Source organism: Shewanella oncorhynchi, assembly GCF_030848765.1.
Taxonomy (GTDB): Bacteria; Pseudomonadota; Gammaproteobacteria; order Enterobacterales; family Shewanellaceae; genus Shewanella; species Shewanella oncorhynchi.
Genome location: NZ_CP132914.1, coordinates 4,671,383 through 4,902,068, shown reverse-complemented (window position 1 = coordinate 4,902,068; position 230,686 = coordinate 4,671,383). Strand labels below are relative to the sequence as shown.

195 protein-coding genes, 3 rRNA genes and 1 other RNA gene (2 of these 199 cut by a window edge) are annotated in these 230,686 nt (G+C 45.8%); 104 read left to right on the top strand and 95 right to left on the bottom strand.

Annotated features, from left to right (window positions below; all coding sequences use genetic code 11):
• The 3 genes in view from RA178_RS21565 to RA178_RS21555 are tightly spaced (at most 49 nt apart) and all read left to right on the top strand, a layout consistent with a single transcriptional unit that may run on beyond the window.
• A protein-coding gene (locus RA178_RS21565; protein WP_105250697.1) for a LemA family protein crosses the window boundary here: on the top strand, positions 1–552 show its 3' portion. The gene continues 15 nt to the left of window position 1, outside the view; only the last 552 of its 567 coding nucleotides appear in the window; its start codon lies beyond the left edge, outside the window; the stop codon is at positions 550–552.
• Positions 553–601: 49 nt separating this feature from the next.
• Positions 602–1,639, top strand: a complete 1,038-nt coding sequence (locus RA178_RS21560) for a DUF3137 domain-containing protein (protein WP_306683851.1) — start codon at positions 602–604, stop codon at positions 1,637–1,639.
• Positions 1,639–2,394 carry a lytic transglycosylase domain-containing protein gene (locus RA178_RS21555; protein WP_306683850.1) on the top strand — a complete coding sequence of 252 codons (756 nt, stop codon included), beginning with the start codon at positions 1,639–1,641 and terminating at the stop codon, positions 2,392–2,394. Before RA178_RS21560 ends, RA178_RS21555 begins: the two co-directional genes overlap by 1 nt.
• Positions 2,395–2,463: 69 nt before the next feature.
• Here the strand turns inward: RA178_RS21555 and RA178_RS21550 are convergent, their stop codons facing one another.
• On the bottom strand, positions 2,464–3,309 hold the full coding sequence (locus RA178_RS21550; protein ID WP_105250694.1) for a 23S rRNA (adenine(2030)-N(6))-methyltransferase RlmJ: 846 nt from the start codon (positions 3,307–3,309) through the stop codon (positions 2,464–2,466).
• Positions 3,310–3,401: 92 nt separating this feature from the next.
• Positions 3,402–5,666, bottom strand: coding sequence for a GGDEF domain-containing phosphodiesterase (locus RA178_RS21545; RefSeq protein WP_131524451.1), 2,265 nt, complete (start codon positions 5,664–5,666; stop codon positions 3,402–3,404).
• A 266-nt stretch (positions 5,667–5,932) separates the two neighbouring features.
• Here RA178_RS21545 and RA178_RS21540 point away from each other — a divergent pair, with 266 nt between their 5' ends.
• Together RA178_RS21540 and RA178_RS21535 are read left to right on the top strand one after the other, a co-directional pair.
• Positions 5,933–6,679 (top strand): class I SAM-dependent methyltransferase, encoded by a 747-nt coding sequence (locus tag RA178_RS21540; protein ID WP_306683847.1) that lies wholly within the window; start codon positions 5,933–5,935, stop codon positions 6,677–6,679.
• A gap of 248 nt (positions 6,680–6,927) precedes the next feature.
• A complete protein-coding gene (locus tag RA178_RS21535; protein ID WP_306683845.1) occupies positions 6,928–7,575 on the top strand; it encodes a CatB-related O-acetyltransferase in 648 nt (215 codons plus the stop codon).
• Between the two features lie 46 nt (positions 7,576–7,621).
• On the opposite strand, the gene RA178_RS21530 is transcribed toward RA178_RS21535, so the two are convergent.
• Positions 7,622–8,542: a LysR family transcriptional regulator gene (locus RA178_RS21530; protein ID WP_306683844.1), complete on the bottom strand. Its 921-nt coding sequence runs from the start codon at positions 8,540–8,542 to the stop codon at positions 7,622–7,624.
• Positions 8,543–8,728: 186 nt separating this feature from the next.
• On the opposite strand from RA178_RS21530, the gene RA178_RS21525 reads away from it, so the two are divergent.
• From RA178_RS21525 to RA178_RS21505, 5 genes are all read left to right on the top strand, one after another.
• Positions 8,729–9,478: a 3-oxoacyl-ACP reductase family protein gene (locus RA178_RS21525; RefSeq protein WP_306683843.1), complete on the top strand. Its 750-nt coding sequence runs from the start codon at positions 8,729–8,731 to the stop codon at positions 9,476–9,478.
• 412 nt (positions 9,479–9,890) lie between these two features.
• The gene (locus tag RA178_RS21520; RefSeq protein WP_306683838.1) at positions 9,891–10,319 is read left to right on the top strand and encodes a hypothetical protein; all 429 of its coding nucleotides are present in this window, start codon (positions 9,891–9,893) and stop codon (positions 10,317–10,319) included.
• Positions 10,320–10,718: 399 nt separating this feature from the next.
• Positions 10,719–12,830, top strand: a complete 2,112-nt coding sequence (locus RA178_RS21515; RefSeq protein WP_306683836.1) for a protein-disulfide reductase DsbD family protein — start codon at positions 10,719–10,721, stop codon at positions 12,828–12,830.
• A 136-nt stretch (positions 12,831–12,966) separates the two neighbouring features.
• Positions 12,967–13,851, top strand: coding sequence for a DsbA family protein (locus RA178_RS21510; RefSeq protein WP_306683834.1), 885 nt, complete (start codon positions 12,967–12,969; stop codon positions 13,849–13,851).
• 25 nt (positions 13,852–13,876) lie between these two features.
• On the top strand, positions 13,877–14,401 hold the full coding sequence (locus tag RA178_RS21505) for a protein disulfide oxidoreductase (RefSeq protein ID WP_306683832.1): 525 nt from the start codon (positions 13,877–13,879) through the stop codon (positions 14,399–14,401).
• Between the two features lie 110 nt (positions 14,402–14,511).
• Here RA178_RS21505 and cyoE (RA178_RS21500) read toward each other — a convergent pair whose 3' ends face one another.
• The 6 genes from cyoE (RA178_RS21500) to RA178_RS21475 all read right to left on the bottom strand — a co-directional run bounded on the left by cyoE (RA178_RS21500) (position 14,512) and on the right by RA178_RS21475 (position 20,049).
• Entirely contained in the window at positions 14,512–15,444 is a 933-nt protein-coding gene (cyoE, locus tag RA178_RS21500; protein ID WP_263141405.1) for a heme o synthase, read from the bottom strand.
• Between the two features lie 13 nt (positions 15,445–15,457).
• Positions 15,458–15,799: a cytochrome o ubiquinol oxidase subunit IV gene (gene cyoD, locus RA178_RS21495; protein WP_168826283.1), complete on the bottom strand. Its 342-nt coding sequence runs from the start codon at positions 15,797–15,799 to the stop codon at positions 15,458–15,460.
• Entirely contained in the window at positions 15,799–16,419 is a 621-nt protein-coding gene (gene cyoC, locus RA178_RS21490; protein ID WP_011787513.1) for a cytochrome o ubiquinol oxidase subunit III, read from the bottom strand. Before cyoC ends, cyoD begins: the two co-directional genes overlap by 1 nt.
• Before the next feature lies 1 nt (position 16,420).
• Entirely contained in the window at positions 16,421–18,400 is a 1,980-nt protein-coding gene (gene cyoB, locus RA178_RS21485; protein WP_173248333.1) for a cytochrome o ubiquinol oxidase subunit I, read from the bottom strand.
• Positions 18,401–18,402: 2 nt separating this feature from the next.
• Positions 18,403–19,470 (bottom strand): ubiquinol oxidase subunit II, encoded by a 1,068-nt coding sequence (gene cyoA, locus RA178_RS21480; RefSeq protein WP_306683827.1) that lies wholly within the window; start codon positions 19,468–19,470, stop codon positions 18,403–18,405.
• Positions 19,471–19,659: 189 nt separating this feature from the next.
• On the bottom strand, positions 19,660–20,049 hold the full coding sequence (locus RA178_RS21475) for a hypothetical protein (RefSeq protein WP_198572438.1): 390 nt from the start codon (positions 20,047–20,049) through the stop codon (positions 19,660–19,662).
• 615 nt (positions 20,050–20,664) lie between these two features.
• Between RA178_RS21475 and RA178_RS21470 the strand changes: the two genes are divergently transcribed.
• Positions 20,665–24,312 (top strand): EAL domain-containing protein, encoded by a 3,648-nt coding sequence (locus RA178_RS21470; protein WP_306683826.1) that lies wholly within the window; start codon positions 20,665–20,667, stop codon positions 24,310–24,312.
• Between the two features lie 97 nt (positions 24,313–24,409).
• Positions 24,410–24,886, top strand: coding sequence for a cytoplasmic protein (locus RA178_RS21465; protein WP_113940220.1), 477 nt, complete (start codon positions 24,410–24,412; stop codon positions 24,884–24,886).
• A 92-nt stretch (positions 24,887–24,978) separates the two neighbouring features.
• On the opposite strand, the gene RA178_RS21460 is transcribed toward RA178_RS21465, so the two are convergent.
• The 4 genes from RA178_RS21460 to RA178_RS21445 form a co-directional block, all read right to left on the bottom strand.
• Positions 24,979–26,481: a DUF3300 domain-containing protein gene (locus tag RA178_RS21460; protein WP_306683824.1), complete on the bottom strand. Its 1,503-nt coding sequence runs from the start codon at positions 26,479–26,481 to the stop codon at positions 24,979–24,981.
• A 148-nt stretch (positions 26,482–26,629) separates the two neighbouring features.
• On the bottom strand, positions 26,630–27,994 hold the full coding sequence (locus RA178_RS21455; RefSeq protein ID WP_105250673.1) for an ATP-binding protein: 1,365 nt from the start codon (positions 27,992–27,994) through the stop codon (positions 26,630–26,632).
• Positions 27,987–28,682 (bottom strand): response regulator transcription factor, encoded by a 696-nt coding sequence (locus RA178_RS21450; protein WP_306683821.1) that lies wholly within the window; start codon positions 28,680–28,682, stop codon positions 27,987–27,989. Before RA178_RS21450 ends, RA178_RS21455 begins: the two co-directional genes overlap by 8 nt.
• Before the next feature lie 2 nt (positions 28,683–28,684).
• The gene (locus RA178_RS21445) at positions 28,685–28,987 is read right to left on the bottom strand and encodes a PepSY domain-containing protein (RefSeq protein WP_105250671.1); all 303 of its coding nucleotides are present in this window, start codon (positions 28,985–28,987) and stop codon (positions 28,685–28,687) included.
• A gap of 367 nt (positions 28,988–29,354) precedes the next feature.
• Here RA178_RS21445 and RA178_RS21440 point away from each other — a divergent pair, with 367 nt between their 5' ends.
• Both RA178_RS21440 and RA178_RS21435 read left to right on the top strand, forming a co-directional pair.
• The gene (locus RA178_RS21440) at positions 29,355–30,299 is read left to right on the top strand and encodes a choice-of-anchor H family protein (RefSeq protein ID WP_306683819.1); all 945 of its coding nucleotides are present in this window, start codon (positions 29,355–29,357) and stop codon (positions 30,297–30,299) included.
• 80 nt (positions 30,300–30,379) lie between these two features.
• Positions 30,380–30,853, top strand: coding sequence for a peroxiredoxin (locus RA178_RS21435; protein ID WP_113940228.1), 474 nt, complete (start codon positions 30,380–30,382; stop codon positions 30,851–30,853).
• Positions 30,854–30,924: 71 nt separating this feature from the next.
• Here the strand turns inward: RA178_RS21435 and RA178_RS21430 are convergent, their stop codons facing one another.
• The 3 genes from RA178_RS21430 to RA178_RS21420 all read right to left on the bottom strand — a co-directional run bounded on the left by RA178_RS21430 (position 30,925) and on the right by RA178_RS21420 (position 33,374).
• Positions 30,925–31,314 (bottom strand): YgiW/YdeI family stress tolerance OB fold protein, encoded by a 390-nt coding sequence (locus tag RA178_RS21430; protein ID WP_113940229.1) that lies wholly within the window; start codon positions 31,312–31,314, stop codon positions 30,925–30,927.
• 154 nt (positions 31,315–31,468) lie between these two features.
• Positions 31,469–32,734, bottom strand: coding sequence for a sensor histidine kinase (locus tag RA178_RS21425; RefSeq protein WP_198572429.1), 1,266 nt, complete (start codon positions 32,732–32,734; stop codon positions 31,469–31,471).
• Positions 32,706–33,374, bottom strand: a complete 669-nt coding sequence (locus RA178_RS21420; RefSeq protein ID WP_131525518.1) for a response regulator transcription factor — start codon at positions 33,372–33,374, stop codon at positions 32,706–32,708. Before RA178_RS21420 ends, RA178_RS21425 begins: the two co-directional genes overlap by 29 nt.
• Before the next feature lie 86 nt (positions 33,375–33,460).
• Here RA178_RS21420 and RA178_RS21415 point away from each other — a divergent pair, with 86 nt between their 5' ends.
• Entirely contained in the window at positions 33,461–34,753 is a 1,293-nt protein-coding gene (locus RA178_RS21415; RefSeq protein ID WP_306683815.1) for a DUF5666 domain-containing protein, read from the top strand.
• A gap of 37 nt (positions 34,754–34,790) precedes the next feature.
• Here RA178_RS21415 and RA178_RS21410 read toward each other — a convergent pair whose 3' ends face one another.
• The 3 genes from RA178_RS21410 to ompR all read right to left on the bottom strand — a co-directional run bounded on the left by RA178_RS21410 (position 34,791) and on the right by ompR (position 38,974).
• A complete protein-coding gene (locus RA178_RS21410; protein ID WP_306683814.1) occupies positions 34,791–36,761 on the bottom strand; it encodes a methyl-accepting chemotaxis protein in 1,971 nt (656 codons plus the stop codon).
• Positions 36,762–36,889: 128 nt separating this feature from the next.
• The gene (gene envZ / locus RA178_RS21405; RefSeq protein WP_113940234.1) at positions 36,890–38,206 is read right to left on the bottom strand and encodes a two-component system sensor histidine kinase EnvZ; all 1,317 of its coding nucleotides are present in this window, start codon (positions 38,204–38,206) and stop codon (positions 36,890–36,892) included.
• Between the two features lie 42 nt (positions 38,207–38,248).
• Positions 38,249–38,974 (bottom strand): osmolarity response regulator transcription factor OmpR, encoded by a 726-nt coding sequence (ompR, locus tag RA178_RS21400; RefSeq protein ID WP_006079507.1) that lies wholly within the window; start codon positions 38,972–38,974, stop codon positions 38,249–38,251.
• Positions 38,975–39,368: 394 nt separating this feature from the next.
• Between ompR and greB the strand changes: the two genes are divergently transcribed.
• The 3 genes from greB (at position 39,369) to RA178_RS21385 (ending at position 44,581) form a co-directional block, all read left to right on the top strand.
• Complete coding sequence (greB, locus tag RA178_RS21395) at positions 39,369–39,872, top strand: transcription elongation factor GreB (protein WP_105250662.1); 504 nt, start codon at positions 39,369–39,371, stop codon at positions 39,870–39,872.
• Positions 39,873–40,034: 162 nt separating this feature from the next.
• Complete coding sequence (locus RA178_RS21390; protein ID WP_306683811.1) at positions 40,035–42,398, top strand: Tex family protein; 2,364 nt, start codon at positions 40,035–40,037, stop codon at positions 42,396–42,398.
• 218 nt (positions 42,399–42,616) lie between these two features.
• Positions 42,617–44,581 (top strand): LTA synthase family protein, encoded by a 1,965-nt coding sequence (locus tag RA178_RS21385; protein WP_306683810.1) that lies wholly within the window; start codon positions 42,617–42,619, stop codon positions 44,579–44,581.
• A 99-nt stretch (positions 44,582–44,680) separates the two neighbouring features.
• Here RA178_RS21385 and RA178_RS21380 read toward each other — a convergent pair whose 3' ends face one another.
• Both RA178_RS21380 and bioH read right to left on the bottom strand, forming a co-directional pair.
• Positions 44,681–45,238, bottom strand: coding sequence for a hypothetical protein (locus tag RA178_RS21380; RefSeq protein WP_306683808.1), 558 nt, complete (start codon positions 45,236–45,238; stop codon positions 44,681–44,683).
• 61 nt (positions 45,239–45,299) lie between these two features.
• A complete protein-coding gene (bioH, locus tag RA178_RS21375; protein WP_105250658.1) occupies positions 45,300–46,094 on the bottom strand; it encodes a pimeloyl-ACP methyl ester esterase BioH in 795 nt (264 codons plus the stop codon).
• Between the two features lie 32 nt (positions 46,095–46,126).
• On the opposite strand from bioH, the gene RA178_RS21370 reads away from it, so the two are divergent.
• Positions 46,127–46,918 (top strand): ComFC family protein, encoded by a 792-nt coding sequence (locus tag RA178_RS21370; RefSeq protein ID WP_306683806.1) that lies wholly within the window; start codon positions 46,127–46,129, stop codon positions 46,916–46,918.
• Between the two features lie 241 nt (positions 46,919–47,159).
• Positions 47,160–47,738: a Fe-S biogenesis protein NfuA gene (nfuA, locus tag RA178_RS21365; protein ID WP_006079591.1), complete on the top strand. Its 579-nt coding sequence runs from the start codon at positions 47,160–47,162 to the stop codon at positions 47,736–47,738.
• A gap of 83 nt (positions 47,739–47,821) precedes the next feature.
• Here the strand turns inward: nfuA and RA178_RS21360 are convergent, their stop codons facing one another.
• Positions 47,822–49,759, bottom strand: coding sequence for an alpha/beta hydrolase family protein (locus tag RA178_RS21360; RefSeq protein ID WP_306683805.1), 1,938 nt, complete (start codon positions 49,757–49,759; stop codon positions 47,822–47,824).
• A gap of 80 nt (positions 49,760–49,839) precedes the next feature.
• Positions 49,840–51,207 (bottom strand): MATE family efflux transporter, encoded by a 1,368-nt coding sequence (locus RA178_RS21355; RefSeq protein WP_263147416.1) that lies wholly within the window; start codon positions 51,205–51,207, stop codon positions 49,840–49,842.
• A gap of 22 nt (positions 51,208–51,229) precedes the next feature.
• Here RA178_RS21355 and RA178_RS21350 point away from each other — a divergent pair, with 22 nt between their 5' ends.
• A complete protein-coding gene (locus tag RA178_RS21350; protein ID WP_306683801.1) occupies positions 51,230–52,276 on the top strand; it encodes a polysaccharide deacetylase family protein in 1,047 nt (348 codons plus the stop codon).
• Here RA178_RS21350 and RA178_RS21345 read toward each other — a convergent pair whose 3' ends face one another.
• The 5 genes from RA178_RS21345 to RA178_RS21325 form a co-directional block, all read right to left on the bottom strand.
• Positions 52,277–52,909 carry an SCO family protein gene (locus tag RA178_RS21345; RefSeq protein WP_173248228.1) on the bottom strand — a complete coding sequence of 211 codons (633 nt, stop codon included), beginning with the start codon at positions 52,907–52,909 and terminating at the stop codon, positions 52,277–52,279.
• A 47-nt stretch (positions 52,910–52,956) separates the two neighbouring features.
• Entirely contained in the window at positions 52,957–53,862 is a 906-nt protein-coding gene (gene cyoE / locus RA178_RS21340) for a heme o synthase (RefSeq protein ID WP_173248226.1), read from the bottom strand.
• Between the two features lie 14 nt (positions 53,863–53,876).
• Entirely contained in the window at positions 53,877–54,854 is a 978-nt protein-coding gene (locus RA178_RS21335; RefSeq protein ID WP_306683798.1) for a COX15/CtaA family protein, read from the bottom strand.
• Complete coding sequence (locus tag RA178_RS21330) at positions 54,854–55,399, bottom strand: redox-active disulfide-containing membrane protein (RefSeq protein WP_173248222.1); 546 nt, start codon at positions 55,397–55,399, stop codon at positions 54,854–54,856. Before RA178_RS21330 ends, RA178_RS21335 begins: the two co-directional genes overlap by 1 nt.
• 90 nt (positions 55,400–55,489) lie before the next feature.
• Complete coding sequence (locus RA178_RS21325) at positions 55,490–56,254, bottom strand: SURF1 family protein (protein WP_173248753.1); 765 nt, start codon at positions 56,252–56,254, stop codon at positions 55,490–55,492.
• On the opposite strand from RA178_RS21325, the gene RA178_RS21320 reads away from it, so the two are divergent.
• A complete protein-coding gene (locus RA178_RS21320) occupies positions 56,253–56,471 on the top strand; it encodes a DUF2909 family protein (RefSeq protein WP_173248220.1) in 219 nt (72 codons plus the stop codon). The two genes, RA178_RS21325 and RA178_RS21320, sit on opposite strands and share 2 nt — an antisense overlap.
• Positions 56,472–56,475: 4 nt before the next feature.
• Here the strand turns inward: RA178_RS21320 and RA178_RS21315 are convergent, their stop codons facing one another.
• The 6 genes from RA178_RS21315 to lexA form a co-directional block, all read right to left on the bottom strand.
• The gene (locus tag RA178_RS21315) at positions 56,476–57,351 is read right to left on the bottom strand and encodes a cytochrome c oxidase subunit 3 (protein ID WP_173248218.1); all 876 of its coding nucleotides are present in this window, start codon (positions 57,349–57,351) and stop codon (positions 56,476–56,478) included.
• Positions 57,348–57,929, bottom strand: coding sequence for a cytochrome c oxidase assembly protein (locus RA178_RS21310; RefSeq protein WP_306683795.1), 582 nt, complete (start codon positions 57,927–57,929; stop codon positions 57,348–57,350). The genes RA178_RS21315 and RA178_RS21310 overlap by 4 nt, the downstream gene beginning before the upstream one ends.
• 1 nt (position 57,930) lies before the next feature.
• Positions 57,931–59,523, bottom strand: coding sequence for a cytochrome c oxidase subunit I (gene ctaD, locus RA178_RS21305; protein ID WP_105250642.1), 1,593 nt, complete (start codon positions 59,521–59,523; stop codon positions 57,931–57,933).
• Positions 59,524–59,532: 9 nt separating this feature from the next.
• Positions 59,533–61,065: a cytochrome c oxidase subunit II gene (gene coxB / locus RA178_RS21300; protein ID WP_306683793.1), complete on the bottom strand. Its 1,533-nt coding sequence runs from the start codon at positions 61,063–61,065 to the stop codon at positions 59,533–59,535.
• Positions 61,066–61,468: 403 nt separating this feature from the next.
• Positions 61,469–61,981, bottom strand: a complete 513-nt coding sequence (locus RA178_RS21295; RefSeq protein WP_131524817.1) for a cell division inhibitor SulA — start codon at positions 61,979–61,981, stop codon at positions 61,469–61,471.
• Positions 61,978–62,598 (bottom strand): transcriptional repressor LexA, encoded by a 621-nt coding sequence (gene lexA, locus RA178_RS21290; RefSeq protein WP_105250639.1) that lies wholly within the window; start codon positions 62,596–62,598, stop codon positions 61,978–61,980. The genes RA178_RS21295 and lexA overlap by 4 nt, the downstream gene beginning before the upstream one ends.
• A 160-nt stretch (positions 62,599–62,758) precedes the next feature.
• Here lexA and plsB point away from each other — a divergent pair, with 160 nt between their 5' ends.
• The 3 genes from plsB to RA178_RS21275 all read left to right on the top strand — a co-directional run bounded on the left by plsB (position 62,759) and on the right by RA178_RS21275 (position 67,361).
• Positions 62,759–65,182: a glycerol-3-phosphate 1-O-acyltransferase PlsB gene (plsB, locus tag RA178_RS21285; RefSeq protein WP_105250638.1), complete on the top strand. Its 2,424-nt coding sequence runs from the start codon at positions 62,759–62,761 to the stop codon at positions 65,180–65,182.
• Positions 65,182–66,438: a tryptophan permease gene (gene mtr / locus RA178_RS21280; protein WP_012588833.1), complete on the top strand. Its 1,257-nt coding sequence runs from the start codon at positions 65,182–65,184 to the stop codon at positions 66,436–66,438. The genes plsB and mtr overlap by 1 nt, the downstream gene beginning before the upstream one ends.
• A gap of 149 nt (positions 66,439–66,587) precedes the next feature.
• Positions 66,588–67,361 (top strand): VOC family protein, encoded by a 774-nt coding sequence (locus RA178_RS21275; RefSeq protein ID WP_306683790.1) that lies wholly within the window; start codon positions 66,588–66,590, stop codon positions 67,359–67,361.
• Between the two features lie 79 nt (positions 67,362–67,440).
• Here RA178_RS21275 and RA178_RS21270 read toward each other — a convergent pair whose 3' ends face one another.
• Positions 67,441–68,607: a ribonuclease T2 family protein gene (locus tag RA178_RS21270; RefSeq protein WP_306683788.1), complete on the bottom strand. Its 1,167-nt coding sequence runs from the start codon at positions 68,605–68,607 to the stop codon at positions 67,441–67,443.
• 181 nt (positions 68,608–68,788) lie between these two features.
• Between RA178_RS21270 and RA178_RS21265 the strand changes: the two genes are divergently transcribed.
• Positions 68,789–70,363 (top strand): CehA/McbA family metallohydrolase domain-containing protein, encoded by a 1,575-nt coding sequence (locus tag RA178_RS21265; RefSeq protein WP_306683786.1) that lies wholly within the window; start codon positions 68,789–68,791, stop codon positions 70,361–70,363.
• A 73-nt stretch (positions 70,364–70,436) separates the two neighbouring features.
• On the opposite strand, the gene RA178_RS21260 is transcribed toward RA178_RS21265, so the two are convergent.
• From RA178_RS21260 to RA178_RS21245, 4 genes are all read right to left on the bottom strand, one after another.
• The gene (locus RA178_RS21260) at positions 70,437–73,580 is read right to left on the bottom strand and encodes an efflux RND transporter permease subunit (RefSeq protein WP_306683784.1); all 3,144 of its coding nucleotides are present in this window, start codon (positions 73,578–73,580) and stop codon (positions 70,437–70,439) included.
• A gap of 9 nt (positions 73,581–73,589) precedes the next feature.
• On the bottom strand, positions 73,590–75,131 hold the full coding sequence (locus RA178_RS21255; RefSeq protein ID WP_263208725.1) for an efflux RND transporter periplasmic adaptor subunit: 1,542 nt from the start codon (positions 75,129–75,131) through the stop codon (positions 73,590–73,592).
• 21 nt (positions 75,132–75,152) lie between these two features.
• On the bottom strand, positions 75,153–75,413 hold the full coding sequence (locus tag RA178_RS21250; RefSeq protein WP_113940264.1) for a heavy metal-binding domain-containing protein: 261 nt from the start codon (positions 75,411–75,413) through the stop codon (positions 75,153–75,155).
• A gap of 277 nt (positions 75,414–75,690) precedes the next feature.
• Complete coding sequence (locus RA178_RS21245; RefSeq protein ID WP_306683782.1) at positions 75,691–76,128, bottom strand: hypothetical protein; 438 nt, start codon at positions 76,126–76,128, stop codon at positions 75,691–75,693.
• 591 nt (positions 76,129–76,719) lie between these two features.
• Between RA178_RS21245 and RA178_RS21240 the strand changes: the two genes are divergently transcribed.
• On the top strand, positions 76,720–77,283 hold the full coding sequence (locus RA178_RS21240; RefSeq protein ID WP_105250630.1) for a NapC/NirT family cytochrome c: 564 nt from the start codon (positions 76,720–76,722) through the stop codon (positions 77,281–77,283).
• 66 nt (positions 77,284–77,349) lie between these two features.
• On the opposite strand, the gene RA178_RS21235 is transcribed toward RA178_RS21240, so the two are convergent.
• The 3 genes from RA178_RS21235 to rsmD all read right to left on the bottom strand — a co-directional run bounded on the left by RA178_RS21235 (position 77,350) and on the right by rsmD (position 79,719).
• On the bottom strand, positions 77,350–78,672 hold the full coding sequence (locus tag RA178_RS21235) for an IS4-like element ISSba6 family transposase (RefSeq protein ID WP_259216148.1): 1,323 nt from the start codon (positions 78,670–78,672) through the stop codon (positions 77,350–77,352).
• 119 nt (positions 78,673–78,791) lie between these two features.
• Entirely contained in the window at positions 78,792–79,076 is a 285-nt protein-coding gene (locus tag RA178_RS21230) for a DUF1145 domain-containing protein (protein WP_263168555.1), read from the bottom strand.
• Positions 79,051–79,719, bottom strand: coding sequence for a 16S rRNA (guanine(966)-N(2))-methyltransferase RsmD (gene rsmD / locus RA178_RS21225; RefSeq protein WP_263185123.1), 669 nt, complete (start codon positions 79,717–79,719; stop codon positions 79,051–79,053). Before rsmD ends, RA178_RS21230 begins: the two co-directional genes overlap by 26 nt.
• Positions 79,720–79,932: 213 nt before the next feature.
• On the opposite strand from rsmD, the gene ftsY reads away from it, so the two are divergent.
• From ftsY to RA178_RS21175, 10 genes are all read left to right on the top strand, one after another.
• A complete protein-coding gene (gene ftsY / locus RA178_RS21220) occupies positions 79,933–81,528 on the top strand; it encodes a signal recognition particle-docking protein FtsY (RefSeq protein WP_306683780.1) in 1,596 nt (531 codons plus the stop codon).
• 3 nt (positions 81,529–81,531) lie between these two features.
• Positions 81,532–82,248 carry a cell division ATP-binding protein FtsE gene (gene ftsE, locus RA178_RS21215; RefSeq protein WP_105250626.1) on the top strand — a complete coding sequence of 239 codons (717 nt, stop codon included), beginning with the start codon at positions 81,532–81,534 and terminating at the stop codon, positions 82,246–82,248.
• Positions 82,245–83,210, top strand: coding sequence for a permease-like cell division protein FtsX (ftsX, locus tag RA178_RS21210; RefSeq protein ID WP_113940269.1), 966 nt, complete (start codon positions 82,245–82,247; stop codon positions 83,208–83,210). The genes ftsE and ftsX overlap by 4 nt, the downstream gene beginning before the upstream one ends.
• Before the next feature lie 225 nt (positions 83,211–83,435).
• Positions 83,436–84,293 carry an RNA polymerase sigma factor RpoH gene (rpoH, locus tag RA178_RS21205; protein WP_006079635.1) on the top strand — a complete coding sequence of 286 codons (858 nt, stop codon included), beginning with the start codon at positions 83,436–83,438 and terminating at the stop codon, positions 84,291–84,293.
• Positions 84,294–85,828: 1,535 nt separating this feature from the next.
• Positions 85,829–86,359: a fimbrial protein gene (locus tag RA178_RS21200; protein ID WP_198572386.1), complete on the top strand. Its 531-nt coding sequence runs from the start codon at positions 85,829–85,831 to the stop codon at positions 86,357–86,359.
• A gap of 68 nt (positions 86,360–86,427) precedes the next feature.
• Positions 86,428–87,177: a fimbrial biogenesis chaperone gene (locus RA178_RS21195; protein WP_306683777.1), complete on the top strand. Its 750-nt coding sequence runs from the start codon at positions 86,428–86,430 to the stop codon at positions 87,175–87,177.
• 11 nt (positions 87,178–87,188) lie between these two features.
• Positions 87,189–89,777, top strand: a complete 2,589-nt coding sequence (locus RA178_RS21190) for a fimbria/pilus outer membrane usher protein (RefSeq protein ID WP_306683776.1) — start codon at positions 87,189–87,191, stop codon at positions 89,775–89,777.
• 10 nt (positions 89,778–89,787) lie between these two features.
• Positions 89,788–90,606, top strand: a complete 819-nt coding sequence (locus RA178_RS21185) for a fimbrial protein (RefSeq protein ID WP_306683773.1) — start codon at positions 89,788–89,790, stop codon at positions 90,604–90,606.
• Positions 90,606–91,124 (top strand): fimbrial protein, encoded by a 519-nt coding sequence (locus tag RA178_RS21180; RefSeq protein WP_306683771.1) that lies wholly within the window; start codon positions 90,606–90,608, stop codon positions 91,122–91,124. Before RA178_RS21185 ends, RA178_RS21180 begins: the two co-directional genes overlap by 1 nt.
• A gap of 19 nt (positions 91,125–91,143) precedes the next feature.
• Entirely contained in the window at positions 91,144–91,824 is a 681-nt protein-coding gene (locus tag RA178_RS21175; protein ID WP_306683769.1) for a fimbrial biogenesis chaperone, read from the top strand.
• A gap of 76 nt (positions 91,825–91,900) precedes the next feature.
• Here RA178_RS21175 and RA178_RS21170 read toward each other — a convergent pair whose 3' ends face one another.
• Positions 91,901–95,467 carry a response regulator gene (locus tag RA178_RS21170; RefSeq protein WP_306683767.1) on the bottom strand — a complete coding sequence of 1,189 codons (3,567 nt, stop codon included), beginning with the start codon at positions 95,465–95,467 and terminating at the stop codon, positions 91,901–91,903.
• Positions 95,464–96,090 carry a response regulator transcription factor gene (locus RA178_RS21165; RefSeq protein WP_113940277.1) on the bottom strand — a complete coding sequence of 209 codons (627 nt, stop codon included), beginning with the start codon at positions 96,088–96,090 and terminating at the stop codon, positions 95,464–95,466. Before RA178_RS21165 ends, RA178_RS21170 begins: the two co-directional genes overlap by 4 nt.
• A 329-nt stretch (positions 96,091–96,419) precedes the next feature.
• On the opposite strand from RA178_RS21165, the gene RA178_RS21160 reads away from it, so the two are divergent.
• Positions 96,420–97,658 carry an EAL domain-containing response regulator gene (locus RA178_RS21160; RefSeq protein WP_113940278.1) on the top strand — a complete coding sequence of 413 codons (1,239 nt, stop codon included), beginning with the start codon at positions 96,420–96,422 and terminating at the stop codon, positions 97,656–97,658.
• Positions 97,659–97,662: 4 nt separating this feature from the next.
• Here RA178_RS21160 and menE read toward each other — a convergent pair whose 3' ends face one another.
• From menE to RA178_RS21135, 5 genes are all read right to left on the bottom strand, one after another.
• Positions 97,663–99,108 carry an o-succinylbenzoate--CoA ligase gene (gene menE / locus RA178_RS21155; RefSeq protein ID WP_371135021.1) on the bottom strand — a complete coding sequence of 482 codons (1,446 nt, stop codon included), beginning with the start codon at positions 99,106–99,108 and terminating at the stop codon, positions 97,663–97,665.
• Positions 99,071–100,171: an o-succinylbenzoate synthase gene (menC, locus tag RA178_RS21150; RefSeq protein WP_306683763.1), complete on the bottom strand. Its 1,101-nt coding sequence runs from the start codon at positions 100,169–100,171 to the stop codon at positions 99,071–99,073. Before menC ends, menE begins: the two co-directional genes overlap by 38 nt.
• A gap of 26 nt (positions 100,172–100,197) precedes the next feature.
• Entirely contained in the window at positions 100,198–100,986 is a 789-nt protein-coding gene (gene menH / locus RA178_RS21145) for a 2-succinyl-6-hydroxy-2,4-cyclohexadiene-1-carboxylate synthase (RefSeq protein WP_306683761.1), read from the bottom strand.
• Positions 100,986–102,707, bottom strand: a complete 1,722-nt coding sequence (gene menD, locus RA178_RS21140; protein ID WP_263196362.1) for a 2-succinyl-5-enolpyruvyl-6-hydroxy-3-cyclohexene-1-carboxylic-acid synthase — start codon at positions 102,705–102,707, stop codon at positions 100,986–100,988. Before menD ends, menH begins: the two co-directional genes overlap by 1 nt.
• Before the next feature lie 185 nt (positions 102,708–102,892).
• Positions 102,893–103,861 (bottom strand): LysR family transcriptional regulator, encoded by a 969-nt coding sequence (locus tag RA178_RS21135; RefSeq protein ID WP_105250597.1) that lies wholly within the window; start codon positions 103,859–103,861, stop codon positions 102,893–102,895.
• Between the two features lie 409 nt (positions 103,862–104,270).
• On the opposite strand from RA178_RS21135, the gene RA178_RS21130 reads away from it, so the two are divergent.
• From RA178_RS21130 to nrfD, 4 genes are all read left to right on the top strand, one after another.
• Positions 104,271–104,747: a DUF2726 domain-containing protein gene (locus RA178_RS21130; protein WP_105250596.1), complete on the top strand. Its 477-nt coding sequence runs from the start codon at positions 104,271–104,273 to the stop codon at positions 104,745–104,747.
• A gap of 76 nt (positions 104,748–104,823) precedes the next feature.
• Positions 104,824–105,288: a cytochrome c3 family protein gene (locus RA178_RS21125; RefSeq protein ID WP_173248177.1), complete on the top strand. Its 465-nt coding sequence runs from the start codon at positions 104,824–104,826 to the stop codon at positions 105,286–105,288.
• Between the two features lie 4 nt (positions 105,289–105,292).
• Entirely contained in the window at positions 105,293–105,979 is a 687-nt protein-coding gene (locus RA178_RS21120; RefSeq protein ID WP_105250594.1) for a 4Fe-4S dicluster domain-containing protein, read from the top strand.
• Positions 105,976–106,917: a cytochrome c nitrite reductase subunit NrfD gene (gene nrfD, locus RA178_RS21115; protein ID WP_105250593.1), complete on the top strand. Its 942-nt coding sequence runs from the start codon at positions 105,976–105,978 to the stop codon at positions 106,915–106,917. The genes RA178_RS21120 and nrfD overlap by 4 nt, the downstream gene beginning before the upstream one ends.
• 269 nt (positions 106,918–107,186) lie before the next feature.
• On the opposite strand, the gene RA178_RS21110 is transcribed toward nrfD, so the two are convergent.
• Positions 107,187–107,618, bottom strand: a complete 432-nt coding sequence (locus RA178_RS21110) for an Lrp/AsnC family transcriptional regulator (protein ID WP_006079646.1) — start codon at positions 107,616–107,618, stop codon at positions 107,187–107,189.
• Between the two features lie 251 nt (positions 107,619–107,869).
• Here RA178_RS21110 and yjeH point away from each other — a divergent pair, with 251 nt between their 5' ends.
• Together yjeH and RA178_RS21100 are read left to right on the top strand one after the other, a co-directional pair.
• Entirely contained in the window at positions 107,870–109,132 is a 1,263-nt protein-coding gene (gene yjeH / locus RA178_RS21105; protein ID WP_113940284.1) for an L-methionine/branched-chain amino acid transporter, read from the top strand.
• A gap of 288 nt (positions 109,133–109,420) precedes the next feature.
• The gene (locus tag RA178_RS21100) at positions 109,421–110,245 is read left to right on the top strand and encodes an HDOD domain-containing protein (RefSeq protein WP_131525752.1); all 825 of its coding nucleotides are present in this window, start codon (positions 109,421–109,423) and stop codon (positions 110,243–110,245) included.
• 177 nt (positions 110,246–110,422) lie between these two features.
• Here RA178_RS21100 and RA178_RS21095 read toward each other — a convergent pair whose 3' ends face one another.
• A complete protein-coding gene (locus tag RA178_RS21095; protein WP_212599543.1) occupies positions 110,423–110,884 on the bottom strand; it encodes a tellurite resistance TerB family protein in 462 nt (153 codons plus the stop codon).
• Between the two features lie 100 nt (positions 110,885–110,984).
• The gene (locus tag RA178_RS21090) at positions 110,985–111,515 is read right to left on the bottom strand and encodes a DUF2780 domain-containing protein (RefSeq protein WP_168827259.1); all 531 of its coding nucleotides are present in this window, start codon (positions 111,513–111,515) and stop codon (positions 110,985–110,987) included.
• A gap of 190 nt (positions 111,516–111,705) precedes the next feature.
• Here RA178_RS21090 and RA178_RS21085 point away from each other — a divergent pair, with 190 nt between their 5' ends.
• Together RA178_RS21085 and RA178_RS21080 are read left to right on the top strand one after the other, a co-directional pair.
• Entirely contained in the window at positions 111,706–112,413 is a 708-nt protein-coding gene (locus RA178_RS21085; RefSeq protein WP_105250588.1) for a hypothetical protein, read from the top strand.
• Between the two features lie 33 nt (positions 112,414–112,446).
• Positions 112,447–113,925: a DUF4145 domain-containing protein gene (locus tag RA178_RS21080; protein ID WP_306683749.1), complete on the top strand. Its 1,479-nt coding sequence runs from the start codon at positions 112,447–112,449 to the stop codon at positions 113,923–113,925.
• A gap of 22 nt (positions 113,926–113,947) precedes the next feature.
• Here the strand turns inward: RA178_RS21080 and RA178_RS21075 are convergent, their stop codons facing one another.
• A complete protein-coding gene (locus tag RA178_RS21075) occupies positions 113,948–114,295 on the bottom strand; it encodes a hypothetical protein (protein WP_173248166.1) in 348 nt (115 codons plus the stop codon).
• A gap of 376 nt (positions 114,296–114,671) precedes the next feature.
• Here RA178_RS21075 and RA178_RS21070 point away from each other — a divergent pair, with 376 nt between their 5' ends.
• Positions 114,672–116,543, top strand: coding sequence for a methyl-accepting chemotaxis protein (locus RA178_RS21070; RefSeq protein WP_113940288.1), 1,872 nt, complete (start codon positions 114,672–114,674; stop codon positions 116,541–116,543).
• An 83-nt stretch (positions 116,544–116,626) separates the two neighbouring features.
• Here RA178_RS21070 and RA178_RS21065 read toward each other — a convergent pair whose 3' ends face one another.
• Positions 116,627–117,598, bottom strand: a complete 972-nt coding sequence (locus RA178_RS21065) for a LysR family transcriptional regulator (RefSeq protein ID WP_306683747.1) — start codon at positions 117,596–117,598, stop codon at positions 116,627–116,629.
• Positions 117,599–117,711: 113 nt separating this feature from the next.
• Here RA178_RS21065 and RA178_RS21060 point away from each other — a divergent pair, with 113 nt between their 5' ends.
• On the top strand, positions 117,712–118,920 hold the full coding sequence (locus tag RA178_RS21060; protein ID WP_113940291.1) for a multidrug effflux MFS transporter: 1,209 nt from the start codon (positions 117,712–117,714) through the stop codon (positions 118,918–118,920).
• Positions 118,921–119,061: 141 nt separating this feature from the next.
• Positions 119,062–119,682, top strand: a complete 621-nt coding sequence (locus tag RA178_RS21055) for a tRNA-uridine aminocarboxypropyltransferase (protein WP_306683745.1) — start codon at positions 119,062–119,064, stop codon at positions 119,680–119,682.
• Between the two features lie 680 nt (positions 119,683–120,362).
• On the opposite strand, the gene RA178_RS21050 is transcribed toward RA178_RS21055, so the two are convergent.
• On the bottom strand, positions 120,363–122,483 hold the full coding sequence (locus RA178_RS21050) for a putative bifunctional diguanylate cyclase/phosphodiesterase (RefSeq protein ID WP_306683744.1): 2,121 nt from the start codon (positions 122,481–122,483) through the stop codon (positions 120,363–120,365).
• A gap of 292 nt (positions 122,484–122,775) precedes the next feature.
• Between RA178_RS21050 and RA178_RS21045 the strand changes: the two genes are divergently transcribed.
• From RA178_RS21045 to RA178_RS21010, 8 genes are all read left to right on the top strand, one after another.
• Positions 122,776–123,147, top strand: coding sequence for a hypothetical protein (locus RA178_RS21045; protein ID WP_219251854.1), 372 nt, complete (start codon positions 122,776–122,778; stop codon positions 123,145–123,147).
• 117 nt (positions 123,148–123,264) lie between these two features.
• Positions 123,265–123,927 (top strand): class I SAM-dependent methyltransferase, encoded by a 663-nt coding sequence (locus RA178_RS21040; protein ID WP_263204306.1) that lies wholly within the window; start codon positions 123,265–123,267, stop codon positions 123,925–123,927.
• A gap of 604 nt (positions 123,928–124,531) precedes the next feature.
• Positions 124,532–125,083 carry an SMI1/KNR4 family protein gene (locus RA178_RS21035; protein ID WP_306683740.1) on the top strand — a complete coding sequence of 184 codons (552 nt, stop codon included), beginning with the start codon at positions 124,532–124,534 and terminating at the stop codon, positions 125,081–125,083.
• Positions 125,084–125,094: 11 nt separating this feature from the next.
• Positions 125,095–125,541, top strand: a complete 447-nt coding sequence (locus RA178_RS21030) for a DUF6985 domain-containing protein (protein WP_306683738.1) — start codon at positions 125,095–125,097, stop codon at positions 125,539–125,541.
• 311 nt (positions 125,542–125,852) lie between these two features.
• Positions 125,853–126,269: a hypothetical protein gene (locus tag RA178_RS21025; RefSeq protein ID WP_219255522.1), complete on the top strand. Its 417-nt coding sequence runs from the start codon at positions 125,853–125,855 to the stop codon at positions 126,267–126,269.
• Positions 126,270–126,527: 258 nt separating this feature from the next.
• Complete coding sequence (locus RA178_RS21020; protein WP_306683736.1) at positions 126,528–127,925, top strand: amidohydrolase; 1,398 nt, start codon at positions 126,528–126,530, stop codon at positions 127,923–127,925.
• Between the two features lie 137 nt (positions 127,926–128,062).
• Positions 128,063–129,394 (top strand): M16 family metallopeptidase, encoded by a 1,332-nt coding sequence (locus RA178_RS21015; protein WP_306683734.1) that lies wholly within the window; start codon positions 128,063–128,065, stop codon positions 129,392–129,394.
• Positions 129,391–130,854 carry a M16 family metallopeptidase gene (locus tag RA178_RS21010; RefSeq protein WP_306683732.1) on the top strand — a complete coding sequence of 488 codons (1,464 nt, stop codon included), beginning with the start codon at positions 129,391–129,393 and terminating at the stop codon, positions 130,852–130,854. The genes RA178_RS21015 and RA178_RS21010 overlap by 4 nt, the downstream gene beginning before the upstream one ends.
• A gap of 88 nt (positions 130,855–130,942) precedes the next feature.
• Here the strand turns inward: RA178_RS21010 and RA178_RS21005 are convergent, their stop codons facing one another.
• A complete protein-coding gene (locus tag RA178_RS21005; RefSeq protein WP_306683731.1) occupies positions 130,943–132,970 on the bottom strand; it encodes a S9 family peptidase in 2,028 nt (675 codons plus the stop codon).
• A gap of 212 nt (positions 132,971–133,182) precedes the next feature.
• Here RA178_RS21005 and RA178_RS21000 point away from each other — a divergent pair, with 212 nt between their 5' ends.
• A complete protein-coding gene (locus tag RA178_RS21000) occupies positions 133,183–133,734 on the top strand; it encodes a hypothetical protein (protein ID WP_306683729.1) in 552 nt (183 codons plus the stop codon).
• A gap of 305 nt (positions 133,735–134,039) precedes the next feature.
• Here the strand turns inward: RA178_RS21000 and RA178_RS20995 are convergent, their stop codons facing one another.
• The gene (locus tag RA178_RS20995; protein WP_306683727.1) at positions 134,040–134,492 is read right to left on the bottom strand and encodes an Lrp/AsnC family transcriptional regulator; all 453 of its coding nucleotides are present in this window, start codon (positions 134,490–134,492) and stop codon (positions 134,040–134,042) included.
• Positions 134,493–134,601: 109 nt separating this feature from the next.
• On the opposite strand from RA178_RS20995, the gene rarD reads away from it, so the two are divergent.
• Entirely contained in the window at positions 134,602–135,504 is a 903-nt protein-coding gene (gene rarD, locus RA178_RS20990) for an EamA family transporter RarD (RefSeq protein WP_306683725.1), read from the top strand.
• Positions 135,505–135,862: 358 nt separating this feature from the next.
• On the opposite strand, the gene trmL is transcribed toward rarD, so the two are convergent.
• Positions 135,863–136,327: a tRNA (uridine(34)/cytosine(34)/5-carboxymethylaminomethyluridine(34)-2'-O)-methyltransferase TrmL gene (gene trmL / locus RA178_RS20985; RefSeq protein WP_168827769.1), complete on the bottom strand. Its 465-nt coding sequence runs from the start codon at positions 136,325–136,327 to the stop codon at positions 135,863–135,865.
• Positions 136,328–136,520: 193 nt separating this feature from the next.
• Here trmL and RA178_RS20980 point away from each other — a divergent pair, with 193 nt between their 5' ends.
• Both RA178_RS20980 and RA178_RS20975 read left to right on the top strand, forming a co-directional pair.
• Positions 136,521–137,378 (top strand): DMT family transporter, encoded by an 858-nt coding sequence (locus RA178_RS20980; protein WP_113940307.1) that lies wholly within the window; start codon positions 136,521–136,523, stop codon positions 137,376–137,378.
• Positions 137,379–137,406: 28 nt separating this feature from the next.
• A complete protein-coding gene (locus tag RA178_RS20975) occupies positions 137,407–138,348 on the top strand; it encodes a LysR family transcriptional regulator (RefSeq protein WP_306683721.1) in 942 nt (313 codons plus the stop codon).
• Here the strand turns inward: RA178_RS20975 and RA178_RS20970 are convergent.
• The gene (locus tag RA178_RS20970; protein WP_306683719.1) at positions 138,332–139,213 is read right to left on the bottom strand and encodes a patatin-like phospholipase family protein; all 882 of its coding nucleotides are present in this window, start codon (positions 139,211–139,213) and stop codon (positions 138,332–138,334) included. The genes RA178_RS20975 and RA178_RS20970 overlap by 17 nt on opposite strands.
• Before the next feature lie 77 nt (positions 139,214–139,290).
• Complete coding sequence (locus tag RA178_RS20965; protein WP_263237330.1) at positions 139,291–140,304, bottom strand: LysR family transcriptional regulator; 1,014 nt, start codon at positions 140,302–140,304, stop codon at positions 139,291–139,293.
• 124 nt (positions 140,305–140,428) lie between these two features.
• Between RA178_RS20965 and RA178_RS20960 the strand changes: the two genes are divergently transcribed.
• Positions 140,429–142,429 (top strand): ligand-gated channel protein, encoded by a 2,001-nt coding sequence (locus tag RA178_RS20960; protein WP_263193040.1) that lies wholly within the window; start codon positions 140,429–140,431, stop codon positions 142,427–142,429.
• Between the two features lie 53 nt (positions 142,430–142,482).
• Here the strand turns inward: RA178_RS20960 and RA178_RS20955 are convergent, their stop codons facing one another.
• From RA178_RS20955 to RA178_RS20945, 3 genes are all read right to left on the bottom strand, one after another.
• Positions 142,483–143,424, bottom strand: coding sequence for a DUF4424 domain-containing protein (locus RA178_RS20955; RefSeq protein WP_306683717.1), 942 nt, complete (start codon positions 143,422–143,424; stop codon positions 142,483–142,485).
• Positions 143,425–143,470: 46 nt separating this feature from the next.
• Positions 143,471–143,704 (bottom strand): hypothetical protein, encoded by a 234-nt coding sequence (locus tag RA178_RS20950; protein WP_011787794.1) that lies wholly within the window; start codon positions 143,702–143,704, stop codon positions 143,471–143,473.
• 132 nt (positions 143,705–143,836) lie between these two features.
• A complete protein-coding gene (locus RA178_RS20945) occupies positions 143,837–145,174 on the bottom strand; it encodes a coproporphyrinogen III oxidase family protein (RefSeq protein ID WP_306683713.1) in 1,338 nt (445 codons plus the stop codon).
• A gap of 380 nt (positions 145,175–145,554) precedes the next feature.
• Here RA178_RS20945 and RA178_RS20940 point away from each other — a divergent pair, with 380 nt between their 5' ends.
• Positions 145,555–146,466, top strand: coding sequence for a bile acid:sodium symporter family protein (locus tag RA178_RS20940; RefSeq protein ID WP_306683712.1), 912 nt, complete (start codon positions 145,555–145,557; stop codon positions 146,464–146,466).
• Positions 146,467–146,535: 69 nt separating this feature from the next.
• Here the strand turns inward: RA178_RS20940 and RA178_RS20935 are convergent, their stop codons facing one another.
• From RA178_RS20935 to RA178_RS20870, 14 genes are all read right to left on the bottom strand, one after another.
• Positions 146,536–147,927 carry a tetratricopeptide repeat protein gene (locus tag RA178_RS20935; RefSeq protein ID WP_306683710.1) on the bottom strand — a complete coding sequence of 464 codons (1,392 nt, stop codon included), beginning with the start codon at positions 147,925–147,927 and terminating at the stop codon, positions 146,536–146,538.
• A gap of 493 nt (positions 147,928–148,420) precedes the next feature.
• Entirely contained in the window at positions 148,421–150,004 is a 1,584-nt protein-coding gene (locus tag RA178_RS20930) for a methyl-accepting chemotaxis protein (protein ID WP_306683708.1), read from the bottom strand.
• Positions 150,005–150,453: 449 nt separating this feature from the next.
• Complete coding sequence (locus RA178_RS20925) at positions 150,454–151,437, bottom strand: formate dehydrogenase subunit gamma (RefSeq protein ID WP_131525797.1); 984 nt, start codon at positions 151,435–151,437, stop codon at positions 150,454–150,456.
• Between the two features lie 79 nt (positions 151,438–151,516).
• Entirely contained in the window at positions 151,517–152,086 is a 570-nt protein-coding gene (gene fdh3B, locus RA178_RS20920; protein ID WP_105250558.1) for a formate dehydrogenase FDH3 subunit beta, read from the bottom strand.
• Positions 152,087–152,115: 29 nt separating this feature from the next.
• On the bottom strand, positions 152,116–154,968 hold the full coding sequence (locus RA178_RS20915; protein ID WP_306683706.1) for a molybdopterin-dependent oxidoreductase: 2,853 nt from the start codon (positions 154,966–154,968) through the stop codon (positions 152,116–152,118).
• A 17-nt stretch (positions 154,969–154,985) separates the two neighbouring features.
• Positions 154,986–155,186 (bottom strand): twin-arginine translocation signal domain-containing protein, encoded by a 201-nt coding sequence (locus RA178_RS20910; RefSeq protein WP_306683704.1) that lies wholly within the window; start codon positions 155,184–155,186, stop codon positions 154,986–154,988.
• A gap of 396 nt (positions 155,187–155,582) precedes the next feature.
• Positions 155,583–156,611 (bottom strand): formate dehydrogenase subunit gamma, encoded by a 1,029-nt coding sequence (locus RA178_RS20905; protein WP_113940318.1) that lies wholly within the window; start codon positions 156,609–156,611, stop codon positions 155,583–155,585.
• 49 nt (positions 156,612–156,660) lie between these two features.
• Positions 156,661–157,257: a formate dehydrogenase FDH3 subunit beta gene (gene fdh3B / locus RA178_RS20900; protein ID WP_006083566.1), complete on the bottom strand. Its 597-nt coding sequence runs from the start codon at positions 157,255–157,257 to the stop codon at positions 156,661–156,663.
• A gap of 26 nt (positions 157,258–157,283) precedes the next feature.
• A complete protein-coding gene (locus tag RA178_RS20895) occupies positions 157,284–160,136 on the bottom strand; it encodes a formate dehydrogenase subunit alpha (RefSeq protein ID WP_306685437.1) in 2,853 nt (950 codons plus the stop codon).
• A 24-nt stretch (positions 160,137–160,160) separates the two neighbouring features.
• The gene (locus RA178_RS20890; RefSeq protein WP_113940320.1) at positions 160,161–160,352 is read right to left on the bottom strand and encodes a twin-arginine translocation signal domain-containing protein; all 192 of its coding nucleotides are present in this window, start codon (positions 160,350–160,352) and stop codon (positions 160,161–160,163) included.
• A gap of 177 nt (positions 160,353–160,529) precedes the next feature.
• On the bottom strand, positions 160,530–161,207 hold the full coding sequence (locus RA178_RS20885; RefSeq protein ID WP_263182587.1) for a TorD/DmsD family molecular chaperone: 678 nt from the start codon (positions 161,205–161,207) through the stop codon (positions 160,530–160,532).
• Positions 161,208–161,217: 10 nt separating this feature from the next.
• Positions 161,218–162,879, bottom strand: coding sequence for a 4Fe-4S binding protein (locus tag RA178_RS20880; protein WP_306685436.1), 1,662 nt, complete (start codon positions 162,877–162,879; stop codon positions 161,218–161,220).
• 189 nt (positions 162,880–163,068) lie between these two features.
• A complete protein-coding gene (locus RA178_RS20875) occupies positions 163,069–163,749 on the bottom strand; it encodes a DUF3306 domain-containing protein (protein ID WP_306683700.1) in 681 nt (226 codons plus the stop codon).
• Positions 163,749–164,213 carry a DUF3305 domain-containing protein gene (locus RA178_RS20870; protein ID WP_105250549.1) on the bottom strand — a complete coding sequence of 155 codons (465 nt, stop codon included), beginning with the start codon at positions 164,211–164,213 and terminating at the stop codon, positions 163,749–163,751. Before RA178_RS20870 ends, RA178_RS20875 begins: the two co-directional genes overlap by 1 nt.
• Before the next feature lie 337 nt (positions 164,214–164,550).
• Here RA178_RS20870 and RA178_RS20865 point away from each other — a divergent pair, with 337 nt between their 5' ends.
• From RA178_RS20865 to RA178_RS20840, 6 genes are all read left to right on the top strand, one after another.
• Entirely contained in the window at positions 164,551–165,423 is an 873-nt protein-coding gene (locus RA178_RS20865) for a formate dehydrogenase accessory sulfurtransferase FdhD (protein ID WP_113940335.1), read from the top strand.
• Between the two features lie 55 nt (positions 165,424–165,478).
• Entirely contained in the window at positions 165,479–166,384 is a 906-nt protein-coding gene (locus RA178_RS20860) for a substrate-binding domain-containing protein (RefSeq protein ID WP_006083558.1), read from the top strand.
• 951 nt (positions 166,385–167,335) lie between these two features.
• Positions 167,336–168,878 (top strand): 16S ribosomal RNA (locus tag RA178_RS20855).
• 411 nt (positions 168,879–169,289) lie between these two features.
• Positions 169,290–172,191, top strand: a 23S ribosomal RNA gene (locus RA178_RS20850).
• A 139-nt stretch (positions 172,192–172,330) separates the two neighbouring features.
• Positions 172,331–172,446 (top strand): 5S ribosomal RNA (rrf, locus tag RA178_RS20845).
• The 16S, 23S and 5S rRNA genes sit together here, the layout of an rRNA operon.
• A gap of 312 nt (positions 172,447–172,758) precedes the next feature.
• Positions 172,759–174,033, top strand: a complete 1,275-nt coding sequence (locus tag RA178_RS20840; RefSeq protein ID WP_306683693.1) for a CinA family nicotinamide mononucleotide deamidase-related protein — start codon at positions 172,759–172,761, stop codon at positions 174,031–174,033.
• Between the two features lie 91 nt (positions 174,034–174,124).
• Here RA178_RS20840 and RA178_RS20835 read toward each other — a convergent pair whose 3' ends face one another.
• On the bottom strand, positions 174,125–174,670 hold the full coding sequence (locus RA178_RS20835; protein WP_173248120.1) for a YceB family lipoprotein: 546 nt from the start codon (positions 174,668–174,670) through the stop codon (positions 174,125–174,127).
• A complete protein-coding gene (ppc, locus tag RA178_RS20830; protein WP_173496124.1) occupies positions 174,670–177,339 on the bottom strand; it encodes a phosphoenolpyruvate carboxylase in 2,670 nt (889 codons plus the stop codon). Before ppc ends, RA178_RS20835 begins: the two co-directional genes overlap by 1 nt.
• 623 nt (positions 177,340–177,962) lie before the next feature.
• Between ppc and argC the strand changes: the two genes are divergently transcribed.
• The 5 genes from argC (at position 177,963) to argH (ending at position 183,450) form a co-directional block, all read left to right on the top strand.
• Positions 177,963–178,943, top strand: coding sequence for an N-acetyl-gamma-glutamyl-phosphate reductase (gene argC, locus RA178_RS20825; RefSeq protein ID WP_212601370.1), 981 nt, complete (start codon positions 177,963–177,965; stop codon positions 178,941–178,943).
• A 31-nt stretch (positions 178,944–178,974) separates the two neighbouring features.
• Positions 178,975–179,757, top strand: a complete 783-nt coding sequence (gene argB, locus RA178_RS20820; protein ID WP_212601371.1) for an acetylglutamate kinase — start codon at positions 178,975–178,977, stop codon at positions 179,755–179,757.
• Between the two features lie 12 nt (positions 179,758–179,769).
• The gene (locus RA178_RS20815) at positions 179,770–180,675 is read left to right on the top strand and encodes an ornithine carbamoyltransferase (RefSeq protein WP_212601372.1); all 906 of its coding nucleotides are present in this window, start codon (positions 179,770–179,772) and stop codon (positions 180,673–180,675) included.
• A gap of 60 nt (positions 180,676–180,735) precedes the next feature.
• Entirely contained in the window at positions 180,736–181,974 is a 1,239-nt protein-coding gene (locus RA178_RS20810; protein WP_173248114.1) for an argininosuccinate synthase, read from the top strand.
• A gap of 108 nt (positions 181,975–182,082) precedes the next feature.
• Entirely contained in the window at positions 182,083–183,450 is a 1,368-nt protein-coding gene (gene argH, locus RA178_RS20805; protein WP_306683688.1) for an argininosuccinate lyase, read from the top strand.
• 100 nt (positions 183,451–183,550) lie between these two features.
• Here argH and RA178_RS20800 read toward each other — a convergent pair whose 3' ends face one another.
• A complete protein-coding gene (locus RA178_RS20800) occupies positions 183,551–186,073 on the bottom strand; it encodes a penicillin-binding protein 1A (RefSeq protein WP_286991458.1) in 2,523 nt (840 codons plus the stop codon).
• 188 nt (positions 186,074–186,261) lie between these two features.
• Between RA178_RS20800 and RA178_RS20795 the strand changes: the two genes are divergently transcribed.
• From RA178_RS20795 to RA178_RS20755, 9 genes are all read left to right on the top strand, one after another.
• The gene (locus RA178_RS20795) at positions 186,262–187,341 is read left to right on the top strand and encodes a pilus assembly protein PilM (RefSeq protein ID WP_105253014.1); all 1,080 of its coding nucleotides are present in this window, start codon (positions 186,262–186,264) and stop codon (positions 187,339–187,341) included.
• The gene (locus RA178_RS20790) at positions 187,329–187,913 is read left to right on the top strand and encodes a PilN domain-containing protein (RefSeq protein ID WP_105250539.1); all 585 of its coding nucleotides are present in this window, start codon (positions 187,329–187,331) and stop codon (positions 187,911–187,913) included. The genes RA178_RS20795 and RA178_RS20790 overlap by 13 nt, the downstream gene beginning before the upstream one ends.
• A complete protein-coding gene (locus RA178_RS20785) occupies positions 187,910–188,533 on the top strand; it encodes a type IV pilus inner membrane component PilO (protein WP_263186317.1) in 624 nt (207 codons plus the stop codon). Before RA178_RS20790 ends, RA178_RS20785 begins: the two co-directional genes overlap by 4 nt.
• Entirely contained in the window at positions 188,533–189,048 is a 516-nt protein-coding gene (locus RA178_RS20780) for a pilus assembly protein PilP (RefSeq protein ID WP_105250537.1), read from the top strand. Before RA178_RS20785 ends, RA178_RS20780 begins: the two co-directional genes overlap by 1 nt.
• A gap of 21 nt (positions 189,049–189,069) precedes the next feature.
• Complete coding sequence (locus tag RA178_RS20775) at positions 189,070–191,121, top strand: type IV pilus secretin PilQ (protein ID WP_113941458.1); 2,052 nt, start codon at positions 189,070–189,072, stop codon at positions 191,119–191,121.
• Positions 191,122–191,337: 216 nt separating this feature from the next.
• Complete coding sequence (aroK, locus tag RA178_RS20770) at positions 191,338–191,853, top strand: shikimate kinase AroK (protein WP_006083542.1); 516 nt, start codon at positions 191,338–191,340, stop codon at positions 191,851–191,853.
• A gap of 9 nt (positions 191,854–191,862) precedes the next feature.
• Positions 191,863–192,939 carry a 3-dehydroquinate synthase gene (aroB, locus tag RA178_RS20765; protein ID WP_113941457.1) on the top strand — a complete coding sequence of 359 codons (1,077 nt, stop codon included), beginning with the start codon at positions 191,863–191,865 and terminating at the stop codon, positions 192,937–192,939.
• A gap of 18 nt (positions 192,940–192,957) precedes the next feature.
• Positions 192,958–194,394 carry an AAA family ATPase gene (locus tag RA178_RS20760; RefSeq protein ID WP_306683682.1) on the top strand — a complete coding sequence of 479 codons (1,437 nt, stop codon included), beginning with the start codon at positions 192,958–192,960 and terminating at the stop codon, positions 194,392–194,394.
• Between the two features lie 48 nt (positions 194,395–194,442).
• Positions 194,443–195,282, top strand: a complete 840-nt coding sequence (locus RA178_RS20755; protein ID WP_131525404.1) for a Dam family site-specific DNA-(adenine-N6)-methyltransferase — start codon at positions 194,443–194,445, stop codon at positions 195,280–195,282.
• 18 nt (positions 195,283–195,300) lie between these two features.
• On the opposite strand, the gene RA178_RS20750 is transcribed toward RA178_RS20755, so the two are convergent.
• Entirely contained in the window at positions 195,301–195,486 is a 186-nt protein-coding gene (locus RA178_RS20750) for a DUF2970 domain-containing protein (protein ID WP_131525403.1), read from the bottom strand.
• A complete protein-coding gene (locus RA178_RS20745; RefSeq protein WP_173248104.1) occupies positions 195,486–195,851 on the bottom strand; it encodes a hypothetical protein in 366 nt (121 codons plus the stop codon). The genes RA178_RS20750 and RA178_RS20745 overlap by 1 nt, the downstream gene beginning before the upstream one ends.
• Before the next feature lie 276 nt (positions 195,852–196,127).
• Here RA178_RS20745 and rpe point away from each other — a divergent pair, with 276 nt between their 5' ends.
• The 3 genes from rpe (at position 196,128) to trpS (ending at position 198,549) form a co-directional block, all read left to right on the top strand.
• On the top strand, positions 196,128–196,802 hold the full coding sequence (gene rpe, locus RA178_RS20740; RefSeq protein WP_012090481.1) for a ribulose-phosphate 3-epimerase: 675 nt from the start codon (positions 196,128–196,130) through the stop codon (positions 196,800–196,802).
• Between the two features lie 2 nt (positions 196,803–196,804).
• The gene (locus RA178_RS20735) at positions 196,805–197,482 is read left to right on the top strand and encodes a phosphoglycolate phosphatase (protein ID WP_173248102.1); all 678 of its coding nucleotides are present in this window, start codon (positions 196,805–196,807) and stop codon (positions 197,480–197,482) included.
• A gap of 68 nt (positions 197,483–197,550) precedes the next feature.
• Complete coding sequence (gene trpS / locus RA178_RS20730) at positions 197,551–198,549, top strand: tryptophan--tRNA ligase (RefSeq protein WP_113941452.1); 999 nt, start codon at positions 197,551–197,553, stop codon at positions 198,547–198,549.
• A 61-nt stretch (positions 198,550–198,610) separates the two neighbouring features.
• Here trpS and RA178_RS20725 read toward each other — a convergent pair whose 3' ends face one another.
• The gene (locus RA178_RS20725) at positions 198,611–199,483 is read right to left on the bottom strand and encodes a LysR substrate-binding domain-containing protein (RefSeq protein WP_173248100.1); all 873 of its coding nucleotides are present in this window, start codon (positions 199,481–199,483) and stop codon (positions 198,611–198,613) included.
• Between the two features lie 120 nt (positions 199,484–199,603).
• Here RA178_RS20725 and RA178_RS20720 point away from each other — a divergent pair, with 120 nt between their 5' ends.
• Positions 199,604–200,488, top strand: a complete 885-nt coding sequence (locus tag RA178_RS20720; RefSeq protein WP_131525400.1) for a DMT family transporter — start codon at positions 199,604–199,606, stop codon at positions 200,486–200,488.
• 75 nt (positions 200,489–200,563) lie between these two features.
• Here the strand turns inward: RA178_RS20720 and dolP are convergent, their stop codons facing one another.
• The 4 genes from dolP to RA178_RS20700 form a co-directional block, all read right to left on the bottom strand.
• Entirely contained in the window at positions 200,564–201,130 is a 567-nt protein-coding gene (dolP, locus tag RA178_RS20715; RefSeq protein ID WP_105250526.1) for a division/outer membrane stress-associated lipid-binding lipoprotein, read from the bottom strand.
• A complete protein-coding gene (locus RA178_RS20710) occupies positions 201,127–201,720 on the bottom strand; it encodes a phosphoheptose isomerase (RefSeq protein WP_105250525.1) in 594 nt (197 codons plus the stop codon). The genes dolP and RA178_RS20710 overlap by 4 nt, the downstream gene beginning before the upstream one ends.
• Positions 201,721–201,828: 108 nt before the next feature.
• Positions 201,829–202,155 (bottom strand): YraN family protein, encoded by a 327-nt coding sequence (locus tag RA178_RS20705; RefSeq protein WP_105250524.1) that lies wholly within the window; start codon positions 202,153–202,155, stop codon positions 201,829–201,831.
• Complete coding sequence (locus RA178_RS20700; protein ID WP_306683677.1) at positions 202,152–204,047, bottom strand: penicillin-binding protein activator; 1,896 nt, start codon at positions 204,045–204,047, stop codon at positions 202,152–202,154. The genes RA178_RS20705 and RA178_RS20700 overlap by 4 nt, the downstream gene beginning before the upstream one ends.
• Positions 204,048–204,135: 88 nt before the next feature.
• On the opposite strand from RA178_RS20700, the gene rsmI reads away from it, so the two are divergent.
• The 5 genes from rsmI (at position 204,136) to RA178_RS20675 (ending at position 206,870) form a co-directional block, all read left to right on the top strand.
• Positions 204,136–204,978: a 16S rRNA (cytidine(1402)-2'-O)-methyltransferase gene (gene rsmI, locus RA178_RS20695; protein ID WP_105250522.1), complete on the top strand. Its 843-nt coding sequence runs from the start codon at positions 204,136–204,138 to the stop codon at positions 204,976–204,978.
• A gap of 65 nt (positions 204,979–205,043) precedes the next feature.
• Positions 205,044–205,395: RNase P RNA component class A (gene rnpB / locus RA178_RS20690), an RNA gene on the top strand.
• 372 nt (positions 205,396–205,767) lie between these two features.
• Positions 205,768–206,091: a DUF883 C-terminal domain-containing protein gene (locus tag RA178_RS20685; protein ID WP_113941447.1), complete on the top strand. Its 324-nt coding sequence runs from the start codon at positions 205,768–205,770 to the stop codon at positions 206,089–206,091.
• 9 nt (positions 206,092–206,100) lie between these two features.
• Entirely contained in the window at positions 206,101–206,604 is a 504-nt protein-coding gene (locus tag RA178_RS20680; protein ID WP_173248096.1) for a hypothetical protein, read from the top strand.
• Between the two features lie 11 nt (positions 206,605–206,615).
• Entirely contained in the window at positions 206,616–206,870 is a 255-nt protein-coding gene (locus RA178_RS20675) for a hypothetical protein (protein WP_173248094.1), read from the top strand.
• A gap of 28 nt (positions 206,871–206,898) precedes the next feature.
• Here the strand turns inward: RA178_RS20675 and RA178_RS20670 are convergent, their stop codons facing one another.
• Positions 206,899–207,531: a TetR/AcrR family transcriptional regulator gene (locus RA178_RS20670; RefSeq protein ID WP_263186314.1), complete on the bottom strand. Its 633-nt coding sequence runs from the start codon at positions 207,529–207,531 to the stop codon at positions 206,899–206,901.
• A 235-nt stretch (positions 207,532–207,766) separates the two neighbouring features.
• Here RA178_RS20670 and RA178_RS20665 point away from each other — a divergent pair, with 235 nt between their 5' ends.
• Positions 207,767–208,474, top strand: a complete 708-nt coding sequence (locus RA178_RS20665) for a DJ-1/PfpI family protein (RefSeq protein ID WP_306683675.1) — start codon at positions 207,767–207,769, stop codon at positions 208,472–208,474.
• A 65-nt stretch (positions 208,475–208,539) separates the two neighbouring features.
• On the opposite strand, the gene RA178_RS20660 is transcribed toward RA178_RS20665, so the two are convergent.
• Entirely contained in the window at positions 208,540–210,186 is a 1,647-nt protein-coding gene (locus tag RA178_RS20660) for a BamA/TamA family outer membrane protein (protein WP_306683673.1), read from the bottom strand.
• Between the two features lie 191 nt (positions 210,187–210,377).
• The gene (locus RA178_RS20655) at positions 210,378–211,598 is read right to left on the bottom strand and encodes a threonine/serine exporter family protein (RefSeq protein WP_263192813.1); all 1,221 of its coding nucleotides are present in this window, start codon (positions 211,596–211,598) and stop codon (positions 210,378–210,380) included.
• 157 nt (positions 211,599–211,755) lie between these two features.
• On the opposite strand from RA178_RS20655, the gene RA178_RS20650 reads away from it, so the two are divergent.
• From RA178_RS20650 to gntR, 3 genes are all read left to right on the top strand, one after another.
• Positions 211,756–212,166 (top strand): MAPEG family protein, encoded by a 411-nt coding sequence (locus RA178_RS20650; protein WP_306683670.1) that lies wholly within the window; start codon positions 211,756–211,758, stop codon positions 212,164–212,166.
• A 215-nt stretch (positions 212,167–212,381) separates the two neighbouring features.
• Positions 212,382–214,838, top strand: coding sequence for a YgiQ family radical SAM protein (locus RA178_RS20645; RefSeq protein WP_306683668.1), 2,457 nt, complete (start codon positions 212,382–212,384; stop codon positions 214,836–214,838).
• Positions 214,839–215,059: 221 nt separating this feature from the next.
• Entirely contained in the window at positions 215,060–216,058 is a 999-nt protein-coding gene (gntR, locus tag RA178_RS20640; protein WP_173496140.1) for a gluconate operon transcriptional repressor GntR, read from the top strand.
• Between the two features lie 53 nt (positions 216,059–216,111).
• Here gntR and gntU read toward each other — a convergent pair whose 3' ends face one another.
• Positions 216,112–217,455 (bottom strand): gluconate transporter, encoded by a 1,344-nt coding sequence (gntU, locus tag RA178_RS20635; RefSeq protein ID WP_105250511.1) that lies wholly within the window; start codon positions 217,453–217,455, stop codon positions 216,112–216,114.
• A gap of 70 nt (positions 217,456–217,525) precedes the next feature.
• Here gntU and RA178_RS20630 point away from each other — a divergent pair, with 70 nt between their 5' ends.
• Positions 217,526–218,101 (top strand): gluconokinase, encoded by a 576-nt coding sequence (locus RA178_RS20630; RefSeq protein ID WP_217363074.1) that lies wholly within the window; start codon positions 217,526–217,528, stop codon positions 218,099–218,101.
• 374 nt (positions 218,102–218,475) lie between these two features.
• On the opposite strand, the gene RA178_RS20625 is transcribed toward RA178_RS20630, so the two are convergent.
• The 4 genes from RA178_RS20625 to speFL all read right to left on the bottom strand — a co-directional run bounded on the left by RA178_RS20625 (position 218,476) and on the right by speFL (position 223,728).
• Positions 218,476–219,630 carry a porin gene (locus tag RA178_RS20625; RefSeq protein WP_287481560.1) on the bottom strand — a complete coding sequence of 385 codons (1,155 nt, stop codon included), beginning with the start codon at positions 219,628–219,630 and terminating at the stop codon, positions 218,476–218,478.
• 124 nt (positions 219,631–219,754) lie between these two features.
• The gene (gene potE / locus RA178_RS20620) at positions 219,755–221,074 is read right to left on the bottom strand and encodes a putrescine-ornithine antiporter (RefSeq protein ID WP_173248076.1); all 1,320 of its coding nucleotides are present in this window, start codon (positions 221,072–221,074) and stop codon (positions 219,755–219,757) included.
• 86 nt (positions 221,075–221,160) lie between these two features.
• Positions 221,161–223,323 (bottom strand): ornithine decarboxylase SpeF, encoded by a 2,163-nt coding sequence (gene speF, locus RA178_RS20615; RefSeq protein WP_105250508.1) that lies wholly within the window; start codon positions 223,321–223,323, stop codon positions 221,161–221,163.
• Between the two features lie 321 nt (positions 223,324–223,644).
• Positions 223,645–223,728 (bottom strand): leader peptide SpeFL, encoded by an 84-nt coding sequence (speFL, locus tag RA178_RS22180; protein ID WP_224022194.1) that lies wholly within the window; start codon positions 223,726–223,728, stop codon positions 223,645–223,647.
• 503 nt (positions 223,729–224,231) lie between these two features.
• Here speFL and RA178_RS20610 point away from each other — a divergent pair.
• From RA178_RS20610 to RA178_RS20580, 7 genes are all read left to right on the top strand, one after another.
• The gene (locus tag RA178_RS20610; protein WP_173248074.1) at positions 224,232–224,774 is read left to right on the top strand and encodes a YbhB/YbcL family Raf kinase inhibitor-like protein; all 543 of its coding nucleotides are present in this window, start codon (positions 224,232–224,234) and stop codon (positions 224,772–224,774) included.
• Between the two features lie 24 nt (positions 224,775–224,798).
• Positions 224,799–225,557: a helix-turn-helix transcriptional regulator gene (locus RA178_RS20605; RefSeq protein WP_306683664.1), complete on the top strand. Its 759-nt coding sequence runs from the start codon at positions 224,799–224,801 to the stop codon at positions 225,555–225,557.
• Positions 225,558–225,606: 49 nt separating this feature from the next.
• Positions 225,607–225,957: a YkvA family protein gene (locus RA178_RS20600; protein ID WP_168826089.1), complete on the top strand. Its 351-nt coding sequence runs from the start codon at positions 225,607–225,609 to the stop codon at positions 225,955–225,957.
• A 193-nt stretch (positions 225,958–226,150) separates the two neighbouring features.
• Positions 226,151–227,548, top strand: coding sequence for a hypothetical protein (locus RA178_RS20595; protein WP_105250504.1), 1,398 nt, complete (start codon positions 226,151–226,153; stop codon positions 227,546–227,548).
• Between the two features lie 2 nt (positions 227,549–227,550).
• Entirely contained in the window at positions 227,551–228,588 is a 1,038-nt protein-coding gene (locus RA178_RS20590) for an acyltransferase family protein (RefSeq protein WP_105250503.1), read from the top strand.
• Positions 228,589–228,683: 95 nt separating this feature from the next.
• Complete coding sequence (locus RA178_RS20585) at positions 228,684–229,289, top strand: hypothetical protein (RefSeq protein ID WP_105250502.1); 606 nt, start codon at positions 228,684–228,686, stop codon at positions 229,287–229,289.
• A 583-nt stretch (positions 229,290–229,872) separates the two neighbouring features.
• A protein-coding gene (locus RA178_RS20580) for an EAL and HDOD domain-containing protein (RefSeq protein ID WP_105250501.1) crosses the window boundary here: on the top strand, positions 229,873–230,686 show its 5' portion. It continues 407 nt past the right edge of the window; only the first 814 of its 1,221 coding nucleotides appear in the window; its start codon is at positions 229,873–229,875; its stop codon lies beyond the right edge, outside the window.

Below are 230,686 nucleotides of genomic sequence, written 5' to 3'. Positions count from 1 at the left end.
TTGGGATTAACGCTGATTTTTATCGTGACCTATCTTTGGTACGTCAGTCTAGTCAAAAAGCGCAATACCGCGCTCGAAGCCTTGTCGGGTATCGATGTACAGCTGACCAAGCGTGCCGACCTTGTGCCTAACATTCTAAAAATCGCTAAACGATTTATGGAGCATGAAAAGTCACTGCTCACTGAAATCACCGAATTGCGTACTCTGCTAAGCCATAATTACAACAAGGCCGACCCTAGCGCAGTTAAAGAACATTTAGTTCAGGCTGAGCGGTTGAACGACAAAATGAGTACCTTGATGGTGAATGTGGAGAACTATCCCGAGCTCAAATCGGACAACACTATGTTGCAGGCGATGCAGACCTATAACGAGGTCGAAGCACATATCTCAGCTGCAAGGCGTTTTTACAACTCGGCAGTTTCCGAGCTTAATACTGCGGTAGAAATCTTCCCCGGCTCGATTATCGCTTCTATGGCGAGTATTAAAGTGATGCCATTCTATGAGGTAAGCGAAGCGGCAAAAGCGCCCGTAGATGCGGCCGAATACTTGTAAGCTTAGCTGTGCAGGGTGAGTTATCACCCTGCAATACTATGACATCAATATGAATATCATCACTTTTATTTTAGGTAGCCCGATTCGGACTTATCGGGGGCCTGTTGGTTTGTCTGCGGATTTGGACGAACTACCTCAACTCGAAGCCTATTACGAAGAACATATCGCGCCCATCAGTCGTAAATATGAAAATAAGCGTGTGGCTTGCCTTAAGGCGGCGCGTAAACGTTTATATTTGAGTTTAATGATAGTGCTTGGGCTGAGCTTGCTCACCGTTATTGGCTACTACAGTGGTCGCGCTTATTTCCCGCCTTTACCATTGCTTGCCTTAGTTGGCTTGAGCTGGTGGAGCTTTGCACCGACTCGAGATTTTAAACATTTGGTTCAGCGGGATATTTATCCACTGATGTTTAAATATTTCGGTGATGATTTTGTTTATAGCCGTGAAATGCGCCTCGACATGAATCGACTCGTTGCGGCTAAAGTATTACCGCGATACGACAAAGTCAGCTTCGGTGACTATATACAAGGCTGCTATAAGGGCGTTGAGTTGGCGGTCAATGAGCTTACCCTGACCAAGAATGTGCAAGTCGAAGAGCAGGATGTCAGTACCAGCAGGCGCAGAACTGTGACCCGCACGGAAACCCAGTTTCGTGGCTTAGTGGTTGAGCTGAGTAGCCATAAAGCGTTTATGGGTCATACTGTTGTGCTGAGGGATCGCGGTGGTTTAGCAAATTTCCTGTCCGACAGCCATGCGGGACTGGTACGAGTCAAACTTGAAGATCCGCAATTTGAAAAAGAGTTCGACGTGTTTTCAACGGATCAAATCGAGTCACGCTATTTGCTCAATACGGCATTTATGGAGCGCTTACAGGAGCTTGCCAAACATTTCGATGGCAATATTCAATGTGCATTTTTCCGCAATAAACTAACTTTGTTCCTACCGAATCGCAGAACGCATTTTCAAATGCAGTCCATTTTTCATGGCGCAACCTTTTCAGTAGAATTTAGTCAGATAAACCGAGAAATGAAGCAACTCTTTGCTATTATTGAAGTACTTAAACTTAATCAGTACACGGGACTTTGATGTTGCTTACTCGCTCAGCGCTTGCTCGTACACTGACTTTTGCAGCCTTTTCATTGCCCTGCAGATTTGAGGTGTTAGGCCTGTGCTTATTATTGATTTCGAGTTTGATGATAAATGCAAATGCTGAGGAGGCGCGCGAAAAAGCTAAGCCGCGTATTGTGGCGCGGTACTCACAGAGCGGCATAGTGAGTAGTGAAGGTCTAGAAAAACTCAAAATTTATCAATACCAACAAGCTAATGGTGTCACCGTATTTACCGACAAAGCCCCCGCAAATAACCAATATCAAATTTTGTTATATGACTGTTTTGCCTGTCGTCCCGATTCGACCATAGACTGGAATGGTATTCGGCTATTTACCGCTAATTATGATGCCCTGATCTCCCATGCAGCCCATAAGCATCAACTTGATCCCGCCTTAATCCGCGCTGTGATCCACGCGGAATCTGCCTTTAATGCGCGTGCACTTTCGCGAACTGGCGCCATGGGATTAATGCAATTGATGCCAGAAACAGCAAAAGAGATGGGTGTGGCAAATGCATTTTTGCCCGAAGAGAATATCTTAGGTGGCAGTAAGTATTTGGCACAAATGCTAAAACAGTTCAATGGTGATGTCGCATTGGCCTGTGCGGCTTACAATGCGGGGCCGACGACCGTGGTTCAGTACAATGGCATTCCGCCCTATCCTGAAACCCAAGCCTATGTTGAGCGTGTGAAAATTTTATTGAAGCGTTACCGCGAGCAGAAGGACGTTTAGTTGCCGCATTGATAAGCTAAAATGAAGTGGCGAAAATCCGGAGATCATCGCCGCCATTTGAATCGAAGGTTACTCGCCGACTTCCCATTTTACGGTAATGTCACCGTCCACTTGTCCAAGTGTTTTACCCAAGTAATCCATTAATTCAGTTGCGATTTCGTCTAACTGCCAAGGTGGATTGATGATCCATAATCCTGCCGCTGTCATGCCAAATTCATCTGAATCGGGCTTAATGGCTTGTTCAATTCTCAGCTGACGTTTAATGCCACTGCTGGCGAGGCGCGATAACATACCTTCGGTCTGAGCACGATTTACGACTGGATACCACAGGATAAACACACCCGTAGCAAAACGCTTGTGCGCTTTTATCAGGGTTTCGGCCACATCTTGGTAGTCGGTTTTCATCTCGTAGCTAGGATCGACTAGCACCAGAGCACGACGCTCTAATGGTGGTACTGCGGCGATAAGACCTTTTAAGCCATCACCTTTGATCACTTTAACTTGTCTGTCTTCGCAGAAATAATCATCCAATAACACATAATCAGTGCTGTGCAGCTCGTGCAAGACCATGCGATCTTTAGGCCCTAGCTCCATGTCGATAATGGCGGGTGAACCTGGGTAGAAGTTTAGTTCGTCTGGATTTTCTTCATTAAAATGGCGCACGGCGGCGACATAGTCCTGCAGTGATTGTGGTAAGTCAGTTTTATCCCAAAGCTTAGCTACACCTTCGAGGTATTCACCTGTTTTCTGTGCAAATTCATCGCTTAAAGCATAACCACCCGCACCTGCGTGGGTATCGATATACACGAGTGGTTTGTCTTTTTTGTGCATCAGCTGCAAGGTTTGTAGCAAGATGGCGTGTTTCAACACATCGGCATAATTGCCAGCGTGATAACCATGGCGGTAACTTAACATGGGGGATCCTAGTAATTTGCAAACATAGCAAAGAGAGGCAAATGCCAGTCGCCAATTATACCTGCGATGCTTCTAGGCGTAAATTTAATGCCTCAGTTGGCGCTCTTTTTATTGGCAAACCAATGTGTGGGGGTTTGCATTTGAAAGGTTTTCAGCCAGAGATTCGCTGGTGCGGGTTTACCGAATAAATAACCTTGAAATTGTTCGCATCCTAGCGCAGTGAGCTGCAATAACTGGGCTTCGGTTTCGATACCTTCGGCAATGACGTTGAGTTTTAAGCTCTTGGCTAACAGGATGGCAGCGTTAACAATTTGGGTATGGCGTTCACTAATGCCCATTTGACTGACAAAGTAACGGTCGATTTTAATTGTGTCGGCACTGATATCAATGAGCTGGCTTAATGACGCATGGCCAGTGCCAAAATCGTCAATAGCGATAGAAACCCCCATGCGAGCTAAGGTGTTTAGGCGTCGGCCTGTTTCTTTATGGGTTGAAAATACAGAGGTTTCAGTAATTTCAATTTCCAACAATGGGATGAGTTCAGGATGATTCATATAGGTTTGGATTAACACCTTAAAGAAGCGATCCGACAGAATATCTTGCCCTGATAAATTAAAGGCTATCCTAACCAGAGGCACATTCTTAGGCCAAGAACGGATCAGTTGTAGTAATTGCCTGAAGACTTTTATCGCAAAAATCGCCTGCAATTGAGATGACTCTATGATGGGGATAAAAGTGTTCGGCATGATCATAGTGCCGTCTTCGTCAAACATTCTGGCTAGCGCTTCAAAGCTAGTAATGTGGCCATTGGCCATCACTTTAGGTTGCAGCCACATTTCAAGGCGGTTGTGTTTCAGCGCGTCACGGATTCTGGCTTTTTGCGATGAAGCTTCGAGCAGATTGTTAATCAAACCAATGTAATACACCATCACTGGGCTAGCTTGGGTGGTTTGTTTTATGGCAATTAAACATTGCTCCGCGGCTTGCTGCGGTGAGGCTTTATTACCTGAGCTGCAACCGACTCTGCACTCGAGATGATATTCAGTCTGTTGTTCTTGCTTAAGTTGTAGGTTTGTTGGAATACGCTCGCGTAATTGTAGCGCTAGGTTTTCAGGGGAGATAAGCGGCAGGCTAGTAAACTCGAGTGCAAACGATGCTCCTCTAAATCGGTATATTTTTGCGATATGACCAAAGCGATTTTTGAGTTCAATAGCAAAGGCTTTTAGGATGGCATCTCCGACGCTGATACCGAAAGCAGCATTAATTTGGCTAAGATTATCAATTTTGATTAAGGCTACGGTCATTTCCTGATGGATCAAGCTTGGCGCTGGGTTATACCAGTGATTTTCGTTGGGTAATCCTGTCACTAAATCATAGAAATGCGTGCTGATGTGGTGTTTTTTAAGGCGACTCAGCTCAATCGCATGGTTTGCCTGTTCTGTGACATCGTGGCAGTGAAATAACAAAGTATCATGGTGCTGTAATGAGGCTTTTTGCAGCAGATATTTAGTGCTGTTATTGTTTTTTAAATGGGTTGGAAACGAGGCCGCCAGTAAATTTGTGCTGGTATCTTCGGTAAGTTCAAAAATGTCACATAGGCGAGTGCGGTTTAGTGTGACTTCTCCAGCGATTTTCCTCGCGGCATTATTCAGGTTGAGAATGACTCCATCCTCATTGCAGAAGAAGGAGGCTGTACCATTATTTTCAAAGATTTCAGCATATTGGTCTAATGTATGTTGCAGTGCATTTTGATGCTGGATCATTTGCTGCGCATGGATTTTCTGGGTTTTTAGCAGACGCATTGCCGACAACGGGATACAGATATTAAAAAACATAAACAGCAAACCGTTTAGATAAGCGTGGGTCGCAGGTAGGCTGATATCAATATCGATAATGGGTGGCAGGTTTTGGTTACGCAGTAGCAGTAAAAAAGGCAATACGTTGAAACACATCATAATAAAAGCGACTTTTCTGCCAAACAGGAAAAGCGCCATCAAGGGCAAGGTATATAAGAAAGTAATACCTACCTGCGATAAGTTAAAGTCAGGGATAAATAACAGCATAGATAAACAGGCTGCAATAACCATAGCCAGCAGGCTGATAGAGCTGACGAGTAAATATTTGCGCGTAAACCATAAAGACAGGAATAGTACGGTTAAAAAACTGACCGTAATGCTGATAATGAAAGTGAGGTTTAACTCATACGCAATTAAAGAGCTATGCAGCACTATGCTAGTGGTCAAGATGGCGCCACTGAGCAGAATAATCCGCAATAAGCTGGTTTTTAATATCGTTTTGTCAGGATTTAAAAAATCTTGCTCCCTGATAAACAAAAAACCTTTTAGCCATTGAAGCAAAAAAAGTCCTTATCCCGTACGGAAGTCACGCAGGTTGGCTGGGGACGTAACATATAACATAAATCACTAAACTGTTATACAAATAGATTGCTGCCTTTATAAATCAGTACATTACAGTGTGATGCTTGTTTGAATTTTTAAGGGCGTACTGAGACAAATTGGCTAAGACAGTGATGAGCTTGGTGATGTGTTTTGCTTACTAGCATATTCATAAACGAGATTTTTAGGCATAATGGCCATCATTTTCGTTGGTTAGAAGACAGCCTGTGACCCCGATTTTTTTCAATCAGCAATACCCAACACTTGTGGATATTTGTGCACGTTGGCAACTCGTCTGCGATGCGAATGCGACCTTCGAATTGCGTTTTGAATCAGATACTTTATCACTGCATAAACGCGATGAGCCTAGGCTCGATGGCATAGTGGTGGATTTTGTGACTGGCGCCGTCGCCCATAGACGTAAGTTTGGTGGCGGTCGTGGCCAATCTATCGCTAAAGCGGTGGGATTAAAGCAAGGGGTAACACCGAGTGTTGTCGATGGCACTGCGGGTTTAGGGCGTGATGCGTTTGTGCTCGCAAGCCTTGGTTGCACTGTAACTATGGTTGAACGTCATCCTGTGGTTGCGGCATTGCTTGAAGACGGCCTGCGCCGCGCCTATCAAGATGCTGAAATCGGCGATTGGATGCGTGAGCGGATGCGCCTGTTTCATGGATCTAGCCTAGAAGCACTATCGAAATTGGCACAAGAGGTGGATGTGGTTTACCTCGATCCTATGTACCCCCACCGTGATAAATCGGCCCTTGTTAAAAAAGAAATGCGTGTATTCCAATCCTTAGTCGGTGCCGATTTAGATGCCGATGGCTTACTCACCCCAGCTTTAGCCTTAGCAACTAAACGTGTCGTCGTTAAGCGCCCTGACTATGCCGAAGATTTGGACGGGGTTAAGCCTAATACGGTTATTGAAACCAAGAAAAACCGTTTCGATGTCTACGTAAAAGCTGCGATGAAATAGGGAATATTTTTCTCATCGCGAACATTGTATGCTTTCAGTGACAACGGCTTAGCTCATGTCGATTTTTCAGTTTTATGGGCTATTTTCTTTTTTATACTCACTTGTGATTTTTTATACCCACTTGTGATTTTTTATATGAAACTCATTCCTCTGCTAAAACAACCGCGTATTCACTGACTATTCTAATGTAAAACTTCTCATAACATGATGTTTCGTATTAACTATTTTGTTTATAAAGGGGATTTACAATGCAGAACAAGCATTGGTCAAAAGTTCAGTTATTGCACGAGGTGGTCACCAATCCCAATATCATAGTCAAAGGTCAGCATAGCTATTACAGTGATTGCTGGGATGCTGGCTTTGAGGGATCTGTGGTGAGATATCTTCATGGCGATGAAGTGAGCCGTGAGTGGGAGCCTAAGTGGCCTATCGATAAACTTTATATCGGTAACTATGTGTGTATCGCTGCCGAAGTTGTGATCTTAATGGGCGGAAATCATACGCATAGAGCAGATTGGTTTTGTTTATACCCCTTTATGGATTTCATCGAGGATGCCTATGTAGGCAAAGGTGATACTCATATTGGTGATGGGGCTTGGTTAGGCATGAGATGTATGTTGATGCCAGGGGTGACGATAGGTGAAGGTGCGGTTGTTGCCGCAAATAGTGTTGTCACCCAAAATATCGAACCCTACAGTATTGTGGCGGGGTCACCTGCAAAATTAGTCAAGTATCGGTTCGATAAAGACGTTATTAGTGAGTTACTGGCGTTAAAAATCTACGATTGGCCTGCCGAAAAGTTTGAAAGCTTAAAGCGGTATTTGTGTTCGGCGGATTTTGACGCGCTCAGCAAAGCGATCACTCTCTATGACCAATCTGTACATCAAAATAAATAGCCGTTAGTCCCAAAGTAAAAGGTCGCGCTCAGTCGAGGCCTTTCACTTATCCTGCCTTAAATCTGCTTTTGGGCGCTTTCGCTAAGTCGACCAGTTCTTCGATGATCACTCGTAGCTTTGGTTGGAGGTAAGGAGTTTTAAGCCAAATTAAGTGGATGGGTGTGTCGTCACTGGCGAGTTCGTCTAGTACCGAGATAAGTTCACCAGTTTTAAGATAGTCCTCAACTAACCATATCGGCACTTGCGCTAAACCCACTCCCGCCAGTGTGGCCGCTAAAATGGCTTCGCAATCAGCTAGTTCGTGGCGTACTGGAATGTCATAGGCCTCAGTGACCCCATCCTCATTTTTAAGTAACCAGCGATGTTGCTGCCCAAGCGGCCAGCCGACAATGCATTGGTGCTGGCTGAGATCTTCTTTGCCTTGTGGCGTGCCAAGTCGAGCGAAATAGGCGGGAGATGCGCAGATCACTCGGCGTTGTTCTCCTAATCTACGGGCGATTAAATCCACAGTGTCGCCGAGTTGTCCGACACGCACCGCCAAATCAATGCCGTCACTGAACAAGTCGGTCGCTCTATCGTTAAAGGTAATAGATAACTCGAGCTTGGGATATTTTTGCGATAGCGATAATAGGGTTGGCAGTATATATCGCCGCCCAAACGTCACAGGTAAATCCACTCGCACTCGACCTGAGGGAATTTGCTGTTCGCTGCCGAGTCGGCTCTGTGCATTGTCTAGGATTGCCATGGCATTTTGGCAATCTGTGAGGTATGAATCGCCATCATTGGTTAAGCTCACACGCCTTGTGGTGCGGTGCAGCAGCTTAGTGCCTAAGCGGGTTTCTAATCGCACTATGCTTTTACTGAGTGCCGAACCAGTCATGCCTAACGCCTGCGCCGCTAAGGTAAAACTGCCGAGCTGGGCAACTGTGACGAAATGGCGTATCTCAACAAATTGATTATTTATCACGGCAATTAATTCCTTATAGGACTTAGTGAAGGTCATTTTAGTGACTTAATCATGGCAAGTGAATCGCGTAAGCTACTACCACAGTATGAAAATGAGCGTTAACGTACAAGCGAACGTCATTTTGTAATTGATTAAAAAGGTTTTTCTATACAATCAACCTTAACCCCCTATTGGAGTGAGCTAACTATGAAATCGTCAAATAATCTGCAAGGTAAAGTGGCTTTTGTACAAGGTGGCAGCCGTGGTATCGGCGCTGCTATCGTTAAAAGATTGGCGAGTGACGGCGCCGCAGTTGCCTTTACCTATGTGTCATCTGAAGCCCAATCACAATTGCTTGTTGACGAAGTTATCACCCATGGTGGTCAAGCCATTGCCATTAAGGCCGATAGCACAGAGCCTGATGCGATTCGTCGTGCCATCCGCGAGACCAAAGCGCACTTCGGTGGCTTAGATATAGTGGTCAATAATGCGGGCACGCTGATTTGGGATAGCATCGAGAACCTGACGTTAGAGGACTGGGAGCGAACCATTAACACTAATGTGCGCAGTGTGTTTGTGGCGAGCCAAGAAGCCGCGCTGCACATGAATGACGGCGGCCGCATCATCAATATCGGTAGCACGAACGCTGAGCGTATTCCGTTTGTAGGTGGTGCGATTTACGGCATGAGTAAATCGGCCTTAGTCGGTTTGGCCAAAGGACTCGCGCGGGATTTAGGCCATCGAGCTATTACGGTGAACAATATTCAGCCTGGACCTGTGGATACTGATATGAACCCTGATAACGGTGATTCATCTGAGCCCGTTAAGGCGATGGGCGCCCTAGGGCGTTATGGTAAAGCCGAAGAGATCGCCAGCTTTGTCGCCTTTATCGCGGGTCCAGAAGCGGGCTATATCACTGGTGCGAGTTTGATGATTGATGGTGGGTTTTCTGCATAAGCTTTGTCTGTATTTATCTTTTAGGCAAAAGTAGGCAAAAAGTTTGATTCCAGTCATTAATAAGCCTGCACAATAGTCACTCTGGCGGGTTTTGCTTAAGCTGTGGCTAGTTATGCAGAATCAATATGTTAGAGCATAAAAACTTGTTGAGTATGATGGTAAGAACTTAGGTCGTTGTTACTCAATTATCCGTCAGCAAAGCGCGGTTTTATTGAAATGGTGGACTATGGCTTGACTCAGGCAAGGCAAAATAATTTGCTTGTTGATGAACTATTGTTACAATCCGCCGGTCTTATCTTCAGCTATCTGTTGAAAGACACTCATTTTTTATCTTTATTATCAAAGAATAAGACGAAGGGAAATCCAAATTTCTAAGTTATCGACTAAGCAAACAGGCAACCTATGGGGCGTGATGGTGTTTACCATCCTGATCTTGTTCTGTTTGACTCAAAATAGTGGAATACTTAACTTGTTGCTCAAGGAGTCGAGCGCGCAAGCGATGTCGGCTACGTCTTTTTCTGGTGCTGGTTTTAGCGCCAACTCAGCTTTAAACTCAAGTTCTGCTTTAAACAGCAGTTCAGCTTCAAACAATATGGCTAGCCACGCCGATGCTCAAGCGGCGGGTACTGAGCTGGTCAAAAGTGAACCTAAAAAATGTGAATTGTCTGAGAAATCGATTCGAACCTGTATCGACACTCCGAGTACCATCCCATTTCTTATCCTGCTGTTCCTACTGCCGTTACTTCCCCGCGCCTCCCGCGTGATAACACTGTTACCCATACAAGGTTATCAAGCTAAACCTAGGCGAATACATCTCACACATTGTCGCTTTCAAGAATAAAAACTTATTTATCAATTTGATAGGTGGGTTTGTTTAGGCATGCTTTCTCTCAGTCAATATTTGACTTTTCTCGCCAGTTTGCCGGTAGAAAAGAAAGTTAAGCAGCTGCTGAACATCCGATTTTACACATCACACCTCCCTATCTGACTGCTTGAACTTAAGCCTTCTATCACGCTGATGTTTCTTAAGCCATAACGATATTGGTAACCAGAACATAGCGTTAGCCAATATTTATATGGTCTAGAAGCAAGGTAAGCATGCACGCAGCATCACAGAGTCTTGTTTAACTTAGCTTGGTCTAACAGCGCTTAAGTATTGCAATGGCAAATGCTGACGATATATCGAAGAGATTAATATGCAATTTAATAACAAACAGTTAGTGCATATTTGGGGGACAAAATGAGTACATTAAAATCCATGTTAACCAGATTCTGGATACTCGCCTTGATAGTGACGAGCCCGTCGCTCATGGCGGCATCGACAGGATGGTTAGTTAACGATAATCACCCGCCAGCCAAAGTACGTTTTATGCTGACGGGCGAAGTTGATCCCGCAACGAACACTTTGCCCGCTGTGCTTGAAGTACAACTCGAGGGCGATTGGAAAACCTATTGGCGCAGTCCTGGGGAAGGCGGTATCGCGCCTACCATCAAGTGGGATGGCTCTCGCAATCTACAGCAAGTGGATTGGAGATGGCCAGCGCCAGAGGAGTTCTCATTATTGGGATTACAAACCTTTGGTTACAAAGGTAATACCACCTTTCCCTTAACCCTAAAAGTCGATGATATCTCTGCCCCAACTCAGTTGCGTGGCAAAGTGACCTTGTCGACCTGTACCACTATCTGTGTACTGACGGATTATCAGATTAGTCTTGATTTCACGCCCAATGCGCTGCAAGCAGATACCGATGCCATGTTGGCTTACAACAAGGCCGTGTCGCTTGTGCCACAAAAAGTGTTGACCCAAGAGGGCCTGAATCCTGCCATGACAATGGGTTGGGATGCCGCCAAAGGTCAACTTGAAGTCAGACTCAATGATGCCAACTGGCAGCAACCCACTGTGATTATCGATGGTGAGCCAGATACCACATTCAAGCTAGTGAGCTTAAAACCAAACGAAAGTGATGCTAACGGCAAGCAATTGGTCGGTATTTTCACCGGTCAAAGTTGGCTGGGTGAGCCTGAAGTTTTGGGTAAATCGCTGAACATGACTGTCGCCGATAGCGAGCGAGCGTTGGAATACAGCGCCGAAGTTAAGCCTGTGGTGATTACCCAAGCAAGTACCTCGATATTTGGCATGATTTTGTTAGCGCTTATCGGTGGTTTGATCTTAAATGTCATGCCCTGCGTGTTACCCGTTCTCGGCATGAAGCTCAGTTCAGTGGTTGCTGCGCCTGATCTGAAGCGTAATCAAATCCGCCAACAGTTCATCGCATCAGCGCTGGGGATATTGGCCTCATTCTGGTTACTGGCTGGCTTTATCTTAATGCTTAAGCTCACGGGTCAAGCGATTGGTTGGGGTGTGCAGTTCCAAAACCCTTGGTTTATCGGCTTTATGGCGCTGGTGACCACAGTGTTTGCCTTCAATATGTTAGGTGTGTTTGAGATCAACTTACCCTCTAACGTGCAAACCAAGTTGGCGACAACGGGCGGCAATAATAACAGCGGCCATTTTTTACAGGGCATGTTCGCCACGCTGCTGGCGACACCGTGCAGTGCACCATTTTTGGGGACTGCGGTCGCTTTCGCCTTGGGCGCCGATGTACTGAGCCTGTTTGCCATCTTTACCGCGTTGGCCGTGGGTATGGCGTTCCCTTGGTTGATAGTAGCGGCATTTCCGCAGGTGGCGGGTTATTTCCCTAAACCCGGTCGCTGGATGAACACAGTCAAAGTGTTTTTCTCCGGCATGTTGCTCCTCACCAGTTTGTGGCTCATTAGCCTGTTGGCTAGCTTTATTGATGTGCTCTACCTCTGGCCCTTATCGGGTGTCATTGCACTGATATTTATGGTGTTTATGGCTAAAAAATATGGCGCGATTGCCATTGTGAACTGCTTAGGTATCGGTATTTTACTGTCGGCAATCATCGCCTTTATGACGGTGAACCAGTGGGCTAAACCTTTACCTGCGGATCTTGCTTGGACGCCATTGGATCAAGCATTGATTAATCAGCAGGTCGCCCAGGGCAAGACAGTATTTGTCGATGTGACTGCCGATTGGTGCATCACCTGTAAGGCCAATAAAGTTGGCGTGATCTTGCAAGACCCTGTTTATAGCCTGTTGCAACAGCCGCATATTTTGCCGATGAAGGGCGATTGGACTACGCCTTCTGAGCCCATTACTCACTACCTGCAAAGCCATAATCGTTTTGGGGTGCCATTCAACGTGGTTTATGGCCCGGGTGCACCGCAGGGGATTGAGCTGCCGGAAATTCTATCGACTGAGCTTGTGCTTGCTGCGATTGAGCAGGCCTCAGCGTCCCCAGAAAAGTCATCCGTAGCGGCAGGGAAATAACGCTAACGACCAGCCGTTCACTCGGACATGTCACTCGGCAATATCACTGGCGAGTCTCATTCAATAGCGAGTCGAGTGGCACTCAACAAATACTCAGGTCAGGGATAACCCTGACCTAAGACAATGGAAATCGATTATGAAACAGAAGATTGAAGTACAAAACATCACTGAATCAATGCAGAAAACTCAAGCCATTGGAGGCACCCAAATGTCGAAATTTAGCTCTTTATTCAAACATCGCAAGTTACAGATGTTTGCTGTCTCGGGTGTCGCCATGGCAATGCTGGTGGTTTCCTTGCCTTCGGTGAGCACCATGGCCTATGCCAAGGACAGCAGTTTATCGGCGGCCCAGCAGCAAGAGGTGCGAGCGATTCTTAAAGATGCCTTGATCAATGATCCTGACCTAATGAGAGAAGCAATTATTGCGTGGCAAGCAAGGGAGCAAGAGGGGGCCAATACAGCCATGCAAACGAGCCTAGTGACCCATCATAAAGCCATGTATGAGACCAAAAGCGATCCGTGGAAGGGCTCTGCGACACCTGAGATTGAGATGGTGTACTTCACCGATTTTAACTGCCCATACTGCAAGAAAATCGAACCTTCGCTGAACCAGCTGATTGAAGAATTTCCGCAGTTAAAAATCATAGTTAAAATGGTGCCGCTGCAGGGCGAAGGCTCCAAAATGGCAGTCGATTTTGCCCAAACGGTTTGGTTAAACGAGCCTGAAAAGTATCTCAAGGTGAAGGATATGTTGATGTCGAGTCCGCGTGGACTCGATGCCGCCGCCATCGCTAAGGTCGCTAAACTGACGGCAACCGAGCGTTGGGTGGGCAACACAGATGAGCGCGTTGCAAAAATGGTCGATGACAATGTTAATTTAATGAATGAGTTAGGCATAGGTGGCACCCCAAGTATGATAGTGGCTGATACGTTTATTCCCGGATTAGTGCCTTACGAAGTGTTAAAAGAGCAGCTTGAAGCCGCGATTGCCGCTAAAGATAAGACGCAGAAGAGCAGTTAAGATGCCGCCAAAGGAAACTGAAAATATGAGCGCCGAACAGGTTTCGATATCTTTACCTAAACGCATATTGGGCTGGACTAAGCAGCTGGCACTTTGGCTGCTCATTGCCCTTATCGTGACCAGCGTGATGGACATCTGGCGCGGCAAAGATATCCCGCGGGATAATTTGCCGCAGCTCCAAGGGACGACGTTGGCTGGGGAAGCGCTTGATATTGCTAAGTTAAGCCAAGATCAGGCGGTATTAGTGTACTTCTGGGGCACTTGGTGCCCTGTGTGTAATTTTGTCAGTCCGGCGGTCAATCAAATGTCGGCCTATTACCCCGTGGTGACGGTTGCCATGAATTCGGGGGAGGATGTGAAACTGAGAAAATATCTTCAGCATCAAGGCTATGGCTTTGACACTATTAATGATAGTGACAGCAAGATTGCCCGTGATTGGTCATTGCAGGCGACGCCAACCATTATGATCTTTAAAGATGGCGAGTTAAAACACTATACGACAGGCTTTACTAGCCTGCCAGGCATGTGGTGGCGAATGCTATTCACCTAAAGGTGATACATCAGGGGCTGTTTTAAGGGAGAAAAAAAGCGCTAATTTAGGTTAGCGCTTTTTATTATCAACTTATTTCAGGACTAGGCAACTAGCTGAAAGCTTAGGATTTACTTCACTAAGGTGAGCAGTGGCGCCTGACTCACGACTTGGAAGTCGAGCGCCATAGTCACACTGAGCGCCGTAATAGTGATGATTGAAAAACCAAACACTTGGCGAGCCCAGCGGTGCATGTCGACGCCGTGGCGATAACCTTTTAATGCCATGGCAAGCCACCACAGACTAGTGGCACAGGTGACCGCCATAAAGGCGATACCTGTGTAACCCGCGAGTGGCAACAGTGCACTGACTAAGGCGAACACGGCAATATAAAGCACGATATGCAGTTTTGCTTTGGTCATGCCTTCTGCAACCGGCAGCACAGGAATATTGGCTGCCGCATAGTCATTAAAACGGAAAATCGCGATGGCGTAAGAATGTGGCATCTGCCATAAACTGAACATCAACAGCAAAATAGCTGCGCCCATGTCCATTTGCCCTGTCACACTGCAATAGCCAACCACGGGCGGTACTGCACCCGAGAAGCTGCCAACCAAAGTGCCATATACTGAGTTACGTTTCATGTAGAGGCTATAAACCCCCACATAAACGATGTAACCAATAACGGCAAATAGCAGGGCTAATGCATTGGTAAACAAGGCTAAGATGCTAAAGCCCAACACGCCTAAGGCGAGTCCAAACGCGAGTACGTTACCCACGGCAATTTCGCCCGTGACGGTTACGCGTTTGCAGGTTCGCTGCATCTTGGCGTCGATATCACGGTCAATACAGTTATTGACAGCGCAGCCCGAGGCTACAACCAAGGACAATCCTACTAAGCTCGCCAGCATCAAGACCAAATTTACGTCGCCTTTGGCGGCTAATAAAAAACCGCCAGCAACGGAAATCAGATTCCCGAAAATGATGCCAGGCTTAGTAACCTGCACATACCCTTTGAAGCGTGCTTTCCATTGCGGTGACATAAATCTGTCTTGTGTTTGCATAGACTGTTTCTCGTTACATCATCAAAGCGTTGGCTTCGAGTATGATCCACACCGACAGGCCGACGACCATGACAATAATCAGGGCGGTAAACAGGAAGGAGAAGGTATTCACTTTGCCTTCTTTCGAGAAATCTAAGTGCAAGAAGTACTTAAGATGTACCACTATCTGCACTATCGCCATCACTAGCACTAAGCTAAGGGTGGTCGCTTTCTCGAAGTGATGGGTCATTACGGCCCAAAATGGAATGGCGGTTAATACCACTGACAGCACAAAGCCCATTAGATATGACTTAATGCTCGCGGCCAGATCGTCAGTGCCATGGCTATGCTTATCAGTATGACTATGTGCGCTCATTACAGTGCTCCCAATAAATACACGACCGTGAATACACAAATCCACACTATGTCGAGGAAATGCCAGAACAGGCTTAAGCAGCTCAGGCGGGTGATGCTGCGATGACCTAAACCGGTTTTCGCCACTTCAATCATCATGATCGCCATCCAAATCAGACCTGCGGTCACGTGCAAGCCGTGCATACCGACAAGGGTGAAGAAGGACGACAGGAAAGCGCTACGCTGTGGGCCATTGCCGTGTTCAATCAGGTGATGGAACTCATAGACTTCCATCCCGATAAACACACAACCGAGGGCGAAGGTGACGAGTAACCAAGCCAAGGTCGCGGCTTTGTTATGGCGTTTAGCAAAAATCAGCGCCATGCCATAGGTAATACTACTAACGAGCAGGGCGGCAGTTTCGATCAGCACAAAGTCCAATTCGAAAATGTCTTTACCCGAAACGCCACCGTCCGTGTTCATGTAGAGCACAGCATAGGTTGCGAAAACCGAGGCAAACAAAATGCAGTCGGTCATCAGGTAAATCCAAAAACCAAACAGAGTGTTGCCACTCGTATCATGGTGTTCGTGATGATCTTCTGCGTGAGCTACTTCTAAATCTGCTGGGATTGCAATACTCATATCAGCCCCTTACTACATTGTTTAAGTGGGCATTTTCAATGCGAGCCACTTCATCGGGTTGCACGTAATAGTCGACGTCATTGTTATAGGCACGGAATAAGAACACGATAAACGCGCCCACTAAGCCCACAATGGCTAACCAGAGAATGTGCCAAATAGCGGCAAAACCCGCGGCAGTGATCCCCAGCGCCATTAAGATACCGCTTGAGGTATTTTTCGGCATATGGATTGGCTGATAGTGTTTGAGGCCTTGATAAGCCAAGCCTTTTTCTTTCGCATCGGTAAAGGCATCGATATCAGCAACCTGTGGCAGCTTAGCGAAGTTATAGAACTGGGGTGGAGAAGCGGTTGACCACTCTAAAGTATGGCCATTCCATGGATCGCCCGTAGTATCGCGGTTTTGGTCGCGGTCACGGATACTCACGTACAGTTGGATAAACTGCAGAATGATACCGACCATGATGATGCAAGCACCCACTGCGGCTAAGTAGATCCACAGGTTCCATGCTGGGTTATCCGTATGACTAATTCGGCGCGTCATACCCATAAAGCCTAATACGTACAGCGGCATAAAGGCCACGTAGAAACCGATTTGCCAGCACCAGAATGACGCTTTACCTAAACGTTCATTCAAGTGGAAACCTGTCGCTTTCGGGAACCAGTAAGCAAAGCCAGCTAAGTAACCAAATACCGCACCACCAATAATAGTGTTATGGAAATGCGCGATTAAAAACAAACTGTTATGTAGAACGTAATCGGCTCCCGGTAAGGCTAATAGCACACCTGTCATACCGCCTATGGTGAAAGTCACCATAAAGCCTAGCGTCCACAACACAGGTACAGTTAACCTTAGGCGGCCACGGTAGATAGTGAACAACCAGTTAAACAGTTTCACCCCGGTTGGAACCGCAATCACCATAGTCATCACCCCGAAGAAGGCGTTGACGTTGGCACTTGAGCCCATAGTGAAGAAGTGGTGTAACCAAACGATGAAACCTAAAATTGAAATCGCACCGCTCGCCCACACCATAGAGGTGTAACCGAACAAACGCTTAGCCGTAAAGGTTGAGATCACCTCGGAGAAAATACCAAAAGCAGGCAAAATCAGGATGTAAACTTCAGGATGCCCCCACGCCCAAAATAGGTTGATATACATCATGGCGTTACCGCCACCGTCATTGGTGAAGAAGTGGAAATCCATGTAACGGTCGAGCGTTAACATGGCTAACACGGCGGTTAAGATAGGGAATGACGCGACGATCAAAATGTTCGCCCAAGTACAAGTCCAAGTGAAGATTGGCATTTGCATCAGCTTCATGCCGGGGGCGCGCATCTTCAGTACGGTGGCGATAAAGTTCACCCCGGTTAAGGTTGTCCCTATGCCTGAAATTTGCAGTGCCCAGATATAGTAATCGACTCCAACCCCCGGACTGTAAGCCAGCTCTGAGAGGGGGGGATACGCCACCCAACCTGTCTTAGCAAATTCACCTAAACCCAATGAAATATTGATCAGCACAGCGCCAGAGGCGGTCAGCCAGAAACTGAGGTTGTTCAAGAAGGGGAAGGCAACGTCGCGTGCGCCAATCTGCAGCGGCACTACTAAGTTCATTAGACCTATCATAAATGGCATCGCCATAAAGATAATCATGATCACGCCGTGGGCTGTGAAGATCTGGTCGTAATGTTCTGGCGGCAGATAACCTGCGGCGCCGTTGGTGGCGAGTGCTTGCTGGGTACGCATCATAATGGCATCGGAGAAGCCACGAATGAGCATCACTAAAGCCAACACTATGTACATGATACCGAGGCGTTTATGGTCAACTGAAGTTAACCAATTATTCCAGAGTACACTCCATTTTTTGTGTTTAGTGATCAAGGCTGCGATATACAAACCTACCACAGCGACGACCGCTAGGGTCACCATGATGATGGGCTCGTGATACGGAATCGCATCTAAGCTTAATTTACCGAGAAATGACATGATTACTCCGCCTCCACTTTGTGAGTGGATGAGTGCTCTAATGATGAAGGTTCTGTGGATGAATCCTGTGTTGATGACGGTACAGAAGGTGCTGAGCTATCCATGTCGGCCATGTTCTGTGTATTTTCCATCGCGTGTTCGCCTGCCATATGTGCCATGTCGTGCATACCTTTCATGTCTGCCATGTCAGATGTGTGCTCAGTGCCCATGTGTTTCATGCCCTCATGTGAGTCCATGTGCATGTACTGCATCACGATTTGGTCAAACATCCCTTTGCTCACTGAGCCAAAGTATTCAACCGGATTGTATTCACTCGGTTTAGCCAGTGTGGCATAGGCCGCTGAGTCCAATGTCTTGCCCTGTTGTTTTAACTTGGCAACCCATGCCTCGAAGTCGGCAGGTGTCTGAGTGGCAATCGCTTTAAACTTCATGCCCGCAAATCCGGCGCCGCTGTAGTTAGCCGAAATACCGTCGAAGGTGCCGGGCTCGTTAGCGATCAAATGCAACTTAGTGGTCATGCCCGCCATAGAATAAATCTGGCTGCCTAACTGAGGGATGAAAAAGGAGTTCATCGCAGTGTCAGAGGTGATCTTAAAGTTCACCGGCACATTGGCTGGGAACGCCAACTCATTGACCGATGCCACGCCTTGTTCTGGATAAATGAATAACCATTTCCAGTCCAGCGACACTACTTCAACCGTGACGGGTTTCGCTTCGTGTTCTAAAGGTTTATATGGATCAAGATCATGTGTCGAACCCCAAGTGATTACACCGAGCACTATCACGATCACAATCGGCACTATCCACACTACGGTTTCAATCGCCGTTGAGTGTGCCCATTTAGGCGCATAGATTTCCTGATCACGGCCATCGCGGTATTTCCACGCGAAGTACAATGTCATGGCAATCACAGGGATAACGACAATGAGCATGAGTAGGGTGGCGACGATAATCAGGTGTTTTTCATCGATACCGATTTGGCCCTTAGGGTCCAACACACCGCCATCACAACCCGCGAGCATGAGTGCTACTGCCGCGATTGCTGCTTTACTTAATTTTCGAATTAACAAAGGAAGATTCCTCTAACCCTAAGGTTTACAACTCTGCCAAGCGTTAACCGGCAGTCGCACTAAGCGGCGTTATCTGAGCGCAAATCCTGAGACCCAAGAGGTATGACACAATAATGTGCCGCCATTCCGAGGCAAATCGAAGATCAGCTTTCAGCGCTTAATGCTTAATTTGAATTTAAAAACAGAGGGTTAAAATGGCGGAGCGCGACAACCGTGGGCGGTATGTTCGAGGGATTTTAGCCTTGGGGGGGCTAAAAAAAGTGAAGCGTTAGTTAAATCGAGATGATTGAAAAATTTGAAGCAGCAGTCGATTAAATGCCATAACTGCAGAATAACGAGGGGATTGAGTAATAACAGGCTGAGCAAACTAGCGCCGATAAACTCGGCTAAAAAGCCATTGCTGAGGCTGATTAATTCACTAATATCGACACAACCGCCGATCAACACGGATAAAACGTCAGCAATAGGCAGCACAAACAATAACCCGAAAAACAGGGTTAGATTTGTCATGCTAAAGGTTGAAAGCCGAATAGTTAGGTTCAATCTTTCAACAATGAATTGGCTAAGAGCTAATTTCAATTAATGAGTCCGGCTGAACGGGAAAAGGAGTCAGTTGGCAGAACAAAAAATATTCAGCATGTAACTTTTTTATGCGGCAGGAGGATACCAAGAAGCGGCTATTGAATGAAAGCGGATCCCCGTAGTAAAAGGGCTTTAGTATTAAAAAAACCTTAATTAAAACCAAATTAGATCTTTAGTTTTACAAGATTAACAGTATTTAAACTGATTTTGTTCTCATAAAATAAAAAATTGTGAAGCCTCTCATTTATTCATTTTGACTAAAGTTGATTTGCTTGTGGTGTCATTGAGTTGATTATAGCCCCTATAAACATGTTAGCTTTACCCGCAAAAAGACTAAGCTTAACTTCTATGGCGGGGCTAATGTTGCCGATAGTTGTCTTGATGGGTTAGCTTGTTTGTCGCAAGATTGGGTTCGCCAAGTTTGGCTGTGTGATTAAGTACATTTGAGATCGGCATCCCAAATAAAAACATCACGTTAAATGAGTGATTGTGTCAGTCATTTACGCTATTTACATTAGATAAACCGATTATTAAACTGTGAACTTATCTCGCCCCTGATATGTGCTTGAGATTGAGCCTGTGAGTAGGGCATGATGCTTCTCAATTCTCGAAGTGCATCAGCATGAAGGACTACACATAAAGTCATTTATCCCATACCTTAAGGTAAACATTTTCATCGCCTTAGCTTACGTTATTGTAGGTAAAATTGGTTTGATGATTGCTTTGCCGCCTGGATATTCTGCTGCAATTTGGCCTGCCGCAGGTATTGCCATTGCCGCTTGTGTTTTATGGAAAGAATATGCGCCTTGGATTGGCGTGTTCATTGGTTCTTTGTTGATTAATCTCAACATCAGCGGACATATCCATTGGGGGTGGTTGCCCTTTGCGATTTCAATTGGCTCATCTATACAGGCAGTGCTTTCTGCCTATGTTCTTGGACGAGTCGATCATTTATTCACCCTAGATAATCCTAACGCCGTCATTAAATCCTGCTTGAGTTTAGCTTTAACTTGTACTGTAGCGACTGTTTTTGGCAATTTCTCCTTAGTGATTAACGGTACGATTCCACAGTCCGATTTACTGGGTAGTTTAATAAATTGGTGGACTGGAGATTTGCTCGGTGCCGTGATTTTTATCCCTCTGACTATGTTGTTATTTGATAAGCGAGTTATTTGGCGTTCTCGCCGCATTCAGACGGGTGTGCCTTTACTGGTGGGTTTTTTATTTTGCGTGGGGATTTATTACTACTCAGATATGAATCAGCGCCAACAGTTGCAGGATAAGTTTCTGGTTCAATCTAATGCGATTATTAGCAATATTGAAAGTTTTCAAGATGCTAACCTCCAACAAATTGTTGCCTTAGCAAGCTTGTTCGATAATAGCGAGCAGGTTTCTGAGGATGAGTTTGTACAGTTTGGCAAACGCAATATGTTGATGAAGGATGGCTTTAGAGCTTGGTCTTGGTCACCGCTTGTGGCGGCAGCCGATCAGCAAAGTTTTGAGGCATCCATTCGTTCTGTGGTTGGTGGTTCCTACAAAGTGACTCGTCCCGAAGGCTGGCAGGCGAATACTGATGGTTGGCTAGTCCCTGTGATGTATATTCAGCCGCAGATAGGTAACGAAGCGGCCTTGGGATTAGATCTCAATAGTGAGCCGACGCGAGCCGCAGCCATCGCAAAAGTGCGTGCGACGTTAGCACCCGTGATGACAGCCAAGATTCAATTAGCACAAGATCCCAATGGCCCTGGTGGCACTTTACTCATTGCTCCTGCTTTTGACCGATTGGGTAAGATCTCAGGGTTTTGTTCAGCTGTAATTGATTTGCAAGGCATTATTGATGATGTTGATAGTGTAAAAGGGTTGCAGTGGCAACTGACAGATATGAGTGCGGGCGGTACCTTACTTTATAGCAATACTCAAAAATCGTTTCCCGAATTTAGCAGTAAGCTCTTCAGCGATAAAACTGGGCAGTATTTTCAGGCAAACTTGATGTTAGCGGATCGTCATTGGCATATAGTGATTTATCAATCCTATGCGGTACTGATGGGCGATACTTTTAGCTTATCGCTACTGATGCTTCTGCTCGCATTTATCACTTGTGCGGTCGTGGGCGGTATGACACTGGTTTCCTCCGGCGAGCGCCAACGTATTGCCGAAAAAGTGACAGAAAAAACCATGGCATTGTCGAAGGAAATTGCTCGCCGTCAGGCTTTTCAAGCTACCTTGGTCGAAAGTGAGCAAAAATATCGAAACCTATTTGATAAGGCCCCAGTGGGGCATGTGCTTAAACGTTTAGTTGATGGTCAATTTGTGGCGATTAACCCCGCCTTTCAAGCGATTACGGGTTATTCACTCGATGAGCTTAATCAACTTGATCCTTGGGATCTTACCCCAAAGCGTTATCAATTAAGTGAAACTGAGCAATTAGAGCGCTTAAAGCAGACGCGCCGTTACGGCCCCTATCAGAAGCATTATTTACATAAAAATGGCCAATTAGTGGCGGTGCGCCTCAACGGGGCTTTAGTTACTGGTGCTAATGGTGAACAGCTAATTTTGTTTATTGTCGAAGATATTACCGAGCAGGAGCGTACCGTTGCGCGGGTAAATCTCTTGGCGCAAGTATTTCAGCAGAGTGGTGAAGGCATCACGATTATGGATGCCAACGATATCATTGTGGATGTGAATAGTGCATTTTCTCAGATCACGGGTTATTCCCGAGAGGACATTATTGGTAAAAACTGCCGTTTTATAGAGGCTGAACGAACGGATAAAAGTATCGATTCTCAAGTCCGTGCTGCCCTCGAGCAAACGGGTTTCTGGCAAGGTGAAGTCTGGGATAGGCATAAACAAGGCTACGATTTCCCGAAATGGTTGATGATGTCTGTGGTGCGGGATGATTCTGGTGCCGTGAGTCACTATATTGGCAGCTTTACCGATATCAGTGAGCGTAAAGTCAGTGAGGAACGCATTCATTTCCTTGCCCATCATGACTCTTTGACCTTATTGCCTAATCGACTGAGCTTGCAGTCGCGCCTCGAAGTGGTGTTTAAGGATGCTCTGGTATCCCACAGCCAAATAGCGGTAATGTTTATCGACATGGACCACTTTAAAAATATCAACGATACCTTGGGTCATCATGTGGGCGATCAACTGCTGCTAGAGGTTGCCCGACGTTTGAAATACATCGTTGGTGATAATGATACTGTGGCGCGTTTGGGGGGCGATGAGTTTGTGGTTGCCTTGTCCGATACGAACCATGATGAAGTGGCCAGTTTAGCCGAGGCGCTGCGCAGTGGTTTGAGTCAAACCTATGTGATTAATAATCAAGCATTACATTCATCGCCAAGTATAGGGATCAGTTTATTTCCCAATGATGGTGACAGTGTTGAAGCTTTGATGAAAAATGCTGATATGGCCATGTACCGCGCAAAAGCGGCTGGACGCAATAACTATCAATTCTTTACTGCGGCAATGAACACCTTGATCACTGAGCGCCAGCATATTGAAACGGGCCTGAGGCAAGTGTTAGCAAACGACGAATTACGACTGCATTATCAGCCACAAATTGATATTAGAAGCGGGCAAGTGGTCAGTGTCGAAGCGCTTGTGCGCTGGCAGCATCCCGAATTTGGCATGATAGCGCCTGACCGTTTTATTCCTATTGCCGAAGAGATCGACATGATCATCCCAATTGGCCAATGGGTATTAGAAACGGCGATGGCGCAGCTTGCTGTCTGGCGCGCAGCGGGTGCCACTGAGTTGCGAATGGCAGTGAATCTGTCAGCGCATCAACTCCGTAAGGATACGATAGTCGCCGATATTACCAATGTGCTGGTGAAGCATAAGTTGGGCAAAGGTGCACTGGAGCTGGAGATTACCGAGAGTGTGGCGATGCAATATCCTGAGCAGAATGCGCGCCTATTAGCGGAATTGCGCCAACATGGTATCGAGCTCGCTATCGATGATTTTGGTACAGGATATTCCTCTTTATCCTATTTGAAACTCTTGCCCTTAGACAGGTTAAAGCTCGACCGATCCTTTGTGAAGGATATTGAGACCGACTCGAACGATGCAGCCATTAGCGCTGCAACTATTTCTATGTCCCATGAATTGGGGTTAACTGTGGTCGCTGAAGGGGTTGAAAACGAGGCGCAATTGGTATTATTGTCGAGTATGGGGTGCGACTTAGTGCAAGGGTTTTACTTTAGTAAACCCTTAGCGGCAGAAGAGTGTTTCCGCTTTATCCAGCGTAATTTATAACGGCAGAGTGTTGTTGTTTTTCTAATGCTGGCGCAGAGTTGGACTATACTTGAGTTCGCATTATGCATGCGTTAATCAAAATACTAAGGATGGTTTTATGCAAGTCATCTTCACTAAAGGTACTCAGCGTTATGGCCAGTTGCGCTGTGTGCGCATGGACGGTAGTGCGACCCAAACCCAAATGCCAGAACAAGGTATAGCACCTCACGATATGATCCACTATGTGGTTGAAAAACGCCTGCATATTCAAGGCGCTTTCTTCTCGCAGATCAGAGCTGGCGCCGATATCAGCTTTACCTTAGAGCATAATGAAACCTCCCGCGCCATCGCTGATAAAACGGAGGTGTGGCAAACCGAATCCATAGTTGAGACCCTGCAGTCGCTACTGTGGTCGGGTGAAACGCCAACCTATGACGGCTTTATTTATCTGTTAGAGCAAGCCTGTAGCAGTCGAGACTTAGCCGTTCCTACTGTTAACCAAACAGATTTTGATCATATTCTCAATGAGATTATGGATTTGAGTGTTGAGTGGCAGGGAATGGGAGAAGGTCAGTCCTTGACCTTGAAGTTTTAAGCGGTTTAAAAATAAGTGATTTAAAAGTAACTGATTAAAAAACAAAGAGCGCAGATAACTGCGCTCTTTGTGTTACTGCGGCCATAGCAGGATTATTCCCTATGACGGCGTTCTTGGCTTTGAGTTGATCGACCTTGGTTATGTTCTACCGAGCGAGCGGTTTGCGCATTTTGGCGTGGCTCACTTTGTCTCACTCTCACTTCTTCGCGTTGTCTAGGCGCCGCTTGTCTTGATTGTTCAATCCGTTGTGGCTCTGTACGTCTTGTTTCAGGTCGTGGCGTTTCAACTCTTGGGGTCATAGTTCTTGGTTTTTCTTGCCTTTGTGACTGTGCCCTTTGTTGATCGACATTACGCGGCTGTGACTCCCGAGTTTGATATTGCCTTTGCTGCGGCTCCCTCGATGGTATTGGCTTTGACTGCACGGGTCTTGATTGCATGTCATTACGCTCCTTGTGGGTTGGTGTTTGTACCATAGGGGCGGAGCGACGTTCCTTTAACTCGGCTTGTGTTTTCTGATAACTCGGCGCGCGGTTATCACGTTCACGGCTGACGTTATGATAGTCTTTATTATCACGACTTTTATTGCCCTGATTACTCATATTACCCAGATTACTATGGGTATCTTGGCGTTCTTTAGACTTCGAATATTGGCTATTGAAGTGCTGTTTACTGCCGCTTGAGTGTGAATCTCTGCCGCGATATTTATCATCATGGTAATAGCGTTGTTTCACCACTGGATTGTGATAACTCACACCGCGTCTATGTTCGGGTTTATGTTTCCAAGGTTGTGCGCCATGGCTAACACTGTATCTTTCCCGTGGGCGATATCGGTGTGAATGGCGATAGTCGATCACCACCACTTTATGGTTGTGCCAGTGGAACGAACTGAAGAAGTAGTTAAAGGAAATATGGATGCCCGGTGACCAGTAGAAATGGTTATGACTCGGACGATAGGGATAGCCAGCATAGCCGCCAAATTCCCAATATACAGGAGGATAAGCCACACCCCAACGCCATGTGCCGTAAACCACGCGTGGATCGTAATAGGGGACGTAGACGATTTCTCGCTTAGCGGGTTCTATGATGATCTGATTGTTGGCGCGGGTAATTGCCATGTTATCCATGTCTGCTAAGCTATTCGCTTTATCAGCCTGTTGTCTTAGGGACTGAATGCTGTTCATCACTTGGCCTTCATCTTCTAAGAAGGCTTCACCGAGTCTTTGAGTCCATTCGAGATCTTCACTCATTTTTTGCAGCAGAGTCGGGAAGGCCAGCAAGGCTTTGACGCTCGGGTCCCAGTCCTGATCTTCGGCTTGCGACATAATTTGGTCGATCGATGATTTGGGGCGCTGGGTTAACCAACGCTGTGCCTGCACTATTTCGAGTGGATAAGTTGAAGCGATAAGTATGTGGGTCAGTAAGCTATCGGGATACAGGGCAATAGGCGCCAGCATTTGTTCGAGTTCGGCTTGGCTTGCCGCTGTGCTCGATCCTTGGCTCACAGATACGCCCGCAGCTTGGGCTGTGGTAGTGAAAGGCAAGGCCACTAATGCCGCCGTTAACACTAGCCAATTCCATCGATGTAGTCTGTTCATGGTTTGCTCCAATAATCCTGTTCGAGGATGTTATGGGCATATTAGGCGTGTGAATATGAACATAAGCTGAAAGTGTTTTGCGGTTAAATATTTATCTATATCCAAGTTTTAAGAGAAGTAATAAATCTATCAAATTGAAAATAAAGACTTAAACTGAGTGTGCAAAGCTGATGCTAAATTTGGCACCACCTAAGGTTTCTGAACGAGAGACAGAAATTCTGCCGTTATAGCTGTCGACTAAATCGCGCACGATAGCAAGCCCAATACCATTACCTTGAAGGTAGGAGTCCGCGCGAATACCACGTTCAAAGATTTGATTTTGCAGGGCTTCACTGATCCCTGGGCCATCATCTTCGATACAGATTAGCAGTTGATAGGCATCGCCTGTGACCGTTAATGTCACCGTAGACTTCGCGGCTTTACAGGCGTTGTCGAGTAAATTACCTAGAATTTCAGTCAGATCTGCTTCATCCCCCTTGAATACTGCGTGTTCTACCATCTCGCCGCTGAGATTGATTTGTGGCTCTCGATAAATTTTAGCTAAGGTGCGTAATAACTTAGCGGCGACTTCATCGACACGAATACCTAAATGCCACGAGGCCGCCGCTGCAGTTTGGGCGCGTTTTAGCTGGTGGCCAATGATCCGGCTGATCACTGATACTTGCTCACTGGAGGATTCGCTTAAGTCGGCCTGACTCTTGATCACCGCCAGTGGTGTTTTGAGGCTATGGGCTAGGTCGGCCAAGGCATTACGATAGCGTTTTCGTTGGGTTTGTTCGGTATTGAGCAAAATATTAAGCTGCCGAGCAACCGCTTGTAATTCAGTGGGGTACTGGCTACTTAGCTGCATCGATTTACCTTGCTCGACGGAATGTAACTCTTGGGTAAAGCGTGCTAAAGGCCGTAACGTCCACAGTAACCAACTTAATTGAAACACTAACATGACTAACATTAAGATCAGCAGCCAAGTCCAAAGCTGTTGATTAAACTGATCAATTTGCTGCTGAAATTCTCGCTCGTCTTTAATAATGTGGATTGTCACAGGCACGTTTTGATTTTGGCTGGCAAAACTGACACTAAAGCTATAAATCAAATGGAGTTGATCGGCGAGCTCGATTTGCTCAAATGCGCTTTGACCCGTGGCTGGGATGGTAAAATGTGGCGGTGGCGTAATCCCCATAAAAGATTGCGAATGCCACACTATATCTTGTTTGCCGCTGGCGTCTTCAGTGGTTGCAATGGCATACAGCCCTGATTGAATGAGGTTAAAACGATTCTCTAACACTAACTCTGGGATGGAGATTTGTTTGTTTTCGACTTCAGTCACCGCGAGAATCGAATAGACATAGGCACTGAGTTCATTCTTGGTTGCGCTTTTAACTTGTTCAGTAAAGGCATCGTTTAAGGCAACGCCGATCAAGGGTAATAACACTAAGATAAATAATAGCGCGCTGGCAACTAAGCGTGCTTTTAGGGAGTTCAACACTTGCCACGCCATGGCGCGTTTACTCATCGGCTGCTTGCCCGGACGTTAACGCTTTTAGGCGATAACCTTGGCCGCGCAGAGTTTCAATTAAGTTGTATTGATTATCTGGGTCGAGTTTTTTGCGTAACCGGCGGATAAAGACTTCGATGACGTTAGAATCTAAATCAAAATCCTGATCGTAAATATGCTCTGTGAGTACAGTTTTTGATTTGACTTCGCCTTGATGCAACATAAAAAATTCGAATAGCTTGTATTCAGAACCACTGAGATTAACCAGTTCTTCGCCTTTACGTACTTCTAGACTGCTGGTGTTAAGGCTAAAGGGGCCGTTGTAGATCAGGGGGCTGGCCTTGCCGGCGGAGCGACGGATGAGGGCTTTTAGTCGTGCGCTGAGTTCTTGGGGATGGAAAGGTTTCGTCAGATAGTCGTCGGCACCGGCATCGAGTCCTTCAACCTTATCTTGCCAACTGTCCCTTGCGGTTAAAATCAGGATAGGAAAGTCGCGTTTTTGTTCACGCACGCTACGGATCAAGGCGATACCATCGAGTTTAGGTAAACCGACATCGATAATTGCTGCATCATAGTTGTATTCGAGCGCTTGAAATAAGCCTTCTTCACCATCACTCGCCACATCGATACTGTAATGGGCATCGAGGAGATGTTGCTTTAAGTTAGTCTGTAGTTCTATATCATCTTCAACTAGTAACAATCGCATCGTTAGTTCCTCGAGACTCGGCCCGTTGCGGCATCTACTGAAACAGAAAATACTTGGCCATCATTATTGAGGATTTTAATACGATATCCCGATCCGCTGGATTGTACGCTCAATACTTTGCCTTGAAATTGTCGTTGCGCCATTGCCACCGCTTGATCAGGGCTATTGACCGCTAGACGGCGCTGCTCATTCTTCGCACCTTGGTTACGAGGCTGATTGCGATCATCATGTCTATCATTGCCTGCTATGCAACCAAAGGAGGCTGATAAGCAAGTGATTAGGGCCAAGGTCAAACCAAGTTTCATATCGGGTACCCGCAATGTTCAGCGATCTTAAGTTAATGAGTGAGATGGATAACTTATCGAGTCGACTAAGAATACCTCATCACCTTAACAAACACATAGAGATCAGCCAATTGGTTGGCACAATTCCTTCAAAATTAACTCTGACAGTTATTTTGTTATTCGTGACAGAACTGAAGTTCTGTTGGCGAGTCTATCTCTATGCTCGCGCTTGTATCGTTTAAGTTTTGTGAGTGTTACCCATTCCAGATGAACTCGGGCTGAACGTATCTTCTGGCTGAGAACAGTGGGCGTTGATGTTCAGCTTATGTTCACCTTCATTGCACTTTAATAGCTCCAATTTGAACGGGTTATCCATAGGATATTCAAGATGAACACACTCAATAAGCAAGATATGGCAGCCACTGTTAATGTTAAGCTGTTTATGGCAACGGCTATTGCAGCTCTGTTTTTAGCGTCTCCTGCCGCTAGCGCTCAGCCCCGCGAACTGGAGTCATCGCAAAGCTTAACGCCATTTACAGCAGCCAGTGTTGGTATTGCCAAAAAAGCAGAAAATAGCGAGCAAGCTGCTGAGCAGGAACAACAAGCTTTAGCTTTGTTACAGCAAGCCGCGCCCGCAAAAAATGTCACTGAAGTCGCCGCTGCAGCCGTTAAATCCTTGGCGCCAGCCTTATCATCCAAAGCGCCGACGGCAAACCGAGTGCAACTTATGGGCGCCTCGCCGATGACGCGTGAGCAAGTAATAGTGAAACATGCGAGCCAAGGGATTCCTAGTTCGAGCGCGACCAGTGAAGATCCCTACCGCGCACCTGTGTATCACAGCTTTTCGATTTTTGATGCCAGCAGTCGTTTGTTTGAAGACTTTGACTACGATGGGTTTTATCAAACGTTTAGCGTGACCTTCGACGTTGATGTCAATGGTGCATATCTTAATGAAAGAGCTGATTTATTTGCCGAGCTTTATCTCAGTCGTGATGGTGGCCCTTGGGTGCATTACTACACCACAGACGTATTTACCATTTACGGCGATTCGACACAGGACGATTACGAAGTGTTGACCACGCTCTATACGGGTTATGCGACGGATCACTATGATGTGTTGATTGATGTGTATGAAGTGGGTTACAGCGATATTGTTGCGACCATTAGCGCCGATGAAACCGATAGTTTGTATGCGCTGCCATTGGAGAGTAGCGATCGAGACAGAGAGCCCGACATTATCGTTGTTGAGGAAAGTGGCGGCGCCTTCTCAGTATTAGGTTTGTTATGTCTTAGTTTGTGTGCGGGGCTGCGGTTGAATCGAACTCGAGTCTAATCGCCCTTATTTCTCTCGGTGTTTATCTGCGGTAAATAGGGCTAGTATGGATGAGTTATTTTAACTAAATGGAGAAAGACATGATTGCTCAAGGTCAAACATTACCCGCGGCCACATTAGGTCAACTGACTAAAGATGGCATGGTGAATCACCAAGTTACCGAATTGTTCGCGGGTAAAAAAGTCGTATTGTTTGCAGTGCCAGGTGCTTTTACTCCAACGTGTTCTGAAGCGCATTTACCTGGCTATGTGGTATTAGCCGATCAATTTAAAGCGAAAGGCGTGGATTTGATTGCCTGTGTTGCTGTGAACGATGCCTTTGTGATGAAAGCGTGGGGCGAAGCACAAAATGCCTCTGAATTAATGATGTTAGCCGATGGCGATGCCAGCTTTACTAAAGCCTTAGGTTTGGAGATGGATACTGCCGGTTTTGGTGGAGTGCGTTCACAACGTTATGCCATGATCATCGATAACGGTGTAGTGACTCTACTGAATGTAGAAGAGCCAAAGGCTTTTGAAGCCAGTAAAGCTGAAGTTGTTTTGGCTGCTATCTAAGCGTATTTAAGACATGAAGTTTGGATGTGACCAAAGCCAGCCATTCATTGGCTGGCTTTAACTAAATCCATTTATTGTACGATTTGAATGTTGTCTGCATCTATGGTCACTTCAGACCAATCTTTATCCACTTCACCACGAATAATGACCTGAGTCTCAGGTGTTACTGTGTTGCCGCGCCATAAATCATCATCAATTTCGACCTTAATATCACCCGTAGCGTCACGGAAAATATAATCATCGTGTCCAATGGAAGAAATGATATGGCCCGTTAACTCAATTTGGGCGTCATCACTGGCATTGAGCGCGCTCACCACATCATGAATCACTTGTCTTGCGCTCGGCCCTTGGAAGCCACCCTGTATTTGAGGTTCACCCGTTGTAGGTTGAAAGCCTGCTTGGCTGGCCATAGTCGTGAATGAAAGTGCCATTGCGAAAACGGTAAGAGTCATTTTATTCATCTGTTTGTCCTTTCTATGGTTTTATGTAACTCAGCCTCAATGGCTATTACAGTGTTGCGAGCATAGTGCCAAGACAAGCGTGAAGCGGTTGTGAAGATTGGGTTTGCAACTCAGAATTTGCTAAAACGAGGTCATTTATCCAAGCTAACTTCAGTTAATGGGCATTATCTATAAACTGAACATAAGCCTGATAGCTAGCACCATCGTTTTGGGTTGAAAATGCCCAGCCCATTCGCTCGCAAATACGTTCAATAATAATTAATCCGCAGCCATAGCCTGATGTATCAGTACTTTGAGTGCTTAGTGGATTCAGTATCCATAATTGGTTGCTTTGCATCGTAATTTCAATGTTTCCGACACTGTAATTGAAAGCATTTTTAATTAAATTACCTATCACTATGTCAATAAAGCTCAGTGGCGCCTTGATGCTCAAGCAATCTTTAAGCGTTAAGCTGTAGGTGATTTCTTGCTTGGCAAAGTGTTGTGCCATCTCAGCTAAAATGTGTTCAAGGCGTGGTGCTAAATCAATTTGGCTGTAGTGCTGGGATTCAATGTCTTCTTTTCCGAGAAGTAAAAAGGCCTCGGTGAGCGTTTTCATTTGATGCCCTGCGTAATCAATACGTGTAATGGCTTTTTTGACCATTAATTGTTGAGCCTCGGTTGTCGCATTGGGGATTTTTTTGAGCAATTCGACCGAACCTTGGATCACCATAATGGGCGTGCGTAGTTCATGGGAGGCAAAACGGCTAAATTCTTGTTCCCGAGTGAAGTAGGCGGCAATTTTAGCTTTGTTGCTTAATAGGGTTTGCTCAATCTGGCGGGTTTCACGGTATGAAGTACTCGGTGTTGATGTCGGTCTTTTGGGTGATAGTTGATTGATTTTATTTTCAATCTCAGCAAGTGGACTGGATAGCAGACGTACAAAATACAATCCATACGCCATGATAAACAGGAGCAAACCGATCCCCATAATAGAGATCAAAATGTGCATTCTATCTTCATAGCTATCAAGGAAATCGTCCGCGTCATCCTTATAAACCACATACAACAGCCCTTGCCCAGAAGGATGAGCGGATATCAAAAAGTGTTTATCTTCATCACCCAGTTGATGTTCGTAAAATCCGGTATTTTGATAAGGTTGCAGCCAAGCTGGTACAAACTCTTTGCTCCAATATGTTTTCAATTCATTGATATCGGGGAGCTGTGCTTTATCACCAAACCTTTGATAATTCTTTAGATATTCGCGAGTCTCTGTGGCCAGCGTTTGCTCGAGGCTAATCTTCTCAATTTGTTCTTCGGCGATATAAATGAGGCTCCAAAAAATGGCAAACATCAAGCTAGTTAATACTAAAAAAGTGAGGCGGATTTTTTTATATAAACTCGGAAAATGCTCAGGGGATAAGTCGGTAACCTTGGCCATGGATAGTCTCTAATTTTGAGTCTGAAAAACCTTTATCGAGTGCACTGCGTAAGCTGTATATGTGGCTGCGAAGTGAATCACTCGAAGGTGCATCATCTCCCCATACTGTATCTACCAATTGCTCTTTACTCACGATAGCGGGCGCATGTTTTAGTAACAGTGAAAGAATGGTGCGCTGAATTTTACTGAGCTTAATTTCTTTACCAGCACGGGTAACTTGATGGGTTTGCAAATTTAAACTGATATCACTGAAGCGCAAAATACCCACATCTAAACGTGGGCCACGATTATGCAGTGAATGCAGTCGTAAGCATAATTCTTCCATCGCGAAAGGTTTATTTAAAAAATCATCCCCACCTGATGTAAAAGAATCAATTTTATCCTGCAAACTATCTTTGGCGGTTAAAAATATAATCGGTGTATTACAATAAATTTCTTCACGCAGTTTTTTGACCGTATTAATACCGTCTAATTTGGGCATCATAATATCCATTATGATGACATCGTAATGGTTTTGTTGAATTAAATTGATTGCACTTTCCCCGTGATATGCACAGTCGGCAATAATCCCCTCTAGGGTTAAATAATCCATGATTGTTTCAATAACATCATGATTATCATCAACAATTAATACTTTCATAGGTTAATTCATTTCTTCACATTTGCTTGACGATCTTCATACTAAGATGCCCAGCACTGATTTAACAAGACAAAATAGGGAAGAAAATGAATAAACTCTTAGTCTGTATTACGGCCATTTTGCTGGCAGGTTGCGGTGGTAATGATTCATCAACAGATACCTCTAAACCCGATCCTATCGTTCCACAACCTACGTTACCCGCAAAAATTAACGGTACAGTAACAAATATCGCTTCTGACAATAATTCGATTACTGTAAACGGATATAGCGTAAATATCGCTAATGCTAAGATTCACTATGGACAACAGCCGTTAGAGGTTAATGCCATTCAAATGGGGATGAGGGTCAAAATAGATAATGAAGGCCAACAGGCTAAAAATGTCATATTAGATCCAAGCCTTGTGGGTGAAATCAGTTCCGTTAATCAAAATACTATTGCCGTTAATGGGATTAATTTAGTCGTTAAACCAGCGGACGCGACCCAGTATAAAGTAGGCGATTGGGTGGCGGTAAATGGTTATCCAACGGTAATGGGAGAATGGCAGGTTAATTCTATAAACCTTATCCCCAATTTTGCGTTTGCTGAAATCGAGGGACGTGTCTCTGGATTAAATAAGACTGCGCAACAATTCAATATCGGTTCGGCAGTGATTAATTATGCCAACGCACGTTTAGAAGGCAGCTTACAGGAAGGCGCATGGGTTGAAGTGGAAGGCCAGCAAAGTGGTGCTTCATTTTTGGCCTCTGAAGTCGAGGTGGAAGATACGGCGTCTTTTAACGATATGGAGCTAGAAGGGACTATTACTTGGGTCAACCAAGATAAAACGCAGTTTGAGCTTAATGCCCGTACTCGACTCTATGTCACTACAAATACTCAATTTGAAGATGGCAAGCAAGCTAACTTGGTTGAAGGCAAGCTAGTCGATGTAGATATTCAATCTATGCCGCAGGGTTTATGGGCCAGAGAAGTTGAATTTGAAACATCACATGATAATGGTGGAATACCTCCAACCTTAGGTAAAAAGTTCGAGCTAGAAGGTCTGGCGACACTGACCACCAATAATCAGCTACAAATTAATGGATTTACATTTGATATTGATGCCAGAACTCAATTCGATGACGGTTTAACCTTAGCGACACTTGACCAAAAATGGATTCAAATAGAAGGTGTTGAACTCGCAGACAACCAGTGGTTAGTGAAAGAAGTTGACCTTGAAGTGCGAAGCAATGAGCTTGATTTGTCGGGTTTAGTGATGCAAAAGACCTTGTGGGGCTATCAAGCGACTGATGCTTCATTAACGCCATTTGAAGGCAAATGGGTTGATGTCGAATGTCAGTTCGATGGTTCTAATATCCATAATTGTCGAATCGACGATTAAACACAAATAGAGAAATTAAGTGAATAAACGTGCGGTTTTAGGCCGCACGGTTTATTTGGCTTTGCCCAATCCCCAAGCTGGTTTCAATATCTTCTACACTCTGCTGTACTTCTTGGGCGATGACCTCACTCTGCTGTGAACTGGTTTGCGCTTGTTCTTTTAAACTATCCATAGTGCGAACAAATTCATCGAGATAATCGACTTGCTCTTTGGCATTTAGCGAGCCTTGTTTGGCGGTATTAGCCATTTCACTTGCTTGGTTTTGCACTGTTTGCGCCACTTGCCACAGGCTCTGAGCACGCAGTTTTTGGCTGCTTGTCGCCTGTGCTATGCCATCGACACTCTCACTGAGAGCATGATTTGATTGGGTCAGTTGTTGCAGAATTTTCACGATCTCATTCAAAGACACTTGGGTGCGTTGGCTTAAATTACGCACTTCATCGGCCACCACGGCAAAGCCGCGACCTTGCTCGCCAGCCCGCGCAGCTTCGATGGCAGCATTAAGGGCGAGTAAGTTAGTTTGCTCGGCAATATTGCCAATCACATCAATGATTTTCGATACATCCGTCACTGAGTTATTTAGGCTTTCAAGGGACGAATGGCACAGACCGACCGCGGTTTGTGTTTGCTCGGTCGCGCTCAATACCGCCTCTGCTTGTGCTTGACTCGACTGCATTTGGCGCATGGTTTCGGCTGCGCTGTCTTCCACGAGTGCTGAAGTGTGGCTCACCTCATTGGCGAGGCTGCGGATATGTTCGGTCTGTGTTTGCGTATCGGCCACAATCGTTTGGGTGTGCTCTGTGTGTTGTGATAGCTGAGTAATGCGTGCCACCAGTTGGCTTAATGATTGAGAAACCTTAGTGATTTGCTGGCGCTGTGCCTCGTCTTCCTGTTCAAACCTGTGTAGTAACTGGTTGAAATGACCTGCTATTTGGCCCGTCTCGCAGCGACGATTAATGTCTAAACGCTCGCGGCTGTTCGATTCGCTTAATTTCATAAAAGCTTGGTTGAGACGTTTTAGCGGTTTGACGACACGATTTTGCTGCAGGATCAAATAACCAATGGCAAACAAGGCCATGATGGAAACCATAGTGTAGAGGATTAGCTGTAACTCATATTTCAGCTGCTGGTTCTTTGCAGCCTGAGCCTCACCTAAACCAATAAGCTGTTGTTCCACATTGCTAATCGCTTGAATGAGTTGATCTTGCATCTCTTGGTTTGTTTGCAGTAATTGGTGGGTATTGGCGACTTCTTTGTTGTATCGATTGGCGAGACTGAGCAGTTCACTGCGGTCACTCTCGCCGATTTCAATTTGTTCCGGTTCGCTTGCGCCGAGTGCAAATTCATCGGCTTCTTGCTGCTCATATACACCGATTAACGGCAGAGCGCTGAGGGTGTCGTGCCACGTATTTAGCTCTTTGCTGGTGCTGTCTAAAATGCCCTTGAGCTGCTGATTTTTACCGATCAGATAACCATCGGTCAGTTGGGAAAGTTGGTAGACGATAGAAGGTAAATTGCGGCTCAATTGCAGATATTGTTCGGCGACCGCCGCATTTGTGGCTAAGCCTTTATCGGCATAGCTGCCCAGACGACGGTTGTAGTCGAGCATTTCAGATTCCGCGTGGGCGAGCAGTTGCCTAGGATTGCCAGCGAGTTTACCCGCGGCGCGGTACTTGGTATCTAAATCTTGAATGAAGTTGCTTAGGCTGGCTTGCAAGTCATTGTCGGTAGCGCCCATGGCTGCGAGGTTAAGCTGCGTGAGCTGGTTTTTAATGGCGCTGAGTTTGGTTTTCGCTTGTTCAAGTTGGCTAGCGTTGCCACTGGCTAAATAGCCATCGAGATCGCGGCGTACACCGACGAGAAAATCCTGCTGAATAGCTTGTAATGTCAGTGTTTGCTGCTCAATTTGTTGCCGCTGATCACTGCTCCACAGCACTACGGCTGCTAGCAATCCCGCGAGCAATAACAACAGGGCAGAAGCAGAAAGCGACAGCGTTGAAATTTTCATTTTGCAATCTTCATAATGGTCAGAGCCAGTAACTGTGCTGAGTTTATGAATTTAAGGTGACATTAATATGACAAGTGCTCACTTGGATGTCAGCGTTGTCATTTGATTTGCAAATATGTGATCTCGCGTTATTCCAGCGGCAGCCACACTTGGGCTTTTAAACCGCCTTCGGCGCGGTTGGAGAGGGTAATTTGCCCTTGGTGTCTGTCGATAATCCGTTTGATAATGGCGAGGCCTAGGCCCGAACCAACACTACCACGGGCGATATCACCTTGGGTAAAAGGTTGAAATAGTTTGGTAATTTGCGACTCATCGATCCCTGGTCCATTATCTTCAACACTAAAACCGATACGCTTGCCATCGAACTGCGAGCTAATGCGGATCCAGCCAGAACCATAGCGAAAGGCATTTTCGACTAAATTACTCAGTACCCGTTTAATGGCAATCGCTTGAAATTGTGCTTCTGGGCAGTCAGTTAACACCACTTCAATTTCGCCGGAGCGATTGGCCTCTGCTTGAGCGACATCTTGAATAAGTTTATTGATTTGGCCTAGCTCACGGCTGGTTTCCTGATCTTGGCGAATATACGCAATAAACTGGCTGATGATGGCGTCCATATCTTCGATATCATTGACTATGCCATCTTTAAGATATTGATCTTCCTCAACCATCATCTCAGAGGCGAGGCGAATACGGGTGAGCGGTGTGCGCAAGTCGTGGGAGATCCCCGCCATCAATAGCGCTCTATCCTGCTCCAGTTGCTTCATGCTGTGTGCCATCTGGTTGAAAGCATTGGTAACTTCGACGATTTCACTCGAACCTTTTAGCGGCAAGGGATCGGGAAATTCACCGCGGGAGACTGAAATCGCGGCTTTTTGTAATCGCCTAAGTGGGCGGTTTTGCTGGCGAGCAAACCACCATCCCCCAGCGACACTAAGTGCGCCAATCACCATTAAATAAAGGGTGAGTGGCGAAAGATCTGAAACATTTTGGCCGATAAGTGGCACTTTTATCCAAATCGAGGGCGCCTGTGGTGGACGGATCCAAATCTGTAATACGCTGCCATGGGTGACGCGGACTTCAGCATCGCCGCCAAGATATTCCGACATCTGCGATGACCAGAAACCATAGTAAGTGGCTTGCTCAATACCCGCTTCATGGGCTTGCTGTTGATTGTAGATTTTCATGCCATCGTCGTGGACTTTGGCATTAAGGGCATCGACTATGGTTAAGTGTTCGCGGCCAATATCTATACCGTCGACAAACAGTAATTTGACTTGGCGAGCGATTAACTGATTGATTTGTTGGTAACTTGGCTTAAGTACATAGACGGCGACCGTGACGTAAGACACCAGCTGATTGATCAGTAATAGGCAACCAATCAGCATCACGGTTTGACTAAATGCGCTGCGAGGAACAAACCGCCACCAAAACTTAGGTTTCATCGTGGGCTCAATAACCGCAGGAGATTAAGATGGCAGCGCGGCTCATCGACGCGCGGCACCATCGGGTACAAACACATAACCTAAACCCCAAACCGTTTGAATGTAGCGAGGATTCGCGGGATCTTTTTCGATTAAGCGGCGCAGACGTGACACTTGCACGTCGATCGAGCGTTCTAGCGCCGAATAATCGCGGCCACGGGCGAGGTTCATCAACTTATCCCGAGACAAGGGCTCGCGTGGATGGGTGACGAGCACTTTAAGTACGGCAAACTCACCGCTAGTGAGTGCAATCGATTCGTCGCCGTGGTACATCTCACGGGTCGCTAAATCCAGCGAGAACTCACCGAAGCTAATCTGTGCTTCCTGCTGGGCTGGCGCACCGGGCACATCTTGGGTTTGGCGACGCATCACGGCTTTGATCCGCGCAAGTAATTCCCGTGGATTGAAAGGTTTTGGTAGATAATCGTCAGCGCCCAACTCTAAACCAATAATGCGGTCGACTTCATCGCCCTTGGCCGTCAGCATCACGATAGGAATAGGGTTACCTTGCTGGCGCAGCCTGCGACAGATAGACAGGCCATCTTCACCGGGCAACATCAAGTCGAGCACGAGTAAATGGAAGTTTTCACGTTCTAATAGGCGGTCCATCTGCTCGGCATTGGCCGCGCTGCGCACCTGATAACCTTGCTCCATCAGGTAACGCTCGAGTAACGCTCGCAGGCGCATATCATCATCGACGACGAGGATTTTCGAGGTTTCTTGTCCCATGGGATGTCCTTTAATTGCTCAGATTGGTGCTTATTCTACTGATGAGAAACAGTTAAGATTAACCAACTGGCTGAAATTGAAAACGAATCTGCCTAATATAGCCGTATTCAACCAAGGCGACTAGCTCACCTTAGTAACCTGAATGCGATAAATGCTGATATTGATTGCCCAATGTTAATACTAAGCAAATGAAATTGCATGGGAATACTCGCGTTTATTCACGCTATAGCTGAAATTGTAACTAAATTGGCATCAGTAAAAGAGGTGATTTAAAAGCCATTATGCACAGAGATGATTTAGTGAGTTAACTTTAGCGTCCAGTCTGAGTATCATCAGTCTAATATATTATCCCGCATCAATTGTGGTCGTTTAATCCAACGATTGAGTAATGAGTATGAAAGCGCATTTGATCACCCGTCAGGGGTGGCAAACTTTAGATAAAGAATTGAAGTATTTGTGGAAAGAATATCGGCCGCAAATCACCCTTAAAGTCCAAGAAGCGGCGGCACAGGGCGACCGTAGTGAGAACGCGGACTACACCTACAACAAGCGTTTGTTGAGACAAATTGATGGCCGAGTCAGATACTTAGTTAAGCGGTTAGAAGAATTAAAAATCGTCGATTACTCGCCGCAGCAGGAAGGCAAAATATTCTTTGGCGCTTGGTTTGAGCTTGAAAATGAAGCCGGTGATCGCGTGCGTTATCGGATCGTCGGTAAAGATGAGCTCGATACAAAATTAGGCTATATCACCATCGACTCGCCCATGGCGCGTGCCTTAATCGGCAAGCAAGTGGATGATGAGGTGCTAGTGCAAACGCCCTCGGGTCCAAAAGAGTGGTATATCAATCAGATCCGTTATACCCCTTTTGAAACTACTCTCGCCAGCGAGGCGAATTAACCACAGAGTTGCCGCTGTTAAAATAGCGGCGGTAGTCACGGGATTGCGGGAAAGATCAAACTCTCTGATTTGACCTAGGCTTTAGCATGAAACATACGGGGCGCCTGTGGTATCTTTGGCGCAATAACGACTTACTTTACAGTTAGGCACGACACTTTATTTATGCAAACTAATGCACATAACATCGCTCAGATTATCGCTCAAGAACTGAATGTTCGTGAGCAACAAGTTGCCGCAACCATCACTCTGCTTGACGATGGTGCGACAGTTCCCTTCGTTGCCCGCTACCGTAAAGAAGCAACGGGCGGTTTAGACGATACACAACTGCGTACCTTGTACACGCGTTTAGGTTACCTGCGTGAGCTGAACGACAGACGCCAAGTGATCCTGTCTAGCATCCAAGCTCAGGGTAAGTTAACGCCAGAATTACAATGGGCGATTGACGAGGCAGACAGTAAGACACGCCTCGAAGATTTATACCTGCCCTTCAAACCTAAGCGTCGTACTAAGGGCCAAATCGCTATCGAGGCTGGGCTTGAGCCATTAGCCGAGGCCTTACTGGCTGATCGTAGCGTAGATGTCGAGACCACCGCGGTAGGCTATATCAATAGCGAAGCGGGTTTTGCAGATGTTAAAGCTGTGCTCGAGGGCGCGCGTTATATCCTGATGGAGCGCTACGCCGAAGACGCTGAATTACTGCGTAAAGTGCGTGAGCATTTAAGCCAAAACAGTGTGTTAGAAAGCCGTTTAATTGCTGGCAAAGAGAAAGACGGCGCGAAGTTCCGCGATTATTTTGAGCATACAGAACAGTTAGCTAAGATCCCATCACACCGTGCACTGGCTATGCTGCGTGGGCGTAATGAAGGTTTCTTAACCTTATCTATGAATGCCGACCCAGCCGCTGAAGCGGGCCAAGGTAGTTACTGCGAAGTGATTATCTGTGATCATTTAGGGCTGAAATTAGGTGATAGTAGCGTTGATCAATGGTTGAAAACTGTGGTGACGGCGACATGGCGTATTAAGATTGCCCTGCAGATGGAAACTGAGTTTATTTCGCAAATGCGCGAACGCGCTGAAGCCGAAGCGATTAAAGTTTTCGCCCGTAATCTAGGTGATTTATTGATGGCCGCTCCTGCGGGTGCGAAAGCCACCATGGGACTCGATCCTGGTTTACGTACCGGTGTTAAAGTAGCAGTGGTCGATAACACAGGTAAGTTGTTGTGCCATGCGACTATTTTCCCACACGCACCGCAAAATCTGTGGGAAAAGTCGATCCGTACTTTGGCTAACTTAGTCAAAATGCATAAGGTTGAGCTGATTGCGATTGGTAACGGCACTGCATCACGGGAAACTGACAAGCTGGCCGCTGAGCTGATTGCCGAAGTGAAAGATACCCATCCACATTTGACCAAAGTGATGGTCAGTGAGGCGGGCGCGTCTGTGTATTCTGCATCGGAATTGGCGGCGTTGGAGTTTCCTGATCTTGATGTGTCGATTCGTGGCGCTGTGTCTATCGCCCGCCGCTTGCAAGATCCATTAGCCGAGTTGGTGAAGATTGAGCCTAAGTCTATCGGTGTCGGTCAATATCAACACGATGTGAGTCAAAGCCAATTATCGGGTTCGCTGGAAGCCGTGGTGGAAGATTGTGTAAACGGCGTGGGTGTAGATCTCAACATGGCCTCTGTGCCGTTATTGTCACAAGTGGCAGGTTTAAATAAGACGTTAGCGAAAAACGTGGTCGATTATCGCGATGCCAATGGTCAGTTTAAGAATCGTAAAGAGCTGCTGAAAGTGCCGCGTTTAGGGCCTAAAGCCTACGAGCAAGCGGCGGGCTTTTTGCGTATTCGAGAAGGGGACAATCCACTCGATGCCTCGTCTGTGCATCCAGAGGCTTATTCGCTAGTGGAAACTATCGCTAAGACTAAGCAAGTAGAGTTGGCGAGCCTGATGGGTAACTCTGATTTGCTGCGCAGCATCAAGGCAGAAGAGTTTATTACGGCGGAATTTGGTTTGCCGACGGTCACAGATATTTTAGCAGAACTGGATAAGCCTGGACGCGATCCCCGCGGTGAGTTCAAAACCGCCAAGTTTAAAGATGGTGTTGAAGAACTTAAGCATCTGAAACCCGAAATGGTACTCGAAGGCGTAGTGACCAACGTGACTAATTTTGGTGCCTTCGTCGATATTGGCGTACATCAAGATGGACTCGTGCATATCTCTTCTCTAACCGACAAGTTCATCAGCGACCCGCACACTGTGGTGAAAGCGGGAGATGTGGTGAAAGTCAAAGTGATGGAAGTTGACGTTGAGCGCCGCCGTATCGGTTTGAGCATGCGTTTGGATGAAGCTATCGACCAGAGCAAGCCACAGCAAAGACCACACAATCCTGCCAGAACTAATCATGGTAAAACACCGCAGTCAGCGAAACCGGCTGCGCGTCCTGCGCAGAAGCAAACACCTAAAGCGCCAGCAAACGCGGCCATGGGCAATGCCTTTGCCGATGCCTTCGCTAAGCTGAAAAAGTAGACGCTGTAATGTTAATACTCGGACATACGTCATGTCCGAGTCGACTTTTTAACCTGTTACTCACAAAATTGTTGCATAAATGCCGTCTTAGGGAATATAAAGTCGGCATTTAATGCAACGTTAAGCAAAATCGGTTGTCATAGCACAGCTTATTCACCGATTTTTCAAATTGACACTCCAAAGCAGAGTGGCTCTTTTTACACGTTTTGGGGTAACACATGCAATCTGGTTTATCACCTCGCGGGCGAAACAATGCCCATGGGCCTTTCCGCGCCATCTTTATCTTTTCGTTATTAGTGCTTTTCATTGCCACCGCGAGCCGTATCGCTTTAGGGCTGTGGCAAGCCGATCGCGTGGCCGCTGTTGATGGTTGGTCGCATCTCTTAATCCAAGGTTTACGCGTCGATATCGCTACCCTGTGCTGGTTATGGGGTATTGCTGCCTTAGGAACCGCATTATTTTCAGGTGATCATTTTATTGGCCGTCTATGGCAGCCGATTTTACGGGTGTGGTTAACCGTCGGTCTGTGGATCATGCTCTTTTTAGAAGCATCGACCCCCGCTTTTATTGAAGAATATGGTTTTCGTCCGAATCGTTTGTATGTGGAATATCTGATCTACCCGAAAGAAGTGCTTTCTATGCTGTGGGCGGGTCGTAAGCTTGAGCTTATTTTCTCAATATTATTAACCATAGGTACACTCTGGGGCGGTTGGGTTCTCAGCGGTAAACTGACGAGAAACCTGCGCTTTCCACGCTGGTATTGGCGTCCAGTATTAGCGTTAATCGTTATCGCAATTACGATATTAGGTGCCCGTTCAACCTTGGGTCATCGTCCGCTTAACCCCGCTCTGGTGGCCTTTGCTGACGATCCATTAGTGAACTCTTTAGTTATTAACTCTGCTTATTCCTTGGTGTTTGCCATCAAGCAGATGGATAGTGAAGAAGATGCTTCTAAAGTGTATGGCAAGCTAGATAACGCGGAGGTTATTGCAACGATTAGGCAGGAAAGTGGTCGCCCTGAAAGTGCCTTTACTTCAACGGATATCCCATCACTGAGCTTTAACCAAGCCAGTTATACTGGTAAGCCAAAGAACTTAGTGATCCTACTGCAAGAGAGCTTAGGCGCACGTTTTGTCGGTAGTTTAGGTGGGTTACCCCTGACACCGAATATCGATGCCTTGTCTAAAGAAGGTTGGTATTTCGATAACTTGTACGCTACTGGTACACGATCTGTACGCGGAATCGAAGCTGTGACAACAGGTTTTACGCCAACGCCAGCTCGCGCTGTGGTGAAGCTAGGTAAGAGCCAAGTTGGCTTTTTCAGTATTGCTGAATTACTTAAAAATCATGGTTATACAACGCAGTTTATTTATGGTGGTGAGAGCCATTTCGACAATATGCGTAGCTTCTTCTTGGGCAACGGCTTTAGTGACATCATAGATCAGAAAGATTACAAATCTCCGGCCTTCGTGGGCTCGTGGGGCGCGTCAGACGAAGATTTAATGCGCAAGGCGAACAGTGAGTTTGAGCGTCTGCATAGCGAAGGTAAGCCTTTCTTTAGTTTAGTGTTTAGTTCGAGCAACCATGATCCATTTGAATTCCCAGATGATCGTATCGAACTTTATGAACAACCTAAGCAAACTCGCAACAATGCGGCGAAATATGCCGACTATGCGATTGGTGAGTTTTTCAAATTGGCGAAAAACGCGGACTATTGGAAAGATACGATTTTTATCGTGGTTGCCGACCATGACAGTCGAGTGGGTGGTGCGGATCTGGTGCCAGTATCGCGTTTCCGTATTCCGGGATTAATTCTTGGGGATAATGTTGCGCCAAAACGCGATCATCGTATCGTGAGTCAAATTGACTTGCCGCCGACTTTGTTATCCTTGATTGGAATATCTGACTCTTACCCTATGCTGGGCCGTGACTTAACTCAGGTCAGCGATGATTGGCCAGGGCGTGCTCTGATGCAATACGATAAAAACTTTGCGCTGATGGAAGGTAAAGATGTGGTCATTCTGCAACCAGAGAAAGAGGCACAGGGTTTCGAATATAATGAAAAAACTGAGCAGTTAACGCCTCATCCACCCGCTGCTGCCGCGCTAGAGAAGAAAGCCTTAAGTTGGGCATTGTGGGGCAGTTTAGCCTACCAGCAAGAGCTGTATCGTTTGCCTAAATAAGCGTTAAACAGTATAAAAAATGCCGCTATTCTTAGCGGCATTTTTGTTTATCATTCAGGTTAATTTTGTGCGCAAACGGATTCATACGATTGGAATAGGTTAAATCCACGTCGACATAATAGATTCTTGCTCTGGCTGAGTCTGTTGTTGATAGAACTGACCAATGCGCTGCCCAAGTTGTTGATAAAATTGACTCGATTCGCCTTGAAGCGATTGTCGTGCAGCGCTGCTGGTATTCGCTTTGGCGTTACCGCTGGCATAATTTGCTGCACCTTGACTGACCTTTAAGCGTATATCCTTACGTTGCAGCGCCGCTTGGCCTCTTGCTACAATTTTTAGCGTTTTAGGTAAAACACGCTCGGCCACTACAAGGGGCGCTTTTTTCTCTTGCTGTTGTTGGTTCTGTTGCTGTGAGGATTGCTGTTGCTGCTGTTTTTCTTGAACTTGTTGCTGATTATGCTCGAGCGTTTTCGCCTGTTGTTGAGCTTGATCCGCAGTGCGTTCATTCTGTGGATTAAAGGCGCGTTCTTCGTGACTTTTAGTTGCCGCTTGTGGTGGGATGACTACAGGTTTCAGTTGGTTGTCGACCCGAGCCGAGTCCGTCGCGACATTACTGGTCGCTAGCGGGACTTGGGGATAGTTACTGACAACTAACATGGGAAATTCCTTGGCACATTAATGGTTAAATACTAGCCATTAATCGCTCAAAGATAAAGCGTTAACGTGTCTGTAACGTTAACCAAGGCATAAATACCTGCAAAAACTCCTGCTGATGGGAAATAAAGGGCGCGTGAGAGGCTTTGGCGAGCATCACATCCTCACTTTGAGCTGTGATGGGCATTTTAGGTGGTACGCGTTTGGGCACTAGCCCGTCGAGTCGGCCCCAGATCCTTAGCCAAGGTTGTTGCAACTCTATCAGTTGCTGCCTTAAGTCGACGTCGGTTAGCATATTTAGGCCTTGAGTTAAGGCTCTGGTATTGGGTAAAGGACGTGCGAGGACAAGATCGCGCAGTTGTTTGATATCTTCCTTGGCGGTTTCGCTACCCATGGCTTGAATCGCCAGAAATCTCTCTATAGTTTTAGGTAAATTTTGGCCGAGTTGTTCTCTAAATTGATTAAGGACTTGTGGCGGAATGCCCGGCCATGCTTCGTCTTCCCTTGCCATAAAGCAAGGGGATGAGGCAATAGTAATCAAGCCTTTGATTTTTTGTGGATAACTTAACGCTGCCTGAGTCGCAACTAGCCCACCGAGTGACCAGCCGGCCCAAATAGCGTGTTCAGGCAATGCAGCGACTAAGGTATCGACCCAGGTTGATAGGCCACCTTCAACCATTTGGCTATGGCCAAAGCCCGGCAAGTCTACATAGTGCACCCTATACTGAGATAGTGACTCATGTAATGGCGTAAACACAGCGCTATTCACTCCCCAACCGTGAAGCATCACCAGATCTGGCCCTTGGCCGCTGATTTCAATATGCAAATTTGCTTGGTTTGTGGATGTGACTTGGCTCACTTGAGTGCCTCAAAAATGGATTAGGTGAATGTATGCCGTACTTTGTCAAAAGGATTTGGCCGCAATCTGCTTTGCGGATAATGCGTTTAGGCTATCAACTCGGTACAAGGTGGTTGGCGGGCAGTTTACCTAACCGTTGCCTGCTGTGCCACCAATCCATATCACTTCCCGAGACTGGCATTTGCGCCGTTTGTCTTCAATCTGGCTTATATCATGGGCCTATTTGCTTAGGTTGCGGTAAGTCGATGCAAATAGAAGTCGATTATTGCGGTGAATGCCAAAAGCGCCAGCCACGTAAAGTCATTGCGCCTTGTAGTTATCATCAAGGTTTGGGTGCTTGGGTTGGTGCGATTAAATATCAAGGTCAACTTGCCGCTTTGCCCGTGCTTTGTAGCGCCTTAGTGGCACGCATTAAGGTATTAGAACAGCAAGGATTAATCTCGCTGCCTCAAGCGATAATGCCAGTCCCATTGCATCCAAAACGCTTACAACAACGGGGATTTAATCAGGCGTGGTTAATTGCCCATGAGTTATCACAGCTCTTGCAACTGCCGTTAGTGAGCGAAGGGTTAACGCGCCAACAAGACACTCGATCGCAGGCGGGGCTTTCGGGTGCACAGCGACGACGCAACTTACACGATGCCTTTATGTTAGCGGATGATTTTGCGTTCCAGCGTGTTGCATTGGTGGATGATGTGGTGACCACCGGCACTACAGTCTCTGAAATTGCTCGCTTATTCGAAGCGCGTTATGTGCATGTTCAAGTATGGTGTTTGGCAAGGGCTGAGGCGCCAGGCTTGTTGGATGATCACGATAATGAATGAGAAGCATGTTGATAACGTCTTATAATATCCGCTCAAGTGACTGTCTTAGTAGCATTATTCGATTTTGATGCGTTGAGTTTTTATCGTTTAATTAGTCCAAATGACTAAGTCAAATCGTGATCGCTATGGCAAAAATCCATAAACTTGCTATCCAAAGGACTACAAAGCGAAGGTGAGTCGGAGTATCATACGGCTAATTCTTACTAAAACACTCAGGTATCCCCTGACGGAGCAGGTTTTCATGATTACCATTTCCGATGCGGCTCAAGCCCATTTTGTTAAGTTGTTAGCAGATCAACCTGAAGGCACTCATATTCGCGTATTTGTGATCAGTCCTGGTACCTCGCAAGCCGAGTGTGGTGTGTCTTATTGTCCACCGGATGCAGTAGAAAGTGATGATATTGAAATCGAGTTCACTGGTTTCAATGCTATGGTCGATGAGAAGAGTGCACCCTTCCTTGAAGATGCCACTATCGATTTTGTGACTGACCAATTAGGTTCACAACTCACGCTCAAAGCACCTAACGCAAAAATGCGTAAAGTGTCAGGTGATGCACCTTTAGTCGAGCGTATCGAATACGTGATCCAATCTGAAATCAACCCTCAGTTAGCTGGCCATGGTGGTAATATCATGCTGGTTGAAATCACTAAAGAAGGCGTGGCTGTACTGCAGTTCGGCGGTGGTTGTAACGGTTGTTCTCAAGTTGATATCACCCTGAAAGATGGTATCGAAAAACAATTGTTAGACATGTTCCCAGGTGAGTTGACTGGCGTACGTGACGTGACAGATCACCAACACGGTGAACATTCTTACGCTTAATCTTGTTTGTTAAGCTGAATGAAAAACGCGACCTTGAGTCGCGTTTTTTATATTTGGCTTTCGCTTTAAGTGCAGTTGTTAAGTTATAACTTAGGGTTGAGATTATCAGCTAAGAACTTATCTAAGGCTTTAAACGTCGCGAGTCTGTTGTCGTTATTGCTCAGGTAATGATCACCATTCTCCAACTCAATATACTCCACTGGTTTATTTAGTGATTTGAGCTCGTCATACATTTCTCGGCTATGTTGAACCTTAACGACTCTGTCTTTATCGCCATGAAGCAGTAATACTGGGATGTTAATTTTATCTGCTTTACTGATAGGTGATCGCTCATAGAGGGCATCGAGATCATCTCCTATTTGCTCTTTAACCACTTCATAGTTGGTATGTCTGCGGCTTGATTTTACTAGGTAGGCCACATCGGTCACACCAGCTACACTGATGGCGCAACGGTAAAGATCGGGAGTCATGGCTGCCCCCATTAAGGCCGCGTAACCACCATAACTCGCACCGGCAATACAAATGTGTTTGGGATCGCTAATCCCTTGAGCTATGAGGTAACGAGTCCCATCTTCAACATCGTTTTGCATTTCGAGTCCCCAGCTTTTTAGGCCAGCCTTCATAAACTCATAGCCGTAACCTGCCGACCCCCTGAAATTCATTCGAAATACCGCATAACCCCGATTAGCGAAAAACTGTGCCCAGTAGTCAAAGTCGTTACTGTCGTAACTGATCGGGCCGCCATGGGGGAAAATAATCGTCGGTAGCTGTTTAGCTTCGAGTCCCTTTGGCACTGTTAGGTAAGCATCAATTTTGAGCTTATCCCTTGCTTCGTAAGTTAGATGTTGGGTGTTGGCGAGTAGCTCACTATTGAGCTTGCCGTATCTGTTCGCGATGGGATATAACGTTTTTTCGTCCCTATCGCCGAAATAATAAGTGCCAGGCTCGGTCGAGCTGGTGGAATACACTATGTAGCGGCGTTCATCTGCACTGAATTGAGTAATATAGTTGTGAGCATCGGGTAATACAGCCTTAAGACCATTTTGTAGTCCGACATATTCTGTTTCCCAGAAGGTGTATTCCTCGCCGTCGCCTTCACTGATACCAATGACTTTTTTCTTTAATTGCGAGTAGAGTAAATCCCCTTCGACGTCAGTTGCTTCATTGGCGTAAACCAACTCTTTTGTAAGATTAGGGTCGGTCAGGTTCACTTTAAAAATGGCTTCGAAACCTTGGTGATAGGCGCGAACGTAGAGGATATTAGGGTCTGCATCAAAACCTAATGGCCAAACAGTGTCCTCAGAAAAAGCTTTAAAGGTCCAAAGCAAGCGTGAATCACTCTTTTGCTCGGCCTGTTCATAAATACGGTACTCAGTATCATCGTTGTAGATAGAAATTCGGACTTTGTGCTGCCTGTCGGTAATCCAACTTATAATCTTCTTTTTAGCATTTTGGGTGTAACTGGATTTCCCCTGCGCTAAATTGACTTTCAGAACGCTGTCTTCGCCTACGTTTTCGCCCATTCCGTCTAATGACAGTAAAATATTATCGGGATCATCTGGCATAAGATCGATAATTTGCCCCTGATGTTGCGGGATCCAATTAAGACGGTCTAAGACGCTGCGCGGAAGGACACTCGAGGTCTTTTTCGTGGTCAAATCATACTTAACAAGGCGGGTTTCGGTTGTAGGTGTACCGTAACGGTTAGCCGGAAACTTAGCACTGATCAGTAAGATATTATCGTTTGCCCACTGCAGAGACAGGATGACAAATTTTTGATTATCCGTGTGCAGCGGAATGCTTTTTTCGCCTGTTTCTATATCTTGGATACTAACGACAGTACCTTTGAGTTTGGCTTGATCGACCCGTACAACAGAAGCGATTTTTTTGCCATTAGGCGAGAGCTGCACAGCGCTAACATCTGGGATGCTTGCAAAGGCTTCAACGGGTAATTGTGGCGCAGTGTTGGCAACCGTATAGTTACATAGCCACAGCAATAGCAGCGGTAAAATCCTTTTCATTATCGATTCACATCTTCGTTACAATTGTAAAATCAACATAATAATGATTTTGAGATTAGTAAACTACTGTCTTTACAGATTTATTTATGTAAAAAGGCCTGACTGAAATAATAATGCCCTGCGAGCGTTAGGCTTCTGACGATCATAAAGACACTCATCGCGGCCCAGAGGGCATGGTTGCCTTGCTCTGGTAGTAATAGCTGCTGCAGTAAATACCATGTTGGGAAAAACGCGCCAAAGGTGGCGAGTATCATGCTATTGCGCATCACTTTTCCTTTAGCGGCACCTATGTAAACACCATCGAATAAATACGAGCTAAAGGACCATAAAGGCAAGAATATTAACCAGATAAGATAGGTTTGCGCAGTGGCTCTGACCTCATTAATACTGGTCAATAACGCGATAATATTACTGCCAAAAAGACTAAATACAGCGCAGAATCCTAGTGCCGTTATGGCCGACCAGCACCAAGCTAAGATCACAGCTTCCCTTAATTGTTCTGCCTGTTTTTGCCCATAGGCTCGACCGACTTCTGCCTCGGCATAATAGGCTATACCATCTAGAGCGTAGGAGATTAATAGCAGTAAATTCAATAACACGGCATTGGCCGCAACGGTATTATCACCTAGACCTGCACCATGGAATGTCATAAAGGCAAAAGCTGCCTGCAAGCAGAGGCTACGGACAAAAATATCTGTGTTGAGCCTCAGTAATTTGCCATAACCAGTCAGGGTGACATGGGGGAATAGGTGGGATAAGTGAAACTCTGGTGCACGCTTGAGTTGTTGTAACACCATAGTGAGTGCGACTGAGAAAGCGGTGATATCGGCAAATACTGAGGCGAGGGCAGCGCCTTTAACGCCCCAACCCAAACCGAGGACAAACACCACATCGAGGATAATATTGGCAAGGTTGGCTAAAATCAGCTGCCACATGGCGGCTTTAGGTTGTTGTCGCCCTAAGAGCCAACCTAACATCACTAAATTGAGCAGGGCGAAGGGCGTTGACCAAATCCGTACCTGAAAATACTCGCGGCAATAACGTTCGACCTCGCTACTCGCTTCGGATAATCCTAACGCTAAATTCAATATCGGGACTTGCAGTGCGATAACGCCTGCGCCCAATAACATCGCTAGCATAGCGCCTTGGACTAAGAGTTTGTGCTGGGCGTGAAGATCGTCAGCACCAAAGGCTTGCGCGACTAAACCTGTCGTCGCCATACGCAAAAATCCCAATAACCAAATGATTAATGTGATAATCGTTGACCCGACAGCGACTCCCCCTAAATAATAGGCCTCACTCAGATGACCTATAACAGCCGTATCGACTAAGCCCAACAGCGGGATAGTGATATTGGAGAGTATCATCGGCAGGGCGAGCGCTAGTAACTGGCGATTTTTCGCGCCGTTGAGCATGAGGTCGAGCCAAGTTGATTTAGCAGTATTCATTAATTTCAGAGGTGTTCACATTATGGTTAAACGTGTGCTGTTGGCACTCATAGGGCTAATGACGTTTTCTGCCCATGCCGTGGTCATTCTGCAATATCACCATGTGTCAGAAACCACTCCGGCGGCAACCAGCGTTACGCCCGCGCAATTTCGTGAGCAAATGCAGTTTCTCGTCGATGACGGCTTTAAGGTGATCCCGCTTTCTAAAGTGGTTGAAGCGATCAAGCAAAAACAAGATTTACCCGCTAAAACAATCGCAATTACCTTCGATGATGGTTATCGCAGTATAGCGACTACGGCGCATCCTATCCTAAAGGAATTTGGATTCCCCTACACCTTGTTTGTGGCAATTGAGCCGATTAAACAAAAGTTTACCGAGATGATGACTTGGGATGAACTCATCACACTATCCAAGGAAGGCGCCGATATTGCTAATCACAGTTGGGCGCACGAACATTTGATCCGCGCCCTAGAAAACGAATCACAGGCGCAGTGGTTCGCGCGGATAAAAGCCAATATCTTAGATACAGAAAAGGCGATTGCAGATGCCACTGGGCACAATTTTAAAATGCTGGCGTATCCCTACGGTGAGTACAATCAAGCGTTGCAGGATATGTTAACTGAGAACGGCTTTGTCGCTTTTGGGCAACAGTCCGGTGCCGCGGGGCCCTATTCGCCATTAACGGCCCTGCCGCGTTTCCCCGTTGCTGGACAATATGCTGACCTAAAAAGCCTTAAGGCAAAGTTATACAGCTTAAATATGCCTGTGATTGCACAAACCCCAAGTGATCCTGAGTTAAAGGGTGGTCATTGGCGTCCAGAGCTTAAAGTGACCCTCGATATGAGTGATATCTCTGCTAAGCAAGTGATGTGTTATATCCAAGGTCAAGGCTCAAAACAGCCGACTTGGCTCAATGAAAACGAGTTTAGTGTTCAAGCGGATTTAGCCTTGCCTGCGGGGCGATCGCGTTATAACTGCACAGCGCCGAGTAAGGCGCGCAATGGCTACTATTGGTTTTCTCAGCCTTGGGTAAGGCCAAAGGACGATGGCTCTTGGGTCAAAGAGTGATCAGCGGCTAGGTTTGTATTGCGCCACTATTTTTTCAAAATCGCTAATTAATTTATCATTTAATACCTGCGGCGGTTTGCCTAACGCTGCCGTAGGTTTAAATACCGCAACTCGCGTTCCCTGCGGCGACACCAACACATAACCCGCACTATGGTCGACTTGGTAATTCTCTCCTTCACCCACCATGGCATAAGTGAGTCCTAAGCTGCGGGTGAGGGGAAATATCTGCGTTTGTTCACCCGTTACAGCTTTAAACTCTGGATTGAAAAAATTCACATAGGTCAGGAGTTTATCCGGTGTGTCCCGTTTGGGGTCGACGGATAAAAACACCACCTGCAATGGCGCTATTTTGTTTAGATCAGGATAAGCCGCCGCAAGTTTATTTAAGGTCGTAGGGCAAATGTCGGGACAAAAGGTAAAACCGATAAAAAATAAGCTCCATTTTCCCTGCAAACTGGCATTGGTAAAAGCTTGCTTGTGTTGCTCAACCAATTCAAAGGGCGCTAATTCATAGGCCAGTGGAAACAGAAAACCGCTCTCTAACTCGATAGGTTTTGGGGGATTAAATTTCACCGCAAATAGGCCGCCAAGACCGAACAACAAAATGGCGATGACTAAAATTCTTTTCTGCATTATTCGCTCCATAAATACAGGTTAGCGCGACAAACTCGTTCCATACACTAGTTCCACAAATAGTGGTCTAGCAGTAATGCCATAAATAACAACATTAAATGGTAGATAGAGAAGCGGAACACTTGCATCGCCAAGCCATCATGATCCCGATATTTAAGTTGCCATGCTTTATAGATAAATCCCGTACTGAGTAAACTCGAGCTGACGAAATACACTGGCCCACACATACCAACCAGCACAGGTAACAGGCAAGCAATCGCCAGCAATACTGTGTAGAGCAAGATGCAGGTTTTCGTAAATTCGACACCGTGGGTGACTGGTAGCATGGGAATATCTACTTTGGCATATTCGGCGCGTCTGTGAATGGCCAGTGCCCAAAAATGTGGCGGCGTCCACGTAAAAATGATGATCACTAGCAATAACGCATGGCCGTGAAATTCGTTCGTCACTGCCGTCCATCCCAGCAGGGGTGGCATGGCTCCCGCAAGGCCGCCGATCACAATATTTTGTGATGTTGCGCGTTTCAAATAGGCAGTATAAACCAAGGCATAGCCAATCAGGCTGGCAAAGGTCAGCCAAGCTGTGAGTGGATTGACTAAGGAATATAAGACGATAAAGCCAAAACTACCTAAGCTAGCGGCGAAAATTAACGCGCGGGTGGCCGAAATGCGTCCCTTAGGCAATGGGCGATTGTAGGTGCGCGCCATTAAGCCATCAATACGGCGATCGATCAGATGATTGAGCGCCGCCGCTGAACCCGCCATCATAGCAATACCCAGCATACCGGCGATTAAAGGTTGAACGGGGACCGCATGGGGCACAGCAAGACACATGCCGACTAAGACAGTGAGCAGCATCAGTGCGACTACTTTAGGTTTGGTCATTTCAAAATAGGCGCGCCATGTTACGCTGAAAGTGGGCAGGCTACTGGTGATTGAGAGTGGTTTTGCCATCTTGGATCCCTCGCTTATGCTTTGCGCCATAAAAAATAGTTGATTGTGACTAAGGTCAGTAGCAGTAGTGCCGCACCACCGTTGTGAGACACGGCAATACCGAGTGGTAAATGCATCACTACGTTAGAAATACCTAAGCTCACTTGTAGTATGACTAGCCCCACTAATAAAAGGCTTAAAGCCTTAAGTCCCGTAGCGCCCACAAATAATCGGTAGGCGAGCACGAGTAACAAGCTGGCAGTGACGATAGCGCCAATTCTGTGGGCTACGTGGATAGTCATTCGTGCAGGGTAATCGAGCACCCCAAATTCGAAGCTAGGGTGTTGGCCTTGGAACGGTGAAAATGCCTCGGCTATTGCTAAGTTATCTACCCAATTTCCTTCACAGATAGGTAAAGAGGTGCAGGCGAGCGCCGCATAATTCGATGATGTCCAAGCGCCCAACATAATCTGACCCACAAGGACGAATAGGCTCACCAATGCTAACGGTGCGAGATGTCGAGTATGGGTTTCGCTATTAAATATACGCCGAGGTCGGGTTCGCAGGTAAAGGAGTAACAGCAGTGAGATTAGGCTAAAGCCACCAATAAGATGCGACATCACAATTATTGGCATGAGTTTCATAGTCACAGTCCACATGCCTAGCGCTCCTTGAAAGAGGATCAGCAGCACTATGATGATCGGCAACTTTTTGGGTGCTTCCGGTGTTTTTAAGCACAAAATTAAGATGAACAACACCAGTAAGCCAAGCCCGCCTGCGATATATCTGTGGATCATTTCCAGCCAAGCTTTCTCTGGATTGATATCGTGATCTGGGAATATAGTTTGCGCATGGGCGATTTCATGGTCTTGGGTGGGCACTTTAATATGGCCGTAGCAGCCTGGCCAATCGGGGCAGCCGAGCCCTGCATCCGATAGGCGAGTATAAGCGCCCATTAAAATCACCAATAGGGTAAAGACTAAGGTTAAGCGTAGGAGCCAAGTTAGTTGCATCAATCTACCCTCGACAGTTTTAACAACTTACGCAGATCCGCAATCAGCGCCTTGCCTTGAGCTAAATGTGCTTCTTTGCCCTGCACTTGAGGGTAGCGCAGGACTAAGCTGCCTAAGGGATCGACTATGATTAGCTGCTGTTCATCTAACCATTTGCTTAAGCCTGCATTGGCGGGACGAGTATTGAAGTTAAAGGTGCTTAAGGCGTTAATATCGCTGTCGGGATGAGTGAGGATGAGCGGTTCTACTCGCGCCTGATCTGGCCCTAGCGCTGTGTGGCTTTGGCGCAAAATATACAGGCGTTCACGGCAAGCATCGTTGCATTTGGCGGGCAATAAATACAGTAGCTGCCATTCTTTGGGATTAGAATTTTCAACCCCAAGGCTGGCATAGCTGGTTTCGGGACTGATCAGCTCGCCATGATTGGTGGCACCGCCATGGTATAAATTGAGGCTCAGCACTAGCTTAGCAATCATTACGGGTGCAATAAACGCCAGCAGTAATAGCCCTAATGCTTTGTGTTTAGATTTGTTCTGGGAGTTCATGCTTGCTCCTCTCATTCAAATTATCCCTAATTTATTGTTTTATATTTATTTAGTTTTATTGGTGTCTTGCTAAGTATGGTACGAATTTCCCTATTTGCTCCTTGAGTTTGCGACTGTTTGGGCGCTATGGCGTTTTACATATTTAATCCCTTGCCACAGCATTAGCCCTGCAAATACGGCTGCCATCGAAAACCACTGCAACGCATAGCCCCAATGTTTTTGTGCCGACAGTGGGAAAGGTTGCCAAGGATGGGGCAATGTGAGGGAAGGTAATTGCTCTGGTTGCAACACGACAGGTAACACTGGGTGCCCTAATACCTTAGCCATTTCGGGCATATTTAAATTTTGAAAGCGAATACTTGTCCCTGTTTCTGCCATTAAAGCTTGGCTCAAGGGATTGATTTGCTTTTGATAAAGCCTGCCTTCGATATTTAATGCCCCGCTTAGGGGAGTGATGTGGGGTAACTCATCCCGATGGGAGCCTGAGGCAACAAAGCCTAACTCGACCAGCAACCAAGGTTTTTCAACTTCTACTTGCAATGGTTGGAAGGCTAAATAGCCCACTTGACCTTGATAGATTTGATTATCCAGCAGCCAGATTTGTGAGCTTGCGGGAGTGGCGCGTACTTGCAGTCGATAACCAGTCACACCTTCTTTGCCGACCTTGAGTTGGAGCTGCTCAAAATTTAATGGCAGCAAAGCTTGCCTTGCTTCCATCTGGGCTAAAAGCGTCGTTTTATCTTCACCACGGGCTAACTGCCATAAACCCAACTTGACCAATATAGTTAATACAGCCACAGTCAATATCAGTAGAAAAACCGTTAATTTATTCAGCAGAACATGAGGATATTGTATGAATAGCCTGTTCATTTTTAAGTTGGTCTTAGTTCTGCTGTTGCTATTCATCATTTTTAATCTAGGTCGCGCCTTGTTTATTCTGGTGAAAGGTGATGAAAAAGTGCCTATGAGCCGTTATCTTGGGCGGCGAGTGATTTTCTCCGTGCTCGTTATCTTGTTATTGCTGGTGGCCTTAGGGACTGGGTTAATTAGCCCCAATCCCACGCCTTACTAAAGCACTAGAGAACGTAAACGAAAATAAACAAACACAGCCAGACCACATCCACAAAGTGCCAATACCAACTCCCCGCTTGGAACGCAAAATGTTTATCTGCGCTAAAGTGCCCCTTCAACACTCTGAAAAACAACACGAATAAAAAGAGCGTCCCCAGTGTGACATGCATGCCGTGAAAGCCAGTTAACAGGAAGAAGGTGTTGCCATAAATCCCCGAGGTTAAGGTGAGTCCCATCTCCTGATAGGCGTGGATATACTCTTCAGCCTGCAAGGCAAGGAACCCCATCCCTAAGAGTATGGTGATACCAAGCCAGAGAGTAATGGCAGAACGTTTACCTTTTTCTAGGCTGACATGGGCGAAATGTAAGGTAACTGAGGAGGTTAGCAGTACGATAGTGTTGATTAATGGCAGTCCAGTCCATGGCATAGCTTGGGTTTTAGTGCCATCTGGCGTAGTAATTAGCGGCCAAATAGCTTCAAACTGAGGCCAGAGCACTTCGTGGGTCATGGCATTATTCGATGCGCCACCGAGCCAAGGCACTGCGAACATGCGGGCATAAAATAGTGCCCCGAAAAAAGCCCCGAAAAACATGACTTCCGAAAAAATAAACCAGCTCATACCTTGGCGAAACGATCGATCCATTTGGCTAGAATAGAGCCCTGCCATCGACTCTTGGATCACGGTTCTAAACCAACCCACCAGCATGAATAGGATCACAGCGATCCCAACCAGCAGCACATAACCGCCACCGGATGCACCTGATTTCAACTGTTGCACGAAAAGGCCTGCACCAGAGGCGATTAAGAACAAGCCAATGGCACCTACAATAGGCCAGACACTTTGGGATGGAACGTAGTAAGTCTGATGTTTCGTTGTCATTTTGCAGCTCCTTGCTCTATGGCAGACGCTAACTGCTTGTCGGTAATGTCGTAGAGAGTGTAAGAGAGGGTCAGAGTGTGGATAGACTCAGGTAACTGAGGATCCACATAGAAAATGAGCGGCAGCTCAGCGCTAGTGTCCGCCGCTAATGGTTGTTGATTAAAGCAAAAGCATTCTGTTTTATTGAAATAAGCGGCACCTTGGCCGGGCGAAACTGAAGGTATCGCTTGGCCAATCGTTGCTTTAGCGGACATATTGCGCGCCAAAAATGCCGTATGAATTAGCTCGCCAGGGTGAACTTCGAGCCGTTTGGTTTGTGGCGCAAATGTCCATGGCATGCCTGTTTGTACCTGAGAAATAAATTCCACAGTCACTATTCGGCTTGTATCTACTGTGATTGCTTGATAACTACTCGCGGTATTGGAGGGTTTTCCATTGATACCGAGTTGCTCGCACAACACATCGTAGAGCGGCACCAGCGCGAATCCAAAGCCAAACATTCCAATACAGCCGATAACTAACATGATGATAAGTTTACGATTTGACTTAGGTTTATCTTGCTGGTGTTGGGTTGCCATTTCATTTCACCTCAGGTGGTGTCGTGAAGGAGTGGTAAGGTGCAGGGCTTGGCAATGTCCACTCTAAACCCTCGGAACCTTCCCAAGGTTTAGCGGGGGCTTTTTCGCCGCCACGGATGCACTTAATTACTAATACTAAGAAAATCAATTGCGATAAGCCGAAGGCGAACCCACCAATCGAGACGATTTGATTAACATCGGCAAATTGAATCGAGTAGTCAGGGATACGCCTTGGCATTCCTGCCAGCCCAAGGAAATGCATCGGGAAAAATAGCACATTGACTGAAATCACCGAGCACCAGAAATGCCATTGTCCCAGTCGTTCGTTGTACATGTGTCCCGTCCACTTAGGTAGCCAGTAATAGGCCGCTGCCATGATGGAGAAAATCGCACCAGTTACGAGTACATAATGGAAATGTGCCACAACAAAATAAGTATCGTGGTACTGGAAGTCGGCGGGTGTAATGGCGAGCATTAATCCCGAAAAACCGCCAATAGTGAAGAGTATGATAAAGGCTACAGCAAACAGCATGGGCGTTTCGAAACTGAGTGAGCCGCGCCACATAGTGGCAACCCAGTTAAACACTTTCACTCCAGTTGGCACTGCAATCAACATAGTGCAATACATGAAAAACAGCTCGGCAAACACTGGCATACCTGTGGTGAACATATGGTGCGCCCACACGAGGAACGACAGAATTGCAATACTAGCCGTAGCATAAACCATGGATGCATAGCCAAATAAGGGTTTACGACTGAAGGCTGGGACTATGGCAGAGATGATGCCAAAGGACGGCAAGATCATGATGTAAACTTCAGGGTGGCCGAAGAACCAGAAAATATGCTGGAACATCACAGGATCGCCGCCGCCAGCCGCATCGAAGAAACTCGTGCCGAAAAACTTATCGGTCAGCACCATAGTCACAGCGCCCGCGAGTACGGGCATAACCGCGATCAGTAGGAATGCCGTGATAAGCCAAGTCCACACAAACAATGGTAACTTCATCCATGTCATGCCTGGCGCGCGTAAATTCACTATGGTCACAATCACGTTGATTGCGCCCATGATCGAACTTATCCCCATGATGTGAATAGAAAATACAAAGAGCGCCGTGCTATCTGGACTATAAGTGGTAGACAGTGGCGCGTAGAAGGTCCAACCAAAGTTAGGTCCGCCACCTTCCATAAATAGCGAACTGAGAAGGATAGTAAAGGCGAAGGGGAGTATCCAAAAACTCCAGTTATTCATCCGTGGCAGCGCCATATCGGGCGCCCCTATCATCATAGGGATCAGCCAGTTAGCTAGCCCTGTAAAGGCCGGCATTACCGCGCCGAATACCATGATCAACCCATGAACAGTTGTCATTTGGTTGAAAAAGTTGGGTTCGACCAATTGTAATCCAGGTTGAAAGAGTTCAGCGCGGATCACCATGGCCATAGCGCCACCAGTTAAGAACATAATGAAGCTGAACCATAAATACAAAGTACCTATGTCTTTATGGTTGGTGGTTAGCAGCCAGCGCATGATGCCCTTTGGCGCACCATGATGATGGTCATCATGGGCTGCGGTTTGATCTTGAGTCGTTGTGCTCATCATTATCCCCTACTGTCCATGACTTGCGATATCAGCAGGTTGCACTGTATCGCCGGTATTGTTGCCCCAAGCATTGCGTTCATAGGTAATGACTGCTGCAAGTTGCTGTGGGCTAAGCTGTTTGCCAAATGCCTGCATAGCCGTGCCTGTTTTACCGAGCATCACAATATCGATGTGATTGGCGACTGGTCCAATGGCGATAGCACTACCCACTAGCGCGGGGAAGGCGGGTGGTATTCCTGCACCTGTCACTTGATGGCAGGCAGCACAGAAGGTCGCGTAGACAGTTTCACCTTCGGCCATGAGGGCGTCATGGCTGAGTGTGGGGAGGCTTGCGGGATCGACTGCAGCTGAGACGTCTGCAGGTGCGGGTGTCGGGGTTGTACTGCTTGGTACCGCGGCGGATGTTTGTGCAGAATTGCCGTTCATGTACTCGTTGACGTCTTTGGCTTGCACTGCATCGCCAGTATTATTGCCCCAAGCATTACGCTCGTAGGTAGTCACTGCCGCGATTTCTTGTGCGGTCAATTGCTTACTAAACGCTTGCATGGCAGTACCCGTTTTACCGTTGAGCACGATTTCAAGGTGGCCGCTGAGTGGTCCCGTTGCAATCGGGCTACCTTTAAGGTGCGGAAATACGCCTTGCAACCCTTCGCCATTGGGCTGGTGGCAGGCTGCGCAGTGCCCTAGGTAAACTTGTTCACCTTGAGTCATCAACTCTTCTTTACTTAGGGTTTGTGATAAAGCGGCTTGAGCGGCTTCAGCCGCAGCACCTGCGGCTTGTTTCTGCTCTGTGACCCAAGCCTCAAACTCGGCTTCGGGTAACGCTTGTACTACGATAGGCATAAAACCATGGTCTTTACCGCAGAGCTCGGCGCATTGACCACGGTAAATGCCGGGTTTGTCGATGCGAGTCCAGGCCTCATTGATAAATCCTGGATTGGCATCTTTCTTAATGGCAAAGGCGGGCACCCACCAAGAATGGATGACATCCTCTGAAGTCATCAGAAAGCGGATTTTGCGGTTTATCGGTAGAACGAGCGGTTTATCGACTTCCAATAGATAGTTTTCACCCTTGGTTTCGGTGCCTTCGATTTGTGCTCTGGGTGTTGTCAGTATGCTATAAAAATCAATATCTTGATCGAAATAGCTGTAATGCCATTTCCATTGGGAACCCGTGACTTTTACGGTGAGATCGGCGTTGCTGGGATCTTCCATTGCGATTAAAGTTTTTGTCGCTGGAATCGCCATTAAGATCAAAATGATAAATGGCAGAATCGTCCAAGCGATTTCAACTTTAGTGCTTTCGTGAAAGTGGGACGCGACAGCGCCTTTGGATTTTCTGTGGTTGATCATGGCGTAAATCATGACGCCAAAGACCACTAGGCCTATTGCGCAGCAGATATACAAGATGGTCATGTGCAAGTGATAAACCTTGCCACTGATCTCGGTCACGCCAGGGGTCATGTTGAACCGCATGTCCGCGGCGGTCAACGGTGGTGCGAAAAGCACCACGAGTAAACAATACAACAATTGCTTCACAAGACTTCTCCTCTGCCAATTGCGAATAGCAACTACAAAGAAGAGCAACACAGTAAGTCTCAACTCTATGCAAACTCTTCAGTTCCCAAAAAAGCTTTTTTGACTTCAACGTGCGTTGGCGGCTGTTACTTTTAATCAAGTATTGTTACTGCTGGTAATTAGCCACGCTGGCACATACTGCTGAAATAAATCTGTTCTCTATTTTTAGTGGCGCTTCGAGTTCGATAAATACTCGATTCATTGACCACGGTGGGTGATATATCATCACCAACTTAACCAACCATACTTGCTGTTTAAATATTGATCAAGATCACTTATTTATCTAATTATCTGAAAAATTGCCAAAAAAAAGCCTCACATTCATAGGTGAGGCGGCTTTCAAGGTAAAAAATTAAATGAATATTTAGTGTACAGCGCTAAAAAAAGATTGCTGACCGAAGAGATTGCCTTGCTCAATACGTACGTCTGCATGTAAGTGACTGTTTACGTCTTCAAGCACTATGCCCATAGCTCTGGCACTTTTAGCCACGATTTGTAGGCGTCGATTATCCCGCGCATCCAATGATTGAGTCCAAGTAATGACTGCACTGGACGTACCACTTGTCAGGGCTTTTTCCATCGCCCACAGGGTTTCGACTTCATCTTTAGCATGTACCAGCAAAACTCTATCCATACGCACACCTGCGCTGGCGAGCATTTGCTTGTAGCCAATACTTGGAGGGTTGATGAGCACTAACCAACGGCCCTGTTGGCTTAACTGAGCGAGTTGTGCACTCAGATGAATTAATTCTTGGCGACCTTGAGTCTTGGTTGGCATACAGGCGATAGGCGCATGGTGCCAGTCATAGTCGGCATCACGGACTTCATCGAGCCACAAGCCCGGATGGCGGGGGGCATTGCCAAGTAGTTTATTCATAGCCAATCTCCATTACGGATCACACCGACGGCGAGTCCTTCAATTGTTAAACTTTGGAAGCCTAAATCCACTTTAATCGGGGAGTAATCTTCATTTTCGGCATGTAGATAGACCACATTACCTTTTTTTTCGAAACGTTTAACAGTGACATCGTCATCGACTCTAGCGACAACCACTTGACCATTTCTAGCTTGTTCTACTTTATGAACTGCCAGCAAATCACCTTCGAGAATGCCGATATTTTTCATGCTGTCGCCTTTTACTCGCAGTAAAAAATCGGCGGCGGGATGGAACATGCTTGGGTCGACTTGGTAGTACTGTTCAACATGTTCTTGGGCGAGGATAGGTTCACCCGCGGCCACTTGGCCGATGAGCGGTAAACCTGTTTCAGTCAAATCTTCGATTTCCGCAGGTAGACGAATGCCCCGAGATGTGCCTGGCATGATCTCAATGCAGCCCTTTTTCGCCAACGCTTTAAGGTGTTCTTCAGCCGCATTGGCGCTCTTAAAACCTAAACGGGTTGCGATTTCTGCCCGAGTGGGTGGCATGCCAGTATCGGCAATATTTCGTTTAATTAGCTCTAAAATTTCAGCTTGGCGTGGCGTCAAAGGTCTCATGGTGTTTCCTGTTTTTCTATACAGTTACTGTTAGTATATACAGTATTATTTGCAGCGCAAGTATTAACCACTTTTTAGCTATGTTGGAGAGAATTAGCGAATATTACCTATAGTCTGGTATTCTATCGGGCTAGTAAACGCACTTAATTGCATAAGAATAATGCCTAAACACGACTCTCTTTGGTTGAAATCATTACGTTGGATCCAAAAACACTTAGTGCACACTATTGTGGTACCTCAGGATCCCTTTGCCGATCTGAATCTGGATGCTTCCAGACCCCTTGTTTATGTGATGAAAACAGAATCTCTCAGTGACATAGCTGCTTTGAGCGAAATAACGGCTAAGTTAGGTTTACCAAGCCCTTATGAGCCTCTAGTGGCTAATGGTGTGACTGCGCCTCGGGTTGTCTGTCTTCAAGGACGTAAGCCACTGTTTGGCGAACGTGCTGGTAATGAGCCTTTCCTCGAATGCTTTATGCGTTTGTTAGCCGTGCATAAGGAACGTCCTGAATTGGATATTCAACTGGTGCCCGTGAGCTTGTATTGGGGTCGCACGCCAGGGAAAGAAGACGACACTATGAAGGCGGCCGTATTTGAGCGGGAAAACCCGACTTGGCTACGCAAGTGCTTGATGATTCTGTTCTTAGGTCGACATAACTTCGTGCAGTTTTCGAATGCCGTATCCCTGCGTTACATGGCTGACGAACATGGCACCGACATGGGGATTGCCCATAAGTTAGCACGGGTTGCGCGCGTGCATTTCCGTCGTCAACGTAAGGTAATGACAGGGCCTGTGCTGCCAAACCGCCAAGCACTGTTTCATTCGTTACTCAAATCTGAGTCGCTGCGCAAAGCGATTCAAGAAGAGGCCGCTAGTAAAAAGATTTCTGAGACCCAAGCGCGCGAGACGGCTATTGAGTATCTCGATGAAATCGCTGCCGATTACTCAGACAGTTTAGTGCGTATTGCCGAGCGTTTTTTAACTTGGCTGTGGAACAAGCTTTACAGCGGGATCAACATTAAAGGCGCCGAGCAAGTTCGGCAGTTACACCACGATGGCCACGAGATTGTTTATGTGCCTTGCCATCGCAGCCACATGGATTACCTGCTGTTATCGTATATTTTGTATTATCAAGGCATGGTTCCGCCGCACATTGCTGCCGGCATTAACCTCAATTTCTGGCCCGCGGGACCTATGTTCCGTCGCGGTGGTGCCTTCTTTATCCGCCGTAGTTTTAATGGCAACAAGCTATACACCGCAGTATTTCGTGAGTATTTAGACCAGCTGTTTGCTAAAGGTTATTCGGTGGAATACTTCTCCGAAGGCGGCCGTTCACGTACTGGCCGTCTGTTGGCGCCGAAAACTGGCATGATCGCCATGACGATGAACAGCGTACTGCGCGGTATTGAACGTCCTGTCACACTTGTGCCTGTGTATTTAGGCTATGACCATGTGATGGAAGTGGCGACTTACCATAAAGAGTTAAGCGGTAAGAAAAAGAAAAAAGAATCTGTGTGGCAGGTGTTCGGTGCCATTCGCAAATTAGGTAATTTTGGCCAAGGTTACGTGAATTTTGGCGAGCCTATTACCCTGCAAAATTTCTTAAATGAGCGTGCGCCAAACTGGCGTGCTGAGTTGGCCGATGATCCCGAGCAGAAACCAAGTTGGTTAACGCCAGCGGTAAACGTGCTGGCTAATCGGGTGATGACGCGTATCAATGATGCCGCAGCCGCGAGTTCTGTGACTTTGACTAGCTTAGTCTTACTGGCGACAGATCAAAACGCCTTAGAACGTAGTCTGCTGGAGCGTCAGCTTGATTTGTATCTGACCCTACTCAAAAAAGTGCCTTACACTTCTTATACATCTGTTGCCGAAGGTGATGGTAAGCATTTAGTGCAGCAAGGTTTAGAGCTGAACAAGTTTGTTGTTAGTGCCGATCCTTTAGGGGAAATAGTGTCTATCGAAGCGAGTCAGGCTGTGTCTATGACTTACTATCGTAACAATATCATTCACTTATTTATTGTTCCTTCATTAATTGCGAGTTGTTTAACCCATAATGAACAGATCCTGCGCCAGCAAGTGGTTTCAATCGTTGCCGATTTTTATCCACTGCTGAAAGCCGAACTCTTCATGGGAATTAAAGACTTACCAGCCTATGTTGAGCAAGTGCTGGATTTCCTGATTGGGCAAGGTTTAGTGGTTGAGACAGATACTTTAGCTGTCGTGCCTGAGCACTCAAGCCAATTATTGTTGTTAGCCAGTTCAGTGAGTGAAACTCTGCAACGCTACGCTATTATTTTCAATCTGTTAGCGAACAGACCTAAGATGGAGCGCTCAGAACTTGAGTCTGAGAGCCATTTACTTGCCCAGCGTTTAGGGGCTTTACATGGCATTACCGCGCCTGAGTTCTACGATAAAAAACTCTACGGTACTTTGAGCGTGAAGCTCAAAGAATTGGGATATCTGGCGGATAGTGAAGATAAGTCCAATATCAATCGCATACGAGATCAGGCCAATAGCTTATTACGTCCGTCAGTGAGACAAACGATAGTGGCGAGTGTCACCGCGGAGCACACAGTTTAATGGCAAATCATATGAATGCGGCTAAGCATAAGCCCGCAGGTAAGTCCTTGCTTGGTGGTGCCATGATTATTGCTGGCACGACCGTAGGTGCTGGGATGTTTTCTCTGCCCGTGGTCGGTGCAGGTATGTGGTTTGGCTATTCGATTTTAATGTTATTGGGTATTTGGTTTTGCATGTTGATGTCGGGCTTATTGTTGCTCGAAACCAATTTACATTTCGAACCAGGTGCTAGCTTCGATACCTTAAGCAAGCAAACTCTTGGGCAGTTTTGGCGGATAGTGAACGGCGTTTCTATCGCTTTTGTGTTGTATATTTTGACCTATGCCTATATCAGCGGCGGTGGTTCGATTGTGAATCACAGCTTGCAGGGCATGGGAATTGAGTTACCGCAAAGTGTGGCAGGGCTGGTGTTTGCCATAGTATTGGCGAGCATAGTGTTGATCAGTACTAAAGCCGTGGATCGGATTACCACGATTATGCTCGGCGGTATGATCATTACCTTCTTCCTCGCGATCGGCAATTTATTGATCGAAATTGATGTGACTAAGTTGCTCGAACCCGATGGTAATAATAGCTTTTCACCTTATCTGTGGGCGGCGCTACCCTTTGGTCTTGCCAGCTTTGGTTACCATGGTAACGTTCCCAGCTTAGTGAAGTATTACGGCAAAGATTCCACCACCATTATCAAGGCGATTTTCGTCGGTACCTTTATCGCGCTGGTGATTTATGCTTGTTGGTTAGTGGCGACTATGGGCAATATTCCCCGCAGCCAGTTTATCGACATTATTGCCCAAGGCGGCAATATGGGGGTCTTGGTGGGCGCTTTGTCTGAGGTGATGGCGAGTAGCTGGTTGAACAGTATGTTAACGCTGTTTGCTAACTTGGCCGTGGCTTCATCTTTCTTAGGGGTGACCTTAGGTTTGTTTGATTATCTCGCCGACTTGTTTGGTTTTGACGATTCGCGCTCGGGCCGGATGAAAACCGCGTTAGTGACCTTTGTGCCGCCGACGATTTTAGGATTACTGTTCCCCGACGGCTTTTTAGTGGCGATTGGCTTTGCGGCATTAGCGGCAACAGTGTGGGCGGTAATCGTCCCCGCACTGATGGCCTATAAATCGCGGCAGCTATTCCCCGAGAGCACAGGTTTTAGAGTGATAGGCGGTACGCCGCTGATTATTCTTGTGGTGTTATTTGGCATAGTCACGGGTGCTTGTCATTTGCTCGCGATGGCAAATTTACTGCCGCAATATTCCTAATTTGTTTCGATGATTTAAGCCCTCTGCGTGAGGGCTTTTTTGTATTTAGCGATTGAGTTTTAATCCTGCAGATCTTTTTTATCTGGACACTGGACAGAAGCCCGAACTCAGGCTTAACTCGAATGATTGTAAAAACGAAGGAGCCAATGATGAAAATTACTCAGTACGCACAAGGACATGCATGTTGGGTTGAACTCGCAAGCCACGATTGGCAAGCTGCTAAAACATTCTACCAAACGTTATTTGGTTGGGATTCAGTAGACATGCCAATCCCAGAAGGTCATTTTTCGCTATTCAATTTAGCGGGGGATGATTTAGGTGCCATGTACCAAATTCCCGAGTCAGAGTCGCAGATCCCTAGCCATTGGCGTGTCTACTTTGCCGTTGATAATATGGATGCCAGCATTGCAGCGATTCAAGCGGCGGGTGGCCAAGTGCACATGGGGCCGCATATTGTGGGAGATGCTGGGGTGATGGCGCAGGTGAGCGATCCGCAAGGCGCACGTTTTGCGCTGTGGCAAGCGAAGAATCATATCGGTGCTCGCCGTCAGGGTGAACTCAATACCCTTTGCTGGGTTGAGCTGGCATGTAAAGAACCACGTGCTGAAGAAGCCTTTTACTGCAAAATATTCCCTTGGACTAACTCGCCCAGCGACATGCCGGACATCGAATACTCTGAGTGGCAAGTTGATGGTCAATCCATCGGCGGCATGATGACCATCATGCCCGAATGGGGCGACATCTCTCCCCATTGGTTGCTTTATTTTGCAGTAGCCGATTGCGATGCATTTGCAGAAAAAGCCCAAGCGTTAGGCGCGCAAGTGTGTATTCCGCCCAGTGATATCCCCGATGTGGGCAGATTCTCTGTAATAGCCGACGCCCAAGGCGCCACCTTTGCGGTGATCAAGCTTAATCAGATGTAAGGCCATATTTAGGACGAGTCACATTTAAGATTAAAAACGGCGACACTTAGTCGCCATTTTTATTCGTATAACCATTTGTTTAATTAGCATTATCAATCATGATTGTCTCAGGGCAGGAGCCTCTGCCTGCCTTGTTAGCTTTGGCGAGTAGGCTAGGCAAGGAGTCTGAGGCTTTAATGACCTCGGGCAAGTTAATGCGGATTTCACTCAGTAATCCCTTGCCACATTCTAGGCTCATTTTAGCGTGAGCACCTTGTCCGAAACTGCTATCAAAACTTTGGTTTAACTCACTTTTACTGACACTCTTACCTATGTTGTCATGAATAAATTTTTGTACCCATGCCGAGGCATTGACCGCTTGGGTCAGCTGGGTTGCCAATAAAAAGTACTCGTTAGGGTCTTGGCTACGGCAAGTGCCGTGTTTCCACCATTCGTGGCGCTCTAAACAGGTGCCATATTGGGCGCTCGGCATGACTTCTTCTAAATTTTTGCGCACCGATGGATTCAGTTCAAGCTCAGGATAAGTACAGAAATCATTCGGCTGCAGTTTGACTGTGCTGCAATAGCCATAACGTGTGCCGCATTGTTGTTTATTCGGCCACAGTCCGTGCAGGCTGAAGTGTTGCCATTGGCTCGATTCTGGCGTTTGGCTGAGGGCGCGGCATTCGGCTTTACGGCGGCCATAGAGTTCACAAAAGGTGCTTTGCCAGCTTAATGCGAGCACGTTAGCATCGAATTCGCCACCTATTTGACATTGATTCCCTTGGCGTTTCTCTGGGGTACCATGCTCTTTAAGGCTATCTCGGCTTTTTGCTTTGATGTCCGATGCCGTGGTGGTTTGCGCTGGTTCCGCCGCCGTTGCAGGTGTTGATAAATTACTGTCAGCAACATTAGATAGATATTGACCACAATCGCCGCTGATCCAACGCATGGGAGACTTCACCGCATTGGTGCGCACTCTTAGCCAATCAGGTTTAGCGCTATTGCCGAGGATTTCAAGTACAGGGTAGCGCTCACCAATATTGCTCTGCCATTGGTCTGGATTCGTCTGCTTATTTTTCGATTGAAATAGCTCACAGCGTTTGTCGGCAACGAATTCACCAGTTGCAGATGCGGCAAAGGTGGGTGCTGTAATGATGAGCGCAGAGCATAAACCGAATGCGGCAAGTAACGCACGTGATGGGGTTTTAAGGGAAAGTGCTTGCGGCCATATCCGGCTGATGGTTAAACAAAATGACTTGGTCATGTGATGGGATCCTTCCTACGGCAGTGAATTGAGTCAATTTTGTGTGGCACTGAGTCAATGGTACACATAAGCGCTATAAACTTAGAGGCTTATTTTATGGATAGCGAATACTCATGTAATTATGATGTCATGCATTCGACTTATATTCAGGTTTCTACTTGTGAATATAAAGAGGTTATTCGTGCGTAAGGTAATCAATCTAAATGCTGTTTTGTTATCGTCTCTTGTGGTGCTATCGGGTTGTAATTCTGACTCTGACGATACTAATCCTATACCGATTGAACCAACTGGGCGTTGGTTAAAAGGTGACTTACATGTACACACCGCGGTTTCGCAGGATGCTCGCGAAACCCAGTCTGATATTCTGAAGTGGGCCTTTGATGACTTCGGTTTAGACTATGTTTCCTTATCGAATCATATGCGTAATAACAGTCAAGATAATGATGATAACGACGTAGGTGGTTTGCTTTATTACGACGCATTAACTCAGTATGAAATGCCTGGTCTAAAAAAGGCCATGCCTAACTATGAGGGCAAAATTGCCTATTCGAGTTTCGAGTGGGATATGCCAACCCATGAGCACTTTAATATCGGTATTTTAGGTGATGAAGCTAAAGTCTTGTCGGCGATTAAAACCTTCGAGTACAGATTTAGTAGTAAAAATGATATTGCAGACTTTGATCCCCAAGATATCGCCGCTTGGACTGCAGCGGGTTATACCCGTCAAAACCAGACTCATGAAGATGCCGTTGCGGCGTTGAAATGGCTAGAGACTCATTATCCCGATAGCAGCTATGGGATGTTAAATCATCCTCGTCGCTATTTAACCAGCTATACCATTAAAGATGTAAGGGAACTGAATGATGCTGCACCCAATGTCTTCTTTTTAGTTGAAGGTCTGGTTGGCGGACAATTTAGCGGTAATCGCGGCGATTATGCTGAGCGCAGTAGCGGTGTATATGGTGGAGTCGACCCTGTGGTAGCGCAGGTCGGCGGTTGGTGGGATGCGCTGTTAGGCGAAGGTCGCCAGATCTGGAATATGGGTAACTCAGATATCCATTTCAAAACGCGCCCACCTTATGCAAGTAGTTATTATCCCGGTGAATATGCGAAAAGCTACACTTGGGTCGATGGTCAAGATACCACGGCGCTTTTGAAGGGGTTACGCTCAGGTAATAGCTTTTCTGTGTTTGGCGATTTGATTGATGCCTTGGATTTTAAGCTTGAAAGTAGCAATAAGAATAGTGTCACTATGGGGCAAACCTTGGTAGCGAAAGCGGGCGACAAGTTAACGCTCACTATTCGCTTTAAAAGTCCGGCCTTGAATAATAAAGAGTCGGATATAGGTAATGAAGTTTATGCCGGCATTAACCCTGGTGTACACCACATCGATTTGATCGCAGGTAATGTGGGTCCGCGTGCTGAAGCGGGTACAACGGCATTTGAAAAGGAAACAAACGATTCAACCTTAGTTGTTAAAACTTTTACCAGTGCTGACTGGCATAAAGATGCCGATGGCTACTACAGCATGAGTTACAGTTTTATTGCGGATCAGCATCAATACTTCCGTTTGCGTGGGACTAATTTAGATTACAACCAAGCTAACCTGACGGAAAAAGGTAATCCTTTAAAATCAGCTGTGATTAATCAAGCCGAAGATGAATCGGTTCAGGCTTGGTATAACAAGATTAATGATCGTAACTATAACGACCTGTGGTTCTATTCTAACCCTTTGTTTGTTAACACGAATAAATAACTCTCTTTAAAGACCGTTGAATAAAAAATCCCCCAGACTATTTCGGTTTGGGGGATTTTTTATGTATGTGTTATTACTGAACTGCGTCTTTCTTTAATTTACGCGAGTAAATCAGTAAATAAAGCGCGGGTAGTACAAACAGTGACAGTAATGGGGCCGTAACCATGCCGCCGACCATAGGTGCGGCAATTTTCTGCATCACATCGTTACCCGATCCTGCACCCCACATAATGGGGAGTAGGCCGAAGAAGATGGTCGCTACTGTCATGGCTTTGGGGCGGATCCGCATAACGGCACCTTCCATTAACGCTTCTTTTAAGTCGCTGACGCTGTGGTAATTATCTTTCTCTTGTCTGTGCTTGATGGCGTTATTGAGATACACCAGCATTACTACCCCAAACTCGGCTGCGACACCTGCTAAGGCAATCATACCGACGGCGACTGCCACTGAGATGTTGTAATCCAGTAGGTATAACAGCCAAGTGCTGCCGACCAACGCGAAGGGGAGGCTGAGCATGATAATACTGGCCTGAATGGTGGAGCCAAAGGTCATCATCAACAGGATGAAGATGACGGCTAATGCCATAGGGATCACTTGCTTAAGTTTTGCATCTACCCGCTGCATATATTCGTACTGCCCTGCAAAAGTGTAGCTGTAGCGCGGGGGCACCTTGAGTTCGTCATTTAAAGCTTGCTTGGCGGTCGTAATATATTCGCCGATAGACGTGCCTTCAATATCGATAAACACCCAAGAGATTAAGCGACCGTTTTCACTGGTGAGCATAGGTGCGCCATCGGTGATTTCTATATCCGCTAAATTTCGCAGTGGTAGATAATTTCCCGATTTAGTGATCACAGGGAGTTCGCGCAGCTTTTCGATATTATCGCGTAGCTCACGGGGATAACGTAAGTTGATGGGATAGCGCTCGGCCCCTTGTACCGACTCGCCAATATCCATACCGCCAATGGCGTAACGCACGACATCTTGAATATCCTGCAACGTCATACCGTAACGTGCGGCGACATCTAGTTTGGGAGTGATATCTATATAACGCCCGCCACCACTGCGTTCAGCATAGGCTGATTTTGTGTGTGGCACTTTGCTGAGAATGGCTTCTATCTTAGCTCCTATGCTTTGCAGCTCGTTGACATCGGCACCAGTGATCTTAATGCCGACGGGGGTTTTTATCCCCGTCGAGAGCATGTCAATACGGGTTTTGATGGGTTGTACCCAAGCATTGGTGAGTCCTGGTACTTTGACGGTTTGCTGTAGTTGGGCAATGATGCCATCTAAGGTCATGCCTTCACGCCATTCCTCATGGGGTTTGAGCATGATAGTGGTTTCAAGCATTGTCAGCGGCGCGGGATCGGTCGCGGTTTCGGCGCGGCCTACCTTACCAAACACGCGAGCCACTTCGGGCACGGTTTTAATCAAGCGGTCGGTTTGCTGCAAGACTTCGGCGGCTTTACTTGCACTGATACCGGGCAATGCCGTTGGCATGTAGAGCAAATCGCCTTCTTCAAGGGCGGGCATAAACTCACTACCCATGCGGGTCATGGGATACCAAGCACTGGCCAGCGCGACTAACGCTAACATCAGGGTGACTTTAGGAAATTTAAGCACCAGTTTGAGCGAAGGTTGGTAAAGCGCGATCAAGAAGCGACTGAGGGGATTGCTGCGTTCGCTGGGAATTTTGCCGCGAATAAAGTAACCCATCAAAATCGGCACTAAGGTGATCGATAAAAAGGCCGCCGCTGCCATGGCGAAAGTTTTAGTGTAGGCCAGTGGCGCGAATAATCGACCTTCCTGCGCTTCGAGTGCGAACACAGGCACAAAGCTTAAGGTGATAATAATCAATGAGAAAAATAACGCAGGGCCGACTTCAATCGACGCTTCGGTGACGATGCGCCAATGCTCCTTAGTATCGGGTTCGCGATCATGTTCGGCTTTGAAATGTTCTAAATGTTTGTGCAGGTTTTCGATCATCACAATCGCGCCATCCACCACGGCGCCGATAGCAATGGCGATGCCGCCAAGGCTCATGATATTGGCGTTCACACCCATCTTATTCATCACGATAAAAGCGATAAGGATGGATAGCGGCAGGGTTATCACGGCCACGAGTGTGGAGCGCGCATGCAGCAAAAACAGTAAGCAGACTAAGCCAACCACCAACATTTCTTCGACGACCTTGCTAAACAAGTTGTCGACGGACTTAAGAATCAAGTGGGATCTGTCATAGGTTGGGATAATCTCAACCCCATCGGGCAGGCCCGCTTTGAGTTCTTCGAGTTTAGCTTTCACCGCATCTATCGTCGCTAAGGCGTTTTCGCCGTAACGCATCACCACAATTCCGCCAACGACTTCACCTTCACCGTCGAGTTCGGCTATGCCGCGGCGTGAGGCTGGGCCTTTGCGCACAGTGGCGACATCTTTGAGTAATAAACCTGTACCAGAAGGGCTGGTGATACCAAGGGGAATTTCACGAAAATCCTCTAGCGTCTGGCGATAGCCTTTGGCGCGCACCATGTATTCGGCTTCGGCCATTTCGATCACTGAGCCGCCAGCTTCGCTATTAGCTTTATCGATCGCTTGTTTAATGCTGGCGATATCGAGTTTATAGATCGCCATTTTATCGGGCTCAAGCACTATCTGATAGGTTTGCTCCATGCCGCCGACGGTGGCAACTTCAGACACGCCTGCCACGCTTTGCAGCTCTAGCTTGAGATACCAATCCTGCAGACTTTTGAGTTGCGATAAATCTAAATTGCCAGAACGATCGACCAGCGCATATTCATACACCCAACCGACACCGGATGCATCGGGACCGAGTGAAGGTTGTACGCCCTGGGGCAAACGGCTGCTAATTTGACTCAGGTACTCGAGTACCCGTGAGCGCGCCCAGTAGATATCTGTGCCATCTTCAAAAATCACATACACATAGGAGTCGCCGAACATGGAATAACCACGTACGGTTTTGGCGCCAGGTACGGCTAACATGGCGGTCGACAAGGGGTAAGTCACTTGTTCTTCAACCAATTTAGGCGCTTGGCCCGGGTAAGGGGTTTTAATGATCACTTGTACGTCGGATAAATCCGGCAGCGCATCAAGCGGCGTTTTGCGCAGCTCCTGCACGCCCCAAACTGTGATCATGATGGCGATAATCAACACCATCAATCGCTGCCTGATTGACGCCTCGATAATATATTTCAACATAACGCGCTCCTAGTGCTGATGACCGCTGCTTAAACGCATTAAGCTGCCCTTGAGACTGGCTTCGGAGTCGAGTAAGAATTGCCCCGAAATCACCACACGTTCACCTTCATTCAGGCCTGAAATAATCTCGGCTTTACCTTGGCTCATCATGCCGACTGTGACGGCCTTGGCGGTAAAGCTGTCATCGGTTTGTTTGACGATCACGCGGTTTTCTTTACCCGTCTGAATTAAAGCTTCCTGCGGGATCACGAGCACATCTTTATTCGGGCCACCGAATAGCGAGACTTTCGCGAGGGTTTTAGGTCTTAAATCTACGTCGGCATTGTTGAGAACCACTCGTACTCGCAGGCTGCGAGTGACTGGGTCAAGCTCAGGGTAGATATAATCGATCGTGCCTTCGATGCCACTGATATTCATGGCGGGAACGGCAATTTCGGCCTTTTGACCTTTAGCAATCCAGCTTTGCTCATTCTCGAATACATCGGCAATCACCCATACCTTAGAGAGATCCACTAGGGACATGACTTCGGTCGAAGGCTGAATGTACATGCCATCACGAACGTCGAGGGCTTTAACTATGCCATCCTCTTTGGCGTAGAAAGGTACGCGATACTGGGTTTGATGTGACTCTGCTAATTGTTTGATTTGCCTGTCGTTAAAACCAAGGAAAGATAAGCGTAAACCCGCATTGCGCACCAAATCTTTGTAGCGGCCTTGGCCGTTTGCTTTGGCGGTGTCCATGGCGAGCAGGTAGTCATCTTGGGCGTTAATTAAATCGGGGGAATAGATCTCGTAGATAAGCTGGTCTTTCTTAACGGTATCGCCCACGGATTTGATCATCAGTTTTTCAATCCAGCCAGTGACGCGGGCATGGATATGGGTGATCTGGCTTTCGTCGTAATCGATTTGACCGACGGTTTCGACAAATTTCCACAGTGTGTCGCGTTCAACCTTGGCGACTTTGAGTGCCAGTGCTTGCTGCATACTGCCGGAAACATTGATATTGATTTCTTGGGTATTGCCGCCCGTTTCGACTTTTTCTAAGTTCATGCCGCAGATAGGGCAAGTGCCGGGTACGTCACTGATAATGTGGGCATGCATAGGGCAAACGTACTTGATTGTTGTCACGTGGTTTTGAGCTTTGACTAAACTGTCGGCCTTAGGTGTTGGGGTGTCGAATACCTGACTCGAAGCTTTCGCTGCCAAGGTTTGCCCATGCTCAGAGGTTTGGTGATCTGCGGCTTGATGCTGCGCATGCTCGGCCGCAGCGTTTGCGGTATCTTGTTTCTCAACTAAAAACATATTGCACTTAGGGCAGCGACCAGGCTCATGGCTGAGCACTTCGGGATGCATAGGGCAAGTGTAGGTTTTTACTTGATTTAACGAATTATTTTTAGGCGCTGTTGCAGAATTTACTGCAGCTTCGGTCGCCACGGGCTCTTGTGTGCTCGCCAGTTGGGCATGGCTCAACCAAGGCGTGCCTAAGAGTAAGCTACTCAAGATCAGTACGGCTTTAGGGGTCTGCTTTTTTACGGTTTTAAATGAATTCATATGCCTCATCTCCAGCCTCGCTTAGTGGTGTTTGTGGGCGTTTTTTGCCGCACCTTCAGCTGGTTTTGCTTCTACCGCCTTTGGCTCTAAGTTCATACCACATTGAGGACAAGTATCCTCTTTGCTGCCAGTCACTTCAGGGTGCATAGGGCAAACATGGGTATGGGCTTGTTCCTGTGGATTGGCATTGTCGTGTTGATGTGCGTGCGGCGCTGCCGTCGCAAACACGCTTGTGCTGGTCAGCAAGAATGCGATTAAGGCGAGATTAGTTAGTGTTTTCATATTATTCACTCCATCGGATTAACGGCCGAATACGAGCGCATAAACGTCAGTGAGCACAGTGGATCAAAGCGGTTCGCTTCGATAGACGTATTGATGCCACAATTTGGCATTCGGCTCAGTAATCAACGTTCTGCTAGACTCGGGTGCACGATTTAATGATAAGGCACCACAATAAACGGCTAAATAGGGCGTTAGCTTAGGGCTAACAGCATTGTCGTTTTAGCTTGGTCGTTTGGCTTTTTTAAGGGTTTATTTGCCCAATAAGCACAAAGTAGAGCTAGGTTATCGGTGGTTTAAAGGCCGAAGACAAAGAGATAGAGTGGAAATGAGGCATAGGAGTGGCCATTGCAGTATCGCTCATGCTCACACTTGGCCAGAGGTGTGGGCTGAATAGAGTGCCAGCGACTGAAATCGTCAAACAATGACCACAATCATTTGAACATGATGTGGTGCCATCACAGCAATGCTGTTTCGCGCCGGGAAGCATTTTATCGTTGCAGCAATCCGCGTTGGCCATTGAATGTGAGTCAGAACTGTTCTCTGTGTCCATCTGCATCATTGTAGCGTGGTGCATTTGGGAGGAAACCTCATGATTCATCGCACTCATATCCATAGTGTGTGGCACCATGGCGTGACCATTAGACACGACACTTTGCCCGACGAGTGCGAGTAGAGTGAATATGACTAAAAAATAACGACCGAGTGTGTGATGCATAAGTCTTCCAAATGATGAACGGCTCGATTCTAGCATAGCGATGTTTAGCTGTAATGATTTAACTCACACTTCAGTTAACGCCTCAATTCAAATATCTAATTAATCTAAATTAGCAAATAGAATTTCTGACTCGAAGTTTTGTCTTCAACGGGCTTATCATGAATATGACTGTGTATTTTAAGAGACTCAAATTGATCGTAGAAAGTTTCATTTCGAACAGTATTATTCGGCTTACCTGCGTTTTACCATTTATTTCTGCTTCACTCTTAAGGTGCAATAAGCATTGGCGTGATCACATTTCTGTTTTCTAGAAAATGATTTTCTAGTTCTGAATTATCAAGGGAAAACCTAACTATAAAAAATCGGTAACTTGCGATTATCGGGTGATTGCATTAGCTTTAGTTAAAGTGCATCACAGTTCAGCTAGCGGTTTTTACCAAATGACGTCTAAATAGTTAGAGCTAAGTCTCATTTTGCGCTTTTAAGGTTAATTTAATCAGCAAATTTCGGCTTAAAATCAAATTTCTAATAAATGAAAGAGCATAAACTAGTCTTATAAAAACTAATTTTGACAATTTTGGAGATAGAGTGATGAACTGGCGTGCACTATTTAAACCTAGCGCGAAATATTCAATCCTGGCGCTACTGGTCGTCGGTATTGTAGTGGGTGTTGTGGGATACTTTACCACTCAACAAACATTACACGCGACCAGTACAGATGAATTCTGTATGTCTTGCCATAGCAATCATTCGCTGAAGGATGAAGTGTTGGCTTCTGCCCATGGCGGCGGCAAAGCGGGGATTACGGTTCAGTGTCAAGACTGTCACTTACCCCATGGTCCAGTCGATTATTTGATCAAAAAAATCATCGTATCTAAAGATTTATATGGTTTCATGACAATTGATGGTTTTAACACTCAAGCTTGGTTAGATGAAAATCGTAAAGAACAAGCGGATAAAGCGCTGAACTATTTCCGTGCGAACGATTCTGCTAACTGTCAGCATTGCCACACTCGTATTTACGAGAATCAGCCAGAAACTATGAGTAAAATGGCTGTAAGAATGCACTCAAATAACTTCAAGAAAGAACCTGACGCGAGAAAGACCTGTGTTGACTGCCATAAAGGCGTAGCACACCCATATCCAAAAGGATAAGGTTTAGCGATTAAGTTTCTTAATTGATAGCCATTAAAAAGCCCTCAATAGAGTAATGCCGTTCACTTAAGAGTGAACGGCATTTTTCTTTGGTCTAACCGGGAACTTGTTTTTGCTCATTTTAAGAACTCGTGGATATGCCCTTTCCCGTTTACCATCCAGCTTAAATTGCCGTGCATTTCGTTCTATATCCAATACGTCTCTCGGGACATTCCCCGGTGTTTGTGATGACAGTTGTGTCAACTTGAAGATGATATAACTCGCCGCATCTCGAAAACTCAGTTGATTGGGGTGGACCGATGGCAAGCTTTTAGCCATCAGCAACATCTTATATCTAATGAGATTATAGGCCAGTAGCACGCCCCATAACTCTTGAGTCACCAGCTCCGGTAGTTGACTACGGAGCGTAAAACGGCTCTCCAGTAGATGTTGCTTCATCTCTCTGTAGCCCAGTTCTATTTCCCATCGATGGGCATATAAGTCGACGATGTCTTCGCTGGGGTAACGCATCGGGTCTGTCAACGAGGTCAAAATGGCGACTGGCTTACCTTTCACTGTCTTAGTCAATAAACGCGCTTCAAGAGTTTCAGGCAGCTGCGGCCATTTCTTTCTGGCCTGAGGTGTAGTGGTGAGTTTCACCCACTGATCATGCTTTCCTAGCGTTCGCACCACCTCATATTGAGTGCCTTTCTTCAATGGCAACAACCAGTGGCTATCAGGTTGCGCTTGCTGCCAAGCGTGTAACAGGCCGAGCGAGTAAAATCCTCGGTCAAATAGGGTTAGGCTGTAATTGGGAATGCTAGGAATGAGCTGGGATGCTAAGTTCATTTCATTTTCGGCAACCGAATCAAAGGCGCTGTTGACCAACAAATGGCTGCTTAATTCCATCAAGCAAACCATGCGAATTTGCGGATAAGCAGCTTCGCCTGAAGCGTTTGCGGTACGCGCAAAGGCGGCTTGATTTTGGACACTATCGGGTGTCCGCCACACTACACCGTCAACACCATACAAGTTAAGGCCGCACCAATGAGGATGTTCAGCTCTCGCGTGCCAGGTATTGGCGCTGCGACTAAATACTTCTCTAATAACCTCACTGCCCAATCGTTTACGCGCCTGAGTCACGGCGCTGCGTGCAACATAATCAATCTCTTGCGGCAAAACAATGTCGAGTTTGTTGATGAGTGACCGAACAGATTCCCCTCGGAACAAAGCCATTCCGATAACGGCCCAAATCATCGCGTCCATCGGCAATTTACGCCGTCTTAACGTCGCAACGCCCTGAGAGTCTAGGCAAGATTGAATTAACTCAGGTTCTAACACATCTGCTAAGCAGGTGAATTCGGTTAGGCGGGTAATATGAGTACGGGCGAGTGCTTCTGAGAGTTGCATAAAAAAATCCGATGACATGAGGTCATCGGATTTTGATCTTTTCAGCGAGATCGTCAAGCGATCTGTCTTAACTGATCGGCATTACTCAATAGAGGGCTTTTTGCTGTCTGTGTGCTCGGTTAATTCGCTTGAGTCATCACCCGTTGCCGATAAGCTAACAGGCTGAAAATTCCGAAGATAAACACTTGTAGATAATCTTGTTTCGTTAATGGTAGTAAGGTCTTAAACAGCATGTGGAAAATCGCGACTTGGAAGCAATGCATCATGCAGGTAATGGCAAACAGGATATTTAAAGTAATCGCCACATTGCCTTCAAAGGGGATGACTAAGTTGTAGGCCATCATCAACCATGCAATCAGAGTGATGGCTTTACCTAAGTTAATCAATAAGGGCATGGTTTTCATCTTCGATGGGCTCAACAGTGGTTTCTGAGTGATATTGATATAAACGGTAGCTCACTTGCCCTGCATTCTTTTCTTTTAAGGCGTGCCAGCGCGAAGGGATAGCAAGTTGCGGCAATTCAGACTCGATTTCAACATAAATCAGCGCACCATCATTAAGCCAACCTTGAGAATCTAGCAGTTGAATCGTCTTTTCTGCCAATCCCTTACGAAAGGGGGGATCGATAAATACCACATCGAAACCTTGCTCGCAGCCCCTTTGCAGTACCACTAACGTATCAGCATTGAGCACTTCGGCCTTATCGCATTTAAGGGTTTGCAGATTTTCTTTTAATTGCAGGGCTGCGCCGCGTTGCAACTCGATAATTTTGGCGAAACTGGCATAGCGGGACAAGGCTTCGAGAGCTAAAGCGCCGCTACCGCCAAAACAGTCGAGTACACGTGCATTGACTAAATCATTAGCCAGCCAGTTAAAGAGTGTTTCGCGAACCCTGTCTGTCGTTGGGCGTAAACCTTCGAGATCTTGGATAGGTAGACGACGCGAGCGCCATTGGCCTGCGATGATCCGCACTTGTCCACTGCCGGGTTTATTTTTGGCTGTTTGACCCTTGGTCACATTATTTTTGACCGTTCGATGATTAACCAAAGTGCCCCCGTGATTTTGCCTGAAGAAAGAAAGTGGTAGACTGTGCCACCTTAATAAAGGCCGCTATTTTATATCAAAGTCTCACTAAAAGGTGAGAAGGCTAACTGAGCTTAGCTAATTGCCGACTTTTTGGGCGTAATTGCCGAGGCAATCTGGTATAACATCAGGGTCTTATTCAAAATTCAATACTGAAGTAGAGCGCTGGAATCACACATGGCAAAGAAAGGTTTTTTCTCTTGGTTTCGTAAAGATAAGTCACAAGATGAGGTCGTCGCTGAAACGCCAGTTGTTACTCCAACACAAGATACTGATGCAGCACAGCGTGTCGCGCAGGAACAAGTAGAGGCACAAGGGGCCATTGAGGCCGAAGCTCATGCTGAAAAACAGGCTGCAGAACAGTTAGCGGCCGAACAAACACAGGCAAAAGCCGAGGCCGAGCAATTCGCCCTTGAGCATGCTCGAATTGAATCGTTGCATTTTGCTAATCAGCAAGCTGAAGCGACACGTTTGGTTGCTGAACAACTTAGTGCACAAAAGCATGCTGCAGAGAAGTTAGCCGAAGCACAGTTAGAAGCAGAGCAACGCATTGCAGAACAATTGGCAGAACAGCAGTTAGCGGTTGAGCAAGCCGCCGCAGAGCAATTAGCTCAAGCAGAGGCGTCGCGTGTAGTTGCGGCTCAGCTAGAAGCAGAATTACTCGCAGCGGAACAAGCTGAACTTGCCCGTTTGGCCGCTGAAGCCTTAGCGGCAGAACAACTCGCTGGCGAAGCACTAGCACGTGAGCAAGCAGAGGCTTTAGTTCAGCAACAAGCTGAAATTGAGCAAACTGTTACAGCCGTTGCTGAATTGCAACCTGAGCCGCAGGCTAGACCCGTTAAGGAAGGGCTCTTTGCTCGCCTGAAACGTGGCTTAATGCGTACCAGCGAGAATATTGGCAGTGGTTTTATCGGCCTATTTCGCGGCAAGAAAATCGATGACGATCTGTTTGAAGAACTCGAAGAACAATTATTAATCGCCGACGTTGGTGTCGAAACCACTACGCGATTAATCAAGAATTTGACAGAGCATGCCTCACGTAAGCAGCTTAAAGATGCCGAAGCTTTATATGAATTGCTGCGGGATGAGTTGCAAAAAACACTCGATCCCGTCGCTATCCCGTTAGTACCAGACAATGCTAATGGCCCATTTGTTATCTTAATGGTTGGCGTTAATGGCGTGGGTAAAACTACCACTATTGGTAAATTGGCCAAACAATATCAGAGCCAAGGTAAGTCAGTGATGTTAGCCGCGGGTGATACCTTCCGTGCTGCAGCGGTTGAGCAGCTACAGGTTTGGGGTCAACGTAATGATATTACAGTGATTGCCCAGCATACAGGTGCTGATAGTGCCTCTGTGTTGTTCGATGCTTTACAAGCGGCCAAGGCGCGTAAAGTGGATGTATTGATTGCCGACACGGCTGGTCGTTTACAGAATAAAGCGCACTTGATGGAAGAATTGAAGAAAGTCGTGCGAGTGATGAAGAAACTCGACCCGGATACGCCACATGAGGTCATGCTGACATTAGATGCGAGCACAGGGCAAAACGCGATTAGCCAAGCACAATTATTCCAGGAAGCCGTAGGTGTAACGGGTATTACCATCAGCAAGTTAGATGGAACGGCTAAGGGCGGCGTGGTATTTGCGATTGCTGATAAGTTTAATATTCCGATCCGTTACATAGGTGTGGGTGAGCAAATTGACGATTTGCGTACCTTCAATTCGAAAGAATTTATCGATGCCTTGTTCACTCAAGAAAAAGCGGATAGCTAATTTATGATTGATTTTCAGCAGGTCAGTAAGATTTATCCTGGCGGCCAAATGGCGCTGGAGGATGTGAATTTTCATCTACAGCAAGGTGAAATGGCATTTTTAACCGGCCACTCGGGGGCGGGTAAAAGTACGCTGTTGAAATTAATCACGGTAATCGAGCGGGCAACAACGGGGCGCGTCGCGATTAACGGTCACGATATCGCCAAAGTCAGCCCTAAACATGTGCCTTATTTACGCCGCAATATCGGGATGATTTTCCAAAACCATCACCTATTGATGGACCGAAGTGTGTTCGACAATGTGGCTTTACCACTGGTGATTGAGGGATTCTCCCATGGCGAAATCCGTAAGCGTGTTGCGGGTGCCCTCGACATGGTGGGTTTATATGGCAAGGAGCGGCATAACCCGATTATGTTGTCCGGCGGTGAGCAGCAACGTGTTGGCATTGCACGTGCGATTGTGAATAAACCGCCTTTACTGCTCGCCGATGAGCCTACGGGTAACTTAGATCCTAAATTATCTATGGATATTTTGCGTCTGTTTGAAACCTTTAATGATGCGGGAACCAGCGTATTAATCGCCACCCATGATTTAGGTCTTATCGCACGAATGAAATATCGCACTTTTACCCTCAAACAGGGCCGTATGTTAGGTGCACAAGAGTTGCATCCTAATGTGCACACTCGCAGTGCACCGACGAATAGAGGTGAAGGGCAATGAGCGATAGCGCAAAATTAACTCGCAGCAAGCTGCCTCTGTCTGGTCGGATTGTGATGTTTTTTATTCGCCATGCGCAGCAAGCAATGGCGAGCATGGGAGAGCTCTGGCGCAACCCAATATCCTCTGTGATGACCATGGCTGTCTTAGGGGTGAGCCTAAGTTTGCCTGCAGCATTGCAAGTGTTAGTTAAAAATGCCGAGACCATTACCAGTTCCTGGAACAGCGCGGCAGAGATCTCCTTGTTTATCGACGATAATCGTAGTGAACAAACGATTCAGAGCCTGCTGACGCGCATTCGGACATATCCCGAAGTGGATAAAGTGCAATACATAGATAAAAATCAAGCGCTAGAAGAATTCCAACGCTTATCTGGGTTTGGTGAGGCCTTGGCCTATTTAGATAAAAATCCTTTGCCCGCGGTCATTACCGTTACGCCTACGCCGCGTTACTCAACACCAGTGGGCGCCCGTGAACTCTTAACTAAACTAGAGCGCGAGCCTGAGATTAGCTTTGGCCGTTTAGATATCGAATGGTTAGAACGGTTACAGGCGGTAGTGCGTCTACTCGAACGTACTGTGATGGCGATTGCCGCGTTACTCGTGCTGGCCGTGGTCTTAGTGATAGGTAATACGATTCGCTTAGCGATTATGAATCGGCGCAGCGAAATTGAAGTGATGAAGCTAGTCGGAGCAACTGAAGCCTTTATCCAGCGCCCATTTCTCTACACTGGGATTTGGTACGGAGTCATTGGCGGCATATTGGCTTGGCTTATCATCAACTTATTAGTGTGGTATCTCGATTCTGCCCTTGCCGAACTTTTAGGTTTGTATGGCAGTCAGCTCGAGATGAAATCACTCACTTTTATTGAACTGCTGCAATTGGTTGGACTTGCCTCATTTTTAGGTTGGTTAGGTTCGTATTTGTCTGTACGCCAGCATTTACGGTCGATTGAACCTTCATAATAATCAGTCGATTAAACTAAAAAAAGTGATGAAAAATATGCTGAGTAATGAACTTTTGTTCACTTGCAATGTCTACTTCAGCGAGGTAAAAAGGGTATCTGCAAACGAGCTGAGGTTGACATACTCTGTCAATTAGCCGATAGTTCGTGAGCTTATTCTTAGGGTATTTTGTTGTTGAACCTAAGAATGCACTCGTTAAGTAGTCTGATAAATGTAGGAGAGCGAATGACCTTTCAAACGCAATCAATGGCACTGACAGTCCCACAGGGCGCCAGTAGTCTAGAAGCTTATATCCATTCAGTGACTAGCATCAGCATGCTGGACGCTGAGGCTGAGTATGAGTTAGCCAAGCGTTTACAGGAAACTGGTGATCTACAAGCTGCGAAGCAACTGATTATGTCGCACTTACGTTTTGTAGTGCACGTTGCTAAAGGCTATTCAGGCTATGGTTTGCCACAGGCAGACCTGATCCAAGAGGGCAACATAGGCTTGATGAAAGCGGTTAAACGCTTCGATCCCGATGTTGGCGTGCGTCTTGTGTCTTTTGCTGTGCACTGGATCAAAGCTGAAATTCATGAATATGTGCTGAAAAACTGGCGCATTGTTAAAGTCGCGACCACTAAAGCACAACGTAAGTTGTTCTTTAATATCCGTAAAGCGAAAAAACGCTTAGGTTGGTTTAGCGATGCAGAAGTCACTATGGTGGCTGAGAATTTAGGTGTGTCTAAGGCCGATGTGACCGAAATGGAATCACGTATGGCAGCGCAAGATCCGGCATTTGATTTAACCAATGATCAAGACGAGGAGCATGATTTTGCCCCCGTCCATTATTTGGAAGATCATTCATCGGATTTAGCGGAAAATATTGAAAACGACAACTGGGAATCCAATGCTCAAGGTCGTTTATTATCGGCCATCAAAACCCTAGATGAACGTAGCCAGCATATTCTGCGCGCTCGTTGGTTAGATGACGATAAAACCACACTGCAAGAACTTGCAGAGACTTATCAAGTGTCGGCCGAACGTATTCGCCAACTTGAGAAAAATGCCATGAACAAGCTAAAAGCTTGCATGGAAGCCTAAGTTGCGTCACGTGTAAAGTGATTTTAACTTAGCCATAAAAAACCTGCTGCGGCAGGTTTTTTTATGGGAGAAAGAATGGATTTAATCGCGCTATTTAAAGTGAATTTCGCTATAGCTATAAAGCTCAATCGTATTGAAACGTATGCGACTATGGCTGATTTCACCACGAGACATCGGATTTATCCTACATTTAGAGCCGTTATAAATAGTTAATATATCGCTAACTTTTGAGCCTCAATTCGAAAGTTATTTTCGATGCTTATTATCGAACGGTTTGTTCCTCCGCATTTTGAGTATCGCCTTAAGCAAAGTTGATATGGATATTGAGCACGGAAGATTTGGTCGGGTAGCGATGGATTATGTACCAAGGAAAGCATTTAAGTTAGAAGGGATACCCGCCAATTTACGATAGATACTCATTATGCGTTTTTTTAATGCTTACAAAGGTGGGAAGTTATGTTCTCAATGATCACTAAGTTAGCCCTATCATCAGAATCTGGTTGGGGTACTGCATTTCGTGTCAATGGGGGCGTCGAAGTATGTCAGCAGAGCTTGTTTTGGTTAGTTTGCAAGGGTATCGCTTTTGAACGCGAGGACTTAAAGCTCAGTTATGTATTGGGAGCTGAGGTCATTCTATGCCAATTTGAGACGAGAGTTTTAATTGAGTTGCTAAAAAAAAATAACATTCATTATTTTCAAGACGATAGCCAAGTGCGATGGTTGCTGCCCCGTAATGTATCAACAATCTACTATGCGCAGTGGAAGAATAGTATAGCGGTTGATCTTAACCAAACCTGTGTTGACTACTGTTTTTTTAAATGCTTATTCTTGCCATGAAATTTTTATATGAATGAGTAGTGTTTTAAGCTAGATAAGTGTGATTAGTTAGTTATAAATTTTTAACTTATCAATAAGTACATTTATTGCCAGTAAATATACTTCAGAACATCCATTCTTGGTCGATAGTTAGGAGGTGTCCTACAAATCGAAATGGGTGATGAGATGTTAAAGGTATCGTTATTCGGCGTAACTACAGTCATGTTGAGCGCGGTGATAAGCTGTAACGTGATAGCAAAAACTGAGTTTAGAACTCTTTCTTTTCAAGGTGAGATAGCAGAACCAAGTTGCAACTCCGATCTATCTACCATTTCTTGTTATGACCAGAATTTTAATCAATTTCTTACCCAAGTTATACAGCCTAAGATATTGCCGAACGCTATGTATAGTGGCGAAAAACGTGTTTTATTAACCCAGTTCAAACAAATTAATAATCTGGTTTTTAGCCGAAAAAATGAGAATGAAGTTATTCTTGCTCTTCATTATAATTGATGCACAATTTTGCTATTAATAATGGCGATTTCACTTTTTGAAATCGCTTTTTTATTTTTATATTTAGTATATTTATTGTCAGAAATTTCCTACAAGATCGCAAGTCTAGTCCTATATGTAATTGTTAGTGTTGTTGCTATTGTGTGCTCAGCTTCGATGAGCCATAACCATAATATCCCCATATAGTAATAACAGTAGGATGTCTGATGAAAAAATTAACGCTATCTATTTTAGTTTTAGGTGCATTGTTTGGTACTAGTGTTCAAGCGAATAATACTATTACATTCGCAGGTGAAGTATCTGATCAAACCTGTGAAGTGGCTATTAATGGTAATGCTGCCACTCCACTAGTCTTGTTACCCACAGTTTCTACAGTTGAGCTTGCAACAGCAGGCGCTGTGGCTGGTGAAACTCCATTTACCTTATCGGTCAGTGGTTGTACTGTTAATGCAACGAAAGCTCTACCAATTAAAACTGTATTTTATTCTAATAATATTACAGCAGGTGGTAACTTGGTCAATACAGGTAGTGCAACAAATGTGGCACTACAAATTCTTGAGTCCGTGGGTGGAGCTGGCATCGATTTAACAATTGGAAATGCTATAGATGGATTAAATGTTGCAGCAGGTGAAAGTTCTGCCTCCCATGATTTTGCAGTGCGATATATCTCTGAAACTGGCAGTGCAACAGCGGGTCGTGTTATTAGTACTGTGCAATACCTTATCACCTACCTGTAACAGTATTAACCCTGTCTTGTTTGAGCTCACTCTAATACAGAGTGAGCCTTCTTTTCGATGGAAAATTTATGCGATTATCTTCTGTATTACTTAGATTCTCTTTATTTATTGTCATCTTTTTTCAGGTCTATTTCGTAAATGCCAGTGTTGTGATGACCAATACTCGTGTAATTTATCCAAGTGATGCTAAAGAGCGCAGTGTTCAGTTAACAAATAACGATACTTTTCCAAATGTAGTTCAGGTCTGGACTGATATTAATAACTCAGAGTCGACACCTGAGAATGCTGATGGCCCATTTTTGGCGTTACCCGCTATTTTCAGAATAGAGCCTAAGCGAGGGCAGTTAATTCGCTTAATTTATAGCGGCGGTGAGCTGCCAAAAGACCGTGAGAGTGTGTTTTATCTTAATTTTCTACAGATACCTCCATTATCGAAAGAAAATGCTGGTGAAAATCAGATGCTAGTGATGCTCAAAAATAGAGTGAAAATATTTTATCGGCCTGTAGAGATTGAATCTAATCCAGATGATGTGGCAAAAGAGATTGCCTTTGATGTTCAGTATGCTGATGCTGGAATGCACCTTGATGTGAAAAATAATGCGGCTTTTTTCGCCTCTTTTGTTGAGGCAAAAATTAAGTCGGGAAAACAAGAGCTAATCATCCCTATTACTATGCTTGAACCTAAGTCTAATCAGTTGATAGACATTCAGAATCAGCAGTTTGTCATCACATATCCAATGACGATTGAATTCACTTTAGTAAATGATTACGGCGGATTTGTAAAAAGTGAATATGTTATTGCATCTGAACATCATTGATAAGATTGGTTATGAAAAAATCCATGCGTTTGATGAGCCAAATTTACTCTTTGCTGCTATTGATTGGTGTGATCTTTTGCATGTCTTCATCGTTGAGGGCTGATGACTTACAGGATTTCACATTTGATGACAGCCTATTACTTGGTGGTGGTTATGGCGATAGTTATCTTTCTCGCTTTAACTCGACTGCAGAAACTATTCCAGGTCAATACCAAGTTGATATCTATATAAATGGTACTTACTTAAATAGGGAAATTATTAATTTTGTTAAGGTTGGCTCCCAAGGAGTTGTGCCTTGTCTCGACCTTAATTTCTGGAACAAGTCGAATGTAACTGCAATATACATAAACGAAGATGCATTATTGCAGGCTGAATGTGCGGCCCCTGATACTGTGGTCAAGGGGGTATCGACGCAATTTGATGCCGAGAAATTAAGATTAGAGATTGCGATCCCACAAGCTTATTTACGGCAGATTCCGCGTGGCTATGTTGATCCTTCATCTTGGAGTGAGGGAGAGAATGCTGGATTTATCAGTTACAACAGTAACTACTATCAAACTAATAGCCGCAGTGCTGGTAGCGATATGCGTGCCATTTATACGGGCCTTAATTCAGGTGTCAATTTAGGATTATGGCGCCTGAGAAATCAATCGAGTTATCAGTACAAGGATGTTGCCCAAAATACTCAAGAAAGTTTTAATTCTATTAGAACTTATATCACCAGAGCCTTGCCGGATATGCAGAGCGAACTCTTGCTTGGTGATGCCTACACTCGAGGAAATATTTTCGGTAGTTTAGCTTTTACTGGCGTACAGTTGCTGACTGATAATCGTATGTTACCAGAATCGCAGCGTGGTTATGCACCTGTCGTCAGAGGACTCGCTAACTCAACCGCCAGCGTAGTGATTAAGCAAAATGGTGTGAGTATTTATCAAACGACAGTAGCGGCGGGGCCTTTTGTTATTAATGACTTATTTCCCACAAGTTATGAGGGGGATTTGTTAGTTGAAATTAGTGAAGCCGATGGGAAGGTCTCTAGTTTTACTGTGCCATTCAGTGCTGTGCCTGGCTCGTTGCGTGAAGGAAGTTTCCAGTACGGGTTATCATTTGGTGAAGTAGATCAAGCAGAGTCTGGTGGGTACTTTGTAGATTTAATTTCTGAATATGGTTTGAGTAATATGCTGACGCTAAATAGCGGTGGGCGTGTCGGAGATGATTATTTTGCTTTGAGTCTAGGGACTGTATTAGGTACAGAATGGGGGGCTCTAGGGTTAACCGTTGTACATTCAATGTCTCGTATTTCTCAGTCTTCAGCATTAAATGAGTGGAAAAATGGCTGGCGTGTTGGACTTAATTATAGCCATTCGTTCGATTCGGGGACATCAGTGGCACTTGCTGGATATCACTACTCTACAGAGTCATTTCGGGAGTTGAATGATGTTTTAGGTTTGAGGAGGGCATTGGAGAGTGGGAATATTTTTGAATCTGAGACCTACAGTCAGCGGTCTGAAATGAGTTTAAGTGTGAATCAGAGTTTAGATGACTTTGGCTTTGTTTATTTGAGTGGTTCTAAACGTCAATACCGTGATGGGCGCGATGATGACGATCAACTACAGTTCGGTTATACGGTGGGTATTGGTCGTGTGAATATAGGACTCACTTTTTCACGTCAATATACCAGTCAAGTTCCGCTACAGAATGGGTTTGGTGGTCAGCTATTAACTGAAATGAGCGGTTATTCCTCTGATAGGGTGAAGGAAGATCTTGTGAGTCTCACCGTGTCCATTCCATTTGGTAGTCGCCAGTCAAACATGCTTAGCAGTGGGTTTAGTCACTCATTTAGGGGTAATGAACAGTATAATCTAGGACTCGCAGGCACTGTGGACGATGATAATACTTGGACATATGGCCTGAATGCTTCACTGCAGCGGCAGGATAGTTCGAGTGAAAGTGTCAGCGTCAATACGCAAAAGCGTTTTAGCCAAGCGACTTTATCGGGTAACTATTCGATTTCTGATACTTATCAGCAGGTTGGCGCTGGGTTGAGTGGTGCAGCAGTGGTGCATTCTGGCGGCGTAACATTAAGCCAAAACCTCAGTGATACTTTTGCGATTGTTCAAGCTGAGGGAGCTTCTGGCGCAAAAGTGACTAATAATTGGGGTACTGAGATTGATGACTTGGGATATGCAATTATCCCATCTTTGACGCCTTATCGCACAAATAGTGTCACGCTTGATACGGGATCTATGTTAAGTGGTACAGAACTTATCGAGACACAACAGCAAGTTGCGCCCTATGCCGGCTCTATCGTTAAGATGAAATTCGAGACTAGACACGGGATAGCCGTCGTCTTCATGACTCAGCAAGCCAACGGCGGCGTTATTCCTATTGGCGCCGAAGTCGTGGACGAAGATGGCCTAGTATTGGGCATGGTTGGACAGGCTGGTATGGCTTATGTCAGAGCTTCTAAACCGAGTGGTCAGTTGACCGTTAATTGGGGAAATAAACCCGATCAGCAATGTCACTTTGACTATACCCTCGAAAGCAGTCGTGATAACACTTTATTAAGAATGCCTGCGCTATGTGAGCGGGTTAATTGAGATAAAAACTATGATTGAGTTCAACCTAGGTCGGCTGTTGGCAGTGGTATCTTTTGTGTTTGCCACTTTAGTTAGTGGTCAAGCTATGGCGACTTGCTACCGTATATCGACGACTACAACAGATCCGGCAAATTTTTATTATGTCGCACCTGCGTATGGTAAAACAGCTATATGGTCTGGTGGTTACGATGCTAATAGGGGCATACTTAATCTGCCTATCATCAATGTTACCGATGAAAGTTTTCAACCCAATGGCACGTTATTGGGATCGAGTGTTGTGCCCTTCAGTACCTATGGACAGACTGGCGGGTATGATCCTGATCAGGTACTTTTTCGTTGCGATGCGGCGGATGAGCACCAACTAAATGAGATCTACTCAGTAAACGCTGATAATGCTTATGGCGGCATGTACGAAGATGGCGTGGCTTATGGTATTAACAAAGGTTATGCCACTTACCATCGAAATGTTGTGCTCAGGGTTAAGAATAATGCCACCGGTCAGTATTTTTCGCGCTTATGGCAATATCGGCCGCTGCGGGGGTTAGACCGTGATGCTCAGGGAAGAATATTAGTGAAGGCGAAAAACTTTACTGATGTCACGATAGAGCTGTTCCAGATTGGCAATATCAGAGGTGTGACTGAGTCTATAGCATACAGTTATAATCAACCTGCAGCTTATATTGCTTTTGGTGGGCCTGGCCTTGCCTTGCCTATCCTACGGAAGGGGTTGACCATATTAGTCATTATCCAGGCTGGTATGCGAATTGGCCTGGGAATATCAGCTTATATCAACAGTTGTATACGCGAAGGGCTGGAGGTTGTGCGGTAATGAATGTCACGCCTTATGTGTTGTTCCCCACTGTGACTATCGCGGAATTAAACAGCGGCATTACCCGAGAAGCTGACATCCAGATTAATTATCGTTGCCAACAGAAAGCCAATATCAATGGCCCCGCAGTTAATGCGAACGCTATCGCCTTTAAGATTGAGAGTAATAATTACCAGATGGCGAGACGGTTGGGGTTTACTACTCAGGATGCTGTGACATATCTAGTCAGTAATGCCTATGGTGCTAATATGGTTGCTAATGGTGTGGGGGTAAAGCTACAACGCAATGATGGTGTGATTCAACCCTTTTTAAATTTTGATAATAGAACCAGCTTAGACTCACAATATAATGCATGGAAAGACGGTTGGCGGCCATTACAGGGGAATCAGACAGGTATTGTCGGTACGAGTTATCAATATATGGATAATTACAGAGTTGTTTTTGGCAAGTTGCCCGGAATGAGTCCAACGGCAGGAAAATTTTATGCAAAAGCGGAAGTGCTTATTCGGGTTCAGTAGTTTAGTTTTATGGCTCCTAATGCTGCAAAACGCTCTGGCTGGCGTAGTCGCCGATCGTAGTCGAATTATTTTTGCGGCTTCCGATCGGGATCAAGGGTTGTCACTGGTGAATATTAATGACTACCCTGTGATGGTGCAACTGTGGGTGGATGACGGCGATCCAGACTCTGGCCCTGAAACTGCAAATGCGCCAATTTTGCCCTATCCTGGCTTGTTGCAAATTGCCCCAAAGGAGCGCAAGCACATAAATCTGCTTAATATTGCGGAGCAGGAACCTGAAAAACAAGAACAGTTATACTGGCTGAATGTATACGAAGTTCCACCCACCCCCGCCAAAAATATTGATGAAACCGAGGGGCAACTGTTGATTGTCGCTTTACGTACTCAAATGAAGGTTTTTGTGCGGCCCAATAAGCTCGCTATTGATGTTTTAGACTTAGCAAAGTGGCAGTCATTTATATTGAAAGACAATATGTTATCAATAGAGAATAAGTCACCTTACTATGTGACCTATCAGAACCTCAGTTTGAGTTTTAAAGGGAGGGATTATGCTATTTTTCAAGGAATGCTAGCCCCTTACTCCGTAGAAACTGTGACTATCACTGAGAGCGAGTTAATCGATCAGCTTGGACTTATCCTAAAGGCCGAGTACATAGACGATGAGGGGAATGCTCAGCCGCTTGCTTTGACAGTGAATTGAACATAAGGCTCTGTTTACAACAGGGCCTTATGTATATGCATTTATACAGCGTGACTTGAAGCTATGGGCTTGGGCATTATTTTGAGGCTGTTTGGGTATAAGAGATCACTTCTGCCTCGAGTGAAGCAATAGCCTGAGATACGGCTTCAACATAAGTATTCAACTGCTGATGGCTCGCATTTTCCAGCATTTCACAGGCAGACATAAGCTTCTGTGCATCGATAATTCTCGCAGCACCTTTGATCTTATGGGCGAGATCTTTGATGGTACTCAAATCATTATTTTCGAGGGCTACATACAGGGACTGCAAGTCGCTTTGATTGCTTTTAAGGAGTTCTTTAAGCAATTTATCGACTAACTCTGCATTATTTCCTGTGAGTTTTTCTACTGCGTCAGCGGCAAAATGTGTGGCGGTTATGGTGATTTTCTCTGGGGTAAACCGTTTAATCATACTTTCTAGCTCCATTAGGCTGATGGGTTTGAATAAACAGTCATCCATCCCTGCAGTTAAACAGGCATCCTTGGCTTCTTTTTGGGCATTAGCGGTATAGCCGATGACGATAGCATGCGTGTGACGTTTGTGTTCGAGTTGGCGAATTTTCTGACAGAGTTCATAACCGTTCATTTCTGGCATATTACAATCGGTGATCACCACAGGGTACTGTTTACTTTCGAACATGTTTAAGGCAATTAAGCCATTTTCTGCTTCATCAACACTATGGCCTAAATATTTAAGCTGCTGGGCTAATAGCAAGCGATTCGCAGGGTGATCGTCAACAATTAAGATATCGAGGGGATTACTCACATGCGATTCTGGAATGGGTTGTGAAGGGTTATGGATTGCTTCGGCTTCAAGCTGGGTGAGGGTTAATTGCATGCTGATCTGAGTTCCTTGATGCAATTTACTTTCAAGGGTTAAACTCCCACCCATCATTTCGCACAGAGAGCGGCTAATCATGAGCCCAAGCCCTGTACCACCATGGGTTGTGTGGGTCCCTTGTGCTTGGCTGAAAGGGGTAAATAGTTTCTGTTGGTCGTCCCCCGAGATGCCAATTCCTGTATCCGTGACAGTAAATAGAATCGTGTGGGTTGTATTGGTGAAACTTTCTGATTGAATTTTCACTTTTACTCCACCGCTATCAGTAAATTTAATGGCGTTGCCAATTAAATTTGACAGTATTTGTTTAATCCTCATAGGGTCAACGAGTACATCATTCGCAATAACAGGATCGAAATCCAACTGTAAAGTGATTCCTTTTTGCCTTGCTAGTCCATCAAACACTCTCACGACAGAGGTTGCAATTGTCTTAAGATTGGTTCTCATGGGCGAAAGTGACAGCTGACCCGCTTCAATACGAGCAATATCTAAAATATCACCAATAAGTTCAAGTAAGTCATTAGCGGAATCATAGGCAACTTTAATTGAATTTAAATCAAACTGTTGTGAATTTGTACGTTTTAGTACCAGTTCTAACATTCCTATGATGGCATTCATTGGCGTACGGATTTCATGACTCATAGTTGCTAAGAAAGTACTCTTTGCTTGGCTTGCACTGTCCGCAGCTTCCTTAGCATATTCTAATTCTTCAATAAGCTTGACTCTATCGCTGACATCTATCCAACCACCAATAATCCCTTCAATATTGCCGGCTTCATCGCCATAGGATTTAAACCAATGATAAATATTATATTTATGTCCATTTATATGAAGTTCTCTATCCTTAAATACGGCAATACCATCCTCTAAGGCTTGTACATATTCTTTATCTACAATAGGAGCCTCTTTAGAGCGACTGGCTCCTTCCATTGTGGTCTTATATAGCAAATCTTCGCGTGAGGCGTTGAAAGCATTAAGGTAACTCTCGTTACACATAGTCAGTTCACGCCGCTTATTTCTTACATAAATAGGATGAGGTATGGCATCAACAATGGACTGCATAAATTGCAGTTGTTGATTAAGTTCTTTTTTAGCTAATAGCCGCTTGCGATAATGAGTTCGAGTGTAAAGAGCCCAAATAATTGAGACTAAAATCATGATCGTTGAGGCAATCACAATAGTGTAAATAGTGTACTTATAATCCTTCCAGCTTTGGCGTGCAGGCAGGGCATTACGGCGCCAGCGATTTTCTGCCATTTGTAATTCATCAGGAGGAATAACTGTTAATGTTTTATTAAGTATGCTCTTAAGTAGTTTATTTGAACTCGCCATTCCGAATACCACAGACGCTCTTGGAATTTCATCTATGATCTTACTTACTTCTAAAGTATCACTGAAATAACTATTTACATAGAAGTCGGCTAAAGCCAGTGGCACAATAGTGGTATTTGTTGCACCAGTCGCTATATCATTCAATGCCTCAAGATAATTGTCAGCGATTATAATGTCTGCATTAGGGTTTATTTTTCTGAGCATGTTATCATTAAAAGTACCATCGGGAACAACTATAGCGTTAATATCTAGGTCTTGTGCATTTTTCTGTGTTACAAAAACATAAGGTGAATTTGAGAATTCTTTAGTAAAAATAATATTTTTATTAAGATCTTCACTCGGTGAGAATATTGTCATCATAGCTTTATGATTGAGTACGGAACTAATCTGTTCTGAAAACCTATTGTTAACAATATAGTCAAACTTTAGCCCTGAATACATTTGTATTAGTTCCAAAACCTCAATGCCAAACCCTTCAGCGTTATGTGTATCGTCAAGGTATGTTAGCGGTGCCGCATACTTATTAATTGCCACTGTTATTTTAGGGTTGTTTTGTAGCCAAGCCGTCTCATCTGCAGTAAAACTGGGGAGTTCTGAGGCAAAAGGAATGGTGCTTCCACCGCCACTCCAGCGTTTTCTAATCAACTTTCTCTGTTCGAGTGAAATATTATTAATAGATTTGTTAATTATATCTATTAAGGCCTTATTTTGTTCTGTTGTAGCAAAGGCGCTGCCATAGGAGTTTAGAGACAAGTGAGTGTCTAATTTAAGTTTTCCTGAGAAGTTGTTGTTTATTAAATAGTTGGCGGAAACTTGGTCGACTATCACAGCATCAACTTGCCGAAATGCAGCTGCAGCAACGGCCGCCTGTCTAGAGGAAAATTTGAGTAATTTTCTATTTGGATAAATATCTGTTATCGCTTCATCTGGTAAGTACTCATAGGCCATAGACATTGACTTGATTTGTTCATTATCACCTAAGTTAGCATTTCTGAATATAGAAGGCTTATCAACGGTATAAGGTGTGCTTAGTAGAAGACCGTGCATTTGTTCAAATTTATTTGCTGTAGTAATTAGATCTACTTCTCCATTGAGCGCTGCGGTAATTGTTTTTTCCCGAGATGCATAACGTTTTACATTGACTTCAATGTTGAGCATATTAGCAATAATATGTATATAGTCAGCACTAATTCCTTTATAAAATTCTTGTTCACCATTTACTGTCATGTCAAATGGTGGATAGTCAGGCGACGATATGCCAATATTCAGAAATTTATATTTTTTAAGTGTATCAATCTCTTCTAATGATAGCTGGATAGGCAATGCAGCCTTCTCTTGATAGCCGATCAAATGATAATGGGTAAATTTACTTTCATGTGCTAGTGAATAAATTGAATTTAGACTCAATATAAGAATGAAAATAACATTTCTCATATTAAGTTTTGCCTCTTTGCTATTTCAATTATATCTACCAAATTTTTTGCATTTAGTTTATCAAGTAGTCTAGTTTTATATGTGCTAATGGTTTTGTTACTTAGCAGCATACGCTCGGCTATTTCTTTATTAGATAAGCCGACTGCTAGCTGCTGCAACACCACCATTTCGCGAGTTGAAAGCTTTTTTACGAGTTCAGCCTCGTCCTGACTCGATTTAGCAATCATGTTGTTATTGCTTATAATCGGAAAATAGGAGTGGCCTGTGAGAATTGCTCTAAGCGCGCCAGTGACTTCATTCATGTCCTTTTGTTTAGAGACAAAACCTGAAGCTCCGGCTTGAATACAACGGGAAACAAAGTGATCAGATGGTTGTGCAGTCAAGACTAAAATTGGCGGGCTCTTTACGAGTTTTCTTGACCTTTCTATCACTTCTAATCCATCTAATTGGGGGATGCCAATATCGAGAATAACAGCATCGGGTGAGAGCTCTTTAATAAGTTTTAATGCATCAACACCATTATTGGTTTCTGCTATCACTTCAAAGCCACTTTGTTCTAAAATGATTTTTAGTGCTAAAACAACAACTGGATGATCATCTACTATTAATATTTTTCTTTTCATTCATGTAACTCCGTAACTATTGAGTACAGATTTTATCCTTTGTAAGTCGCTACAGTGAAATAAAACTATGTGATTAAGATTTTTCCTACATATTTTTCAGCAATTTCTTTTAAATAATAGTCGTAAAATATTTGAAGGCAGATGAATTTAATCATAGGCATTCTCATTGTTTTTAATTCATAAACATCTGTATATATTTGTATCTCGAGTTTTGATCCTCTAGTGATTTAAATTATAGCTGACTATCTATATCTCGGTGTTGCAGCTTTTTTGCGGCAAGGGCGTAACAGGCATTTGTCTATTAGTATTTTAATTTTAAAGGGTATTCAATGGGTAAGGTTAGAGTGATTGTCTTAGAAGACCACCCCTTTCAACGTGCAGTACTTGAGCATAATCTTGCATCTCTTACCAACGTTGAGGTGTTTGCTTTTGGGGCAGCACAAGATGCGCTTGTTTGGCTCGATGAGCATCATAGTGCGGACATAGTGATATGCGATCTCATGATGGCAGGTATTGATGGTCTATCGTTTTTGCGCAAAGCAAAAGCGAAATACGATATAGCTTCTGTTGCATTATTTAGTTGTATTGATAAGGAACTCAGGCGGTCTGTATCGCAGATGATAAAAATGCTTAATTTTGAATATCTTGGTGATTTAAGTAAGTGCCCATCAGTGGATAATTTGCAGCGTATGTTAGATAGATTTACCAACAGTCGCATTCAAAGGAGTCAAATAGCTTCGGGTTTTATCGCAGCTAGGTGCCCCGAAAATTTTGTATTTGAGGATTTTGAACAGGCATTGAAGCAAAGACAGTTCGTGGGGTTTTATCAGCCTAAGTTTGATGTTGCAGGCTTTAGCTTGAAAGGGGCAGAAATGCTAGCACGCTGGCATCATCCTGATTTTGGATTGTTAAATCCCAGTACTTTTATTGACCGGTTAATTTCACATGGCTTACTTGACGATTTATTCTTACAGTTATTCGAGCAAGGCTGCGCTTTACAACAGCGTTTACAACAACATGAAAGCCTAATTTCTCTCGCCTATAATCTCGATATCTCTCAACTTAATTCGACTAAATTAGTGTATCAGATTGTCGATATGGTAAAGAAATTTAACATTCTTCCTCAATGCATTACCCTCGAAATTACTGAGACGGGTTTGTTGGCTGCGCCAGCAGTGAATATGGAGAATTTAATCCGCTTGCGAATGCTAGGATTTGAATTGGCGATTGATGATTTTGGTGCTGCACATTCTTCATTGGCACGTTTATGCGAATTGCCTTTCTCACAAATTAAATTAGATGGTTGTTTTGTGCGTGAACTTAGTGTTGAGCCTAGGTGCCAAGCCGCAATATCCAGCGTGATAGCGTTATCACAAGCACTTAATATGGAGTTAGTGATAGAAGGTATTGAAACAAATTCCCAATTAGTATTGTTGCAACAGCTTGGCTGTACGATTGGACAGGGTTTTTGTTTTTCTCGTCCTATTGATGAGCAAACATTTATCCAACGTTTTTTCCCTGCGAGTTTACAGCTTAAAGAACTACAGGAGCTTAGCCTTGAGTTTTAGTGGACTAACTTGTTTTTGTTAGCTCACGGATCAAGGATTTTCGGTTCACTTTCAGTCCTATTTGTTCATTATTTTCTGGCCATGAATAATATTGTCTTGGACGTTTGAAGCGGGCGATTTTGTTGGCAAGGAACAGTTCGAGCGTATTTGCAATCGACTCTGGGTGGTGGGTTAAACTGCCGCGAATGATGGCGGCAGGGAGATTGCCAAATTGTACATCTGGTATGGCGAAAACGATTGCATCGTCTATTTGTGGATGTTGTTTAAGCGCGGCTTCGATTTCTTCTGGCTGGATGTTTTCGCCGCCGCAGATAAACATATTATCGACGCGACCAAGAATGCGCAGATTACCATTTTCGTCCCATTCGCCCTTGTCTTTGGTGTAAAACCAGCCGTCTTGTTCAACGCACTTTTGTATTCCATCCGCGGTGAGATAGCCCATAAACAGGCATGCGCCGCGCACCAAAATCACACCATCTTCGATTTTAAGCTCACGCTTGGGGAGTAATTTGCCACTGCTGCCGTCGCTAAAAGCGTGACCTGTGGTGATCTGCGAGCCCATTTCCGTCATGCCGTAACTGGTGTAACTGGCGATATTGCGTTGCTTAAGTTGTTGGAGTAAGTCGATTGAGACTGCGCCGCCACCAAGTAATAAGGCTTTGATACTTTTAAGCTTGCTGCTCGTATCGGCGAGTAACTTGCTCAGTTGTGTGGGAACGAGAGATATGTGAGTCAACTGATCTTGGTCAATCTGCTGACCAAGGCTAAGCGCTTGATCTGGCAGGACAACACTGGCACCGACTAAGGCACAGCGGTTTAATATCGCAAGACCGCCAATATGGAATAAGGGCAAGGAGAGTAGCCAAGCATCACCTTGTTCGAGTGGGATTAAGCTGCGGGCACCTTCGGCATTGGCAATATGATTCGCTAAGCAATGCACCGCCGCTTTGGGAAAGCCACTAGAGCCTGAAGTTAAAATCACATTAGCTGGACGAGTAAAGTCGACAGGCAGGGCTAAGTCACTGCTAACGCGATTGAAATTTAAGCGCAAGTGATGGCAATTCTGTGGTTCACAAACCTCAGCACTCCAAACATAGCGGATCTGATGTTCATTAATTAAGTCTTGGATCTGCGCGAGGGGAAAACGTGGCGAGATAGGAAAAAAGATTACTCCTATATCGATGCAGGCCCAATAGAGACAAATCATCTCGAGATTATTGCTAGCAATACAGGCGAGCGGTTCCCCCTTTGAGATCCCCGAAGCGCTTAGCTGCTGAGCCAGTGCGATAACGCGCTGGCTAAGCTCTGAGTAATTAATGTCTTGCCCCGCCAACTTGATGGCTGTCTGCTGTGGAAACGCAAGCGCAGCTTGGTGCACGGGTGACAGTGCAAGCGGTTTTGATAGGCTGGCATTAGACAAACTCGTTTCCCTCACTTTTGGCTGTATCATCATTTTGTTGCATTGAATCAATGGCGTGCAGTGCAATTGGCTCAAGTTGCGCGAGTGTGAGGCAGTATTTTTTACCCGATGACATGATTAAATCTTGGCTAAAGGCGCTGAGGGTATCGAGCCCAGGGATTTCATCCGAAGTGAGAATCGCGGCTAAATGAGTCAGATCATTAATGCCTAAACTGCTCTCTAGACTCGAACTGATAATGCAACGTACGCCATAGCTTTGCGCCGTATCGATTAAATTAGCTAGCTTTTCGATACTGCCGAGCAGCATAGGCTTGATGACAAGCGCAGTCAGACCATTTTGCATTACAAACTGGTATTCTGGATCGTTGAGCGATTCATCGAGGGCGTAGGGTATACCAATTGCTTGATAAAATTCATGATTATCATGAGGATTCAGGCAAGGTTCCTCAATGTACTCTATGGTCTCTAGGGGTAAGCAAGCGGCAAATTCGATTGCTTGCTCAAGTGTAAACCCTCGGTTCGCATCCAAACGCAATTTGAGATCGGGGCGGGTACGTAAAATGCCATAAATCAGGCTTAGTTCATCTTCGATTGAAGTTTGCGCGACTTTGACTTTAACCGAGCGAACATTCCTGCCAAGGGCGGCAATTTTGCCATCGAGCAAGTCTTGGCTGGCATCCGTTGGATGATAAATCAAAGGGACTGTGGCCGTTTGTGGACGGATGGCATCGAGTTTGCCCATTAACTTGGCATGTAACAGACTTAAACCAAAGGCCAAAGAAGGGTAAGGGCTTTGCTCGGCGCATTCCAGCAATGTATCAATATGCTGACCGCAGAGTTGGGGTAATAATCCAGTCAAAGCCGTTTGCACTTGAGTGAGTGTTTCACGGCTGAACCCCATCAAGGCTTGTTCATCGACATCTATGCCAGAGAGTGGGGCAATTTCAACTTCGACTTGTCTATGCTCGCCACCAACATTAGCACTGGCTTGTAGTACTAATCCCGCTCTGTGATCGATACGTTGCTTGCCGACGGGCAATAATACGTCGAGCGGTAGTCGATATTGATACAGGTTAAGCGAAGTTAATATCATATATTTCCTACATTTTAATTCTGTCATTACCCTAGCAACTTCACTATTTTTGAGGTTAATGCCTCGGGAGCAGCTTGGTGTATGTTGTGGCCGGCGCCGTGAATACTATGGACGAGGATGGGCGCGTGTAATTGCCACTCTTGGGCGAGGGCGTGGAACTTAGCATCTTGGTTGCCCGCAAAGAAATGGCACTCACAGGTAAGCTGCAAAGGTACATCCCACATCGATGCTTGGTGTGCGAGTGAGGTGGCTATGAATACCTCTTTCAGCCGCTGTTTCGGATGCAGATCTAATGCTGCAGAACGATGCTCGATTAAGGTTTTTCGTTTGGTAGCCGTCATATCGGCAAATACGGGCTGCTGATACCACAAGCTTAAAAAGTCTTTGCTATTCAGATGCAGTAAACGCTCGGCCCACTGAGTATCATTTTTGATTCTGGCAAGTTTTTCTTGCGGGTCTGTAAGTCCAGGATGGCAGGATTCGAGGTTTAGGCTCAGAAGTCTTTCTGGATAGGCTTTGGCAAGGTGCAGAGCAATACGGCCACCTAGAGAATAACCATAGAGATGGAATTGACCAATATGAAGGCCATTCAGGTGTGCCAACACATCTTCAACACATTGGTTAAATCCATCTAATTCGGTTGGCTTCAACTCCCTTTGGTTATCCCCGTGGCCCGGAAGATCTAAGCAAATACAGTGAAAGTGCTGGCTTAGCGCTGGTATTAACGGCAACCAGTCGGTCTTAGTGCCTAAAAATCCATGCAGTAGCACTAAGGTCGGTAGTGAAGAATTGCCGTAACGGGCCATGGTTGGCATTAGCTTTGTTTCACCCACAAGTTGAGCTCGGCGATTTGGTCGCTGGCTTGTGTTTGACTTACATTGACTTCAATGATCGAAGCCCCCTGAAAATCCAGCGCTTCATTATAGCTATCTTGAAAATCGGCTAAATTATCCACTTGATTATAGGGTAAATTAAACATAGCTGCGGCGTAGCCAAATTCTAAACCGTGGCTGAGTCGATAATAATCGCTACGGACTTGTTCATTGGGAACGGGCAATAAGTTAAAGATGTTACCGCCATCGTTATTGAGGATCACGATCACCAGCGGGCTGGTTAAGCCTTTAGCGATGGCCAGCGAGTTAAGATCGTGCAGTTGTGATAAATCACCGATTATTAAACTCGTGGGTTTGCCTTCATGGGCCGCAATACCGCAGGCGGTGGCGAGTAGTCCGTCAATACCCGATGCGCCACGATTAGTATAAGTGGTTGCCGTACAACAACTGACAGGGGCATACATGTCGTACAAGCGTACAGGCAGGCTGTTGCCGATAAAAAGCTGTTGTTCTAGCGGACGAGTATTGGCGATGGCCCGCACAACTTGTGCTTCACCAAATTCCCCTTGGTCGATATTGCGCACAAATAAGTTATGCAATTCATCGTTATAGGTGATTAGAGTATTCGCCCAGTTTGCAGAGGATGAGCGATACCAATTTAAGGCCGCAAACTGCTGTGCATTCGCGTGCCAAATGTGTTTAGCATTGTGACTAGGGTCAAGCCTGTCTTGTTCTGGTAAAACCTGCCAATAGCTGTGCCAATTTTGCTCGGCGAGATAGCCTATCAAGCGTTTTGATAATAAACGGCCGCCGAATACGAGTACACGATCCGCTTCCTGCAATAGATTACGCGCCCTTGGATGTTGCAGCAGTTGATCAATATTACCTATCGCCGCGGGATGCTGACGCAGTTGCGACTGGGCATCAGTAAGTAATGGCCAGCCGATTTTTTGCGATAGGGCAATGAGCTGTTGTGGATCTTGTTCAGGCGTGAGAGTACCGACAACGATCACCCCTTTACCGTGGACGAACCGCATAATGGCATCGTCACTTGGGCCGCTCACCTGTTTGCTCTTACCGTATTGGGTATACGGGCGTGCGAGCTGTAGCCAAGTTTGCAATGGTTTGAGATAAGGTGATTCGGCATCGAGAATCGCGCCACCGAGTTCACTCGGATACAAGGGCTCACGGTACATGCAGTTGATATGCACTGGGCGAGTTTGATTCGCCACTGCTTCATCCACTGTGGTAAGCAACGCCTGCGGTGCGATATGTGTATCCGGTGTTGGCAAATTCACTTGAGTGGCATAATTCGCAAAAATTCCCGGTTGGACTATGGCTTGATTAGCACCGCAGCCGAGTAATTCTGGCGGACGATCGCCACTTAAGACGATTAAAGGTACATGGGTCAGCCACGCCTCCACAATGGCAGGGTACAAGTTGGCGACTGCTGTGCCTGAGGTCGTAATGATGGCGACCGGTGCGCGGCTGGCTTTGGCTAGACCTAAGGCCATAAAGCCGAGCCCACGTTCGTCGAAATGTAAGTGACGCTGGAGTTTAGTTTGCTGGGCGGCGGCGAGGGTTAACGGTGTTGAGCGCGAGCCCGGCGCCATACACACATGTTGCACGCCAAGACGTGCTAACTCCTCAAGAATAAGGGCGCCCCAAATAAGATTAAGAGTGGCTGTATTTTCGGTCCGCATAGCTGAATCTATTAGGATAAAGATGGGCTTAGTGTAACGTGTTTATGCTCCAAGATGTATGCTTGGTTTAACAATTCTCGAGTGGATCGCATGGGGGCTGAGGTGGAGCCTAAGCTAAGGCAGAGGATGCCTGTCACCTCGTGTATCGGTGGTTTGTTGTTTGGATATGTTGAGCTATTGCTTGGCTAGATAATACGATCGACGATTTTTTTAATCTCTCCGCTTAACCATTTCAAGTCCTCATTGATTGCATTAGGCTGATTTTTTTGCACTAAGAAAATCGTTGGGGTTTCTGTATCTGCATATAAACGTTCTGCTTCATACTGCGATAGTTGACACGTATGCAGTTCAGGAATATCACTCACCATTTCGTAAACTATCCGATAAGGCAATAGGGAGACTGCATTACTTTCGCCTAGATATTCAAACAAACTTGAAATACTGGTAATGGTAATTTCAGTATTGAGTTTAATGCCATTCGTTATGCAAAACTCTTGGTATGGACTCAATTTGGTGCTGGGATTACCAAGATCCGTATTGACATAGGGGTATTCCGCAATCGTTTCTAGGGTGATTTCCCGTTTAAAAATAGGATGATGCCTGCTAGCAATCAGGTAGAGTTTGTCCATACGTTGCAATTCAGTCGTTAGCAGTTTATCGCCGAAGGCGGCAACATCGGCAGCACTTTTATTGCAACAAATACCTAGGGTTGTATCACCATTAATAATGTCTTGAGTCGTATGCATAGACCAAGGGTTTATATTAATGTGCATGGGTTTTTGCTCTTCTTTAATAGCCTGCATCAAGGCTTTAGGAAAGGTGTAGGCAATTAACCCTGGTGCTGCAATTTCGACATGTGTCTTAACTTGGCGAGTGTTTGCTATTCTGGCTTTTTGAAACTTATCAGTACACTCAATTGCTTCTTTTGCAATTGGATATAAATGAGTAGCAAACTCATTTGGGAATAAGCCATATTTACGACGAATAAATAACTCATCACCAAAAATTTCCCGTAGATTTTTAAGGCTACGGCTGATTTTAGGAGCTGGAATGTCTAGCGCTTTCGATACATAGGTTGCTGACTTGTTCTCATATAATGAAACAAGTATTTTTAAACTCAGAATATCGAGGCCATCCATGTTACTAATGTGCATTTTTTATATTCCTTAATATTGAGCAAATACTTAAATCAACGCCTAATTATGGTGCTAATTAATAATTTTAATGTGAAACTAATCCCAAGTTTTGGATCTAGATTTTATCTATGTGTATCAAAGGTTTTTTTGTTTTATTTTTAATATTTAAAATGGTTTTTCATAAAATTTAAAATTTCAAAAACTGATATTTACATATTTAAAATGCAAATAATGAATTATCAAGTATCAATATTTGTATTTAAGATTTACATAATTTTGCAATGTGACGAGCTATGTAAATCATTGTTTATATTTAAGTTGTATTTTTCAAGTGTGACATGTGTCAAGAAAAAATAAGTGTTTTCAAATAATACTAAAGTTGCTTTAAAGGAGATAACAAAAAATAAATTAGTTTTTGGAGGCGTGTATGAATACTTCAGTCATTCTCAGCTATGCGTTTATGTACTTCGTACTATTCGTAGCAGTACCATTCGTGTTTGTGATGTTTGTCATGACTTGCATTAAGTTTTTTAAAGCAGGTCCTGATGAAGCCGCACATCATGAGATGAAACTTAAACCAGTATTGTTTGATAAACAAAGCTTCAATTTTTTTAAATCATTAAAAACAGTTGTTGAAGGTAAATACGATGTTTGTTGTAACGTGCCATTAGACACTGTATTTGAGATGGACAAACATGATACGGAATTAAATCATGAATGCCGACTCGATTATGTATTGATCGACCATGATTCATCTGAAGTGAAAATGGTTATCAGTGACTTTGGCAAAGAAACTAACTCACCACTGAAAAAACTGTTTAGCAAGTTCAATATCAGTTTCATTGAAATGAACCAGCATAAACAGTGGGATACTCAGAGTCTTAAGCAAGCCTTGGCTGTGTGATCTTGACCGTCGGGTTCGGAATTATCCGAACTCGACCCCTTCTTTACCTTCCTACGGATAAATGTGAGGACTTCCTATGTCCAAAAGACAATGGCTGTGGTCGTTACGCTTAGGTGCTGCTGCGTTGCTTTTAAGCTTTTCTGCAATGAGTGCTGAGCCAGCCAATCAAATTAACAGTGATGCTTGTATGAAGTGTCACAAGCGTAATGGTCAAATGTTAGGGCATCATGGTCAAGATGCGATGAAAATGAGCTGTTCTTCCTGTCATGGAGAAAAGGGCGATCACCCTAAAAAACCGAATGATATGGTGGTCTTTGGTATGGAGGAATCGTCGGATCTGACGGTTCAGCTGAGAGTGTGTCAGAAATGTCATACCAAGAAAAAACTCAGTGGAGCAGATTGGACGCATAACGTACATGCTCAAAAAGTGCCTTGTGCCGCCTGCCATAAATTACATAGCCCAACGGATCCAATGGCGGATATGACGCCGAAGATTCGCAGTGAGCTATGTAGCAGTTGCCACACTGGCAAGCAGGAGTAAGGTTATGGAAAATTCAAAAAGAAGATTTCTAAAAGGCACCTGTGCCTTATTTGCCGGCGCTACAGGTGCATCATTACTCGCCACAGTGAATGCATCGGATAGTGTTAAAGCAGAACCTGATGTCAAATATGCACTTATTCATGATGAAACTAAGTGTATAGGTTGCCAAGCGTGTGAGGTGGCTTGTCGTGAAGTGAATAATGTACCCGAAGGTGTTTCTAGGCTTCAAATTAAGCAAGCGGGTCCCTTTGGCGAATACCCTAATCAGTTTTATCACTTTAGTCGCAAGTCTTGTCAGCATTGTGAAGACGCACCCTGTGTAAATGTATGTCCAACGGGAGCTGCATTTATTGATAAAGAAACGGGTATCGTTTCTGTCGATGCATGGAAATGCGTAGGTTGCCAATACTGTATTGCAGCTTGTCCTTATCAAGTCCGTTTTATTAATCCTGTCACCCATGCGGCGGATAAGTGTGATTTCTGCCGAGAAACTAACCTAGCTCAAGGTAAACAACCTGCCTGTGTTGCTGCTTGCCCAACAAAGGCACTCGTGTTCGGTAATTTAAAAGATCCGACTTCTGAGGTTGTTCAAGTTCTGCGGTCTAATCCAACCCAGCGCACTAAGGTTGATCTTGGAACGAGACCTAAATTGTTCCGTATCGTTGCAAAATCAGGGGAGGTGATACTATGAGTGCCCTACATTTTGATACCTTAGTGTGGCATTGGCCGATTGCAATTTACCTGTTTTTAGCGGGTGTATCTGCGGGAGCCATGTTCTTCGCCGTATTGTTGAAACATTTTGTTTTGAAGCAAAACGCCTATCAGTCTGGTTTTGTGCGAGCCGCTTGTATTGTCGCGCCTGTAGCTGTGATGGCCGGGTTAGGGATATTGGTCGCAGACTTAACTAAACCTCTCGATTTTTGGAAGATTTTGGTGTTCTACAACCCTAAATCTGTCATGTCGATGGGCGTGCTTATTTTGCTGATTTACCAAGTATTCATGTTTATGTGGATTGGTTTAACCTTCCGTAAACCTGTTGATGCTTGGTGTGAAACACGCTTTCCTATTGTGCTTAAGTTGACCGCATTATTGGCTCGATTTGAAGCGACAATTACAGGATTGCTCGTGATTCTATCCTTGGCATTGGGCGCGTATACAGGCTTCCTGCTCTCGGCCTTGCCAGGCTATCCCATGCTTAAAAACCCTGTGTTACCTCTGCTGTTTTTGGCATCTGGTTTGTCTTCCGGTGCGGCATCATCTTTACTCGGTGGCGTGTTGATGAATGGCAAACCTAATGACAAAGAGGTGCACTTTATCCACAAGGTTGAAATCCCACTGATTTTAGTTGAAATCGTGCTGATTTTTACCTTCTTTATGGGCTTAGTGCTAACAGGTGGACAGAGTAAAATAGCCGCCTTTAATGCCTTAGGGTATGGCTTCTGGGGATGGATTTTCTGGCTTGGTATTATTGGACTCGGTTTGTCTGGACCATTGGCGATGAATCTGTTTATGACGGCGACATCTAAACGGAAATGGGCCTACGTGGCGGGGACTGCTTGCTTGAGCTTGATCGGGGTATTACTGCTACGTAACTTCATACTCTATACAGGACAAATGACGATCGCTTAAGGCGTACCGTTAATTAATGACGAAAAAATCATAATAATCAATGGAATCGACGGATCGCGGAAACAATGTCAAAGGAAAACATTGTAGATGAGGCCCTTGCGGCGCTGGCTGAGCTCTCAAGGGTTAAGTCTAGCCGCGGTTGGTTGTGTAACAGGGAGGTCGCTGGGCAAGGATGCCATATTTTACACTTCAATATTTTGCCCTGCCTCCAAACGGGCCTCGCCACCTTATTCCTAAGGGTGGCGTTTCTTGTTTTAGGGAGGCACGATTTACTCGCCGAGGTTATTAATCCATTCACTCATTACCACATGGGTTTTGATCTTGATGATGTCAGTGTGAGTGTCGATATACTCACGGATCTCATGCAGGCGGCGCATCGAGGGCGCATGCACGTACACGAGTAAATCCATATCACCAGAAATACCACGGCAGGTAATCACTTCGGGGATCGCTTGGAATACGTGTACCACGTCGGCGCAACGTGGACATTGATGCTGGATTTCGAAATAAGCCGATACTCCTTCTTTTTGCGACTCACTCAAGAGCACTTGATAGCCACGGATCACTCCAGTTTGTTCGAGCTTTTTTATGCGCTCGGCAACCGCACTACGGGATAGATTGACCTGTTCGGCGATATTCGACACGCTCTGGCGTGCATCCTGACGCAAACTATGAATGATGGCCGTATCGAATTTATCCAAGGGTGACTCCAGTGAAAATGGTTATATTGAATCTGTGTGTTATTTTGTCATTGGTTTGAATAACCACAGAATTTGCTGAGTATTTTGGCTTAAAATTGCATCAAATCTTAAACTTACCGTCATTTTGATGGAAATAACGCTATTTTCCGCGATTTTGCCGGTATTGGACGTGGAGAACACTGAAATTAACGGCAGATTGTAGGGCGAAATCTCATTATACTGACAGCTCAAAAACCACAGAATATTAACAGATGAATTCAAATAGCGGAACTATAGGTCGTTGGCAAGGTGCGGGTTTAATGGCGACCACTTTGCTCGGTACAGGGGTATTTATTTTGCCTCAGATGACTATTGAAAAAGCGCATTCTGGTGCCTTAGTCGCATGGATCTTGTTGACCTTGGCCATTATTCCTGTGGCACTGGTCTTTGGTCGTCTAGCGAGTGTATTTCCCCATGCCGCAGGCCCCGCTTACTTTGTCGAAAAAGCCTTTGGTCGCACTGCTGGTCGAACAATTGGACTGATCTTTTTACTGGTTGTGCCCATGGGGGCGCCGGCCGCGATTTTGATGACCTTTCAGTTTGTGAATGCCTTAATCCCGATATCGGGTTGGTCCAAGGTTGGTGTTGAAATACTCGTGATTTTTGGCTTGTTTCTGATTAATTTAAGAGGCATTCAAGTGTCGGCTAAGCTGCAATTTGGCCTTACACTTTGCATAGTCGCCGTTGTTGTGGTCTTGTTTGGTGCGAGTAGTTTTCAGCAAGGTCATCTCACGACACTTGCTAGCCATGGTATGCCTGAAATGCCGACCGTGATGATTGCCGCTGGCATCGCTTTTTGGAGTTTCTTGGGTATAGAAGCTATGACCCATCTTGCCGATGATTTTCGTCGTCCGCAGCAGGATATGATCCCCGCTATGATGATGGGCACAGTGCTGGTGGGCGTGATTTATGTGGCTTGTACACTTTTACTGCTATTAGTGCCGACAGATAAAAGTGTCGCCATGATCGGCGTATTTGACCAACTGCTCGGTGGTTACGGCGCACAAGTGATTGGTGTGTTAGGTATCGCAAGTGGATTGGCAACCGTTAACGTGTATGCGGCCAGTGCGGCACGTCTGGTCTGGAGTTTTAGTTGTGAAGGCATTTTACCGCGCTTCTTTGCCGTTAAGAATGCCCATGGAGTGCCCATTCGCGCACTTGCTGCGCTGTTATCTGTGATGGCAAGCGTGATTGTACTGACTTACCTTACCGGGCAAGAGTTAGAGCACCTTATTGCATGGAGCAACGGCGTATTTGTGGTGATCTATTTGATGGCTATGCTCGCTGCCGCTAAGTTATTACCACGGCACAATTGGCCGCTGGTGGCGCTGGGTTGTGCGTTTTGCTTAGTATTAGGTTTTGCCCTAGGTGCAAGTATGTCCTATGTGCTTGTGTTGATCTTAGTGGTCGCGCCATTTTTGTGGTGGCAAAAGACCCATATTAGTCGCAAACAAAGTTTGGCGTTACCTGAGTAATATTCGCACCCTCTGGGGCTAAATCAACATGATGGGTTAATTAAAAAAGCCCCGAACTCTTTATTGTCATAAGAGTTTGGGGCTTTTTTGTGTGGCTTAGTGGATTTCGAAACTGGATATGATTGAGTGCGATTAAATTGAATGAAATAAAGAGGTAAACCTTAAGTCTGATGGCCGCCAAGCTTTGTTGCCGAAGGACTGCACATTACTGATATTTAATGTATCTCGGTGAGCGAGGCGATAACTTGTGTTCTATATTTTGATCATTCATACGGAAGGAGAATAAATATGGATTCAGCTGCGTTGCTCAATCGTGTCGATGAGTTACCTAGGTTACCTAAGGCGATCAGTGAATTGTTAGATGCGGTCAATGATGACAATGCGACAGTAAAAAGCATTGCCACTAAAGTTTCACACGATCCCTTAATCAGCGCTAGGGTGTTACGCCTTGCTAACTGTGCCCACTATGGACGCAGTCGAGAGGTTGGCACTATCGATGAAGCTGTTGTGCGTCTTGGGATGCAAACCCTACGAACCTTAGTGCTCGCATCGGCGGTGATTGGTGCAGTCCCTAAGTGTGAAGGAATAGATTTAGCCCAGTTTTGGGGGCAAACCTTTGAGATTGCGCTTTATAGTCAAGAAATGGCAAAGCGTTGTGGTGCCGTCCCAGAAGAAGCTTTTACTTGCGGTATCTTACATCGTATTGGCGATCTATTGATTGCGGCAGTATCGCCTGAAGATGCGGCGAAAATTGCCGAAGCTGTGGCGCAGGGCAAAGATAAGCATCAGTTTGAGCGCGAGTTACTCGGATATGATTCCCCGGATATTGGCGCATTACTAGCGAAAAATTGGAAGTTTACACCAGCGTTAGTGCAAGGCATTTTGTATCAAGACCACCCTAAGGATTCAAACCCATTTTCAAAACTTGCTGCGTTATTATGCTTATCTTACAAAGTTCTAGATGAGTGGGATACGATTGAGGATGAGGAGAAAACCAGTTGGTTATCTCAATTAGCGACTAAGAAAGGATTGAAGATGGAGATGGGCGGGCTAAGGACTAAGTTGACTGAATTACACGGTTCGGGATATGAAATCGGTAAAGCGTTAGCTTAGAATTTTGTTTCGCTTAGTGTTTTGGTGAGTAGGGCTGCAGTAAAAATATTTTTAGCCAAAGAGCGATATCAATTTAGTCTTAAGAAGACCATCGCGTGAATGGGAAACGGGTGTTTCGCATTCACGCTTTTTTATGGGCTTTTGTTGATTTGCACTTTGACTGAATAGCGGATGTGGCTAGCCAGTTTGTTGGGTTGCAGCTATGGCAAGATTACGCATTTGGATCAACTCGCTGTGTTTGAGGTGCAACAAATCGGCGGTACGTCGAATGATCTGGTCTTCATATTGGGATAGCTGGCCATCGGCGTAGGCCAGTTGCCACATTGCGAGCAACAATTGCTGCTTTTGCGCTAGGCTAAATTCAGCGTTAATGGCTGAGGTGAATTCAAAGAGTGAGGTCGCGCTGCCTTGTACGCTTTTAGCCTCATCAATCAGCATCTTAGCGTCTACTTCTGACATTGATAAGGTATCGGTTAGCAGCTTAGGTAATAAGGCTTCTTCCTCTGCCGTTAAGGTCTCATCGGCAAACACGACTTCAAGTAACATACTCGCTGCGGCCAGTTTAAGTTGATGTGCCTTGTCTTCAGGGGAGACTGCTTGAGTATGAGCTTCAAAAAATCGTCTTAATTTCGCAATCATATTTGGCGGTTCTCATGCTGGAGGGAATATAAAGTAGAGTCGATTGGGAAGTGAAAGTTCACCCTAAACCTTGTATTGCTTAGGGTGAGGTAAGACTGAATTACAGTAGCGAGTTCAGACCTTTCACCAGTAAGTCTGAGGTGCCTTCAGTGCCATTGGTATCTAAGTAAGACTTAGCTATGTTGATCATTGGCATTGCTAGATCTTTAGAAATACCCAATTTTTCAAAGGCGTCTAATACCATAGCACTGCCTTGCAGTGATGAACCTAAATCACCCGCTTTGGATAATAAGCCAGAAACACCTGATTTTGAGTCCAACTTAGGCGCAGCGGCTAGCAAGCTATCGGCATTAGGAATGCTGGCAGCCAGTTTTGAGTAGTCGGTTGTTCCTAGGCTTGATTGCGCTAAGCCTAATAAACTGCCTAAGCCACCTTCGGCTTGAGTTTGGTTTAAACCCAATTGTGACATGACGCTGCCAACTAAATCATTCGACTGAGTTGCCGCTGCCGTAGTGGTCGCTTTTTCAGTTTTGGCTTGAGTTCCTGCCAAGTTATCTAACCAGCCTGCACTGGCGGGCGCCGCTAAAATACAAGTGCTGAGGAGGATAGAGAAGGTCAGAGTGTGTTTCATATGGAAGCGTCCTTTGAGGGTTTGCGCACGAGTTCGCTGGACAGTTTAGCGGGTTTGTCACTTTTGTTGCAGTAGTTTTCTGTGATTTACGGTTCACACTGGTGATTTCTACTGTGCATTGCCAAGGGATTTTCGGTATCCTTAGCGGCAATTCTAAGTGTTAATTCATTTCAATTATTTGGAAAGTCGCATGTCACTATCCGCAATTTTGTCAGAAGCCTATAACTTCTTCCGTAATCATCTGGCGCAACTCGCTATGCTGACGATCCCATTACTCTTGATCCAAGTTGGGATCCAGTTATGGCTTGGTATAGAGATGAGTAAAGTTGATCTAGAAAACCCACAGTTTGGCGCGCCGCATATGATCGCCATGATGCTGTTACTACTTACATTTTCGGTACTAATTGCCGCTTTGACTCTGTTTTTAGAACTGCGCTCACAAGGGCATAGTCCTTCAGCGGGCGTGGTGTTGAAGGCGAGTTTACCGTTTGTTCCACCATTATTATTGGCTGGGGTGTTTTCTGGTCTAGCGATTTTAGCACCAGTGATGCTGTTTGCCGCCTTCGGTCCTGTGTGGCTGGTAGGATTGGTAATTAGCTTCTATCTCTTTGCGCGTTTAGCCTATGTGAACTTTATGGTTGTGGTTGAGCGCTTAACACCGCTAGAAGCGATTAAGGGTAGTTTTAGTTTTAGTGGCCCTATCGTACTGAAAACCATTGCATTATTGATGTTATATTTACCACTCTCAGTCATAGGTAGCCAGCTTTCTGGGTTAGCGTCCATGGGCGGATTACCTGTGCAAATGTTAGCGGATACTTTTATGTCTTTTATTGGATTATTCGTTAACGTCGCTTTGTTCCGCTTATATATGGTGTCGAAAAAACCAAGCGTCGAATAGTGCAACATCAATTCAGCCTGCAGGGAATCACTCATGGGGACGAAAATAGTCATTAAGGATAGTGAGTTTATCCACGATTTTTCGGTCTCCTTGAGTGATGATTACCTCAAGGCTAAAAGCTATGTGCAGGATGTACCGACACAGTCGCTGCTACACATTCGCAGTTTTACCCATAAACTTACAGAGTTACTGGGGCAAGATAAGCAAATCGCGTTTTCCAGTCCGAATTTATACGATAGGATCGAACAGCTAAATCAGCGGCGCGTGATTGATGTGAAGACCACTCGTGCCCTGCATCGATTGCGTGCCGACGGTAACCGCGGCGCTCATCCTGAGAAATACCATCTCACCCAAGAACAATTACTCGCGCTAGCGCAAAAATCCATTAAAGATGTCCTGACTTTAGTCGAGCACTTGTATCCTAAGGTTAAAGGTCGAGTTGCCCCTGGCTACTGTTATGAAGCGACTGACGCTATGACGGTGAGGGACTTGTGCTACCGTGCTGTGATGGAAGATGACCCGCAAGCGCAGTATTTGGTGGGGATATCGTTTAAGACCAAGGCTTTGATACTGAAAGAACAAGAACTGCTCAAAGAGCAAGAACTTGTGGCTGAAGCCGAAGCTATATCAAGCCAAGATTTATCCATAGTTTCACCTCTAAATGCCATTTCTCACATTAGCGCAGCTGACAGTTTTGCCCGAGCGGCCTATTGGTTTTCCCTTGCGGCACCTAAGCACATGGAAGCCTTACATGAGCATGGCGTAGCACTGATCCACGGTTATCAAGGCGCGCCAGAAGTGGCTAAAGGTGAACAGATCATTGCCACTGCAGCAGCAGCGGGTGTGGTCAATGCGATGGCGTTATTAGGATATTTTTATCTTGTAGGCAGTGAGTCGTTTCAACCCGACAGCAAGTTAGCACAGCAATACTTACAAGGTGCGGCAGATGGCGAGCAAACTGAAGCGATGGCAAATCTAGGTGTGTTGCATTACCAGCAAAAGAACTTAACTCAAGCCTATCATTTTATAAGCAAAGCCGCGCAAGCCGGTTATCCCCATGCCCAGTATCATTTAGCATTAATGCTTGCCAATGGAGATGGTTGTACTCGAGATATGATTGCCAGTGAGCATTGGATGGCCGAAGCTGCCGAGCAAGGACAACTCGATGCTATGCTCACGCGGGCGCAGCATATGCTCAATGATGACAATGCCTTTGGCAGTGATTTGACTCAAGCTGAGGATTATCTGCGCCAAGTGATCAAATATAGCCACAGTGTGCCTGCGATGATTGAGCTGAGTATGGCACTGGCCGACGGTATCTTAGGGCGAATTGATGTCGTTGGATCTGCGGCTTTGCTTAAGCTGGCACGGCAAAATGCCAATAAAAAAGAGGCGGATATTATCGAGCCTCTGTGGCGTTCACTGGTGTTACAGATTGAAAATGTGCTTGAGGTAACCCAAGATCCCGCCGAAATTCATAGCCTTAAACGCGCGCAGACCTTACTCGCTTGAGCGCAGTTTTGCTTCGATTGAACTAGTGTTCATCCTCTTTATGCTCAAAAGTGCGCCCTTGATGGCGTGTCGCATTAGATTCCCTAACAATAGTGTCAGATCCATAAACCTGACTCTGCGGCTCCTCTGTCGCGTGGGCATGCTGCATTGCGTTTGCCTGAGCCTGATTAAACTTAGCCAACTGACGTGCCATATAAAAACGGCTAAATAGGACTAAACAACCGAGCGCAATGGCGCCAAATAAGAGCACGAAGGGCAATAAAAATAGTGATAAACAAATTAGGCTAATGCTAATTGCCATCGCTAACCAAGCCCGTGGGCCAGAAATTCGGGTCTGCAGTGGGCTCTGTTGGAACTGTTGAAAAATCATAAGAACTCCTCGATAGGCAGTGGACATTTAGTGTGCAATAGCGAGTGCGTATAGGTCACGTTAATCTTGATTAATTTACTTTATTTTACTCGGGAGGCCATTTTGGTGTTGCGCATTACTTTGATATGTGATCGCATGCCTATCTATATGTTGTTGCTCGAATAACGGTTGGTTAATTATATGTGTTTGCTAAAATCTTTTTGATGTAAATCTGAGCAATTTCTTTGCTAACTGTACAGAATATGAGAAAATTCAGCTCAAATTTAACTGCAGTTTTAACTCAGTTAGCCGCCTTATTATATTGGTTGTAAATGTTCGTTCGACCCGCTCAAACACCCTCTTGTTTCACTGCTTTGTTAATTAATTAGACGCCAACATGAACTCATATTCGCTCAAGCAAAAAATTCTGTTCTCTGTCGTGGCAGCCCTTTCACTCGTGATTGGTTTGTTGTCATGGCAAAGTTATTCCAGCCAAAAATCCCAGCTGTTACAAAACAGCCTAGAACAAGTGCAGCGCTTAGGTGAACAGCAGGCTGAGCGGATCCAAGAATGGTTGGCTGGCCGCCAAGATATTATGGGAGCCCTGGCGAACAAAGTTGAAGGTGACAGCCTCAATACACTTCAACAAGCACAGGCATCGGGCCGTTTTCAACTGACCTATTTTGGCTCTCAAGCAGGGCAAATGTTGGATTCTGATCCGAGTATTGATCGTACGGGCTATGATCCTCGCAGCCGCCCTTGGTATCAACAAGCCATCAGCGAGCGCGGTCTTATTTTGACAAAACCTTACGTGGATGTTGCCTATAACATTCTGGTTGTGACTATGGCGCAGCCTACCGCACAAGGTGTTGTGGGTGGTGACTTATCTATCGCAAGCCTAGTTGACGGTGTTAATCGGATGAAGTTACCGGCAAACGGTTATGCCATCATGATGCACAAAGACGGCACAGTGATCGCTTATAAAGATCAAGCTAAGACGATGAAACCTATAGGTGAAATCGACAACGAGCTTAATCGCAACTTACCGGAACAGAGCCGTGCAGCGGGCACTCTGTTGCCTATGTATTTTGAAAATGAAGGACGCGACAAGTTAGTTTGGAGCGTTGATATTCCTAATACAGATTGGGAATTAGTGTTAGTGCTTGATAAGGAAACGCTAGAAGCGCCATTGTCTAACCTATTACTCACTCAACTGGGTCTCTCTGCACTCGTACTGTTGCTGAGTGTATTAGCCATTTCTTGGTTAGTTGGCATGTTACTGGGTCCTCTGAGTCGAGTATCGCAAGCCCTTGCGCGTATTGCCGATGGTAACGGTGATTTAACTCAACGTATTTCAGTCGATACTCAAGATGAAGTGGGCGTGCTTGCCGACAGTTTTAACCGCTTTGTGGGCAGTCAACATCAGCTGATCAGCCATATTCGCCAATTAGCGAATGAGTTGGATGCCGATGCTGAACGTAGTCTTGCCACCACGCAAACTTCAGTTGCGGAGTTACAACGTCAGCAGCAAGAAGTCGCTATGGTCGCGACTGCGGTAACTGAAATGGCGAGTGCGACTAATGAGATCGCAGCCAATGCTGAGAACACGGCAACAGCGGCACAACAATCTGCAGCGAGTAGTTTACAGGGCAAAGAGTTAGTGAATAAAACTCGTAACTCGATTAATTCCCTCGCCGATGAAGTGACTCAAGCAACGGATGTTATTGGCGATTTAAGTCGTCATGCTAAATCTATTTCGAGCATCCTGGCGACAATTCAAGGGATTGCTGAGCAAACTAACCTGTTGGCGCTTAACGCAGCCATTGAAGCGGCTCGTGCTGGCGAGCAAGGCCGTGGTTTTGCGGTCGTTGCCGATGAAGTTCGAGTACTGTCACGTCGTACACAGGATTCGACTCAGGAAGTACATACCACGATTGAAACGCTACAACGGACTACCGCTCGAGCAGTCAGCTTGATGGAAAGCAGCCAAGCATTAGCGGGTCATAGCGTAGAAGATGCCAATGCCGCGGCGAAAGCCCTTGAAGAGATTACGCAAGCGGTCAACGTGATTTCAGATATGGCAGGCCAAATTGCTACCGCAGCGGAAGAACAGACTCAAGTGACGGGTGAAATAACCCAGAATACGGTTGCGATTAAAGATGTGACCGATGAGATTACCGCATCGGCCATGGCAGATTTGGCACAGGCGAGGGGCTTAAAAGCTCGGGCTAATGACCTGAATGCGCAAGTCGCGACATTTATTCTGTAATCGCTATTCTTAATAGTGTGCCTCGATATTAGCCCGATAAAGCCTTCGCTTTGTCGGGCTTTTTACTGGCCGTTTTTGTCGTGTTAAAGTATTTCTGTGGGATTGAATAACTTAGCCACACTTTGACAAATGGTTTCTCTAATCCATTTATGCCCTTGATCTTCATCATTTCTTTGATGCCATAACAGCACATAGGCCATTGGCATAAATTCGAAAGGCAGTGGCAGTTGTTTGAGCGGATAAAGTTGGCAGGCGTGACGGGCAAAGCTCGACGGCAGAGTGAAGATTAAATTGCTGTGGGCGCAAACGCTGGCGGCACCATAAAAGTCGGGTACAGTCGTGCTGATCCGGCGTCTATGCCCAAGATCGGCAAGAAAGTAATCCAGTGCCCACCAATCACTACCTTCACAACGAACCTGCACATGGGCCATATCGAGGTAAAGGGGTAAATTCCATTGTTCTGAAGTGAGCGCCGCCATCAGCGGGTGATCCTCTCGCACTAAGCAGACTTGTTGATCGGTAAATAATGTTTGATAGGCAATCCCTTCGGGCAGGCGATCTACTTGAAAATCTGACAGTGGATGCAAATCCCGCCCTGAAATGCCAAAGTCGATTTGCCCTTGCTGCAAATCCTGCATCGATTTTTCGGTCCAGACATAGGAGTCGAGTTTGACGTTGGGTGCCGTGGTCAGCATAGGGCCGATAAAATATGGGATTAAGGTTTCATAGGCGCTTTCCACCATGGCAAAAGAAAATTGTCGATTGCTACTGGCAGGATTAAAGGTCGGAGGCTGAGTGAGTTGATACAAGTCTTGCAATATATTCGGCAGTTTTTGCCCAAGAATGAGGGCGTGCGCGGTGGGTTTTAAGCCATGTGCCGTGCGCTGAAATAGGGGATCATCTAAGGTTTCTCTGAGTCGATTTAAGCTCTTACTGAGTGCTGACTGGCTTATATGTAATCGGCTGGCGGCGCGAGTGACACTCTGCTCCTCTAGCAGCACTTTGAGTATGACCAGCAAGTTCAAATCGATTCTGGCTAAGTTGTCGATATTCACAGATATTCCTCAGAGGAAATTTACTTTGGAAATTATACCATTTCTGTTCATACCTTGAGTTAATTAAAATAGCGCCCACTGAAATACCTTTCCCTGATCAACTGAGATTATTTATGCGGCGCAATCTGTTACCTATCCTGATGTCTATGGTGCTGCTCAGCCCATTAGCCATCGATATTTATTTACCTTCAATGCCAACTATGGCGACAGAATTCGCCGTATCTGCCAGTGATGTGCAATCCACACTCGTATTGTTTTTATTCGCCATGGGCTTAGGCCAAGTGTTGATTGGGCCATTAGCCGACCGTTATGGCCGCCGTCCTGTGGCCATTTTCGGGGTCTTACTCTACGGCGCAAGTAGTCTTCTCGCTGCCGCGGCCATCGAGTTTCATTGGTTACAGATTGCTCGTGTGCTGCAAGGTTTAGCCGCCTGTTCAACTTCTATCGTGGTGTTTAGTGCGGTGCGCGACTGCTACTCACAAAAAGAAGGCGCTAAAATTTACAGTTACTTAAATGGCGCGATTTGCGTGATCCCAGCTTTAGCACCAACCTTAGGTGGCTTGTTAGCGATGCAATTCGGCTGGCGTTCAACCTTCGTTTTCATGACGTTATATGCCATGTTGATGATGCTCGTTGTTGGTTATCGCTTACCTGAGACTCGTCCAGCCAACACTGTTACTACTGGCCCACTTTACCGTTGGGGCAGATTCAAACCTGTACTCGGTAACACCCACTTTTTGTTTTATGCCTTTGCTTGTATGTCGGCTATGGCGGCTATTTTGAGTTATGTGTCTTATGCGCCTGTGTGGTTGATTGGGCATTTAGGGGTTTCTGAGCTGGCGTTTAGTGGTTTATTCGGGCTCAATGCTGTGTTCAATATCGTGGCCTGTTTTGCGGCACCGATCGTTATTCGCAAACTGGGTAATCGTCCAACGGTTATTTTGGCTCTGTCTTTACTCGTTTTGTCTTCAGTGGCGACAGTGGCGGGCCAACAGTTTGGCCCAAATACAGGGATGGCAGCAGCTTTTAACTTCATGTTACCTATGATGTTGTTATGTGTGGGATTTGCCTTCTTACTCGGCCCCGCGACGAGTATGGCGCTGTCAGCTTTCGGTGAGCGAGCGGGGACTGCCGCGGCTATGCTAGGTTTTATTCAGATGAGTGGTGCATCCGTTTTAGCTGGACTTATACAGCAAACGAATTTAACTGCACCTTACGCAGTGGCACTCGTCATGGGCGTGTTTTCTATCGGTTTATTGTTGATGATGGCGCTGAGTCGATTCGACCACTGGCACCAAGAGCAGTTAGTTGGCGAACATTAGTTCGCGGCACTGATTAATTACAGAGTACACCCTTTACCCACAGTTTGTTTGACCGCGAACTGTGGGTATTTTTTATTGTGTCTAATACCCTTTTATCCTTTGGTATACTCGTAAAATAACTCACTAAACCGAGGGTAAAGCTTGTCCCGTCACTATTGTGCTATCTGTCGTTATCCGCAAAATGCTTGCTTATGTGCGAGTGTTCAGCCTATCTCTCCAATGACTCAGTTGGTGGTTTTACAGCACCCGAGTGAAGTCGAACATAAGAAGAATAGTGTGCGGGTATTGAGTCTTGCTGTACCTAAAACGCAAGTTTATGTGGGTGAAAGCGAGTCTGATTTCAACGGTTTACGGGAATATTTAGCGGCGTGTAATAAGCCTATTTATCTCGTCTATCCCTCTGCGTTAAGTGTAAGTGTTGAACAGCAAAGTATTAATCCTGATTGTATACTGCTGTTGCTCGATGGCACTTGGCGTAAGGCATTCAAAATGCAGCAGCTGAATCCTTGGTTAGCCCAGTATCCTGCGGTGCATTTGGCTGAAGGTTATGAATCGCGCTATCGGATCCGTAAATCGAGTCGTAGCGATAGTTTATCGACCTTAGAAGCTTGCGCTTATATGTTAAGCGCCCTTGATCCTACCCTTGATGTTCAGCCGTTAATGATGGCATTTGATGCTATGGTGGAACTGCGGATTAAGGCGATGCCGAGTACAGTGCAGGCTCGTTATCAGAACTCAAATGAGTCCAGTGGTAAGGTATAGTTGATAGGGTTAAGGCTATTGAGTCTTAGATGTTTTAGGTATGAATTAGTGCTTTTAAGTTATTGAGTTTTTGAGACTCCGTACGAATTAAAATAGTCAAAATCTTATTCAGATCACGCTAACTTAATGTGAAATACGGTTTAATAACTGGGATTCATTTGCGCAGCAAATGATGAGATAGCTTTGCCAGCCAATTGCTTTGCAGGGGAGTAATTCCATTCATTACTATTAGTAAATGGCGTGCTGGCAGGGCTATCGAGCTTTAAATATGGTTTTTTTATTGATAATGATGAGAGCGCTTTGCTAGGCCATCATTGGCTTTGCAGGGGAGTTATTCCATTCATAACTATTAGTAAATGGTGTGCTGGCAGGGCTATTGAGCTTTAAATATGGTTTTTTTTATTGATAATGATGAGAGCGCTTTGCCAGGCCATCATTGGCTTTGCAGGGGAGTAGATTCCATTCATTACTATTAGTAAATGGCGTGCTGGCAGGGCTATCGAGCTTTAATCGTATGTTTTCTGCAAGAAAATCTTTCCCCTTCGTTCGCGACCCATCATAATATTTCGATAAAACCTTAGCGGAATCTTTCGTTTTCCGTTGCAAACGTTGAGAGCGTTAATTTGGTACACAAGTCGGATTATCGAGCCGATGCGAACATCGGCAGTCCTAAATCTGTTCTAGGCTAAGCGTTTTTCCGCAAGAAAGGCTTGGGTGAAGTTTTCAACTGAACTCGGGTAGCCAAATAGAAATCCTTGGGCGAAACCTTGGCCCATGTCAGTCATTATGTCTTTTTGTTGTTGAGTTTCAATACCTTCTGCGACGAAGTGAATGTCGAGTGCTTGTGCGAGTTGCACTATAGCATTGCAGAGCTTTTGTCCTGAGACTTCGTTTAAGCGCAAGGCAAACTCGGCATCAATTTTGACGCTGTCTATTGGCAAAGTCCCTAAGCGACTGAGTGACGATAACCCAGTCCCAAAATCATCGATGGCTATGCTGACACCTAACGCTTTGATACGATTGAGTGTGAGTCGTGCTTGCTCCGGTTGTCGTAACAATGCCGATTCGGTAATTTCTAAAATCAGTGCTTCAGCGGGTAACTTCGCAATTTCTAAGGCATTTATCACTTGGTCGATAAAATCTAAGTGTTCCAATTGCAGTGGTGACACATTGACTGAAATTCTAAAGTCGGGTTGATAATGTGCTCGCCAGAGGGCCGCTTGTACACAGGCCTGTTCTAATACCCATTGGCCAATGCTGACAATTAATCCTGTTTCCTCAAGCAATGGCACAAAGTCGGCAGCTTCATAATATTCTGTCGGTGACTTCTGCCAGCGGAGCAGGGCTTCGGCAGCAATAGTTTGATTTGTGTGTAAATCGACTATGGCTTGATAAGCGAGAGTGAATTGTTTTAGGTTATGCGCATGCCTTAGGTTATTGATTAACTGTAATTTTAACTCGGCTGCTAGGCTCATTTCCTTATCGTAAAACACGAGATGCGGTAAGCTCTTTTTAGCGCAATACATGGCAGTATCGGCAAGACTAATCAGCTGTCCCGCTTGGTTACTGTGGGTAGGAAATAGCGCAATGCCTATGCTAGTGCCGAGGAAGAACTTTTGGCCTTCAATTTCAAAGGGGCTCTCAAATAAGCTGAGAATCTGTTCTGCAAACAGTTGGATTTCATCTTTGCAGCTACAGTCTTGCAGCACTAAGGTAAACTCATCTCCGCCCATACGGGCTATGTCGGCCTTTTCGATACAACCTGCTTCGAGTCTGGCTGCGACGAGTTGTAATACTCTATCGCCCATGGAGTGACCGAAGCTGTCATTGATATTCTTGAAACCATTGAGATCTAAAAACATCAACGCGCCCAGTGCGAGGGGATCAGTTTTAAGTTTTTCGAGGGCGCTATTGAGGATCTGTTTGAGATGGAACCGGTTAGGTAATCCAGTCAAGGTATCGTACATAGCCCGAGTTGTTAGCTGGGTTTCTAATAGTTTCTTCGTACTAATATCACTGAAAATATTCACATTATAATGAGCATCATCTTCAGTGACGATTTTACGACTGCTCTGCCAAGCAGGGAAGTTACTGCCATCTGAACGTCTTTTCCACGTTTCGCCCTGCCAAAATCCCCTTTGTTTCAAGGCGATTTGGCATTCGGTTTCTTCCCCCATATTATGGGTTCTTACCTCTAAAAATTCAGGGGTTTTACTGATGAGCTGCTCTGCGCTATAGCCGCAAATACGGCACATGGCTTTATTGACAGCCAAAATTTGATTATCAGTGTCAGTGATATACACAGCTTCGGCACTTTCTTCGAGCGTGGTCGATAAAATCTCTTTGGGAATATGAGCAAAACCATCAGAAATCGTTTCGCGCATTTGATTGCGGCGATTAAGAGCTTGTAATTCAACGAGTACCACGGGCTGTTGTTGCAGATAACAGCGATAGAGATTAATTCGAGTCGGCAGTTCATTGCCTTGTTGGCTCATGTGCAGCCAGTTGAATTCAACATTATTGCCAGCAATGGCTTCGAGGATCATTTCCCGCGCAAATTCAACACTATTGCGGCCTGAAGATTGGATCCTCGGAGAAAAATCATAGGGAGTCGCATTCACAAAAGCATCGTATTCAGTCTCAAAATAACTGAGGGTGGCTTGGTTGGCACTAATAAAGCTAAAGCCTTGAATTAAGGCTAAGGGGGTTTTATGGGGATGTGCTTGCCAGAGAGACAGCTTTTCTTGCAGTACAGGATCATCTGTACTGAGTTTCTTAAGTAAGTGTTGCCATCTGATCATTCAGGATACTCCCTTGTGACGCAAAATAGTCACATCCCATTTTTAGGTCTTCGTTGAACACGAAGTTGCCCAATAGTACATCATTCCAATGGGGTTAAAAATAAACCTAATTGTTGTTTCACTCAAATAGAAACTTAAAAAGTGTAGTTTAAGACTTGTATTCAAGCATATTTTTTAAGAACACCTGCTGCATATTTCAAGCTTAGGCAGATTTTATGCTATGTTTTGCACATCTTGCGTGAATTGGCTTTTATCATTGATTCATTCAATTATCGAATAAAGGAGACAGGAAATGGCGTATTTATTTAAAGTGTTAATCTCTAAAATATTAATATCGCTAGTCCTCATCTTTAGTTTTCATCTCGCGTTAACAAATGCCGCCGAGGCGCCAAAGCCTAGATTGACCCTAGAGCAAAAAGCCGATAAGGCACGCATCGACTCACAGCGATTAGAACAGGCTCAATTAGAAAAGGCCCGTCAAGCCACTAAAGAGACGACAGAGCGGGAAGATAACATTAAGCAACAATCCCAAACCAACGATTGGGAAGCGCAGCAAAAACTTAAGGCACAAAAACAGTTCGACGAAAGAGAAAGTCGCGAGCAAAAATATTTACGGGAAGCAAAAGAAGCCGCCGCAAAAGAGCGTAAAATCCCTAAACCTTAATCAGGCCATCGACATAGTCGATTTCAGCTGGTCAGTGCTAGCATTATTTGTGGGCATTACGACTATTCTCATTACTATGCACATTACTATGCACCTTACTATCCCTAGGAATTGTTGTTGAATATCTGCCCCTTATGTCATGGCGTTGAATTACTCGCTTATCATCAAGATAGGAAGCGCAGTTACCTGCAATGCCAAACCTGCCAACTGGTGAGCGTGCCTTCTGAGTTTTATCTTTCGGCCGAGGCAGAAAAAGCCGAGTACGATAAGCACGAGAATCATGCCGATGATCTCGGCTATCAAACATTTTTAAATCGCACACTCGAGCCACTACTTAGCCGTGTTAGCATTTCGGCCCAAGGGCTCGATTTTGGCTGTGGAGAAGGTAAGGCATTGAGTCTAATGGCAAAGGCGCGCGGTTATCAGATAGATAATTACGACCTTTATTACGCCAATAATCCCGAAACATTAGCCCGCCAATACGACTTTATTACCTTGACCGAAGTCATTGAACACGTGAGTGGTGCCGCAGGTTTGCTTACTCAGCTCGATAGGTTATTAAAACCCAACGGCATTTTGGCGGTCATGACCAAGCGTGTGCAGGATAAAACCGCATTTGCCCGCTGGCACTATAAAAACGATCCCACCCACATCAATTTTTACGCCGAAGCGACTTTTGAGTGGATCGCGCATCACTATGGCTGGCGACTCGAAATTATTGATAAGGACGTAGTCTTCTTGCATAAAGAGATGCATAAAGGAATTTATCAGTCGAGTTAATGCTGTTGTCGCTTAAATGTACTTATCATCAATTTGTGACGCTATAGATACCTGATTTTCTATGGTTTTTGTTGCAATGCCAGTGGCTATTACTAATACCTCAAGCTCTGACTCAAGATTAGGGTTAGCCGTTAGCCCGATAATCACTAGGGCATCGTGGGGGGCGTTGTTTGTTTAGCACGCCTATCTGATTGTATTAACTGAGTTCTATGGTGTTCCTCGCGACGACACTCACATTGCCGCTAGTGCTTGGTCTATATCATCGAGTAGTGGATGTTGCACCGAACGTTTACTCGTATTCTGCGTGTGGTTTGCAAGACGCTCGACTAATTCATTCACCGATATTTTGTGTGGCGAACGAGGGCTCAAACTGAGTAAGGGTCACTTGACGCTGAAAATTAGGCTGTATATCTAGTTAATAAGGTATGACTGGAATAGCGGCTTAGTAAGTAATAGAAGGCTGCGACAGAATCTGTCGTAGCAATATGAAAATAGAATTTATGTGGTTAATTCGATTAACTAAGTTCGCCAAGTGTATATGTTCGCGGTATAAAGAAAATGGATTAATACTGCGGCCAAGTGTCAAGATGAAGGAATAAATACAATGGATGTTAAGACGTATCTACAAGCATTGAGTGCTATTTACGCCAACATGAATCAAACATTAGAACTGAATCATGGCTTATCAAACTTAGTCTTAGATGAAGCCGAAAAACAATTAGGTTTTAAACTAGTTTCCCCGCTAAGGGATCTTTGGGGATATGCCAATGGCGGCAATGAGTGGAGCACAGTCTTTGCCCGGAAAGATTACTTTTGCCGGTATGATTTTTTGTCATTAGCCTCATCTCTTACATATCGTGACCGAATGAAAAAACGGGCCCAGCACTACGCTAATTATCACGAGCCAGAAGTGCGGGATCCCAAAATCCAATCGGGGTGGTATCAAGAAGGTTGGTTGCCCTTTGCACAATTTGGGGGCGGTACATTACTCTTGATTGCAGATCATTCGCCCTCGGCATTAGGCCAAATGGGACAAGTGATAGCATACACCCATGACCCCGATATGATGGACTTTATTAGCCCAGATCTAAGCCAATTTTTTGCACAATCCTTGGCGCAAATCGCGCTATATCCAGATGAATTAATTGAGGATTAAGGATAACAAAAATGTACGATCCATTATTCAACAAACCTAGTGAACTGATTATTGAAGGTGAGCTTCAGGGCAACGATAAGTTACGCATAAAAATGCTCGAAGACGTTTCTCTGATGACACCAGAAACGAAGCATCAAATTCTAAATGCTATGCTCAAAATGCATAAGTACTTTGAAGATTATTGCGGTGACTTAGAGATTTCTTTAAATACCATCAATGAAATAGCCGCAAATACCCAGCCGTTGTACATTATATTGGATGACACCAGCACAATGGAGACTCGGGCAATTCGTTATCATTACGCCTGCAACTGGGAAACCGATCATGGGGTAGAGGTGATGGTACTCAATGGTAATCAAGTGATTTTTGTGGGCAACTGCGGTTACACCTATGGTGTGTTATTAGCCTCCATTGATAGTGCTTTATCCCTTCAAGATGAAGAGCTTAATTTTCTGTGAGTTGCTGACTAAATTTTACTACCGTTATACCCGTGCAATACTGTGTTACTCAGAAAGGCAATTTTAGCTAAGCATTTTAGCCAGACATCCACATATGATGGCTCTTGTTCAAGTAATTTTAGCCAGTACAGGTGGTAGAGAAACCGAAAGTGCATTATGTTGTTGATTTAAAATGGGTGGCTAGACTTTGGCTGGTAAACCAAGCTAAGGAGCCAAAACGTAACAAAGCGTTTAAAATCCTTCGCTTTACTCACTGGAAGTTCAAACTGCTGCTTCAGTTTGAAACTCCTTTAACACGGAGTTAACTTCCTATGACACCTGAATATCTAGCCAAACAAGTTGAATTTATTGACTGGCTCTCGGCTGCAAGTCCGATTGAAGGCGTATTGGGTTCTACATATGGATGGGAGTGGCTGCCTACAAGCAGAGATCAAGAGGATCCTTTGAATGGTCCGAAAAAATTGGAAGAAACAAAAGACGCGGAGATGCTTGTGTATAAATCGGCGCTCAGATCTCTGAGAAAAATTGGCCGGTCACATCCTTTGCTTGTGTATGGTCCTCATGATTTTACTGAGAGCTTTAGAGGCGGCGCACTCTTTGCCTTCAAAATGGCAGCGAGAGAGGCCGCTCTCAGACAAAAGGGCGTATGGAGTGAGGTGGCTGAGTTGTATAGCCAAGGCCGATGGCCATGTGGTTTTAAAGAAAATCGTGAATTTGTTGTTTTGTGACTAAAGCTAACGATGCCAAGCATTGGGACAGCTTTTCCGTTGCCTTGAGTTTCTTTAACTGAGATCCGCCATCCCTATCTTTTTTCAGGTTGATTTATCTAAAAGCTGGATTCCAGCCCACAAGTATTGCGGGAATGACGGTTAAAGACAGCCTCTAATGAAGCACAGTCTCTTTTACCTTTATCACTAAATCTATTAACAATTCCTCCTTGTCCGTGTAGTTTAGGTAGCTTATAAAAACAACAATAGGCTATCGCTATGACTTTACCCTCAGTATCACTTGCTGCATCAACATCATTTGAATTTAAGCCCCTAGTAAATAAATCCCATTTTTCTAAGACCTTACTCGCTTCAGCCTTAGCCTTGAGCTTTATGGGCGCGGGTTTGAGTTCGGCGCAAGCGGCGGCCAGTGCTATGCCTGATGCGGCTAAGTTGGCGGCGGGTGTGGAGCAAAAGGTGATCGACTGGCGCCGTGATTTGCATCAACACCCTGAGTTGTCTAACCGTGAGTTTCGTACCAGCAAGATTATTGAAAAACATCTGAAATCCTTAGGGTTAGAGGTACAAACGGGTGTGGCGCATACGGGCGTGGTGGCCATTTTGAAAGGCGGAAAGCTGAAAGGTGGCAAGCCTGGTCCGCTGATTGCGATTCGAGCAGATATGGATGCACTGCCTGTGACTGAAGTGGTCGATGTGCCTTTTGCCTCTAAGGTGACCGACACTTATCGCGATCAAAAAGTGGGTGTGATGCATGCCTGTGGCCACGATACTCATGTGGCTATGTTAATGGGCGTGGCCGAAAACTTGGTTAAAGTGAAAGACAGCCTAGCGGGGGATGTGATGTTTATCTTCCAACCCGCTGAAGAAGGTGCGCCAGAGGGTGAAGAGGGCGGCGCGGAATTGATGCTCAAAGAAGGGCTGTTTGCTCAGCGCAAACCCGAGCAAGTATTTGGTATGCATGTCACCTCGAGTATGCCGAGTGGCATGATTGGCCTGCGCAGTGGCCCAGCAATGGCGAGTGAAGACTCTTTTACCATCAAAGTGAAAGGCAGCCAAACCCACGGTTCACGACCTTGGAATGGGGTTGATCCTATCGTCGCTGCGGCGCAAATTATCACTAACGTGCAAACGATCGTCAGCCGTCAGGTGGATATCACTAAAGCGCCGGCTGTGGTGAGTTTTGGTGCGGTCAATGGTGGCATTCGCTCTAACATTATTCCCGATGAAGTCGAGCTGATTGGTACGATTCGTACCTTCGACCAACCCATGCGCGCCGATATTAAACTGCGTTTAGCGCAAATGGCCGAGTTATCGGCAAAAACGCTTGGTGCGACTGCGACCACAGAGATCCACCAAGGTTATCCTGTGGTGGTTAACAATCCCGAATTAGTCGCCAGTATGCGGCCCGTGCTTGCGAGCGTGGTGGGCGATAAGATGCTGATTGAACCCGGGTTAATCACAGGTGCCGAAGACTTTGCTTACTATGCCTTAGAAACGCCGGGGATGTTTTTCTTCCTCGGGGTGACGCCAAAGGGAACGGACCCTGAAACGGCGGCCAGCAATCATTCGCCGGCATTTTATGTGGATGAAAGCGCGCTAAAAGTGGGCGTTGAGGCCATGACCAAAGTGGCGTTAACGGCACTCAAAGCCCAATAAGTGGCTAACGTATTATTCCGTAAGCGCTGCGGTATAACTTGAGCTTACAAAAAATCGGCGCGGGATAAGCTTCCTGCGCTTGATTTGTTAAACAATTTACCTCTATATGTGGATATTTACAGCAAGGAGCGAACAAGATGAAGTGCACGCTATCGGCTCTGGTTTTGGCCATGGGACTTTTGAACCCCCTAAGCCAAGCACAGGCCACCACGGCAGAAGACATTAAGAGTTTCACGCTAGATAACGGCATGAAAATCATGGTGCTAGAAGATGCCTCTATTCCCAATGCCAACATGTATTTATTTTGGAAGGTCGGTTCACGTAACGAAGTGCCCGGCATTACTGGTATTTCGCACTTTTTCGAACACATGATGTTCAACGGTTCGAAAAAGTACGGCCCAAAAATGTTCGACCGTACTATGGAAGCAGCAGGTGGCGCGAACAATGCGTATACCACTGAAGACATGACGGTTTATACAGATTGGTTCCCCGCCAATGCGCTCGAAACTATGTTCGATCTCGAGGCTGACCGCATCGCTAACTTAGATATCAACCAAGCCATGGTCGATAGCGAACGTGGCGTAGTGCAGTCGGAGCGTTCCACTGGCTTAGAAAACTCTAACTGGAATGCCCTCGAAGGCGAAATCAAAGGCGTGGCATTTTTAGCCCACCCTTATTCTTGGTCGGTGATCGGTCACGAGTCGGATATCGCCGCTTGGTCGCTGGAAGATTTAGTCCAGTACCATAAAACCTATTACGCGCCGAACAATGCCGTGGTCGTGATTGCCGGTGATGTAAAGCTTGCCCAAGTAAAAGCCTTGGCAGACAAGTACTTTGCGCCTATTCCGGCACAGACTCCGCCTAAAGCTATTCGCACTGTCGAACCTGAGCAAAAGGGTGAGCGTCGCACCTTTGTGCAAAAGGCATCGGTCAGTACACCTAATGTGATGTTGGCGTACCATATTCCGGCGGCAACTCATGCGGATTTTTATGCGCTGGATTTATTAAGCTCGATTCTAAGCCAAGGTAATAGCTCGCGTTTATATCAATCATTGGTTGATAAACAAGTGGCCTTAGAAGCGCAAACCTACATGCCGATGTCGGTCGATCCTAACCTCTTCTATGTGATGGGTGTTGCTACACCTGAGGTGAAAGCCTCGACGCTGGAGCATGCGTTGATTGAGCAAATCGATGCGATTGCGGCCCAAGGTATTACCCAGCAAGAATTGGATAAAGTTAAAAATATTAAGTTGATGGATTTTTATCGCTCGATGGAAACCATTAATGGTAAGGCTAATACCATAGGCACCTATGAGATGTATTTTGGCAGTTACGACAAGTTATTTAATGCACCTGAAGCCTATAACAAGGTGACGCCTGCGGATATTCAACGAGTTGCCCAAACCTACTTACGTAAATCAAATCGCACTGTGGCTGTGCTGGCGGCAACTGAGGAGTCTTCCCTATGAAATCGACAGCAGTGAAATCACTTAAGATGGCATCACTTGGGAAACCGTCTAAGTTAATGGCAGCATTGGCTTTAGGCACAAGCTTAGTCTTAGCGGGCTGCGCGGCGACATCGGCACCAAAGCGGGTCGATACTGGCAGCTTTACGATGCCAAGTTACGATAAGTTTGTGTTAGATAACGGCTTAACTGTGTACTTAATGCCGCAGCGCGAAGTGCCGTTAATTACCTTAAATGCCGTGGTACGCGCCGGTGCTGTGAATGACACCACCGCAGGCGTGGCACAAATGACAGCAGAAGGCTTGCTGTTAGGTGCGGCGGGGAAATCTAAGGCAGATATCGAGCAGCAAGTGGATTTTCTCGGTGCAAGCTTAGTGGCCGAAGCAGATAAGGAAGGCAGTTATCTGAGTGCTGACTTTATGGCGAAGGACATTGACTTGATGCTGGGCTTATTTAGCGCGGCGATGTTAACGCCTGACTTTGATGCCGCCGAGTTCGATAAACTCAAGCAACGTGCGATTGCTGGGCTGCAGCAGGATAAAGAAAGCCCGCGGGCTGTGATTGGTCGCTACTTTGATAAGCTCGTATTTGGTGCACATCCTTATGGCAATGCGGCTTCGGGTAACCGTGATTCACTGGAGCAAGTGACAGTGTCACAGCTACGCGCCTTCCATAAGAGTTACTATCAACCTTCCAATACCGCGATAACTGTCGTGGGTGACTTTGATGTGGCGTCGATGAAAGCCAAGCTGACGCATGCCTTTGGTCAGTGGCAGGGCAGCGAAAAGCTGGTGCAGCCTGATTTAAACCAAGGTTTGCCTCAGTTGACCGAGGCCAAAGTCTTGTTGGTGGATAAACCCGATGCAATCGAAACTACTTTTGTGATCGGGGGTTTAGGCATTAGTCGTGACAATCCAGACTATGTAGGTTTAACGGTAGTGAACACTATTCTAGGTGGTCGTTTCACCTCTTGGCTTAACGACGAGCTGCGGGTGAACGCGGGTCTAACCTATGGCGCGCGCTCAGGTTTTAGTCCTTATACCGACTCGGGTGTGTTTACTATCAGCACTTTCACTAAGACGGAAACCACTCAAGAAGCGATGGATCTAGCCTTAAAAACCTATGCACGTTTATGGGAGAAAGGTGTAGATCAAGCGACTTTAGATTCGGCTAAAGCCTATGTTAAGGGTCAGTTCCCGCCTCAGTTTGAAACCTCAGGTCAGCTGGCAGGGCTCTTATCTGGCATGTATTTGTACGGTTTCGATGATAAGTTTATCAATGAGTTCCAAGCTAAGGTGGATGGTTTGACCTTAGAAGAAACCCAAAGGTTAGTGAAAACTTACTTCCCGCAAAAAGATCTGCAATTTGTGCTGATTGGCAATGCGGCTAAGATTGCACCGATTGCTGCTAAGTACGGCAAAGTGCAAACCGTCGATATTAAAGCCACGGGATTTGGCCAATAAGCCATCATTGCGAGGCTTGATTCGATAAAGAAAAGGTCTGCATAGTGCAGACCTTTTGCTTTTCTGTTCTAGGTTCTAGGTGCTGCGTTTATTGTCCACCTGGCTTAGCATAATGGGTCATCCAATCTTTCACTTGGTTATACCAATAGATAGAGTTATTGGGTTTCATAACCCAATGATTTTCATCGGGGAAGTAAATCATCCGTGATTCCACATTGCGAGTTTGCAGGGTGCGGAACAGTTCAAATCCTTGTCCCACAGGTACCCGGTAGTCGAGCTGACCGTGGCTGACTAAGGTCGGAGTGTTAAAGTTAGCCGCAAAGTAATGCGGAGAAATAGCTTTATACAGCTCAGGATTATCCCAGTAGTTGCCAAATCGGGTGCTGTGCACGGCAAAATCCGACGCCATTTGTGAATACATGTCGTAAACCGCAGCGTGGATCAACAAGGCTTTAAAGGGATGTGGTTGACCTAAAATAATTGAGGTCAGATAACCGCCGTAACTTGCGCCACCCGCCACCATGCGGTCGCTGTCTATCCAGCTTTGCTGTTTAAACCAGTCGGCCGCCTTGAGCACATCTTCGAGGGATTTATTCTTCCAATCTGGGTTAATCGCATCGGCAAACGCTTGTCCGAAGCCGCTAGAACCATGGAAGTTTGGCCAAGCAGTGACATATCCCCAAGAGGCGAAGGTTTGTGCGTTCCAACGGTAATGGAAACCGTCGGTAATGGCGTTATGTGGCCCGCCGTGAACCAGCATAAAGAGGGGATATTTTTTACTGCGATCAAATCCGGGGGGATAGTGAACCCACATTTGAATATCTTGATCTTGATATCCCTTGTAGGTCACTGATTCGTAAGTGCCTAAATCAACATCTTTGAGAATATCGTCATTAAAATTCTCTAGGCGTACCGTCTTACCATTGCGGGGATTAATGCTGACCAAGCGCGCTGGGTGCAAAAAGCTCTCGTTGGTGGCAATCAGTTCACCGTCTTTGCCTATGGCGGGTTGGCCAAAGTCAGTTGCCTCTGTAATGGCTTTGACTTTACCGTTTTTGGCATCGATATGATAAATGCGGTTAGTGGCGGCATCTTCGATGGTGGCATAAAAGCCTTTACTGTCGGGGGTCCAATTAAATTGGCTGACCGAACGATCCCACTCTGGTGTTAGCGTATTAAGTTTACGGCTATCGATATCCAGTAACATCAGCCTTGAAGTATCGGCATAGAAACCGGGGATTTTCTGACGGGTAAAAGCCAACGTTTTGCCATTGGGACTAAAGCTGGGATCAGCATCTGCGGCTTGATTTTCTGGGGTGATATTCTCTGCTTTACCACTGCCAATCGTCGCAAGGAAAATATCCAGTTTAGGGTCGATACGGTTGTCTGAGCCATAAGTACTGAAGGCAATTAAGCGTTCATTAGGCGAAATATCGTAACTTGAACTGCTTTGGCTCGAGCGTGGTAACTCATGGCCGAGCGCTTGCGTCACGGATTCGACTTCGCCGCCCGAAGCGGGGATCCTAAATATATGGGCTTGGCGACGTTCATCTAACCAGTGATCAAACTGAGCGTAGGGCAAAGCGTTCCACTGGCGAGCGGAGACCTTATTGTCTTCGTCGGCTTTTAGTTGGGTTTTCATCTCGTCCCATGTTTGATTTGGGAATACATTGCTGATGAAATACAAATGCTTGCCAACCCATTTAATACCATTTACGCCAGTAGGTATGTCGGTTAAGCGTTGCGCTTCACCCGGACCGTCCATAGGCAATAGGTAGATTTGGCCTGCGTCGTCTTCATTTCGCTCACTCACAAAGGCTAAGGTTTTACCGTCGGGCGAAAACACGGGTTCACTTACCTTTAACCCTTTGAGTGTAATAGCGCGATTATTTTTCCCTTCGCCATCAAAACGCCATAACTGGGTCGAACCTTTATCTTCCTTCAGATCATATTCTGTGACTGGCGCAATAATATGCTCACCAGAGGGTGATACAACTGGGCTACCAATACGCTTAAGTTGCCAGAGCAATTCCACCGAGAGCGGTTTACCCTGCTCCGCAAATGCTGAGCCGAATGGCATCAACAGACAGAGCAATAAGATTCCTGTCTTCTTCACTGTGAGTCTCCTTATCATACATATAGTTATAATGATTTTATTTGTGGTGCAGATTCGAGAGTATAGAAACCGAGCATGAAAGCAAACTGAGTGATAACCCATAGCGGGACGCTTTGTGTAAGCATCTGTGAATGGTTGTCGGCTAATTGTGATTTGTTGATGACAGAATTACAGGCTAATCTAGGGTGATATTTCGGCTGAGGACTAGGTAGATGCAGAATAAAATCAACCGATTAAGACTGTTATTGGGAGTGACAATTGCACTGAGTGCTGCTATTCCTCTGGCTGCGCATGCGGCTAAGGTAAGTTTTAGTGAGTTTTGCCCTCAGTTTACCGGTCAATGGGTGGGCGATGCCGCCAAAGTGGGGGAAGTGCCACGAAAAGTCACAGTCACCGGATTTTGCTCCCATGATATGCGGCAGCTGTTATTGTCTGTGAGTGTTGGCACGCGTGCGCCCTATAGTGAAACCTGGTGGTTTAGGGAGCAGGGCGAGCAAGTGTTGTTGACCTATTACGATGGCGTGTCCCAAGAGAAGCAGCAAGTCTTTAGCTTATATCGTCAAAATGGCGATTATTCTTTGCTGGGTGAGGGCGTGGTGACTGCCCGGTCTGCGTTAATTCAATTACTGTTTGAGGTAAAGGGGGCGGGTGCTCAAGCTAACGCATGGCAATGGACGCAGAATATTCAATATTTAGATGATGATGTTGATCGCTATCAGCTTTTTCGCGGGATAGAGATGACGCCAGTCGCGCCATCTCAATAAGTGTACTAACTCATACACGAACTGGCAGTTTTGATTATGTAGTACGACTTAATCGTACAATCTCCACTTGACACCACACAACTCACTTCGGGACATATACGTGATAGATTCCTTGCTTTCATCTGTAGATTTCGAATGACTAAAGTCGGGTGAAAAACTCGTGATCAATTGCTTAGAGCAGGGATTGTGGCAGAGGGGCAACCCAGATCCTAGGCTAACTTACAGGAGCAATTAATGCTGTCACAAGTGGGCTAAAATTAACTTCGCGACTGGTAACTAACAGAAAATGCTATATATCTACGATATTACAGCACATCCAAAGTCACTTTAACTCTATCCAGCACCACAATTGTTTTGAACCATTTTACGTTAGCATTATTGTGGAACATTTGATCACATATCTCTTGGAATCGTTGCATATGAGGAATTAGCAGCACCAACATAAAGTCGGCATCCCCTGTCACGTAGTAACATTGCTGAACTTCTGGACCAGAAAAGTCTTTTTTTAACTGCCGAAGCGTATTCATATCGGTTTTTTCAACCTGAACTTCAACAAAAATGGTGATGACTTTATTTAGCTTATCGGGATCTAAAATGGCGGTCGTAGATTGAATGTAACCGCTGTCTTTCAGCTTTTGAATACGACGCTGAACCGATGCCGTAGATAAATGAACGGCTTCCGCCAACTCCCGTAGAGGGGTTTGGCAGTTCAGTTGGAGTAACGCGAGAAGAGCATGGTCGTATTTATCGAGTGACATATTGACATCCAAGTGAGAAATTTTATCGGAAATAGCATCAACTTAGAGAGCTTATTTCAAAGGTAACACAATAAAATACAGCTAAATTACTTTTTGCGTTATGGATGTCATGAAACCAATCTCCAATACCTTGCTCGGCGTAAGTTTGAATGTGGCCGCATCAGCACTTTTTGCGTTGATGTTTGCTTATACCGCCCTATTGGACGCTCTCAGTGGTGAGGAAATTTATGGTTGGCGCATACTATTTACGCTTCCACTTTTAACGGTTTTTATCGGCGTGCAGGGGTACTGGTCGCAAGTCATCGTTATTTATCAGCGAATAATCCGTGAAAAGCACTTTTGGTTAACTCGAATAGCATCAAGCTTTTTAATCGGCATTCAGCTTTGGTTATTCATGTGGGCTCCCAGCAATGGATATGGCTTAGCGGTGTCACTTGGCTATTTTATTATGCCCATCACTATGGTGGTCGTTGGCCAATTTGCATTTAAAGACAAAATGTCACGAATGCAATTGATAGCTTGCCTGTTTGCATTGCTAGGTGTGTTAAATCAACTCGCCATTTCCCAAACATTAGCTTGGCCAACACTTGCCATTTGCCTAGGATACCCAATCTATTTCTGGTTAAGACATAAAACTGGTACGAATAACATTGGTGGAGTATGGTTTGATATGATGCTCAGTGTGCCAGTGAGTATCTACTTTATCTTTAGTGGTGGCTATGTGATTGAAAGCTTATTAAGTCATAGCAGCTCACCACTATGGTTAGTCATTGGCTTAGGTGCAATTAGTGCATTAGCGCTCGGGTTACAATCCTTATCTGCACCATACCTAAATCTAAGTCTTTTCGGGCTGCTTATCTATGTCGAACCTTTACTATTATTGGTCGTTGCAATAATGCTTGGTGAAACCATCAACCCAGGTGAATGGCCTACCTATATAGGTATTTGGCTTGCCGTTATTGTGCTGATACTGGAAGGGGGGGGTAGAATATTTAAATCGAAAAACAGCTAGGTATGAAGCATTAGCAACATTTGGCCTACAGCTGACTACGAATCAGTACTTGGCTGATACCGCTAAATTGGGCAATAGCTTTTTAGCTAAACGAACAGCAGAAGGGTTAGTGAGGATTGGCATTGTTGCACCAGTGATCGCTGGCGGCATGGATGGATATATGCCGCCGTCGAGTCTATAGGGATATATTTATGGCGCGTCACTGGGGAAGCAAGGACAATTAATGCGTAATGCGCGTAGCTCAACTGTCTTGCTTTAGGGGCGAATGGAGTTAAATTAACCTGTCGGATCTGATTGCATCGTGATTTGAATATTGACAGGTTAAGTCCAGACTAATCCACTTAAGCATCACTACGCATTAAACCGCGCCTTCAAACCCAAGCTGACGCCACGCTTCATAGCTGATAATTGCCACCGCATTAGACAGATTCAAGCTACGGCTGGTGGCCGCCATGGGGATGCGTAGTCTCTGCTCAGTGGGGATGGATTCGATAATCGCCATCGGTAAACCTCGGGTTTCTGGGCCGAATAGCAGCACATCGTCTTTGGCAAAACTCAGCTCTGTATGCGGGCGACTCCCCTTAGTGGTGCAGGCCATAATGCGCTTGCCTGCCATGGCTTCGAGGAAAGCATCGAAGTCTTTATGGCGAGTCACATTGGTTAAGTCGGCATAGTCCAAACCCGCGCGGCGTAGCTTTTTCTCTTCTAGATCAAAACCTAATGGCTCAATCAAATGCAGCTGGCAGCCATTGTTTGCGCAAAGGCGAATGATATTACCTGTGTTAGGTGCGATTTCTGGCTCATAGAGTGCGATATGGAACATACTGGCCCGCCTGTAGAAAATGACTGCCGATTATACGGCAAACGGTGCCCAAGCGCAGTGTCTGTTGTGGGTGGATTTGGCTAAGTTCATGCAATAGAGGTTGTAATAGGTGGAATTGTTATCTCAAGGCTTGCCTGTTTTATTATCTCAAAGTAACATATCTCAATATCAAGATACTTTTTAAGAAGTCATTATGCCCTTTATTATTGCGTTACTCGCTCCTGTATTTTGGGGGACTACCTATGCGTTAGTGAGTCTCTACTTACATGACATGTCGCCCTACTGGGTAGCCGTGTGGCGTGCCTTGCCTGCGGGGATATTAATGCTGATGCTGCGTCCTCGTTTGCCAACTTTGGTTTGGTCAAAGCTTGGTTTGCTGGCTTTTTGTAATATTGGTGCCTTCTTCGCCTTGCTATTTATCGGCGCGTATCGTTTGCCGGGCGCGGTGGCGGGAACCTTAGGGGCCACTCTGCCGCTCATCTTCTTAATACTGGCTTGGCTCATTGATAAAAAACGCCCAGGAATGAAGTGGTTATTATTAGGCTTAATGGGTCTTGGTGGGGTGATTTTACTGCTTAACCCTTCGGCGGATCTCGATCCTATCGGCGTGTTGTGCATGTTGAGCGCTACGACGTTAATTGCCTTTTCTTCTCGCTGGATGCAAAAGTGGGATGTGGGTGACTTTTTAGTGCTGACCGCGTGGCAGCTATTATTAGGCGGTTTGATGTTGATCCCACTGGCTTGGTTTATGGCAGGGCCACCGCAGCTACCGAGTATGACGCTTGTACCTTCACTGATATGGTTAGTGATTGCCAACACCGCCGTTGCCTATTGGGCTTGGCTGTGGTCGATGCGAAACTTAGGGCCAGAAATCATGGGTATGGTCGCTTTAGTCAACCCTGTGATTGCCGTATCATTAGGGGTCATGATTGTGGGGGAAACTTTAGATATGCGCCAATGGATGGGAATCGCGGTGATTTTATTGTCACTGTTATTGATGAAGTTGCCGCAGAATTTAAGGTTAAATCCATTTAAAAAAGTGCAACCCTAGTCATTATTTTGGGGTGAATGAGGCATAGATGCTAAAACGTTTGGATCTGAATTTACTGCCCGTACTCGAAATTCTACTTGAGGAGCAAAGCGTGACCGCCGCTGCTGCGCGGTTGCATTTGAGCCAGTCGGCGGTGAGTAAACAGCTCACACGTCTGAGGGAAGTGTTTGATGATCCTTTATTTGAACGTACCGCCTACGGCCTAAAACCGACACCCAAGGCTTTGTCACTTGCGCCTGAGTTGCGCCAATGCTTACAGCAATTGGCGCAATTTACTCGGCCGGACACCTTCGAACCCGCTTTGAGCCAACGACAGTTTAGAATGCATTTGGTCGAAACCACCTATTCACTGACCTTTCCCCATTTTATGCCCATGTTGCTCACTCAAGCTCCCGGTGTGAGTCTCAATTGCCAAACGTGGCGACTCGATACCATGGACAGATTACTGCATTGCGACATCGACTTAGCCATAGGTTGTCGCGAGTGGGACGAGCGTTCACCCATGCATGTGAATAATATTCCCGATGACTTATGCCATGTTGAGTTAGTGCAGGATTATCCCGTGTGTTTGATGCGTCGTGATCATCCGGCGTTAACACAAGAATGGAATTTAGATACCTTCTTGAGTTATCGCCATCTGCAAGTGGCCTTTGGCGGTTTAGAGCATTGGTTGCTGGATGATGTGTTGCAACTCGAGGGCCGTAAACGGGATATTGCCGTGAATATGACCGACTTTCAGAGTGCTCTCACCCTGTGTGAACAGAGCGATTTAATCCTCTGCGCACCTTCGCGCTATGCCTTGGCTGTGATGAAGTCTTTTGAGCTTCAGTCTTTACCATCACCCATCAAGCTGATCCCCGGTGCGTATTTATTGATGTGGCACAAACACTTCGAACACGACTTGAGCCATAAATGGCTGCGAGAGTTGATTATTAGCCAAGTGCTGCGTTCGATTACACCTCAGATTTAGGCAGTTTTGGTGCCGTTAACCAAGCGGTTAATGTGGGTAAGACTGCTTTTCCATCCGCTAGCCCTTGTTGATAGACGGCGGTCACCTTATCGATATTGCGATCGAGCCTGGATAAATTAAGTGGCAGTGCTGGACGGATCACAAAGGCGTTATTCGCTGCAACGGCTTGGTCTAACTCGGTTAATGCTTGATTATAAACTCGGTGGCGCTCACTTAACGCATGGGCAACTGCGGGGTAGCGTTTATAGGTTTTGCGGGCTAACCAATTCATTTTCATCGCGGATTTTTGGTAATGCTGATCTTGAGTCAAGATCACCACTTGGCGTGCATAACCATCTTTGCGTGATTGCGCTAACGGTATCGGTTCGCCGATGCCGCCATCGAGGTAATGGTGTTGGTTAATCACGCTGGGTTTAGACATAAAAGGCAGGCTAGAGGAGGCAATGAGCACGTCGAGCAATTTATCATGTTCATTAAAATCGGCCATCCCAAAGTAATCGGTGTTTCCTGTATTGCAGTTAAAGGCGCCGACCTTGAATTCGGTATTACTATTTAAAAATGTATCAAAATCAAATGGCAGCAACTCATAAGCCATGCGACGGTAGGTAAAGTCTGTATTGACATAATTACCCGTTGCCAGCCAATGGCGGATGCCCATATAGCGTTTGTCATTGAGATATTGCTGCTGAATGTGGAGATTGCGACCAAATTGGCGGGATACATAGGACGCGGGATAAATGGCACCTGCAGATACCCCAATTACATAGTTGAAGTGAAGTGACTGCTGTAAAAACGCGTCTAATACACCTGCGGTATAAATGGCCCTGAGGCCACCACCTTCCAACACTAAGGCCACATCTTTCATCGGGTTACATCTTTTTATCGGTTTATCACCGCAGAATACCCCAGCTTAGCGCAGAAATGAATGCGTGTAAGGTATCCTCAAGATGCGTGACCAACATCAAGATGATGTGACTTTTTCTTAGTTTTAATTGGTAAGATATTGGTTACGTTATCGTTTACGCCATCTTTTTGATGGCCCAGATTAACATGATAGGCTTGGTGAAAATCTGCCTGACTAAAGTATTGGCTAAGTGCATTGAGCGCTTCTTTCACTTTTGCGGGCTGCTTATCTCGCGCCGACGTTACGCTATAAACACTGTAGGTATTGAGTGACCATTCGGGTAATAGGGTGACAAGTTGGCCGCTTTCGAGGTATTTGTGTACTTCAGGTTCGGGCAGGGCGGCAAATCCTAGACCATCGAGTGTGAGTTGAATTAACGCCTGCATATTGTTGACGCTAATTCGCTGGCTTGTCAGTTCAAAACACGCTTGGCTGAAGGCGTGGGTTAAGATATCGCCTTTAGCATAAGTGTGATAGATCCGATTTAATTCAGTTAATTCCTTTGGGTGGCTAAGGTTTTTATGCATTGGCAGATAATTAGGTGAGGCGCACAGTAACATACGCCAATCGGCTAAATGGCGGGCAATTAGGTTGGAATCCGATAAGGGGCCGATGCAAATCGCCAGATCGATACCGTCGTTGACTATATCTATCGGGCCATCTTGCAGCAGTAAATTCAAACTTATCTGTGGATGTGCAGCCAACAGGTAATTAAAAGGTTCGCTTAACAGGCCGCCGCCAAATCCTATAGGCGCGGCAATCTTTAATTCCCCTGATGGAATACCTTTCAAGTTATTAAGTTTCTGCTCTGTGCTTTCGACTATCGCTATGACCTTGCGGCAATTCTCATAGAACAAACTGCCCGCTTCGGTGAGTGTGAGGTTGCGGGTATTGCGGTGGAATAGGCTGATCCCCATGTCCATTTCAAGCTTGGTCACTTGCTGACTTACCGCCGACGAGCTGAGATTTAATTGCTGCGCTGCGGCACTCATTGAGCCCTTTTCTGCGATTGTCGCAAAAACGATCATCCCTTTGATCATGTTTTTATTCATTTTTAAGTAACTCTTACAAGTGAATACCTAAAGTCTAACTTGAGCTGATTGTAACATAGAGATACATTGCCGTATTGAAAATTGTTCTCATTTACAATCTTTGCTCAATGGAGACTTGTCGGTTATGTTGTTAAGTCGTAAGAAGTACCTCGCTCAAGTGATCACCGCTTTATGTTTGTTGCCCACAGTACCTGTGACAAATGCCCTTGCGGATACCGCGTCAGATAAAGAAAAGATGATGGAAAGAATCGTGGTGACTGCATCGGGATTTGAACAGCAAATTCGCGATGCGCCAGCTTCTATCAGCGTGATCACCCGTGAGGATCTGGATAACCGCTTCTACCGCGACTTAACCGATGCCATGTTAGAAGTGCCCGGCGTGGTGATTACGGGCGGTGCAGACCGTCAGGATATCAGTCTGCGGGGCATGGGTAGCCAATACACGTTAATTTTAGTGGATGGTAAACGCCAATCCTCGCGCGAGACACGGACCAACAGTGACGGCCCAGGCGTTGAAGGCGCTTGGACGCCACCATTGGCTGCTATCGATAGAATTGAGATCGTTCGTGGGCCTATGTCGTCACTTTATGGTTCGGATGCCATTGGTGGGGTAATTAACATTATCACTCGCAAAGTGCCAAACGAGTGGCAGGGTGAGGTGCGACTCGACAGCACTTTGCAGGAAAAATCTGACTCGGGAAATGTGTATCAAGGCAACTTTTTCGTCAACGGTGGTTTGATCAAAGATCTGCTAGGGATGCAACTTTATGGTCAATATACCCAGCGTGAAGAAGATCAAATCTATGGTGGTTACCGAGGTCGCGATGCGACTAACTTGACCGCGAGATTTGCGCTCACACCCAATGAAAATCACGATATCATGTTTGAAGTTGGTACTTCTAACCAAGAACTCGACAGCAGTTTAGGTAAAACCGTCACACCGTTAGCACCGGGCGAAGCCTGTGGTCGTCGCGGTTGCCCTGAATCTTCAACGACAGAATATGAAAACAGCACCTTCTCCCTTTCACATACAGGTCGTTGGGACTTTGGTACTTCGGATAGCTATATCAAGCATGAAGTGTTTGATAATAAAACCCGTAAGATGAAAATCACTAACACGGATGCGCAATCTAGCCTTATCACTACGTTAGGCCAAAGTCATACAGCGACCTTTGGTGCAGCATTCAATCATCAAGATCTCACCGACGAAACAGGTAACCAAGTGAGTGACTTAACTGATATTAGTCGCAAACAATGGTCGGTGTTTTCTGAGGATGAATGGCGCATTGTCGATAACTTTGCTCTGACCATGGGGCTGCGTTTGGATGATGATGAAAACTTTGGTAATCATGTCAGTCCGCGCGTTTATGGCGTGTGGGGATTAACCGACAGCACCACCTTAAAGGGCGGTGTATCAACAGGGTTTAGGGCGCCGAGTTTACGCCAGACAGTGCCCGACTGGGGACAAGTTAGCCGCGGTGGCAACATGTACGGTAATCCAGATTTACAACCTGAAACTTCAGTTAACTATGAGTTAGGTTTGTATTCTGATCTGACCGAGAGCATTACCGCTAGCGCGGGTGTGTTCTATAACGAGTTTAATGACAAGATCACCCGTGTAGCTTGTCCTGCGACTCAATGTACCGATGGTCCAAATCAATTTGGTTCTAATCCGACGACTTATGTGAACGTCGACGAAGCTGTGACCCAAGGGATTGAACTGAGTATCGACTATCGCATTCGCTCGAACTTGAGTTTGACAGGTAACTATACCTATACGGATTCGGAGCAAAAGACAGGTGTTTATAAAGGTAGCCCATTGAATCAATTGCCTAAGCATTTGATCCAAGCGTCTTTCAACTACGAGCCTATTGATAATTTAAGCACTTGGTTGAGGGTGAACTACCGTGGCGAAGAGAGCCAACCGACGACAGGACCTTCATCGAGCAGTTTAATCGCCCCTTCTTATACTCTGCTGGATTTGGGGGCTAACTACCAGTTGAACGATAGCCTGAAATTTAGTGCGGGCATTTATAACGCCTTCGATAAGGAAATTACCCAAGAAGAATACGGTTATATCGAAGATGGCCGCCGTTACTGGTTAGGTATGACCTATAGTTTTTAAATTAAAAATAGCGAGTTATAAAGAAGCCAGCACTTAGCTGGCTTCTTTTTTGATTATTCAAAATTCGGTTTACGAATAAACAGGACGCTGAGATCTTGCTTTGGCGTGAACTGTTTTTGCTGGAACTCAAAGGTGAGTGGGTCAGTTTTTTTAAGCTCGCCATCAAAACACAAGCTAATGAGATCTGTGGGCTGGGATTTTTTTAGGGTGAGTTTGAAGTCCTTAATTGACCCTTGCCAGTTATTAGCTGTGACCAAAATATAGCTAAGATGGCTCCATTCGACGCCAATCTCCTGATCTTCACCGTCTTGTTTAACGATAAGGTTGCGCTTCCTAATGCCTTGCTTGGCGTTTTCATCTAAACAAGCCAGTTCAGTGTAAGTATCAATAATACTACTGGCAGTATCGGGGATGCCCGTTGAGATGCTTGGCGTGTAGCTATGGCTGATAGCGACAGATTGGCCCGCGGGAAAGGTTTGTTCCCACACAAAGTAATCACTTAGGGTAAAGGCGATTTGTTGGTTCTCATCCAACCATTGCTTGGGGAGTGCGGGTTTACCCTTGGGGGCTTCGGCATATTCGGCAAAGTAAGCGACTTCATCTACACCCCAGCCAAGCTGTTTCAGCTCGGTTGAAATATCGGTTTTATCGGCGAGTTGGGCAACAAGCCTGTGCTGAGTTGGCTGGGTTTTGCCATTCACTTTAAGGGTGAAGTTATCAATGCTGCTGTGATCGGCTGAGCCAAAAAACATCGGTGGCATGGGGAAGGCGATGGGGACGATAAGATCCTGCGAACTGGTGTTGGTAAACACATAATCGACTCTGACTTCGGTCTCGCTGATGAAGAGGGACTCTTTATCCATACTGATATTAGGCTGATATTTCAAGGTAATAGAGCCATTAGCATCGCCAAAACTGCTATCGTTGGCAGAGGCAGTTTCTCCGTAGACGAGTAAAACTATAGCAAAAAGGGGTATGGCTAAGTGTGCTGACATGAACTTCTTAACTCTAGTTGGATGTTTTAGTATCAATGGGGAACGATTATTGCGCGCGGGCGAGGTCGATGGCCGCACTTATCGCATTTCGCGCTTGTGGGCTATTTTTCCAGCAAGTGGTGCGCAGCATGCTGGCGACTAAGTTAGCAATATCATCCACTTCGTGTTGGGCGAGTTGTTGCAGTGAGCTGATGCCAATTTCTTCGAAGCGTTTAATTACCGTCGGGCCAACGCCTTTGAGTGCTAATAAGGCTTGTTTTTCTTGTTCATTAAAACCCATAACGAATACTCCTTTATTGTTGGGATTGTGCTCAATTAATAGTACTGGGCAAGATTACCTTTAAACCGAGTTAACAAAAAGGCCCTCGAAGGGCCTGTTTAGTCTTTATGAATCAACAATCATCAATAAGTGTTACATATCACAGGGTTTGAGCGGTTTACGCAACTGGGCGCGCACGTTATCCATGCCTGAGTAAAACTCTTTCATCATCAATAGACCCATCATCTTACCGTTGTCGGTGACGATCAGATTGTCGGGATTGGTTGGGTCATTTTTGATAGCGCCAATCAGTTTCATCGAGGTCATTTCTTTAAATAAGGCGGTATCTAAATTGACGCCAAAGGTTTCGCGGAAATATTTACGCGATAAACGGCCGGAGAACATGCCCAGCAAAAAGCGATATTGCATCACGTCTTTTTTGCTGTAGTTCTTTTGTTGCTCGACACCCATTTGACCCGCTGCGATGCGTTCTTGGTACTTACGTAGTGAGAAAGTGTTCACATAAAGCGTGTCATTTAAGAAACTAAATGAGCCCGAACCTACCCCTAAGTATTCGTCGTAATCAATAACGTATTCGTCAAATCCTTCGTCATCGGTTTTACCAAATGCCCATGCAGACAATTGATTATATTGACCATTAAGACTGTTTAATATTTGGCGATATTGGTTTGCCATATCCGCTTGCGGCGCCGCTAATTTGCCTTTAACGCTCTTACGGGTTTGATGAGTGATCATCAGCGGATAGGTGGTAATTTGTCTTGGGTCTAAGCGCGATGCCATGTCGAGATCGTGTTGGATCACTTCATCGGTTTGGCCGCGGAAACCAAAAATCAGGTCGACGTTGATAATAGGGAACAACTCTTTGGCACCCATGATCTTGTCGAAGGTTTGCTGACCCGTGCCGAATTTATCGAGTCGGTCGGTCATTTTTAAAATATCGTCATTAAAGCTTTGTACGCCGATAGACATGCGATCCACTAAGCCTTTGAGCTGTTTAAAGCCTGGGCTGTCTAAATGCTGCGGATCGGACTCGCAGGAGACTTCTTTAATGCTAGGAAATAGGGTTTTAGCGTGTTCTATGGTGCGGGCTAATTCGTCTTCTAATACCGTGGTGGTACCACCACCAATGTACATAGATTCAAAGTCATAGCCGAGGGCCTTGACCATTTCCATCTCTTTACGTAATGAGATGAAGTAGGCACGCGCCTTGTCTTCCTTAAACATAAAACGGTGGAAGGTACAGTAAGAGCACAGGGTATGGCAGAAGGGAATATGTGCGTATAGCATATATTTTTTGCCTTCAACCGGTGCTGGCATCATTTCTGCGGAAAGCGTATCGAGGCGAAGATTCTTATCGACATAGTACTGCATGACCCGTTCCATCGAGCCGAGCATCCAGTTAGGGACGGTAATATTCGCTTGATAAGGCGTTGCGATAGCGCCGTTGAGCGTTTGAATAACTGATGACATAACGATTCCTATCTGAGAGTGCTAACCGTAAACACCGAAATTGCTTTAGGTAATTCACGACCACCTAGCGCAATAAGACTACCTCGTATGTAATTGTTAAAACGTGAACTGGTTATAAGTTACGGTTTCCTAACAAGGAAATCACGGGCTTTTTGTTAAGCAGATCATGTTTTAGCGATTGAGAATGCATTTTTATCATACATTTTTTAGCGGAATTTATTGTAGATTTGCGGGGTTAGCTTACCGCGTCAGTCTAAATGCTGAGATTGAAAATCACCATTCTAGGCATTTTGTTGCTGGCGGATTAGCGCTTGTCTATCCAAGGGACGGCTGTCATCATCCGAACGATAAAAATAACCTCTTGATGTAAAGGGCCCGCTATGTTGGCAAACGTAAACCGCTTCTTCCCGCTGTTGGCACTGATAGGCGCAATGACAGCTTATCTGATGCCGAGTTGGTTTACTGAGCTTAAATCCGCCATAGTGCCGCTGTTGGTGATCATCATGCTATCTATGGGGCTCACCTTAGATCTTCAGGATTTTACTAATGCCTTCAAACAGAAACGTGCTGTACTCGCAGGACTCGTGCTGCAATTTTCTGTCATGCCGCTCAGTGCATTACTAATTAGCCTATTATTAGGGTTAGATAGGGAACTCACCATAGGCATGGTGTTGGTGGGCAGTGTTGCAGGCGGCACCGCCTCAAACGTGGTCTGTTATTTAGCGAAAGGTGACGTGGCTTTATCGATAACTATGACGGCACTGTCAACCTTAGCGGGCGTGGTGTTAACACCACTGATTATTAAGCTGTTGATTGGGGAGATGATCGATATACCCTTCGCCGATATGCTGCTGAGTTTAGTGAAAATTGTGCTGATCCCTGTCAGCGTTGGCGTGATTATCAATCATTTTTTTAAATCGCTGGTGGCTAAAGTCGCTCCTGCATTGCCACTGATTTCTATCTTGGCAATTGTGATGGCGATTACGATTATCGTGGCGTTAAATGCCAATCAGTTTGATAAAGTTGGCCCGATTATTCTGCTTGCCGTGTTCTTACATAATGGTCTTGGTCTCGCCTTAGGCTATTTCTGCTGCCGTTTATTAGGCTTTAACCACACAGTCTGTAAAACTATCTCCATCGAAGTTGGCCTACAAAACTCCGGTCTCGCCACTGCTTTATGTATTAAATTCTTTAGTCCTATTTCTGCCATTCCCAGCGCGATATTTTCGATATGGCATAATTTGTCTGGCGCCATGTTGGCGGGATATTGGGCGAGGGAATCGCAAGATTAAGATGTTGCTGTCGAAAATAGATAATGCCTGTGGCCTAGTAAGCGAGGCCACAGGCTTAAATTGCTGTGACTAATTAACCGGTAATGGGGTCTCGACAGGCATGAGTGTTAGCTGCAAGATATTTTCTTGCCGGCTTAATGCCAGTGGCAGTGTGTAGTTGGGAAAGCGTAATCCGAATACGGCACCTTGTTGTAACAAGTGATACAGCTGATCTGTCATGGTAATCGTTAAACTGGCGCAGCCATGTTCATCGACTCTGCCTTCTAGTGGTAAGGCGATTTTGTCAGCTAAGGTTAGATAGGCCGCCATACGCCAGTGAGAGTTTTCTCCAATATTGTATATGCTGCCATGCAGTTGGTTGTAGCCTAAACCACAGGCCTGCAAGCTTAATTGGGTTTTGGCCGCTGCTGGCAGCGAAATAATCTGTTGTCGCTGCTGTGCCAGAAACTTACCCCACGCCAGCCGATTTATAACTGAGTCCAGTGAGATGGGAACATACTGATCTTGCTGTTTTAGTGCATTAAAGCGGGCAATGCCCTGTTCCAATTTAGTGAGGTCGTCTTCATATTTCAGTTGTGCCTTAAGCAGATTATATGCGGGCGTTTTAGCTTGTTCCATGCCCGCTAACGCTGCTTTCTCGTAGTATGCCAGTGCTTGCACTTTATCGGCTTCTGCGCCCAAACTGCGCTCTTCCATATTGCCTAAATGATAGTTAGCTATGGCAACTTGACGCTTCGCACCTTGTAAAAATGCGGCTTTCGCGCCGCTGTAGTCATTTTCATTTAACAGCAGAGCGCCGTAGTTTGTCCACGCCGTACCATCATCTGCTGCCATACCCAATTCCAGCCACTTTATGGCTTGCTGGCGTAACTGCGGGATGTCGAGGCTTTCTCTTTCGTTGCCGACACTTTGCATCGCCATTAAATAAGCACGCAGATACTCGCGTGAGGCATTATCCAGATAGAGGTTATCGGGCTGGAGTTCAAAGGCTTGCCCAAAGTAACTCCCCGCTTGCTGCGCCGCAGTGATTGCTTTCGCTAGATTGAACCTTGAGCTGGGATCTGCCGGACTGTGTGCTCTTCCTAGGTTATATAAGGTCGGTAGTTTAAGACCCCGCGCCAGCGCTTCTTCTAACAAGGGGATGGCCTGCGTTTTGCGATCATTATCCAGCGCCATGCTGCCTAGATTATGGCTGGCACGGGCCGAACCTAAGGCTCTGGCTTGTTCATAGTATTGGCTGGCGGTGGCATTGTCTTGCGTGACGCCGCGGCCGAGATGGTAGGCTTTACCCAGTAAGAATAACGCCTCAGCATTGTTCTCTGCTGCTTGCTGCTGTGCTTGTTGCAAGAAAGCGTCGTATTGTTGTTGCTCAAATAGCTGTTCCAGCGCGGACTTTTCTGCAGTTGCTGCAAAGCTTACGGTCAACAGTAATAGGAGAGTCGCAATAGTGAATATCTTCATAATATCCTTGTCGTTAAGCGGGTACTTGTAAGCGGTAGTGCTAGTGAAGTTGTTTAAACGTAGAGGCTTGTTATGCTACAAGCAAGCCTTGTGGTTTACCACTGTGTTATGGACAGGCGGATGAATTGCAGCGGTAGCACTGCCGTGTGTTGGCGTTACATGGAAGCCGATGATAGCTAATCGTTGATTAGCTGAGTCCGAAGTTTTTTAGTGGTATTCAATATTGTGGGAGATGGGCAATACGTATCTTCATTCCTGAACTATAGGCTTCACGCCCTTATTATTGGTTTAGCACTGTTGACACTGAATCAATTTAATCATTTTTTGGTAAATAATTTTTATAAAAATACAGTATTAATAATAGGTTAGTTTTCTTGGCTGCGATTTATATTGCAGGTGTGTGATGCGCTTTATATCTCATTTAAAAATCTGACAGCCCAATAATTTTTGTTATTAGGCCGCAGATTTAAAAGCTTTTTCAGGGAGCCTAAATCTAAAGCTTAAAATGCGAGACCACGCCGACGAGTTGTTCCTTCGTCGCGGCCAAAGAGGTTGCGCTATTGAGGGTGGCTTTACCGCTTTGATTGAGTTCATCGACCATTTCACGAATGGTGGTCAGATTACGGTTTATCTCTTCGGTCACAGCGCTTTGCTCTTCTGCTGCGGTGGCAATTTGATTACTGAGCCCATTAATATCGAACACATAAGTGGTCAGGGTATCAAGGTTTTCCGTTACCAGATTGGTGGTATCGGCGGCTTGCTGGCAACTGTGTTTAGTTTGCTCCATTGCTGTTACGGCGGCATTGGCACCAAGATAAAGTTGTTCCAGCATCTGGTTGATTTCTGCGGTACTTGCTTGCGTGCGCGCGGCCAGTGAGCGAACTTCATCGGCGACAACAGCAAAGCCTCGACCTTGTTCACCTGCACGGGCGGCTTCGATGGCTGCATTAAGCGCTAGCAGATTGGTTTGATCGGCAATTTCACCTATTACATTCAAAATCGCGGCGATATGACGGGTATTTTCGTTCATATCATTAATCGCATCAGCGGCGACATCGACTTTAGCGACCAAGGCAATCACAGTGTTGGCAGCTTGTTCAACGGCTTTCTTCGATTTATCCGCTTGCGCATTTGCTTGTTGAGTAAACTGGGCTGCGGATGCAGCATCACCCGCGACATTATGGGCCGTGGCGCTCATTTCAGTCATGGCTGTCACGACTTGGTCTGTTTCGACGGCGTGGATTTGCAGTGCATGATTATTGGCATTCGACTGCACATTCAATTGTCCTATTTGGTCGGACATATGATCTGAGGCTTGGGCAATTTCAGACATAATTTCACGTAGATTACCTATCACGCTGTCGAGATCTTCTGCGAGTGAGCAGAGCTCATTTTGTCCTTTAATATTTGTTTTATGAGTTAGGTCGCCATGGGCAAGACGTTCCATTACCCGTTTTATCTCATTGATTATGTGGACGAGTTGTTTACTCATAATGAGGGCGCTAAAGAGTGACGCTATAATCGCGAACAAGATCAATCCCAGTAGGATGCTTTCTGTTGAGGTGACTTTATCTTCAGCTTGTTTGCCTAACTCATGATTTCTCTGAGTGATCAGCGTGACTAATTGGTTGATTTGATTACTGACCTTAGGCCCGAGCGCAGCACGCTCAGCGGTTAGTTCAGGTACTGCTCCAGTTTGTTTAGCGAGTGCCAGTTCTTCTTGGTAGAGACGAACATAATGTTCTGTTTGTGGCAAAAGTGTGTGAATAGCTTGAGCATCAGCGCCCATGAAGTCGGTATTAAATTTGGTCAGTTGAGAGACGAGTTGTGCGACATTATGTTGTTGATCTGCGATAGCTTTACCGTTGTGGACTAAGGTGGCTAAGCGCAGCTCAAAAAAGGATTCTCGTACTGTAGTGAAAGTTTCTGCGAGCTGAGTGTTGTCGACTAGGCTTTTACTGGTCTCACCGAGTTCGTTAAAACTGCGATAGCACGAAATACCTATGATGATCAGTAAGATACTTGTAAACACTGATGGCAATGCCGTCAATGTACTGGTTTTGGCATTTTTAAACATGGTGACCTTCTAGGATAAAAAGCAGCAATGCGTAATTTAATTACGCTATAGGTAATTTTAGCGTGCGCGTGAGCTAGCCAGCAAGAGAGTATTTTATGGAAATGTCTACTAAGATACTGTTTTTAATTGAATTGTTTTATTGGTGTTGCATCTGGTTGGTTGCTAGGTTACGAAATGTTGTGTTGTTTAAATTCAAATTTTATCTAGATGATTGTTTTTATTATTAAATAACTATGATACATGCAATTTTTTTACAGTGATTTAGCATTTAAATTGGTCTTTGTGATCTCGTACTCAAATGCTACAAATGATTCAAAATGTAATTCAGACATATACTTAAAGCCGATGACTAATGCTGAAATAAAAGCCCCCGCCAGTAGTGATTGACGGGGGCTCTACGTTTGCTAGTGGCTAAGTATTTTTGGAATACCTACAACTAGATTCCAGTCTTATTCTTTATATTTAAGCGTGCCGTTGGCTTTGATTTCATCAAACCATAGGTTGTGATGTTGGCTGGCCCAGTTTTCATCACAGTAGCCTGACACCATACATTCCATACCACCTTCTGACATCACAGTTGCCATGAAGATGTGTACGATAGAGAAAGCACAGATCACGATAGCGCTCACTGAATGCAGTACCAGGGCGATCAAGCTTAATGTACGGCTTGGCTCGAACAGGTTAGGGAAGAGTAATAACATGCCCGAGGCCGAAATCACTAATCCAAACAGGGCAAATGCCCAGAACCACATTTTCTCACCCGCGTTAGCAAAACCTGCATCTGGGTGCTTACCTTTGAACGGACCAAAGTTAATGTAACCGCCTACTACCATGAACCACTTTACGTCGTACATTTTTGGCAGTTGGTTTTTCGCCCATAGGGTGGTCATCAATGCCCAACCTATCATGAAGGGAATCGCCATCACGTCATGGATTTGCTTCGCGCCATAGACGATTGCTTCCCAGATACCTTCGCCCAACCAAGGTTGGAAGAAGAAGCGACCAGCCAGCAAGGTTAAGCCTGTTAAAATCAACAGTAAGCATGGAATGGCGCCTAACCAGTGGATTGAAACATCAAACTTAGACCAGCGATGCACTAACTTGCCTGAAAAACCATGGTGCAGCTTGGAGATGCCATTCACCTTGATAAATAGGACAAAGATAATGATCATACCGAAAAGTGCTGCCATTAAGGCGGGCGCTAACCAGTCGCTACGCAGCGCTAATACCCGTAAATCGTAGGTATTGATCGGCTGAGCATGAAACTCACTTTGGGAGGTAGTGTATCCCGTGGCACCATCCTTCAGTTGCGCCCAAATTTGGGCATCAGACTGCTGAACTTGATTCGCCAGTTCATCACCACCATTGGCTATACACACAGCACTAAATAACAGTGCTATGGCTAAACCTATGTGTTTGAACCATTTGTTCATCATACATCCTCTCTCACTTAGTCGCGCCCACCTAGATAGGCGCTAAGCTAAGTCTGTGGACAGATCCTGTTGACCTGAATTAATTCCAAGCCGCGTTTTTAGCACCACGATAAGCCACACGCTCACGGAAGATGCTTGAAACCACTTCGGCATCACCTGCTAACAGGGCTTTAGTCGCGCACAGTTCTGCACACATAGGCAGTTTGCCTTCGGCAATACGGTTTGAACCGTATTTTTGGCGTTCTGCATCTGAGTGGTTTTCTTCTGGGCCACCGGCACAGAAGGTACATTTATCCATCTTACCGCGGCTACCAAAGGCACCTTTTTTCGGGAACTGAGGTGCGCCAAATGGACAGGCGTACAGGCAGTAACCGCAACCAATACAGGCATCTTTGTCGTGTAACACTATGCCGTCGTCGGTTCTGTAGAAGCAGTTTGCTGGGCAAACTGCCATACAAGGTGCATCTGAGCAATGCATACAGGCGACAGAGATTGAGGCTTCACCACGTTGACCATCGTTGATCGTCACTACGCGGCGGCGTTGGATACCCCACTCGAGAGCGGAGTCGTTTTCGTTTTTACAGGCAGTGACACAACCGTTACATTCGATGCAGCGCTTGGTATCACACAAAAATTTCATTGTAGCCATAATGGCAATTCTCCTAGCTTAAGCTGCACTTACGCTTTAACAATCTGACAGAGTGATGCCTTGGTTTCCTGCATTTGTGTCACAGGGTCATAACCATAGGTCAGCGCAGTGTTACAAGATTCACCAATAACGTAAGGCACTGTTCCATCTGGATAATTAGGCGCTAAACTTTCTCCGTGCATCACACCCGCAAAGTGATATGGCATAAAGGTAACGCCGGGTTTTACCCTTGGGGTAACCATGGCTTGTACCTTAATACGGCCACCTTCGGCGCCTTCTAACCAGACGTCTTCACCGTTACGAATGCCGCGATCGGCAGCGTCGGCAGGGCTTATCTCAACGAACATTTCCTGTTGAAGTTCAGCCAGCCAAGGGTTGGAGCGAGATTCTTCACCACCACCTTCGTATTCAACCAGACGACCCGATGTCAGTACCAACGGGTACTTGCCGCTCATGTCTTTGTCTTGGATAGACTTATACAGCGTAGGGAGACGGTGTACTTGCATGTCGTCATAGGTTGGGTATTTTGCCACTAAGTCACGACGTGCTGTGTATAACGGTTCACGGTGTACAGGGACTTGGTCAGGGAAAGTCCATACAATACAACGAGCTTTAGCATTACCAAAGGGGATACAACCGTGCTTGATTGCCACGCGCACTATGCCGCCTGACAAATCTGTTTTCCAGTTTTTACCTTCGGCTTCCGCTTTTTCTTCCGCCGTCAGATCATCCCACCAACCCAATTGTTTGAGCATATCGGCAGTAAATTCTGGGTAACCGTCTTGAATTTCAGCGCCTTTAGAATAAGTGCCATCGGCTAAAATGCTTTGACCCTTATATTCAACACCGTAACGGGCACGGAAGTTACCACCGCCGTCTTTAACGTGTTTGGCTTGGTTATAGAGGATCTGAGTGCCAGGGTGTTTAGCCTCTGGCGTGCCCCAACATGGCCAAGGTAAACCGTAGGTTTCGCCTTTAGCTGGGCCGCCTGCGGCTTCCAACGTCTTGTTGCTGAAAGTGCCCCAGTTTTGGGTGTGTAACTTGATACGCTCAGGGCTTTGACCTGTCATACCGATAGTCCACATACCGCGGTTGATTTCACGGGTGATTTCTTCAATCACAGGTAAACCATTTTCAATCGCGATGCGTTTAGTGTACTGCTCGGCAATACCCAGTTTTTGGGCTAAACGGTACATGATTTCGATGTCGGTTTTAGACTCGAACAGTGGCTCGATAACTTGCTCACGCCACTGGATAGAACGGCCTGAGTTAGATACTGAACCGTGAGTCTCAAACTGAGTTGCCGCAGGCAGCAGATATACGCCATTCTTACGACGGTGCATAACACCTGCCATCGTTGGGAATGGGTCGACAACGACGACTGTGTCCATCTTGTCTAAGGCATCACGCACTTCACGCTGACGGGTTTCAGTGTTGACCGATTGTCCCCAGAAAAACGCCATACGGATATTATCTTTCTGCGCTAACTTGCTCTTATCTTCTAACACACCATCGTGCCAACGAGAACAAGGGATACCCGGTGTCGTCATTGGATCTTTGCCAAGGTAGGCTGTTTGATCGAAACGACCTTTCACCCATTCCATGTCCAGATCCCAAACATGGGTCCAGTGACTCCATGCTGCAGAGGTCAAACCGTAGTAACCGGGTAAGTTATCAAATAACAAACCTAAGTCAGTTGCGCCTTGTACGTTATCGTGGCCACGGAAAATGTTAGTGCCGCCACCTGAAACGCCCATGTTGCCCAGTGCTAATTGCAGAATACAATAAGCGCGAGTGTTGGCATTACCAACGTGGTGTTGAGTTCCACCCATACACCAAATCACAGTGCCAGGACGGTTATCAGCCATTAATTTAGCCGCTTGATAAACCTCGGCTTCGCTCACACCAGTGATGTTTTCGACTTCTTTAGGTGGGAACTTCTTCACTTCAGCACGGATACTTTCCATCTCGAATACGCGGTGCTTGATAAAGGTTTTATCTTCCCAACCATTTTCAAAAATGTGCCATAACATACCGTAAATAAAAGGAATGTCAGTGCCTGGGCGAATTGCACAATGCAAGTCTGAATGCGCTGCAGTGCGAGAGAAACGTGGGTCAACGACGATGATTTTGGCGTTGTTTCTTTCTTTAGCGATCAGAATATGTTGCATCGAAACGGGATGCGCTTCTGCTGGGTTTGCCCCGATCAGGAAGATGGCATGAGCATTCTGGATATCGTTGAAAGAGTTTGTTTGCGCACCGTAGCCCCAAGTGTTAGCAACACCGGCTACCGTGGTAGAGTGACAAATACGAGCTGAATGGTCGACGTTGTTTGTGCCCCACATAGCCGCCAATTTGCGGTACATGTAACAACCTTCGTTAGAAAACTTAGCGCTACCCATGAAGTACACTGAGTCTGGGCCAGATTCTTTACGAATGTTGAGCATTTGGTCGCCCACTTCGTTAATAGCATCTTCCCAAGAGATTTTTTTCCACTTGCCATCAACCAATTTCATTGGATATTTCAGGCGTTTTTCACCATGACCATGTTCACGCAGTGCAGCACCTTTCGCGCAGTGACCGCCAGCGTTAAATGGGTGGTCGAATGCGGGTTCTTGGCCCGTCCACACACCATTTTGTACTTCGGCATACAGGCCACAACCGACGGCGCAGGCACTACAAATAGTACGTTTGATTTCGATTGGCGCATCATGCGGCACTTCTTTGGCTTCGACACGACGCATCATGCCTGTGCCCATTAGAGATGCTGCGGCAATACCACCTGTGGCGATACCTGCGTGCTTCATAAATTGACGACGGCTGATGCCTAACGCCGGTTTGTCTGCCACTGTGGCAACATTGGACTTGCGAGTTAACTTCATCGCTGACTTCTCCTAGATTAGCTGCGCAAGCTATTGTAATAGCTGCTGATATGCGCAGTTTCGTGGTAACCCTTTGACTCTTTAGTGGTTACCTTGCTGCTCTCGCTGACCTGTGCCACGCTCATGCCGGTTGCGGCAATGGCGGCACCCGCTACGCTGCCGACGGTGAGCGCTTTGAGCAAAGATCGGCGAGATAAATCGCTGGGTTGCTGCTTCATGCTGACTCCTGAAATTAGGGTTTAGTTTTTGAGATCGCACGGCTTTTTGTGGGGTTCATCTTGTTATCAAAAAGTGAAGATTAGCGGCGAAAAAGATAATGAAATCATCTTGTTTACCATCAATCATCGCGCGTGACGGCAATATAGTAGGAAAGGGTTGAGTAGGAATTGATCTAGGACAGTTTGCAGCCCTGAAATCGGCGGCCGTTCTCTTAAAGCGTTAACTCGCTCATAGTTTAGTGAACTACTGGGGAGGATGGCGTTGGCGGATTTTTGTATCTCGCTGTTTCAGTTGTTAATTTTTTGTGCTTTTGAATTAATGCGATGGGTATCAGGGCGAATAAAAAACACCCCGCATCGCGGGGTGTTTTGAGGATGTAAAAGCTGCGGTTTAACTTAGTCTTTATACTTTAAGCTGCCGTTGGCTTTGATTTCGTCATACCAGAGATTATGGTGCTGGATTGCCCAGTTTTCATCACAATAGCCTGACTTCATGCACTCCATACCGCCTTCGCTCAGTACGGTCGCCATCCAAATATGCACTATAGTAAAGGCAATCAAGATAATGGCGCTGATAGAGTGGATCAGCAGCGCGCCCATAGAGGCTTCGCGGGGTAAATCCAAGCCTGGCAATACCAACATGATGCCAGATACGCTGATGAATAAACCAAACAACATCAGGGTCCAGAACCACATTTTTTCACCGGCGTTAGCGAAACCACTGTCAGGGTGCTTACCTTTGAACGGGCCAAAGTTGATATAACCACCTACCACTAAAAACCATTTCAAATCATACATCTTGAAGGTTTGTAACGGCATCCATTTCACCACACATACAGCCCAAGCCGCGATAAAAATGGGACCTGCCCAATCGTGGATTGTTTTGCTGCCATAGATCAATGGCGCCCAAAGGTCGGGCCCTAACATTGGCTGTATGACATGCTTACCTAACATTATGGTTAGGCCGGTAAACATCAGTGCCAGACAGCTGCTCGCCATGATCCAATGGATCCACAGATCCGCCTTTGACCAGCGCGAAACCATCTTGCCTGAAAAGCCATGACTCAGTTTTGATGGACCATTCACCAGATAAAACAATAAGAAAGCACCAAACACACCTACCACGGCTAGCGCCATGACGGGGGTTAAGTATTCATTTCTCAGTTCTTTACCTTGGTTACCGGCAACGTTAATCAACACCCCAGTATCTATTCCTTTGGCAGTGGTATAGCCGGCATCGCCTGCTTTTACTGCTCGCCAAAGATCGGCATCGCTGGTTTGCGCTTTCGCCTGTTGTTGACTCGATTGCTGATCACTTGCGTGTACTGGGTTTGAGCTCATGACTGAACCTAATCCCAATCCCATGACGAGCACCAACAGAGCAAACAGACTGCGCAGTGATTTGTTTAACTGTTTGTTTAACATTTTCACTCCTTGCCAGAGGTTAGGGATTTCTCCCTAACCCTCGCTCTGCTTAGTTAATCTCACCTGTCTTGGGGTTGTAACCCCAAATCACGTTAGGATTGCCTCGAGAGGCCATACGTTGACGGTAAATGTTTGATACCACTTCCGCATCACCTGCGAGCAGCGCTTTAGTAGAACAAAGCTCAGCACACATAGGTAACTTGCCCTCAGCAATACGGTTAGCACCGTATTTTTTACGCTCAGCTTCGGAGAAGGTTTCTTCTGGGCCACCGGCACAGAAAGTACACTTGTCCATTTTGCCACGACTACCAAAGGCAGTCTTTTTCGGGAATTGCGGTGCACCAAATGGACAAGCATAGAAGCAATAACCACAACCGATACAAGTATCTTTGTTGTGTAGCACTATGCCGTCTTCGGTGCGGTAGAAACAATCTGCCGGACATACGGCCATGCAGGGAGCGTCAGTACAGTGCATACAAGCTACTGAAATTGAGGCTTCGCCAGGTAGACCATCGTTGATCGTCACCACGCGGCGACGTTGAATTCCCCACTCGAGAGCGGAGTCGTTTTCGTTCTTACATGCAGTGACGCAACCGTTACACTCGATGCAGCGCTTGGTGTCACACAGAAATTTCATGACTGCCATAATGGCTTATCTCCTCATCAAGTAGGTTAGGCTTTGCTGATTTGGCATAGGCTGGACTTAGTTTCTTGCATCTGAGTCACAACGTCGTAGCCATAAGTTAAAATGGTGTTTGCAGATTCGCCTATCACGTAAGGCACTGTGCCTTCTGGATAGTTTTTCGCTAGGCTTTCGCCTTCAAACACCCCTGCAAAGTGGTATGGCATAAAACATTCACCGGCAATAACGCGCGGTGTCACCATAGCCTTAACCGTGATTTTGGCGCCTTCTGGACCATGAACAAAAACATTGTCACCGTCGCGAATACCGCGATCCGCTGCATCAGCAGGGTTCATTTCGATGAACATTTCTTGTTGTAGTTCAGCTAACCAAGGGTTAGAACGGGATTCTTCACCACCACCTTCATATTCCACTAGGCGGCCTGATGTGAGTGCCAATGGAAAGTCTTTAGCAAAATCTTTGTCTTGAATTGACTTATATAGTGTCGGTAAACGTGCAACCATACGATCTTCGTAGGTGGGGTATTTAGCGACTAAGTCACGACGAGGCGTGTAAAGTGGTTCGCGGTGGCGTGGAATATCGTCTGGGAATGTCCATACAATACAACGAGCTTTAGCGTTACCGTAAGGGATACAGCCGTGCTTGATAGCAACACGTTGGATACCGCCGGAAATGTCAGTTTTCCAGTTTTTGCCTTCGGCGTGTTTTTTCTCGTTTTCGGTCAGGTCATCCCACCAACCTAATTGCTTAAGCATATCGGCGGTAAATTCAGGATAGCCATCTTGGATCTCACTGCCTTTAGAGTAAGTACCTTCGGCAAGAATATTATTGCCTTCATGTTCCACACCATAGCGAGCACGGAAGTTACCGCCACCGTCTTTCACATGTTTGGCTTCGTTATACAGAATTTGGGTACCAGGATGTTTCATCTCTGGTGTGCCCCAACATGGCCAAGGTAAGCCGTAGGTTTCGCCTTTGGCAGGACCGCCGGGGGCTTCGAGGCTGTCAGCATCAAAAGTACCCCAGTTTTCTTGGTGCATTTTTAAACGCTCTGGGCTTTGTCCGGTATAACCGATAGTCCACATACCTGTGTTAAATTCGCGGGTGATATCTTCAATCAAAGGCTCTTCACCATTGACTTTAATATGCTTGAATAGCTCTTTATCTATACCCACTTTTTTGGCGAGTTTGTACATGATCACATGATCAGGCAGGGATTCGAACAGGGGTTCTATGACCTTAGAACGCCATTGTACTGAGCGGTTAGTCGCAGAGATTGAACCGTAGGTTTCAAACTGGGTTGCCGCAGGAAGTAAATAAACCCCATCTTGACGTTGGTGCATAACACCCGCCATGGTTGGGAATGGATCGACAACGACGACGGTATCCATTTTATTTAAAGCTTCACGCACTTCACGGCCACGGGTTTCAGTGTTGACCGATTGTCCCCAGAAGAACGCCAGACGAATATTGTCTTTTTGCGCTATCTTGGTTTTATCTTCTAACACGCCATCGTGCCAGCGCGAACAAGGAATACCCGCAGAGGTTTGCGGTTTTTGTCCTAGATATTCGCCTTGATCGAAACGGCTCGCTACCCAATTAGGGTCGAGATCCCACACATTATTCCAATGGGCCCAAGCGCCAGTCGTTAAACCGTAGTAACCCGGTAAGTTATCAAATAACAAACCAAAGTCGGTTGCGCCTTGCACGTTATCATGGCCACGGAAAATGTTAGTGCCGCCGCCAGGTACACCCATGTTGCCCAGTGCTAACTGTAAAAGACAGTAGGAGCGAGTGTTAGAGTTACCCACGTGGTGCTGAGTACCACCCATACACCAAATAATGGTGCCGGGTTTGGTTTGAGCCATCATTTTGGCGACGCGGTACATCTGCGCCTTTGGTACACCCGCAACTAACTCAACTTCTTCAGGGGTATACTTCTTCACTTCCTCGCGGATACGATCCATGCCATAGACACGGTGTTTGATAAACTCTTTATCTTCCCAGCCGTTTTCAAATATGTGCCATAACAGGCCATAAATGAAGGGGATGTCTGTGCCAGGACGGATATGCACGTACTCGTCAGATTTCGCTGCAGTACGGGTGAAACGTGGATCAACAACGATGATTTTGGCACCGCGTTCTTTACCAATCAAAATATGCTGCATGGCAACAGGATGCGCTTCACTGGGGTTTGCCCCAATAAACATGATGCACTTGGAGTTGCGAATATCGTTGATTGAGTTGGTTTGCGCACCGTAGCCCCAAGTGTTAGCAACACCGGCTACCGTGGTAGAGTGACAAATACGGGCAGAATGGTCGACGTTGTTCGTACCCCACAATGCCGCAAATTTGCGATATAAATAAGCTTGTTCGTTAGAGAACTTAGCGCTACCCATAAAGTAGACTGAATCTGGGCCTGACTCTTGACGAATTGAAGCCATTTTATCGCCGACTTCATTAATCGCTTGATCCCAAGAGATCTTTTTCCATTTACCGCCTTCTAATTTCATGGGGTATTTCAGGCGTTTTTCGCCGTGACCATGTTCACGCAGTGCAGCCCCTTTCGCGCAGTGACCACCAGCGTTGAACGGGTGATCGAATGCGGGTTCTTGACCCGTCCATACACCATTTTGTACTTCTGCATACACACCACAACCTACGGCACAGTGAGAACAGATGGTACGTTTTACTTCGGTGGGAACATTATGGCCAATATCTTCTTGGGCCTGTGCTTTACGCATCATGCCTGTGCCCAGCATGGACGCCGCAGCGATCCCTCCTGTGGCAAGACTTGCCGATTTTAAGAACTGACGACGATTGAGACCCAGTGCTGGCGCTTTAGCTTCGACAACCTGGTCTGTTTTGCGGGTTAATCGCATCACACACTCTCCTCTATTTTAGTTTTAAAGCGACGCATAATAGCTACGAATATGGTCGGTTTCGCGGTAGTTCTCACTTTTAGGCTCTGTGGTCGCTGCCGTTTTTGTCGAAGCTAACGCTTGACTACTCACAGTGACCACTGCGCCTGCCGCACTGCCGAGTGCCAATGCTTTAAGCAATTGACGACGGCCCATGTCGGAAGCTGGCTTCTTCATAGTGTCTCCTTGTGTTACTGGATAAGGTGGTACAAACGGCTACCACCTCGGTTATTGTGGAAGCCTTAGCTTCCGTTATTGTTGCGAAGGCGAACATTAATCCCACCTTCGCAGTTTGAACTCATCTCTAACATTTACATTTAGCACGCACATGCCGCGCTATCACTCAGTTTAGTCTTAGTTCATTAACTCTACTGGTTTTGCTAAATCGCTGGTGGCTGGCTGTAAGTCTGCGCTGCCTGGGCAATTGACTGGAATATCTAAGCTTAATTGCTCAAAAGCACTGGCTTCCATTGCAAAAAAAGCTTTTGCTAGCTGTGCAACCGTGGCGTAAAACGCCGCACTTGGCGCTTTGGCTAAATTGTCGCAAAAACGGCCAATCCAGCTGCCGATATGGCGTTGGTAAAAAGCTAATTGGCGATAACTTGGCGCTTCTAAAATCAGGGTACCCATCACTTCACACAGTGCTGCAACGTGATCTTCGGGTTCCTTGACGTTGTCTTCGCGTTCAAACCCCAGTTGCATTAAGTCTTGGCGTAGCAATGCCAGTGGTTTATCCATCAATGAGCCCGTCATAAACCAGCTGCCGTAGGGCAGGATCTCACCGCAACCTACACCGAGGAACAGGGCAAAATACTCGTCTTCTAGTTGTGCGCTGTTGAACTGCTGTGCGGCGAGTTGGAGTGATAACCAAGCTTTAGTCATCTCGTTGTCTTCATTGGCATCAATTTCAAGATTGGCCAAAAACTGTAGCAGTTCAGGGCTTGGCTGACGGCGCAATAGGGCGGCTAACAGTTGATAGATATCGGCTCTCAACTGATCGTTTTCTGAAACTTGTCTTACTGATTCGGTCATAGCGGATCTCTTATCGCAGTTGCTTTTCAGGATCTTGAAGAATGTCTTCAAACATGTCTTTTACCCGGCAGTCGCCACACATTTTCAAGCGTTCAATATTGGCAGAAAATGCGCTGTGCGCGCCGACCATATCCAGCATCCGATGCACCATAGATTGGGTCGCAAAAGGAGAGCCGCAGCGAATACATTCGAAGGGGGCTTCTTCTTTCAGGGTCTGTTGTTGCTGACGGGCAGCTTTATTAAAGTTAATTTGCGGGGTAAGGCTTATCACTTTTTCAGGACACGCTGCCTCACATAAACCGCATTGCACGCAGTTTTGCTCAATAAAGTGTAGTGAAGGTTTGTCGCCACCATCTTGTAATGCCACGGTTGGGCAAATTGCCACGCAGGACATACACATAGTGCACTTTTCTACATTTACACTGACTTTGCCAAAGGGAATATTGTTGAGGCTGAGGCAAGTATCGATTTCACCCGCTTGGCTATTGAGGTGGTCGATCGCTTCAAATAGCGTATTGCGTTTAGTGGTCGACGCAAATGCGGCGGGCACGATCACGGGCCAATCTAAGCTGATATCGAGCATCGAATCTAAATCGGCAAGCATGCTCGGGTCGATGAGGCTAATGCGTTGTGGCTGGCCCATTTCATCTAAAATGTTATTGGCTAACGACAGTTCGCCTTTAAGCATTTGCGTTAGGGTTGGCGCTGTTGCATCGGTGTTGAGGATCAGCACTTGGCGCGCGCCCCAAGCGAGAACTGACAACCAATGATCTACGCTAGCAACGGTAATTTCTTCGAGGGCAACGGGGATGATGTCGCCTGCTAAATCGTCGCTAATAAAGTTGGCGCCGACGGCATTATCGTGGAACAAGATCACTGGTGCGGTTTGTGCTTGCTCGCGGAAACGGCTAACGACTTTGTTCAGGTATGAATGCAAAGCTTGCGGCGTAGGTAAATCGTAACTGATAGCACCCGTCGGGCAAGCGCTGGTACAACTGCCTGCGCCGTGGCAAAGATATGGATCGATTTCAATTTTCTTTGCGACACTGCTGATCGCATCTGCTGGGCAGAAGTTGAGGCAACGATTACAGCCATTGATGCCATTGCGGTCGTGGGCACAGATATCTGGGTTAATTTTGACATAGCGCGGCTTATCAAATTGGCCGATGAGATCGGGAATTTGCGCGAGAGCATCTTCGAGTTTTTCTGCGTCTTGGCCTACGTAAAAATAGCCGGGTGGCAGCATTTCTAAGTTCAAACAAGCTGCGCTGCTCAAATCGAGCACGATATCGAAATGGGGTTTACGGATTGACACTAAACTGAGTTCGGCAGCACCATCTTGATGTTCAACACTGACTTGAAATTGGCCTAAAAAGCCTTTTACACCAATGAGTTTGTTGTAATAGCTTTCGACATCAGTTGCCGCTGCCATGACACGTTCTAGGTGTGCTTCATCTTGGCTGGTAATGGCTTCGTTGGCTAAAATCACCCTATGGGCCATAGTGGACAATTTGTCCGCGGCGAGGCGAGCCAGATCTTCTGGGCCAATAATAAGAACATTGCCTTCGGTGGTATAGCTGACAGTTGGCGGGATCAGATTCTGCAACATCTGAGTTTGCGTTAATACCTGTTGTCGCGCTTGTTTTAACGCTTCTTGGGTTTGATTGGTCATCAAATAAGTGCTCACATTGCGTTCCTGAACAGTACTTTGGCTGTTTCTTGTTTTACTGTATCTGGGCAGATTTAGGCGGCTGGTAATAAGTAAGTCATTGCCTTTTCTGCTTTTATCTAAGTTTTTTTATATCTTAGTACAGCAATTCACATACCAAAGTTACGGACATTAAAATTAGCTAAACTGACGTTAAACAACTCGGGTATGTACCTGAGCTAAGGGCTCTGGTGCATTTTGGGGTAGGTCATCAGTCTCCCCATCCAAATTGTCCGTTATCGGCTCAGCTGCCCATTCGACTTCGACTTCATTAGTCTCATGAGTTGTTGTTTCGCTTACATCAAGACTCGCGGATGGATTGCTTTCTTCAGTTTGTTTGGCTAAAGCAGCTGATTCTTCATCCGAGGTCTCGCTGTCTTCGGCTATGTAACGGAAGACTTTTTGCATTAATTCAGCTGAGACTTCTGCACTGAGTTTCGGTTGATTACTGTAATCGAGTGCATATTCCAAAAGCCCATCTATCTCGTTGAAATGCGGTTGTTTCCACAGTGCACGTAGCGCTGCAGATTTAGCCGCAGGGTCAACATTGGCGCCCATAAAACTTGCAAAGCTGCCGCCTATTTCAATCTCGTCGGGATTGGGTAAATCCGCTGCAGTGAGGATGCGATTAGTATCGTCATGCTCTGCAGTATTAGCTTCAATGGCTGACTCTGTGGGTTGAAGCTGCTCAACTGCCATAGTGGGCTCGGCTACGATGGTCTCCTGAGGTGTGATTTCCCCGTCAGCTTCTCGCGCTTCCTCTGCTGCAACTTGTTCGCGCCGTTGGTTCCAGCGACTCAGTAGCCCGCCTGTTTTTTGTATGGATTCAGCCATTAGTCCCTCCGCAATGGATCGTGACTTGGGCCTTGATTATTACGGCCATCGACATGTTTACGGCGATGAGCGGCAATTTCGACTTCACCATATTGGGTGATAAAGGCTTCAATCCAACAAGCGATAGCTTTTGGCATCAATAAGTTGAGGACAGGGGTATTGCCCTCAAGACAACCCGCCGCGACATTCTGATCCGCCGATAATGCCGCCGGTATCCAAGTGCCATCGGCCGTTTCATCACATACTAAATACAGCATGGCGTTATCTAAATCGAGATTGAGGCGATAGCTGGCGCGTTCGTCTTTGTGCAGTTCGAGTAGCACTAAGGTTGCATCGTCTGGGGCTTGATGGGTGGCGGGAAGTAGGTGATCAATTTCCCATTGTACTGAGGTCCAGCGGCCAACTTGCTTCTCTACTTTCTTGAGTGAAACGTACATAGGCCAAACACTAGTTGTATGTTGCATTGTCTCTCCGTCTCAGCCGTGTTGATGGACAAACCGTAGAGTGAACGGTTCGGTTTTACCAACAAATTGCGATAAAAGGTCACTGCAATATTGGTGCCAGTAAACATAGTGGATTAGTTTGAGCTAGATCATCAAAAACACCCTATAAATTGGACATTTTGTCCAGTACAGGATTTTGTTTGGGACATAAAAGGGCTAATGAAAAATCAGCATTGCGGCAGATCACGCATTTAACCCCAATTTTTATGTCTAGGTATAAATATTGCTATGCTCTTGCCATGACTCGTTAAGCGGTAACATTATGATCTCTGAAAATATCACTATTCCTGATAACAACATGAGCACAGATAGCGAAATAGCGGCAGCCAATCCTTCTCAAAAAACTCAGCATCAGTGTTCTTTTGTGAGAACTCAAGTGGAAGTACCGCTAACCATTGCTGTAAAAGCAGTGAATGAAGCCGGGGAAGTGTTGGATAAATTTGTCGCCTGCGAACGTCCGCTTACCGTGTATTTGAACTGGCGACCAATAGTGACACTTATGACCCTAGGGGCGAAACCTGAGTCACTGGCGTTAGGCTATCTTAAGAACCAAGGCTTTATTTCGGATGTGAGCTTACTGGACTCTGTTATCGTCGATTGGGATGTGAGTTCTGCAGCCGTGGTTACCCGTGAACAAACCGCTGATCTTGATGAGAAACTCTCTGAAAAAACGGTGACATCAGGTTGTGGTCAAGGCACGGTTTATGGCAGTTTTATGCAAGATTTAGACGGCATCAATTTACCAACGCCAAGTCTTAAGCAAAGCACCCTTTATAGCTTATTGAAAAATATCAACGAATATAATGAAACCTATAAAAATGCGGGTGCTGTGCACGGTTGTGGCTTGTGCGAAGACGATAAAATTATGGCTTTCGTCGAGGATGTTGGCCGTCATAATGCCGTAGATACTTTGGCTGGGGATATGTGGCTGACACAGGATCGCGGCGATAATAAGATATTTTATACCACTGGCCGCTTAACTTCGGAAATGGTGATTAAAGTCGCTAAAATGGGGATCCCTATTTTGCTATCACGCAGTGGCGTGACTCAAATGGGCTTAGCACTAGCGCAGCAGTTGGGTATTACTATTATAGCCCGCGCGAAAGGCCGTCACTTTTTGGTGTACCACGGCAGTGAAAATCTGCAGTTTGATGCCAATACGGCTCCTTAGCCTCAAGTCAGCTAAGACTTACATGCAGTAACGAAGAATAAGACAAGGAAACAAGATGACGTCTGCCAGTGAATTGGTCTACATGAGCGCGAAGCAAGTGGCTGAGTATTTAGATCTTAATGAGAAAAAAGTCTACGCCATGGCTAATGACAGAATTCTCCCCGCCACTAAAATCACCGGTAAATGGCTATTTCCGAAAGTGTTAATCGACCGTTGGGTAATGGATTCTTGCCACAGTGGCATGCTGACCGACCGTTTATTGATCACTGGTAGTGACGATCCACTATTATCTATGCTGGTGGCGCGTTTGATGGCGCAAGTTGGTAGCCGTGAGTTGATAAGTTACAGCGCAACAGGTTCACGTTTAGGATTAGAGTTGCTTGCTAAAGGTTATGCCGATGTGTGCACCTTACACTGGGGTAGCATGGAGGATAGAAATATTCGCCACCCAGCTTTACTTAAAGGTTATAACAACCATCAGCAATGGATCATGGTGCATGGTTACTCCCGTCAGCAAGGGTTGATCATGCGTGCCGATATGCACCACAGATGCCAAGAAGAAGATAAAGTCGTGAACTTGCCTTGGCGTTGGGTGAGTCGTCAGGGGGGCGCAGGTAGCCAACAGCACTTAGAGCATTGGTTGTTAAAGCAAGGTGCTCGCTTAGATCAACTTAATGTTGTGCTAACTGCCTATAGTGAACGCGAGTTGGCGGGTTATATCGCTAGGGGGGATGCCGATATTGGTTTTGGTTGTCAATCTGTGGCTTTGGAAAGTGGTTTAAGTTTCGTGCCGCTGATTAAAGAGTCTTTTGATTTCGTTATGCCGCAAAGCATTTACTTCCGTCGTCAACTTCAACAACTTTTTACTATGTTGGCGAGCGGTCACTCGAGGCAAATGGCGGCACTACTTGGTGGCTATGATCTTACCGACTGCGGACAACTGCTATGGAGTGCGAGCTAATCCACTCAACTCGGTAATGGATTAAGGTGAATAGAGTTGAATGGTCTCTGAACTACTTATTACTGCTACTACTATATGCTGATATCTAATGTAGCCAGCTGCTAACGAATAAGTATCAAAGAGACCCTCTTTCTATTGCTGAATACGTCGTTTCGGCTTTCTATGGTGGGTTGATGGGAGGCAACTACTATATATAGGTAAAGTATCTTCATCGCCAAATACACTCAGAGTGTCATCTTCTTCTGTTGTTCCCCGTCATTCTCCCATAAACGACTCCATATAAAAGTGGAGGTGAGATATTCCGGTTCGAGCAGCCGTTATTCTTATTTAAATCTGATAGCATTCATGCTCATGATCCCTTTGTCTTGATACTGTACGCTGGTAATCAATTGGGCCAAATGACAGATAAAGAGCTATTTTGTGGATAACTTTGGGGGTAAGTGGTGTGTATCTTGTGGCTAGATTAGATAATTAGAATTAACTGCAAATTTCCTTAAAATAGGGGTTGCACAAAATTCTCTGCTGCCTATAATGCGCATCCACTGACACGGCAGACAGCGAAAGCAGGCTGACGAGTTAGGTTGAATTGAGTCGCTTTTAAGCACTTAATTCAAGCGCAGCAAGAAGTTGTAAAATACTCCTTGACGCGAAACGGGAAATGCGTAGAATACGCAGCCCTAGCCAACTGGAAGCGTTCGACGCTCAGTGTGGTACTCACCTTCTCTTATGAGGTTGAGTTGCTCTTTAACAAGATAAAACAAGAAATCTGTGTGGACACTCACAGGTGTTGAGTTAATCGAAACTGCTTAGCCTTCGGGTTGGCAGTCAAAAATTTAAATCAATGTAACAATGAGTGTTCATAGTAATATGTACAGTTTGTTTCTTTAGCTAGAAACAAAAAATCAGAATTCATTGAGCCGCTGAAGTCGTAAGACGGAAGCAACAAAACTTTAATTGAAGAGTTTGATCATGGCTCAGATTGAACGCTGGCGGCAGGCCTAACACATGCAAGTCGAGCGGCAGCACAAGGGAGTTTACTCCTGAGGTGGCGAGCGGCGGACGGGTGAGTAATGCCTAGGGATCTGCCCAGTCGAGGGGGATAACAGCTGGAAACGACTGCTAATACCGCATACGCCCTACGGGGGAAAGGAGGGGACCTTCGGGCCTTCCGCGATTGGATGAACCTAGGTGGGATTAGCTAGTTGGTGAGGTAATGGCTCACCAAGGCGACGATCCCTAGCTGTTCTGAGAGGATGATCAGCCACACTGGGACTGAGACACGGCCCAGACTCCTACGGGAGGCAGCAGTGGGGAATATTGCACAATGGGGGAAACCCTGATGCAGCCATGCCGCGTGTGTGAAGAAGGCCTTCGGGTTGTAAAGCACTTTCAGTAGGGAGGAAAGGGTGTAGTTTAATACGCTATATCTGTGACGTTACCTACAGAAGAAGGACCGGCTAACTCCGTGCCAGCAGCCGCGGTAATACGGAGGGTCCGAGCGTTAATCGGAATTACTGGGCGTAAAGCGTGCGCAGGCGGTTTGTTAAGCGAGATGTGAAAGCCCTGGGCTCAACCTAGGAATAGCATTTCGAACTGGCGAACTAGAGTCTTGTAGAGGGGGGTAGAATTCCAGGTGTAGCGGTGAAATGCGTAGAGATCTGGAGGAATACCGGTGGCGAAGGCGGCCCCCTGGACAAAGACTGACGCTCATGCACGAAAGCGTGGGGAGCAAACAGGATTAGATACCCTGGTAGTCCACGCCGTAAACGATGTCTACTCGGAGTTTGGTGTCTTGAACACTGGGCTCTCAAGCTAACGCATTAAGTAGACCGCCTGGGGAGTACGGCCGCAAGGTTAAAACTCAAATGAATTGACGGGGGCCCGCACAAGCGGTGGAGCATGTGGTTTAATTCGATGCAACGCGAAGAACCTTACCTACTCTTGACATCCAGAGAATTCGCTAGAGATAGCTTAGTGCCTTCGGGAACTCTGAGACAGGTGCTGCATGGCTGTCGTCAGCTCGTGTTGTGAAATGTTGGGTTAAGTCCCGCAACGAGCGCAACCCCTATCCTTATTTGCCAGCACGTAATGGTGGGAACTCTAGGGAGACTGCCGGTGATAAACCGGAGGAAGGTGGGGACGACGTCAAGTCATCATGGCCCTTACGAGTAGGGCTACACACGTGCTACAATGGCGAGTACAGAGGGTTGCAAAGCCGCGAGGTGGAGCTAATCTCACAAAGCTCGTCGTAGTCCGGATTGGAGTCTGCAACTCGACTCCATGAAGTCGGAATCGCTAGTAATCGTGGATCAGAATGCCACGGTGAATACGTTCCCGGGCCTTGTACACACCGCCCGTCACACCATGGGAGTGGGCTGCAAAAGAAGTGGGTAGCTTAACCTTCGGGGGGGCGCTCACCACTTTGTGGTTCATGACTGGGGTGAAGTCGTAACAAGGTAGCCCTAGGGGAACCTGGGGCTGGATCACCTCCTTACCTATACGACTAACTTAATTCTTGGTCGAAAAATGCTCCTGCATTTTCGACATTCGGTACATCCGTGTACCTTTTGAGTGTTCACACAGATTGCTTGTTTAGCTTCTCTTAGGAGAAGTCAGAGCTAAATGCGCCGCGAGCCGGTACGCATTGTTCTTTAACAATTTGGAAAGCTGATAGTATTTAATTGCATGAGTCTGTCATGTGATTAATTACAAAACGTTTAATGCGCAAGCATTGAACATGAGTTCTCAAACACTTTATTAAGTGTCTTGAATATTCAATAGTAAATTATTCTTTATTGAATAGTTTACGTCTAAGGCGCGTCCACTTCTTTGGTCAGAAGTGAGACAAGTAAAACCAAGCTGGTCGCAATGCGGCGCAGATGAGTGAAACTCATTTGGGTTGTATGGTTAAGCGACTAAGCGTATACGGTGGATGCCTTGGCAGTCAGAGGCGATGAAGGACGTAGTAACTTGCGAAAAGCGTTGGCGAGCTAGTAACAAGCATTTGAGCTAACGATGTCCGAATGGGGGAACCCAGCAGCATAAGCTGTTATCGCAACATGAATACATAGTGTTGCGAGGCGAACGAGGGGAACTGAAACATCTAAGTACCCTTAGGAAAAGAAATCAACCGAGATTCCCCTAGTAGCGGCGAGCGAACGGGGATTAGCCCTTAAGTCAGTGGGGTGTTAGTGGAATGTGTTGGAAAGCACAGCGGCACAGGGTGATAGCCCCGTACATGAAAACTAACCATTGATGAAAACGAGTAAGGCGGGACACGTGACATCCTGTTTGAATATGGGGGGACCATCCTCCAAGGCTAAATACTCCTGACTGACCGATAGTGAACCAGTACCGTGAGGGAAAGGCGAAAAGAACCCCTGTGAGGGGAGTGAAATAGAACCTGAAACCGTATACGTACAAGCAGTGGGAGCGGTTCTTGAGACCGTGACTGCGTACCTTTTGTATAATGGGTCAGCGACTTACATTTTGTAGCGAGGTTAAGCGAATAGCGGAGCCGTAGGGAAACCGAGTGTTAACTGCGCGTTTAGTTGCAAGGTGTAGACCCGAAACCCGGTGATCTAGCCATGGGCAGGTTGAAGGTTGAGTAACATCAACTGGAGGACCGAACCGACTAATGTTGAAAAATTAGCGGATGACTTGTGGCTGGGGGTGAAAGGCCAATCAAACCGGGAGATATCTGGTTCTCCTCGAAAGCTATTTAGGTAGCGCCTCGAGCGAATACCATTGGGGGTAGAGCACTGTTAAGGCTAGGGGGTCATCCCGACTTACCAACCCTTTGCAAACTCCGAATACCAATGAGTACTACTCGGGAGACAGACGGCGGGTGCTAACGTCCGTCGTCAAAAGGGAAACAACCCAGACCGTCAGCTAAGGTCCCAAAGTACTAGCTAAGTGGGAAACGATGTGGGAAGGCTTAGACAGCTAGGATGTTGGCTTAGAAGCAGCCATCATTTAAAGAAAGCGTAATAGCTCACTAGTCGAGTCGGCCTGCGCGGAAGATGTAACGGGGCTAAGCTAGTCACCGAAGCTACGGGTGCACAGTTTACTGTGCGCGGTAGAGGAGCGTTCTGTAAGCCGTTGAAGGTGAAGGGGTAACCCACGCTGGAGGTATCAGAAGTGCGAATGCTGACATGAGTAACGATAAAGGGGGTGAAAAACCCCCTCGCCGAAAGACCAAGGGTTCCTGTCCAACGTTAATCGGGGCAGGGTGAGTCGACCCCTAAGGTGAGGCCGAAAGGCGTAATCGATGGGAAACAGATTAATATTTCTGTACTTCCGCTAACTGCGATGGAGAGACGGAGAAGGCTAGGCTAGCGCGGCGTTGGTAGTCCGCGTTTAAGGTGGTAGGTGGTGTTCTTAGGCAAATCCGGGGACACGTACTTTAATGTACACACTGAGAGCTGATGACGAGGTCCTAAGGGACTGAAGTAGTTGATGCCATGCTTCCAGGAAAATCTTCTAAGCTTCAGGTTAGCGGGAATCGTACCCCAAACCGACACAGGTGGTCGGGTAGAGAATACCAAGGCGCTTGAGAGAACTCGGCTGAAGGAACTAGGCAAAATGGTACCGTAACTTCGGGAGAAGGTACGCTCCTGTTGGTGATGAGACTTGCTCTCTAAGCTGACGGGAGTCGCAGATACCAGGTGGCTGCAACTGTTTATCAAAAACACAGCACTGTGCAAACTCGCAAGAGGAAGTATACGGTGTGACGCCTGCCCGGTGCCGGAAGGTTAATTGATTGGGTTATCGCAAGAGAAGCTCATGATCGAAGCCCCGGTAAACGGCGGCCGTAACTATAACGGTCCTAAGGTAGCGAAATTCCTTGTCGGGTAAGTTCCGACCTGCACGAATGGCGTAATGATGGCCACGCTGTCTCCAGCCGAGACTCAGTGAAGTTGAAATTGCGGTGAAGATGCCGTATACCCGCGGCTAGACGGAAAGACCCCGTGAACCTTTACTATAGCTTGGCACTGAACATTGAACCTACATGTGTAGGATAGGTGGGAGACTATGAAGTTGTGACGCTAGTCATGATGGAGTCGTCCTTGAAATACCACCCTTGTAGTTTTGATGTTCTAACCTAGGTCCCTTATCGGGATTAGGGACAGTGCCTGGTGGGTAGTTTGACTGGGGCGGTCTCCTCCCAAAGAGTAACGGAGGAGCACGAAGGTTGGCTAAGTACGGTCGGACATCGTACGGTTAGTGCAATGGCATAAGCCAGCTTAACTGCGAGACATACACGTCGAGCAGGTACGAAAGTAGGTCATAGTGATCCGGTGGTTCTGAATGGAAGGGCCATCGCTCAACGGATAAAAGGTACTCCGGGGATAACAGGCTGATACCGCCCAAGAGTTCATATGACGGCGGTGTTTGGCACCTCGATGTCGGCTCATCACATCCTGGGGCTGAAGTCGGTCCCAAGGGTATGGCTGTTCGCCATTTAAAGTGGTACGCGAGCTGGGTTCAGAACGTCGTGAGACAGTTCGGTCCCTATCTGCCGTGGGCGTTGGATGATTGAAGGGAGCTGCTCCTAGTACGAGAGGACCGGAGTGGACGAACCGCTGGTGTTCGGGTTGTCATGCCAATGGCATTGCCCGGTAGCTACGTTCGGAATCGATAACCGCTGAAAGCATCTAAGCGGGAAGCGAGCCCTAAGATGAGTCATCCCTAGGAATTTAATTCCTCTAAAGAGCCGTTCGAGACTAGGACGTTGATAGGCATGGTGTGTAAGCGTTGTGAGGCGTTGAGCTAACATGTACTAATGACTCGAGAGGCTTAACCATACAACCCAGATGGGTTTTGCTAAGCGAACTTAGACAGAATATCGACACTTAATGAAGTGTGAACTCAAACAAAGAAAATCAGCTTTCCGAATTATTATTAACGTGAGCCAGAGATGGACACGGTAATAAACAGAATTTGCTTGGTGACAATAGCCTTGTGGAACCACCTGATCCCATCCCGAACTCAGAAGTGAAACGCAAACGCGCCGATGGTAGTGTGGGGTCTCCCCATGTGAGAGTAGGTCATCGCCAAGCGCCTAATTATCTCATTGAGATGTAACCAAGCCAGCTGAATAAGCTGGCTTTTTTGCGTCTGTAATTTGTGAAATCCAGCCTAGTGTCTATTTAATTAGTCAGTTTTCCTCCCATTTTTCTCTCCTTAACACATTCTTTCATTCTTCATGACATCAATAGTAAGTAATGGTTGTCGATTGTTTGTTCGTTTATTTTGTCAATGCTCCGATTTTGCTACAGCTATCTTAGTTTTCGATCGAGCCTAGCTATTGCTATTAGTTAAGCGGTTACTTACCTTATGTTTTAATTTATTGGGGTAGATAAGGATCTGAGATGAAGTTAGAGATGATTTGCACTGGGGAAGAGGTGTTGGCGGGACAGATTGTTGATACCAACGCCGCTTGGTTTGCCAGTACTATGATGGAGCATGGTGTCGAGATCCAGCGTCGAGTGACCGTCGGCGATCGCCTCGAGGATCTGATTGCGGTTTTCCAAGAACGTAGCTTACATGCCGATGTGATTCTCGTTAATGGTGGTCTCGGGCCGACGAGTGATGATATGTCTGCTTTAGCGATGGCGAAGGCGAAGGGCGAACCATTGGTTGAGAATGCGGAGTGGCGTGAGCGTTTAGAGGAGTGGTTTACCCGTAATAACCGTGAAATGCCTTTAAGTAATCTCAAGCAAGCTATGCTACCAGCCTCAGCTGTGATGGTTGATAACCCTGTGGGAACCGCTTGTGGTTTTAGAGTTAAGCTTAATCGCGCTTGGTTATTCTTCACGCCTGGTGTGCCTTTTGAGCTTAAGCACATGGTTACAGAGCAGTTTGTGCCCTTTATTCGCGAAGAGTTTAACCTTGATTCCAAGGTTGCTTTAAAGAAACTATTGACCATAGGTCAAGGTGAGTCCGCTTTGGCAGATAAGTTAGAACCGCTAGAGCTGCCAGAAGGCATTACTATTGGTTACCGCTCTTCTATGCCGCATATTGAGATTAAGATTTTCGCCCGTGGCGAGAAGGCGATTACGGTATTACCTCGTGTCGCTGGGCACATCAAAATGGTGCTGGGTACTGCGGTAGTTGCGGAAGATAAAGCCACTCTTGCCGAAGAAATTCATTATAAGTTACTCAACTCCGGCTTGACCTTAAGCGTTGCCGAGTCTTGCACTGGCGGCATGATCACCAGTCAGTTAGTTGATTTCCCTGGCAGTTCATCTTACTTACAGCACGGATTAGTGACTTACAGTAATGAATCTAAAGTGCGCGTGTTAGGTGTTAATCCTTCAACCTTAGATGATCATGGTGCAGTCTCTATTGCGACTGTGGAAGAAATGGCTAAGGGGGCAAGGCAAATTTTAGACAGTGATTATGCGCTGGCAACCAGTGGAATTGCGGGGCCCGATGGTGGCACAGATGAGAAACCTGTGGGGACTGTGGCGATCGCTTTAGCAACTCGCGGCGGTGTTTATAGTCAGATGATTAAACTACCGAGACGTTCACGGGATCTGGTACGCAGTTTAAGTGCTGCTGTGGCTTACGATATGCTAAGACGTGAGATTTTAGCTGAAGCTGTGATCGTCGATTATCAGTCGATTGGGCGATTCAGTAAGTAACTCTTATACGGGTATATATCCGTTTATGCCCGCCAACAAAAATGCTCCCGAGGGAGCATTTTAACTTCTACAGAGATACAAAAATGGCAGATTATTTAGTGAACTTAAGCACTAATTTGCCTGGGGCAACTTGAATGCTTTCGGTCATTTTTGCCATCAGTGCTTGGTTACTGTCCTTGGTATCCAGTACATACACAGGCTGGTTTTCTAAGAATTGCCTTAGATAACCCATCACCTGCGGCGTGGCACTGCTAATCGCTTTTTCAATATCCTTGGGCGTTGATTCCACTTTGACTAATTCGAGTTGGCGCAGATAGACACTGTGCGTTGCACTGTCATACCAAGGCTTGGCTTCGAAAGTCGTCGTGAGTTTGGCGCTCAATGGGAAGATCGGATTCTTAATTGAAACTTGAGTTGCGGCACTTACGCTCATAGTGTCAGGTTTTGCACCTAGCTTGACACTGATGTCGTTAATACGCACTTCTGCGCCAACTAACTGATTGCCTTGTTTAATCTCAAAATGGATCTCTTTACTGAGGTACTGCTCCATTTCGTGCTCGCTGATACTGTACTGCGAGACGCAGCCGCCAAGCAGTACAGTCAATCCCAAGCAAATCGTGCGGGAAAGTTTTTTCATTAACCAGTGTTTCTCATTCCCGCTGCCACACCTGCAATGGTCAGCATTAGCGCTAACTGTACATGTTCAGACGCAGGAGTTTCGGTTGTTTCCTTACGTGTCCGCGCTAATAGCTCGGTTTGTAAGAAGTTTAATGGATCGATATACGGATTTCGCAGTTTAACTGATTCGCGATTCCACGGTGTATGCGCCATTAAACTATCCGATTTTGTCAGCTCAAGCACGACTTTAATGCCCAGATCTAAGCGTTGGCGCAAGGTTTCGCCTAAGTGATGCAAGTCCTTAGGTACTAAACAGGTTTCGTAGTAGCGGGCCAAATTAGGTTCCGCCTTGGCGTAGACCATTTCTAGCATTGAAATGCGAGTGCTGAAGAAGGGCCATTCCCGCTCCATATCTTGCAGTAAGCCCATCTCACCACGTTCACTGGCGGCTTGTAGTGCTTCACCTGCGCCGAGCCATGCGGGTAACATCAAACGGTTTTGCGACCAGGCAAAGATCCACGGAATGGCTCGCAGACTTTCGATCCCACCATCGACACGACGTTTGGCAGGGCGGCTGCCGAGTGGTAGTTTTCCTAATTCCACTTCTGGCGTTGCCGCGCGGAAATAAGCCACAAAATCAGGTTCATCACGCACTATGCCACGGTAAGCACCCACTGATTCTTCTGCGATACGTTGCATGCAATTGCGCCATTCTTGCTTCGGCTCTGGCGGTGGTAACAGGGTTGCTTCCAATACGGCCGAGGTATACAGGGCCAAGCTTTGAACCGCGAGTTTTGGTAAGCCAAACTTGAAGCGGATCATCTCGCCCTGCTCAGTCACGCGAATGCGGCCATCTACCGAACCTGGTGGTTGGGATAGAATCGCTTTGTGTGCAGGACCGCCCCCGCGACCAATGCTGCCACCACGGCCATGGAATAATGTGAGCTTGACGCCTGCTTGTTTACAGACCGCCACTAACTGCTCTTGAGCGTAATACTGAGCCCAAGCCGCCGCCATGACACCGGCATCTTTAGCAGAGTCAGAGTAACCAATCATGACTTCTTGCATGCCTTTGGTGTAACCACGATACCAGTCGATATCGAGCAAATCGGTAATACAGGCCGCGGCGTTGTTTAAGTCACTTAAGGTTTCAAACAGCGGTACCACACGCATTGGGTGCGAACAGCCCGTTTCTTTGAGTAACAGTAAAACCGTTAAGACATCCGATGGTTTACCTGCCATCGAAATCACATATGATCCGAGTGCTTTTGCCGGATGTTTAGCAATCAAACGACAGGTATTAAGCACTTCGGCCACATCGGCCGAGGGTTGCCAGTTACTTGGGATCAGTGGCCGACGGTTGCTGAGTTCGCGTAATAGGAAGGCTTGCTTCTCAGTCTCGTCCCAATGGTTGAAATCACCCATGCCGAGATAGCGGGTTAACTCGGCGAGCACATCGCTGTGACGGCTGGCGTCTTGGCGAATGTCGAGTCTGAGCATATGAATGCCAAAACAGGCGAGACGGCGGAGAATGTCGAGCAATAAACCGTTGGCAATTAAGCGCATACCGCAGTCGGTTAAACTCTTATAGAGCATTTCTAGCGGCGCTTTGAGATCGCTTTCTTGCCAAATCAGGCTCGACTTATCGACTTCAGGATTGTGGCCTTCGATACGGGCATTTAAATAATCTATGGTATCGCGCAGTCTTTGACGAATGGATCGCAACACGTGGCGATAGGGTTCGCAGCTGTTATTGGTATAAGCCTTTAACTCATCATTGGCTTCTTCCATCGACAGTTCACCGACCAGCAGGACTATGTCTTTTAAGAATAATCTGGCGGCGGCATGGCGGTTACGATCGAGCACCTCTTGGGTGACTTTGGCTGTTACAAACGGGTTGCCGTCGCGATCGCCGCCCATCCAGCTTGAAAAGCGCACTGGTGCAATATCAATCGGTAATTGCTGCCCTGTGCGTTGCTGCACTCGATCGTTAAGTTGTCTTAAGAAGTCAGGCACCGCATGCCAGAGTGACTCTTCAATGGTGGATAATCCCCAGCGAGCCTCATCTACTGGAGTTGGGCGCTCGCGGCGGATCTCATTGGTGTGCCATATTTGCGCGATTAATTGGCGTAGGCGCAGATTGATCTGTTGACGTTCTCTATCCGACAGTTGGTCGTTTTCTTGCTCTGTTAAGCAGTCGACAATGGCGGCGTATTTTTGGATCAGGGTGCGACGGGATATTTCAGTGGGGTGCGCTGTTAGCACCAGATCAATATCCAGTGTTTTTAGACAGTCGAGCATTTTAGCTTGGTCGACACGACCATTGAGCATGCGGCCTAGGAGTTGTTCCACTGGGTCTGGCACGCAGACAAGTTCGTCGCAATTACGACTGATAGTATGAAATTGCTCGGATAAGTTAGCTAAGTTAAGAAATTGGTTAAAAGCTTTTGCAAAAGGGACTAATTCTTCGTCTGGCAAAGCTGTCAGTAACTCGAGCATTTGCTCTCTGGCGGCTTGATCGCCTCGGCGTGAGTCTTTGGCAAGCTTACGGATCTGTTCAACCTTCTCAAGAAAAGAGTCCCCAAGATGGGTACGCATAGTATCACCAAGGATTTGGCCTAACATACTCACGTTCGATCTTAATGACGCATACATATCTGTCATATTGTCTGCCATGGTTACTGACATAGTTACTCCGAATAGAAAAACATGAAAATTCCGCTGTGCATTTAGCCCGTTAGCACAATACCTATCACTTGGGGCTATGGTCAACAGCAGAACTTATAACTTATACGACTGGCTTATCCGATATGCAACCAATCACGGTATTTGATGAAGAATATTCAATAGAAATGCGAAGTCACGCAATATTTTTTGATGATTAGTGCAAGTGAATATGAAGTGCATCATTTTATTCTTTGTAGACATGTATCTTAGCTGTTAATGAAAAGGACTGATTTTGACTCATATTGACCCTGGATAACTGAGTTATTAACGAGTTAGCTGAATGGGAGGCGTGTCTTCGATATTCCAGTTTGAGCTTAAAATATGAAAATAAATTAAAAATATATATTCACATATATTGCATAATTAGATCTTTGTGGTAGTCTAGCCATCAGTTGAGATGAGTCACCCCCTGTGACCTGTAGAGTGAATATCATGATGTACAGTATTAGCCTGACAGTGAATAAAATAACAACCTATTACGATTTCCTGCGACGATAGTCTTGTCATCATAGATATGCGCGGTTGCGTGTAAGCTATTCATCTACTCTTTAAGTTTCTTTGATTCGGTTAATAAGACAAAAAACATGAAAAATATCGCCATTATTGGTGCCAGTGGTTACACAGGCGCGCAACTGACCGCTTTAATCCATGCAGAAGCAGAACTGACGATTCAAGGGTTGTATGTTTCTGAAAACAGTTTAGATAAAGGTAAGCCTTTAGCGGATTTGTATCCTAGCTATAGCCATATCGCATTAACGCTGTCGCCATTGTCCGATGAAGCTAAGGTAAAAATCGTTGCCGAAGCCGATGCCGTGGTGTTAGCGACTGAGCACTCGGTGAGCCTGCATTTAGCGGCTTGGTTTTATAGCCAAGGGTTAGCGGTATTCGATTTAAGCGGTGCTTATCGTTTTAGCGATGTGGCGCAATATCCGAAGTGGTATGGCTTTGAGCATGAATATCCTGAAGTTTTAGCCAAAGCCGTGTATGGCCTTGCCGAATGGAATACTAAAGAAATCGCTGCGACTAAGATGATTGCCGTGCCAGGTTGTTACCCGACCGCATCATTGACAGCGTTAAAACCGCTAGCGAGTTTACTGACATCGGCTTATCCGGTGATCAATGCCGTGAGCGGCGTAACAGGTGCGGGCCGTAAAGCGCAGTTACACACCAGTTTTTGTGAAGTTAGCCTGACACCCTACGGCGTATTAGGCCACAGACATCAACCCGAGATCGCCACTCAGCTTGGTCAAGAAGTGATATTTACCCCGCACCTTGGCAACTTTAAGCGTGGCATTTTAGCGACCATTACCGTGCAGCTAAAACCAGGCACTACGACTGCCGATGTGGCAGCGGCCTATAGCGTGTATGACAAGGCGCCATTGGTAACCGTAAAGCACAATCAGTTCCCGAAAGTAGACGATGTGGTGCTGACACCCAACTGCCATTTAGGTTGGAAGTTTGATGAGAATAGCGGTTACTTAGTGGTAGCCAGTGCCATCGATAACTTGATGAAAGGTGCTGCCAGCCAAGCGCTGCAATGCATAAAGATTCATTTTAACCTTTAATTGTTCATCCTTATTTAAGAGAGTCGTCAAGATGTCTACAAACAACTCAGTATTAGTGCTTAAAGTGGGCGGCGCGCTGCTGCAATGTGAAATGGGGATGGCGCGATTGATGGATACGGCTGCGGCTATGTTAGCCAATGGTCAGCAAGTGTTGATGGTACATGGCGGCGGCTGTCTGGTGGATGAGCAGTTAGCGGCTAATGGTATGGAGACCGTCAAGTTAGAAGGTTTACGTGTGACTCCGCCAGAGCAAATGCCGATTATTGCCGGCGCACTTGCTGGCACTTCGAACAAAATCCTTCAAGGCGCAGCGACTAAGGCTGGCATTGTGAGTGTGGGTATGAGTCTTGCCGATGGCAATACTGTTTCGGCTAAGATTAAAGATGAGCGTTTAGGCCTTGTTGGCGAAGTCACGCCAAACGATGGCACTTATCTTAAGTTTATCCTCGAGCAAGGTTGGATGCCGATTTGTAGCTCTATCGCCATGATGGACGATGGTCAAATGCTTAACGTCAATGCTGACCAAGCGGCGACGGCCTTAGCTAAATTAGTGGGCGGCAAGTTAGTGCTGCTGTCGGATGTTTCTGGGGTGCTCGATGGTAAAGGCCAGCTCATCCATAGTTTAAATGGCAAGCAGATAGCAGACCTTGTTAAGCAAGGTGTGATCGAAAAGGGAATGAAGGTCAAAGTTGAAGCTGCGCTCGAAGTAGCACAGTGGATGGGGCAGGCGGTACAAGTTGCCTCGTGGCGTGATGCAAGCCAATTAATCGCATTAGCAAAAGGTGAAGCCGTAGGAACACAAATCCAACCATAAGTGGAGTAGGTTATGAAGCATTTACTATCGATAAAAGACTTAACCCAGCAGCAGTTACAGGATCTAATTGCCTTGGCAAAAACGATCAAAGCCAATCCGGCTGAGTATCGTCATGCGCTGGATGGCAAGAGTGTGGTGATGTTATTTGAAAAGCCCTCACTCAGAACACGCGTTAGCTTTGATATCGGTATTAATAAGCTCGGTGGCCACTGTTTATACCTAGACCAGCAAAATGGTGAACTGGGAAAACGGGAATCGGTTGCTGACTTTGCTTCTAACCTGTCATGTTGGGCCGACGCAATTGTGGCGAGAACCTATTCACACACCACTATCGAACAATTAGCCGAGTTCGGCTCTGTGCCCGTGATCAATGCGCTGTCGGATCTTTATCATCCTTGCCAAGCCTTAGCTGACTTTTTAACACTGGCAGAGCAGTTTGAGGATGTCAGTAAAGCTAAATTAGCTTATGTTGGTGATGGTAATAATGTCACTCACTCGCTGATGTACTGTGCGGCTATTCTCGGTGCCACCATGACAGTGATCTGCCCTGCGGGTCACTTTCCTGATGGCTACGTAGTGGCAGAAGTGCAAGAGCTCGCCAAACGATATGGCGGCAAGATAGTGCTGACTTCAGATATCGATGCGATTGAAGGTCACGACGCTATTTATACTGATACTTGGATTTCAATGGGCGATCCAACGCCTTTGTCGGATATCAAAGCGAAGTTTGCACCATACCAAGTAAACAAAGCTCTGATGGCGAAAGCGGGCGCTAACTTTTTTATGCATTGTTTGCCCGCCCACCGTGGTGTAGAAGTAACAGATGAAGTGATGGACGGTGCAGGATCCTTAATTCTGCAACAAGCCGAAAATCGGATGCATGCCCAAAATGCGGTACTGGTAACCTTATTTAGTTAAATTAACCCTGTTTAGCAGCCTGTTTTCTCCTAGGTGAGAAACGAGTCATAGGAATTTAAGATGTCTATCGAGATAAAAAATACTGGCGTGAAAAAAGTGGTTTTAGCCTATTCAGGTGGTCTAGATACCTCGGCCATTATTCCTTGGTTAAAAGAAAACTACGATAACTGCGAAATCATCGCATTCTGCGCCGACGTCGGCCAAGGCGAAGAAGAGCTGGTTGGCTTGACTGAAAAAGCTTTAGCTTCAGGTGCTTCTGAATGTCATATCGTCGATCTAAAAGAAGAATTCGTTAAAGACTATATCTACCCAACGATTGCGAGCGGTGCGATTTACGAAGGCACTTATTTACTCGGTACGTCAATGGCGCGTCCTATCATTGCTAAAGCGCAAGTTGAAGTGGCTCGTAAAGTGGGCGCAGATGCTCTGTGCCACGGTTGTACTGGTAAAGGGAACGACCAAGTGCGTTTCGAAGGTTGCTTCGCCGCATTAGCACCTGATTTAAAAGTGATTGCACCATGGCGTGAATGGACTATGCAGAGCCGTGAAGATCTGCTGGCCTATTTAGCTGAACGTGACATCAAGACGTCAGCGTCAGCGACTAAAATCTATAGCCGTGATGCCAACGCTTTCCATATTTCCCATGAAGGTGGTGAGTTAGAAGATCCATGGAACGAGCCAAGCAAAGGCGTATGGACACTGACTGCCGATCCTGAAGATGCACCGAACAAGCCTGAATATGTGTCGCTAGAAGTAGAACATGGCCGTATCACTAAAGTGAATGGTGAAGCCCTAACGCCTTATGCTGCACTGATGACATTAAACGCCATTGCTGCGCCACACGGTGTGGGTCGTATCGACATTACCGAAAACCGTTTAGTCGGCATGAAGTCTCGCGGTTGTTACGAAACACCCGGCGGCACTGTGATGTTCGCAGCACTACGTGCGATTGAAGAGCTTGTACTCGACAAGACTAGCCGTAACTGGCGTGAGCAAGTTGCCGCACAAATGGCGCATTTAGTGTATGACGGCCGTTGGTTCACGCCACTGTGTAAGTCACTGCTGGCAGCATCTGAGTCACTGGCTGAATCAGTTAACGGTGAAGTTGTGGTAAAACTCTACAAAGGCCAAGCGAGCGCAGTGAAGAAACGTTCACCCAACAGCTTGTACTCTGAAGCGTTTGCCACCTTCGGTGAAGATCAAGTGTACGATCAAAAACATGCAGAAGGCTTTATCCGCTTGTACTCATTAGCGAGCCGCATCCGCGCACTCAACGCTAATGATGTAAAGTCTAAGTAAGAGGTCGTTTAAAAGGGCGCCTAGCGCCCTTTTTTGTTTTTAGGTTTTGATTGAGTTTTTGATTCAGATGAGTCGATTTCAAATAAGCAGTGAGTAAGGGGAGTTAGCATGGCTTTATGGGGTGGAAGATTTCAGGGCGAAACGAGCGCGCTATTCAAATTATTCAACGATTCGTTGCCTGTGGATTATCGCTTGTTCGAACAGGATGTGGTCGGCTCCATTGCTTGGGCGGATGCGATTGCCAGCGTGGGAATTATCTCGGCAACTGAATGCCGCGACTTGAAAAAAGCGCTTAATGACTTGCTGGTGGAAGTGCAGGGCGATCCGGCGATTATTCTTGCCTCGGGCGCCGAAGATATTCACAGTTTCGTCGAGTCGGCTTTGATTACTAAAGTGGGCGATCTCGGTAAGAAACTGCACACTGGCCGTAGCCGTAACGATCAAGTTGCCACCGATTTAAAGCTTTGGTGTCAATCCGAAGGCAAAGCATTACTCGCGCGCCTTCAAGGCTTACATGCTGAATTACTGGCGTTGGCAGAACGTGAGTTTGATGCGGTAATGCCTGGTTATACTCACTTGCAGCGCGCGCAACCTGTGACATTTGGCCACTGGTGTTTAGCGTATGTGGAAATGACTGAGCGGGATATCAGCCGTTTAAGCGATGCGTTAACCCGCGCGAATACCTGTCCTTTAGGTTCTGGAGCATTAGCAGGCACAGCTTATAAGATGGATCGACATGCTCTGGCCGCGGCGCTGAATTTTGCCTCGCCAACGCTGAATAGCTTAGATAGCGTATCAGACAGAGATCACGTGGTAGAGCTTTGTTCAACCGCATCGATCAGCATGATGCACTTAAGCCGTATGGCTGAAGATTTGATTTTCTTTAACTCAGGTGAAGCGAACTTTATTTCCCTGAGTGATGAAGTGACTTCGGGTTCATCCCTGATGCCACAGAAGAAAAATCCAGACGCATTAGAGCTTATCCGTGGCAAAACTGGCCGGGTTTATGGCAGCTTAGTGGGCATTCTCACTACGATGAAAGCGCTACCTTTGGCGTACAACAAAGATATGCAGGAAGATAAAGAAGGCCTGTTTGACGTGGTCGATAGTTGGGCAATTTGCCTCGATATGGCGGCGTTAGTGTTGTCAGGTTTGAAGGTCAATCGCCCTAATGCGCTGTTAGCGGCACAGCAAGGTTATGCAAATTCTACTGAGCTTGCGGATTATCTCGTGTCTAAAGGCATGCCTTTCCGTGAGGCGCACCATGTTGTGGGTGAAGTCGTGGTTGCTGCGATAGCGAAGCAAATTCCGCTTGAGGATTTCTCCTTGGCCGAATTAAAAACTTTTGCCGCTATCATTGAAGATGATGTCTATCCAAACCTGACTATTGAAGCTTGTTTAGCGAAACGTGACGTGCTCGGTGGTACTGCATTGCCACAAATTCAGCAGGCGATTGCGGCCAAGAAAGTACGTTAGCGAGTTATTCAAATCCACAATTCAAGCCAATAAAAAACGCGACATTAGGTCGCGTTTTTTATTGGGCCACAATTAGTGGTAATGAATTTTTAGCATTTGTTTATTGGAATAAATCATCGGTTGGTGCATCGATGAATAAATTGTTTTCATCCTGAGTTTCGCTGATGTATTCCTTCGGCTCTGTACCTGAAATAAAGTACTCGAACGCACTGGTATAGTCGGTTTTTCGAGTAAGTTTACCCGTCGCTAAATCGATGCGTACCGAAACTATGCCTTCTGGTGGAATCGAGGTTGTTTCAGGTGTGCCTTGTAAGACACTGTTCATAAACTCGTTCCAGCCCGGACCAGCTGTTTTCGCACCCGCTTCGGCGCCAGTTATCTGATCTTTTTCGCCGTTTGCATTCCATGCGGTTCTGCCCAGTTGGCGACCGTGATCGTCGAAACCGACCCAGAAAGTGCTAGTGATGACTGGGCTAAAACCACTGAACCAAGTGTCGCGCGATTCGTTTGTGGTACCCGTTTTACCTGCAATATCATGGCGCTTAATCAATTTTGCTGCGCGCCAAGCCGTACCTTGCCAACCCGTGCCTTTACTCCAATCGCCGCCGCCCCAGATCACGCTCTTCAGTGCTTCGGTAATGAGGAATGCCGTTTGCTCTGAAATAATTTGCGGAGCGTAGCGACCGGTTTGATCGAAACACTGCGCAACAGGTGCACTAGGCTCAGCACCAGAGTCTCCACTTACGCTGAACGCTATAGAGTCGCTCGGTGTAACTGGTTGGCTAGGCTTACAGGCCAATGTAGGGTTCGCTTTTTCGATAACATTGCCGTAAGCATCTTCTACGCGATCAATATAGAAAGGTTCGAGTAAGAAACCGCCGTTAGCAAATACGTTAAATGCAGTAACTACTTGCAATGGCGTGACTGAAGACGAACCTAATGCAATCGATTCGTTGCGAGGTAAGTCGTTAGGATCAAAACCAAATTCAACGAGTTGAGCAATGGTTTCGTCGAGTCCGACATGACGCATTGCACGCACAGACATAACGTTAATAGATTGCGCTAAACCCACACGTAAACGAGTGGGGCCGCCATAGATATCGGGTGAGTTTTTAGGGCGCCATGCAGTGCCTTGGCTGATATCGGGTTTATTAATTGGCGCATTGTCTATGAGGGTCGCTAAGGTAAAGCCTTTCTCTAATGCTGCGGCATAGATGAAAGGTTTAATATTCGAACCTAATTGACGCTTCGCTTGAGTCACTCGGTTGTATTGGCTTTGGCTAAAGCTATAACCACCAACTAAAGTGCGAATAGCACCATTTTTGGGGTCGAGTGATACTGTTGCGCTGGCGACTTCTGGTACTTGCGATAGTTGCAAATATTGGCCGTTATCACGTATCCAAATACGCTCGCCGACCTTGAGTATGTCAGAAGCTGATTTCGGTACACTACCTTGACGCTTATCAGTAATAAACTTACGTGCCCACTTCAATCCATCCCAAGTAATGACTTTAGTTTCGCCTTTGGCGGTCATTATACTTGCTTGCTGATCTGCAATGCTGATGACTGCGGCGGGTTGCAATTCTTGTACTGAAGCAATCTTGGCTAGTTCAGTTTTGATTTGAGCAGGTTCAGGTTTTTCGTCCGTCCACAACACGGCAGCAGGACCACGGTAGCCATGGCGTTCATCATAGGCATAGACGTTATTACGCAGTGCCTGTTGAGCTTTAAGTTGTAGATCCGATGAGATAGTCGTATAGACGTTGTAGCCATTGGTATAGGCCTCTTCTTCACCGTACTTCTGTACCATGTAATCCCGAGCCATTTCAGAAATGTAAGGGGCATACAGATCAATTTCAGCGCCATGATATCTGGCCACCAATGGCTCTTGTAGTGCCGTTTGGTATTCGGTTTGGCTGATGTAGCCGACTTCATTCATCCGCATGAGGACGACATTACGGCGAGCCAATGCACGCGAAGGTGACGTGATTGGATTGAGTGTAGAGGGCGCCTTGGGTAGGCCTGCAATAACGGCCAGTTCAGATAAGCTGAGTTCCTGCACGTTTTTACCGAAATACACTTGCGCAGCAGCCCCAACACCGTAGGCCCGTTGGCCTAAGTAAATGCGGTTTACGTAGAGCTCTAAAATTTCATCTTTGGTGAGTAACTCTTCAATATGATAGGAGATAAAAATCTCCTTCACTTTACGAATAATAGTCTTATCTCGGGTTAAGAAGAAGTTACGTGCGACCTGCATGGTAATCGTACTCGCACCTTGCTTTTTCTCGCCAGTGGTCAACATCACTAATGCGGCGCGAAGCACGCCAACAGGATCTATACCACCATGTTCATAAAAGCGGGCATCTTCGGTTGCGATAAACGCCTGTAGCAGAGGTTTTGGCACTTCGTCTAACGTTAGTGGAATGCGACGTTTCTCACCGAATTGAGAAATAAGTTTGCCGTCACTACTGTAAATACGTAAAGGTGTTTGAAGTTGCACATTTTTTAGTGTTGAAACATCCGGTAAATCCGGCAAAACATAAAAGTATGCTGCCACAATGGCGCCTACGCCCAAAAGGGCTAGACTGAATAGTGCTATAACAATACGTTTTAACCACTTCACCAAAATTTATCCTAATGTTCTGTTAAGTGCGACAGTATATAAGGCGCACACGTCTTGGTGAAGTAAAAACGTGAGACTCATAAAATAGCATTTGTAAAATGATGAAACATTCGATACAAGTAAGTATAACAAGTTGATTTTGTGCTAATCTCTTTTACTGAAATATAAATAAAAAAGTGACAATGGATATGCTTTCAAATTTATGGAAGCGTCAGGCTCCGCAGATGGTGGGAATCGATATCGGTTCCCATGAAGTTAAGGCCATTTTGTTGAGTAAGACTGCTGACGGATACAAAATATTGAGTCATGCCGCGGTACCCATTAAGAAGGGGGCCGTTAACGATCATGATATTCGTGATGCTGATGCCGTTGTTGAATGCCTTAAGCAAATAAAACGTAGCCTGCCTAAATCCGTTAAATATGCCGCTGTTTCTGTTTCGGGTTCTGCTGTGATGACGAAAGTGATCTACATGGATGCCTCCCTTAGTGAGGAAGAAATGGAGGCACAGATAGAAATTGAAGCCGATAACCTTATTCCGTATTCACTCGATGAAGTTAGCATAGATTTTGAAACGCTAAACGTAAACAGTACCGATCCTACTAAAGTTGATGTGCTGTTGAGCGCATGCCGCACTGACAATATTGATGTCAGAGTCGATGCGCTGGATAGCGTTGAACTTGAGGCTAAAGTGGTGGATGTTGAAGGTTACGCTCTAGGTAGAGCTGCCGAGTTAATTCTGGCCCAGCTTCCAGAAGGAGCGAAACATAAAGCCGTCGCTATGGTTGATATCGGCGCGAATATGACAACTTTCTCTGTGGTTGAATCGGGTGAGACGACTTTTATTCGTGAGCAAGCTTTCGGTGGTGAGCAATTTACTCAGTCAATATTATCCTTCTATGGCATGTCTTATGATCAAGCAGAGAAAGCAAAGATTGAAGGCGACTTACCACGAAATTATATGTTTGAAGTTTTGTCACCTTTTCAAACTCAGCTATTACAACAAATAAAACGTACGCTACAGATTTATTGCACTTCCAGCGGTAAAGATAAAGTCGACTACCTCGTATTATGCGGTGGAACATCTAAATTAGAAGGTATGGCTAATTTACTGACGAATGAATTGGGTGTTCACACTATTATCGCCGATCCTTTTCAAGGGTGTTTGCATGCCGATGAGTCGGTTAAAAGTGCGCTGCAACCTACAATCAGCAAATATATGGTTGCTTGTGGCTTAGCATTGAGGAGTTACGGTCAATGGCGAACATAAACCTACTCCCTTGGCGAGAAGAGGCGAGAGAAAAACAAAAGCGCGACTATATTGGTATTTTAGCGGCAGTATTTTTAGCGTCGGCTATTTTAGTCTATGTCGCAGTATCTTTATTAGATGTTATGACAGATGAGCAAAAAGCACGTAATGCTTATTTGCAGTCGGAAATCAGTCTGCTTGAAACACAAATTTCTGAGATCAAGAAAATTACAGAACGTAAGAAAGACATTGAGCGGCGTACAGAAATTATTCTTAATCTACAGCAATCCCGTAATTTGCCTACTCACGTGTTAGATGAGCTTGTTCGAATAGTACCTCCAGGAATATATCTGTCTAGCCTAGAGAAAAAGGGCAGTTTGTTGCTGATTGAAGGGCGTAGTGAATCGAACAATAACGTCGCCAACATGATGCGAAAGGTGAAAACTTCCGAATGGTTAACCGATCCTAATATGCAATCGATCGTGACCCAAAATGAAGAGTTACGGCAGTTACAGCGTTTTAGTTTGAGAGTCACTATTAAAGGCGCGAGTGTAGATGAGCCTGAGAAAATGACAAAAGGAGCGAGTAAATGAAACTCGATCTAAGTCAATTTAATGATATCGACTTTGAAAATATTGGTGGTTGGCCAAATCAAGTTAAAACCTTTTTCGCGATCCTTTTAGCACTCTGTGTTTTTGCTGCGGGATATTTCTTGGTCGTCTCCGATTCGGTAGATATTTATACCGCAGAGCAAGATAAAGAAGTGCAGCTTAGAGATGATTTCAAGAATAAGTATCAACTTGCGGCAAATTTAAAACTCTACCGAGATCAGCTAGCGACGATGGAAGTGCAGTTTGCAGAGTTACTGAAGATGCTGCCTTCTGAAAATGAAATGCCAGGTTTGCTAGACGATTTAACTTTTGTGGCTACGGATGCAGGACTCAAAATTAATAGTTTGAATTGGGAGCCCGAAATTCAGCGGGATTTCTATATTGAGTTTCCAATTAAAATGTCTGTGACGGGAGATTACCATCAGCTAGGTAGTATGGTGAGTGGTGTCGCTAAGCTGCCGCGTATCGTTAGCCTCCATGATTTTACCATTAAGCGAGATGAAGCCGGCAACTTAGCAATGGATATCTTAGCCAAGACATATCGCTTTAAAGAAGGGGCTGAATTACCACCTGAAAAACCTGCTAATAAGGGGAAGAAATAATGAAATTCTTACCTTTGTTAGCCTTGAGTCTTTTTTTAATGGGTTGTGTTGGCGATCGTAGTGATTTAGAGCTATTTGTTACTACAACCAAAGCGCAACACGTTGCTCATATCCCGCCCTTGAAAGAGCCGCCAAGATTTGAGCACTTTGCCTATCAAGCCGAGTTAATGCGTAGCCCTTTTGTACCACCTTCACGTGAGTTAACGGAAGAAGTTGTTGATACCAGCAAAGATTGTTTACAACCGGACTTAAAGCGTCGAAAAGGACGATTAGAAACTTATCCTTTAGATAATTTAAAAATGCGTGGCACCTTAAGTGAAGCCGATACAACTTGGGCGTTAGTTGAAACAAATGACGGCAGTGTTTATCGGATGGGCGTTGGTGAGTATTTAGGTCTGTTTAATGGACGCATTTCTAAAGTTACTTCACAAAATGTCGAAGTAGTAGAATTAATTCCAGATGGTTCAGGTTGTTGGTCCGAAAGGACGAGCAATTTAGAACTTTCTGGAGAATAACGAGCGAAGGATGAGGGAATAATGAAATCTTCTGCCGCGATAAAAGTCCCGTTAATTTCTTCAGGCTTAATCAAGTCTGTTATTGGGATCGCATTGGTATTTGGAATTTTGCCATCGAGTTATGCTGCAAACCGATTAATGGATGTTAAGTACCATGCCTTGGTTGACCACCAGTTAGAGCTAGAGTTGGTATTTGAAGAAGCGGTCACTCCGCCAGTTATTGACTCTAATGCCTCGCCTGCAGAGCTCGTATTAACCTTTGATAATAGTATTTCTGGTTTATCTAAGGATCGCTTACCCATTAATCAAGTCGGTGTAACTGACATGATGACTGAGCAGCAAGATACTCGTCTTAAAGTCACCTTAGGTATGTCCAAAGTGAAACCTTACCAAGGTTCAGTCATGGGCAACTCATATCGACTCACTATTAATGATGAGGTTGCAGGCGCTCAGACTCAGGCAGAAAATCCCTTCGTTAACAGCATTAAAAATATCGATTTTCGTCGTAATGAAAATGGTGGCGGTGAGTTATTAGTCTATTTGAATAACCGCTCGGTTGCCGTTAACGTTGAGCAAGTGGGCGCTAAACTCGAAGTTAAGTTATATAACACTGATATTAATAGTGATCTGCTTTATGTTATGGATGTGAAAGATTTTTCAACACCAGTAAAAAGCTTCGAGACATTTAAAGAAGATCTAACAACGCGCATTTTAGTTGATATTGCTGGGGAATATGAGTTCAGTTACAAGCAAGAGGATAATCTCTTTAGACTCTCGATGAATAAAGTTGAGAGAGTTGCCGCCAAGAAAGATGTTAAAAAATACAATGGCCGTACTTTGTCGCTTAACTTTCAAAATATCCCTGTACGTACTGTTTTGCAGATCATTGCTGACTATAACAATTTTAACTTAGTCACGAGTGATACTGTTGAAGGCAACATCACCTTGAGATTGGATGATGTGCCCTGGGACCAAGCATTAGATTTGATTCTACAAACCAAAGGCCTAGATAAGCGTATCGAAGGCAACATCTTAATGGTGGCACCGAGCGAAGAGTTGGCTATTCGTGAAAGCCAAAATCTCAAAAATAGGCAAGAAGTTAAAGAGCTAGCACCTTTGTATTCTGAGTACTTGCAAATTAACTATGCCAAAGCGATCGATATTGCTGAGCTGCTTAAAAGCGCAGATTCTAGTTTACTCTCGCCACGCGGCTCAGTCGCGGTCGATGAACGTACCAACACTGTACTTGTGAAAGATACGGCAGAAACGATTGAGAACATCCATCGTTTAGTCGAAGTACTCGATATCCCTATTCGCCAAGTGCTGATCGAGTCACGTATGGTAACAGTCAAAGATGATGTCTCTGAAGACTTAGGCATACGTTGGGGCGTAACGGATCAGCAGGGCAGTAAGGGAACCTCTGGTACATTAGAAGGTGCTCAGAGTATTGCCAACGGCATCATTCCAACTCCTGACCAGCGTTTGAACGTTAATTTGCCTGCGGCAGTGACCAATCCAACAAGTATCGCATTCCACGTTGCTAAGTTGGCAGATGGTACTATTCTTGATTTGGAATTGAGTGCGTTAGAGCAAGAAAATAAAGGTGAAATTATCGCCAGCCCTCGTATTACTACCTCTAACCAAAAGGCGGCTTATATTGAGCAGGGTGTGGAGATCCCTTATGTGCAGTCGACTTCAAGTGGTGCAACCTCGGTCACTTTTAAGAAAGCCGTGTTGTCCTTGCGTGTTACTCCACAAATTACACCTGATAACCGCGTTATTTTAGATTTGGAAATCACCCAAGACTCTCAGGGCAAGACGGTTGACACACCAACGGGTCCCGCAGTCGCCATCGATACCCAACGTATTGGCACTCAAGTGCTAGTTGATAACGGTGAAACCATAGTCCTTGGTGGTATTTATCAGCAAAACTTGATCAGCCGGGTGAGTAAAGTCCCTATTCTCGGTGACATTCCCTTAGTCGGTTTCCTGTTTAGGAACACAACAGACAAAAATGAGCGTCAAGAGCTACTTATTTTCGTAACCCCCAAAATAGTCGGTGAGAAGATCTAAGCACTTGCTATGTATCGACTAAAGCCAGCAGTGATTGCTGGCTTTATTATTACTGGAATACAATTCTTTGCATAAATAGCGCACATGGCTTGCCATAGTAGACCCTAAGCTGAGATAATCCTCGGTCAAGTCTCATAAGAGCAAGGTAACATATAGGTCGGCTTGATGTTGAGTCGATATAGGCATACTTTTCAATAAGATTCAGACGTACAAGAAATGGCTGAAAAACGTAATATTTTTCTGGTAGGCCCTATGGGCGCAGGTAAAAGCACAATTGGTCGCCATCTGGCGCAAATGCTGCATTTAGAATTCCACGATTCGGATCAAGAGATTGAACAACGCACAGGCGCTGATATTGCTTGGGTGTTTGACGTCGAAGGTGAAGAAGGCTTCCGTCGTCGTGAAGCTCAGGTTATTGCTGATTTGTCTGAGAAACAAGGTATCGTCCTTGCCACCGGTGGTGGTTCAGTACAAAGCAAAGATATCCGTAATCATCTGTCTGCTCGTGGCATTGTGGTTTACCTGGAAACCACTATCGACAAACAGGTTGCTCGTACTCAAAGAGACAAGCGACGCCCATTATTGCAAGTGGATGATCCTCGAGAAGTGTTGGAGAATCTTGCAGAGATCCGTAATCCATTGTACGAAGAAATTGCCGATGTGATTGTCAAAACCGATGATCAAAGCGCAAAGATCGTCGCAAATCAGATCATTGAGCAATTAGGTTTTTAGGCAGAATTTATGAAGCAAATTCAGGTTGATTTAGGTGTACGTAGTTATCCCATTTACATTGGCCAGAATTTGATGAGTGATGGCGAGACCTTGTCTCGCTACCTGCTTAAAAAACGTATTCTTATCGTCACCAATGAAACTGTCGCGCCTTTGTATCTTAAACAGATACAAGAGACGATGGCTTCGTTTGGTGAGGTAGAGAGTGTTATCCTTCCCGATGGTGAACAATTCAAAGACTTAGCACATCTAGATACTATTTTTACTGCATTGCTGCAGCAAAACTATGGTCGAGATTCTGTGCTGGTGGCTTTGGGTGGCGGCGTGATTGGTGATATGACGGGCTTTGCCGCGGCATGTTATCAACGTGGGATCGATTTTATTCAAATTCCGACAACTTTATTGTCGCAGGTGGATTCTTCCGTCGGCGGTAAAACGGCTGTTAACCATCCTCTTGGTAAAAACATGATTGGGGCCTTTTATCAGCCACAAATCGTGCTTATCGATACTTTATGTTTACATACGCTTCCAGCGCGCGAGTTTGCGGCGGGAATGGCGGAAGTCATCAAGTATGGCATCATGTGGGATGCTGATTTTTTTCAATGGCTTGAAGATAATGTAACGGCGCTAAAAACCTTAGATGCCGAAGCATTAGTTTATGCTATCTCTCGTTGCTGTGAGATTAAAGCCGATGTGGTTAGCCAAGATGAAACTGAGCAGGGCGTGCGTGCTTTGTTGAATCTGGGTCATACCTTTGGTCACGCGATTGAAGCCGAAATGGGCTACGGTAATTGGCTGCATGGTGAAGCCGTGTCAGCTGGCACAGTCCTTGCTGCTAAAACAGCTAAGGCACTGGGGCTTATCGATGAGTCAATAGTTTGTCGTATCATACAGTTACTACAAGCTTTTGATCTTCCAGTGAGTGCGCCGGAATCTATGGATTTCGACAGTTTCATTCAACATATGCGACGCGATAAAAAAGTTTTAGGCGGTCAGATTCGACTGGTGCTCCCAACGGCAATAGGCCGCGCGGATGTGTTTAGTCAAGTCACAGAATCTACCCTTGAACAGGTTATTCGCTGCGCATAAAAACTGTGTGGTGGGCGAGTGACGTTTCAGGGTTCTGTCTTGCTTCCTTCTCAGGAAGCCCTCATACAAAGAATGCATCATGTTGCCAGTTATAGCGATCAGCTGCTGGTGCTTTCTGGTGTCAGCGGTTCAGGAAAAACGACCTTAGTTACCGGATTAGCGACCGATTTTGACGAGTCAAATGCGGCATTTGTGATTTGTCCTATGCATGCCGATAACGCTGAGATACGCCGCAAAATTCTAGTCCAGCTAATTTCATCCCCTATTTTTGACGACGACATTCCCCTCGCCGATACGCTGTTGCGGCTTGCGAGTACGCAAACTAAACCTTTACATATTATTATCGATGATGCGCATTTATTACCTAAGGCGCTCTGGGCTGAGTGTATTATTCTCAATCAGATCCAGTGTGCGGGTAAGAATATTGCCGTCACGCTCACGGTTCCACCGGCATTCTTAGCGGACCTATTGCCACAATTACCCGAGCCATTGCGGCGGCAAATATTGCCTATCAGTATTGAGCCGTTAACCATGCCAGAGCGTGAAGCTTTGTATCAAACATTGCTGAGATACAGCGATCAAAACCCTTTTACGCCAAGGGAAATCGTACGCAGTCAGCTTGAGAAGCAAACGGGTACGCCGCAAGAAGTGGTCAATCTGTTAGATAAAGCCTTGCATAGCCCGCAAGAGAAAACATCTTCTTGGATGAAATATAAAGCTGTGATGGTGACAGCTGTGAGCATGTTGTTAGCGCTAGGTATTTGGCTTGGTGTTACTCAACCATTTTCTGAAGAGCAAGCCCTAGAGACTGCGACTTTTCCTGCGATAGATTCCCCCGTTTTCTTGTCCTATGGGCAAAAAATCTTAGCCCCCTATTTTGCTCTGCGCGCTGATCAATTAAAGTTTGCCGCCGTACCCGTGACAGTTAACGAAATAGAAACATCCAAAGCCAAAACAGAACCGGCTGTCGATCCATTAAGTGAATTCCATGGTGAGGCACCACATCCTGAGCCTGATGATGCAGCCTTAGTGAGTGTTGGTGAAGTGAGTAGCAAGTCTTTTGGTGGTGATGAGCCAACTGTGGATGCAGAGCCTCAAGCTAAAACGGTAGGTGTTCAGTCCCCAGCGCCAGTGGTGGCAAAGGTTGATAAAACAGTTTTGGAACCGCAAAAGCCACTCAAAGGTTATACCGTACAAATAGCGAGTGTTGCTCAGCTAGATACCCTGCGTTCGACATTAAAGAGTCTTGAGAATGTCGAGGGCGTTCGAGTCGCAAAGTATAAACAGCGATGGGTTGTCCTCGTTGGTCACTATAGCAGTAGCAAATTGGCTTCGAATGCGGCGGCGCAATTGGTTAAGGAGTATCGTTTTGAGCAACCTTGGGTCAGAAAATGGGCCGATTTGAAAGATTATCAAGTAGAAGAAAGTCTCTCAAATCGTGAAATTTCAGAATAAACAGAGTACAATCATGGCCTTTATTTTTGTCGGCATTCATCAAGTTAAATGATAAAAAAACACAGAGCCTTCCTTAAGTGGGCTGGCGGTAAATTTAAATTGGTGGATGATTTAGCCAGTTATTTACCCGCAGGAGACCGTTTGGTCGAGCCGTTTGTGGGTGCAGGATCCGTTTTCTTGAATACGGATTATCCTAGCTACCTGCTCTGTGACATTAATCAGGACTTGATCGAGTTATATCAGATAGTGAAGCATCAACCGGAAGCATACATTGCCGCAGCTAAAGCATTGTTTGTCGATGAGATGAATCAAAAGGAAGCTTACTATCAGGTGCGTACCGACTTTAATAAATGTCGCGACCCTTTCCAGCGTTCTGTGTATTTTCTTTATTTAAATCGCCATGGTTTTAATGGCTTATGCCGTTATAACCGTAAGGGTGGCTTCAATGTGCCCTTTGGCTCCTATAAAAAACCTTATTTCCCCGAAAAGGAAATCTGGGCCTTTTCTGAAAAAGCGCAACGTGCTGAGTTTAAATGCATTGGTTACGAAAAAGCCTTTGAGCAGACACGCAGTGGCGATGTTATCTATTGCGATCCACCTTACGCACCGTTATCTACTACATCCAGTTTCACGACATATGTTGGTGCCGGTTTTAGTTTAGACGATCAAGCACTACTGGCTCGTCATTCGCGCCATACCGCGTTAGAGCGTGGTATTCCGGTATTGATTAGTAATCACGATATTCCATTAACTCGCGAGTTATATCGCGGCGCGCATTTAGCGAAAATTCAAGTGCAACGCAACATTAGCCAAAACGGCAGTGGTCGTAACAAAGTGGATGAGTTGATGGCGCTATATGATGAAAACTACGATCCAAAAGACGACTAGTTTCAACATAAATAACGTTTAGCTAAGCACTTGTCCTACGAGAAACATCAGACTTGCCACTAAGATGACAGCTAATACTATGCCCATCACTATGTAGGGCAATGGGGAACTGGTTTGAAAGTCTTTTTTACGATTTTCGCTAGTTTGTACCCCGAAAAAGGCGGCAATGGTACTGTGAAATACTTGCCAAATGCGGCTAAGCATTAATAGGCGAGATGCGACGTAGTGGGCTTGAGATCATCCATAGGTTTATCTTGATGACCATGTAATAGCTCAAGTAGATCGACAAAGTGGAACTGACTCGAACGGTTTTTACCTGTAAGCCACGTTTTCCAGCTTAAGGTTTGTGCTTGATCGGCGCAGCGATTATTAGGGTGGCTACTGGGCAGTGCATTGTTGTAACGAGTGTCATTGCTACAAGCGCAAGATGCAGTTTCGGTATTTTCCGTAAGTTTTTCAACGCCCAAAGCTAGCGTGGCCACTACAACTGCAGTAAATGCCAACATCATAGATGACTTAAATGTCACCGACCTAACATAGTGTGAAAACTGACTAAACCGCTCCATCATAACGCTTCCTTTGGAATGAACCAGCACTGCGCCTCGAGTATAACAAACTCGCTTAGTTTATGAACAAAAAATTATCAATTCCAGCCAAAATGCTCGGAAATATTAGCTTATTTTACCGAATCTAAGCCCCAATTTACTGCGATAGCTGCAGAGTGTGCTGCTTTGCTGACATAGGCACAGCGGATCAATTGCCAGAAATGTGGCTTTAGCTATAGAGGCTTAGCTTGGCTCAGGGTAAAATAAGGCACTTTTTATCCAAATAGCAGCGAGTGTTTTATGCGTCCATTCTTGATTGCTCCATCAATTTTATCTGCCGATTTTGCCCGTTTGGGTGACGATGTAAAAGCTGTGTTAGATGCGGGAACCGACGTAGTACATTTTGATGTGATGGATAATCACTATGTTCCTAACTTAACGATTGGCCCTATGGTGTGCCAAGCACTGCGTAACTATGGGATTACCGCTGATATTGATGTGCATTTGATGGTTAAGCCAGTTGATCGTATCGTGCCTGATTTTGCTAAAGCGGGCGCGTCTATTATTACTTTCCACCCAGAAGCTTCTGAGCACGTCGATCGCACACTTCAGCTCATCAAAGAGTGCGGTTGTAAGGCAGGTCTCGTGTTTAATCCTGCGACACCACTGCATTATCTTGACCATGTGATGGATAAGCTCGACGTGATCCTATTGATGTCAGTGAATCCTGGTTTTGGTGGTCAATCCTTTATTCCATCAACCTTAGATAAGCTGCGCCAAGTGCGTGCGCGTATTGATGCCAGTGGTTTTGATATTCGCTTAGAAGTCGATGGCGGCGTTAAGGTCGACAATATCGCCGAAATCGCGGCCGCCGGTGCGGACATGTTTGTTGCGGGCTCGGCTATTTTCGGCAAGCCCGATTATAAGGCCGTTGTTGATGAGATGCGTGCCGAACTTGCTAAAGTTGGGGCATAGCCATGTGGGATAAGATTAAAGCGATTGCGTTTGATCTAGATGGCACGCTGATTGACAGTGTGCCTGACCTAACCGTTGCCACGCAGGAAGCCTTAGCCGAGTTAGGTTTGAAGAGCTGCTCTGAGGCGCAAGTTCGTACTTGGGTCGGTAACGGTGCAGAGATGTTGATGCGCCGTGCTATGAGTCATACTTTGGGTACGGATGTTGAGCAAACAACCCTTGATGCGGCTATGCCGATTTTTATGCATCATTATCAAGAAAATCTTGAAAAGCACAGTGCGCTGTATAGCGACGTGCATCAAGTGCTGCAAACTTTGTTTGATGCAGGCTTTAAGTTAGCGGTTGTCACCAATAAACCCTATCGTTTTACCATGCCATTACTCAATGCTTTTGGGATTAACGACTTTTTCAGCTTAGTGTTAGGTGGCGATACCTTAGCTAAGATGAAGCCCGACCCTTTGCCGCTGCAGCATTTATTGCATGAGTGGCAATTGGAGAAAACTGAGTTATTGATGGTCGGCGATTCTAAAAACGACATTTTAGCGGCGAAAGCGGCTGGGATAGCGTCAATCGGCTTGACCTACGGCTACAACTACGGTGAAGATATTGGGCTCAGTGGCCCAGATGCCGTATGTGAGCAATTTAGTGAGATTCTGAACTGGGTAAAACCTACCAAGTAATGGGGGTTACCTGTTTTTTAGTCGATTTTTTTAGTCTTTTTATATATAGATAGTGGAGCAATGACGTAATGACCAAACCCATAGTACTCAGCGGTGCACAGCCGTCCGGCGAATTAACCATAGGTAACTACATGGGTGCATTGCGTCAATGGGTTGCGATGCAAGATAGCCACGACTGCCTGTATTGTGTAGTTGATTTGCATGCCATTACTGTGCGCCAAGATCCTAAAGCGTTGCGCGAAGCGTGTTTAGATACCTTAGCCCTGTATTTGGCCTGTGGCGTCGATCCTAAAAAGAGTACAGTGTTTATCCAGTCACAGGTGCCACAACATACGCAATTGGGTTGGGCATTAAACTGCTATACCCAAATGGGTGAGTTGAGCCGCATGACTCAGTTTAAAGATAAATCACAAAAGCACGCCAACAACATCAACGTGGGTTTATTTGGCTACCCAGTGTTGATGGCGGCGGATATTCTGATTTATCAAGCGAACGAAATCCCCGTTGGCCAAGATCAGAAGCAACACCTTGAGTTAACGCGTGATATCGCTACTCGCTTTAACAATGCCTATGGTGATACTTTCACCATTCCTGAGCCGTTTATTCCTGAACTTGGCGCTAAAGTCATGTCGCTGCAGGAGCCGCTAAAGAAGATGTCTAAGTCAGACGATAACCGTAATAACGTTATCGGCCTGCTAGAAGATCCGAAATCAGTGCTGAAGAAGCTGAAAAAAGCCATGACAGACAGTGATGAGCCGCCAGTCGTGCGTTTTGATGTGGATAATAAACCGGGTGTTTCTAACCTGCTGAGTCTCATGTCGGGTGTGACAGGGCAAAGCATTGCGAGCCTAGAAGCCGAGTTTGAAGGCAAGATGTATGGTCATTTGAAAGGTGCAGCAGGTGAAGCGGTTGTGAGCATGTTAGAGCCACTGCAAGAGCGTTACCGCGCGATTCGTAGCGATCGCGCTTACTTAGACCAAGTGATGAAAGCTGGTGCACAGAGTGCGCAGGCGCGCGCCGAAGTGACCCTGAAGAAAGTGTATGAGAAGATTGGTTTGTTAGTGTAATCAATCGATCGATAAATTAAGCCGACGTTCGCGTCGGCTTTTTTGTGCCTGTAAATTCATCCTAAGCCTGTGATTTTAGCCAAGATGAGAAAGCGGCAATCGCAGGTTCTGATAAACGGCGTTGCTTACAAAAGAAGGTAAATTCAAATCCGGTATGTACATCGGGCAGATTCAAGGTGACTAAACGCCCCGTTGTGATATCGCCAGCCACCATAAAGTCCGGCGCTAGGGCTAAGCCTTGGCCAGCAATCGCCGCTTCAATCGCCATCACAATATGACTAAACACATGCTGTTGTTCGTTATCGAGTGGTATTTGGTGCGCCGATGACCACTTGTGCCAGTCGAGCCCTAATGGTCCTTCATCAACCACCAGCAGAGCTTGTTGCTGGAAATTACTCAGGCTTATATCGCGCCATTTAAGGTAAAAACTGGGGCTGCATACAGGAATTAAACGCTCTTTGTGCAGTAACTGTTGCCAATAACCACGTTGATTTAGCTTACCGGCGATGAAGATATCCGCAGTGCTGGTGCTTAGATCAGGATCTTGGGTGATCATCTCGAGGCGGATTTTCACGCTCGGATATTGGCGGCGAAAATCGGCGAGTCTTGGGATCAACCATTTTACTGAAAATGAGCTGTAAACGGCTAGGCAGAGCTGTTGATTTGGCGTATCGCGTACTTTCAAGTTGAGGTCGCTTAACTCGTTGAATATCCGCTCTAACTCTAAAAATAGTCCGTGCCCCTTAGGCGTTAACTGCAGTTTACGCCCCTGACGGTCGAACAGTAGCTCGCCAAAATACTCTTCTAATACTCGCACTTGGTGCGACACTGCACTTTGGGTGATGCACAGTTCATCGGCGGCCTTAGAAAAATGCTGCTGTCTGGCGGCAGCTTCAAACACTTGTAGAGCGCGTAATGGCGGGAGCTTTCTCATGATTTTCAATATCTAAAGGCTTTAGTATGAATTTAATTCATCTAGCATGAGAAAGCATCATTTCAGCTTAAGTTTTGCGAGGATTATCATGCCGCCATTGAGATTTATGGATGTTAAAAAATGCAACGCCCAGTAGTTATTGGTTTGATTTTATTGATAGTAGGTAACCTATTCAGTGCCTTCTATGATGTATCGATCAAGTGGTTACCGGACGATGCGAGTGCCTCGACTTTCCTCCTTGTCAGGCAAATCTCTTCAGTATTTATGTTGTTGCCAGTGTGGCTGTATTCGCAGCGTCCGATGACGACACATATCTCAGTTCACCTTTGGCGTGCCAACATAGGCTCAGTTGGCGCGCTTTTTTTAATTATTGGCTTAATGGCATTGCCGCTCGCGACAGTTAGCTCATTGTTTTACTCCGCACCGCTAATGATTATTTTGATGGGGTATTTCTTCTTGAGCGAGAGGATCACCGCTGCTCAGACAATCTGTACTGGCTTAGGTTTTGTCGGCATCTTGATTATCCTGCGGCCGAGCGAAATGAACTGGTACGGCATTGCTGTACTGTTTTCTGCTTTTACTTTTGCAGTGAATCAGTTAGCACTTAAAAAAGTACCCCATGCTGAGCATCCCGTGCTAACGCTAATGCTATATAACTTGCTGGGTATTCCGGCAACGTTAGTGATTGCAGCGTTTCAGGGGATTGAGGGTTTGAGTTGGGAGCTGGTGGGCGTGGCCTTGCTGAGCAACGCATTTTTATTGGTTTATCACTGGTTTTGTGTGCTGGCTTACCGCAAGGCACAGGCGAGTGATATCGCGATTGCGGAATACACAGGCTTGTTGTTTATTGTCTTTTTAGGCTGGTTGTTGTTCGATGAATGGTTGGATAACTTAAGTTGGCTCGGTGCCGCCTTAATCGTATTGCCTTCGTTGTTTTTACCTTGGCTAGGATCGCTCCTATCAAAATCGGCACCTAAGATAGCGGATACACTCACGGGAAAATAACAGCAAGGGTTAAAGCCTAAGTGGGCGAGTTAGCTCACCACTTAGGCTCAAGTTTTAAATAGGTAAACTGCAAAATTACTTAGCATACTCAAATACTTTCACCACTTTACGCACGCCAGCAGTATTACGGGCGATATCAACAGCTAAGTCTGCTTGTGAGCGATGAATAACTCCCAGCAGGAAGACTTCACCATTTTCAGTGATGACTTTAATGCGAGTCACATCCAAATCTTTTTCGTTCAGCATGCGGCCCTTCACTTTGGTTGTAACCCAAGTGTCATTGCTGCGGGTGGTGAAAGAGGTTGGATTGCCAATGCGGATTTGATTATGTATTTTGCCGCCGAGCTTAAGATCTTGTACGACCTTGATGGCTTTATCCCTTAACGTAGAGTTAGGGGCTTGGCCTATCATAAGTACATTGCCATTGACGGATACACCTGTGATATTCGTTTGTTTTTTAAGATCTTCTTGCTCTAGCAGTGCGCTGGTGATCTTAAAATCAGTATTGGTATCATCAAGCTGAGTCTTAACAGTACGTTCGTCGTTGGCCATCATAGCGCCACTGACTGCGCCCACCATAACGGCACCGGCGCAGCCTTGAAGCAGCAAGCAAACCATTAACAGCGGGGCAGCGTGTCTCATTGCTGCTCGTCCTGTGGGAAGAGGGTGCGGTCAATATTGTCACACAGGCAATGGATCACCAGTAAGTGCACTTCTTGGATACGTGCAGTGACATTTGAAGGTACGCGGATTTCCACATCGTTCACGCTCAGTAGGCCAGCCATAGCGCCGCCATCTTTACCTGTTAGCGCTACGATAGTCATGTCGCGGCTTAATGCGGCTTCAATGGCTTTAATCACGTTACCTGAGTTACCACTGGTCGAGATAGCTAGCAGAATGTCGCCCGGTTGACCTAAGGCAAAAATCTGTTTTGAGAAAATCTCATCATAGCTATAGTCGTTGGCGATCGCTGTGATGGTTGAAGTATCGGTAGACAGAGCTATGGCCGGTAAGGGTGGACGTTCAATCTCGTAGCGGTTTAGCAATTCTGCTGAGAAATGTTGCGCATCGCCAGCACTGCCGCCGTTACCGCAAGCAAGGATTTTATTGCCACCCAAAAGACAGTGCACCATCATCTCGGCCGCTTTGGCGATTGATTCTGGCAGTGCTTCGGCTGCATCGATTTTTGTCTGGATAGATTCAGTAAAGCTGTCTTTAATGCGTTCTAACATGGATAAATCCTTTCAGGATAAAGTGTTGCTATCATGCCATATTTCCACAAGCGTGTTGAGGCACAGACGTTAAAATAATTTGTGTAGTCACTCTTTCACTATTGGCGCTTAAAAGGCATCGACCAGCCAATGAATTTGATCGGCTTCCATGGCGATGACATCGAAACGACAGGGCACATCGAGTCTATTGAGTTGTAAATAGTGGCTAGCCGCTTTGCGAATTCGCGAAATCTGCGCGCTGCTTAGGGCCTGTAATGCGCCGCCATATTGATTTGCCGAACGATACTTCACTTCGACAAATACCCAATGGTTTTTATGGCGCATGATTAAATCAATTTCCCCAAACGGATAGCGGACATTACGTTCGACAAAAGTTAAGCCTTGTTGTTCAAGGTAACGTTGGGCGTGCGATTCTGCCTGCTGTCCGAGTGTCATAACTGGCGGAAGCTACCTCTTTCATAACGTCCCCAGCTTAATTGGCGGTTGACTATGCCATCTGGACTGACAGATAAAGCACCACTGCGACCATTGAATTGATAGCCTGTGAATGAGCGCATTTGCGCTAAACGGCCGATCAAATCCATTGCATCATAACCCATAACAAACAAACGTTTCTGACTGTTATTCCAGCCCGAAAATAGTGTGTTGACCATCAGATTTTCTTCGCCGTTTTGCATTAGCCAAGGTGCGTCGCTTAGGGTCAGGTTATTTAAATCCTGCGCCGTTTGTGTGCTTTCATTTTCAACTCGGCTGCGGCTTGAGGTATATAAAGGCACAGGTTGTGTGAAAACGCTAAAGTTTACGTCGATAAAGGCCTTGAGCAGGGTTAGATCCTGTGGCGTTGAAATCATATAAATGGCATCAATATCTTGGCGTGAACGGAAGTCGGCTTGTACTGAATTGCCTAACAACTCTTTAATACGGGCGATCCGCTCTTGGCTATCGCGCACGCCAAGGGCATCTTGTACTGTGGTGCGCATTTTATCACCGCCATCGAAGTAGTGAACTTCGACAGGGTTATCGCTCTTCTTTTTCCATGCTTGAATAAAGCTTTCGGCCATGCGTTTGCCAAGGGCATCGTTACTGGCGAGCAGTAACGGCATAGTTACGCCATCTTGATATAAATGCTCCGCCGCATCGGCCGCCTCTTGTGCGGGAGATAATGCAAAGTAGAACCTATTCGGATCGGGGGTGAACTTATCAACTTGATTTAAAAATAGTTGTGGTACAGGCGCAGCAGGTGCTGTATTGGCCGTTTTGTCTGGGTTGGTAGTATTAGTCACCGTATTAGTGGTGGCTGTGTTTGCCGCATTGATCACTTGCAGTTGTTCAATTTCAGTAGGCAATAATGGGCCAATAATAAATTCGGCTCCCGCAGTTAGCGCCTGTTGGTAAGCGCTGGCAGCATCGTTTGCCGTGTCATAAAAGTTGACTGCGACTTGGTCATTTTGCTTGGCCATGTAACTGGCTAATATGCCTTGGCGAATTGCATTGGCAGCGTTAGCTCTTGGGCCCGTCAGCGGCAACAGCACAGCAATGTTTTTTGGCGTAAATGGCTTAGCGTTTAAGGCTCTGTCAAGATCGGCGGGCAGCTTAGCCGCTGCAGGATGATAAGGATTTTGTTTCTGCCATTCGCCTAAGTAGCGTACTAACTGTGTCGGATCGACAGCATAATGCTTCGCGATATAAGCCAATTGCAACCAACCCGTAAACACAGGAGTCTTAGCATCTTTGGTAAAGGCTTTTAAGGTTTGTTCGTGCATTGGCTGCAGAACTTGCCAAATCGCGTTATTCACCTCGTTGGCTTGGGCGGGGGGCAAGTAAGTCGTCAGTAAACTCAGTTCACGCACTTGCTCAATAGGTTGTTTATTCAATTGATATAAATGTGCCTTGAATTGGTGATAGGCCGTCATCTGCCAGCTTGGCAAACTCCAATTGCTTGGATAATTGAGAACTTTAAGTGCATCACTATAGGTGGACGTGTGTTCAAGCACGCGCGCGGTCAAGTATTTATGTTCGGCCAGAAATGTTGGGCTCTGATTCAAGCTTGGCTGTATCGATTTTAGTAGCTTCTGCGCCGCTGCGTAGTCGTTGGCATTGATATAGGCATGGGCTGCGAGCAGCAGATTAGTATCGCGCTGCTGCGGATCTTTGCTATTGGCGGCTTGTGCCAAATACACATTGGCCGACAAAGGTGCGGATGCTAAAGAGGTGGCCACTGTGGGTGCAGTTCCGGTCGAGGTGGGCGTTGAAGTGCCACAACCCGCCAAGATTACCGATAAAATGGCCACGGAAACGAACTTAGTTGTATTCAGGCTTTTTAACACTGGGCTTCACTCTGGTAAGATGCAGCCTCTAGTTTAACCTTCTCTCGCGCTTGACGAAAGTCTTGGCACTGTCATTACAGAGGTATATATGGACCAAAGCGTCGCACTCTACATAGTTCCTACTCCCATAGGTAATTTGGGCGATATGAGCTCACGGGCAATAGAGGTGCTGAATCAGGTTTCATTGATCGCCTGTGAAGATACTCGCCACAGCGGTAAGTTATTGAGCCACTTTGGTATTACTACAAAAACTACGGCGCTGCATGATCATAACGAGCGTGCTCGTGCCCAGTGGATTGTCGATCAGCTTGCGGCTGGGCTGTCGATTGCATTAATTTCAGATGCGGGTACCCCGTTGATTTCCGATCCGGGTTATCACTTGGTCTCCCATGTGCGCCAATCTGGGTTTAATGTGATCCCTTTGCCCGGCCCTTGCGCGGCAATTACCGCCCTGAGCGCCTCGGGTTTGCCATCGGACCGTTTTTCTTTCGAAGGTTTTCTGCCCTCTAAAGAAAAAGCCCGCGCTGATAAGTTATTAGCATTGAAAGAAGATCCGCGCACGCTGATATTTTATGAATCACCCCACCGCATTGAGCACAGTCTAACGACTATGGTTGAAGTGCTTGGTGGCGAACGCCACGTCGTCATGGCGCGTGAAGTGACCAAAACCTTCGAAACTTTTTTATCTGGCCCTGTCTCAGAGGTGCTTGCCACCGTAAGTACTGACCCGAATCAGCAGAAGGGTGAAATCGTGCTTATGGTGCATGGCTACCATTTGAGTGATGACGAAGCGATTCCCACCGTCGCTATTAATACGCTCAAACTCTTATGTGAAGAATTACCATTGAAGAAAGCCGCAGCAATTGCCGCGCAAATTCATGGACTTAAAAAGAACGCTCTGTACAAATACGGCCTAGAGTCTGATTTATAAGCGCTAAAACGGTTACGAGCGGATTATCTGTGGTGCATCAGGGTGGCTTAGGCTATAATCCGCGCCGAGTTGGCCAGACAGTCGCCGCGTTCGCAAGAACGGGGAGGAAAGTCCGGGCTCCAAAGAGCGGGGTGCCAGGTAACGCCTGGGCGGTGCGAACCGACGACAAGTGCAACAGAGAGTAGACCGCCTGCCTGATTTATCAGGTCGGTAAGGGTGAAAGGGTGCGGTAAGAGCGCACCGTGCGGCTAGCAATAGTTCGTAGCAAGGTAAACTCCACCCGGAGCAAGACCAAATAGGGTTCCGTATGGCGTGGCTCGCGTTGGAACCGGGTAGGTCGCTTGAGCCTGTGAGCGATTGCAGGCCTAGATGAATGACTGTCCAAGACAGGACCCGGCTTATCGGCCAACTCACCTCATTCAACAAAAAGCCCGTTTGTCGTAATGACAAACGGGCTTTTTGTTTTTTAATTTATACGGTAATGATAAATTTTATTTGATTAACTCATTAAAAAATAAGAGTTATCTCGTTCTCCCGGCCCTTCAGTCTATCGCTTATTTAGCTTTCAGTTTAGCCGCCATTACAGCCATTTCTCGCCTTTCTTCGTCGCAGGTAAAAATTACTCAATGCAGGTAACATCTACCGTTAACTGGGAGGGTTAATAGAAATAAAGTAGTTATAACTTATTGTTTTTATGCGTTTATATTGTTTGGTATAGCCATTGCATTGGTTTGTACGCAAAGTGCAGCATCTTGTTGCATTGCACAGTGTTCACCAAGGAGGCTTTCTATGGCCAGTTCAAAAAGCGTAGCAGAACAAACTAACAGTAAAGATAGCGGTGCTTTAAATTCACCCACAACAGCGAAAGCAACTGAAGTGACGCACCATGCCGTTGATGCAGTGGCAGAGAAAGCCGCAGTTGCAGAAGACACTTTGCGTAAAACGGCAGCTAGCTCACAGGAAACTCTGGCGCTCAAGCAGGAGGAAATCAAATTACAACTGCAAAGTTCTTATAGCAAAACCCGTGAGTTGGCAGCGCAAAATCCATTGGCCACAGCTGGGATTGCCTTTGCCGCTGGTGTGGTATTAACGGCTTTATTGCGCCGTCGCTAAGGTGGATTTATGCAAAACCGTGCAAGGTCAGAGGCGCCAGAACAAAGGCCCGTCCAGCATAGTGCGCAAACCGCCAAAACTGGGCAGACAGCATCAGCTGCTGCCCAGCATAAAGTTATTGACCAGGCAATGGAGCAACTGGCTGAAATAGCTGTTCTTAGCAGTTCAGTGAAGCAAGCCTATCTCGAGCAGTTGAAGTTGGCTGGGGAAATAGCAACGGCAGAATGGCGGTTAACAGGGCGTAGCCTGATTATTGCTGCGGCTTTAGTCGTCTGTTTTGGTACTGGCATTACGTTATTCTGGGGCAGTATTTTATTGCTGTTGGGCTATATGCTGTTTCAATTGAGCGGTTCGTTATTGGCCACTGTGATCGCTTTGGTGGTGCTACAGTTTGTTTTATTGCTTTGGTGTTGGCGTAGTCTTGGCTATGTGCTGTCACAAACTGGCTTTTCGAAGACTTGGCAGCAATTACAGCTTTTGCTCTCGACTCGAGAGTCGGAATATCAAAAATAGGAGGTGCGAGTATGCTAATTCAACAGTTACTTAAAAAACAGCAGTTGAAGCTGACTGTACTGACGGAACAAGGCCAGTTGCAGCATGATTTATTACTGATGAGGAAACGACAATTAGCGCAAAGCGGTCGTGATTTTATAGGATCGACGCCAGGTTTAATCGTCAGTTTTAGCCTTGGCTGCCTGTTTCAAATGCGCCACAACAGCACTGTAAAACTACTGCGTAGCACCTTTGGTTTGCGTTGGATTACCAAACTCATCGCTTGAGAATGATGTAAATGCTGTGGTTTTTACCTTAATGATTTCCATTGGTGCGGGTATGGGGTTCACTGCTATTAGTTGTCGTCAATGCCGCTACAATCATGCCTCGAGTCAGTAAGTGTAAGTATTTTGCTTGTTGTATAGGGCAAGGTGTGGGACTGGCGATAAGTTGTTGAATTTGGCTTAAATAAAGAGCTGCTATGCTATGGGCTAATGTGTAGCTTGGAATAATAAATTCGTCAGTGTTGAAGGTGTTGATCAATTTATTTTCGATATGTTGCACAAGTTTAGTTTGTAATTGTTTAGTTGCTGCATCGAGGTCGCTACCTAGTCTAAATGACATGGAACGGCGAAACATGCTGTTTCGGCTAAAAGTAATAAGCAGTTTTTCCAATGAGGGTGGTGTGTTGGTTGAAAGCCAGTCTTCGGTTGACTGAAGATCTGCGAATATATCTTCAAAAATATTTTGATGTAGTGCAATAAGAATATCCAACTTGCGTTTGAAGTAGCGATAAAACGTCGTGCGCCCGACATCGGCTTTGTGCGCAATATCTGCCACTGCAATATCACGATAATCTTGTTGTTTAAGCATTTCCTTGAAAACGTGGAGAACCTTGAGCATCGCTCGCGGGCTTTGTTTTATGCGCATGTGGGGCTTGGTGTGCATACTGGATTTTGCTCCAAATTCAATTCAGGCGTTTGATTATACATTAGCCTCAATGGCTCTTGTGTTGTGATTTTTGCTTAAGTGGAACAGATAGGCTCAGGTGTGCCATTTGAAACATTCGGGCGAGTTTGTGCCTGATGGTTAGGAATAATGGGCTTTATAGTGACGGTCATAGGGTTAACTGCAACGACAGTGTTTCCTAAAATATGAAATTGTCACTACCGATGGAGAATCTATGATGAGTGAAAATATTGAAGCGGCTCAAAGTGATCAAACAAATAATCCAATCAAGCACAAATTAAGAGTAGGTATTTTCCTTTATCCCGGCATGACGATGCTCGATGCCTATGGGCCACTACAGTTTTTAGCCTTTGTGTCATCATTTGAAACCTTCACTTTTGCGAAAACCAGCACGCTATTACCCTGTGATGCGGGCGTTAACTTACAGCCTAATTACGATTTCGATAATTGTCCGCCGATAGATATCCTTTTAGTGCCTGGGAGCGCAAATCCTTTGACGCAAATACAGGATGAGAAAGTCATTTCTTTCTTAAAACGCAAGGGGGAGCAAGCGCAATACATTACATCTGTATGCACTGGTGCCTTGATTCTTGCGGCAACAGGTTTACTTAATGGTTATCGCACGACCACTCACTGGGCTTATGCTTCAGTGTTGGCACAATATCCTCAAATTACCTTTGAAAATAAACGTATTGTGATTGACCGTAATAGGATCAGTGGCGGCGGTATTACTGCAGGGCTCGATTTTGCTTTGGCACTCATTGCCAATATAGAGGGTGAACAACAGGCTAAAACACTGCAGTTATTGTTTGAATATGCTCCTAAACCTCCCTTTAATTGTGGTTCTCCCTTATTGGCAGACGCTTCTTTGGTACAGAGGGTTGAGCAGGAGGTTAGGCAGATAGCGTCAGGATTATTTTAGGCCACAAGGCGTCAAGGATTGTCTTAAAAAGTACATAGTTCATACGATTATTATGTACCTTAGGTTTAAAAACTGCTTTTCACTAGGAATCGCCATTCCCAGCTGTTTACTGACTCGCCGCCCGTATAAGGGAGTGAAAAATCAATATGGGCTACGTTGCCATAGCTGGATCGAGAGGAATAAATCCGCGCGCCTATGCCTATGCTACCCAGTGGACCGCTGACTTCGTTATTCTCGGCGAGTTGACCGCCGGAAGCTTGACCCAGATCGGCAAAGACTGCCCAGCCTAATTCAGCCAGTTGGTATAAGTTGATATTGGGGTAATTGCGTATCTCGGCGGTCAGTAACCACTGATTATCCCCTTGTTGGTATTCGTTTGGATAACCGCGCACGCCAGTTTCATCCCCTAATCCTTTTGTTAGATCCAGATAAGTGTTCTGTGAAAGGCTAGCCCAAGCTTTGCCATAAGCCGTCCACTTAGGATGAATTTGATAGAAGTATTCGGCTTGAACATCGACCTTATAAGTATCTTTTTGAGTGGTGCCGATAGTGCTTGTTCCCCCCATTTCTAACAGCCACAGTTGATCGTCAAACTTATACCCGCCAGTACTTTGCCAGTTAACGTGGTAGCCTAAGGGATTGTTATCACCTATATCATTGGTTTCTATGCCGAATTGTACATAGTGATGCCAACCTAAGTTAAAGTCTTCATTGTTGGTGATCAGGTGAACATTATTCAGTACGTGGAAATCATCTTCGATAAACTCGTACGCGACCCAAGGGTACATAAAGTCCCTGTCTTGAGGGAGCATGGACGTAGGATAGCGCTCAGAATGGGCAAACTCGTGCTTGTCTTGGGTGACACCAGTAATAAAGCGAGAAAGGTGCTGACTGTTTTTATTAATTAACCAGCCATATTGCAGATTGAGATAGTCGACTGTGTGTGTGAACTCATTCACCTCTTGCCCATTTTGTCTGAGGGTATCTGTACGGTTATCGTCTAAAAACTCCGCCGAATACATGGTACTTGTATTGAGGGAATAGAAGGGCTTACTCACATAAACGTGTTTAGCTTGGCCGTCGCTATTGTCGTAGAACTCAGCGGCAACTGTGCCGTGCTCAATAATGCTGAGCGGCGCTTCGAAAGCAAATTTATAGCCATTCCGGGATTCATTAGATTGATATTTAAGTCGAGTGCGGATCCCCGTTCCAAGCAAGTTGTCTTCTTTGAGCCCGAAGGAGTAACGGGTGTCGCCACCTGAACTACTCAAACTCGCTGTCGGTAATAATGACCAATTATCCCAGGTCTCCACCACCACGGACTCAACGGATGGATCGACATCGGCTTGGGGATCTTTTTCTGCGACATAAATTTTGGCGTCGCGAATGTAGGGTACTGCGCGTAACAGGCGTTGGGACTCGTCGAGATCTTTCTGGGTGACAGTATCATTTTCGCTGAAAGTTAAATTATCGAGAACCACATATTCTTTGGTATTGATATGCAGGGCGTTAGCCCAGCGGTGAATGAAAAAAGCATCGGGATCTGACTCATCAAAAATGGGGTTGTTGACCACCACAATCTTGCTGACTTTTTGTTTTGTTTGATCTTTGTTTGCGGGATCGGCGAGCTTAGCCTCTTCTGCTTGGGCAACTCTGATTAGGTTGCCAACACAACAAGATAGGATGCATGCATACTGAAAAAATTTCTGCATAAAAGGCCACTCCCATGAAATCGACGACTGCAGCGAAAACAATTTCACGTTGCAATTCACAATTTAATAACACATGGAAAACGAGTGTTAGTCAAGGAAACATTTTAATAAGTTTCTTATTTTACTTAAGGTTAGCTTAAGATTATCTTGAGGTGGCGGCTGGGCGCGGGCTCCAGCCGGATTAGCGATTGTTACAGTGTACGCCTAGGTGGGACTGCGACGTTAGCAAAGATGAGCCCCGCAATTAGCGACATAAAAATCAAAAAGATTTGCGAGCCTATGTGCGACTGATTGAGCATGGTCTCACCTGAGATCAGTGCATTGAGTCCGATATAGGTTTTACTGCCGGGGACTAAGATCACTATTCCCTGCAACAAGGCGATGGAGGCAGGCGCCTTCATCCAGCGGGCGAAGAGGTTAGAATAAATTCCTACTGCCAAGGCACCAAAGAAGATCCCCACCGAATCACCAAAATAATGTCCGCCGAGCATGGCTGAGAAAAACGCCACTATCCCAGCCAATACGCCCCAAGGCGAATCTTGCATCCTTGCTTTGAAGATAAAAACCAGCGCCATAGATAGAATCGGAACCGCCGACCATATCGCCCAGCGAGGTAAACCTTCAGGTTCTATGTGAATCGCTTCGCCGAATATAGCTTTACCGATTGCCATGCCGAGCACTGCGCCAAAGTACAGCTTAAATAATTGCATGCTCGCATCCATGATGCGCGCCGTGCCAGAAATTAAATCCCGTGCGGCGAGTTCAGCTAAACCTAAGGTTAAGGCTAAGCCGGGAATAAAAATAATAATGGAGGAGAGGATTACTACTGGGATATTAATATTTGGATCGATACGCGCTATGCCACAGGCTGCGATGGCGCAAAGGATAGTGGCGAAGGGTTCGAGCACTTCGGCCATGCGGGCCGAGCGTTCGGCACGGTATACCAAGCCATAGACGAATAAGCCTAATAATCCTGACCAAAATACATCGTTCCAACCCGTGCCCATCAGCATAGCGAAAGCGGCGGCAGAAGTTCCAAAAGAAAAGCAAGTTAATACAGGGCCATAGGGATTGGGTTTATTGGCAATTTCTTCTAAGCGATCTAATGCCTCGGCCAAAGTACGTTTACCCGAGGTTAACTCATCGACCAATTCATCGGTACGGGCGAGTGAGCCTAAATCGAGTTCACCGGGCTTAACTCGAGCGGCATGGTTATATTCTTGATCGGTATCATGTTGCAAAACGAAGGTCATCGACGTCGGAGAAATAAGGAAATAGCCTTCGATACCTAAGGTGCGAGCAACGGTTTGTAAGTGGGTTTCTAGACGATAAGCGGGTGTGCCAAACTTATGCAAGGCTTTGCCTAGCTTTATGATAAATCTGCGTTTTTCGATAAACTCGTCGTTATCCAATCGGGGTATTCACTGTATAAAAAGTTGTAGGGAATGACGCGCGCATATTAACCTATCTTGTCTATAAAAGGTTAATGGCTTTTAACCTTAATACAAATAAATTGCTGATTTTTTGCAGCTCGGGCTATAGTCAGCTTTTTGATAAGGGGAAATAGGCATGTCTTTGATGGTAACGGGTCTTTACGCTAGCCTCACAGGGCTATTAATTGTCGCTTTGGCTTATCGAGTAGTGAAATTAAGGCGAGGTCAGAAAATCGGCCTAGGGGATGGTGGTAACAGCGCCTTAGCTTTGGCTAATCGAGTGCATGTTAACCTGATCGAAAATGCGCCTATCGTATTGATTTTAATGCTGGTGGCCGAAGCGGGTGGCTTGCCTGCATTTTATTTACACTGTTTTGGGACTGTGTGGATAGTGGCGCGCTTACTCCATGCTATTGGCTTAACTCAAGGCCAAGGTGGTTACCATTTTGGTCGTTTTTGGGGCGTATTGCTCACTTGGATAGTGATTATCAGTTTGGCGCTGGTGAATTTGCTGCATTTTGCTCAAGGTTTAGGAAAGGGTCTCTAGGCTCGCAGGTTTGGGCGGTCAAGTCCGCCCTAAGCCATATCCATAGCGGATTTAGGGGTATTACGCTTCTGGCTCAAATCCCCCTGAAAATGCCTCGAGTGGTGTTTTTTTAATCGCATCGATCCTCCATTCCCTGCTATACTCCGCGTCCCTAAATTGGCGTAACTTATTTTCGTGGCGCCTTTATTCGACATTACGTTTTCGGGTCACAATCCATGCAAGTTGAATCCACACTCTTTAGTCATCCCAAGTATTGGGCCACGGGCGACAGCACTGCGCCTTTCTTACCTATGTCTCGCAAGGAGATGGATAAGCTTGGTTGGGATAGCTGTGACATCATCATAGTCACAGGCGACGCTTATGTGGATCACCCAAGCTTTGGCATGGCGGTGATCGGCCGTATGTTAGAGGCTCAGGGTTACCGAGTTGGGATTATTTCCCAGCCAGATTGGTCGAGCAAAGAAGCCTTTATGCAATTGGGCCGCCCGAATCTGTTTTTTGGCGTCACCGCCGGTAACATGGATTCGATGATCAACCGTTACACCGCCGACCGTCGTTTACGTTCTGACGATGCTTATACCGCGGGTGATATTGGCGGCAAGCGCCCAGATCGCGCCGTGACTGTGTACACCCAGCGTTGTAAAGAAGCCTTTAAAGATGTGCCTGTGATTATTGGTGGTATCGAAGCCAGTTTGCGCCGCATCGCCCATTACGATTATTGGTCGGATAAAGTACGTCGTAGTGTGATTTTCGATGCTAAGGCCGACATTCTGATGTACGGCAACGCCGAGCGTCCTTTAGTTGAAGTGGCACGCCGCTTAGCTGCCGGCGAACCCATTAGCTCGCTGCACGATGTGCGCGGCACAGCCGTTATCCGTAAAGAGCCGCTGCCCGAATGGCGCGGTATGGACTCGCGCAAGATTGACCAATTGCACAAGATAGAGCCGCTGCCGAATCCTTACGGCGCCGATGATGTGGGTTGTGCTAACTTGTCTGGCCCGTCGGATGTGAAGATATTCGATAACGAAGCCCCTAAGCCAATTAGCGTTCAGCCGCCTAAACCTAAGCCATGGGATAAAACCTATGTGCTGCTGCCAGCGTTTGAAAAAGTCTCTGAAGACAAATATTTATATGCCCATGCTTCACGAATTTTGCACCAAGAGCAAAACCCAGGTTGTGCCCGTGCGTTATTTCAACCCCATGGCGACCGCGCCGTTTGGGTGAATCCGCCCGCATGGCCGCTCAATACCGATGAGATGGATGCGGTATTCGATTTACCCTATCAGCGTATTCCTCATCCGATTTACGGCAAGGAAAAAATCCCTGCCTATGACATGATCAAGACGTCAATCAACATCATGCGTGGTTGCTTTGGTGGCTGTTCTTTCTGCTCGATTACCGAGCATGAGGGCAGAATCATTCAGAGTCGTTCACAAGAGTCGATTGTTAAAGAAATCAAAGATATTCAGGATAAAGTGCCAGGCTTTACTGGGGTGATTTCCGATTTAGGCGGCCCAACCGCCAACATGTATCGTTTAGGTTGTACCAGCGAAAAGGCTGAAAAAACCTGTCGTCGTTTATCCTGCGTGTTCCCATCGATTTGCGGCCACTTAGGCACAGATCATAAACACACTATCGACCTATATCGTGCGGCACGTGCCGTACCTGGCATCAAGAAAGTATTGATTGCCTCTGGCGTGCGTTACGACTTGGCGATCGAAGATCCGGCTTATGTTAAAGAGTTAGTGCAGCACCATGTGGGCGGCTACTTAAAAATCGCCCCTGAGCATACCGAAGAAGGTCCGCTCAGTAAGATGATGAAGCCCGGCATGGGCGCCTACGATAAGTTTAAAGAATTGTTCGACAAGTTTTCTAAGGAAGCGGGCAAAGAGCAGTTCCTGATCCCTTACTTTATTTCGGCGCATCCAGGCACGACCGACGAAGACATGGTGAACTTAGCGCTGTGGTTGAAGGAGCGTAAGTTCAAGCTCGACCAAGTACAGAACTTTTATCCGTCACCGATGGCGAATGCGACCACAATTTATCATACCGAGTTGAACTCGCTGAAAAACGTCAAGCACACCAGCGAAGTGGTATCTGTGCCGAAGAAAGGGCGTCAACGTCGCTTGCACAAGGCATTGCTGCGTTATCACGATCCTGCAGGTTGGCCATTGATCCGTGAAGGCTTAACTGCCATGGGGCGTGAAGACTTGATCGGTAATAGTCCGCATCAGTTAGTTCCGCCAGAAGGTCGAAATGAACGCGGACCTAAGTGGATGAAAGATGCCAACCAAGGCCAAAAAGCCTTTACTCGCTTCTCGGGCAATCAGTTTGATGACCGCAAGGGCGATGGCAAATCTAAAGGTGCGGCGAAAGGCGGCGCGCAAGCTCAGGCTGGTACTGAATCAAAACCTGCCAGCAAAGGTGGAAAACCAGCAGCGAATGGCGCTAAGCCTGCCAGTTCTAAGCCAGCAGGAGCTAAACCAACTGGCTCTAAACCTAGCGGAGCCCATTCGAGCCGTCCGGGAGCGAAGGCGCCCTTCGGCCAGTCTGGTTTTAAGGCCGGAGGCGCTCAGGCTAAAAGCGGCTCTCAGGCTAAAGGTGGAAGCCCATCAAAAACGGGTGGCAAATCTGCAGGAAAGCCCTCTCAGGGTCGCCAACAGGCTAAGTAACACTTTTCGCCATCACAAATAATGTTTAAAGGCTGCTCCAGATATGGTTTGGAGCGGCCTAGCTAGCATGGTCATTCCGCTAAAATAGTCCTCAACTGGTATCGCTGGGCGAACTATTATAAGATCCCTGTCTGATGTTTATGTCTACTATTTGTTTATATTCGATATTTTAGCTATACATCTTACCCATATCCGCGGTTCGTTAACTAATATTAGATACTATGAATAAAAAACGTAGACCCAGTCTTCAAGACGTTGCCGATCAAGTTGGGGTCACCAAAATGACGGTGAGTCGCTATTTAAAAAATCCAACAAGGGTGGCGCAAAGCACTCAAGAGAAGATTGCTGTCGCACTAGAAACCTTAGGTTATATTCCTAATCGCGCGCCGGAAATTTTAGCGCAAGCAACCAGCCGCGCTATTGGCGTGTTAGTGCCTTCGTTAACCAACCAAGTATTTGCTGAAGTGCTGCGCGGTATCGAGAATGTGACCGGCAAACGCGGTTATCAAACCATGCTGGCTCACTATGGGTATCAGGCCGAATTAGAAGAAGAGCGGGTGGCATCACTGCTCTCTTACAATATCGATGGCTTACTCTTGTCCGAAAGTTACCACACGCCGCGTACCGTGCGAATGATTGAAACGGCAGGCATTCCGGTCATCGAAATGATGGATAGCGTGTCGCCTTCGATTCAACAGTGTGTGGGTTTCGATAACACAGCGGCCGCATGCGAAATGGTTAAGGCCATGATTGCACAAGGCTATCGCCACATAGCCTACCTAGGCGCGCGCATGGATATTCGCACTCAGCTTAAGATGCGAGGCTACGAGTTAGCGATGCAGCAAGCTCGGCTTACATCTTTGGCGATGACCACAAATGAGGCCTCGTCGTTTTCCTTGGGGGCGTCGTTATTGCAACAAACATTAGCGAAATATCCTTATGTGGATAGTTTTTTCTGCACCAACGATGATTTAGCGGCGGGGGTGATATTTGAGTGTCAAAGACAAGGCATCAAGATCCCTGAACAAATTGGCGTTGCAGGGTTTCATGGCCATGATATTGGCCAATCTATGACGCCAAAATTGGCGAGCATTATTACGCCGAGAAAAGAGATTGGTCGAATTGCTGCTACTGAGCTATTAGACAGGTTAAATGGCAAAGAGATAGCAGAATCGGTTATCGACCTGGGCTATCGTATTGATTTAGGGGAAACACTGTAGACTTCCCCTCGTTCTTTCGCTTAACGACTTATGTTTGTCATCACAGGTTATCGTTAGAGAAACGCAGAGATGATGACTGCAACTATGCCGCCCGTCGTGCCGATAATGGTCTCCATTACAGTCCAAGTTTGCAGTGTTTGTTTTTCTGATAATCCAAGAAAACGGTTAGCGAGCCAGAAGCCTGAATCATTGACGTGCGAGAGCACAATCGAACCACCGCCAATGGCAATCGTAATTGCCGCCAATTGAGCCCCATCTAAGTTTAGTGGTTCAAGTATTGGGATGATAAGGCCGCAAGCCGTTAACATGGCCACGGTGGCCGACCCTTGGATCACGCGCACCGACGCCGACAAAATAAATGCCAGTATTACAATCGGTAATCCCGAACCTGCCAACATATTCCCCAATGCATCGCCGACACCCGAATCGATCAACACTTGCTTAAACACGCCGCCAGCACCGGTGACGAGAATAATGATCCCAGCAGGTTGTAACGCACTGCTACAGATTTCCATGATGCGCTCATTGGGAATATTGCGTCTCACGCCCAGTACATAGAATGCGATTAAACAGGCTAGCAAAATGGCGGTGAAGGGATGACCTATCAAGGCGAGCCAATTATGCAGATCGGATTTTTCATCAATAAAGCGTGACACCACTGTCTTTAAACCGATAAGCAGCAGTGGGAACACCACAATACTGATTGATAGCGCGAATGAGGGGATCGGTCCGCCTTCTCGTTCACCTTTTTCCTGCTGCTCGTGGGCAGGCAGCTCAACATGGACTTTTTGGGAGATGAGGCTGGCAAAGAGCGGGCCGCCTAGAATCATAGCCGGAATCGATGCCAATAAACCGAAGACTATCATGTAGCCAAAGTCGGCATTGAGCTGGGAAGCAACCAAAATAGGCCCTGGTGCAGGGATGAGAAATGCCTGACAAGTGGCAATACCCGCGAGCAGTGAAATACCAATTTTAACGACACTGCCGCCCCCTTTACGAACCACGGCAAAGGCGATGCCAATCAGCAGTACCACAGCAACATCGAAGAAGAGGGGGAGTGCACAGATAAAGCCTGTAAAGGTCATGGCCCAGTGAGCTTTGTCGTTACCAAATTTATTCAGCAGTGTATGGGCTATCTGATCTAGCGCGCCAGTCTCTTCCATTACCCGGCCAAACATGGCTCCCAAAGCGACCACTACCGCCACAAAGCCCAGTGTTCCCCCCATACCTTGTTGAATCGTATTGGTAATATCAGCTGGGTTCATACCAGAGAAAAGGCCAGCAATGATCGACACCAGTATCAGTGATACTACTGCATGTAATCTCACTTTCATCACTAAGAACAGTAGCAGGGCAATTGAACCCAGTGCTGTCAGAATCAATGACATATCAGACATAAGAGGACTTTTCCTTGTTAGTTAAGTTGTCCACATTTTTGTAGGTTACCGGTAACATGTTACCCGTAATATGATAGAGTGGGAAGTGACTAAATTCGAGAATTGGCATGAGGTTAACAAAGTGACTGAGAGAAAAAAAGGTAATAGCTATGTGTTCATGGGCGTCTCTAGTTGTGGCAAATCTTCGATTGGTGCCGCGGTAGCAAAGGCGTTAGAGACGAAATTTATTGATGGTGATGATCTGCATCCTAGAGCCAATATTATCAAGATGAAATCTGGCTCACCGCTCAACGATAGCGATCGTGCTCCTTGGCTTGAGCGCATCAACGATGCTGTGTATAGCATTGAGCAAAAGGGTGAAGAGGGGGTTATTGTCTGCTCTGCACTGCGTCGCCAGTATCGTGACTTAATCCGTCAGAACAATAGCAAGCTGGTGTTCATTCATCTATACGGAGATTTTGAATTAGTCAAAACACGCATGTTTGCCAGAACAGCCCACTTCATGCCGATTGAGCTACTCAAGAGTCAGTTCGACACGCTGGAAATGCCCGCGAATGATGAAGCTGACGTTATCCAAGTGAGCATAGACGGCACTTTCGAAGAAGTCGTACAACGCTGTATTAATGCGATAAATGGCGAAGGGTAAGGTCAACGTTGGCCATTGAAGTCAAGCGCAAAGTCGTAATGCACATCAGCTTAAACCGCTCAATTTTTTAGAAAAAAAGCCACTCCAGAAACTAACTTGGAGTGGCGTAGAGATAATGGTAAGCCAGCGGTACCATCCAATGAGCGTTACGGCGAGCGTTTGTAGACGGAACGTGCGCCGCACCTCAGCCTCAAATAAGCTCACGCATATGAGCGATGACGCGAGCTGCCTATCCTGCTAAACATGATTTAACTCAACATGTGATTAGAACTGTCACTGAAGACTGTTACTCAAAATCGTCCTGCTTCATGCGACTAAGCAATGCCAAAGTAGAATGAGCGCTTTAGCAACCTTGGTTAATATCCCCTTGAGCCTTAAAAGAAGTAATTAATCCCGACTGCGAAGCTGTTGTCTTCCTGTGCTTCAAGTGCAGGATCATCCATATCACTGAAATCTAGCTTCATCTCGGCAAACATCACAGTGTCGTTACTGTAGCGATAATGCAGTCCCAGCATGGCAAATTGGCGAGTCCATTGACCTTGGATAGGCGTAGTTGCATCTGTGTCTAAATCTAAATAACTGAGTACAACCATGGGCACAAAACCGTTGTCGAATTGATAGGCCGTCATCAACTCGGCACCAGTGGCGTCGTAGAGATCGCCGTTGACCAGTTCATTATTTTTACTTTGGTGAGCGTTAAAACCCACATAAAGACCGCTGGCTTCGCGTCCTTCGGCATAGTGGTAGTAGTCACCATACATGGCACCAATACCGATGATTTCATTGGTTTCATCGACTTGGGTATTACCTAAGTGGCCTTCAAAATCACCGCGGTTAAAGCCTGCGAGTAGCTTGAATTTGTCGGTTGCCGCATAAGTGATACTGGCGCCGTAGCTGCTGTCAAAACTCAGTTCTGAGTTGGTCATCTCGCTACCGTCATCGTTCTTTAGGCTGACATCACCATTGGTTTTGGCGGCATATTGCAGGGCGATTTGTACTGGGCCTAAATTATTACGGTAAATGAAGGCGGAATCGGCACGGCCTGTACCTGTGAGGCTGCCATCACCGAAGGTGTAAGCGCCAACGCTGTAACCTGCAAATACGTTCGGTAAATCTGTAGTGCCTGCGACATCGTAGTAGGCGCCCCATTGTTTACCGAAACTCAGGTTGCCCCATGTATCATGGGACATGCCAACATAACCTAAGCGGTTATAGAGAAAATCATCGGTTTTTTCGGCGGCGAGTTTGCCCCCTTGCATCACTAGCCCATCGTCGCTGGAGACCATGTTGATCCCCCATTCTGTGGTAGCGAAAGCGGTCCAGCCATTTTTCTCGCTGCGCTCGAAGCTGAATCTTAGGCGTGACGAGTCGTCGATAACTGAAGTATCGTGGCTGTCATTTAATGCTGCAAACCCTAACCAACCCGTTAAATCTAAGGTGTTTTTTTGATCTTTATAGAGTTCAACCGCCTGACTGCTGGTGGCCGTTAATAGCATAGGTAACACTAAAGCGAGACAAGTCTTATTCATAAATCCCCCGATAATGAGCAAGTATTCTCCAGGGGATCATAGGCTTGGCCTATGATCCCAGAGTTATCGTTAGTCTTGATGTGGATGTTGGTATTAATTGTTTCCGATCATGCGTTAGCCGTATTTAGGCTGGACGTGTGTCGGCAACAGGCGCTTGGTTTGAGATTACGCCGAAAATAGTCCAACCGAAGAAGGTGGCTATGGCGCCAAGCATCACTGCGGTTTCGCCAGAGCTGTACAGAGCATAGAAGCTATACAACGCACCGATTACGGCGATCACGTTGGCAACGCGGGCTTTATTGATAGGCACTTTTTGCTGTCTTTGCATTATGCCAAGCGCGGCCATAGATAAGATATAAGGCACAATGTTGGTGACGACGGCGAGGTTAACGAGTGCTTCGAACTGCTTACTCAGTGATGGGCTAATGGTCATCAGAGATAATACTGTTTGGATCGAGACGATAATAGTCATGCCCCAAATTGGCGCATCGGCTTTACTAACTTTAGAGAATATTTTAGGAAAAAATCCTTCATCAGCAGAGGCTTTAAACACTTGGGCAATAGTGAACTGCCAACCTAAGAGTGATCCAGTACAGGAGATAATGGCGCAGGCCATCACGATTTTACCGACTACTGGATTAAACATTTGTGCAAAGGCTAAACCGAATGGCGCATTCGACATGGCAAGCTCGGCATTTGGCACAATACCGGCAATGACGTTAGTGGAAACGATATAAATCACTGCTGCACCTAAGGTACCGCCCATAACGGCGATAGGTACGTTTTTTTCTGGGTTATCGACGGCTTCTGAGTTTGCACAGGCCGATTCTAAACCGAGGAACGCCCACAAAGTCATAGCGATAGAACCGCCTAACGCTTTGAAGAATGGCATATCATGCGGGTTCCATGCGCCTTTATAGAGGTCGATGTCAAACCAGAACCAACCAATTAAAGATACGCCAATCACAGGCAGAATAATCCCCCACACAGTCACGCTACTGACGCGACCCGTGATGCGGGCACCACCGAAGTTAGCAATGGTTGCCAACCAAAGTACGCCAATGGTCGCAAGACAAATTGCCATCGGGCTTAAGTTAACTTCGAGCAACACGGCAGCGTAACCCACGGCAGAGATAGCAATCGCGACGTTGGCGATTAACAGCGAGACGGCATAGGTGTAGTTGGCCATAAAGTTGCCAGAACGGCCGAAGGCATACTCGGCATAACCGCCCATACCACCGGATTTTTTACTAAACATACCGCACTTAGCAAAGGCGAAGGCGAGGGCCGTTGACCCTGCAGCTGTTACTAACCAAGATAAAATGGAGATAGTACCGACTTGAGCTAATTGGGTTGGCAGCATAATAATGCCCGAACCCATCATGTTGACTATGGTGATAATAGTTAATTGGACGACGCCAATTTTATTTTCTGATTTACTCATACTAATAACCTAATTTAGGTGACTTATTATAGGAGGCATGAATTTGACTGCAGAGTGGGGTTAATAAACTCTGCAGTCAGTCTTCATTATTTATTTAGTACATAGCCCATTGCTTGAATTTTGCCGTCTGCGGTATTTTCGAGATAAACACCTTGCAGTTCTGGTGAGAATCCAGGTAATAGGTTGATACCTTCTTCAAGGGCAAGGAAATAACGCTGAACAGAACCGCCCCATATTTCACCTGGCACCATACATAACACGCCTGGTGGGTAAGGGAGCGCGCCTTCTGCTGCAATTCTTCCTTCAATTTGCGAGAGTGGGACTAATTCTACTTTGCCACGAATAAACTCTAGGTTTGCTTCCTGCGGGTCCATCACTTTTGTAGGAAAATGCGCTTTACGGAACATTTCTTTCTGCAGTTGTTTTACGTCATGGCTGACATAAAGATTGTGCATTTCTTGGCAGAGTTGGCGGATAGAATAGTCTTTATAACGGGCTTTATTGGCGTTATAAACGTTAGGTAATACTTCAGATAATGGCGCATCTTCATCGACTAATTTCTCGAAACGAGATATTTGTGATACCAGATGTTGCATCTTGGCCATATCTTCCGCAGGTGTCATCAGGAATAAAATCGAATTCAAGTCGCACTTCTCTGGAATAATATTATTTTCCCGTAAGAAGTTAGCCAGAATAGTCGCTGGAATACCAAATTCGGTATATTTGCCTGTTTCAGCATCTATGCCCGGTGTTGTTAATAAGAACTTACAAGGGTCAACAAAGTATTGGCCTTTTTCATAACCTTCGAAGGAGTGCCATTTCTGACCAGGTTCGAATTCGAAGAAGCGTAAGTCATCGGCCATTTGTTCGGTTTCATAGTCTTGCCATAGGCGGCCATCGATCATTGTTGGCACGAATGGTTTGATATATTTACACTTTTTGAGCAATAGCTTACGTGCTTCGATACCCGCCTTTACCGCTTCGCGCCACAGATAACGACCGCTTGCGCCTTCATGCATTTTCGCATTTACATCTAGCGCCGCAAATAAAGGATAGAAGGGACTGGTAGAGGCATGCATCATAAAGGCGTTGTTGAAGCGTTTATGGTTGCAATATCTATCTTGGCCTTTGATATGTTTATCTTTTTTATGGATTTGCGAGGTTTGTGAGAAACCTGCCTGCTGTTTATGCACCGACTGAGTCACGATAATGCCTGGATCTTCAGCAGTCAGTTCGAGCAAGAGTGGTGAGCAGTCATTCATCATAGGGATGAACTGTTCATAACCCACCCAAGCCGAGTCGAATAAGACGTAGTCACAAAGATGGCCAATTTTATCAATCACTTGTCGAGCATTGTAGATAGTGCCGTCATAGGTGCCGAGTTGGATTATCGCCAAGCGGAACGGGCGTTTTTCATCGGCTCTTTCTGGCGCGACTTCACGAATTTGCTCTCTTAAATAGGACTCTTGGAAACAGTGGGCATCAATGCCACCAATAAATCCGAAGGGATTACGTGCCGTTTCTAAATAAACAGGTGTAGCACCTGCTTGAATTAATGCGCCATGGTGGTTTGATTTGTGGTTATTGCGGTCGAATAACACGAGGTCGCCTTTCGCTAACAGTGCATTAGTCGCGACTTTATTTGATGACGAAGTGCCGTTAAGTACGAAATAGGTTTTATCGGCATTAAAAACTTTGGCAGCGTATTTCTGTGCTTCCAGTGGAGCGCCTTCATGGATCAGTAAATCACCCAGTTTCACGTCGGCATTACACATATCCGCGCGGAAAATTGTTTCGCCAAAAAAGTCGAAGAATTGGCGACCCACAGGGTGTTTACGGAAGAATTGTCCGCCTTGGTGACCAGGACAAGCAAAGGTAGAGTTACCCATTTCGACGTATTTTTTTAACGTACCGAAGAAAGGTGGCAATAGCGCTTGTTCATATTTACTTATTGCAGTCTCAACCTGTTTTCCGTAGAAGTCAGTGTTATCACCGCAGAGTTCAAATACCCCTGTAATCGATGAGCAAACATCATCAGGGAAGGTTTCTTCACAGCAAACTGAAACGAAAATGGGCAGTTTCAATCCGGTGTTTTTAATCTTTTCAACAATACCATTTCTAACATCATCAACAGAGACGACAGCCGCGCCCACATCGCAAAAATCTGTGGTTAATACATTGACAACTTCTCTGTCGATATCGAAACAAGATCTAACAGATAAGCTAGCGGCTACTTTTAATGATTTCATAGTTAATTTCCCTTTTACTTTATAAAAAATAGATACAAGTGTGCCTATACCTAATTAAAAACATTAATGGTATGAAAATTAGATATAGCTATTCCGTGCGCAGATTAAATGTGGTTATGCCAAAGTTACGAAATAAATATAAGTAGAAATATATTTATTGAGCGTATGAATAGCTTAGCCGCAGTAAAACTGCACTGATAAAAGAATGCTTTGATTAAGGTGTTAGATAATAAACCAAATAAAAACAGTACGATAAGTGTTTGCACCTATTAGGGCAATAGCACTTTAGACCTGTTAATTGGCCTACTACCTACGCTAAGGTTAGCGGAGGAAGATAAAGGAGTGATCGAAATAGTCTCGTTGACTAGGCATCATGATATGCCGTGTGCGCCTGATATGCGCCATAATTTTAGATTTCCTCTTCATATACGACTCCATTATGACTTAGAGAAAATGGTTAGGTTTTTATTACGTAATGAAGTTTATATGCGAGTTATAAATAAAATCATGACCTATGTCTTATTTTTAAATAATTAGCACGTCAATTTAACTTAAATTATCAATATTAAATGGAGTCAATCATGCTTAAGTATCTTTATCTAAATTATGAAAGTAAATATTGTCAGCATTATTTAAATAATATTATTTGCATAAAATATCTTATTTCAAATATCTAATCTTAATTTAAAGGCTGCTGTAATCATCATTCTGATTTATACCGCATTCCATATTTGCATTGTTATGCAGATATTTTCGTTACAAAATCATTTTTCTGCTTGAAAAATGCAAAAGTGATAACTTTTTTCTCACATTTGAGCATTTGGGGCAGAAAGTTGTCGTTTTAGGGCAGATGTTATTTTTTTGATTGACGTAAAGTGAGTCAGGTCGAACATGAATAGGAGATAGACATGAATAAAGGGTGGTTAGGGGCGAGTTTAGTGCTTGGGTTATTCGTTGGACAGGCAAGTGCTATGACATTAACGAGCAAAGATATGAGCGAGGGCAATAAACTGACATCGCAATTAGTGTTTAATGGCTTTGGTTGCCAAGGGGAAAATATTTCGCCGCAACTGACTTGGACTGACGTGCCCACAGGAACTAAAGCATTTGCAGTGACAGCTTATGATCCTGATGCACCAACGGGCAGCGGTTGGTGGCACTGGGCCGTATATAACTTACCCTTAGCGCAAACTTCGCTCGCACAAGGTGCGGGCTCGCATGTTGATGCACTGCCCAAAGGCGCCATTGCCTTGAAGAACGATTTTGGTACTACAAATTTTGGTGGCGCATGCCCGCCCCAAGGTCATGGTGTTCACAGGTACGAATTTACTGTGTGGGCATTACCCAGTGCTTTAGAATTGCCAAAGGATGCTAGCCCTGCCTTATTGGGCTTTATGCTCAGGGCACAAGCGCTCGGCAACGCCAAGTTGACTGCGGTATATAATCGATAATCCATTGATAATTAGGCTGGTGTCATGATCCGTATGTTTGAATATGATTCGAAGCAGGCACAATCTTTATCTCAAGTCCCTGTACATCAGCCGTCGATTATTCGGGTTATCTATGGTGAAAAGTCTCTGCTCTGGCAAGATGAATCTGTTTTAGTAGGCCAAGGGCAGTTACTGTTAATTCCTGCTGGTTCGCATATTAGCTTTGTTAATCGACCTTTTCTTGGGCGTTATCGGGCGGTGCAGTTATTACTCCCCCACGATTTACCCCAAGGCATTTTATCAAGCGCTACCGATTGGCGTGACCCTATGCCAGTCCAAAACATATCACGCGCTGTGGACTTAGCTTGGAATGTGCTATTACAGAGTTTGACCTTGTCTCTGGCCGATCCTGTTCAACTACATTATTTGGCCGCGTTACTGTTAAGTTTGCCGGATAAACGCAGTGTGAACTGGTTGTATGGACACACCCAACGCAGCGTGACTCAAGCGGCCTTGGCCTTGATGAGTATGAGTCCTTCGGCGTCATGGCAGCAGGAGGATATTGCCGACAAGTTACACATGAGCACGGCAAGCCTTAGGCGTAAATTGGCCTTAGAAGACACCAGTTTTAGGCAGTTACTGGCAGAAGTGCGGCTTTGTCATGGTTTAGCCATGTTGCAGAATTCGAGCGAGCCAGTATTGCAAGTGGCTTTGGCCTGTGGTTATCAATCTGCGGAAAAGTTTTCCTTACGTTTTAAGCAACAATTTGGCCTGACCCCTGCGGCTTATCGTCGTACACTGTGAAGTGGCATGGGTGTATACCCAAACAACTTTAGGGTACTGGAGAGATATGATGGCGGATGAGCAATTTACTGACAGCGGATTTTGGAACAAGATCAAACTCTTTAGCCGTCAAGCAGGTAGAGAGGTCATCGAGCGGGCACTATGGCTTTATTATGCAGCGCAACAACCCAATACGCCTAAGTGGGCTAAGTCAGTCATCTACGGCGCTTTAGCGTATTTTGTTTTGCCTTTAGATGCGATTCCCGATCTGACTCCTTTAGTTGGCTTTACCGATGATTTAGGTGCCCTTGCCGCTGCCCTGACTATGGTGACCTTATATATCGATGATGAAGTGAAATCCCTTGCGGCGGATAAACTCGCACTGTGGTTTGGAGATAAGCCGAGCGAACCTAAGACTTAAACCTATTGCGAACGCAATTGCCTAAGTGATGCAAAATTGTGCTAAAAATATGATTTCATTAAGAGTCGTTGATTTGGTTTTGACTGAGATTTTCTGGGGTAAAAATATTTTTTTGCAAATGTTTCACTATTGCTTGATTGCGCTATATGCTAGCGCTGTTTTGTAAACCCCTTGTGTTTGTTTAGGCAGATAAATGAAAAATATTATGGTAGTGATCCTATGGCTTTTAGGTGTCTCTGCCGCTACCCCCGCGTTTGCCGATGAGGCCTCTCCGGAACAACTCGCCCGTCTTTACCTCGATTTTATGGCACAGAATAGTCGCCAGAGCGAAGCTTTGTGGCCCGGTTTTCGCCTTGAAGATAAAGTACACCTCTTTAGTTATGGTGGTAATGTCTGGCTTCGACAGCCTGGTGGCGAAATAATCCAAGATAACAGTGTGTTAGAGTCGGTCAATCTGCACTCGGGTCTATCGGTGAGTTTCGGCTTTCCGCAATATAATGGCCAGCCAGGCGTATTGATCCAGCTCGAAGTGCCGAACATCCAATTTACTCGCGACACTAAGCCAACGGATTTAGCTTTTTTAATCTGGGCGAGCAATGGCTTGCATGAAGCCTTCCATTTTTATGCCCAATCCGAATGGCGAGTATTAGAAGACGGTAAGCGTTATGAGGGTGAGGTCTTTCCGCTCAACTTCGATGCTCGCTATTATCGTTTACAGTTATTTGATGCCTTAATGGCGGCGCTGGCACAACCTGAACAACAGTCATTACATCTTAGCTATGCAGCCTATTGGTTGCAGCAATGGCGCCAAATTGCGCCGAATGAAGATCGAGTCGGTTACATCAATGATCTTGTTGAAGGCAGCGCTAAGTACGTGGAATTGGCCGCTGGTGCGCGTGTGTTGAGTCAAAATCAAACTTTACTTGGTTATCAGCAAATACTGACAAAATATGTGTATGACTATTATCAACAGCAGAAGATGTGGGTTGGTTGGACGGCTGAGGCGGCAAATATTGGCGCTCTGGCGGGCATATTGTTGGATAGCACTCAAGACCCTTATGTATGGAAAGAGTCGGTCATGTCGGGTATGTTGCCTGTGGATTTACTACTGAACCGCGTAAAGCCAGTATCCCCGTTAGACAAGAAAGACACTAAACAAAAGAAACAGCTGCAGGAGATGCTAGCGTATTACCCTGCCACTCAAGCAAAACTGTCTCAATTGTTGTTGAATGTGCAGGATCCAAAAGTGCCGTTATTGGTTATGCCGAGCGTGAGCGATAGTAGCAGTTTTATTGATGTGGGTGACGTACGTTCTGGCTTTTATGTAGTGCCCTATCAAGAGGAAATGACTCAAGCTTATTTAGGGATGAGCGCGCAATTTAGTAACTTGTCAGTGAGTGGCAGTCCATTACTCGATGTTCCAGTACAAAATTTTTGTGAGGGCATTGAGGCGGCAACTCTGTTACCTTTAGCATTCCCCTTTCAGCGTGAGGGTCAGTATCTGGTATTCAACGAAGCGGAAGTCCATGGAACTATTAGGGTTTCTGCGAGTGTTGTTGATGGAAGAACCCTCTACTGTGCGATGAATTAATAATGAGAAAAAATCAGCTCGAATTTACCTACATGCGTGGCATTGCGATTATCTTTATCGTGCTTGGCCACAGTATTTACAACTCTGGTGAAGGTTTCCCGCTGTTGCTGGAAAATCTATTGCGTGGTGGCACGGCGTTATTTGTGTTTATCTCGGGATACTTTTTCCATCGCATTTTTTATAAGGATTTCGACTACAGCAAGTTTATGAAGAACAAAGTACAAAACGTACTTTATCCTTTTTTAGTTGTGTCATTGATTGGTCTATTTTGTTTGTGTTTGCGCTGGATATTTATGGAGCATCAGCCGCTCGATAATGTCTTGCTGAGTATTTTTTATACTGTGCGTAACGGTTATATTCTGTATCCGCACTGGTACATTCCCTTCATCATGGCGGTGTTTTTATTCTCGCCGATTTTTTTATGGTTTATCCGTTGCTCGCAGCAGATGCGTTGGACACTATTTGTACTGAGCTGTGTGGTAGCGATTCTATTGCATAGACCTATAGGTAACGTCAATTTCATCCACTCAGTCGTGTATTTTGTACCTTTCTACTTGATTGGTATTTTATATTCGCAAGATGAACATATTGTGACGCGCTTTGGCTCTATTTTCACCGCACTAGCGATGATTTTTTTAGTGGTGAGCTTAGTCGAACAAACTTACATAGTGCAGCATATTGGTAACTATCATAAGGCACCGTTTGATTACAACGGTATCGATTGGCAGTTTATTCAGAAACTTTGTTTATGTGTATTAGTACTGAATTTCTGTGAATGGTTGTCGGGACGAAGTCGTTTGCCTTGGTTAGTCGAAGTCGCTGAGATGAGTTTTGCAATTTTCTTTATTCATCCACTCTTCGATATGCTATTTAACACAGCTGCAACCGTAATGCGTTTCCGCTTTCCACCAGGTTCTGCTGTGACTAGCGTGCTCTTTTCCGCTGGGATTTTCATTTTCATGATGGTAGGCAGTATTATGACGGCTCGCTTTATCAAAAAGCGTCTGGGTAATCGATCGCGTACTTATATCGGCTGGTAATCACTTGGCTTATCATCACTAACACTAGGTGAAATTCAGTTTGAATTTATTTCCTAGTGTTAGGGTGTTTTTCATCTAAAAAAGTGGAGAACATAATGAATCCCAACATTACCATACCGAGCCTCGGGCTCATCAGTTTGTCTTTTATCGCGTTGCCATCCATCGCCGCTCAAGTTGAGTCGCTATCCACCAAGACGCAGAATACTTTTTTCGCACAAATTGCGGCCCATTGTGGCCAAGCCTTTGCGGGAAAAGTGGTATCGGGTGACAGTGCCGATTCGGCCTTTAGCGGCAAGTCGTTAATTATGCACGTGCGTGAATGTAGCGACACTGAGCTTAAGATCCCGTTCCATGTGGGTGATGACCACTCGCGTACTTGGGTGCTGACTAAAACGCAGCAAGGGCTTAAGTTGAAGCACGACCATCGCCATCAGGATGGAAGTGAAGATGCTGTGACCATGTATGGCGGCGACACTATGAATGATGGGACAGTACAGAAACAGTCATTTCCCATTGATAGGGAATCTATCGATAACTTCGTCAAGAATGGACTCACTCAGTCGATTACCAATGTGTGGCACATGGAAATTACGCCAACGATTTTTAGTTACCAACTCACGCGAGAACAACGCAATTTTAAAGTCGATTTTGATCTTACCCAGCCAGTAGCATTACCACCCAAACCTTGGGGACACGACTAGTGTTGTTATTAAGCTAGCTCAAAATGGTGTTCATCACCTGCTTATGTTGCCCGTTTATGTGGATAACGACACTACACGGGCTCAGCCTCGCATCAAATCCAGTCAAATCGTTGTGACATCCTCGCCAGCAAACCCTAGTGCGGTAAGTTCTTCATCTAGTATCACTGCTATGTAATGACGCCATTAACTGGCAATAAGCCAATAAGCCAATAAGCCAATAAGTCCATTATGTCTAAAAGGATTAATAATAGTTTTTTTCAGTTTTAAGTGTTCTTTTTATTCATTTTATTGTGTTGCGGAATACTAGAATTGCGGTTCATTTAATACTTAATTTTTATGGATAAACAAGATGGTTATACCTAAAAATAGGTATTTATGTCTTGAGGATAATTTTTTAAATATTCACCTAAATTAAACATAAATCTGAGATTTAAACCGGATTTAATCACTACTTCTGCTAATTTATAGTCTAGGCTAGAAAAGTGCAGTTGAAAGATGGTGCACCTAGGTCTAGACTGAAAAATTAAAGGACTGATTCACTAATGATTATAAAGTTAAGTGACCCAAAGGGAAGAGGTGAACTATGCGCTTTTATATGGCAAGACAGCCTATACTGAATAGAAATAAAAACGTTGTTGCTTATGAGTTGCTCTTTAGAAATAGCCGGGATAACTATTTCCCACAGGGTGTTACAGACAATGTTGCTACAGCTAAAGTGTTTGTAAATAGTTATTTAAGTATGGATCTAGAGGATTTAACCGAAGGGAAGCCAGCATTAATTAATTTTCCATCTCATTTCTTGCGAGACCATTTATTATACATGTTCCCATACAAAAATATTATTGTTGAGGTATTGGAAACTGTTAGCCCAAGCGAGGATAACTTTATTTTAATTAAAGAGTTATTTAACTTGGGTTATTATCTTGCTTTAGATGACTTTGTTTATTCTCCTGAGTGGGAACGTTTTTTTCCTTTTTTTAAACTTATAAAAATTGATATAATTTCAACGCCTTTGGATAGTGTTTCTCATCTGATCCCTAAATTTAGACAGTATAATTTAAAACTACTTGCAGAGAAAGTTGAAACATTGGAAGAGTATAGGCTAGCTAAGTCACTCGGTTTTGATTATTTTCAAGGTTATTATTTTTATAAGCCAGAACTCATAGAGGGGAGTGAAATAGGTGCTACACAACATTTTGTTATGTCTATTTATAATGAGGTTTTTAAGTCTGATTTTAGTTATAAAAAACTTGAAAATTATTTTTCTCAAGATTTAGATCTTACTTATAAATTACTAAGATATGTCAATTCAAGTCAGTTTGAGCATGTGAATGAATTTACCTCTATTAAGCAGACTATGGTTTTTTTAGGTGAAAATAAACTTCGTAAGTTTGTAA

Bases quoted from the DNA above. Each gene is read 5' to 3' on its own strand.
- RA178_RS21560 (WP_306683851.1), top strand. From the start codon at position 602: ATGAATATCATCACTTTTATTTTAGGTAGCCCGATTCGGACTTATCGG.
- RA178_RS21555 (WP_306683850.1), top strand. From the start codon at position 1,639: ATGTTGCTTACTCGCTCAGCGCTTGCTCGTACACTGACTTTTGCAGCC.
- RA178_RS21550 (WP_105250694.1), bottom strand. From the start codon at position 3,309: ATGTTAAGTTACCGCCATGGTTATCACGCTGGCAATTATGCCGATGTG.
- RA178_RS21535 (WP_306683845.1), top strand. From the start codon at position 6,928: ATGCAGAACAAGCATTGGTCAAAAGTTCAGTTATTGCACGAGGTGGTC.
- RA178_RS21525 (WP_306683843.1), top strand. From the start codon at position 8,729: ATGAAATCGTCAAATAATCTGCAAGGTAAAGTGGCTTTTGTACAAGGT.
- RA178_RS21520 (WP_306683838.1), top strand. From the start codon at position 9,891: ATGGTGTTTACCATCCTGATCTTGTTCTGTTTGACTCAAAATAGTGGA.
- RA178_RS21515 (WP_306683836.1), top strand. From the start codon at position 10,719: ATGAGTACATTAAAATCCATGTTAACCAGATTCTGGATACTCGCCTTG.
- RA178_RS21510 (WP_306683834.1), top strand. From the start codon at position 12,967: ATGAAACAGAAGATTGAAGTACAAAACATCACTGAATCAATGCAGAAA.
- RA178_RS21505 (WP_306683832.1), top strand. From the start codon at position 13,877: ATGAGCGCCGAACAGGTTTCGATATCTTTACCTAAACGCATATTGGGC.
- cyoE (WP_263141405.1), bottom strand. From the start codon at position 15,444: ATGCAAACACAAGACAGATTTATGTCACCGCAATGGAAAGCACGCTTC.
- cyoD (WP_168826283.1), bottom strand. From the start codon at position 15,799: ATGAGCGCACATAGTCATACTGATAAGCATAGCCATGGCACTGACGAT.
- cyoC (WP_011787513.1), bottom strand. From the start codon at position 16,419: ATGAGTATTGCAATCCCAGCAGATTTAGAAGTAGCTCACGCAGAAGAT.
- cyoB (WP_173248333.1), bottom strand. From the start codon at position 18,400: ATGTCATTTCTCGGTAAATTAAGCTTAGATGCGATTCCGTATCACGAG.
- RA178_RS21465 (WP_113940220.1), top strand. From the start codon at position 24,410: ATGCAAGTCATCTTCACTAAAGGTACTCAGCGTTATGGCCAGTTGCGC.
- RA178_RS21460 (WP_306683824.1), bottom strand. From the start codon at position 26,481: ATGAACAGACTACATCGATGGAATTGGCTAGTGTTAACGGCGGCATTA.
- RA178_RS21455 (WP_105250673.1), bottom strand. From the start codon at position 27,994: ATGAGTAAACGCGCCATGGCGTGGCAAGTGTTGAACTCCCTAAAAGCA.
- RA178_RS21450 (WP_306683821.1), bottom strand. From the start codon at position 28,682: ATGCGATTGTTACTAGTTGAAGATGATATAGAACTACAGACTAACTTA.
- RA178_RS21445 (WP_105250671.1), bottom strand. From the start codon at position 28,987: ATGAAACTTGGTTTGACCTTGGCCCTAATCACTTGCTTATCAGCCTCC.
- RA178_RS21440 (WP_306683819.1), top strand. From the start codon at position 29,355: ATGAACACACTCAATAAGCAAGATATGGCAGCCACTGTTAATGTTAAG.
- RA178_RS21435 (WP_113940228.1), top strand. From the start codon at position 30,380: ATGATTGCTCAAGGTCAAACATTACCCGCGGCCACATTAGGTCAACTG.
- RA178_RS21430 (WP_113940229.1), bottom strand. From the start codon at position 31,314: ATGAATAAAATGACTCTTACCGTTTTCGCAATGGCACTTTCATTCACG.
- RA178_RS21425 (WP_198572429.1), bottom strand. From the start codon at position 32,734: ATGGCCAAGGTTACCGACTTATCCCCTGAGCATTTTCCGAGTTTATAT.
- RA178_RS21420 (WP_131525518.1), bottom strand. From the start codon at position 33,374: ATGAAAGTATTAATTGTTGATGATAATCATGATGTTATTGAAACAATC.
- RA178_RS21415 (WP_306683815.1), top strand. From the start codon at position 33,461: ATGAATAAACTCTTAGTCTGTATTACGGCCATTTTGCTGGCAGGTTGC.
- RA178_RS21410 (WP_306683814.1), bottom strand. From the start codon at position 36,761: ATGAAAATTTCAACGCTGTCGCTTTCTGCTTCTGCCCTGTTGTTATTG.
- envZ (WP_113940234.1), bottom strand. From the start codon at position 38,206: ATGAAACCTAAGTTTTGGTGGCGGTTTGTTCCTCGCAGCGCATTTAGT.
- ompR (WP_006079507.1), bottom strand. From the start codon at position 38,974: ATGGGACAAGAAACCTCGAAAATCCTCGTCGTCGATGATGATATGCGC.
- greB (WP_105250662.1), top strand. From the start codon at position 39,369: ATGAAAGCGCATTTGATCACCCGTCAGGGGTGGCAAACTTTAGATAAA.
- RA178_RS21390 (WP_306683811.1), top strand. From the start codon at position 40,035: ATGCAAACTAATGCACATAACATCGCTCAGATTATCGCTCAAGAACTG.
- RA178_RS21385 (WP_306683810.1), top strand. From the start codon at position 42,617: ATGCAATCTGGTTTATCACCTCGCGGGCGAAACAATGCCCATGGGCCT.
- RA178_RS21380 (WP_306683808.1), bottom strand. From the start codon at position 45,238: ATGTTAGTTGTCAGTAACTATCCCCAAGTCCCGCTAGCGACCAGTAAT.
- RA178_RS21370 (WP_306683806.1), top strand. From the start codon at position 46,127: ATGCCGTACTTTGTCAAAAGGATTTGGCCGCAATCTGCTTTGCGGATA.
- nfuA (WP_006079591.1), top strand. From the start codon at position 47,160: ATGATTACCATTTCCGATGCGGCTCAAGCCCATTTTGTTAAGTTGTTA.
- RA178_RS21360 (WP_306683805.1), bottom strand. From the start codon at position 49,759: ATGAAAAGGATTTTACCGCTGCTATTGCTGTGGCTATGTAACTATACG.
- RA178_RS21355 (WP_263147416.1), bottom strand. From the start codon at position 51,207: ATGAATACTGCTAAATCAACTTGGCTCGACCTCATGCTCAACGGCGCG.
- RA178_RS21350 (WP_306683801.1), top strand. From the start codon at position 51,230: ATGGTTAAACGTGTGCTGTTGGCACTCATAGGGCTAATGACGTTTTCT.
- RA178_RS21345 (WP_173248228.1), bottom strand. From the start codon at position 52,909: ATGCAGAAAAGAATTTTAGTCATCGCCATTTTGTTGTTCGGTCTTGGC.
- cyoE (WP_173248226.1), bottom strand. From the start codon at position 53,862: ATGGCAAAACCACTCTCAATCACCAGTAGCCTGCCCACTTTCAGCGTA.
- RA178_RS21335 (WP_306683798.1), bottom strand. From the start codon at position 54,854: ATGCAACTAACTTGGCTCCTACGCTTAACCTTAGTCTTTACCCTATTG.
- RA178_RS21330 (WP_173248222.1), bottom strand. From the start codon at position 55,399: ATGAACTCCCAGAACAAATCTAAACACAAAGCATTAGGGCTATTACTG.
- RA178_RS21320 (WP_173248220.1), top strand. From the start codon at position 56,253: ATGAATAGCCTGTTCATTTTTAAGTTGGTCTTAGTTCTGCTGTTGCTA.
- RA178_RS21315 (WP_173248218.1), bottom strand. From the start codon at position 57,351: ATGACAACGAAACATCAGACTTACTACGTTCCATCCCAAAGTGTCTGG.
- RA178_RS21310 (WP_306683795.1), bottom strand. From the start codon at position 57,929: ATGGCAACCCAACACCAGCAAGATAAACCTAAGTCAAATCGTAAACTT.
- ctaD (WP_105250642.1), bottom strand. From the start codon at position 59,523: ATGAGCACAACGACTCAAGATCAAACCGCAGCCCATGATGACCATCAT.
- RA178_RS21295 (WP_131524817.1), bottom strand. From the start codon at position 61,981: ATGAATAAACTACTTGGCAATGCCCCCCGCCATCCGGGCTTGTGGCTC.
- lexA (WP_105250639.1), bottom strand. From the start codon at position 62,598: ATGAGACCTTTGACGCCACGCCAAGCTGAAATTTTAGAGCTAATTAAA.
- plsB (WP_105250638.1), top strand. From the start codon at position 62,759: ATGCCTAAACACGACTCTCTTTGGTTGAAATCATTACGTTGGATCCAA.
- mtr (WP_012588833.1), top strand. From the start codon at position 65,182: ATGGCAAATCATATGAATGCGGCTAAGCATAAGCCCGCAGGTAAGTCC.
- RA178_RS21275 (WP_306683790.1), top strand. From the start codon at position 66,588: ATGAAAATTACTCAGTACGCACAAGGACATGCATGTTGGGTTGAACTC.
- RA178_RS21270 (WP_306683788.1), bottom strand. From the start codon at position 68,607: ATGACCAAGTCATTTTGTTTAACCATCAGCCGGATATGGCCGCAAGCA.
- RA178_RS21260 (WP_306683784.1), bottom strand. From the start codon at position 73,580: ATGTTGAAATATATTATCGAGGCGTCAATCAGGCAGCGATTGATGGTG.
- RA178_RS21255 (WP_263208725.1), bottom strand. From the start codon at position 75,131: ATGAATTCATTTAAAACCGTAAAAAAGCAGACCCCTAAAGCCGTACTG.
- RA178_RS21250 (WP_113940264.1), bottom strand. From the start codon at position 75,413: ATGAAAACACTAACTAATCTCGCCTTAATCGCATTCTTGCTGACCAGC.
- RA178_RS21245 (WP_306683782.1), bottom strand. From the start codon at position 76,128: ATGCATCACACACTCGGTCGTTATTTTTTAGTCATATTCACTCTACTC.
- RA178_RS21240 (WP_105250630.1), top strand. From the start codon at position 76,720: ATGAACTGGCGTGCACTATTTAAACCTAGCGCGAAATATTCAATCCTG.
- RA178_RS21235 (WP_259216148.1), bottom strand. From the start codon at position 78,672: ATGCAACTCTCAGAAGCACTCGCCCGTACTCATATTACCCGCCTAACC.
- RA178_RS21230 (WP_263168555.1), bottom strand. From the start codon at position 79,076: ATGAAAACCATGCCCTTATTGATTAACTTAGGTAAAGCCATCACTCTG.
- ftsY (WP_306683780.1), top strand. From the start codon at position 79,933: ATGGCAAAGAAAGGTTTTTTCTCTTGGTTTCGTAAAGATAAGTCACAA.
- ftsE (WP_105250626.1), top strand. From the start codon at position 81,532: ATGATTGATTTTCAGCAGGTCAGTAAGATTTATCCTGGCGGCCAAATG.
- ftsX (WP_113940269.1), top strand. From the start codon at position 82,245: ATGAGCGATAGCGCAAAATTAACTCGCAGCAAGCTGCCTCTGTCTGGT.
- rpoH (WP_006079635.1), top strand. From the start codon at position 83,436: ATGACCTTTCAAACGCAATCAATGGCACTGACAGTCCCACAGGGCGCC.
- RA178_RS21200 (WP_198572386.1), top strand. From the start codon at position 85,829: ATGAAAAAATTAACGCTATCTATTTTAGTTTTAGGTGCATTGTTTGGT.
- RA178_RS21195 (WP_306683777.1), top strand. From the start codon at position 86,428: ATGCGATTATCTTCTGTATTACTTAGATTCTCTTTATTTATTGTCATC.
- RA178_RS21190 (WP_306683776.1), top strand. From the start codon at position 87,189: ATGAAAAAATCCATGCGTTTGATGAGCCAAATTTACTCTTTGCTGCTA.
- RA178_RS21185 (WP_306683773.1), top strand. From the start codon at position 89,788: ATGATTGAGTTCAACCTAGGTCGGCTGTTGGCAGTGGTATCTTTTGTG.
- RA178_RS21180 (WP_306683771.1), top strand. From the start codon at position 90,606: ATGAATGTCACGCCTTATGTGTTGTTCCCCACTGTGACTATCGCGGAA.
- RA178_RS21175 (WP_306683769.1), top strand. From the start codon at position 91,144: ATGCTGCAAAACGCTCTGGCTGGCGTAGTCGCCGATCGTAGTCGAATT.
- RA178_RS21170 (WP_306683767.1), bottom strand. From the start codon at position 95,467: ATGAGAAATGTTATTTTCATTCTTATATTGAGTCTAAATTCAATTTAT.
- RA178_RS21165 (WP_113940277.1), bottom strand. From the start codon at position 96,090: ATGAAAAGAAAAATATTAATAGTAGATGATCATCCAGTTGTTGTTTTA.
- RA178_RS21160 (WP_113940278.1), top strand. From the start codon at position 96,420: ATGGGTAAGGTTAGAGTGATTGTCTTAGAAGACCACCCCTTTCAACGT.
- menE (WP_371135021.1), bottom strand. From the start codon at position 99,108: ATGATACAGCCAAAAGTGAGGGAAACGAGTTTGTCTAATGCCAGCCTA.
- menC (WP_306683763.1), bottom strand. From the start codon at position 100,171: ATGATATTAACTTCGCTTAACCTGTATCAATATCGACTACCGCTCGAC.
- menH (WP_306683761.1), bottom strand. From the start codon at position 100,986: ATGCCAACCATGGCCCGTTACGGCAATTCTTCACTACCGACCTTAGTG.
- menD (WP_263196362.1), bottom strand. From the start codon at position 102,707: ATGCGGACCGAAAATACAGCCACTCTTAATCTTATTTGGGGCGCCCTT.
- RA178_RS21135 (WP_105250597.1), bottom strand. From the start codon at position 103,861: ATGCACATTAGTAACATGGATGGCCTCGATATTCTGAGTTTAAAAATA.
- RA178_RS21130 (WP_105250596.1), top strand. From the start codon at position 104,271: ATGAATACTTCAGTCATTCTCAGCTATGCGTTTATGTACTTCGTACTA.
- RA178_RS21125 (WP_173248177.1), top strand. From the start codon at position 104,824: ATGTCCAAAAGACAATGGCTGTGGTCGTTACGCTTAGGTGCTGCTGCG.
- RA178_RS21120 (WP_105250594.1), top strand. From the start codon at position 105,293: ATGGAAAATTCAAAAAGAAGATTTCTAAAAGGCACCTGTGCCTTATTT.
- nrfD (WP_105250593.1), top strand. From the start codon at position 105,976: ATGAGTGCCCTACATTTTGATACCTTAGTGTGGCATTGGCCGATTGCA.
- yjeH (WP_113940284.1), top strand. From the start codon at position 107,870: ATGAATTCAAATAGCGGAACTATAGGTCGTTGGCAAGGTGCGGGTTTA.
- RA178_RS21100 (WP_131525752.1), top strand. From the start codon at position 109,421: ATGGATTCAGCTGCGTTGCTCAATCGTGTCGATGAGTTACCTAGGTTA.
- RA178_RS21095 (WP_212599543.1), bottom strand. From the start codon at position 110,884: ATGATTGCGAAATTAAGACGATTTTTTGAAGCTCATACTCAAGCAGTC.
- RA178_RS21090 (WP_168827259.1), bottom strand. From the start codon at position 111,515: ATGAAACACACTCTGACCTTCTCTATCCTCCTCAGCACTTGTATTTTA.
- RA178_RS21085 (WP_105250588.1), top strand. From the start codon at position 111,706: ATGTCACTATCCGCAATTTTGTCAGAAGCCTATAACTTCTTCCGTAAT.
- RA178_RS21080 (WP_306683749.1), top strand. From the start codon at position 112,447: ATGGGGACGAAAATAGTCATTAAGGATAGTGAGTTTATCCACGATTTT.
- RA178_RS21075 (WP_173248166.1), bottom strand. From the start codon at position 114,295: ATGATTTTTCAACAGTTCCAACAGAGCCCACTGCAGACCCGAATTTCT.
- RA178_RS21070 (WP_113940288.1), top strand. From the start codon at position 114,672: ATGAACTCATATTCGCTCAAGCAAAAAATTCTGTTCTCTGTCGTGGCA.
- RA178_RS21060 (WP_113940291.1), top strand. From the start codon at position 117,712: ATGCGGCGCAATCTGTTACCTATCCTGATGTCTATGGTGCTGCTCAGC.
- RA178_RS21050 (WP_306683744.1), bottom strand. From the start codon at position 122,483: ATGATCAGATGGCAACACTTACTTAAGAAACTCAGTACAGATGATCCT.
- RA178_RS21045 (WP_219251854.1), top strand. From the start codon at position 122,776: ATGGCGTATTTATTTAAAGTGTTAATCTCTAAAATATTAATATCGCTA.
- RA178_RS21035 (WP_306683740.1), top strand. From the start codon at position 124,532: ATGGATGTTAAGACGTATCTACAAGCATTGAGTGCTATTTACGCCAAC.
- RA178_RS21030 (WP_306683738.1), top strand. From the start codon at position 125,095: ATGTACGATCCATTATTCAACAAACCTAGTGAACTGATTATTGAAGGT.
- RA178_RS21025 (WP_219255522.1), top strand. From the start codon at position 125,853: ATGACACCTGAATATCTAGCCAAACAAGTTGAATTTATTGACTGGCTC.
- RA178_RS21020 (WP_306683736.1), top strand. From the start codon at position 126,528: ATGACTTTACCCTCAGTATCACTTGCTGCATCAACATCATTTGAATTT.
- RA178_RS21015 (WP_306683734.1), top strand. From the start codon at position 128,063: ATGAAGTGCACGCTATCGGCTCTGGTTTTGGCCATGGGACTTTTGAAC.
- RA178_RS21010 (WP_306683732.1), top strand. From the start codon at position 129,391: ATGAAATCGACAGCAGTGAAATCACTTAAGATGGCATCACTTGGGAAA.
- RA178_RS21000 (WP_306683729.1), top strand. From the start codon at position 133,183: ATGCAGAATAAAATCAACCGATTAAGACTGTTATTGGGAGTGACAATT.
- RA178_RS20995 (WP_306683727.1), bottom strand. From the start codon at position 134,492: ATGTCACTCGATAAATACGACCATGCTCTTCTCGCGTTACTCCAACTG.
- rarD (WP_306683725.1), top strand. From the start codon at position 134,602: ATGAAACCAATCTCCAATACCTTGCTCGGCGTAAGTTTGAATGTGGCC.
- trmL (WP_168827769.1), bottom strand. From the start codon at position 136,327: ATGTTCCATATCGCACTCTATGAGCCAGAAATCGCACCTAACACAGGT.
- RA178_RS20980 (WP_113940307.1), top strand. From the start codon at position 136,521: ATGCCCTTTATTATTGCGTTACTCGCTCCTGTATTTTGGGGGACTACC.
- RA178_RS20975 (WP_306683721.1), top strand. From the start codon at position 137,407: ATGCTAAAACGTTTGGATCTGAATTTACTGCCCGTACTCGAAATTCTA.
- RA178_RS20970 (WP_306683719.1), bottom strand. From the start codon at position 139,213: ATGAAAGATGTGGCCTTAGTGTTGGAAGGTGGTGGCCTCAGGGCCATT.
- RA178_RS20965 (WP_263237330.1), bottom strand. From the start codon at position 140,304: ATGAATAAAAACATGATCAAAGGGATGATCGTTTTTGCGACAATCGCA.
- RA178_RS20960 (WP_263193040.1), top strand. From the start codon at position 140,429: ATGTTGTTAAGTCGTAAGAAGTACCTCGCTCAAGTGATCACCGCTTTA.
- RA178_RS20955 (WP_306683717.1), bottom strand. From the start codon at position 143,424: ATGTCAGCACACTTAGCCATACCCCTTTTTGCTATAGTTTTACTCGTC.
- RA178_RS20950 (WP_011787794.1), bottom strand. From the start codon at position 143,704: ATGGGTTTTAATGAACAAGAAAAACAAGCCTTATTAGCACTCAAAGGC.
- RA178_RS20945 (WP_306683713.1), bottom strand. From the start codon at position 145,174: ATGTCATCAGTTATTCAAACGCTCAACGGCGCTATCGCAACGCCTTAT.
- RA178_RS20940 (WP_306683712.1), top strand. From the start codon at position 145,555: ATGTTGGCAAACGTAAACCGCTTCTTCCCGCTGTTGGCACTGATAGGC.
- RA178_RS20935 (WP_306683710.1), bottom strand. From the start codon at position 147,927: ATGAAGATATTCACTATTGCGACTCTCCTATTACTGTTGACCGTAAGC.
- RA178_RS20930 (WP_306683708.1), bottom strand. From the start codon at position 150,004: ATGTTTAAAAATGCCAAAACCAGTACATTGACGGCATTGCCATCAGTG.
- RA178_RS20925 (WP_131525797.1), bottom strand. From the start codon at position 151,437: ATGAACAAATGGTTCAAACACATAGGTTTAGCCATAGCACTGTTATTT.
- fdh3B (WP_105250558.1), bottom strand. From the start codon at position 152,086: ATGGCTACAATGAAATTTTTGTGTGATACCAAGCGCTGCATCGAATGT.
- RA178_RS20915 (WP_306683706.1), bottom strand. From the start codon at position 154,968: ATGAAGTTAACTCGCAAGTCCAATGTTGCCACAGTGGCAGACAAACCG.
- RA178_RS20910 (WP_306683704.1), bottom strand. From the start codon at position 155,186: ATGAAGCAGCAACCCAGCGATTTATCTCGCCGATCTTTGCTCAAAGCG.
- RA178_RS20905 (WP_113940318.1), bottom strand. From the start codon at position 156,611: ATGTTAAACAAACAGTTAAACAAATCACTGCGCAGTCTGTTTGCTCTG.
- fdh3B (WP_006083566.1), bottom strand. From the start codon at position 157,257: ATGGCAGTCATGAAATTTCTGTGTGACACCAAGCGCTGCATCGAGTGT.
- RA178_RS20895 (WP_306685437.1), bottom strand. From the start codon at position 160,136: ATGCGATTAACCCGCAAAACAGACCAGGTTGTCGAAGCTAAAGCGCCA.
- RA178_RS20890 (WP_113940320.1), bottom strand. From the start codon at position 160,352: ATGAAGAAGCCAGCTTCCGACATGGGCCGTCGTCAATTGCTTAAAGCA.
- RA178_RS20885 (WP_263182587.1), bottom strand. From the start codon at position 161,207: ATGACCGAATCAGTAAGACAAGTTTCAGAAAACGATCAGTTGAGAGCC.
- RA178_RS20880 (WP_306685436.1), bottom strand. From the start codon at position 162,879: ATGACCAATCAAACCCAAGAAGCGTTAAAACAAGCGCGACAACAGGTA.
- RA178_RS20875 (WP_306683700.1), bottom strand. From the start codon at position 163,749: ATGGCTGAATCCATACAAAAAACAGGCGGGCTACTGAGTCGCTGGAAC.
- RA178_RS20870 (WP_105250549.1), bottom strand. From the start codon at position 164,213: ATGCAACATACAACTAGTGTTTGGCCTATGTACGTTTCACTCAAGAAA.
- RA178_RS20865 (WP_113940335.1), top strand. From the start codon at position 164,551: ATGAGCACAGATAGCGAAATAGCGGCAGCCAATCCTTCTCAAAAAACT.
- RA178_RS20860 (WP_006083558.1), top strand. From the start codon at position 165,479: ATGACGTCTGCCAGTGAATTGGTCTACATGAGCGCGAAGCAAGTGGCT.
- RA178_RS20840 (WP_306683693.1), top strand. From the start codon at position 172,759: ATGAAGTTAGAGATGATTTGCACTGGGGAAGAGGTGTTGGCGGGACAG.
- RA178_RS20835 (WP_173248120.1), bottom strand. From the start codon at position 174,670: ATGAAAAAACTTTCCCGCACGATTTGCTTGGGATTGACTGTACTGCTT.
- ppc (WP_173496124.1), bottom strand. From the start codon at position 177,339: ATGTCAGTAACCATGGCAGACAATATGACAGATATGTATGCGTCATTA.
- argC (WP_212601370.1), top strand. From the start codon at position 177,963: ATGAAAAATATCGCCATTATTGGTGCCAGTGGTTACACAGGCGCGCAA.
- argB (WP_212601371.1), top strand. From the start codon at position 178,975: ATGTCTACAAACAACTCAGTATTAGTGCTTAAAGTGGGCGGCGCGCTG.
- RA178_RS20815 (WP_212601372.1), top strand. From the start codon at position 179,770: ATGAAGCATTTACTATCGATAAAAGACTTAACCCAGCAGCAGTTACAG.
- RA178_RS20810 (WP_173248114.1), top strand. From the start codon at position 180,736: ATGTCTATCGAGATAAAAAATACTGGCGTGAAAAAAGTGGTTTTAGCC.
- argH (WP_306683688.1), top strand. From the start codon at position 182,083: ATGGCTTTATGGGGTGGAAGATTTCAGGGCGAAACGAGCGCGCTATTC.
- RA178_RS20795 (WP_105253014.1), top strand. From the start codon at position 186,262: ATGCTTTCAAATTTATGGAAGCGTCAGGCTCCGCAGATGGTGGGAATC.
- RA178_RS20790 (WP_105250539.1), top strand. From the start codon at position 187,329: ATGGCGAACATAAACCTACTCCCTTGGCGAGAAGAGGCGAGAGAAAAA.
- RA178_RS20785 (WP_263186317.1), top strand. From the start codon at position 187,910: ATGAAACTCGATCTAAGTCAATTTAATGATATCGACTTTGAAAATATT.
- RA178_RS20780 (WP_105250537.1), top strand. From the start codon at position 188,533: ATGAAATTCTTACCTTTGTTAGCCTTGAGTCTTTTTTTAATGGGTTGT.
- RA178_RS20775 (WP_113941458.1), top strand. From the start codon at position 189,070: ATGAAATCTTCTGCCGCGATAAAAGTCCCGTTAATTTCTTCAGGCTTA.
- aroK (WP_006083542.1), top strand. From the start codon at position 191,338: ATGGCTGAAAAACGTAATATTTTTCTGGTAGGCCCTATGGGCGCAGGT.
- aroB (WP_113941457.1), top strand. From the start codon at position 191,863: ATGAAGCAAATTCAGGTTGATTTAGGTGTACGTAGTTATCCCATTTAC.
- RA178_RS20755 (WP_131525404.1), top strand. From the start codon at position 194,443: ATGATAAAAAAACACAGAGCCTTCCTTAAGTGGGCTGGCGGTAAATTT.
- RA178_RS20750 (WP_131525403.1), bottom strand. From the start codon at position 195,486: ATGCTTAGCCGCATTTGGCAAGTATTTCACAGTACCATTGCCGCCTTT.
- RA178_RS20745 (WP_173248104.1), bottom strand. From the start codon at position 195,851: ATGATGGAGCGGTTTAGTCAGTTTTCACACTATGTTAGGTCGGTGACA.
- rpe (WP_012090481.1), top strand. From the start codon at position 196,128: ATGCGTCCATTCTTGATTGCTCCATCAATTTTATCTGCCGATTTTGCC.
- RA178_RS20735 (WP_173248102.1), top strand. From the start codon at position 196,805: ATGTGGGATAAGATTAAAGCGATTGCGTTTGATCTAGATGGCACGCTG.
- trpS (WP_113941452.1), top strand. From the start codon at position 197,551: ATGACCAAACCCATAGTACTCAGCGGTGCACAGCCGTCCGGCGAATTA.
- RA178_RS20725 (WP_173248100.1), bottom strand. From the start codon at position 199,483: ATGAGAAAGCTCCCGCCATTACGCGCTCTACAAGTGTTTGAAGCTGCC.
- RA178_RS20720 (WP_131525400.1), top strand. From the start codon at position 199,604: ATGCAACGCCCAGTAGTTATTGGTTTGATTTTATTGATAGTAGGTAAC.
- dolP (WP_105250526.1), bottom strand. From the start codon at position 201,130: ATGAGACACGCTGCCCCGCTGTTAATGGTTTGCTTGCTGCTTCAAGGC.
- RA178_RS20710 (WP_105250525.1), bottom strand. From the start codon at position 201,720: ATGTTAGAACGCATTAAAGACAGCTTTACTGAATCTATCCAGACAAAA.
- RA178_RS20705 (WP_105250524.1), bottom strand. From the start codon at position 202,155: ATGACACTCGGACAGCAGGCAGAATCGCACGCCCAACGTTACCTTGAA.
- rsmI (WP_105250522.1), top strand. From the start codon at position 204,136: ATGGACCAAAGCGTCGCACTCTACATAGTTCCTACTCCCATAGGTAAT.
- RA178_RS20685 (WP_113941447.1), top strand. From the start codon at position 205,768: ATGGCCAGTTCAAAAAGCGTAGCAGAACAAACTAACAGTAAAGATAGC.
- RA178_RS20680 (WP_173248096.1), top strand. From the start codon at position 206,101: ATGCAAAACCGTGCAAGGTCAGAGGCGCCAGAACAAAGGCCCGTCCAG.
- RA178_RS20675 (WP_173248094.1), top strand. From the start codon at position 206,616: ATGCTAATTCAACAGTTACTTAAAAAACAGCAGTTGAAGCTGACTGTA.
- RA178_RS20670 (WP_263186314.1), bottom strand. From the start codon at position 207,531: ATGCACACCAAGCCCCACATGCGCATAAAACAAAGCCCGCGAGCGATG.
- RA178_RS20665 (WP_306683675.1), top strand. From the start codon at position 207,767: ATGATGAGTGAAAATATTGAAGCGGCTCAAAGTGATCAAACAAATAAT.
- RA178_RS20660 (WP_306683673.1), bottom strand. From the start codon at position 210,186: ATGCAGAAATTTTTTCAGTATGCATGCATCCTATCTTGTTGTGTTGGC.
- RA178_RS20650 (WP_306683670.1), top strand. From the start codon at position 211,756: ATGTCTTTGATGGTAACGGGTCTTTACGCTAGCCTCACAGGGCTATTA.
- RA178_RS20645 (WP_306683668.1), top strand. From the start codon at position 212,382: ATGCAAGTTGAATCCACACTCTTTAGTCATCCCAAGTATTGGGCCACG.
- gntR (WP_173496140.1), top strand. From the start codon at position 215,060: ATGAATAAAAAACGTAGACCCAGTCTTCAAGACGTTGCCGATCAAGTT.
- gntU (WP_105250511.1), bottom strand. From the start codon at position 217,455: ATGTCTGATATGTCATTGATTCTGACAGCACTGGGTTCAATTGCCCTG.
- RA178_RS20630 (WP_217363074.1), top strand. From the start codon at position 217,526: ATGATAGAGTGGGAAGTGACTAAATTCGAGAATTGGCATGAGGTTAAC.
- RA178_RS20625 (WP_287481560.1), bottom strand. From the start codon at position 219,630: ATGAATAAGACTTGTCTCGCTTTAGTGTTACCTATGCTATTAACGGCC.
- potE (WP_173248076.1), bottom strand. From the start codon at position 221,074: ATGAGTAAATCAGAAAATAAAATTGGCGTCGTCCAATTAACTATTATC.
- speF (WP_105250508.1), bottom strand. From the start codon at position 223,323: ATGAAATCATTAAAAGTAGCCGCTAGCTTATCTGTTAGATCTTGTTTC.
- speFL (WP_224022194.1), bottom strand. From the start codon at position 223,728: ATGGCGCATATCAGGCGCACACGGCATATCATGATGCCTAGTCAACGA.
- RA178_RS20610 (WP_173248074.1), top strand. From the start codon at position 224,232: ATGAATAAAGGGTGGTTAGGGGCGAGTTTAGTGCTTGGGTTATTCGTT.
- RA178_RS20605 (WP_306683664.1), top strand. From the start codon at position 224,799: ATGATCCGTATGTTTGAATATGATTCGAAGCAGGCACAATCTTTATCT.
- RA178_RS20600 (WP_168826089.1), top strand. From the start codon at position 225,607: ATGGCGGATGAGCAATTTACTGACAGCGGATTTTGGAACAAGATCAAA.
- RA178_RS20595 (WP_105250504.1), top strand. From the start codon at position 226,151: ATGAAAAATATTATGGTAGTGATCCTATGGCTTTTAGGTGTCTCTGCC.
- RA178_RS20590 (WP_105250503.1), top strand. From the start codon at position 227,551: ATGAGAAAAAATCAGCTCGAATTTACCTACATGCGTGGCATTGCGATT.
- RA178_RS20585 (WP_105250502.1), top strand. From the start codon at position 228,684: ATGAATCCCAACATTACCATACCGAGCCTCGGGCTCATCAGTTTGTCT.